196 protein-coding genes and 5 pseudogenes (1 of these 201 cut by a window edge) are annotated in these 230,686 nt (G+C 40.4%); 92 read left to right on the forward strand and 109 right to left on the reverse strand.

The window, feature by feature from the left end; all coding sequences use genetic code 11:
- Nucleotides 1–109: 109 nt before the first annotated feature.
- The 8 genes from hisG to hisIE are packed head-to-tail and all read left to right on the forward strand — an operon-like array spanning nt 110 to nt 7,177.
- On the forward strand, nt 110–1,009 hold the full coding sequence (hisG, locus tag J8Z25_RS17145; protein ID WP_250662165.1) for an ATP phosphoribosyltransferase: 900 nt from the start codon (nt 110–112) through the stop codon (nt 1,007–1,009).
- Between the two features lie 6 nt (nt 1,010–1,015).
- Nucleotides 1,016–2,317, forward strand: coding sequence for a histidinol dehydrogenase (gene hisD, locus J8Z25_RS17150; protein WP_250662166.1), 1,302 nt, complete (start codon nt 1,016–1,018; stop codon nt 2,315–2,317).
- Nucleotides 2,307–3,404 carry a histidinol-phosphate transaminase gene (gene hisC / locus J8Z25_RS17155; protein ID WP_250662167.1) on the forward strand — a complete coding sequence of 366 codons (1,098 nt, stop codon included), beginning with the start codon at nt 2,307–2,309 and terminating at the stop codon, nt 3,402–3,404. The genes hisD and hisC overlap by 11 nt, the downstream gene beginning before the upstream one ends.
- Nucleotides 3,401–4,462: a bifunctional histidinol-phosphatase/imidazoleglycerol-phosphate dehydratase HisB gene (gene hisB, locus J8Z25_RS17160; protein WP_250662168.1), complete on the forward strand. Its 1,062-nt coding sequence runs from the start codon at nt 3,401–3,403 to the stop codon at nt 4,460–4,462. The genes hisC and hisB overlap by 4 nt, the downstream gene beginning before the upstream one ends.
- Nucleotides 4,459–5,049 carry an imidazole glycerol phosphate synthase subunit HisH gene (gene hisH / locus J8Z25_RS17165; protein ID WP_250662169.1) on the forward strand — a complete coding sequence of 197 codons (591 nt, stop codon included), beginning with the start codon at nt 4,459–4,461 and terminating at the stop codon, nt 5,047–5,049. Before hisB ends, hisH begins: the two co-directional genes overlap by 4 nt.
- Before the next feature lie 27 nt (nt 5,050–5,076).
- Entirely contained in the window at nt 5,077–5,811 is a 735-nt protein-coding gene (locus J8Z25_RS17170) for a 1-(5-phosphoribosyl)-5-[(5-phosphoribosylamino)methylideneamino] imidazole-4-carboxamide isomerase (protein WP_167657554.1), read from the forward strand.
- Nucleotides 5,793–6,572: an imidazole glycerol phosphate synthase subunit HisF gene (gene hisF, locus J8Z25_RS17175; RefSeq protein ID WP_167657553.1), complete on the forward strand. Its 780-nt coding sequence runs from the start codon at nt 5,793–5,795 to the stop codon at nt 6,570–6,572. The genes J8Z25_RS17170 and hisF overlap by 19 nt, the downstream gene beginning before the upstream one ends.
- Nucleotides 6,563–7,177: a bifunctional phosphoribosyl-AMP cyclohydrolase/phosphoribosyl-ATP diphosphatase HisIE gene (gene hisIE / locus J8Z25_RS17180; RefSeq protein ID WP_130052642.1), complete on the forward strand. Its 615-nt coding sequence runs from the start codon at nt 6,563–6,565 to the stop codon at nt 7,175–7,177. Before hisF ends, hisIE begins: the two co-directional genes overlap by 10 nt.
- 43 nt (nt 7,178–7,220) lie before the next feature.
- Here the strand turns inward: hisIE and J8Z25_RS17185 are convergent, their stop codons facing one another.
- Nucleotides 7,221–8,600 (reverse strand): serine hydrolase domain-containing protein, encoded by a 1,380-nt coding sequence (locus J8Z25_RS17185; protein WP_250662170.1) that lies wholly within the window; start codon nt 8,598–8,600, stop codon nt 7,221–7,223.
- Nucleotides 8,601–8,813: 213 nt separating this feature from the next.
- Here J8Z25_RS17185 and J8Z25_RS17190 point away from each other — a divergent pair, with 213 nt between their 5' ends.
- The 4 genes from J8Z25_RS17190 to J8Z25_RS17205 all read left to right on the forward strand — a co-directional run bounded on the left by J8Z25_RS17190 (nt 8,814) and on the right by J8Z25_RS17205 (nt 11,296).
- On the forward strand, nt 8,814–9,551 hold the full coding sequence (locus J8Z25_RS17190) for a DUF4097 family beta strand repeat-containing protein (RefSeq protein ID WP_250662171.1): 738 nt from the start codon (nt 8,814–8,816) through the stop codon (nt 9,549–9,551).
- A 151-nt stretch (nt 9,552–9,702) separates the two neighbouring features.
- On the forward strand, nt 9,703–10,215 hold the full coding sequence (locus J8Z25_RS17195) for a hypothetical protein (protein ID WP_250662172.1): 513 nt from the start codon (nt 9,703–9,705) through the stop codon (nt 10,213–10,215).
- A 36-nt stretch (nt 10,216–10,251) separates the two neighbouring features.
- Complete coding sequence (locus J8Z25_RS17200; RefSeq protein ID WP_250662173.1) at nt 10,252–10,437, forward strand: DUF1289 domain-containing protein; 186 nt, start codon at nt 10,252–10,254, stop codon at nt 10,435–10,437.
- Between the two features lie 64 nt (nt 10,438–10,501).
- Nucleotides 10,502–11,296, forward strand: coding sequence for a glycosyltransferase family 25 protein (locus tag J8Z25_RS17205; protein ID WP_250662174.1), 795 nt, complete (start codon nt 10,502–10,504; stop codon nt 11,294–11,296).
- A gap of 4 nt (nt 11,297–11,300) precedes the next feature.
- Here the strand turns inward: J8Z25_RS17205 and J8Z25_RS17210 are convergent, their stop codons facing one another.
- On the reverse strand, nt 11,301–13,082 hold the full coding sequence (locus J8Z25_RS17210) for a M61 family metallopeptidase (protein ID WP_250662175.1): 1,782 nt from the start codon (nt 13,080–13,082) through the stop codon (nt 11,301–11,303).
- 203 nt (nt 13,083–13,285) lie between these two features.
- Between J8Z25_RS17210 and J8Z25_RS17215 the strand changes: the two genes are divergently transcribed.
- The 9 genes from J8Z25_RS17215 (at nt 13,286) to ilvN (ending at nt 24,562) form a co-directional block, all read left to right on the forward strand.
- Nucleotides 13,286–14,821, forward strand: a complete 1,536-nt coding sequence (locus J8Z25_RS17215; RefSeq protein ID WP_130052650.1) for a GGDEF domain-containing protein — start codon at nt 13,286–13,288, stop codon at nt 14,819–14,821.
- Nucleotides 14,822–14,892: 71 nt separating this feature from the next.
- On the forward strand, nt 14,893–16,236 hold the full coding sequence (ppnN, locus tag J8Z25_RS17220; RefSeq protein ID WP_130052651.1) for a nucleotide 5'-monophosphate nucleosidase PpnN: 1,344 nt from the start codon (nt 14,893–14,895) through the stop codon (nt 16,234–16,236).
- A gap of 11 nt (nt 16,237–16,247) precedes the next feature.
- Nucleotides 16,248–17,021 carry a flap endonuclease Xni gene (gene xni, locus J8Z25_RS17225; RefSeq protein WP_250662176.1) on the forward strand — a complete coding sequence of 258 codons (774 nt, stop codon included), beginning with the start codon at nt 16,248–16,250 and terminating at the stop codon, nt 17,019–17,021.
- A gap of 71 nt (nt 17,022–17,092) precedes the next feature.
- A complete protein-coding gene (locus J8Z25_RS17230) occupies nt 17,093–17,476 on the forward strand; it encodes a DUF3192 domain-containing protein (RefSeq protein ID WP_054563904.1) in 384 nt (127 codons plus the stop codon).
- A gap of 18 nt (nt 17,477–17,494) precedes the next feature.
- The gene (locus tag J8Z25_RS17235) at nt 17,495–19,180 is read left to right on the forward strand and encodes a hypothetical protein (RefSeq protein WP_250662177.1); all 1,686 of its coding nucleotides are present in this window, start codon (nt 17,495–17,497) and stop codon (nt 19,178–19,180) included.
- Between the two features lie 215 nt (nt 19,181–19,395).
- Nucleotides 19,396–20,403 (forward strand): isocitrate dehydrogenase, encoded by a 1,008-nt coding sequence (locus tag J8Z25_RS17240; protein ID WP_130052654.1) that lies wholly within the window; start codon nt 19,396–19,398, stop codon nt 20,401–20,403.
- 211 nt (nt 20,404–20,614) lie between these two features.
- Nucleotides 20,615–21,589 carry a transposase gene (locus J8Z25_RS17245; protein WP_250662178.1) on the forward strand — a complete coding sequence of 325 codons (975 nt, stop codon included), beginning with the start codon at nt 20,615–20,617 and terminating at the stop codon, nt 21,587–21,589.
- 751 nt (nt 21,590–22,340) lie between these two features.
- Nucleotides 22,341–24,065: an acetolactate synthase 3 large subunit gene (locus tag J8Z25_RS17250; RefSeq protein ID WP_250662179.1), complete on the forward strand. Its 1,725-nt coding sequence runs from the start codon at nt 22,341–22,343 to the stop codon at nt 24,063–24,065.
- Nucleotides 24,065–24,562 (forward strand): acetolactate synthase small subunit, encoded by a 498-nt coding sequence (gene ilvN, locus J8Z25_RS17255; protein WP_130052656.1) that lies wholly within the window; start codon nt 24,065–24,067, stop codon nt 24,560–24,562. Before J8Z25_RS17250 ends, ilvN begins: the two co-directional genes overlap by 1 nt.
- 82 nt (nt 24,563–24,644) lie before the next feature.
- Here the strand turns inward: ilvN and J8Z25_RS17260 are convergent, their stop codons facing one another.
- The 15 genes from J8Z25_RS17260 to J8Z25_RS17330 all read right to left on the reverse strand — a co-directional run bounded on the left by J8Z25_RS17260 (nt 24,645) and on the right by J8Z25_RS17330 (nt 35,839).
- Nucleotides 24,645–24,920 (reverse strand): HU family DNA-binding protein, encoded by a 276-nt coding sequence (locus J8Z25_RS17260; RefSeq protein ID WP_036972004.1) that lies wholly within the window; start codon nt 24,918–24,920, stop codon nt 24,645–24,647.
- 204 nt (nt 24,921–25,124) lie between these two features.
- Nucleotides 25,125–25,658 carry a DUF3833 domain-containing protein gene (locus tag J8Z25_RS17265; protein WP_130052657.1) on the reverse strand — a complete coding sequence of 178 codons (534 nt, stop codon included), beginning with the start codon at nt 25,656–25,658 and terminating at the stop codon, nt 25,125–25,127.
- Nucleotides 25,651–26,148: a chalcone isomerase family protein gene (locus J8Z25_RS17270; RefSeq protein WP_250662180.1), complete on the reverse strand. Its 498-nt coding sequence runs from the start codon at nt 26,146–26,148 to the stop codon at nt 25,651–25,653. The genes J8Z25_RS17265 and J8Z25_RS17270 overlap by 8 nt, the downstream gene beginning before the upstream one ends.
- 55 nt (nt 26,149–26,203) lie before the next feature.
- Entirely contained in the window at nt 26,204–26,647 is a 444-nt protein-coding gene (locus J8Z25_RS17275; protein WP_250662181.1) for a DUF2878 domain-containing protein, read from the reverse strand.
- Nucleotides 26,648–26,675: 28 nt separating this feature from the next.
- Nucleotides 26,676–27,938, reverse strand: coding sequence for an SAM-dependent methyltransferase (locus J8Z25_RS17280; protein ID WP_250662182.1), 1,263 nt, complete (start codon nt 27,936–27,938; stop codon nt 26,676–26,678).
- Nucleotides 27,939–27,960: 22 nt separating this feature from the next.
- Nucleotides 27,961–28,692: a DUF1365 domain-containing protein gene (locus J8Z25_RS17285; RefSeq protein ID WP_250662183.1), complete on the reverse strand. Its 732-nt coding sequence runs from the start codon at nt 28,690–28,692 to the stop codon at nt 27,961–27,963.
- A complete protein-coding gene (locus J8Z25_RS17290) occupies nt 28,685–29,941 on the reverse strand; it encodes an NAD(P)/FAD-dependent oxidoreductase (RefSeq protein WP_130052661.1) in 1,257 nt (418 codons plus the stop codon). Before J8Z25_RS17290 ends, J8Z25_RS17285 begins: the two co-directional genes overlap by 8 nt.
- Entirely contained in the window at nt 29,938–30,648 is a 711-nt protein-coding gene (locus J8Z25_RS17295; RefSeq protein WP_130052662.1) for an SDR family NAD(P)-dependent oxidoreductase, read from the reverse strand. The genes J8Z25_RS17290 and J8Z25_RS17295 overlap by 4 nt, the downstream gene beginning before the upstream one ends.
- A complete protein-coding gene (locus J8Z25_RS17300; protein ID WP_250662184.1) occupies nt 30,648–31,076 on the reverse strand; it encodes a nuclear transport factor 2 family protein in 429 nt (142 codons plus the stop codon). The genes J8Z25_RS17295 and J8Z25_RS17300 overlap by 1 nt, the downstream gene beginning before the upstream one ends.
- A gap of 1 nt (nt 31,077) precedes the next feature.
- Nucleotides 31,078–32,469 (reverse strand): deoxyribodipyrimidine photo-lyase, encoded by a 1,392-nt coding sequence (phrB, locus tag J8Z25_RS17305; protein ID WP_250662185.1) that lies wholly within the window; start codon nt 32,467–32,469, stop codon nt 31,078–31,080.
- On the reverse strand, nt 32,469–33,422 hold the full coding sequence (locus J8Z25_RS17310; RefSeq protein ID WP_130052665.1) for a YbgA family protein: 954 nt from the start codon (nt 33,420–33,422) through the stop codon (nt 32,469–32,471). Before J8Z25_RS17310 ends, phrB begins: the two co-directional genes overlap by 1 nt.
- A gap of 10 nt (nt 33,423–33,432) precedes the next feature.
- Nucleotides 33,433–34,083, reverse strand: a complete 651-nt coding sequence (locus J8Z25_RS17315; RefSeq protein WP_130052666.1) for a ChrR family anti-sigma-E factor — start codon at nt 34,081–34,083, stop codon at nt 33,433–33,435.
- A complete protein-coding gene (locus J8Z25_RS17320) occupies nt 34,076–34,699 on the reverse strand; it encodes a sigma-70 family RNA polymerase sigma factor (RefSeq protein WP_130052667.1) in 624 nt (207 codons plus the stop codon). Before J8Z25_RS17320 ends, J8Z25_RS17315 begins: the two co-directional genes overlap by 8 nt.
- Nucleotides 34,700–34,761: 62 nt before the next feature.
- Nucleotides 34,762–35,340 (reverse strand): LON peptidase substrate-binding domain-containing protein, encoded by a 579-nt coding sequence (locus J8Z25_RS17325; RefSeq protein WP_130052668.1) that lies wholly within the window; start codon nt 35,338–35,340, stop codon nt 34,762–34,764.
- A gap of 220 nt (nt 35,341–35,560) precedes the next feature.
- Nucleotides 35,561–35,839 (reverse strand): hypothetical protein, encoded by a 279-nt coding sequence (locus tag J8Z25_RS17330; protein ID WP_130052669.1) that lies wholly within the window; start codon nt 35,837–35,839, stop codon nt 35,561–35,563.
- A 257-nt stretch (nt 35,840–36,096) separates the two neighbouring features.
- Here J8Z25_RS17330 and trhA point away from each other — a divergent pair, with 257 nt between their 5' ends.
- Entirely contained in the window at nt 36,097–36,726 is a 630-nt protein-coding gene (trhA, locus tag J8Z25_RS17335; RefSeq protein WP_130052670.1) for a PAQR family membrane homeostasis protein TrhA, read from the forward strand.
- On the opposite strand, the gene J8Z25_RS17340 is transcribed toward trhA, so the two are convergent.
- Complete coding sequence (locus J8Z25_RS17340; protein WP_239978154.1) at nt 36,723–37,040, reverse strand: MGMT family protein; 318 nt, start codon at nt 37,038–37,040, stop codon at nt 36,723–36,725. The two genes, trhA and J8Z25_RS17340, sit on opposite strands and share 4 nt — an antisense overlap.
- Nucleotides 37,018–37,935, reverse strand: a complete 918-nt coding sequence (locus tag J8Z25_RS17345) for a LysR family transcriptional regulator (RefSeq protein WP_250662186.1) — start codon at nt 37,933–37,935, stop codon at nt 37,018–37,020. The genes J8Z25_RS17340 and J8Z25_RS17345 overlap by 23 nt, the downstream gene beginning before the upstream one ends.
- 117 nt (nt 37,936–38,052) lie before the next feature.
- On the opposite strand from J8Z25_RS17345, the gene J8Z25_RS17350 reads away from it, so the two are divergent.
- Together J8Z25_RS17350 and J8Z25_RS17355 are read left to right on the forward strand one after the other, a co-directional pair.
- Nucleotides 38,053–39,138: an efflux RND transporter periplasmic adaptor subunit gene (locus J8Z25_RS17350; protein ID WP_130052673.1), complete on the forward strand. Its 1,086-nt coding sequence runs from the start codon at nt 38,053–38,055 to the stop codon at nt 39,136–39,138.
- Nucleotides 39,138–42,209 (forward strand): efflux RND transporter permease subunit, encoded by a 3,072-nt coding sequence (locus J8Z25_RS17355; protein WP_130052674.1) that lies wholly within the window; start codon nt 39,138–39,140, stop codon nt 42,207–42,209. The genes J8Z25_RS17350 and J8Z25_RS17355 overlap by 1 nt, the downstream gene beginning before the upstream one ends.
- 139 nt (nt 42,210–42,348) lie before the next feature.
- Here the strand turns inward: J8Z25_RS17355 and rluF are convergent, their stop codons facing one another.
- From rluF to J8Z25_RS17415, 12 genes are all read right to left on the reverse strand, one after another.
- Nucleotides 42,349–43,293, reverse strand: coding sequence for a 23S rRNA pseudouridine(2604) synthase RluF (rluF, locus tag J8Z25_RS17360; protein WP_250662187.1), 945 nt, complete (start codon nt 43,291–43,293; stop codon nt 42,349–42,351).
- An 89-nt stretch (nt 43,294–43,382) separates the two neighbouring features.
- A complete protein-coding gene (locus J8Z25_RS17365) occupies nt 43,383–44,474 on the reverse strand; it encodes an ABC transporter substrate-binding protein (RefSeq protein WP_250662188.1) in 1,092 nt (363 codons plus the stop codon).
- A gap of 43 nt (nt 44,475–44,517) precedes the next feature.
- On the reverse strand, nt 44,518–45,600 hold the full coding sequence (locus J8Z25_RS17370) for a DUF418 domain-containing protein (RefSeq protein ID WP_130052677.1): 1,083 nt from the start codon (nt 45,598–45,600) through the stop codon (nt 44,518–44,520).
- Between the two features lie 7 nt (nt 45,601–45,607).
- On the reverse strand, nt 45,608–46,822 hold the full coding sequence (locus J8Z25_RS17375; RefSeq protein WP_130052678.1) for an EAL and HDOD domain-containing protein: 1,215 nt from the start codon (nt 46,820–46,822) through the stop codon (nt 45,608–45,610).
- Between the two features lie 91 nt (nt 46,823–46,913).
- The gene (locus J8Z25_RS17380) at nt 46,914–48,452 is read right to left on the reverse strand and encodes a glycogen synthase (protein WP_250662189.1); all 1,539 of its coding nucleotides are present in this window, start codon (nt 48,450–48,452) and stop codon (nt 46,914–46,916) included.
- A 123-nt stretch (nt 48,453–48,575) separates the two neighbouring features.
- A complete protein-coding gene (gene glgC / locus J8Z25_RS17385) occupies nt 48,576–49,877 on the reverse strand; it encodes a glucose-1-phosphate adenylyltransferase (RefSeq protein WP_054562381.1) in 1,302 nt (433 codons plus the stop codon).
- A gap of 18 nt (nt 49,878–49,895) precedes the next feature.
- A complete protein-coding gene (locus tag J8Z25_RS17390; RefSeq protein ID WP_250662190.1) occupies nt 49,896–52,418 on the reverse strand; it encodes a glycogen/starch/alpha-glucan phosphorylase in 2,523 nt (840 codons plus the stop codon).
- Nucleotides 52,411–54,468 (reverse strand): glycogen debranching protein GlgX, encoded by a 2,058-nt coding sequence (gene glgX, locus J8Z25_RS17395; RefSeq protein WP_250662191.1) that lies wholly within the window; start codon nt 54,466–54,468, stop codon nt 52,411–52,413. Before glgX ends, J8Z25_RS17390 begins: the two co-directional genes overlap by 8 nt.
- Complete coding sequence (glgB, locus tag J8Z25_RS17400; RefSeq protein WP_250662192.1) at nt 54,458–56,695, reverse strand: 1,4-alpha-glucan branching protein GlgB; 2,238 nt, start codon at nt 56,693–56,695, stop codon at nt 54,458–54,460. Before glgB ends, glgX begins: the two co-directional genes overlap by 11 nt.
- Entirely contained in the window at nt 56,695–58,671 is a 1,977-nt protein-coding gene (gene malQ / locus J8Z25_RS17405) for a 4-alpha-glucanotransferase (RefSeq protein WP_250662193.1), read from the reverse strand. The genes glgB and malQ overlap by 1 nt, the downstream gene beginning before the upstream one ends.
- 8 nt (nt 58,672–58,679) lie before the next feature.
- Nucleotides 58,680–58,979, reverse strand: coding sequence for an isoamylase early set domain-containing protein (locus J8Z25_RS17410; RefSeq protein WP_167657527.1), 300 nt, complete (start codon nt 58,977–58,979; stop codon nt 58,680–58,682).
- A 911-nt stretch (nt 58,980–59,890) separates the two neighbouring features.
- Nucleotides 59,891–60,988 (reverse strand): ISAs1 family transposase, encoded by a 1,098-nt coding sequence (locus J8Z25_RS17415; RefSeq protein WP_175081192.1) that lies wholly within the window; start codon nt 60,986–60,988, stop codon nt 59,891–59,893.
- Between the two features lie 388 nt (nt 60,989–61,376).
- Here J8Z25_RS17415 and J8Z25_RS17420 point away from each other — a divergent pair, with 388 nt between their 5' ends.
- Both J8Z25_RS17420 and J8Z25_RS17425 read left to right on the forward strand, forming a co-directional pair.
- Nucleotides 61,377–63,299 carry a putative bifunctional diguanylate cyclase/phosphodiesterase gene (locus tag J8Z25_RS17420; protein ID WP_250662194.1) on the forward strand — a complete coding sequence of 641 codons (1,923 nt, stop codon included), beginning with the start codon at nt 61,377–61,379 and terminating at the stop codon, nt 63,297–63,299.
- A gap of 42 nt (nt 63,300–63,341) precedes the next feature.
- Nucleotides 63,342–64,265 carry a hypothetical protein gene (locus J8Z25_RS17425; protein ID WP_250662385.1) on the forward strand — a complete coding sequence of 308 codons (924 nt, stop codon included), beginning with the start codon at nt 63,342–63,344 and terminating at the stop codon, nt 64,263–64,265.
- A gap of 10 nt (nt 64,266–64,275) precedes the next feature.
- Here J8Z25_RS17425 and J8Z25_RS17430 read toward each other — a convergent pair whose 3' ends face one another.
- Together J8Z25_RS17430 and J8Z25_RS17435 are read right to left on the reverse strand one after the other, a co-directional pair.
- Nucleotides 64,276–65,424: a transporter substrate-binding domain-containing protein gene (locus J8Z25_RS17430; RefSeq protein WP_130052686.1), complete on the reverse strand. Its 1,149-nt coding sequence runs from the start codon at nt 65,422–65,424 to the stop codon at nt 64,276–64,278.
- A 71-nt stretch (nt 65,425–65,495) separates the two neighbouring features.
- Nucleotides 65,496–65,924, reverse strand: coding sequence for an Lrp/AsnC family transcriptional regulator (locus J8Z25_RS17435; protein ID WP_130052687.1), 429 nt, complete (start codon nt 65,922–65,924; stop codon nt 65,496–65,498).
- Nucleotides 65,925–66,128: 204 nt separating this feature from the next.
- Between J8Z25_RS17435 and J8Z25_RS17440 the strand changes: the two genes are divergently transcribed.
- From J8Z25_RS17440 to J8Z25_RS17465, 6 genes are all read left to right on the forward strand, one after another.
- On the forward strand, nt 66,129–67,334 hold the full coding sequence (locus tag J8Z25_RS17440) for an aspartate aminotransferase family protein (protein WP_250662195.1): 1,206 nt from the start codon (nt 66,129–66,131) through the stop codon (nt 67,332–67,334).
- Nucleotides 67,335–67,380: 46 nt separating this feature from the next.
- Nucleotides 67,381–68,415 carry an arginine N-succinyltransferase gene (gene astA / locus J8Z25_RS17445; RefSeq protein ID WP_130052689.1) on the forward strand — a complete coding sequence of 345 codons (1,035 nt, stop codon included), beginning with the start codon at nt 67,381–67,383 and terminating at the stop codon, nt 68,413–68,415.
- Between the two features lie 18 nt (nt 68,416–68,433).
- The gene (gene astD, locus J8Z25_RS17450; RefSeq protein WP_130052690.1) at nt 68,434–69,906 is read left to right on the forward strand and encodes a succinylglutamate-semialdehyde dehydrogenase; all 1,473 of its coding nucleotides are present in this window, start codon (nt 68,434–68,436) and stop codon (nt 69,904–69,906) included.
- Nucleotides 69,907–69,945: 39 nt separating this feature from the next.
- The gene (locus tag J8Z25_RS17455; RefSeq protein ID WP_130052691.1) at nt 69,946–70,749 is read left to right on the forward strand and encodes a DUF1338 domain-containing protein; all 804 of its coding nucleotides are present in this window, start codon (nt 69,946–69,948) and stop codon (nt 70,747–70,749) included.
- A 76-nt stretch (nt 70,750–70,825) separates the two neighbouring features.
- Entirely contained in the window at nt 70,826–71,668 is an 843-nt protein-coding gene (locus tag J8Z25_RS17460) for a hypothetical protein (protein WP_250662196.1), read from the forward strand.
- A gap of 246 nt (nt 71,669–71,914) precedes the next feature.
- On the forward strand, nt 71,915–73,132 hold the full coding sequence (locus tag J8Z25_RS17465) for a type III PLP-dependent enzyme (protein WP_250662197.1): 1,218 nt from the start codon (nt 71,915–71,917) through the stop codon (nt 73,130–73,132).
- Nucleotides 73,133–73,223: 91 nt separating this feature from the next.
- On the opposite strand, the gene J8Z25_RS17470 is transcribed toward J8Z25_RS17465, so the two are convergent.
- The 3 genes from J8Z25_RS17470 to J8Z25_RS17480 form a co-directional block, all read right to left on the reverse strand.
- The gene (locus J8Z25_RS17470; RefSeq protein ID WP_167657523.1) at nt 73,224–74,504 is read right to left on the reverse strand and encodes a flavohemoglobin expression-modulating QEGLA motif protein; all 1,281 of its coding nucleotides are present in this window, start codon (nt 74,502–74,504) and stop codon (nt 73,224–73,226) included.
- Between the two features lie 79 nt (nt 74,505–74,583).
- The gene (locus J8Z25_RS17475) at nt 74,584–74,808 is read right to left on the reverse strand and encodes a hypothetical protein (protein ID WP_250662198.1); all 225 of its coding nucleotides are present in this window, start codon (nt 74,806–74,808) and stop codon (nt 74,584–74,586) included.
- Complete coding sequence (locus J8Z25_RS17480) at nt 74,777–75,451, reverse strand: TlpA family protein disulfide reductase (protein ID WP_250662199.1); 675 nt, start codon at nt 75,449–75,451, stop codon at nt 74,777–74,779. Before J8Z25_RS17480 ends, J8Z25_RS17475 begins: the two co-directional genes overlap by 32 nt.
- Before the next feature lie 189 nt (nt 75,452–75,640).
- Here J8Z25_RS17480 and J8Z25_RS17485 point away from each other — a divergent pair, with 189 nt between their 5' ends.
- The 8 genes and pseudogenes from J8Z25_RS17485 to J8Z25_RS17520 all read left to right on the forward strand — a co-directional run bounded on the left by J8Z25_RS17485 (nt 75,641) and on the right by J8Z25_RS17520 (nt 81,328).
- Nucleotides 75,641–75,901: a DUF3081 domain-containing protein gene (locus tag J8Z25_RS17485; RefSeq protein ID WP_130052696.1), complete on the forward strand. Its 261-nt coding sequence runs from the start codon at nt 75,641–75,643 to the stop codon at nt 75,899–75,901.
- Between the two features lie 7 nt (nt 75,902–75,908).
- The gene (locus tag J8Z25_RS17490; protein WP_130052697.1) at nt 75,909–76,208 is read left to right on the forward strand and encodes a hypothetical protein; all 300 of its coding nucleotides are present in this window, start codon (nt 75,909–75,911) and stop codon (nt 76,206–76,208) included.
- A gap of 79 nt (nt 76,209–76,287) precedes the next feature.
- Nucleotides 76,288–77,884 (forward strand): annotated as a pseudogene (locus J8Z25_RS17495) (AbgT family transporter).
- Nucleotides 77,885–78,006: 122 nt separating this feature from the next.
- The gene (locus tag J8Z25_RS17500; protein ID WP_250662200.1) at nt 78,007–78,177 is read left to right on the forward strand and encodes a Solitary outer membrane autotransporter beta-barrel domain; all 171 of its coding nucleotides are present in this window, start codon (nt 78,007–78,009) and stop codon (nt 78,175–78,177) included.
- On the forward strand, nt 78,155–78,427 hold the full coding sequence (locus J8Z25_RS17505; protein WP_250662201.1) for a Solitary outer membrane autotransporter beta-barrel domain: 273 nt from the start codon (nt 78,155–78,157) through the stop codon (nt 78,425–78,427). Before J8Z25_RS17500 ends, J8Z25_RS17505 begins: the two co-directional genes overlap by 23 nt.
- Nucleotides 78,396–78,974 (forward strand): Solitary outer membrane autotransporter beta-barrel domain, encoded by a 579-nt coding sequence (locus tag J8Z25_RS17510; RefSeq protein ID WP_250662202.1) that lies wholly within the window; start codon nt 78,396–78,398, stop codon nt 78,972–78,974. The genes J8Z25_RS17505 and J8Z25_RS17510 overlap by 32 nt, the downstream gene beginning before the upstream one ends.
- Before the next feature lie 73 nt (nt 78,975–79,047).
- Complete coding sequence (locus J8Z25_RS17515) at nt 79,048–80,784, forward strand: amidohydrolase (protein ID WP_250662203.1); 1,737 nt, start codon at nt 79,048–79,050, stop codon at nt 80,782–80,784.
- 19 nt (nt 80,785–80,803) lie between these two features.
- Nucleotides 80,804–81,328, forward strand: coding sequence for a protein tyrosine phosphatase family protein (locus tag J8Z25_RS17520; RefSeq protein ID WP_250662204.1), 525 nt, complete (start codon nt 80,804–80,806; stop codon nt 81,326–81,328).
- A gap of 25 nt (nt 81,329–81,353) precedes the next feature.
- Here J8Z25_RS17520 and J8Z25_RS17525 read toward each other — a convergent pair.
- The 24 genes and pseudogenes from J8Z25_RS17525 to dapA form a co-directional block, all read right to left on the reverse strand.
- Nucleotides 81,354–83,601 (reverse strand): annotated as a pseudogene (locus tag J8Z25_RS17525) (carbohydrate binding family 9 domain-containing protein).
- Between the two features lie 199 nt (nt 83,602–83,800).
- Nucleotides 83,801–85,102, reverse strand: a complete 1,302-nt coding sequence (locus tag J8Z25_RS17530; RefSeq protein ID WP_250662205.1) for a DEAD/DEAH box helicase — start codon at nt 85,100–85,102, stop codon at nt 83,801–83,803.
- A gap of 67 nt (nt 85,103–85,169) precedes the next feature.
- Nucleotides 85,170–85,601 carry an excinuclease ABC subunit A gene (locus J8Z25_RS17535; RefSeq protein WP_250662206.1) on the reverse strand — a complete coding sequence of 144 codons (432 nt, stop codon included), beginning with the start codon at nt 85,599–85,601 and terminating at the stop codon, nt 85,170–85,172.
- Nucleotides 85,602–86,432 carry a MipA/OmpV family protein gene (locus J8Z25_RS17540; protein WP_130052706.1) on the reverse strand — a complete coding sequence of 277 codons (831 nt, stop codon included), beginning with the start codon at nt 86,430–86,432 and terminating at the stop codon, nt 85,602–85,604.
- Nucleotides 86,429–87,655 carry a beta-ketoacyl-ACP synthase gene (locus J8Z25_RS17545; RefSeq protein WP_250662207.1) on the reverse strand — a complete coding sequence of 409 codons (1,227 nt, stop codon included), beginning with the start codon at nt 87,653–87,655 and terminating at the stop codon, nt 86,429–86,431. Before J8Z25_RS17545 ends, J8Z25_RS17540 begins: the two co-directional genes overlap by 4 nt.
- On the reverse strand, nt 87,655–88,380 hold the full coding sequence (gene fabG, locus J8Z25_RS17550; RefSeq protein ID WP_250662208.1) for a 3-oxoacyl-ACP reductase FabG: 726 nt from the start codon (nt 88,378–88,380) through the stop codon (nt 87,655–87,657). Before fabG ends, J8Z25_RS17545 begins: the two co-directional genes overlap by 1 nt.
- A complete protein-coding gene (locus J8Z25_RS17555; RefSeq protein WP_130052709.1) occupies nt 88,377–88,832 on the reverse strand; it encodes a hotdog family protein in 456 nt (151 codons plus the stop codon). The genes fabG and J8Z25_RS17555 overlap by 4 nt, the downstream gene beginning before the upstream one ends.
- On the reverse strand, nt 88,819–89,982 hold the full coding sequence (locus J8Z25_RS17560; protein WP_250662209.1) for a beta-ketoacyl-ACP synthase: 1,164 nt from the start codon (nt 89,980–89,982) through the stop codon (nt 88,819–88,821). The genes J8Z25_RS17555 and J8Z25_RS17560 overlap by 14 nt, the downstream gene beginning before the upstream one ends.
- Before the next feature lie 2 nt (nt 89,983–89,984).
- Complete coding sequence (locus tag J8Z25_RS17565) at nt 89,985–90,536, reverse strand: DUF3261 domain-containing protein (RefSeq protein ID WP_250662210.1); 552 nt, start codon at nt 90,534–90,536, stop codon at nt 89,985–89,987.
- Entirely contained in the window at nt 90,524–91,765 is a 1,242-nt protein-coding gene (locus J8Z25_RS17570; RefSeq protein ID WP_250662211.1) for an NAD(P)/FAD-dependent oxidoreductase, read from the reverse strand. Before J8Z25_RS17570 ends, J8Z25_RS17565 begins: the two co-directional genes overlap by 13 nt.
- Nucleotides 91,766–91,784: 19 nt before the next feature.
- A complete protein-coding gene (locus tag J8Z25_RS17575) occupies nt 91,785–93,989 on the reverse strand; it encodes an MMPL family transporter (RefSeq protein ID WP_250662212.1) in 2,205 nt (734 codons plus the stop codon).
- The gene (locus J8Z25_RS17580) at nt 93,986–94,504 is read right to left on the reverse strand and encodes a LolA family protein (RefSeq protein WP_130052714.1); all 519 of its coding nucleotides are present in this window, start codon (nt 94,502–94,504) and stop codon (nt 93,986–93,988) included. The genes J8Z25_RS17575 and J8Z25_RS17580 overlap by 4 nt, the downstream gene beginning before the upstream one ends.
- A pseudogene (locus J8Z25_RS17585) lies at nt 94,504–94,930 on the reverse strand (acyl-CoA thioesterase). The gene J8Z25_RS17580 and the pseudogene J8Z25_RS17585 overlap by 1 nt, the downstream one beginning before the upstream one ends.
- A pseudogene (locus tag J8Z25_RS17590) lies at nt 94,923–96,512 on the reverse strand (HAL/PAL/TAL family ammonia-lyase). The pseudogenes J8Z25_RS17585 and J8Z25_RS17590 overlap by 8 nt, the downstream one beginning before the upstream one ends.
- Nucleotides 96,472–97,440 (reverse strand): lysophospholipid acyltransferase family protein, encoded by a 969-nt coding sequence (locus tag J8Z25_RS17595; protein ID WP_250662213.1) that lies wholly within the window; start codon nt 97,438–97,440, stop codon nt 96,472–96,474. The pseudogene J8Z25_RS17590 and the gene J8Z25_RS17595 overlap by 41 nt, the downstream one beginning before the upstream one ends.
- Nucleotides 97,440–98,177 carry a glycosyltransferase family 2 protein gene (locus J8Z25_RS17600; protein ID WP_250662214.1) on the reverse strand — a complete coding sequence of 246 codons (738 nt, stop codon included), beginning with the start codon at nt 98,175–98,177 and terminating at the stop codon, nt 97,440–97,442. The genes J8Z25_RS17595 and J8Z25_RS17600 overlap by 1 nt, the downstream gene beginning before the upstream one ends.
- Before the next feature lie 3 nt (nt 98,178–98,180).
- Nucleotides 98,181–98,534 carry an ApeI family dehydratase gene (locus J8Z25_RS17605; RefSeq protein ID WP_250662215.1) on the reverse strand — a complete coding sequence of 118 codons (354 nt, stop codon included), beginning with the start codon at nt 98,532–98,534 and terminating at the stop codon, nt 98,181–98,183.
- Entirely contained in the window at nt 98,518–99,876 is a 1,359-nt protein-coding gene (locus tag J8Z25_RS17610) for an AMP-binding protein (RefSeq protein ID WP_250662216.1), read from the reverse strand. The genes J8Z25_RS17605 and J8Z25_RS17610 overlap by 17 nt, the downstream gene beginning before the upstream one ends.
- Nucleotides 99,863–100,429 (reverse strand): COG4648 family protein, encoded by a 567-nt coding sequence (locus J8Z25_RS17615; RefSeq protein ID WP_250662217.1) that lies wholly within the window; start codon nt 100,427–100,429, stop codon nt 99,863–99,865. Before J8Z25_RS17615 ends, J8Z25_RS17610 begins: the two co-directional genes overlap by 14 nt.
- Nucleotides 100,430–100,437: 8 nt before the next feature.
- Nucleotides 100,438–100,683 carry an acyl carrier protein gene (locus tag J8Z25_RS17620; protein ID WP_054554554.1) on the reverse strand — a complete coding sequence of 82 codons (246 nt, stop codon included), beginning with the start codon at nt 100,681–100,683 and terminating at the stop codon, nt 100,438–100,440.
- A gap of 25 nt (nt 100,684–100,708) precedes the next feature.
- Entirely contained in the window at nt 100,709–100,966 is a 258-nt protein-coding gene (locus J8Z25_RS17625) for a phosphopantetheine-binding protein (RefSeq protein ID WP_250662218.1), read from the reverse strand.
- Nucleotides 100,963–101,748 (reverse strand): lysophospholipid acyltransferase family protein, encoded by a 786-nt coding sequence (locus J8Z25_RS17630; protein ID WP_250662219.1) that lies wholly within the window; start codon nt 101,746–101,748, stop codon nt 100,963–100,965. The genes J8Z25_RS17625 and J8Z25_RS17630 overlap by 4 nt, the downstream gene beginning before the upstream one ends.
- Nucleotides 101,738–102,352: pseudogene (locus J8Z25_RS17635) on the reverse strand (beta-ketoacyl synthase chain length factor); the annotation flags it as partial. The pseudogene J8Z25_RS17635 and the gene J8Z25_RS17630, both read right to left, overlap by 11 nt.
- Before the next feature lie 202 nt (nt 102,353–102,554).
- Entirely contained in the window at nt 102,555–103,469 is a 915-nt protein-coding gene (dapA, locus tag J8Z25_RS17640; RefSeq protein WP_250662221.1) for a 4-hydroxy-tetrahydrodipicolinate synthase, read from the reverse strand.
- Between the two features lie 160 nt (nt 103,470–103,629).
- Between dapA and J8Z25_RS17645 the strand changes: the two genes are divergently transcribed.
- Both J8Z25_RS17645 and J8Z25_RS17650 read left to right on the forward strand, forming a co-directional pair.
- Nucleotides 103,630–104,283 (forward strand): DUF6058 family natural product biosynthesis protein, encoded by a 654-nt coding sequence (locus J8Z25_RS17645; protein WP_130052721.1) that lies wholly within the window; start codon nt 103,630–103,632, stop codon nt 104,281–104,283.
- Nucleotides 104,284–104,522: 239 nt separating this feature from the next.
- Nucleotides 104,523–108,299, forward strand: coding sequence for a S8 family serine peptidase (locus J8Z25_RS17650; RefSeq protein WP_250662222.1), 3,777 nt, complete (start codon nt 104,523–104,525; stop codon nt 108,297–108,299).
- A 93-nt stretch (nt 108,300–108,392) separates the two neighbouring features.
- Here the strand turns inward: J8Z25_RS17650 and J8Z25_RS17655 are convergent, their stop codons facing one another.
- On the reverse strand, nt 108,393–108,620 hold the full coding sequence (locus tag J8Z25_RS17655) for a hypothetical protein (protein ID WP_372799648.1): 228 nt from the start codon (nt 108,618–108,620) through the stop codon (nt 108,393–108,395).
- Nucleotides 108,621–108,869: 249 nt separating this feature from the next.
- On the opposite strand from J8Z25_RS17655, the gene J8Z25_RS17660 reads away from it, so the two are divergent.
- Nucleotides 108,870–109,121, forward strand: coding sequence for a type B 50S ribosomal protein L31 (locus tag J8Z25_RS17660; protein WP_130052724.1), 252 nt, complete (start codon nt 108,870–108,872; stop codon nt 109,119–109,121).
- An 18-nt stretch (nt 109,122–109,139) separates the two neighbouring features.
- Complete coding sequence (ykgO, locus tag J8Z25_RS17665) at nt 109,140–109,277, forward strand: type B 50S ribosomal protein L36 (RefSeq protein WP_054554561.1); 138 nt, start codon at nt 109,140–109,142, stop codon at nt 109,275–109,277.
- Between the two features lie 43 nt (nt 109,278–109,320).
- Here ykgO and J8Z25_RS17670 read toward each other — a convergent pair whose 3' ends face one another.
- Entirely contained in the window at nt 109,321–109,707 is a 387-nt protein-coding gene (locus J8Z25_RS17670; protein WP_284693415.1) for a cytochrome b562, read from the reverse strand.
- Nucleotides 109,708–110,030: 323 nt separating this feature from the next.
- On the opposite strand from J8Z25_RS17670, the gene J8Z25_RS17675 reads away from it, so the two are divergent.
- Both J8Z25_RS17675 and J8Z25_RS17680 read left to right on the forward strand, forming a co-directional pair.
- Entirely contained in the window at nt 110,031–112,961 is a 2,931-nt protein-coding gene (locus tag J8Z25_RS17675) for a TonB-dependent receptor domain-containing protein (protein ID WP_250662224.1), read from the forward strand.
- 156 nt (nt 112,962–113,117) lie between these two features.
- Nucleotides 113,118–114,161, forward strand: a complete 1,044-nt coding sequence (locus tag J8Z25_RS17680; RefSeq protein ID WP_250662225.1) for an ABC transporter substrate-binding protein — start codon at nt 113,118–113,120, stop codon at nt 114,159–114,161.
- A gap of 22 nt (nt 114,162–114,183) precedes the next feature.
- Here the strand turns inward: J8Z25_RS17680 and J8Z25_RS17685 are convergent, their stop codons facing one another.
- From J8Z25_RS17685 to upp, 5 genes are all read right to left on the reverse strand, one after another.
- The gene (locus J8Z25_RS17685) at nt 114,184–115,953 is read right to left on the reverse strand and encodes a sugar phosphorylase (protein ID WP_250662226.1); all 1,770 of its coding nucleotides are present in this window, start codon (nt 115,951–115,953) and stop codon (nt 114,184–114,186) included.
- Between the two features lie 12 nt (nt 115,954–115,965).
- Nucleotides 115,966–117,186: a glycosyltransferase family protein gene (locus tag J8Z25_RS17690; protein WP_250662227.1), complete on the reverse strand. Its 1,221-nt coding sequence runs from the start codon at nt 117,184–117,186 to the stop codon at nt 115,966–115,968.
- Complete coding sequence (locus J8Z25_RS17695) at nt 117,179–118,921, reverse strand: HAD-IIB family hydrolase (protein ID WP_250662228.1); 1,743 nt, start codon at nt 118,919–118,921, stop codon at nt 117,179–117,181. Before J8Z25_RS17695 ends, J8Z25_RS17690 begins: the two co-directional genes overlap by 8 nt.
- 138 nt (nt 118,922–119,059) lie before the next feature.
- The gene (locus J8Z25_RS17700) at nt 119,060–120,298 is read right to left on the reverse strand and encodes a uracil-xanthine permease family protein (protein ID WP_250662229.1); all 1,239 of its coding nucleotides are present in this window, start codon (nt 120,296–120,298) and stop codon (nt 119,060–119,062) included.
- A gap of 9 nt (nt 120,299–120,307) precedes the next feature.
- Entirely contained in the window at nt 120,308–120,937 is a 630-nt protein-coding gene (upp, locus tag J8Z25_RS17705; RefSeq protein ID WP_130052733.1) for a uracil phosphoribosyltransferase, read from the reverse strand.
- A 193-nt stretch (nt 120,938–121,130) separates the two neighbouring features.
- Between upp and J8Z25_RS17710 the strand changes: the two genes are divergently transcribed.
- Complete coding sequence (locus J8Z25_RS17710; protein ID WP_250662230.1) at nt 121,131–121,949, forward strand: hypothetical protein; 819 nt, start codon at nt 121,131–121,133, stop codon at nt 121,947–121,949.
- Here J8Z25_RS17710 and J8Z25_RS17715 read toward each other — a convergent pair.
- From J8Z25_RS17715 to J8Z25_RS17735, 5 genes are all read right to left on the reverse strand, one after another.
- Complete coding sequence (locus J8Z25_RS17715) at nt 121,946–122,917, reverse strand: Gfo/Idh/MocA family protein (protein WP_250662231.1); 972 nt, start codon at nt 122,915–122,917, stop codon at nt 121,946–121,948. The two genes, J8Z25_RS17710 and J8Z25_RS17715, sit on opposite strands and share 4 nt — an antisense overlap.
- A 2-nt stretch (nt 122,918–122,919) precedes the next feature.
- Complete coding sequence (locus tag J8Z25_RS17720; RefSeq protein WP_250662232.1) at nt 122,920–123,867, reverse strand: phosphotransferase; 948 nt, start codon at nt 123,865–123,867, stop codon at nt 122,920–122,922.
- Nucleotides 123,868–124,012: 145 nt separating this feature from the next.
- Nucleotides 124,013–126,268, reverse strand: coding sequence for an acyl-CoA dehydrogenase (locus J8Z25_RS17725; protein WP_130052737.1), 2,256 nt, complete (start codon nt 126,266–126,268; stop codon nt 124,013–124,015).
- A gap of 253 nt (nt 126,269–126,521) precedes the next feature.
- Nucleotides 126,522–128,054: a phospholipase D family protein gene (locus J8Z25_RS17730; protein ID WP_130052738.1), complete on the reverse strand. Its 1,533-nt coding sequence runs from the start codon at nt 128,052–128,054 to the stop codon at nt 126,522–126,524.
- A gap of 158 nt (nt 128,055–128,212) precedes the next feature.
- Nucleotides 128,213–128,407, reverse strand: coding sequence for a (2Fe-2S)-binding protein (locus J8Z25_RS17735; protein ID WP_105181791.1), 195 nt, complete (start codon nt 128,405–128,407; stop codon nt 128,213–128,215).
- Nucleotides 128,408–128,778: 371 nt separating this feature from the next.
- Between J8Z25_RS17735 and J8Z25_RS17740 the strand changes: the two genes are divergently transcribed.
- On the forward strand, nt 128,779–129,477 hold the full coding sequence (locus tag J8Z25_RS17740) for a hypothetical protein (protein ID WP_250662233.1): 699 nt from the start codon (nt 128,779–128,781) through the stop codon (nt 129,475–129,477).
- A gap of 65 nt (nt 129,478–129,542) precedes the next feature.
- Here the strand turns inward: J8Z25_RS17740 and J8Z25_RS17745 are convergent, their stop codons facing one another.
- Complete coding sequence (locus J8Z25_RS17745) at nt 129,543–129,980, reverse strand: hypothetical protein (protein ID WP_250662234.1); 438 nt, start codon at nt 129,978–129,980, stop codon at nt 129,543–129,545.
- A 295-nt stretch (nt 129,981–130,275) separates the two neighbouring features.
- Here J8Z25_RS17745 and J8Z25_RS17750 point away from each other — a divergent pair, with 295 nt between their 5' ends.
- Complete coding sequence (locus J8Z25_RS17750) at nt 130,276–132,555, forward strand: CHRD domain-containing protein (RefSeq protein WP_250662235.1); 2,280 nt, start codon at nt 130,276–130,278, stop codon at nt 132,553–132,555.
- A gap of 53 nt (nt 132,556–132,608) precedes the next feature.
- Here J8Z25_RS17750 and J8Z25_RS17755 read toward each other — a convergent pair whose 3' ends face one another.
- From J8Z25_RS17755 to J8Z25_RS17765, 3 genes are all read right to left on the reverse strand, one after another.
- Entirely contained in the window at nt 132,609–133,094 is a 486-nt protein-coding gene (locus J8Z25_RS17755; RefSeq protein WP_130052742.1) for a DUF6436 domain-containing protein, read from the reverse strand.
- Between the two features lie 13 nt (nt 133,095–133,107).
- Nucleotides 133,108–134,574: a methyl-accepting chemotaxis protein gene (locus tag J8Z25_RS17760; RefSeq protein ID WP_250662236.1), complete on the reverse strand. Its 1,467-nt coding sequence runs from the start codon at nt 134,572–134,574 to the stop codon at nt 133,108–133,110.
- Between the two features lie 76 nt (nt 134,575–134,650).
- Nucleotides 134,651–135,205 (reverse strand): isochorismatase family protein, encoded by a 555-nt coding sequence (locus J8Z25_RS17765; RefSeq protein WP_175580343.1) that lies wholly within the window; start codon nt 135,203–135,205, stop codon nt 134,651–134,653.
- Between the two features lie 253 nt (nt 135,206–135,458).
- Here J8Z25_RS17765 and J8Z25_RS17770 point away from each other — a divergent pair, with 253 nt between their 5' ends.
- The gene (locus J8Z25_RS17770; protein ID WP_250662237.1) at nt 135,459–139,907 is read left to right on the forward strand and encodes an EAL domain-containing protein; all 4,449 of its coding nucleotides are present in this window, start codon (nt 135,459–135,461) and stop codon (nt 139,905–139,907) included.
- Here J8Z25_RS17770 and J8Z25_RS17775 read toward each other — a convergent pair.
- The 4 genes from J8Z25_RS17775 to J8Z25_RS17790 form a co-directional block, all read right to left on the reverse strand.
- Nucleotides 139,882–142,362: a response regulator gene (locus J8Z25_RS17775; protein ID WP_250662238.1), complete on the reverse strand. Its 2,481-nt coding sequence runs from the start codon at nt 142,360–142,362 to the stop codon at nt 139,882–139,884. The genes J8Z25_RS17770 and J8Z25_RS17775 overlap by 26 nt on opposite strands.
- Before the next feature lie 369 nt (nt 142,363–142,731).
- The gene (locus tag J8Z25_RS17780; RefSeq protein WP_250662239.1) at nt 142,732–143,625 is read right to left on the reverse strand and encodes a cation diffusion facilitator family transporter; all 894 of its coding nucleotides are present in this window, start codon (nt 143,623–143,625) and stop codon (nt 142,732–142,734) included.
- A gap of 259 nt (nt 143,626–143,884) precedes the next feature.
- Nucleotides 143,885–145,819, reverse strand: coding sequence for a methyl-accepting chemotaxis protein (locus J8Z25_RS17785; RefSeq protein ID WP_130052748.1), 1,935 nt, complete (start codon nt 145,817–145,819; stop codon nt 143,885–143,887).
- Nucleotides 145,820–146,047: 228 nt separating this feature from the next.
- Nucleotides 146,048–147,013, reverse strand: a complete 966-nt coding sequence (locus J8Z25_RS17790) for an AraC family transcriptional regulator (RefSeq protein WP_250662240.1) — start codon at nt 147,011–147,013, stop codon at nt 146,048–146,050.
- Between the two features lie 97 nt (nt 147,014–147,110).
- Here J8Z25_RS17790 and J8Z25_RS17795 point away from each other — a divergent pair, with 97 nt between their 5' ends.
- From J8Z25_RS17795 to J8Z25_RS17840, 10 genes are all read left to right on the forward strand, one after another.
- Entirely contained in the window at nt 147,111–147,431 is a 321-nt protein-coding gene (locus J8Z25_RS17795; protein ID WP_250662241.1) for an Mpo1-like protein, read from the forward strand.
- An 8-nt stretch (nt 147,432–147,439) separates the two neighbouring features.
- On the forward strand, nt 147,440–148,189 hold the full coding sequence (locus J8Z25_RS17800; protein WP_250662242.1) for a class II aldolase/adducin family protein: 750 nt from the start codon (nt 147,440–147,442) through the stop codon (nt 148,187–148,189).
- A 467-nt stretch (nt 148,190–148,656) separates the two neighbouring features.
- Entirely contained in the window at nt 148,657–149,562 is a 906-nt protein-coding gene (locus J8Z25_RS17805; protein ID WP_250662243.1) for a sensor domain-containing diguanylate cyclase, read from the forward strand.
- A 132-nt stretch (nt 149,563–149,694) separates the two neighbouring features.
- On the forward strand, nt 149,695–150,648 hold the full coding sequence (locus tag J8Z25_RS17810) for an SPFH domain-containing protein (protein WP_130052753.1): 954 nt from the start codon (nt 149,695–149,697) through the stop codon (nt 150,646–150,648).
- An 8-nt stretch (nt 150,649–150,656) separates the two neighbouring features.
- Nucleotides 150,657–151,109, forward strand: coding sequence for an NfeD family protein (locus tag J8Z25_RS17815; RefSeq protein ID WP_130052754.1), 453 nt, complete (start codon nt 150,657–150,659; stop codon nt 151,107–151,109).
- 104 nt (nt 151,110–151,213) lie between these two features.
- Nucleotides 151,214–152,050 (forward strand): patatin-like phospholipase family protein, encoded by an 837-nt coding sequence (locus tag J8Z25_RS17820; RefSeq protein WP_250662244.1) that lies wholly within the window; start codon nt 151,214–151,216, stop codon nt 152,048–152,050.
- 99 nt (nt 152,051–152,149) lie between these two features.
- Entirely contained in the window at nt 152,150–154,348 is a 2,199-nt protein-coding gene (locus tag J8Z25_RS17825; protein WP_250662245.1) for a carbohydrate-binding family V/XII, read from the forward strand.
- A gap of 195 nt (nt 154,349–154,543) precedes the next feature.
- Nucleotides 154,544–156,169 (forward strand): methyl-accepting chemotaxis protein, encoded by a 1,626-nt coding sequence (locus J8Z25_RS17830; protein WP_250662246.1) that lies wholly within the window; start codon nt 154,544–154,546, stop codon nt 156,167–156,169.
- A 36-nt stretch (nt 156,170–156,205) separates the two neighbouring features.
- Nucleotides 156,206–157,012, forward strand: coding sequence for a substrate-binding periplasmic protein (locus J8Z25_RS17835; RefSeq protein WP_130052758.1), 807 nt, complete (start codon nt 156,206–156,208; stop codon nt 157,010–157,012).
- 58 nt (nt 157,013–157,070) lie between these two features.
- Nucleotides 157,071–157,484 (forward strand): DM13 domain-containing protein, encoded by a 414-nt coding sequence (locus J8Z25_RS17840; protein ID WP_250662247.1) that lies wholly within the window; start codon nt 157,071–157,073, stop codon nt 157,482–157,484.
- Between the two features lie 76 nt (nt 157,485–157,560).
- Here J8Z25_RS17840 and ahpF read toward each other — a convergent pair whose 3' ends face one another.
- The 4 genes from ahpF to J8Z25_RS17860 all read right to left on the reverse strand — a co-directional run bounded on the left by ahpF (nt 157,561) and on the right by J8Z25_RS17860 (nt 161,624).
- On the reverse strand, nt 157,561–159,141 hold the full coding sequence (gene ahpF / locus J8Z25_RS17845; RefSeq protein ID WP_250662248.1) for an alkyl hydroperoxide reductase subunit F: 1,581 nt from the start codon (nt 159,139–159,141) through the stop codon (nt 157,561–157,563).
- A 153-nt stretch (nt 159,142–159,294) separates the two neighbouring features.
- A complete protein-coding gene (ahpC, locus tag J8Z25_RS17850; protein ID WP_130052761.1) occupies nt 159,295–159,864 on the reverse strand; it encodes an alkyl hydroperoxide reductase subunit C in 570 nt (189 codons plus the stop codon).
- 207 nt (nt 159,865–160,071) lie between these two features.
- Complete coding sequence (locus J8Z25_RS17855) at nt 160,072–160,536, reverse strand: 2,4'-dihydroxyacetophenone dioxygenase family protein (RefSeq protein ID WP_502934610.1); 465 nt, start codon at nt 160,534–160,536, stop codon at nt 160,072–160,074.
- 86 nt (nt 160,537–160,622) lie between these two features.
- Nucleotides 160,623–161,624 carry an NAD-dependent epimerase/dehydratase family protein gene (locus J8Z25_RS17860; protein WP_130052763.1) on the reverse strand — a complete coding sequence of 334 codons (1,002 nt, stop codon included), beginning with the start codon at nt 161,622–161,624 and terminating at the stop codon, nt 160,623–160,625.
- A 149-nt stretch (nt 161,625–161,773) separates the two neighbouring features.
- Between J8Z25_RS17860 and J8Z25_RS17865 the strand changes: the two genes are divergently transcribed.
- From J8Z25_RS17865 to J8Z25_RS17895, 7 genes are all read left to right on the forward strand, one after another.
- Complete coding sequence (locus J8Z25_RS17865) at nt 161,774–162,793, forward strand: AraC family transcriptional regulator (protein ID WP_250662250.1); 1,020 nt, start codon at nt 161,774–161,776, stop codon at nt 162,791–162,793.
- Nucleotides 162,794–162,889: 96 nt separating this feature from the next.
- Complete coding sequence (locus J8Z25_RS17870; protein WP_130052765.1) at nt 162,890–163,582, forward strand: SDR family NAD(P)-dependent oxidoreductase; 693 nt, start codon at nt 162,890–162,892, stop codon at nt 163,580–163,582.
- Nucleotides 163,583–163,591: 9 nt separating this feature from the next.
- Nucleotides 163,592–165,130 (forward strand): AMP-binding protein, encoded by a 1,539-nt coding sequence (locus J8Z25_RS17875; RefSeq protein WP_130052766.1) that lies wholly within the window; start codon nt 163,592–163,594, stop codon nt 165,128–165,130.
- A gap of 96 nt (nt 165,131–165,226) precedes the next feature.
- The gene (locus tag J8Z25_RS17880) at nt 165,227–165,646 is read left to right on the forward strand and encodes a DUF3429 domain-containing protein (RefSeq protein ID WP_130052767.1); all 420 of its coding nucleotides are present in this window, start codon (nt 165,227–165,229) and stop codon (nt 165,644–165,646) included.
- Nucleotides 165,647–165,700: 54 nt separating this feature from the next.
- Entirely contained in the window at nt 165,701–166,072 is a 372-nt protein-coding gene (locus J8Z25_RS17885; RefSeq protein ID WP_130052768.1) for a hypothetical protein, read from the forward strand.
- A gap of 4 nt (nt 166,073–166,076) precedes the next feature.
- Nucleotides 166,077–166,877 (forward strand): class I SAM-dependent methyltransferase, encoded by an 801-nt coding sequence (locus J8Z25_RS17890; RefSeq protein WP_250662251.1) that lies wholly within the window; start codon nt 166,077–166,079, stop codon nt 166,875–166,877.
- Nucleotides 166,878–166,879: 2 nt separating this feature from the next.
- Entirely contained in the window at nt 166,880–167,869 is a 990-nt protein-coding gene (locus J8Z25_RS17895; protein WP_250662252.1) for a Gfo/Idh/MocA family protein, read from the forward strand.
- Between the two features lie 16 nt (nt 167,870–167,885).
- Here the strand turns inward: J8Z25_RS17895 and J8Z25_RS17900 are convergent, their stop codons facing one another.
- The gene (locus J8Z25_RS17900) at nt 167,886–169,241 is read right to left on the reverse strand and encodes a flagellin N-terminal helical domain-containing protein (RefSeq protein WP_250662253.1); all 1,356 of its coding nucleotides are present in this window, start codon (nt 169,239–169,241) and stop codon (nt 167,886–167,888) included.
- 183 nt (nt 169,242–169,424) lie between these two features.
- Here J8Z25_RS17900 and J8Z25_RS17905 point away from each other — a divergent pair, with 183 nt between their 5' ends.
- The 4 genes from J8Z25_RS17905 (at nt 169,425) to J8Z25_RS17920 (ending at nt 174,694) form a co-directional block, all read left to right on the forward strand.
- Complete coding sequence (locus J8Z25_RS17905) at nt 169,425–170,114, forward strand: hypothetical protein (protein WP_250662254.1); 690 nt, start codon at nt 169,425–169,427, stop codon at nt 170,112–170,114.
- Nucleotides 170,111–171,100 carry a methyl-accepting chemotaxis protein gene (locus J8Z25_RS17910; RefSeq protein ID WP_250662255.1) on the forward strand — a complete coding sequence of 330 codons (990 nt, stop codon included), beginning with the start codon at nt 170,111–170,113 and terminating at the stop codon, nt 171,098–171,100. The genes J8Z25_RS17905 and J8Z25_RS17910 overlap by 4 nt, the downstream gene beginning before the upstream one ends.
- Before the next feature lie 431 nt (nt 171,101–171,531).
- Entirely contained in the window at nt 171,532–172,386 is an 855-nt protein-coding gene (locus tag J8Z25_RS17915) for an EamA family transporter (RefSeq protein WP_250662256.1), read from the forward strand.
- A gap of 229 nt (nt 172,387–172,615) precedes the next feature.
- The gene (locus tag J8Z25_RS17920; protein WP_250662257.1) at nt 172,616–174,694 is read left to right on the forward strand and encodes a TonB-dependent siderophore receptor; all 2,079 of its coding nucleotides are present in this window, start codon (nt 172,616–172,618) and stop codon (nt 174,692–174,694) included.
- Nucleotides 174,695–174,739: 45 nt separating this feature from the next.
- Here the strand turns inward: J8Z25_RS17920 and J8Z25_RS17925 are convergent, their stop codons facing one another.
- Together J8Z25_RS17925 and J8Z25_RS17930 are read right to left on the reverse strand one after the other, a co-directional pair.
- Nucleotides 174,740–176,920, reverse strand: a complete 2,181-nt coding sequence (locus J8Z25_RS17925) for an extracellular catalytic domain type 1 short-chain-length polyhydroxyalkanoate depolymerase (RefSeq protein WP_250662258.1) — start codon at nt 176,918–176,920, stop codon at nt 174,740–174,742.
- 221 nt (nt 176,921–177,141) lie between these two features.
- On the reverse strand, nt 177,142–179,118 hold the full coding sequence (locus J8Z25_RS17930; RefSeq protein WP_250662259.1) for a ligand-gated channel protein: 1,977 nt from the start codon (nt 179,116–179,118) through the stop codon (nt 177,142–177,144).
- A gap of 118 nt (nt 179,119–179,236) precedes the next feature.
- Here J8Z25_RS17930 and J8Z25_RS17935 point away from each other — a divergent pair, with 118 nt between their 5' ends.
- Nucleotides 179,237–180,145: a LysR family transcriptional regulator gene (locus J8Z25_RS17935; protein WP_250662260.1), complete on the forward strand. Its 909-nt coding sequence runs from the start codon at nt 179,237–179,239 to the stop codon at nt 180,143–180,145.
- Between the two features lie 58 nt (nt 180,146–180,203).
- On the opposite strand, the gene J8Z25_RS17940 is transcribed toward J8Z25_RS17935, so the two are convergent.
- The 3 genes from J8Z25_RS17940 to J8Z25_RS17950 all read right to left on the reverse strand — a co-directional run bounded on the left by J8Z25_RS17940 (nt 180,204) and on the right by J8Z25_RS17950 (nt 184,946).
- Complete coding sequence (locus tag J8Z25_RS17940; protein WP_130052778.1) at nt 180,204–180,821, reverse strand: LysE family translocator; 618 nt, start codon at nt 180,819–180,821, stop codon at nt 180,204–180,206.
- A 239-nt stretch (nt 180,822–181,060) separates the two neighbouring features.
- Nucleotides 181,061–182,158: a serine hydrolase domain-containing protein gene (locus J8Z25_RS17945; RefSeq protein WP_250662261.1), complete on the reverse strand. Its 1,098-nt coding sequence runs from the start codon at nt 182,156–182,158 to the stop codon at nt 181,061–181,063.
- Between the two features lie 334 nt (nt 182,159–182,492).
- Entirely contained in the window at nt 182,493–184,946 is a 2,454-nt protein-coding gene (locus J8Z25_RS17950) for a S9 family peptidase (protein ID WP_167657476.1), read from the reverse strand.
- A gap of 162 nt (nt 184,947–185,108) precedes the next feature.
- Here J8Z25_RS17950 and J8Z25_RS17955 point away from each other — a divergent pair, with 162 nt between their 5' ends.
- The 7 genes from J8Z25_RS17955 to J8Z25_RS17985 all read left to right on the forward strand — a co-directional run bounded on the left by J8Z25_RS17955 (nt 185,109) and on the right by J8Z25_RS17985 (nt 193,786).
- Complete coding sequence (locus tag J8Z25_RS17955; protein ID WP_250662262.1) at nt 185,109–186,116, forward strand: LacI family DNA-binding transcriptional regulator; 1,008 nt, start codon at nt 185,109–185,111, stop codon at nt 186,114–186,116.
- A complete protein-coding gene (locus tag J8Z25_RS17960) occupies nt 186,113–187,333 on the forward strand; it encodes a glycosyltransferase (RefSeq protein ID WP_250662263.1) in 1,221 nt (406 codons plus the stop codon). The genes J8Z25_RS17955 and J8Z25_RS17960 overlap by 4 nt, the downstream gene beginning before the upstream one ends.
- A 149-nt stretch (nt 187,334–187,482) precedes the next feature.
- Nucleotides 187,483–188,709: a threonine/serine exporter family protein gene (locus J8Z25_RS17965; RefSeq protein WP_082401625.1), complete on the forward strand. Its 1,227-nt coding sequence runs from the start codon at nt 187,483–187,485 to the stop codon at nt 188,707–188,709.
- Nucleotides 188,710–188,832: 123 nt separating this feature from the next.
- The gene (locus J8Z25_RS17970) at nt 188,833–191,073 is read left to right on the forward strand and encodes a tetratricopeptide repeat protein (RefSeq protein ID WP_250662264.1); all 2,241 of its coding nucleotides are present in this window, start codon (nt 188,833–188,835) and stop codon (nt 191,071–191,073) included.
- A 138-nt stretch (nt 191,074–191,211) separates the two neighbouring features.
- The gene (locus J8Z25_RS17975; protein WP_250662265.1) at nt 191,212–192,000 is read left to right on the forward strand and encodes a hypothetical protein; all 789 of its coding nucleotides are present in this window, start codon (nt 191,212–191,214) and stop codon (nt 191,998–192,000) included.
- Between the two features lie 43 nt (nt 192,001–192,043).
- Complete coding sequence (locus J8Z25_RS17980; protein ID WP_250662266.1) at nt 192,044–193,213, forward strand: BamA/TamA family outer membrane protein; 1,170 nt, start codon at nt 192,044–192,046, stop codon at nt 193,211–193,213.
- Nucleotides 193,214–193,324: 111 nt separating this feature from the next.
- Nucleotides 193,325–193,786 carry a hypothetical protein gene (locus J8Z25_RS17985; protein ID WP_130052784.1) on the forward strand — a complete coding sequence of 154 codons (462 nt, stop codon included), beginning with the start codon at nt 193,325–193,327 and terminating at the stop codon, nt 193,784–193,786.
- An 8-nt stretch (nt 193,787–193,794) separates the two neighbouring features.
- On the opposite strand, the gene map is transcribed toward J8Z25_RS17985, so the two are convergent.
- The 3 genes from map to J8Z25_RS18000 all read right to left on the reverse strand — a co-directional run bounded on the left by map (nt 193,795) and on the right by J8Z25_RS18000 (nt 196,333).
- Nucleotides 193,795–194,577, reverse strand: coding sequence for a type I methionyl aminopeptidase (gene map, locus J8Z25_RS17990; protein WP_130052785.1), 783 nt, complete (start codon nt 194,575–194,577; stop codon nt 193,795–193,797).
- The gene (locus J8Z25_RS17995; RefSeq protein WP_119853080.1) at nt 194,570–194,776 is read right to left on the reverse strand and encodes a ParD-like family protein; all 207 of its coding nucleotides are present in this window, start codon (nt 194,774–194,776) and stop codon (nt 194,570–194,572) included. Before J8Z25_RS17995 ends, map begins: the two co-directional genes overlap by 8 nt.
- A gap of 72 nt (nt 194,777–194,848) precedes the next feature.
- Entirely contained in the window at nt 194,849–196,333 is a 1,485-nt protein-coding gene (locus tag J8Z25_RS18000) for a S41 family peptidase (RefSeq protein WP_250662267.1), read from the reverse strand.
- A gap of 206 nt (nt 196,334–196,539) precedes the next feature.
- On the opposite strand from J8Z25_RS18000, the gene J8Z25_RS18005 reads away from it, so the two are divergent.
- Nucleotides 196,540–197,013 carry a tetratricopeptide repeat protein gene (locus J8Z25_RS18005; protein WP_130052787.1) on the forward strand — a complete coding sequence of 158 codons (474 nt, stop codon included), beginning with the start codon at nt 196,540–196,542 and terminating at the stop codon, nt 197,011–197,013.
- 527 nt (nt 197,014–197,540) lie between these two features.
- On the opposite strand, the gene J8Z25_RS18010 is transcribed toward J8Z25_RS18005, so the two are convergent.
- Together J8Z25_RS18010 and exaC are read right to left on the reverse strand one after the other, a co-directional pair.
- Nucleotides 197,541–198,026 carry a GNAT family N-acetyltransferase gene (locus tag J8Z25_RS18010; protein WP_130052788.1) on the reverse strand — a complete coding sequence of 162 codons (486 nt, stop codon included), beginning with the start codon at nt 198,024–198,026 and terminating at the stop codon, nt 197,541–197,543.
- 129 nt (nt 198,027–198,155) lie between these two features.
- Nucleotides 198,156–199,676 carry an acetaldehyde dehydrogenase ExaC gene (gene exaC / locus J8Z25_RS18015; protein WP_130052789.1) on the reverse strand — a complete coding sequence of 507 codons (1,521 nt, stop codon included), beginning with the start codon at nt 199,674–199,676 and terminating at the stop codon, nt 198,156–198,158.
- Between the two features lie 177 nt (nt 199,677–199,853).
- Here exaC and J8Z25_RS18020 point away from each other — a divergent pair, with 177 nt between their 5' ends.
- Nucleotides 199,854–200,762, forward strand: a complete 909-nt coding sequence (locus J8Z25_RS18020; protein ID WP_250662268.1) for an AraC family transcriptional regulator — start codon at nt 199,854–199,856, stop codon at nt 200,760–200,762.
- Here J8Z25_RS18020 and J8Z25_RS18025 read toward each other — a convergent pair.
- The gene (locus tag J8Z25_RS18025) at nt 200,752–201,423 is read right to left on the reverse strand and encodes a YoaK family protein (RefSeq protein ID WP_130052791.1); all 672 of its coding nucleotides are present in this window, start codon (nt 201,421–201,423) and stop codon (nt 200,752–200,754) included. The two genes, J8Z25_RS18020 and J8Z25_RS18025, sit on opposite strands and share 11 nt — an antisense overlap.
- A 128-nt stretch (nt 201,424–201,551) precedes the next feature.
- Between J8Z25_RS18025 and J8Z25_RS18030 the strand changes: the two genes are divergently transcribed.
- A complete protein-coding gene (locus J8Z25_RS18030; protein ID WP_250662269.1) occupies nt 201,552–202,583 on the forward strand; it encodes a LacI family DNA-binding transcriptional regulator in 1,032 nt (343 codons plus the stop codon).
- Here the strand turns inward: J8Z25_RS18030 and gtfA are convergent.
- The gene (gtfA, locus tag J8Z25_RS18035; RefSeq protein ID WP_250662270.1) at nt 202,580–204,052 is read right to left on the reverse strand and encodes a sucrose phosphorylase; all 1,473 of its coding nucleotides are present in this window, start codon (nt 204,050–204,052) and stop codon (nt 202,580–202,582) included. The two genes, J8Z25_RS18030 and gtfA, sit on opposite strands and share 4 nt — an antisense overlap.
- A gap of 138 nt (nt 204,053–204,190) precedes the next feature.
- On the opposite strand from gtfA, the gene J8Z25_RS18040 reads away from it, so the two are divergent.
- From J8Z25_RS18040 to J8Z25_RS18050, 3 genes are all read left to right on the forward strand, one after another.
- The gene (locus J8Z25_RS18040; protein WP_130052794.1) at nt 204,191–205,411 is read left to right on the forward strand and encodes an MFS transporter; all 1,221 of its coding nucleotides are present in this window, start codon (nt 204,191–204,193) and stop codon (nt 205,409–205,411) included.
- A 150-nt stretch (nt 205,412–205,561) separates the two neighbouring features.
- Nucleotides 205,562–207,961 (forward strand): TonB-dependent siderophore receptor, encoded by a 2,400-nt coding sequence (locus J8Z25_RS18045; RefSeq protein WP_130052795.1) that lies wholly within the window; start codon nt 205,562–205,564, stop codon nt 207,959–207,961.
- Nucleotides 207,962–208,189: 228 nt separating this feature from the next.
- Complete coding sequence (locus J8Z25_RS18050; RefSeq protein ID WP_130052796.1) at nt 208,190–209,275, forward strand: methyl-accepting chemotaxis protein; 1,086 nt, start codon at nt 208,190–208,192, stop codon at nt 209,273–209,275.
- A 213-nt stretch (nt 209,276–209,488) separates the two neighbouring features.
- Here J8Z25_RS18050 and J8Z25_RS18055 read toward each other — a convergent pair whose 3' ends face one another.
- Together J8Z25_RS18055 and J8Z25_RS18060 are read right to left on the reverse strand one after the other, a co-directional pair.
- Complete coding sequence (locus J8Z25_RS18055) at nt 209,489–210,388, reverse strand: IS5 family transposase (RefSeq protein WP_250661049.1); 900 nt, start codon at nt 210,386–210,388, stop codon at nt 209,489–209,491.
- Nucleotides 210,389–210,445: 57 nt separating this feature from the next.
- Nucleotides 210,446–211,576: a sugar efflux transporter gene (locus J8Z25_RS18060; protein WP_250662271.1), complete on the reverse strand. Its 1,131-nt coding sequence runs from the start codon at nt 211,574–211,576 to the stop codon at nt 210,446–210,448.
- 225 nt (nt 211,577–211,801) lie between these two features.
- On the opposite strand from J8Z25_RS18060, the gene J8Z25_RS18065 reads away from it, so the two are divergent.
- Nucleotides 211,802–212,014 (forward strand): catalase, encoded by a 213-nt coding sequence (locus J8Z25_RS18065; protein ID WP_167657467.1) that lies wholly within the window; start codon nt 211,802–211,804, stop codon nt 212,012–212,014.
- A 625-nt stretch (nt 212,015–212,639) separates the two neighbouring features.
- On the opposite strand, the gene J8Z25_RS18070 is transcribed toward J8Z25_RS18065, so the two are convergent.
- From J8Z25_RS18070 to J8Z25_RS18080, 3 genes are all read right to left on the reverse strand, one after another.
- Nucleotides 212,640–214,148, reverse strand: a complete 1,509-nt coding sequence (locus J8Z25_RS18070; RefSeq protein WP_250662272.1) for a trehalase family glycosidase — start codon at nt 214,146–214,148, stop codon at nt 212,640–212,642.
- Nucleotides 214,149–214,157: 9 nt separating this feature from the next.
- Nucleotides 214,158–215,408: an MFS transporter gene (locus J8Z25_RS18075; protein ID WP_130052799.1), complete on the reverse strand. Its 1,251-nt coding sequence runs from the start codon at nt 215,406–215,408 to the stop codon at nt 214,158–214,160.
- A gap of 101 nt (nt 215,409–215,509) precedes the next feature.
- Nucleotides 215,510–216,517: a LacI family DNA-binding transcriptional regulator gene (locus J8Z25_RS18080; RefSeq protein ID WP_250662273.1), complete on the reverse strand. Its 1,008-nt coding sequence runs from the start codon at nt 216,515–216,517 to the stop codon at nt 215,510–215,512.
- 263 nt (nt 216,518–216,780) lie between these two features.
- On the opposite strand from J8Z25_RS18080, the gene J8Z25_RS18085 reads away from it, so the two are divergent.
- Complete coding sequence (locus tag J8Z25_RS18085) at nt 216,781–219,039, forward strand: TonB-dependent receptor (protein ID WP_130052801.1); 2,259 nt, start codon at nt 216,781–216,783, stop codon at nt 219,037–219,039.
- 76 nt (nt 219,040–219,115) lie between these two features.
- Here the strand turns inward: J8Z25_RS18085 and J8Z25_RS18090 are convergent, their stop codons facing one another.
- Both J8Z25_RS18090 and J8Z25_RS18095 read right to left on the reverse strand, forming a co-directional pair.
- Complete coding sequence (locus J8Z25_RS18090) at nt 219,116–222,268, reverse strand: M1 family aminopeptidase (protein WP_250662274.1); 3,153 nt, start codon at nt 222,266–222,268, stop codon at nt 219,116–219,118.
- Entirely contained in the window at nt 222,262–223,131 is an 870-nt protein-coding gene (locus J8Z25_RS18095) for an ABC transporter ATP-binding protein (RefSeq protein ID WP_167657463.1), read from the reverse strand. The genes J8Z25_RS18090 and J8Z25_RS18095 overlap by 7 nt, the downstream gene beginning before the upstream one ends.
- 782 nt (nt 223,132–223,913) lie before the next feature.
- Here J8Z25_RS18095 and J8Z25_RS18100 point away from each other — a divergent pair.
- Both J8Z25_RS18100 and J8Z25_RS18105 read left to right on the forward strand, forming a co-directional pair.
- Nucleotides 223,914–224,948: a sensor histidine kinase gene (locus J8Z25_RS18100; protein ID WP_250662275.1), complete on the forward strand. Its 1,035-nt coding sequence runs from the start codon at nt 223,914–223,916 to the stop codon at nt 224,946–224,948.
- Complete coding sequence (locus tag J8Z25_RS18105) at nt 224,941–225,609, forward strand: LytR/AlgR family response regulator transcription factor (RefSeq protein WP_250662276.1); 669 nt, start codon at nt 224,941–224,943, stop codon at nt 225,607–225,609. The genes J8Z25_RS18100 and J8Z25_RS18105 overlap by 8 nt, the downstream gene beginning before the upstream one ends.
- Here the strand turns inward: J8Z25_RS18105 and J8Z25_RS18110 are convergent.
- Genes J8Z25_RS18110 through J8Z25_RS18120 form a run of 3 tightly spaced genes read right to left on the reverse strand, consistent with a single transcriptional unit; the run spans nt 225,606 to nt 227,241 of the window.
- Nucleotides 225,606–226,205 carry an SGNH/GDSL hydrolase family protein gene (locus J8Z25_RS18110; RefSeq protein ID WP_284693416.1) on the reverse strand — a complete coding sequence of 200 codons (600 nt, stop codon included), beginning with the start codon at nt 226,203–226,205 and terminating at the stop codon, nt 225,606–225,608. The two genes, J8Z25_RS18105 and J8Z25_RS18110, sit on opposite strands and share 4 nt — an antisense overlap.
- Complete coding sequence (locus J8Z25_RS18115; RefSeq protein ID WP_250662278.1) at nt 226,205–226,729, reverse strand: DsrE family protein; 525 nt, start codon at nt 226,727–226,729, stop codon at nt 226,205–226,207. Before J8Z25_RS18115 ends, J8Z25_RS18110 begins: the two co-directional genes overlap by 1 nt.
- Nucleotides 226,730–226,776: 47 nt before the next feature.
- Entirely contained in the window at nt 226,777–227,241 is a 465-nt protein-coding gene (locus tag J8Z25_RS18120; RefSeq protein ID WP_250662279.1) for a flavodoxin family protein, read from the reverse strand.
- Between the two features lie 76 nt (nt 227,242–227,317).
- Between J8Z25_RS18120 and soxR the strand changes: the two genes are divergently transcribed.
- Nucleotides 227,318–227,773: a redox-sensitive transcriptional activator SoxR gene (gene soxR, locus J8Z25_RS18125; protein ID WP_250662280.1), complete on the forward strand. Its 456-nt coding sequence runs from the start codon at nt 227,318–227,320 to the stop codon at nt 227,771–227,773.
- Between the two features lie 18 nt (nt 227,774–227,791).
- Here soxR and J8Z25_RS18130 read toward each other — a convergent pair whose 3' ends face one another.
- Entirely contained in the window at nt 227,792–228,151 is a 360-nt protein-coding gene (locus tag J8Z25_RS18130; protein WP_250662281.1) for a DUF1294 domain-containing protein, read from the reverse strand.
- Between the two features lie 53 nt (nt 228,152–228,204).
- Between J8Z25_RS18130 and J8Z25_RS18135 the strand changes: the two genes are divergently transcribed.
- The gene (locus J8Z25_RS18135) at nt 228,205–228,729 is read left to right on the forward strand and encodes a hypothetical protein (protein ID WP_250662282.1); all 525 of its coding nucleotides are present in this window, start codon (nt 228,205–228,207) and stop codon (nt 228,727–228,729) included.
- A gap of 47 nt (nt 228,730–228,776) precedes the next feature.
- Here J8Z25_RS18135 and J8Z25_RS18140 read toward each other — a convergent pair whose 3' ends face one another.
- Complete coding sequence (locus tag J8Z25_RS18140) at nt 228,777–230,285, reverse strand: DUF3360 family protein (protein WP_250662283.1); 1,509 nt, start codon at nt 230,283–230,285, stop codon at nt 228,777–228,779.
- Between the two features lie 399 nt (nt 230,286–230,684).
- Here J8Z25_RS18140 and J8Z25_RS18145 point away from each other — a divergent pair, with 399 nt between their 5' ends.
- Nucleotides 230,685–230,686: a 2-nt sliver of a sensor domain-containing diguanylate cyclase gene (locus tag J8Z25_RS18145; protein WP_250662284.1), read on the forward strand. 1,471 nt of this gene lie beyond the right edge of the window; only 2 of the gene's 1,473 nt are visible here; only part of the start codon is in view: it crosses the right edge, with 2 bases visible at nt 230,685–230,686; the stop codon falls past the right edge of the window.

Below are 230,686 nucleotides of genomic sequence, written 5' to 3' on the forward strand. Positions count from 1 at the left end.
GAGAGGTTATTCCTAAAAGGAACCTCTGGCGAGCAATCAACCAAATTATTTATTTTCGCCCTGAGGTTCCCTCGGGGTTTTTAGTTTTTGAATTAAAGGAAAATGAATAATGAGCAATACCAAACGTTTACGAATCGCCATCCAAAAAGGCGGCCGCTTATCAAAAGACTGCCAAGAGTTACTTAAGCAACTTGGTGTTAAATTAAATCTTCGTGAACAACGTTTAATCGCACACTCTACCAACATGCCAATTGATGTACTTCGTGTACGCGATGACGATATTCCGGGTCTTGTAATGGACGGTGTATGTGACCTAGGTATCGTCGGTGAAAACGTACTCGTTGAAGTACAAGCTGAACGCGAACGCCAAGGTGTGGCATTCGAAGTAAATAAGCTTTCTAAACTTGATTTTGGTTACTGCCGTTTAGCACTTGCATGGCCACAAGAACTTGGCCCACAAGATAAAAGCTGGTTCGAAGGTAAACGCATTGCAACTACATACCCTGAAATTTTAAGCCAATATCTAAAACGTGAAGGCATCAACGCAAGCACGGTAATGTTAACAGGCTCTGTTGAAGTGGCACCGCGTGCTGGTCTGGCTGATGCGATTTGTGACTTAGTGTCTACCGGTGCAACCTTAGAAGCCAATGGCTTAATGCAAGGCGACACAATCTTAGAATCAAATGCATGTTTAATTCAAAACAAAGACCTAGCAGATCAAAGTAAACTTGATTTAATCAATACGCTAATGCCGCGTCTACGAGGTGTTCGTCAAGCTAAGGAAAGTAAATACATCATGTTACACGCTCCTAAAGCAAAGCTTGATGAAGTGTGCGACTTGCTACCTGGTACTGGCCAACCAACTTTACTATCGCTTGCAGGTAGCGACGATTATGTAGCACTGCACATGGTTAGCAGCGAAACCCTATTCTGGGAAACGATGGAACAGTTAAAAGCATTGGGTGCCAACTCAATTCTCGTTATGCCTATTGAAAAAATGATGGAGTAATTATCCATGTTTCGCTGGAATGAGGAAAATCAACAAGCACAGCAGGCGGTACTCACCCGCCCTGCTGTTACTGCAAGTAAAGAGGTCGAAGCAATTTGTATCGACATCTTAAATGCAGTTAAAACAGAAGGTGATGCAGCGTTATTAAAGATGGCAAAAGAGTTTGATAAGCGCGAAACACCTCGCTTATTAGTACCGGTTGAAGAAATTAATCAAGCTGAGCAGTTACTATCAAGCGAGTTAAAAGCCGCCATCGAAACGGCCTATGCCAATGTAAAACGCTTTCACCAAGCACAATTACCTAAAGACATTAAGTTAACAACGCAACCTGGCGTACTGTGTGAACTTAAATATCAAGCCATTGAAGCGGTAGGTATTTACGTGCCAGGTGGTAGTGCGCCATTGCCATCGTCAGTGATTATGCAAGGGGTGCTTGCACAGTTAAGTGGTGCACAAACTGTTGTGCTTACTACACCTGTAAAAGCCGATGAAACTATCAACCCTGCCATTTTATATGCGGCAAAACTATGTGGTATTAAAACCATTGTAGAAAGTGGCGGCGCAGGTGCGATTACAGCGATGGCATACGGCACAGAATCAGTGCCTAAAGTAAACAAGATTTTTGGCCCTGGAAATAGTTTCGTCACTATGGCAAAACAACTTGTTGCGCAAACTATTCCGGGTATGGCGATTGATATGCCAGCCGGCCCTTCTGAAGTGTTAGTGATTGCTGATGAGCGTGCAAACCCTGAGTTTATTGCCGCTGATTTATTGTCGCAAGCAGAGCACGGCGCTGATTCGCAAGTTATTTTACTATGTAACAGCGAACGTATTATTGAAAAAACACAGCAAGCATTAACAGAGCAGCTAGCAAAATTAAGTCGTAAAGACACTGCCGAACAAGCCCTAGCTAACTCAAGCTTGATATTAGTGGACTCGGTTGAGCAAGCCTTTGCAGTGTCTGCTGAATATGGTCCTGAGCACCTTATTTTACAACTTGCTGATGCGCAGCCTTATCTAAGCTTAGTGAAAAATGCCGGTTCAGTATTTGTGGGTGATTACACCCCTGAGTCTGCCGGTGACTATGCGTCCGGTACTAACCACGTACTACCAACGTATGGTTACAGTGCGACCTATTCGAGCTTAAACTTATTGGACTTCTTTAGAACTTACACAGTGCAAACCATCAGTAAAAATGGCTTACGTGAATTATCTAAAGCAATTTTACCTTTAGCTGCAGCAGAGGGACTAGATGCTCACGCTAATGCTGTTTCAATTCGTCTTGAGGCTATGAACAATGAGCGATAATGCAAAAATAACAACGCTGTTGCCAGATAACATTGCTGCACTTACAGCCTATAGTTCAGCGAAAAGTGAAAAGCTCACAGGCACTACTTGGTTAAATGCCAACGAAAGTCCATATTCACGTACTCCAAATATCAATTTAGCTGATTTAAATCGCTACCCAGATCCGCAGCCTCAGCAAGTGATTAATCGTTATGCTTGCTATGCTAATTTAGAGCCGGAGCAAGTACTAATGACTCGCGGAGCTGATGAAGGTATTGAGCTATTAGTACGTACGTTTTGTCGTCCAGCTAAAGATAGCATTGCACTCTTTTTGCCAACTTACGGCATGTACAAAGTAACCGCTGACACTCACAACATTGCGATTAACGGTTTAACTCAAGAACTGTTATTAAAAGGTACGGTTGATGAGATTGTAACCGCAGTTGCTGACTCAAAACTGGTGTTTATTTGTAATCCAAATAACCCAACTGGCAGTATGACTAGCCTAGACAAAATCAGAAAAATCACCCAGCAACTTGCAGGTAAAGCGATTGTCGTGGTTGATGAGGCTTATATAGAATTTTGCCCAGAGCAAACAGCTGCAAGTCTCATTAATGAGTTTAGTAACCTTGTGGTACTGAGAACCTTATCTAAAGCGTTTGCACTTGCGGGTCTTAGAACAGGCTTCACACTCGCTAACAATGAGCTACTTGCGCCTATTCGTAAAGTGATTGCGCCTTACCCTGTATCAACCGTTGTTGCGAGCATTGCAGCAGACGCATTAAGTAGTGACAACATCGCTTCAATGCGCCGTCAGGTGACAATTCTCAATAGCTTAAAAAGCAAACTAAAAAGTTGGCTTGAGCAATCACCTGCCGTTATCAAAGTACTGAGCGGTGAAGGTAACTTTGTCACTTTAAAATTAAAAGACAAGCAATCATTTAATATCGCACTTGAGCAAGGACTCGTAATGCGTGCCTTCACTTTATATGGCGAAGATGATTGGTTACGAATTTCTATCGGTAACGAGCAAGAACTAGAACAAGTAAAAGTTTGGTTAGATGGCTTATCACTGACCAGCAAAACAGTAGAACAGGAATTATCATGAGCAACCCGTATTTATTTATTGACCGCGATGGCACGATTATCGAAGAGCCAATCACCGACAAACAGGTTGATAGCCTTGAAAAATTGGTGTTTTTGCCGAATGTGATCCCTGCTCTATTACAACTTCAAGCGGCAGGTTACCGCCTTGTGATGGTTTCGAACCAAGATGGTTTAGGAACTGATAGCTTCCCAACAGCTGATTTTGATATTGCTCAAGACAAAATGATGAATATCTTAAACAGCCAAGGAATCAAATTTGATGAGGTTCTGATCTGCCCTCACTTTGATGAACAAAATTGTGACTGCCGTAAGCCAAAAACCGGATTACTTACTGAGCTAATGCGTTCAGGTAAAGTCGATTTAGCACGCTCATTTGTGATTGGCGATCGCCAAACAGATATCGGACTTGCCAAGAACTTATGTTGCGAAGGCATTTTGTATGATGGCAGCTGGGATGCCATTGTCACTAAGCTGACAACTGCGAACCGTGAAGGCCGTGTCACTCGCAATACCAAAGAAACACAAATCGATGTGCAAGTTAATTTAGACCAAACAAAAAATGGTGAAATTAGCACAGGCCTTGGCTTTTTCGATCACATGCTTGACCAAATTCGCACCCATGCCAATATCGGTCTTAATATTCAAGCAACTGGCGATTTATACATTGATGAGCACCACCTAGTTGAAGATATCGGCATTGCACTTGGTCTTGCTCTTAAACAAGCATTAGGTACAAAAACGCAAATTGGTCGTTATGGTTTCGCATTGCCTATGGATGAATGCAAAGCTGAAGCACAAATCGACTTATCAGGCCGTGCATCATTTGTATTAAATGCCGATTTTAGCCGTGAAAAAGTAGGCGACTTAGACGTACAAATGGTTGAACATTTCTTTAAAAGCTTAAGTGATAATGCTGCGATGAGCCTTATTCTGTCGGTTAGCGATGGTAACTGCCATCACCAAGTTGAAGGTCTATTTAAAGCGTTTGCTAGAGCACTTCGCGCTGCGATTGCTAAAGATGCTTCGCAACAAACTGCTAGCTCTAAGGGGTGTTTATGATTGCTATAATTAATACCGGTTGTGCCAACATTAACTCTGTTCGTTTTGCCTTTGAACGCTTAGGTAAAACACCAGAGGTGATCACTTCACCTGAGCAATTAAAAGGTTTTGAACGTGCGATTTTACCTGGCGTAGGCCATGCCTCTGTTGCAATGAAACGCTTAAAAGACGGTGGCTGGCAGCAAGCAATTGATGAATATCAGCGCCCACTGATGGGAATTTGTTTAGGTATGCAATTACTTTGTGACAAAACTGAAGAAGGCAATGTTGAGTGTCTTGGCAAAATCCCTGGTATTGTTAAGCAACTTGATGTAGGTGAATTAACTTCACCGCACATGGGCTGGAACGACCTAAGCGTCTTAAAAGAGCATGCCCTCACTAAAGGTTTATCAGCGCAAGATCAAGTGTACTTTGTGCATAGCTTTGCTCACACAGTGAACGATGCCACCTTAGTTAGCGGTGAATACGGACAAGCTTTTTCAGCGATTGTTGCCAAAGATAACTACGCAGGTATGCAGTTCCACCCTGAGCGAAGTGCTAAAGTAGGCACCCGACTTTTACAAAACTTTTTAGATTGGCAGCTGTAAGCGCAGCAAAAAATAAGAGAAATAAACGTGATAATTCCAGCACTCGATGTATTACAAAACCAAATTGTGCGCTTATACCAAGGTAAGTATGATACAGCACAATTTTACCCTTACGAACTTAGCGCACGCTTACAAGAGTATGCAAATAGCGGCGCAGGTAAACTACACCTCGTTGATTTAGAGGGTGCGCGCGATCCAAATAAAAAACAGTGGCAGCATATTCAAGCGGCAACCAAAGCGCTTAATGTACCTTATCAAGTAGGTGGCGGTATTCGCTCTGAGCAAGATGTTGCCGACTGGCTTGAAGCCGGTGCTAACCAAGTCGTGATTGGCTCAATGGCCGTTGAAAAGCGCGAGCAAGTACAAGCTTGGATTGAAAAATTTGGTGCAAAGCACTTCGTTATAGCACTTGATGTAAATAAAACGGAAAACGGCTGGGCACCAGCGACACATGGGTGGCTAAGTGAATCTAAGTTTGGTTTGTTCGAACTTGTTGATTTTTACGTAGCTCTCGGTGTAATTGATTTTCTGTGTACAGACATCAGTAAAGACGGCACCATGACAGGCCCTTCATTTGCACTTTATGAAGATCTAACTAACCACAATAGCGAGATTAAAGTTCAAGCATCAGGCGGTGTAAGCTCACTTGATGATATTGCAAAGCTGAAAAAACTTGGCGTTGGCGGTGTTATATTAGGTAAATCATTACTCGATGGTGCCTTTAATGTTGAGGAGGCGTTAGCATGTTATCAAAACGCATAATTCCTTGTTTAGATGTTAAAGACGGTCAAGTCGTTAAAGGTGTTAAATTTAAAGGCCATGAAGTAGTTGGTGATATTTTAAAGCTTGCAAAAGCATACAGCGATGCCGGTGCTGATGAACTAGTTTTTTATGAAATCAGTGCCAGCGTCGAAAAGCGTCTACTTGATGTAAATTGGGTAGAGAACATTGCGCGCCATATTGATATTCCATTTTGTGTGGCTGGTGGCATTAAATCTGTTGCTGATGCGGCACGTGTTTTAGAACGTGGCGCAGATAAAATTAGTATTAATAGCCCAGCTATCGCTCGCCCAGAGCTAATTAAAGAATTACACGATGAGTTCGGTAAACAATGCGTAGTTGTTGGTATTGATAGTTTTTATGATGAAAAAACTGATGAGTATTTGGTGTACCAGTTAACGGGTGATCCAAATGCATCAAGCCGTACTCGCTACAAAACCGAAGAATGGGTTAAGCGCGTGCAAGACCTAGGTGCTGGCGAAATCGTCCTTAATTGCATGAACCAAGATGGCGTGCGTAAAGGCTACGACAATGTTCAGCTATCAAAAATGCGTGCACTGTGCGATATTCCACTAATTGCTTCGGGTGGCGCAGGGACAATGCAAGACTTTGTTGATGTATTTCAGCAAAGCCAAGTTGATGGTGCTCTCGCTGCCAGCGTATTTCACAAGAACGTCATTGATATTGGCGAACTAAAACAATTTTTAATCGATAATAATGTAGCGGCAAGACTATGCAATTAACCAAAGACACTCTTACTCAAGTCGATTTTGCCAAAAGCGAATTGATCCCAGCTATTGTGCAAGACGCACGCACTGGGGTTATTTTAATGCAAGGCTTTATGAATCAAGACGCATTAGCTGCCACTTTCGACAAACAAAAAGTAACCTTTTTCTCACGTTCTAAAGAGCGCTTATGGACTAAAGGCGAAACATCAGAAAACTACCTTGAAGTTGTCTCGGTGCACACCGACTGTGATTACGACTCTATATTAGTACTCGCAAACCCACTTGGCCCAACCTGTCACTTGGGTACACAAAGCTGTTTTGGCGATGATGCAAAACCTAGCTTATCGTTTTTGGCCGAGCTTGAACAAGTTATTGTCTCGCGTAAAAATGATGACCCAAGCAAAAGCTACACTGCGTCTTTATTTGCAAAAGACTTAAGCCGTAGTTGCCAAAAAGTGGGTGAAGAAGGTGTCGAAGTTGCCCTTGCAGCTATGAAACATGATAACGATGAATTAACCAATGAATCGGCAGACTTACTGTATCACTTAACCGTGTTATTACAGCGCCAAGGCTTATCATTGGCCGATGTGGTGAGTTGCTTACAAGGCCGCCATAAGTAAATGAAGTACATTAAGATGCACCTTTTCAGGTGCATCTTAAATCTTATTGCCTAAGTGCTTTTAAAACATCACGAGTAAAGTCATGTTCACTAAAGCCTTTAAGACCCGCAAGATCATACCCTCGCCTAACAATAACTAGCTGCTCGCTTGGAATAATCACCAAATATTGACCTCGGTTGCCTCGCGCTGCGATAGTATCGTTTGGTAATTCTGGGAAGCGTTCGTTATAAAGCCACCACTGTGCACCGTATCCAGGTGCAGCTTCTGGGGGCTGCGCAGGTGCTGGTTTACTTATATAACTTAACCAATCTTTTGGTAATATTTGCTCACCTTGCCAGCGACCATTATTTAGGTGTAACAGTCCTAAACGAGCAAGATCTCGTGAGGTAGTCCACACTTGCGATGACAAAATAAAGTCACTTTGCCAGTCAGATTCTAAAAAAGTATGCTGCATGCCAATTTTATCGAGCAAGTTTTCATACGGATAACGTAAGTAACTCGCTTCATCGTTGAAAGTTTCTCTTAGAGTTCGAAGCGCTAACATGGTGTCGTTATTGGCATATTTCCAGCGGCTGCCAGGCTTTACTTCTAACGCAGTATGCGTTGCAGTATCAGACACTAAACCGCCCCCCATATAAACCCGATCTGTCCGGTTGCCCGCTTTATTACTATCTAAGCCTGATGCCATATGAAGCAAGTTTTCAAGAGTTATTTCACCACGCGGATCAAGCGAATGAGACCAACTTTCAAGCCCCGCTGGTTTAGTTACATCAAGTCGCTTTTGCTCTACCGCCACACCAATGATGCTAGCGCCAATACTTTTTGCAACAGACCAAGTTCGCTGTGCGGTTTCTGGGGTAAAGCCTGCTTTATATTGCTCTGCTAAAATCGCCTGAGGGCTTGCTATTAAAATAGCTGAAGTACGTGCGCCTTCGCCATAATGACGAGTAAAAGCCTGAGCAATGACCTCATCAAGCGCCTTATTGCCCGTTGTTTTATTAACACCATTTAGTGTTTGCCAAGGCTTACCATCATCCTTTAGATCAGCTAGGTTTTCTTTAAACGGAGATTGCACAAGTGATGCAGATTCTAGGCTAGCTCCAACAGGCAAATCAACACAACCTAAACGCGGACGCCACACTGATATACGCTGCTTATCTTTATCATAATCGACAGTGACTCGCCTATGCTTGGTATCAATATTTGCTTGCAGTGTTTTTACCGTGTCTGCGATTAAAGGATAAATCCCCGTGAGTTCATCTGTAACGATTTGCTCAGTCGTTTTGTCAGCATTAAACGTGGCACTACAAGTAAAGTTGGCGACATACCCTGCAGCATAAGCGTTTAAGGTTACATCAGTTTCCTCACTACAAGCACAAAAGCTGATCCACAATAAACTACTTAGGAAGATTATTTTTTTCATTATTATTCCTTGGGGGGCAAATACTATAAGTTAGCAAAAGGAAAAAATAATGATATGTTTTTACGGCAGAGTTAACGCTTTTAACGGTAAAAAAGCTGGATATTAAATAACTAAGAAGCATTATTTTTTTTAAAAGTTTATAAACTGTTTAAACCTTTTGTACCAGCACCTGCGACTAAGCTAAAAACATCTCAAATATGAAAGGGAAGAACCATGTTAAGTAAAGTAAAAACACTCTCGCTTATTGCCGCAGGCCTATTATCAGCCCAAACATTTGCTTGGGGTGAAATGCCTCTGCAAGAAACCAAAAACCTTAAGCTAGATGCAGCATCATTAAGTGCTTTGAAAGTCGAAGCTGGCTCTGGTTTTTTGCACATTACAGGCACTGACAGTGATGAAGTAACCGTTAAAGCTGAAATTTATCAAGAACAGCCGCACGATGAATACTGCTTAACGCTTGAAGCTAAAGGCAATAATGCCGCACTTGGTGCAGGACAATGTGAACACCATACCAACAAGCAAACTCGCATTGATTTAACTGTTGCGATCCCGCATTCATTTAATGTCGATGTGCACGATGGTTCTGGTGAGATTATTATTAGCCATGTAGCTGATACAGTAATCAACGATGGTTCTGGTTCAATTACAGCTAATGACATTACAGGCACTTTAGAAATCAATGACGGCTCTGGCAGCATAGATGTTCGTAATGTCAGCCGTAATATTAAAATTCATGACGGCTCTGGCAATATTAATGTGGCAAAAGCACAGGGCAATATTGAAGTACACGACGGTTCTGGCGGTATCGATTTAAATGATATTTCCGGTGATGTTGTCGTTTCAGATGGCTCTGGAAGCATTCGTGTTGATACTGCGGCAAACTTTGAACTATTAAGTGATGGTTCTGGCTCTGTAAAAGTAACTAATATTGCCGGTAAAACTAAGATGTAAGCTCACGAATATACAACAAGATATAACCAAATGCCCTCCTTTGTGAGGGCATTTTGCATTGTAATTGCCAATCTTTATTAGCATTTTTACAAGGGCTTAGGTATCCTCTAGAAAACGTTTAAGGAACTGCTATTTAAAAGGATAGCCTGATATGAAAAAGCCACTCGTCGCCTTACTAACTGGCCTTGTTTTAACAGGTTGTACAGGACTAACAACTGAACAACAAGTTGCCATTGATAACTTAACCCCTTGCGAGAAAATCAACGCCCTATTAGGTGCTTACGACAACCGCTTTGAAGGCTTAAAACGTAGCCGTGTAAATACTAAATACATGGAAACATGGACAGCAAAATACAACCTTATTGCTGATAACTGTCAAATCACGGCGCTTGATAAAGACAATGTCACCTACAGTTGTGTAGGCAACTATGAGCAACAGCAGCAAGCTGTCGCCGATCACACCCGTGCGGTTAATTTTACCCAAGCTTGTTTAGCAGGTAATAATTGGCATCAAACACAAAAAGAGTCTGCAGAATCGTTACGCACCACGTTTGTGCTTGACGAAAACAACCCTGTTATCTCAATTCATTCGGGTAAAACCTTATCACGTAAACAGCCTTGGTCTACCACTCTTGAAATTGGTAAACCCGTTGAAGGTAAATAATACATTTTTGAAGGCTACATTAGCCTTCTCATCACTATGACAAATTCAAAAAAGCCAACCAGCCAATTCAAAACAGATTGCATCGGCCAATGTCATCGCCTCAATGGCTATTGCACTGGCTGTGGTCGCAGTAATGATGAAATTTTTGATTGGATCATTTTATCCGAGCAAGAAAAACAAGCGATTTTAAATACCCCTCGCCCTGACATAAAATCGAAATAGTTCTGACACCCAAGCGTCATTAAAGCTTGTTAGCCTGATTCAAACTGACCATCAGGTAACGATAATGACCGCTATTTTTGTAATCAACTTAGCAAGCTCTACTGAACGATTAAACCGTGTAAGCCATGAGCTCAACGCACAGAATTTGGCATTTGAACGCCTTGATGCAATTGATGGAAGAGAGCTGTCTGATAAAGAGATAGTCAAGCACTATAGTGCTGATTTAAACCTAAAAAAATATCATAAGCCATTGAGCAAAGGTGAAATTGGCTGTTACCTGAGTCACAGAAAAGCATGGCAAACCATTGTCGATAGGCAATTAGATTACGCCATTATTTTAGAAGATGACTTTGTTCTCGACCGCTCTATTCACAGTGCAATTGACAACATTAATACATTAAAACAGCCTTGGCAGCTAATAAAATTGGCTGCTTACAAAGACCGCAATCGCGACATTGCTTTCACAAAACAACTCGCTGATGAGCAGCATATAGTCATTCATAAAAAGCTTATGTCTGGCTGCTGTGCAACTGCTGTTAGTTTGGAAGGTGCAAAATCACTTTTAAAGGCCACAGCCACATTTGGCCGCCCCGTTGATTGTGATTTACAGCATGTTTGGGAAACCGGCGTATATGGATACTCATTGCTGCCCTACCCAGTATCACAACCCGATAATCCACAAAGTGATATTCGAGACCGAACAGACAAAGTTAAAAAATCGTTTTGGCGACGAAAAAAGCAGCAACTCCAAAGCACTCTACAAAATGCAAAATACACTAAGCAGTTTATAAAAGCGCAGCAAACACCAAGCAAAAAGAAAGGAGCCGCAGCTCCTCTCTTACCAATCAAAAACCATTAACGAGTTATTTTGCTAGGTTTGGGTGATCAACGCCCATCCATGCTTTAAACAATGCCATTTGAGCTGGTGTTGCATCTTTTAATGCTTGTACCTTTTTCTCTTTATCAAAGTCTTCACTAAGTGTCAGTGTCGTACTTTGCAATGCATCACGTCTAATGAAATCAACAGTCACTGTGTCGCCTGCTTTAAACGTTTCAAGGCTGGCTGTTAAATCTTTACCAACATGCTTTTTGTTAAACGCGACGATTTTATCATCTGTAGTTAAGCCCGCTTGCCATGCAGCGCCGCCACGGCGAACATGAGTTAAGGTTAATAACTCACCGCTGTTTTTAGCGAACGAGTCAATACTAGGTACTGATTTTGCACCTTCAGGGCGAATTAAACCTAACCCCACTTTTGCAAGTAGTGAATCAAAATCGATAGCTGCTGGCTCATCCACATTCGCTTGCCACCATGCGCTGTAATCACGACCCGTTAGCTCTTTTAAAATCGCTTTAACATCATCAGGCGTAAAACCATCTGGTAAACGGTGTTTGTTGTAAAGTGCACGGTGAACATCGCGGTAACTAATTTTGCCGTCGCTCTTTTCTAGTAAATCAATATCAAGCGCCATTGAGATCAATGAACCTTCTAAATAGATATTGGTGCTGTAGTTGCGTGCATGATCGCCGCCTTGGTTAATCCACTTATCAAAACTAGTTTCAGTTGCGCTTTGTACTTCGCGACCCGGTGTTTGTAAGTGACGATTAACTGTTTTGGTTAATGTACCGAAGAACTCATCCGTTGTTTCAATACCTGCACGAACCATTAAGTGATCCTCAAAGTAGCTGGTTGAGCCCTCTGCAATCCATAATGTTTTCGCGTAGTTAATATTCGTGTAGTCGTACGGTGCAATCCCTTTAGGACGGTACGCTTTTACGTTCCAAGTGTGAATAAATTCGTGTGCTGCGGTGCTGATAAACGCAAGATAATCTTTACGAGAACCAAAACGATCACGAGGACGCTGTATAATTGTTGAGTTTAAATGCTCTGTTGCACCGCCGGCACCTGACGTTGCATGTACCATAAATACGTAACGCTCATATGGGTAGCTATCCCAAATTACATTGCCAGTTGTAACGAGCTTTTTAAGGTCGGTTAGCATTTGATCTACGTCGTAGTTACCTTCACCCCAGATAACTAGTTCGTATTCACGACCATCAACGCTAAACTTATGTAGCTCATTGATACCACTCTCGATTGGTGAATCAACTAAAATGTCGTAATCTGCAGCTTTAAAGCTATGTTTAGAACCCGCATTTTCCATCCCCGACACTGAACGCCATTCTTTTGGTACGTTTAGTTTTACAGTCACAGGGTCTTGACGGAATGATTCACTAAACATAAAAAAGCCAGATGCATCAATAAATGCATGACTGTCATCAATATGACGAGCGCGTTTACCTAGCTCGTTAGCGTAAACTTGGTAATCTACATTTACTTGAGTTGGCTCGTTTAGATGAACACGCCAAGTGCTGTGGTCAATTTTTTCCCACTGTAATGCTTTACCGTCATCATCTTTTGCTTCGAAAAAGCGTACACCATTGGCAAGATTTAAAATTTCATAACGGCCAGTACGCCAAGCTGGAAGTTTAATATCTAAATGTGCTTGTGCGGTTTGGGGAAACTCAACACTTACATTACCTAGATGGTGCTCTGGCTGAGTGATAGACAGTGAGTAGTTTACATCTGCAAACACACTGTTAGAACAGGCCGCCAAGATAGACATTGCCAAAAACTTTTTCATAACAACTCTTTTTATTACTATCAAAATTGCAAAACAGACTAACAATTGCGAGAAAAAATGTGAATTAAAAACCGATAAACAACCATTGCAACAAGTTTGATAGACAAAATAGCTAAGTTTTTGACTTGGAAACTACATTTCGTATTAATTTGTTGTAAACTTATCGTATAGCAATTTTTGAAATTTGATGGCGGTATTACTTGGTGCAGCAACAGCATGATGTTCTTAATAAAAAGCTAAAGCAAGCGATCGACGCTCGTGCAGTGGTCGAAGATGCGCGCAAACATCAAGTTGAAGTCCTTTCTCAATTTGCAGCGAAACTATCACTCAGCTGTAAGGGACTAGACATTGAACTAGACAATCGATTGGCTAAATTTAGAAATGCGTTAAAAAAAGGTGTAAATTTCGATTTACTTTCACCGCTAATAGATGATGTGCTTGGCCTGTTAAAACACCAAGAAACTAAGCAAATGGCACTTCAACGCGAACTGAATGATAGTGTCACTGACGCTGGTAAGCAGCTACAAAAAGTGAGAGGTCTGCCTGATGATGCCCGTCGTTCGCTGCGTTATCTACTCGACCACGAATTAAATAATATTCAGTCTAATCATGACTTTGTTCCGTTACTCTCAAAGTTAGTGGTTATCTATCATCAAGCCCTACAAGCCAAACTTGCAACGACAAGCAAAACTGAAGCACAAATCAAACCTGAACTTGCCACGCAACTTTTATCTCTTGCTAATGACTTAGTGCTCGAGGAAGAAAGTGCCGAGCAAATAAATAGCATCAAAAGCAAAATCACCCATAATGATAGTGTTGACGACCTACTTGATTCTGCGCTGAATATAATTAGCATCGTTACACGCAATATGAGTAAAGAGCGGCAATCAGCTCAGAGCTTTTTGATCTCTTTAAATCAGACCATTGAAGATTTACATCATTCAATTGTTTCTACTAGTAAACACTCAGAATCTCTCAGCGCCGAATATGATACGCTGAATAAACAAATCGAAAACAAGATTAAAAACTTGCATACGCAAACACAGCAGGCTACATCTATTTCTTCGCTTAAAGAGCTAGTAGAAGAAGAGTTAAAATCATTAAGTGATGATTTAATCGCTAAAGAAAAGCTAGAACAAACGGAGCGCGAGAACTTACTTGCCAGCTTCAACGATATTAATAACCGTATTAGTCATTTAGAAAGCAAGCTTTCGACCTACAAGCAGCGCCTTAATGAACAACGCTTTAAGAGTTTACTGGATGGTCTAACGAAGTTACCAAATCGTTCTGCGTTCGATGAGCGGTTCAATCATGAGTTCAACTTATTTAATGTGCAGGAATCAGACATCACATTTGTAGTGATTGATGTTGACCACTTTAAATCAATCAATGACCAATATGGCCACAGTGCTGGTGATAAAACACTGCAAGTGATTGCTAAAGCATTACAAAAGTCAATTCGTAAATCAGACTTCATTGCCCGTTACGGGGGTGAAGAGTTTGTATTACTAATGAGTGGAATGGCGATTGAAAAAGCGACTGTGCCGCTAGAAAAGCTGCGCAAGACTATTCAAAGTATTCCGTTTAAATTCAAAGATAAGCAAGTAGAAATCACTATTTCTGCTGGTGCAACCCAGTTGAAAAAAGGTGATACCCCGCTAATTGCCTTTGACCGTGCCGACGAAGCATTATACAAAGCCAAGAACGAGGGACGAAATAAAGTTTGCATTAGCAAATAAAGGCCTCATCTAGTATGTGAGGTCTTTGACACATAATGATAAAGGCTCATTGACGAGCCGGGAGAGTGCTTATGTTAAAACAACTGAATCCAACAGGTGTACTGGATTTACTATCGCAACTAGAAGTTGATCTACTCGAACAATCATCCACCAGCGAGCGCTATAAATTATTTAGGAACTGTGTGCTTGCGGTTCTCAATGTGGGCAGCCACACCGATTCAAGCTTAGAAATTTACAATAAATACGAAGACTTTGATATTCGCTTATTAAGCCGAGAGCGTGGTATTAAAATTGAACTTGAAAACCCACCCGAATCCGCTTTTGTTGATGGCGAAATTATTACCGGTATTCATGAACATATTTTCTCGGTTATTCGCGATATTCTGTTTATTTGTCAAAAATATGAAAAAGACCTAACAGAACAAAAAGCCATCACTCATATGGTCTTTGATATGCTCAGAAACGCAGGCGCACTTAGAGTTAATAGTGACCCGAGTATGATCGTATGCTGGGGCGGTCATTCAATTAACGAGGTTGAATACAAATACACCAAACAGGTTGGCTATGAGCTTGGCCTCCGTGGATTAAATATTTGTACCGGCTGTGGCCCTGGTGCAATGAAAGGCCCAATGAAAGGTGCCACCATTGGCCACGCTAAACAGCGTATTACTAACAACCGTTATCTAGGTTTAACTGAACCAAGCATTATTGCCGCTGAACCACCTAACCCAATAGTAAATGAGTTGGTTATTTTGCCTGATATCGAAAAGCGTTTAGAGGCATTTATTCGCACCGCTCATGGCATTATTATCTTTCCAGGTGGTGCAGGTACCGCTGAAGAGTTGCTATACCTTTTAGGTATTCTGCTGCACCCAGATAACGAAAAACAATGTTTACCAGTAATCCTTACAGGCCCTAAAGAAAGTGAAAACTACTTTATTGAGCTGTGTAAATTCATCGAGAAAACATTAGGTAAAGCGGCACTTGATAAGTTTGAAGTGATAATCGACGATCCAGAGCGTGTTGGTAAAACATTAAAAGATAAAATGGTCGAGGTACGTGACTATCGTAAAAGCCAAGGTGATGCATATTACTTTAACTGGACGCTAAAAATCGATCATGATTTCCAACAACCGTTTGCACCGACTCATGCTAATATGTCGAGCTTAGATCTACATTTAGATCAACCAACTCAGCAATTAGCTGCTAATTTACGCCGTGCGTTTTCAGGCATCGTGGCTGGTAACGTTAAAGACGAAGGCTTACAAGCCATCAAACAGCATGGCCGCTTTGTGTTAAGTGGTGAGCCTGCACTTATGGCTGATATGGATAAACTACTGGCAGCATTTGTTGAGCAAGGCCGCATGAAGTTACCAGGCAGTAGATATATTCCTTGCTATGAGATCAAAGCTTAATAGGAGCCTATGTGACAACCCAATTACTTTTAATAGATGCGCTTAATCTTATTAGACGCATCTATGCTGTTGATAGTAATCAGAGTCATCACAGTGAAGAACATATGATAAAAGCAAGCTGTGCCCGAGTGGCACATGCTTGCAAAAAACTACGCCAGCAAACGAATGCTACTCACGCGATTGCAGTGTTTGATGGTGAAAAAAGCTGGCGTTATCACTATTTTGAAGCATATAAAAGCACTCGTTCACCGATGCCCGATACCCTCAAACAAAACTTATCACGCTTTAAACAAGCAATTGAAGAAACGGGCATTGTGATTTTCTCACCAGATAATGACGAAGCAGACGATATAATTGCTACCCTTGCTCATAAAGCTGCGACTAATAATGTACCTTCTACTATCGTCTCTACAGATAAAGGGTTTTTACCGTTTTTATCTGAGCAAATAGCTATATATGATTACTTTAAAAAGCAATATCTTGACGTTGAAGATATAAAGCAGCGTTTTAATGTACCCAAGCATCGGCTCGCTGATTTTTGGGCCTTAGCAGGTGATAAAACTAATGATATACCTGGGGTCAAAGGCATTGGTAACAAATCAGCGCAGCAACTTATAAATGATTATGAGTCGATTGAAGCAGCTATTAATGACGATGATTTAAACCCAACACTAAAACGTAAGCTTAGTGCTGGTATGAACATGTTCGTGATATCAAAAAACCTTGTCATGCTTCGTAGTGATATTAACTTAGGCTTTAGTTTAAAGCAGTTAAGGCTCAATTAGTCGCAATCTCGTAGCACAGTTTGCTAACTGGGCGTATACTGAAAATTCGCGTTAGTTTTATAGAGTTACACATGTTTAAAAAGGTTTTCCAATATCTGGTACTTGGGTTAGGTGTTTATGCACTGATAGCAACCCTAGTGATCACTTTTTATAAAGATGATCCGCAAGCTATGATTTGGCAAGACCGTGAAGCTTTTAATAAACGCTATATCGCGAAACTATCTATTGATAAGCCCGAAAACCTCAATGCTGTACTTGATTATTTAGGTAGCCCCGATCTAACCTATGCTAAACGAGTTGAGGACAATGTTTGGCAAATTATTTTTTATCGCACTCAGCATGTTAAATCTGATGGGATAACCACTATAGATGAATGCACAGGCCTACTTTTTAAAAATGGTCAGCTGGTATTATGGGGACCAAGTGCCTATGAAAGCTATCAACAAGAAACCTAACAGCTTATGATGGAAAACGTGACGCCACGAGAATTGGCACGCTTATTTGATAGTACGCACCAGTTACTCAAGCTTTATCATCAAAAGCAAAAATGGTCACAAATTTTCCCTATACTAAGTAATCTTGCCGAGCGGTATTATCTACTATATCAAGCCTGCCCAAAAGGCATGCAAGCGCAATTAAGTTTGTATGTTGCGAACTACGGCTACACGACCAATTTAGTCGTAAACCAATGTGTTATTGCCTGTACTTTATGCCACAGCCTTAACTACAACCAAGCAATTAGTGAACAGATAATTAGCTGTTGTTTAGCCAATTACCTATGTGTGCAATCACAAAGCAATAAATTAGCCGCAGGCCAAACACTCACAGCTCAAGATAAAAAGCTTTGGCAGTGTCGTCATCAATTAGCCGCAAAACTACTCAAAGACTCAGGCCCACATACGCTTTCTATTCAGCATTTATTAGCTCGTTTAAATAAATATAAACAAGCACTATTAAGCGCACCAAAAATTATGATTTACGATGGTGCAACAACCCTAGTAGCTCTAGCTAATATTATTGCTATGAATACGACTTATCGCGATTCGGGTGGTCATATTGGTATGCACAAAGCTATGGCTGATATCTACTTGCGCACTCCGAACGAGTTTGCTCAAAGTGCTATAAAAGCATTGATTGCTCATATTGGTCCTTATATTCCAGCAAGTGAAGTAAAGTACGCAGAGCAGGTGCTTATCTATTTAGCCACAGATGAACATGGCCGCCATATTTTAGTTGATGCCAGTTGCCCAGATAAAATTCGCTGGCACCGCTTTAAAGCAAACTTAACTATTTTTGACAAACAAAGACTTTGTAAAGATACTCGTTTGCTATACACCGTATGGTTTAGTGAAAACATTAATTTTGCCGAGCCACAGCCTTTAAATCAGCAACGTAGACAGCAATATTTAGAGCTAATTAGCACATTAAAAGTATCAAAAGAATACAGCTACCGTAGCTTAGATAAGCTTTTAAGCCCCTACCCTGAATTGATTACGCAGCTTACTGTTGCCGTTAAGCCCTATAATAAAGAGCAGCAAAGAGCTAAAGACTTACGCCATTGTTTATCTATGGTCGGATACGATAACGCCCCTGCGATTATTCAAAAAGTCTTATTTCAACGCTTAGTTGCAACCACCTCTCATCCGCTTTTTCAGCATATATCTAAGCGCCTTGAGAATATGGTGCGAATTATCCAGGCGCTATTTAAACACATCGACTCAATTCAATTTGAACAGGTTGCTTTGCCGTTATATGCCTATGTTTTGTTCCTTTGCGAGCATCAAGCAACTAGCCTTTCACGTAAAACCATTTTTGAACAAGCCGAAGAACAGATAATAAGCCCGCCACTGGCTTGTTTATTTGGTGTTAGTCAATTAAACCAAGAACCTCTGACGATGTATTTAAATCAGCTGATTGGCGACAATAGCTGGACTCAGCATTTACTAGGTAGTGAGCAACATAAAAAACAGCAACTTGATATCAACGAAAAGCATTGGGTCGCAATTAAGCTTTTTACTTATTATGTTTTCCAACCAAAAGCCCTGTTTAGTAGTTGGCAAGAGCAAATTATTTCCGATAGTTTATTGGCTGCTGGTTGGCAATCAAAAGCAGATTTTTATGCATATCTCAAAAACTGTGAATTTGCAGACAATTTTTAGAGTGTGTTGTTAAAAAGTGCGAAAACGTTAAATAAATATGAACTTTAGTCTGTTTATAGTCAGTATTCACAGGATAAACTGGCAAAAAGCTGAATAAATTGCTATAAAAGCCGCTTAAATTTTCAAACACATTCACGTAAACCTTCTAACAAGTAAATCGCATGCTATTTCGCGACGAGTTTACGTGTTTATCTACTCATAAATAGGAAAAGTAAATGGCTAAACAAACCATCACAGTGATCAAAGGCGACGGCATTGGTCCTAGCATTATTGATTCAGCACTTGAGATCCTTGAAGCTGCAGGTTGCGATTTTGATTATGAATTCGTTGATGCTGGCCTTGCTGCCCTAGAAAAAACTGGTGAGTTACTGCCGCAAGAAACAATCGACACAATCGCGCGTAACAAGATCACTTTAAAAGGCCCATTAACTACACCAGTTGGTGAAGGTTTCACTTCAATCAACGTAACTTTGCGTAAAAAGTTTGGCCTATATGCTAATGTTCGTCCTGTTAAATCATTCGCAGGTACACAAGCTCGTTACGACGATATCGACATCATCACTGTTCGTGAGAACACACAAGGTATGTATTCTGGCCTTGGTCAAGTAGTATCTGAAGATGGTAACGAAGCAGAAGCAATGTCTAAAATCACCCGTGAAGGTGCAGAAAAGATCGTAACTTTTGCATACGAGTTAGCGGTACGTGAAGGCCGTAAAAAAGTAACGGCTGTGCACAAAGCTAACATCCTTAAATCAACATCTGGTTTATTCTTAAAAGTTGCACGTGAAGTAGCTGAGCGTTACCCGCAAATCGAATCAACAGAAATGATTGTTGATGCAACATGTATGAAACTAGTTATGACTCCTGATGAGTTTGATGTAATTGTTACTACAAACTTATTTGGTGATATCTTATCTGACTTATGTGCTGGTCTTGTTGGTGGTCTTGGTATGGCCCCTGGTGCAAACATTGGTGAAGATGCAGCTATCTTCGAAGCCGTACACGGTAGTGCTCCAGACATCGCAGGCAAAAACCTTGCTAACCCAACTTCAGTAATCTTAGCATCTATCCAAATGCTTGAGCACTTAGGTATGGCTGACACTGCAGAGCGCATCCGCAGCGCAGTTGCTGATGTAATCAAAACAGGCGACCGCACTACGCGTGACCTAGGCGGCAGCCACGGCACTACAGACTTCACTCAAGCTGTAATTGAGCGTCTATAAGAGAACAATTGTTTAGGGCTTATGACAACATAACCCTTAACCCCCCTACCAAAAGCCAGTCTCAGACTGGCTTTTTATTACCTCTAATTAATCAGACACCCACTTTTATTTATCAAGATAAGAAAAGCAAAACAAGACACCCAACTTAATATTTCACATTCCTAAAAATTGTGCCTAAACTTAGATTGTTCAACTCATGGAGGAGAAGAGCATGGCAACCCCTCGTAGAAACTTAATTAGCGTTTCAAACACACCTTACTACCACTGTATTTCACGCTGCGTTCGTCGTGCTTATTTGTGTGGTCAAGACCCACTAACCGGTCGTTCTTATGAACACCGGCGCGAATGGGTAGAAAAAAAACTACTCAAACTCGGTCGAATATTTTGTATTGATGTTTGTGCCTATGCAGTTATGAGTAATCATACTCATTTGGTTCTACACATTGATATAGCAAAAGCTAAGCGTCTAAATAATAAAGCTATTCTGATTAGGTGGCACAAGTTATTTAAAAGCACTTTTCTTTGTCAACGATTCTTAAATGGCGAATTACTAACACAAGCAGAGCTTTCAGCGGTGAATATCAGAGTAAATATATATCGAGAAAGGCTCAGCAGTATTAGTTGGTTTATGCGTGTGCTTAATGAGAGCATTGCACGAAAGGCCAATCAAGAAGATGAGTGCAAAGGGCGATTTTGGGAAGGTCGCTTTAAATCGCAAGCCTTGCTAGATGAAGCCGCACTTGCAGCTTGCCTTGCTTACGTTGACTTAAACCCAGTAAGAGTAAAAGTAGCTGATTTACAAGAGCGATCTGATTATACAAGTATAAAAACACGCATTAAATCAGCTCAAAAAGACAAACAACCCAAATCATTGATGCGTTTTGCTAGTAAGCCACATAATCATATGTCTAAAGGCTTACCATTTGAGCTTAAAACATATTTGCAGCTCGTTGATTGGACTGGCCGCTCAATACAAAAGGGTAAACCCGGTGCAATACCTAAAGACGCACTACCTATCTTAGAACGATTAAATATCTGTGCTGACAACTGGCTTATACTCACCACCTCATTTACAAAATCATTCAAAAATGCAGCGGGTAAAGAGAGAGCTATCAATGCATATACAAATCGCATGAAGCGACAGCGAAGAAGCTCGATTACAAATAGTTTAGCTTTATTTGCTTAGTTGCATGTTAGGCATTGAGTTTCTATTTTATAAACTAAACTTCCTTGCAAACTGGAGGCGACCCCTTCTTTACAAGTAGAGTTACCCTGTACGCACAATTTAAAAAATAAAGCCATCATATTGGATTGCTTTTTTGAAGAGTCCCCATCAAATAGTACAAAACTTCTTAGTCTATATAATTTGTTGACCTCGACTTACATCTTACTAAATGACCGCTTGCTGTTAGAAATTAATTTGGGTGTCATGTTTTGAGATAATTTAAAGAAGCTTTTTATTAAAATGGATGTCTAAATAAATATCTCTTATAAAGTGGCTAAGTTATGCATTTCAGACATGAAAATGCATTATCTATTGGTAGAGTTATTAATTAACTACACGAACGATTCAATGCATAGTTACACCATCAAAATCAGGATAAACAAAATACAGATGCAAAAAAACCAACATAAAAATCAAATATGGAAAAATTAATTCAAAAATACTCTTTTGCGGTTGACATCAGTTTCTAAAACACTTAAAAATACTACTAACATTTTTTAAACAGCAAACATTTAGTCTGCTGTCTGTTTTTAGAAGAAATTAAGAATAATGAATATTCGCCGCCACCTTTTAGTCGTCAACGTTCTCGTACTGGTCTTAGTTACAAGCCCAGCGGGAGGCTATTAAAAGGTGAAAGCACGCTTTTTAAAAAACCCCCGCCTTATGCGGGGGTTTTTTTATGCATTTATGCTGCACAGATAGAGGAATGAGGATGAGTACAACTGAATATAATGGATCCGAACTAGTTGTTCGGGCACTTAAAGAATTGAATGTAAAGTATATTTTCGGCTATCCTGGCGGGTCTGTCCTTGATTTATATGATGCGTTATTTCAACAAGAAGATATTGAGCATATATTAGTACGCCACGAACAAGCTGCTACTCATATGGCTGATGGTTATGCCCGTGCGACTGGTGAAGTTGGTGTTGTACTTGCAACCTCAGGCCCAGGTGCAACAAACTGTGTTACAGGTATTGCTACTGCTTACATGGACTCTATTCCTATGGTGGTACTTTCAGGCCAAGTTCCTACAGGTTTAATCGGTGATGATGCATTCCAAGAGACTGATATCGTTGGTTGCTCTCGCCCTATCGTAAAGCACAGTTATAACTGTCGTAGCGCAAAAGATATTCCAACAATCTTAGCCAAAGCATTTTATTTAGCCAGTACAGGCCGCCCTGGTCCGGTTGTGGTTGAACTACCAAAAGATATGCTTAACCCTGAATTAAAGTTTTCGTTTGAGTTTCCAAAAACGACTGAGCTTAGAACTTATAACCCGAATACCAAGGGTCATTCAAAACAAATTCGTAAAGCTGTTAGCGCTATATTAGAAGCTAAAAAGCTGGTTATTTATTCAGGTGGCGGCATCATACTTTCAAACACCTCTGAGCAACTAACTCACTTGGTGGAATCATTAAACGCACCGATCACTAATACCTTGATGGGTCTGGGTGGCATCAGCGGTACGCACCCTAACTTTATTGGCATGTTAGGTATGCACGGTAGCCTTGAAGCAAATAAAGCCATGGCAAATGCTGATGTTATTTTAGCCTTAGGTGCTCGATTCGATGATCGGGTAACAAATAATGTTAAGAAATTCTGCCCAAATGCCACCATCGTTCATGTTGATGTTGACCCAACCTCAATATCTAAAACAATCAAAGCGCACATCCCAGTTGTTGGCTGCTTACAAACTGTACTTGAACAGTTACAAACGGCGATTGATAAAAGCTCTATTTCAATTGATCGTTCTGCACAAGAAGATTGGTGGCGTCAGATCATTAGCTGGCGTGAACAAAAATGCCTTAGCTACAGCACCGATGGCGATAAAATCAAACCACAAGCGGTTATCGAAGCAATCTACAAGGCAACCAATGGTGATGCTTACATCAGCTCTGATGTAGGTCAGCATCAAATGTTTGCAGCTCAGTATTATCCGTTTAAACACCCACGCCAATGGATTAACTCTGGTGGCTTAGGCACTATGGGCTTTGGTTTACCTGCGGCAATGGGCGTGAAGCTTGCTTTCCCTGAAAAAGAGTCAATCTGTGTGACTGGAGATGGTTCAATTCAAATGAACATCCAAGAACTATCAACCTGCTTGCAATACAATTTAGCAGTAAAAGTTGTGTCGTTGAATAACCGCTCTCTGGGCATGGTGCGTCAATGGCAAGATATGATGTATTCAGGTCGTCACTCATCTTCTTACATGGAATCACTTCCTGATTTCGTAAAATTAGTAGAAAGCTATGGTCATATAGGTATTCGCGTTGATCATATTGATGAGCTACAGCCTGCTATTGAAAAAGCTATGTCTATAAATGACAGGTTAGTATTTTTAGATATCTGTGTAGATGAGAAAGAACATGTTTACCCTATGCAAATCAAGCTAGGGGCAGTCGATGATATGTGGTTACGTAAAGGAGTAAAAGCATAATGCGCCGTATTTTATCAATCTTATTAGAAAACGAACCTGGCTCGTTATCGCGCATTGTAGGCTTATTTTCACAGCGCGCTTACAACATCGATAGCCTTACTGTTGGTACGACTGACGATCATTCTCTGTCGCGTATTACCATTACCACTATGGGTGATGATCGTATCGTTGAACAAATCACCAAGCAAGTGAACAAGTTAGTAGATGTCCTCAAGATTATTGATCTAACCGAAATGGCGCATATTGAACGTGAGCTGTTGCTAGTTAAAGTATTTGCCCAAGATGAGACAACTCGTGCAGCAGTAACTCGTGTTGCAGATGTATTTCAAGGTGCTATTTTAGATATGGGTCGCCACAGCTACACTCTGCAGCTTGTAGCGAGTACTGAAAAGATCGAATCTTTCCTTGATACCCTGCGTCATGAAACCGATATTATTGAGGTAGTGCGTTCAGGTGCAGTTGGCATTGGTCGTGGTGATAAAGCGTTAAAGGCGTAAGCCTTTTTCGCAGTAGCGATTAAATTACAGACACAAAAAAAGGGCTATAAGCCCTTTTTTCAATAAATAGTAAGTTACCCTATTAAGGATTAACTTGGTCTTTAAGACCTTTACCCGCTTTAAAGCTTGGGATAGTTGCTGCCGCAATTTGAATTTCTGCACCAGTTTGTGGGTTACGGCCAGTACGCGCTGCACGCTCTTTTACTGAGAAAGTACCGAAACCAACTAATGCTACTGAGTTACCTTCTTTAAGAGAGTTAGTAACTGCGCCAGTGAATGCATCTAGTGCACGAGTTGCTGCCGCTTTTGAGATTTCTGCATCAGTAGCAATTTTTTCAACTAATTGAGCTTTATTCATTGTTAGATTCCTATTCGTTATTATTTTGCCTTCGCAAAACCTATCTTTATGCATTTTTGAGAAGTTAGCAACAGCAAATTGCTATTTTTACGTAATTTATTCAAAAATGACTACTATTTAACTATCAATCACAAGGTTAGTGACATCAGTATTAATAAAGACTTAATTTAACTTCCATAACTAAATTTTATGATAGCCAAACCATCATTCAATTTTCTCGATAACTAAGGTAACTTCCCCAACCTCAAAGCCAAACTTATCAATAGCGGTACGGTTTATCAAGCGTGATTGTGTTACCAAGTACATCCAATCATCGAAATTCACCACTAAAGTACTATCTTTATATGGAAGTTCGACAGAATATGTCCAGTGGAACACACTACCATTACTATCACCCTTTGCTTCGCCAACCACATCTGAGGCTGTACCTGTGATACTGCCATCTTCATTGATGGTGATATACCAAATACGCGTTTGCGTTTCGCCATCATCATAAACAAATTGCTCGTCAATCACTCCCTGATTGCCATCCCAAGTTGCTTTCATATCGACAACCAGCTTACGAGTTAATTCACCTTTATGGTCTTGAACAACGCCGTAGGCTTTGAGCTTTCCGCTAAAAAACTGTTTAAAGTCAAACTTAGGCTCTGTGCCTTGATAATAATCAACGTTTGGCGCAGAGCAGCTGGTAATTAACAATACCATAGCAAAAATAAAAAGTGCTTTGAGCTTAATCATGTTTCCCTCCAATAAGCTGTTTTCGAAGTGATGGTTCAGAAGTGTCAGGACTTAACCAAATTGCTAAAAAGTTATTAGCGAATTTATTGTCACCAACCTGACCTAACTTTTTGTCATTAATGTAGAAAGTACCAATGCCTTGCTCGTTCGTACGAAACGACAGCGAATCATTCTTTTTGATATCAGGCCAAAGGGCTAATAACTGTTCGTCGTATACACCTACCATGTCATTGAGCTTTAAATGTTGCCATTGCTCGTTGGTTGCTTTAACGATGTCTTTTGCATCAAAATCCCGTAAATAGGTAAGTGTTAACTTGCTGGGGTGCTGACCAAATTGATACGAACCCGTTGGCGTTTCTAGTTTGGCGTTATACACATCCCAAAATAGATACTCCATCTTGGCTTGTCCTACTGTTTTAAAGCCGTTTGCGATAGCCCCTGCTGAAAAAAATAACGCAGCAAACAAGGATAATTTAAGTGACTGATACATCAATAAATCCTAAAAGTTGTGTTATTAATCATTACGTAAAGCATAACTGAACTGATCATTTAGACGCTAAAAATCGCTTATTAATAGTGATGATAATCATAAACATGCTCGCCCATCCTAAACCATAAATAAGCCAAAACTGCCAAATAGCAAATTGTGTGTTAAGTACTTCAAAGCGCATCCCAGCGTAGTAACTGGCTGGAGCAAATAACGCGCAAACACCCCAGCCAATATACCAAGGCAACTTTTGTAGAAATTTCATCGAAGTATTAATAGTTAGAAGTAGCGCAGTCCAAAGTACAGCAAGCCATAAGGGAAAGGGACTCTCTTTAAAAGCGAGTAAATTAAAACTACTCGCTAGCCATTCATAGCCTAAAGCAAGCGGTAAGCCGCATAAAATTAGCCAAATATCTTGTCTTCGCTGCGTTGATAAAAAAATCATCACAGCTACAACAGCTAAAGCGGGTATCAGAGAATTGTGTTCGAGGAGTAAGGCCATAAACCAAACTCCTTGAAACAACGCAAAATTAATAATTGAGCGCGATATCATCGCCAGAATGGCCAAAACGCGGTTTACGGGCAACTAAATGAACGGTACTGATGGCGCGGGTTCTAAATGCTCCTTCACAGTAAGCTAAGTAAAATAGCCATAAGCGATAAAAACGCTGGTCAAATTTCACTTTATCTATTTCAGGCCAACTAGCAACAAAGCGCTCACGCCAATCAGCCAAGGTTCTTGCATAGTGAACACCAATATCTTTGACACTATGCACGACCATGTCTGTTTGCTGCTTTATTTGCTTATTCATTTCATCTAAGCAAGGCAGGCAGCCACCTGGGAAGATATATTGCTGAATAAAGTCTGAGTTCTTTAGGTAATGACTGTAACGCTGATCAGCGATGGTAATTGCTTGGATAAGCATTGCACCACTGTCTTTTAATAAAGACTGACATTTAGCAAAAAAGCCTGGTAAGTACTCATGACCTACTGCTTCAATCATTTCGATTGACACAAGCTTATCGTATCTACCTTCTAACAGACGATAATCCTGCTTCAGTAAAGTGATTTTATCCTCAAGTTTTAGCTCTTTAACTTTTTGTTCTACATAAGCATGTTGCTCATCAGAAATCGTCGTAGTCGTAACATGACAATCAAAATGTGTTGCAGCGTAAATCGCAAAGGCGCCCCACCCTGTGCCAATCTCAATAACAGAATCACCTGGCTGTAAATCAACTTGCTCACAAATTAATGCCAGCTTATGAGATTGGGCTTGTTCAAGGGTGGCTTGTTTTGAAGGGTACACTGCACAAGAATACAGCATTTCATCACTTAAAAATGCACTGTATAGGTCGTTACCTAAATCATAATGCGCTGCAATATTCTTTTTCGAACCGCTGGCTGAGTTTTTATTTTTAAGGTGATTAAGTCTGTGCGCAATACCACTTAAAAAAGCAAATTTTTTCTCAAAGGCATCTAGTTGATCTTGATTAAGGGCAAATATTTCAATAAGTTTAGTGAGGTTGTCACAATCCCAATAACCAAGAATGTAGGCCTCACCAGCACCAACACTGCCAGATAAAGCAAATGACTTATACATCGCAGCATCATTCACTGTAACCGTTGCGTTCAAATCACTTGTCAAATCACCGAAATGCTCTTTTTGATTACCTTCAATGAGCGTAATACGTCCAGTATCTATACTGTTGAATGCACCTATGACAAGTTTTTTATACAGCTTTGTCATCCAGCCAGTCGTTGCGGCTTGCGTTAAATTTGATACTTTTTCCATCACATCACCTAGTTGAATTCTCTTATTTGCCCGAGTGACCAATAAATGGCACACGTTTGCAAAACAATTTCAAAGCATGAAGGTAAATACCCTTAAAGATACTAAACGTCATAGCCGGAAACTGTTTAAGCACGGCACTAACCCGCTCCTTCGTCAGGAGGTGCTTTTGCAAACGCAGGGTTGCATCAAACAAAAGAGTCTCGTCTTTTTTATTTTCAATATGAATCATGGTGTTATCAGAATTCATTCTAATATTCCAATGATAGTTCATATCTAAGTTCATGAAAGGTGATACGGAGAAAACCTTTTTAAAGTTCACTTTTTTTTCAAGAGGTACTACATAATAATGACGTTCATTCCAAGGGGTATTGCTTACTTCAGCAAGCATGTGGGTAAAGTCACCATTACTAGTTTGAAAGAAGAAAAAGTTTACAGGGCTAAAGTACAGCCCTAAACAACGCATTTGTCCGAGCATAAAAACATTGGCAAATTCATTAGAAATGCCTAGCTCTTTAATTTTATTAAGCGCACGCTGCTTGAGTGGTAACTGCATATCAGTTTGATAATTAAAGTAATCACTTTGTTTAAATTTAAGAGCCTTAAAGCCACTAGAACCAAGCCAAGGGTGAATACCATTTAGCTCATTAGGATTTGCTAAATCAACCCACATCATATAAAGCGGGTATTTAAAGTGATGCTCTTTAACCGCAAAACGCCGATGACGAACATCACCTATATAAATAGCACTATTCAAACTCTACTCCGAGCTTTTGCGCCACATTGACAGCACTTCTAACACCGTCTTCGTGGAAGCCGTTATACCAGTATGCTCCGCAAAAATAGCTATTGTTTTTTCCATCAATCAAGGATTTTTGCTGCTGTGCTGCTATCGACTCTTTGTTAAATACTGGATGGTGGTATGTAAACTCTCGTAGAATTTTATCTTTGTTAATGCCATCAAGGTGGTTAAGCGTGACACAAAATTGTGTGTCGCTTTTAATTCCTTGTAGAATATTCATTTGATATGTGACAACAGCGGCTTTGTCTGTGTTGTTGTTTAATAGGTAATTCCAGCTAGCCCACGCAGCTTTTCGTTTTGGTAAAAGTGTTGTATCGGTATGTAGTACCACTGAGTTAGCCGTGTAAGGTATAGCTGAGAGAACACGTTTTTCGTCTGCGCTTGGGTCTAATAATAGGTTTAATGCTTGATCGGAATGGCAAGCAAACACCACCTTGTCGAATGTTTCGCTATGGCCATCATCAAAATGCACATGCACACTGCCATCTTTTCGAGATACCGAGCTGATATTGCTATTTAAACGAATTTTATCAGCAAAGCCTTGGATCATCGGTTTGATGTATTCGCGAGAACCACCCGGAATAACATACCACTGCGGGCGATTAGTAATATCCAGCAAACCGTGGTTATAAAAGAACTTAACAAAAAACTCTACGCCAACTTGCGCCATTTCTTTTATACTTGTTGACCAAATAGCAGCCCCCATCGGCAAGATATAATGGAAACGAAAAAAATCGTTAAAGTGATGCTCGTCTAAAAACTCACCTAAAGTTTGGTTTGCCTTATAATTTTTTTCAGCATGCAATGATTTACACACTTCATTAAAACGAACGATGTCTTTCAATAGTTTCCAAAATTTAGGGCGAAAGATATTACGTTTTTGAGCAAATAAACTAAAGAAGGTGTGGCCATTATATTCAAATCCCGTTTGCTCATTATGCACACTAAAACTCATTTGCGTTTTCTGGCGTTCAACACCTAAACGCTCAAGTAATTTTTCAAAATACGGGTAGGTCCGGTCGTTAAATACAATAAAGCCTGTATCAACAGCGTATTCAACGCCATCAACCTTTACGTCAATGGTTGCAGTATGGCCACCTATGTAATCGTTTTTCTCAAATACGGTTACATCGTAATGTTTGTGCAAGAGGTGCGCACAGCTTAAACCTGCTATGCCTGATCCAATAACAGCCACTTTTTTCAACGTGATAATCCTTTTGCAAGCTTCAGCCACAACGGCGTAGGAAGCATTCTTAAAAATTTTAAAATGAAGGTAAAACGGTGCGGAAAATGCACTTCTTTGCGCCTTTTCGCGACACCTTTAAAAATATAGTTTGCCGCTTCTTCTGCACTGACTGCCATTGGCATAGGAAAGTCATTTTTTTCTGTCAGCGGCGTTTTAACAAATCCGGGGTGAACTAGCGTGACATCCACATCGTTTAAATCAACAGCTAAGCTGTTAGCTAAATAACTGACTCCCGCTTTAGAAGCGCCATAAGCTTGGCTACGTGGTAAAGGCAAGTAAGTTACACTAGAGCTCACTATAACGAGCTGCCCACCGGGTTTTATTTTTGGTAACAATGCCTCAAGACAATAGCCCATACTAAGTAGATTGGTGGTGATCACACGCTCGAACAAACTACTATCAAAATTACGTGCATCATCAATGTATTCACAATTCCCTGCATTTAAAATGACACGATCAAATTGCGTATATGCCACTGTGCTCGAACGTATATCCTGAAGGTCTGTTGCATCAAACTGGCAAGACTCGATATTTTGGTACTGACTTAATTTGGCAAGCTTTTCTGTATTCCTACCGCAAGCAATAACTTGCTCACCCTTGTCTGCATAAAGCTTTGCCAATGACTCACCAATACCAGAAGTTGCGCCTGTAATTAATGTCGTCATTATGCACTCGCCCTTTTATCGATAAATTTTACAGCAGAACCAAGCACTGGAATATGCCTGTAAAGCATAGCCCCTACGTCAAAATAATCGCGATGCTCAATGATTTTGTCGTCATTAAATTTTAAGCGGCTATGTCCCTCAACTGAAATTGCTTGGCCTTTTTTAAGTTTTGGATGACGATACTGCATGGTCCAATAAATAAACGCGTTTTCCTCTTTACTATAGGTATTTTCAATAACAAATTCGCAGGAAATCACATTAGCATAAAGATTTTTAAAATAATCACGCAGCGCCTCAAGACCATTTACCGCATGCAAGGGATCTGCAAACTGAATGTCTGGGTGATAGATATCATCCAATAACTGTAAATTATCTTTATTGAGTGTTTGATAAACATTAATAAATCTATCAAGGGTCGCCTTTTCCATGTCACACCTTAAATGCGTTTAACGCTCGCTCTCGCGCTGCTTTATGATCAACAATTGCTGGCCAATAACTGCTCGACTTACCCTGTTTCGCTAAATAGTCATGCGGAAAATGGATTTGCTTGGCAGGAATTTTTTCCAGCTCTGGTAAATATTTACGGATAAATTCACCATCTGGATCAAATCGCTCACTTTGAGTGATTGGATTAAAAATTCGAAAATACGGCTGAGCATCACAGCCTGTGCTTGCAGCCCATTGCCAGCCGCCGTTGTTAGATGCTAGATCACCATCAATAAGGTGTTGCATAAAAAAGCGCTCACCTCTACGCCAATCAATTAGTAAGTGTTTAGTTAAAAAGCTCGCTACCACCATACGTAAACGATTATGCATCCAGCCAGTTTGAAGTAACTGCCTCATAGCGGCATCAACCAGTGGGTAGCCTGTTTTACCTTCGCACCATGCTTGAAAGTCACCTTCATCATCACGCCATGCCACAGCGTTGTATTTCTCGTTAAAGTTGTCGTATTTACTTAGGTTTGGATAAATCGCCATAAGGTGACGGTAAAATTCACGCCAAATCAGTTCGTTTACCCAGCAAAACAAGTTACTTTTGCTGCTGCGTAATACATCAGGATGACGCTGTTGAATAAGTGCTAATAATTGCTGAACGCTGACAATGCCAAGAGCTAAGTAAGGACTTAAACCAGAGGTGCCTTTGATGCTTGGGATATCGCGTTGCTCTTGATAGCTTGCTAACTTTTCTTCAATGAAACGTGCGCATACATGGCTGAGTTTATCATCATCAACAGGCCATTTATCTGAGCTACCGTCTGTGGCTAACAACTCACTTGACTGCCACTCAATAGGCTCGAACATCTTAGGCGGCTCAGCAAAATAAAAATGGGTGTCTTGATAAACTTTAAGCCATGCATTTTTAAATGGCGTAAAAACTTTAAACATCTCACCGCTTTGATTTTTGATACTCCCAGGCGGCGCAATTACATCACCGTCGTAAGCATAAAAGGTAATGCCTTTACTGTCAGCATGCTCTAAAAAAGCTTTATCACGGTTAACTTCGTTAAGCTCATATTCGTTATTGGCATATACATTTTTCACTTGGTGTTGATCGCAAAATAACGCTAATTTTTCTACGCATCCAACGTAATCTTTCGCATCAATAACATGTAATTTAATACCTTTGCTGGCTAAAAGTTCACCTAGAAAACGAAGCCTGCGTTTTAGTAAATCGAGCTGAATTGCTGCTACATCATGCGCTTGCCATTGCTTTTCGGTAATAAAAAAAACCGCATGCTGGCAACCATTTTCGATAGCCTGATACAAAGCATCGTTATTAAAAAGGCGCAGATCGCGCCTAAACCAAAATAATGTATTCATTAAATTCCGTAGCGTAATTTTAGTTCGTTCGGATATGGATCGAGGTAGACTTGTTTGGCTAGGTACTCATTTGGATGCACTTTTAAGTGATGCTTTATCAGTGTAAGTGGTACGTAAAGTGGCACTAACCCTTGGCGGTATTCATCAATTGCATCGCGCAGTTCTTGTTTTTCAATCTTAGAAAGCGATTTTTTAAAATAACCTTGCAAGTGCATTAATGTATTGGCGTTATTTTTACGTGATGCTGGCTTTTTAAGGGCTGTCATTAATCCCAATATGTACTCATCAGCTAAGGTTTGGATGTCTTCGCCATCAAAAGTGCCGAGCAGATTTCCCAAGTTCCGGTAAGCTTCATAGTTATGTGCCATTAATAAGTACTTATACTGGGCATGAAATTGGGTCAACCTATGAACTGTAAGAGGCTGCTCGCTCAACGTTTGCCAGTGCTTGTAGGTATAAACACGCATTACAAAATTTTCACGTAAATGCATATCGTTTAAACGGCCGTTTTCTTCACAAGGCAATAACGGGTTATGTGCCATTATTTGCTCTGCAAAAAAACCAACCCCTTCTGAAGTATTACCCGTACCAGCTTCGTTATAAATTTTAATGCGTTCCATTCCGCAACTAGGGCTTTTCGCACAAAACACAAAACCACTTAATTCTGCGGTTTGCTCTGTCGCAACTCGTTTACCGTACTCAGTTAATTTAGGGCCAACATCGCCAGTGCCATCAGGGCGGCACACTTTGATGGTATCGCCAACACGCACTTGACGAATTGTTGGCCTAGGTATAGGTAACCCTACCGCCACTTCCGGGCAAAACTTTTTATATTCAACATGGTTAGCCAACTCATCCATGCAAAAATTAGATTTCTTGTGTCCACTGTCAAAACGCACTTTGTCGCCTGCTAAGCAAGCGCTTAAACCAATTTTAATTGTTGATTGCTGCATATAAACCCTACTAATAGATAAGATTACCAATTGGGTTGAGTAATTTACTAATACCTTTATTGAAGTGAAGCGCACTGCTAACGACTGTAAAGCACAAGCACCCTTCAATCGTTTTTGGCGTGTGATTGTGGCGACCATCTAACATCATAAAATCACCTGGTACGTAATGTCCGTCTTCATCACTGAACTCACCATCTAATAATAAAGTTAGCTCAAAACCCGTATGTGTGTGCTCAGGAATTTCACCACCGGCATCAATGTGCAACAGGCTTGCCCTTAATGGACCATCATCTAAATCAATGCGTGAACGGGCAAGTTTACCTATTTGCATAAAATTACTGTGGCCAATGCGCGTAAGCGCTCTGGGTAATGTGTAGCTTTTATCTTTAACATCAACAGAAACCTGTGCTTGCTCATACACTTCATCAATTGATTCATCTGCAGTAATTGCATCAAAAAGGCTTATGTCTAACATGTCATCCGAATCGGTAGCGACCTCGGTAAATACACTGTCAGCATTTTTTGCCTCAAGAGCGGCTATCTCTTTTTGACACACTGGGCACATTTCAACATGAATAGCGACTGCAACACTCAAGGTGGCAGGTAGATTACCCTCACTAAACTTGGCAAGTAATTCGTTGCTTGGATGGTGCTTAATCATGGTGTTCTCCCATTTCATTGCGTAACTTCTGCAAGGCTAAGCGAAGACGAGACTTCACTGTGCCTACGGGAATGTTTAAGTGCTCAGCAAGTTGCTCTTGCGACATATCTTGAAAGTAGACTCCGCGCACGACTTCACGTTGTGCAATCGGTAATTTATCAAGATATTGTTTGATTTGTTTATCTTCTAAATGGTCACTGAACTCGTGTTGCCCCGGCTGGGCTTCATCAATTAACGGCCAAATATCTTCACTGATACACTCTTCTTTACTGCTTTTCATTTTTCTGAGCATATCGAAAGACGCATTTCGCATAACTGTATAAACCCACGTTGTCGCCGCACCTTTTTCTTTGTGATAAAGATGCGCTTTACGCCATACAGAAGTTAACGTTTCTTGAACTAACTCCATAGCTTGAGCTTCAGAACCAAATTGCTTTATTCCAAAACGTTTAATTTTTGGCGAGAAATATTGGAAAAGTATTGCGAACGCACGCTTATCGCGGTGCTCGGCAACAGCAAATAAAGCATCAGCAAGCTCTTTGCTTGGTGTATCTGGCATGGCAGAGTATTGACCTATGTTAGGTTTACAACCTGTGTTAAGTTGTTGACTTACCATCTTTGTGTCATCCAATTATTGTCGTTTAAAGTAATACGGCAAAAAGTTGAGGTTAGATCACATTAATTAGTAAATTCGTTGTTAATTAGAGTATGGAGGAAACTTAGCAAGTTTTCAAAGTTAGATTTAAAAGCAAGTTGTTGTTTTTTAACTAATGAAATAGGCAAAATCTCAAGCCAACGGGCAACAACCCAGGCAAGGTTATCAAATTGTGGGGTTTTATAAAGGCCTGCTAAATCTGGCTGATTTGCAAACACAGCGCGAAGCGTGTGGCTTAGTAAGGTATTTTCATCGTTGATTGGTGTGTTTATGTACCACGAAGGTGACGAAATTCTTTCGATATCAGCATGACGTAACTGCTGCTTATCCTGATTAGCATTATGAATAGATACCGCATGCTCAGCATAAACATCAATTAATAATTGGCCGTTATCATCTTGATTGAAATCGGTTATTTGCATTAAACAACCTATTTCGGGCAAGTTAAGATCTGTGTCATGTTGGTAAGTGCAAAGCACAAAACCTGTATTATCTTGTACAGCTTCTTTGACCATCGTTAAGTAACGTTGCTCAAATATTCTTAGCTTGGTGAACCCTTCAGGTAAAATAAAAACCGGTAAAGGAAAAATCGCACGCTTCATAAAGTCTACTATTCTAAAACCACATGCCTTTAATTACGTGCGCTTTTAATCCGCCGATCAATATTTCATGAAATCTTAATATCTACTTTATACTTTAGAAGTTAAACCATTGTGCAACGTTACGAAATAATTCGATAGATGCATATGCACTGAGTAAACTCAAAACCGGTGCAACCATAAGTAAAAATAAGCTGATTTCACTACTCATTATCTTGCTTCCTTACTGTTTGTTTGTTGCTTTTGGAGCTTGTGCAACTTTTAACTCTTCTTCTTTCGAAGTAATTGCATCTTCACTCATGTAAGTATCTAGTAACTTTTGAGCATCAAACTCAATGCTGTTCATTACGCTTTGTTTCAGTTCGTTACTTGCTTGCTGAACATAGCTTTTAACAGATTGTGTAATTGTGTTGCTGATATCTAATTCAAAGTCAGTAGCGCTTGCTTGAGTTGACCCTAATACAAGTAACGCAGCAGTAGTTAATTTAAGTGAGTTATTCATAGTGGTATTCCTTGTCTCTTTAAGTAATTAGTCGTAATTACTTAATCAAAGGTTGTGCCACTCTGAAAATATTTTTTAACCCATTGATTTTCAATGACTAAAATATTAATTTATTTTTTATTCCTATTCAGTGGTGGTTAATAAAACCAACTAATTTAGATATTTTGACCAATATTTAGTTAAAAAATAAGCGTTGCCAATTTCGGCGCACACTTGTACACTGAAACTGTTTTAAACACGCGTATTAGTAAATAAATATGACAAAACTACTCCCTTATTCACGCCAAGAAGAACAACTTAACGTGCTCACTCACGGCATGGGAGTACTCTTTGCGATATATGTGCTGTGGGATTTGATTTCACAATCTAATGTCGCATCGGCGACAGTGAGTGCCATCGTTTATGGATCAAGTCTACTGGTATTATTCTTAGCCTCTACTTTATATCATGCCAGTACTAAAGAACGAATTCGTGCTATTTATAAAAAATGTGACCACTGTGCTATTTACCTACTTATTGCAGGTACTTATACACCCTATTTAGTTATTACTTTATCAGGGGCATGGTCAATTGCCGCTTTAGTGTTTATTTGGTCTCTAGCTTTAGGCGGTGTTATTTATAAATTGCTAGTAAAAAACGGTAATAAAAAGGTCTCTCTCGCCACTTATTTATTAATGGGCTGGTTTGCATTGGCGCTTGTATATCCTCTTTATTTAAACCTTGATTTAAGTGCATTATGGTGGTTATTAGCAGGTGGTATTGCATACAGCTTAGGAACTTTGTTCTACAGTGCTAAAACCCGCCATTTCAGCCATGCAATTTGGCATGTATTCGTGCTAGTTGGCTGTGTCTGCCACTACGTATCAATTAGTTTATATGTTTATTAATCCCACTGATGTAGGCGCATATTAATTTTAGTCTTATTAAATGTTACGCCTTCACTGAGTAGTTTTTGTCGTTGCTCAAGATGTTTACAGCTGCCCTCAGGAAAGGAAATTTTCCCTTGGCTATTTACCACCCGATGCCACGGGATACTTGAGCCTTCAGGCATGAGCTTTAATAGCCGCCCTACCAATCTCGAATTGTTAGGGTATCCAGCAAGCTTTGCTACTTGCCCATAACTTGCTACTTTTCCCTCTGGAATTGCACAAATAATGGTATAAATTAAATCCTCTTTACTAACGTGTGTTGGTTGCTGCACGACTACACTCCAAATATTGTTTACTGATCTCGCTAAAATCTTGCCAAATAGCTCTAGCAACAGGACCATGATGGACAGAGTGCTGTCTAAATACGCGAATTTCTGCGCCAAACTGGTGTTCACGGTCAGTAATTTTAATTTGCTGTAATAAACCAGCTTCTATTTCAGCTTTGCAGTGTTGTAAACTAATCATTGCCCAACCAGCACCAGACAATAAAAACGACTTAACACTGGTTATATCATCAATTTTCATCAATGCAGCTCCCAAGGTATAAGAAAGCCTATCACTGTCAAAGCTCAAGTCGCTTTCAAACATAGCTAAGCAAGGGTAATTTTGAATATCCGCAAAGCTGATTTCATTTGGCACCACATCAGGAGCACTGACAATACCAATATCAAATTTACCAATTGGTAGACTCTCAAAATCCCCTGTTGCATGAAACAAATCAAACCAAGGACCAATTCCTAAATCAGCCTGATGGCTGTTAACCTGCTCAAGTGATACAAAGCGTTTACCCGAAGAAATACTAAACTCTGTACTGGCAAAGCGCTTAAAGGTTTGGCTAATCACTTCGTTATAGCTATGTTGATGACAAAGCTGTTCATAACAAATTTTGTAATTAGCCTCATTGCCTAGTGCAAGTTCTTTAGCTAATGATCTTAACTCACTGTTTGCATTCATCAATTGGCGCGCTTCTCGGTAAAAAATACGGCCTTTTTCAGTTAAATGTAAACGATATTGACTTCGATCTAGTAGCTCAAAACCTAGTTCCGACTCTAGCTTCTTAATAGCCAAAGTTAGAGCAGGTTGGGTCTTATGCAATTTTACTGCGGCTTGACTCAAACTAGAGCTTTGCACAATAGCATCTAGAACGATTAATTGATTTAAATTCATTAATGGCAAACTATATAAATAAAATTAATACTGTTTCTAAAATTTAATAATTTTTATTTTATATCTTTGCAGCGTATCCTGCAGCAAATTTATGCTTTCTTATCTATGGAGAAGACAATGAGATTGGCACCCGCCGTGTTAATTAGCAGCATGTTTCTGTTACTTTCGGCATGTTCAGAGCAAGCAAAACAAGTTGAAGCAGAGCCGGTAGTACGCCCTGTTAAACTTTTTAATATTGGTAATAATTCAGAGCAAAGCATTCGCAGCTTTCCTGCTGAAGTTGTTGCTAACCAAGGTTCTTACCTAGCCTTTAGAGTTAATGGTGAGTTACTTGAGTTTCCAGCTCTAGCGGGCCAACATGTTGAAAAAGGTGAGCTTTTAGCAAAACTCGATCCCGAAGATTTTCAACTGCAATATGATGAACGCAAAGCTCGCTTTGAACTTGCTGAATCTCAACTTGACCGAGTCCAAAAGCTATTTAACCGTTCAATTGCCAGCCAATCTGAGTTAGATCAAGCGCTGGCCAATAAACAAGTTGCAGAGTCAGCGCTAAAAATAGCCAAAACCAATCTAGATAATAGTGAATTACGCGCACCGTTCGCGGGTACTGTGGCAAAGGTGTTTGTTAAAAACTTTGAAAACATTCAAGCGAAACAAAACATCTTACGCCTTGAAACGCGCGACCTAATGGACGTAGTAATTCAAGTTCCCGAAAAACTTATTGCACGAATCGATAAAGACGTTGACTATCAACCTGAAGTTGTCTTCGATGGTTACCCAAACAAGTCATATCAATTAACCATAAAAGAGTTTGATACCCAAGCCGACCCTATCACTTTAACCTACAAAGTTGTGTTTTCTTTACCTGTACCAGAAGACTTTAATCTACTTGCAGGTATGACTGGCCGCGTTGATATAGATTTAAGCAAAATCACTAGCTCACAATCATCTTACACACTATTGCCTGTTGAAGCGGTTTTTTCAGAACCTACCGAGTCTGAAAATAACAATAGCTATGTGTGGCTGTATGACCAAAATACTGGCTTAGTACATAAACAAGCTGTTGAAGTTGGCCAGTTACATCGTGATGGTATTGAAGTGCTATCAGGTATTGAGCAAGACCAAATTGTTGTTGCAGCAGGCGTACACTCTTTAGAAGAAGGTATGAAAGTGCGCCCATGGCAAAAAGAGCGAGGCTTATAATGAGCTTCGCTGCACTTGCTATTGAAAGAAAAGTCATTAGCTGGATGTTTGCGCTGTTTTTACTGATTGGTGGAACAGTCGCTTACTTTGGCTTAGGACAACTTGAAGATCCTGAATTCACCCTAAAAAAAGCCATGGTGATCACGCTTTACCCGGGCGCGTCACCACAACAGGTTGAAGAAGAAGTTACCTTTCCTATCGAAAATGCAATTCAACAGCTGCCGTATGTTGATTACGTAACGAGTATTTCATCAACAGGTAAATCGCAAATTACCGTGGAGATGAAAAGCAATTACCGTAAACAAGACTTACGCCAAATATGGGATGAACTGCGTCGTAAAATCAACGATCAAGCAGCGTCAATGCCATCAGGGGTTTATCCTAGTAAGATTATGGATGACTTTGGTGATGTATACGGTGTGATGTATGCGGTAACCGGTGATGGTTACTCTTATGATGAACTCAAAGATTACGTTGATTATCTAAAACGCGAACTTGTTTTGGTGGATGGTGTAAGTAAAGTAACCGTAGGTGGTGAACAACAAGCCCAAGTGATGGTTGAAATTTCAACTCGTAAACTAGCCCAGTTAGGTATCTCACCCAATCGTATTTACCAGCTTTTACAAACACAAAACAGTGTGTCGAACGCAGGTAAAGTGCGCGTTGGCGATGAATCAATTCGCCTACATCCAACAGGTGAATTCAAAGATGTAAAAGAGCTCGAAAATCTACTTATCTCTAAGCCAGGTGAGAATGAACTTATTTACTTAGGTGACGTTGCTACCGTTTTTCGTGAGTATGCAGAAGTCCCTAATAATATTATTCGCTATAACCAGCAGCAAGCATTACTGGTAGGCGTGTCGTTTAGCTCTGGTGTCAATGTAGTTGATGTTGGTGCAAATATTGAGGCTCATTTAGCGTCACTTGAATATCAACGACCACATGGCATGGAAATTAACAGCGTTTATAACCAACCTGCCGAAGTTGAAAAGTCAGTAAGTGGCTTTATTATCAGCCTACTAGAAGCTGTTGCCATTGTTATTATCGTACTCTTAGTCTTTATGGGCTTTAAAAGCGGCGTATTGATTGGTGTAATACTCCTGCTAACGGTATTAGGTACCTTCATATTTATGAAGTTGTTTGCTATTGATTTACAACGTATTTCGCTTGGTGCCTTGATCATAGCCTTAGGTATGCTGGTTGATAATGCTATTGTAGTAACCGAAGGCATATTGATAAATCTAAAGCGCGGACAAACTAAACTGCAAGCTGCAACTAATATTGTAGATCAAACCAAGTGGCCGTTATTAGGTGCTACGGTTATCGCTATTACAGCATTTGCGCCAATTGGCTTGAGTTCAGATGCCAGTGGAGAGTTTGCAGGAAGCTTATTCTGGGTATTATTTATATCGTTATTACTGAGCTGGATCACAGCCATTACCTTAACGCCTTTCTTCGCTGATTTGATGTTTAAACAAGCAACTGAAAAACAGCCGCATCATGATGAAGACCCTTACCAAGGTGTTATTTTTAATGTCTATAAAGGCGTGTTACATACAGCAATGCGGTACCGTAAAACCACGCTACTTCTAATGGTTATTATGTTGGTAAGCTCAGTTTATGGTTTTAAATTTATTAAACAGTCGTTCTTCCCTGCATCAAATACACCTATGTTTTATGTTGATTATTGGCATACGCAAGGCGCTGATATTCATACCACAATGGATGGTGTTGCAAAGCTTGAAAAATTCTTACAAGCCGACCCTCTGGTTGAAGAAATAACCACAACGGTTGGTCAAGGCGCACCGCGTTTTATGCTGACTTACGCACCTGAAAAATCATACCCAGCTTATGGGCAATTGATTATTCGTGTAAAAGACCGCGAAGCTGTTACTACCATGATCAAAAAAGTACGTGATTATCAGCATGAGCATGTACTTGATGCTCAGCTTAAAGTTAAACGTATGGAAATTGGCCCATCCACTGATGCAAAAATTGAAGCACGTTTTTCTGGTGCTGATCCTGTGGTACTTCGCCAGTTAGCAAAAGAGGCGAAAGACATTCTGCATCAAGATGCAGGGGCATTTAATATTCGTGACGATTGGCGTGCTCGATCTAAGTTAATTCGTCCGCAATTTAACGAGCAAAAAGCCCGTCGTTTAGGGATTGCTAAATCTGACCTTGATCAGCTGCTGTTAACTAGCTTATCGGGTAAACAAGTGGGCGTTTATAAAGATGGCACACAAATGCTACCTATTATTGCTCGTTCGCCTGCTGAAGAACGCTTAAACGTTGAAAGCTTGCGTGACTTACAAATTTACAGCCCTGTGTTAGGTGTGTTTGTACCGGTGACCCAAGTGGTCGATGATTTTGTTGTTGAGTGGGAAGACAGCTTGATCATGCGACGTGACCGTAAGCGTACCATCACTGTAATGGCCGACCACGATGTTATTGGCGATGAAACTCCAGCGAAGCTTTTTGCACGTGTTCGCAAAGACATAGAAGCTATTGAGCTGCCTCGTGGCTATGAATTGCAGTGGGGCGGCGAATATGAGTCATCAAGCAAAGCGCAAAAAGCTATTTTCGGCTCATTGCCGCTAGGTTACTTAGCTATGTTCGCTATAACTGTACTGCTATTTAACTCGGTTAAAAAGCCTCTTGTGATTTGGGCGACAGTGCCGCTGGCTATTGTTGGTGTATCCGCAGGTTTATTACTAATGAATGCTGCATTTAGCTTTATGGCACTACTTGGCTTACTGAGCTTAAGCGGCATGCTCATCAAAAACGGCATTGTCTTAGTTGACCAAATTAACCTTGAACTCGATAGCGGCAAAGACCCTTACAAAGCGGTGTTCGACTCTGGGGTGAGCCGTGTTCGTCCTGTAGCGATGGCTGCAATTACCACCATTTTAGGCATGATCCCACTGCTATTTGACGTGTTCTTCCAGTCAATGGCGGTAACCATTATGTTTGGTCTTGGTTTTGCCACAGTACTGACTCTGATTGTAGTGCCTGTGCTCTATACCATGCTGTTTAAGATCAAAGTACCTAAACAGCGTCACGCTAATTAATACAGATTGACTCTCAACCAAAAGCCCTAACAGTAAACTGCTAGGGCTTTTTCTTTAACAAGTGAACACTCTAGTTAAGTTTTAAAGTGGAGGGCTAATTAACGTTCGTGTAATTAACGTCACATTATTATTCTGAAGCTTATTTTTTCAGGCTTAATGTACCGGTGCGTTTTGTATTGCTACGCTTAGTTTGATTTGGTTTTGATGAGTGTGGATTGCCAGCCTTTGATCTTGATTGACCTTGTTTGGCATCACCTCGTGCCTTTTTCACGTATTTAGAGAAGTCGCGCTTTTTTTCTTCTTCATTGCGTGGCTTTTGCTTGGCACGAACTTGAGTTGGTTGTTTATTTTCATCAACTGAACGCTCTTCCGTTTTACCTGAATCAGCAATTGAGTTATTGATCTCAGCCATTTCTTGTTCGGTTAAGTGACGCCACTGCCCGACTTTTAAACCTTTTAGGGTCACGTTCATAATTCGTGTGCGCTTTAGAGTCACCACTTCATAGCCTAAATATTCGCACATACGGCGTATTTGGCGGTTTAAGCCTTGTGTTAGCACTATGGTAAATTGCTGTGGGCCCGTTTGTTTAACTTTACACTTTTTAGTGACAGTATCGAGGATAGGAATCCCGTTTGCCATCTTATTCACGAACTGGCGGTTAAGCGGTTTATCAACCGTCACTACATATTCTTTTTCATGATTATTACCAGCGCGAAGAATTTTATTAACGATGTCGCCTTCGTTGGTTAAGAAGATTAACCCTTCTGAAGGTCTATCTAAGCGCCCAATAGGGAAAATACGTTCTGGGTAATTAACCGCTTTAACAATATTGCTTTGGATTTTTCGCTCAGTCGTACAAGTAATACCAACAGGTTTGTTATAGGCGATATAAACCAGCTTAGGTTTTGCTTTTAATGGTTTACCATCAATGAGTACATCATCGGCGTCACTGACTTTTACGCCCATTTCAGGCAAGTTGCCATTAACAGTAACACGACCTTCTTCAATATATTTATCTGCCTCACGGCGTGAACAAAAACCTGTTTCACTGATAAATTTATTTAATCGCTTTAACTCTGTCATGGCACACTTCTGTCTGGATTTTAAAGCCGCTAGTTTATACCAGAAGCCTTTACCAAGCTAGGTAGAATCTAGGCTCTTTCACTACACTTTTAGTGTAGTGCTGCGTTTTTAGGCTTTTCGCTCAATAAACTATGTAGAGTATCAAAATCGAACGCGTACTCGGTACTTTTGCTGTTTTGCAATAAGAAAGTTTCAAAAGGGATAACCGACCAGTCTTTGATGTTTCTTAGCCAGTTGTAACTTTGAATATTGTGCTTTGTGATCACCCCAAGCTGAAATTTAATCGCATCATGATTTTGCCAATAAGGGTTACCATTATGATGATCGACCAAGCTAATTAATGCCCATGCACCCATCATAAAATGCCCGCCAACACTGGCTGTGAGTTTTTGCTGTTCAATTAAGTTTAAATTATCGTCAAGCCAATCAATGCCACCAATAAAATAGACTCTATCTGTTTTACCTTTTACTGCTTCAAGGGCACCTTGTGCCATTAAATCAGAGGCACACCAAATCACATTAGTATCAGGGTATCGTTGTAACAATCGGCTTACTTTATTCTCGGCTTCTTGCTTATTCCAACCAGCATACACAACTTGCTCAAGCTCAACATCTTGTTTTCGTAGATAGTGCACGAGCCCATCACTGCGGGTGTCAGATTCAGTGCCATAATGACCATTAATCGCAACGAAGTGAGGCGTTTGCTGCGTATTTATTGCCTCATCAAGTAAGGCTTTGCCAAGTTGCTCACCCGCTTTAAAGTTATCGTGAAATACTTCCCCAAGCCAATACTTAAAGCGCTGACGGGGTTTACCCACTTCGTCTCGCTCTACGCCAACAATTGTTTCTTCAAGGGTGATAAATTTCACTTTGTGTTGTTCAAGCAAACTCATTGATTGCTCTGCGCCACCTGGGTAATTGATTAAAATGGCGTAATTAGGTTTAGGGTTATATTGCAGGTATTGTTTTAGTTCGGCTAATTGAATGTGGCGATTTCCACCACCGTAAATTGTTGTGAGAGAAACATTATTTTGCTTGGCAGCAACCTGCATCACATTAGTCACTTTTTGCCAAAATACATCGCTTTTAACAGAGGGATTAACTAACAGCACAGAGAATTGCTCGCCAGCATAAAGTGGTGAATAGCAAAGCAATGTAAAAACCAACAAACAAATTCGCATTACCACTCCGCTTTGTTTTTCTTTGATTGTAGTATATGAGGAATTATCTAGACAATTTCCGCCAAATAAATTCACACGGACCATGTGTAAAATACTGGCTATACACTTTACAAAAAAACAACTGAAAAACAAGCACAACAGCAATTACCAACCAATAATCTATGCGATCAAAATTAAGTGCTGCGGTAGGGTATGCGACTTTAAAAAACAGGATAAATACGACTGTTTGCATTAGATATAACGTCAACGACATACGCCCTGCCTGCTGTAGCAACAAGCAGTTACTAGGTGTATTTTTAACTACTTTTATAATGATGTGGCAATAACAAATGGCCACGGCTAAAGCAGCAAGCCAATTAATCGGTTCCACAATCGCGTACATAAATACACTGCTGCTAGGGTCTATCATCAACCTTACAACTGTTAAACCAATAGCCGCTGGAACAATCATGTTAAGCTGAGCTTTCGTTAAGCCGTCAACAAATACCCCTTGTTTATATAGATAAACGCCCACCAGCATTAACCCTGCAGCCATCCACATAGTGATCAGTGGCACAGCAATAAGCATTATAATAAACATCAAAAAGTTGCTGACGAATCCTGCGAAGTAAGAAGAATAAGCCGCATCATACGCCATTAAAAAGCTCTCAGAGCTTCGCGTTACAGGGGTAAACTCCGGCTCTACAAAGGCAAGTAAAAATGAAATGAAAGCACCAAGGAATAAGAACAATATGCCCATACGCAGTATTTTTTCTTCATCTTGCTGGCTAAATTTAAGGGTTAACCAGCCTGCACAGGCATAAATAAACAATATATCACCAGCCCATAATAGAAAGCCATGAGCAAGGCCAATACAAGCCAAAACTTGTAGCCGTTTATGTTGCTTCTCGACGTTTTGCCAAAGCTGCCATTGAATGACTAAAGATGCACCAAATAATAGGCAAAATAAACTTCTAAAGCGCCCATCAATGAAAACTGTATTTACGGTGTAAATGAGTGAGTCTGAAAAGGGTGGCGCAGCACTTGGGGTATAGTCGTACTCAAATAGAGCAAAGCTGTAGATGTTCATAAACATCAAGCCGAGTACCGCAATACCCCGTAAAACATCCATATTTATATTGCGCATAAATCCCTTATAAGTTTTGTCTGCAGCTATCGCTCCAATTTACTGCATTTTCGTATATTTTGGGAAGATCTGCACTTTCAATACTTAAATAGGCAACGGCCTGCTCAAGCGCCCACCAGCTGCCGGTTTCGTAAGCTTTGACAGTTTCAAGTATGTAATACAAAATATTTTTTTCTTGCATTAAAGCAGCATGAATTTCGTCAGGAAACGGCAATCGATCCAATAGCTTTTCCATAGGCTGATCTAATATGGCATCAAGTAACGAAAACAGTCCCGTTAAAAAAGCCTCACCCGTTTGCTGCTTAGCAACACGCTGAGCTATTAATTCGCAAAAGCGTGCTCTGACAACACAAAGCCGAGTAAGCTCGGCTGGTTTTGATTGGGCACTGTGGGCGGTGATAATTAAGCTCACAAACTTTTTCAGTCGTTCATGGCCAAGATAAACTAGCGCTTGTTTTAAAGAGCCAATTTTACTCTTGATAGGAAACACGCCGCTATTTATTAAACGCAGCAATTTATAAGCAAGTGCGGTATCTAACGAGAACAAGCCAGCAATTTCGCTTATGTTTGGATCTGGGCGCATTACTTCAGCATAAATTGATAATACGAGTGCGTAGTTGTAATCAATATCGCGATGCTGAATCATTTTGGGTTTTGCAAAGAAATAACCTTGGAAGAAGTCAAAGCCCATTTTATAGGCTTTGTCGTAATCATCAGCTGTTTCAAGTTTTTCGGCTAAAAGCTTTATTTTTTTATGTTCTTTAAGCTTGTTAACAACAGGAGCAATTTCTTCAAAAGGAGTTTGCTGTACATCAAACTTGATAAGACGAATAAGTTTTAAAAAGCGATCCCATTCAGGTTGATAGACAAAATCGTCCAATGCCAACTTATAATTGTTATGAAACAACTCACGACAATATTCGTAATTTTCGTCGGTAGGTTCCATGGTTTCTAGTAACTCAATCACCACATCTTGAGTTGGCAGAAACGCGCAAAGGTCCAGCTTCAAAGACTCTGGACCTATATTAATTAATGCTTTTTTGCCCGACGTAATATGACGGGTACCTAAATTGAGCTGGTTTTCCATAATAAGTCGAGCCGTTGCCGTACTCTCTGACACATCAGGAAAACTATTTTGTAAACTATCTCTAAATAGTAGCTCATAGGCGACAACTTGTTGACGACGGTTAAAGACCGCTTGCCTAGCAACAAATACAGCCACTTTACCTACTTTTTATATTTTATCTCACACTAAGTAATTAATAGCTGAAATTGACAAAAAAGTCACTTAATTACCATGAATCACGCATTTTTTATTGATATAAGCCTGATAAATAGCTTTCTGCCACAGATTGCCACGTAAAACGGGCATTTTTGGCCTGTTCACATATTGAACACCATTTATCTGGTTGTGATTTCTTAAGCTCAAGCGCATCGCTAAAACTAGTAACAAGTTCGTAGCTTTGTGCTGCTAAACTCTCACCTTGAAAACTAAAACCACTGACAAGATGGTCGACAGTATCACGTAAACCGCCCACGCTATGGACTAAACACGGCTGCCCTGCTCGCATAGCTAACATTTGACTAATACCACAAGGTTCAAATGAACTTGGCATTAGGAATAAATCACCTAAATGGTACATGTATTCACCAACAAAATGTGCGTACCCTTTTAAAAATAGCAGGTTTTCTTGACGAGCCATAACCGATGTCATAATTTGCTCAAGTTCAGCATCCCCAGAACCTAAAATAATCATGTAACCGTTATGCTGTTTTAAGCGCTGACACAACTCATCTAACACGAGCCCTTTATCATAAGGCTGACGAAGTAGCAGTGCTTTTTGATCTGTCAAACGACCAACACTTGTTACTAATGGCCCGGAAAACGGCTGAGTTTTAAATTTAAGTAATCTTTGATGAGCTATGTAATAGCTTGAATCTAATACAGGGCTTTTTGCCATCCATTGAAATAATGCATTTTCAGCATGCTGATAAAGACTCGCTAAACTAATGTCGTCAAGCTTCATTCCAGGGTATTCGCAGCCATTAAGAATGCCCACTACGCGGCCTTGTTCATAGGCAGCTTGCAAGTCAGCTTCAAGGCCCTCCCCCCCAAAAAAACCTTTTTCAGCATCACTTGGACGCAGTACTTCTTGGCAATAAGTTGGCGATACAAGATGTACTTTATCAACCAAGTTAATTGCAGTGCGCATTGGGTTAAAGCAATCAAAGTAACGCGGATCGCATAATTTTTCGCCGTTATAACCTAAACCTGGGAACCAGGCTTCAAGGCTTGAGCTGTCGCCTTTAAAAGGACGTATCCCTTGCAATGCAAGGTTATGAACTGTGTAGGCTAAGAATAAATGCGCTAGTTTTCTGTAGCGACTGTCTGTTTTTAGTAATAAAGCAACACAGGCACTATGCCAGTCATGTAGATGAACTACATCCGGTCTGCGAATAATTCCTTGTAGCAAAGCTTCACATACAGCGGCGTTAAAAAGAGCAAACTTACTTGCATCCGTAGCAAACGGACGGCCGGGTTCATCATTACAATAAACAGCACCGTTATGACGGCTAAATTCCCAGTGAGATATAACTAGTTGTGTTACACCTTTTTCACTTTTAGCTAGTTTCCACACATCAAGCTTTTGCATTTGTCCGGCAAATGGCACATGCACTTCACCAATATGATGACGCTCTAAATGACTAAAGCCGTAATCAGGTATGACTACATCAACACTCAGTCCTTTTTCTACTAAAGCTTTAGGACAATCTCTAACAACATCCGCTACACCACCGACTTTGGCATTCGGTAATGCATCATTCTCTGCAGCTACCATCAATACATGCATGCTTTGCAGTACTCCATAAAACTGTTATACCAATCAGCAATAATACTTAATTAAGCAAATTGATATTATTCAAATATAAATAAAGGAGGGACATGCCCTCCCTTTTTCATTTAGCGCGATTGCTTAAGCAAGTCGTTTATTATCTTGCTCTTGTTGTTTTAACTTTTTTGCAAGTTCATTCAACATATCACGAGTTACCAGCACAATCCCTTTTTTCGAGACTCTAAAGCCATTTTCTTTGTCGGCCTTGTGGTCGTAACCAATTTCTAGGCCCGCTGGGATCTCACAGTTGCGGTCAATAATAGCACGCCTAATTCGGCAGTTTCGCTGTATTTTTGCACCAGGTAAAATCACTGATTCTTCTATTTCACAGAATGAGTGAACATAGACATTCGAGAACAGCAGTGACTTTTTAACTTTAGAGCCAGAGATAATACAGCCACCCGATACTGTTGAATCAACAGCCATACCACGTCTGTCATCATCATCAAAAATGAATTTCGCTGGCGGTAACTGCTCCTGATAAGTCCAGATTGGCCATTTTGGATCATAAAGGTCAAGCTGAGGCTCTGGCATTACCAGCTCCATGTTGGCTTCCCAGAATGAATCAAGCGTACCAACATCGCGCCAGTATGGCTGACCATCTGTGTTAGAGTCTCTAAACGGATATGCAAACACGTTATGCTCTTCGATGATAGCTGGGATAATATCGTGACCGAAATCACGACCAGAACCTTCAGTTTCTGCGTCTTTTTTCAATTGTTCAAATAAGAACTCAGTATTGAAAATATAGTTACCCATTGATGCTAAACAGGTCCCAGGCTTACCTGGTACAGACGTTGGCTCAGCAGGCTTTTCATCAAAACGACGGACACGATTGCTTTCATCAACCGTCATTACACCAAATGTATCTGCAGCTTCTTCGCAAGGTACTTCAATACAACAAACCGTCATATCAGCACCTGTCTCAACGTGTTTTGCCAACAAACCGCCGTAATCCATACAATATACGTGGTCACCAGAGAGGATCATGACATATTTAGGTAGTTCATGACGGATGATATCCATATTTTGGAATACCGCATCAGCTGTACCGCAATACCACTCGTCACCATATCGCTGAGATGCTGGTAAAATCTCTACAGATTCACCCAGCTCTTTCTTAAAGTGGCCCCATGCACGGTTTACGTGACGAATTAACGAGTGCGACTTATATTGAGTAGCAATACCAACTCGACGAATACCTGAATTAATACAGTTCGACAGTGGAAAGTCGATTATTCGGTGTTTACCACCAAAATAGACTGCTGGTTTAGCACGCCAGTCTGTTAATTCATGTAAACGTGAGCCTCGTCCCCCTGCTAAGATGAGGGCATACGTTTCTCTGGTTAAACTACTTATGTATCGGTTTGCATAACTTGGCATAACTCTCTCCGTCTTAAGCTAGCTGCTTTTCTTCTGTGTGTTTTGCTGTGCACTAGTATCCAGTAATGGCTCCAAATGCCAGATGTCGTCACTGTATTGACTAATGGTTCTATCGCTCGAAAACATGCCACTGGCTGCAGTATTCAAAATACTCATCTTGGTCCAGTGAGCAGTGTCTAAGTAGGCTTGTTCAACTTGCTCTTGCGCTTCTACAAAGCTGGCAAAATCATGAGCGACTAACCATGGATCGTGCGGGCTCTTAATCGCCGCGATAATGTCGTCAAATAAATTAGGCTCAAACAAGTTGAAGTGACCGCTCTCAAGTAAGTGCATTACCTTATAGAGACTGTCAGTTTGGTGAATAATCTGCTCTGGATTATAGTGCGCTTTGATATCATCAATTTGCTCTGCACGTGCACCAAATAAGAAGAAGTTGTCCGCACCCACAGCATCACGAATTTCGATGTTAGCACCATCTAACGTACCTATGGTCAAAGCGCCGTTCATCATGAACTTCATATTACCTGTGCCAGATGCTTCTTTACCTGCCGTAGAGATTTGCTCAGATAAATCCGTTGCTGGGCAAATGGTTTCCATTGCTGTTACATTGTAATTTGGTAAAAAAGCAACTCTTAAATACGGTTTAGCAAGCGGATCTTTGTTGATTACTTCTGCTACGTTATTAATTAATTTAATAATTTTCTTCGCCATGTAGTAACCAGGTGCAGCTTTACCACCCAATAGCACACAACGAGGAACAATGTTTGCTGTATCGCCTTGGCGAATACGGTCGTAAAGGTGAATAACGTGCAGTACGTTTAATAGCTGACGCTTATATTCGTGAATACGTTTAACTTGCACGTCAAACATCATTTCGGCGTCAAACTCTACACCACAGCGGTTTTTCACTAACTCAACAAGGCGTTGCTTATTGCTGTGTTTTACAGCTTGCCATTGTTTATGGAATTTAGGATCGTCATATAAACGGCGTAACTGGCTAATTTTGCTAAAGTCAGCAACCCATTCATCACCAATGTGTTGATTAAGCAGTTTAGCCAACTCAGGGTTACAATGTGCTAACCAGCGACGTGGTGTTACACCATTGGTTTTGTTGTTGAATTTTTCTGGCCATAGCTGATAAAACTCATTGAATAAGCCCGCTTTAAGTAGCTCAGTGTGAAGTGCAGCCACACCATTAACCGAATAGCTACCCACAATCGCTAAATACGCCATGCGAATTTGTGGCTCTGGGCCTTCTTCGATCAGTGACAATGCACGTTGTTTTTCAACATCACCTGGCCAAGTTAAAGCAACTTCAGCTAAGAAACGCGCATTGATTTCATAGATAATTTCTAAGATACGCGGTAATAATCGGGCAAATAATGATACTGACCACTTTTCTAATGCTTCAGGCAGTAAAGTGTGATTAGTATAAGCCATGGTCTTAGTAGTGATAGACCAAGCATCTTGCCAATCAAACTCATACTCATCAACCAAAATATGCATAAGCTCAGCTACAGCAATACTTGGGTGTGTATCGTTTAATTGAAAAACATGGTAATCGGCAAAGTCAGAAAAATCTTCGCCATGTTTACTAACCCAAGTATCAATGATGTCTTGTAAGCTCGCTGATGATAAGAAATATTGCTGACGCAAACGCAGTTCCTTACCGTTCTCACTACTGTCATTTGGGTAAAGTACCATTGTAATTTGTTCGGCTAAGTTTTTACGAGCTACCGCTTCTGAATAACTACCTGCGTTGAATTCGCTCAAATCAAATTCATCAGTAGCTTCTGATTTCCATAAACGTAAAGTATTTACAATATCGTTCTTGTATCCTGGAATTGGTACGTCATAAGGCACTGCTAAGACATCGTGAGAATCTAGCCATTGACGGTGCTCACGGCCATATTTATCAGTATAGCTTTCAACATGACCAAAAAATTTTACACGCTTTGATTGCTCAGGCGCACTGAGCTCCCAAGGGTGGCCTTCACGTAGCCAATTATCTGGTTGTTCAATCTGATGACCATTTTCAATAGCTTGATTAAACATCCCATATTCATAACGGATACCATAGCCAATCACTGGCAATGCAAGGCTTGCACAGCTATCCAAGAAACATGCTGCTAAACGCCCTAAGCCACCATTACCAAGACCTGCATCATGCTCAGCTTCTGCAACTTGCTCAAGTTCTGTACAGTACTCTTGTAATGCTTTAGCGACTTGCTCGTCTAGATCTAAGTTTAAAATCGCATTACCAAGTGCACGCCCCATTAAAAACTCAAGTGATAAGTAAGCTGTTTTACGGCGTTTTTGCTCATGAATTTGTTGTTTAGTAACACGACAGCGGGCAACAAGCCTGTCTCTAATAGTTAAGGCTAATGCATGGTATAAATACAGTTGTGATTTACCGACTTTGTCACGCCCTAAGGTGTAATAAAAATGGCGTGATAAATCATCGTCTAGGGTACTTTCATCAACTATAGGCGCATCCTGCCAGCCCTTTACAACACATACTTGATCGGCATTTTTAGCCATGATTTAGATCCTCTGAATTGGCGGTAAAAACCCAGCTGCTCATAGCAGCAATCTGTTGTTCCTTATCAACAAACTGTGTTGACATGGGGTGAATACTGGTCAGTGCTAATCGCCACTTTCCTTTTTCTAAACTAGGAAGTTGGCAATTTACCGGCTCTGATCCTGCATTTAAAATAATCAATAAAGCTTGATTTGTGTGCTTGTCTGTCAGGCTGTAGATCAACACTTGACGATCGCCTTGATGCCAATCATCTTGTTGCATATTAGTGCCTGATTCTGTAAACCATGCGACCTCATAACGTGGGTCATTATCGTGAACAAAAAAATGGTGTTTAAAAATACTGAACTGCTTACGAATGCGCAGTACATCGTCAATAAATCGGGTTAAAGGGTGACTAAGTTGTGAGTCTTTCCATGCAAGCCAGCTTGTGCGATTGTTTTGACAATAAGCGTTGTTGTTACCACCTTGTGAGTGTGCCATTTCGCTTCCTAAAGAAAGCATAGGTACGCCTTTAGAAAGTAACAAAGTTAGCAGCATATTTTTTTGTTGTTGTAAGCGTAATTTGCTTACTTGTGGGTCATTGGTAAAACCTTCGGCACCACAATTAAAAGAGTGATTGTCACTGTGGCCATCCCGATTTTGCTCACCATTAGCTTCATTATGTTTATTTTCGTAGCTGACTAAATCAGCAAGCGTGAAACCATCATGACTGGTGATAAAGTTGATACTATTGAGAGGGCCACGTAAGTTATGTTCAAACAAATCGAACGAACCATGTAAACGTTTTGCTAGCTCACCAATAACACCCTGTTCTTGTTTCCAAAAGCGCCTTATAGTATCGCGATATTTATCATTCCATTCACGCCAAGGTGAGGGAAAAGCTCCTAATTGATAACCGCCAGGACCTATATCCCATGGCTCTGCAATGAGTTTAACTTGGCTAAGTATAGGATCTTGATTGATAGCTTGAAAAAATGCATGTGCTTGATTAAAGCCATTGGGGTTACGAGCTAAAATCGTCGCTAAGTCAAAACGAAAACCATCTACTCCCATTACTTCAACCCAATACCGCAAGCTATCAAGCACAAGTTGTAAAGTCCGAGGCGAATCAATATTTACCGTGTTGCCGCAGCCTGTATCATTAATGTAATGTTTTGGTTTCTCTGCAACTGTACGGTAATAACCGAGATTATCTAATCCGCGAAGTGACAAGATAGGCCCATCAGTTCCTGCTTCAGCGGTGTGGTTATAAACCACGTCTAATATTACTTCGATATCAGCTTTGTGTAGCGCCGTCACCATTTCTTGAAATTCACAAATATCATCATTAACTAGATAATCTTTATGCGGCGTAAAGAAATTAAGCGTGTTGTATCCCCAGTAATTTTGTAAGCCTTTCGCAGTTAAAAACTGCTCGCTTATAAAAGCATGGACAGGTAATAATTCTATGCAAGTCACACCAATCTTGCGCAGGTGCTCAATAAAACTTGGATGGCTTAAACCTAAAAACTTACCTTGCAAAGATTTTGGGATCTCTGGGTGACGACAGGTTGCACCAACCACATGGCATTCATAAATAACCGTTTTGCCCCAGCAATGATTTGGTTTTTCCCCAGCGTAAGGTTTCAGTTCCCTTACCCGTGATTTAGGCATATCAATCGCGTTGTTAACCTGGCTTAATTTCCCAACAGGCATTTGCCCATAATGGCGTTCACTCCAAGTAAATTCGCCATATATATCACGTGCGTAAGGGTCCAATAGCAGTTTGTGATTATTAAAAAATAGCCCTTTTTCAGGTGCATACTCACCATCAGCCCGAAAGCCATACAAAGCACCACTTTTCAGAGGACTCACTTTTAGCGTCCATATCCCGCCTTCGTTCATATGCATCGCGAGGGTGAGAATCTCAGAATGACCACTACTGTCAAATAAGCACAACGACATATGTTGCGCTTGAGGTGCGTACACAGCAAAATTAACGCCATTGCCAACAACAGACGCACCTAAAGGAGAGCTCACCCCGACTTCGAGTTCGACACTATGACTCATCGCTCACCTTCTTCAGGTAAATTGTTGCAAGACCAGGCAAAGAGATACTAATACTTTGATTAAAACCATGACTTTCTATAGCTTGGCTTGTAATGATTTGTTCGGCGTGACTGGTAACTTCAACACCGGAACCAAAATAGTCAGTTTTGTCGGTATTTAAAACGACTTGATAAGAGCCCGATTTTGGCACGCCAATGACATAATCGTGATATACCTGTGGAGTTAAGTTACAAATCACCACCACAAAGTCTTTCGCTTTTTTTGCATAGCGAATAAAGCTAAACATACTTTGCTCAGCATTAGTGCTATCAAGCCATGCAAACCCTGCAGGGTTGGTGTCTTGCTCATACAAGGCTGGGGTGCTTGTGTAAACGGCATTCAATTCTTTGATAGTTTGCTGCATACCACGATGGCTCATATGCTCAAGCAAATGCCAGTCAAGAGATTGATCGTGATTCCACTCTTTGCGTTGGGCGATTTCTGCACCCATAAATAACAGTTTTTTACCCGGATGCGCCCACATAAACGCATAATATGCACGTAAGTTTGCAAACTTTTGCCAATCATCTCCTGGCATTTTTTCTATTAATGAGCCTTTACCATGCACGACTTCATCGTGACTAAGCGGCAAAATATAGTTTTCGCTGTAAGCGTAAACCATTGAAAAAGTCATTTCATGATGATGATGCGAACGGTATATCGAATCACGTTGCATATAATGCAAACTGTCATTCATCCAACCCATGTTCCATTTATAACCAAAGCCTAAACCATCATGATCAACTTGGCGTGTAACCCCTGGCCATGCTGTCGACTCTTCAGCCACCATCATTATGCCTGGATTTTTTGCATAGCAGCGCATATTTACTTGTTTTAAACACTCAATGGCGCCTAGGTTTTCTCGACCACCAAATTGGTTTGCAATCCACTGCCCTTCTTCACGGCTATAATCCAGATAAAGCATTGAAGCAACAGCATCAACACGTAAGCCGTCAATGCCAAACTCATTTAACCAATACATTGCATTTGCAATTAAAAAGCTGCGAACTTCTGCTCGGTCATAATTGTATATATACGTATTCCAATCTGGATGAAATCCTTGTCTAACATCAGCATGCTCGAATAAATGGGTTCCGTCAAAACGATGTAAACCATGAGGATCGCTAGGAAAGTGCCCGGGTACCCAGTCAAGAATAAGACCGATATCGGCTTCATGACACTGTTCAACAAAATAAACAAAATCTTCAAAACTGCCATAGCGACTAGTCGGGGCAAATAATCCAACGGGTTGATAACCCCAAGAACCATCAAATGGGTACTCGCTGATTGGCATTAATTGTAGATGCGTAAAGCCGAGTTCTTTAGTATATGGAATAAGATTATCAGCAAGTTCACGCCAAGTTAGATAGCGCTCACCGTTATCTCGTCTTTGCCAAGAACCCGCATGCACTTCATAAATACTAACAGGCGCATCGACACAGTTTCGTTTAGCACGATTCGCTAACGCCTTTTCAGAAAGCTGAATACCTGTTTTTAGCTTTTGTAGCACTGACGCAGTACCCGGTGCTTGTTGCATTTTAAACGCGAACGGGTCTGCTTTTTCAAGGACTTCACCTGTCAATGTTGTGATGGCAAACTTGTAACATTGATGTTCTTTTAGATCTGGGATAAACAACTCCCAAACACCACTAGCTGGATGAAAACGCATAAAATGACGATTACGCTGCCAATAGTTAAATTCACCAATCACAGATACACTACTGGCATTCGGTGCCCACACTGTAAAACGTACACCATCGACGCCTTGTTGAGATACAAAATGAGCACCAAAATGTTGATACGCATGCTCTAAACTACCTTCATTAAACAGATACATAGCCTGTTCATCTAAGGTGCTATCAAAACTGTACTCATCATGTTGTAGATGGTTAAATTCATCGCTATAACTGACATCTAGTTGGTAGTCAGGCTTTGTTTTTGACTTGATATTAGCAATAAATAAGTGACTATTACCTTGTTGCTGCGCAACGATTTTTTCTGTACCAAGTATAACCGTAACACTACTAGCACCAGGCAAAAAACAACGTATGTCATAACTTGAGTCATCACTTTTATGAGGCCCAAGAAAGCTGAAGGGGTCTCTAAAACAACCACTGACTAATGCATCTATCTGTTTTTGATAAATAATAGGTTGTGCATTTTGCTCTTGACGAACTCGACTTCGCATTATTGATTCCTTATCGAGATTAAATTGGCTAAGAATGACTGTTGCGCTTTAATAATTTCCGCCGCTGGACGCGATAATAAACGCCGCCAATTTGGGTACTCTTTGTCTGTACCGGGGATATTTACAGGCAGTACTTGCTGGTCTAAGTCATCTATTTGAATAGTAAATAGCCTTGCTGGTGCTGCTGCTAAAGACGATGCCAGAGCTTCATATACCAAGAAAGCGTCTGCATCTAACGATAAATATTGTTCTGATTCGCGCGCTATAAAGTTTAGCATGCGTTGCTTTTCAAGGTTTCGCGCATCAAACAGAGCCCTTGCTTGCCCTTCATCTAGCAAACCATATTGTTGTTTAATGGTAATATCATGGCCAATCCACCAACCTTTAAAAGGTGGAACGTCATGGTTTGCTATCATTAATAAGCTTTGAGGAGCAAAATGCTCAGCGGCTAAAAACTCGCCTTGATAATCTTTTTCGAAATAAAACAGTCCATTAGAATATATTGCGCTCGCTTTTAGAGCTTCACGTACTTCATTCGGTACAACTCCTAAATCTTCACCAATCACCACACATTGATTAAGGTGAGATTCAATTTTAAGCACCGCTAATAAATGCTCAAATGGATAATAGACATAACAACCATCTTGCTGTGAATTATTTTTGAAGCACCACCAAAGTCGACGAATTGCCATTACATGGTCAATTCTCAGACCGCCAACGTCTTCCATATTGGCTCGGATAAGCGAACGATAGAATGCAAAGTTGTCCTTGCTTAACTTTTGCGGATTAAGGGCTGGTAGCCCCCAGTTTTGGCCATGCTCAGCCCAAGGATCTGGTGGTGCGCCGACATGCGCACCTTCGGCAAAAAGTTCGTTTTGGCTTTTAAACTCACTACCATCACCTGCACACCCAACAGCTAAATCATTGATTAGGCCAATAGCCATACCACTATCACGGGCTGCTTGTTGGCATATATTTAATTGTGAATGCGCTTGCCATTGTAAGTAACTTGCATAATCACGATCGCCAACCAGCATGGTGGATAGGCTACGCTTATGCGTATCACAAAAAATCGCGAACTGTTCTTTTCGATCTGGTGAGGCAAACTCGCAAAAGTGCTGATACAAACAACTAAATACTTGATATTTGAATTCACTGACCGATGTGTAATCGATGTAAGACGAATTGGGTTGCGGCTTATCTGCTAATAATTTAGTAAGTACCTTATTATTTTTGGCGTCCTCGCATTGCGATACAGCAATATATAAAGGATTTAATAGAGCTCGGGAATTTGGGCTATAAGGGCTTGCTCTTTCTGGGCTATGCTCAAATAATAAATGCAAGGGATTAAGTAGCACATAATCCATATTTTGTGCTGCTGCTTCTTGAATCAGCTTTTCTAAATCCGCAAAATCACCAATACCTAAACCATCTTCATTACATAAGCTATAAAGCTGAATAGATAAACCTAAACGCTTTTTATCATCAATAGAAAAACACTCTTTTGGTACTACCCAAAGTTGGCTGTGAGACTGCTGATCTGCAACAGAAATTAGCGCATCATGATATCCAATCGGCATGTCAGGAACTGGTAAAGCGAGTTCGAGATAACGTATGCCATTTAGACCATAATCTCCGAGTACCTCTAAACCCTGTAAGTTTTCACGGGTAAAGTAAATATTTAACGAAGGAACGCTTAATGTGCATGATCGTGATAACAAACGTTCATCTAAGCGTACTTTCAAAATAGGCTGATGTGCCTCAACAATACTTGTTTGAGGCAACAAATTCAGCCAAGTACCTGCATCTAATGCAAAATTAAGTTGCTTAATTGCATCTTCATCTTGAGTATCGATACCACAACAACTAAGTGCCTGCCTACGTGTACTTTCATCGAAAATAACATGTTCGCCAGTGTACTTAGTGTATTCATAGCCTATGCCATGCAGGTAATATAACTGCGAAAGTGACTGCATTAAAACACCTAAGCGCGCTGGGTATTAACAATGCTGTTATCAGTACCAAAACCGTTAGGAATATAACCATCAGCTTGGTGATCGTTGTCCCATGTTTCGCCGTTAATTAAGTAGCGGAAATGAAATTCTTGATCTAAAGGTAAACGCTGTTTGTATTTGAAAACTTGTTCTTTTTTATTGAACTTCATTGGCACTGGTTGCCAATCTGTAAATTCTGCGACTAATTGCACATCATCAGCGTCAGGGTGTTGGAATTCAAAGGTTACTTCGGTTTCGTCTTTAGTTTTAAAAAAACGTTTACTTAACATAGTGGGCTCCAATTCAACCAATTGGTAAATTAATCCTTGCCACAGTCCCGCACTAATAAATCATTGAGCGGAAACTGTGCGTTGCAGGTTTTGCTATCTTGCTTACAAAAACATCAAGTTCGTGTTAGTAAATCAAACCTATATTTACGCATTATGACAGTGCAACTGTTTATTTTTTGCACCAAAATAGTACGTAAAACATACAAAATTACAACAATCATATTGCTATATTATTACGAGCAATAACTGAACCAAGTTGATGGTAAAATATACTTTATTTTCAGCGTCATTTTTATCAGCTCTCTACATAACTTATAAAAAGTAGATAACAATTTAGGTTGGGTAAAGTGAATAAAATTGAAGTGATTAATTAGAGTAAAAGCACCAAAAGAGACACTACTTCACTCATCAAAAAACATTAGCTAATTATTTCCAAAAATGAAAACTTGTTTACGCCACACTGTTTTTATAAATAAACCAACAAAATAAGTAAAAACAAAGTTTAAATTCTTAACTACTTACTATGCTACTACCACATAAATTATTAAAAAATAAAATTATAAAACAACCGTTAACTTCAACATTGTCCAATTAACGTTTTTAAAAATTATCTCAGTAAAAGTGTAAAAACAATAAGTAGAAAAGCGTAAATTAAAAGCTGAAAGCCATTCATCAAATTATAGTACGCATTGCTAAACCTGCAATGTAATAGCAATTTGTTCTGACAAAGAAATCTATATTTACAGAGTCACCTCTATCAAAATTAATAACACCACCTGAAACTCTATAGATAATAAATAAAACTAAAAACCTATGGATAAAATAATTAAATATATAAACTTTAAAATTTAAAAACAAAACAACCAGCACGATATTGGGTACAGGGTGAGAGCATACTTTGTTAACAAGTATTAACCAAAGATAAGCTCAGCCCTGAATTCATCGTCAAAACTAGCCCTAACACACTTACTGCGTATCGAGTCTTTACGGCCTTTGTGCTGTTTTACCAGGTTGCGAACAACCCGTCTGAACAGCGCCATATTCTCCGCCGAAATCGGCTCGCTTATCTGGCAAGCGTCTTCCTTAAAGACGACATCCAACACCCAGTGCTGCTGATTTTCTATGTGCCAATGATGGCGGATTGCTTTCTGCAACATCTGTGCATCTGGCTCGACAGAAGTAACATAAAAGTGCGTGTCTATTTTTATTATTGAGTCGGACTTATTGTGCCTTTCGACTGCGACCAACGAAGTAAGCCCTGGCCATTTTTCTTTTATCTCTTTAGGCAGTTTGTCTGCTTTTAGAGCGTAAGTGATCCGTGTTTCCTGACGTCCATGCCCATTGCTGGTTTGTACGTCCTCAGGCAAATCTCCCTCTTCTTCAAAAGCTTTTTCAAAACATGAAGCGACTGCTTTATAAAGCGTTTTCTGATTTGCTTTGACCTGAACCAAATAGTCCGCATCTCTTGAAGTCAGTGCTGAGAGTGTCGCTTTCTGACAATGTAGTGCATCTAGTGTGATGATAGAGTCTGAAATATCGAGCACATCTAATAAGGCCCTAACTGCTGGGATCTCGTTAGATTTACTTTCTACGGTACGCTGATACAAAGTTAAACCAGATTCACAATCAAAAGCGGACACCAAGTGTAAGTTATCCTCACGCTTTTTACTGGCACCACGCAGAGTTTTCCCATCAAATGCAATAATTGGCTTGTCAGATTGAGTTCGTTGCTCGTTAACCCAACTAAGCAGGGCCAAAATCAGAGAGTCAGTTTCCACTGTTTTAAGAATACGAGCAATACTATGTCGCGTTGGAATACCATGTTTAAATGCTCTGAACTGTCGGAGCCAAGACAGCTTGCTGTGTCCAAACACTTCGATATCTTTCCAGCCTTCACAACCAGATAAAACCGCCGAAATGATAAGAAATAAGACATCAGTAAGGTCATGATGTTGATTGATGAAAGAACGCTTATCTTCCACAAGTTCAAGGTGGCTAAATAACGACATAATTAACAAGTAGATAGTGACAATGTGGGCGTTATTAGATCAGAAAAGAGGCGGATGTTAAAGCCTTTTTACAAAGTGCGATCCCGCCGTGATATTGGGTACAAATGTAAAAATTTAAAACCTTTTAGTAACCAGATTTAAAAACTAATAACAAAAATTGTTTTAGCAACACAAACAAAATAGTATAAAAGCTATAGGAAAACCACCCTAATGCAACCTTAAAGTTGTATACACATAACACTAAACGCTATGAATTTTCACATTAAGCACTCATCCAAACCCCAAAGTATGAGAAAGACTTTGTCTATCTTAAACACAAACAATATACTCAATTCATTAACTGGTGAGGTTTTATAGTAAAACAAAAACACCAAAACGGTAGTAATTTATGGCTAATACTCTTCGAATTTTATCTATATGTATTATAACTCTAATAGCTTTTATATACGGCTTTAATATCTTTTTGACTAAACAAGTCAATGATTTAGTTTATGCTCCTAAAGGCATAGACATACATACCTTCGAACAAGGGCAAGTAAATGTTGTTGCTGCCCCTTGGTATAATCTTGTTTTAAGTGGACAGCACTTAATTTACAACAACGACATCGCTTATATTGTAATTAATGTCACAGCGGATTCTGTAATTACAACGAGTGCTTCAGACCTTGTAATTGCTACGCTTTTAGCACCTATTAACATAATCATCTTGCTGTTATTAGCGTTAGCTGTAAGTTGGCTAATAAGTTTAAGATTCAAAAATAAAATAGAAAATCAAAGACTTGATTTTCTTAACAATCAATTTATAGAATTGCTCAGTGGCCTAAATATTGCCATCAATTCTCATCATACAAAACGTACTCAACTTGAACAGTTACAAAATAACTTTCAATCTCTAAGTACATATATCACTAATTACACCCGCGAAACTGAAGTCAGTATTTATCAAGATAAATTGACCCACCTTATTGATCGACATGCTTATATAGAGCATCTTGCCAAACAGCTAAGAATTGCAGAAGTTAATAAGTTTAGCTGCGCATTATTATTTATTGATTTAGATGGATTTAAACAGGTTAATGACTCTTTTGGTCATAGCTTTGGAGATGATGTTTTAATTCAAGTTGCATCTCGTTTAAGTAGTGTTTTACGCCATCATAAAATAAGTAACATTTCACCAATTAGTCAATTAGAACAAAACCTAGCTCGACTTGGAGGTGATGAATTTTCTATCTTCATTAACTTGAAAGATAATAAAGGAAAGGCATTAGAAGTTGCACAGAATGTGTTGCATGAAATTGAACGCGACTTTGTCTTAGGTAATAAGCTGATAAAAATTAGTGCCAGTATTGGCATTGCTGTTTATCCCGATAGTGCAGCTACTCCACAAGCATTATTACAAATGGCAGATGTGGCTATGTACCGAGCTAAAACTGACGGCCGCGGAATATTTAAGGTGTATTCACCTGAAATGGGCAAAAAAATTCGCCGCTACCACTACTTGTTAGAAGAGATGCGTCTTGCGATTTCCAGTAATAGTTTTCATCTATCTTTCCAACCCATAGTCCACGTAGATGACTGTGCTATTGACTACTTTGAAGCGCTCGTTAGGTGGGAGCACCCAGTTGAAGGTTTCATTACACCAGATGAGTTTATCCCTATTGCTGAAGAGTCAAACCTGATATTGGAACTCGGCGATTGGATCATGCTTGAATCATGTCGGCAAATGTCAGCTTGGTACAATGCCGGTATGAATAAAGTTTCTATTTCGGTTAATTTATCCGGCGTCCAATTAAAGCATTACGACATTTATGAGTGGGTAATGGAAAAGCTTGCTAAAACTGGGCTACCAGCAAAAGCGCTAATGCTAGAAATTACCGAATCAACTTTAATCAAAGCAAGCAATAAGATTATAGAATCATTAGAAAAGCTTCGAGGGGAAGGGATCACTATTGCAATTGATGATTTTGGTACAGGGTTTAGCTCTTTAAGTACCCTTGCAGACTTACCTATAGATGTGATCAAGCTCGATAAGTTGTTTGTGTCACAAGCTAACGATAACCTTAAGTATAATGAAATCATGCATTCGGTTAGCGAGCTTGGCCGCAAACTCGGTTTGAAAATCGTTGCCGAAGGGGTTGAAGAACTCGCTCAATTTGAGTTAGTTAAATCGATGGGCATTAACTGTGTTCAAGGCTACTTAGTTAGTCATCCTGAGTCATCAGTTAATGTTGGCCATAAAGTCTTGCAGGATAACATTAACTTTGTGTCTGTCACTGGGACAGGGGTTTGGAATATACAGCAGCCGCTTTAGTAAGTTATAATGAACACATTATTCAAAGCCACTCCCTTGTTAATGTTAAAAAAAAGCTTACTTACGGTATTAACCTTGTCAGTCACCGTCATCGGATTGTTGATTGCTTCATCCATTTACACCCTGTACAGCAAAAAACGTTTAACTGTAGATCCGAAACTGAGAGAAATTTCAGGGATTGAATTTGATAAATTTAACCGGCTTTGGGCGATTAATGACAGTGGCGATCAGCCAAAACTCTACCGCCTTAATGAAGATGGTTCAATTGCAAAAGAAATTTTGGTAACCAATGCTAAAAATATTGATTGGGAAGATATGACGCAAAATAAATTTGGTCACTTCTTTTTAGGAGATTTTGGCAATAATAAAAACGACAGAAAATGGCTAACCATTTATAAAATAGAAAATCCTATCGACATCAAAAGCGACACCACAGAAGCAGAGATAATCAAATTTACTTACCCAGAGATGGATGGCAGCCCTATTCAACCTGATCAACGTAACTTTGATTTAGAAGCCTTTGTAGCGCTTGGCCGACATCTATACCTATTTACTAAAAATCGTACTGAACCATTCGATGGTATTACGAAAGTTTATAAAGTTGGTGATCATGCTGCTAATTTTGATGCTGAATTGATTGATTCGTTTCAAACTTGCACCACAATGGAAAAGCTATGTTGGATCACATCTGCGGCCCTCAGCCCAGACCGGAGCAAATTGGCTCTTCTTGATTCCACCAGCATTTGGTTATTTGAAAACTTTCAAGGCGATAAGTTTTTCTCAGCCGATGTATCACGTATTGATTTAGGTATCGTAACTCAAAAAGAAGCTATCACCTTTTATGATGACAACACCATTGTCTTTACTGACGAAGAATTTAAAGGCATAGGTGGGAATGCTTATGTCATAAAACTCGATGAAGTCGAAAAAAAAGTCATCCGCAAAGCGCCCAGATCCAATCAATAGAGAAGAAGCATTATTTAGAGAGTGCTTTTTCAACATCAACGCCTAAAATCAGTACGCCTATCTGATGTTTTTTTTCATCGAATATAGGCACGCTGAACTGTACTTGAAAATGTTTAGTCGACTCATCAAACTCCAAGGTATCAATGTAGTAGTCATCATCTTGCTGATACATATTTAAAAACTTAGCTTCATCACCCTGCCAATAGTCGGTTGTGACTGCACTAATAATGACATTTTTACCTTGTTTATCTGTGACAATTATTTCAGTAATGATGCCTTGCATCTGCCTTTGCCACACTTGTAAGAATTGTGAACCTTCAAGCTTTAGGTAGCTTTCGGCCATAATCGGTTTATTATCAATAACCTGCTGTTCCCACAGATTATCAAACTGCTCTAACTCTTCACTCGAAATTAGTTGCCTGTTACTTTTTTTTACGGCTTGTTGCACCAGCTCTGCATTAGCTAATACTTTTATTTGTTCAAAAAGCGCTCTCACTAAGGATTGTTTTTCGATTTTTGACAATACAAAGGGGCTTTGTGAACAGCTACTTATGTGGCTGTTAAAAGCATTTAAAAATTCAGGAAACTCCTCAAGCGTTTTATTTGCAGCAAATAAGCCCAAAGGCACATAACGGTAGAATGTTTGTTTATATTCATCTGGCTTTATTTGTAACTGCACAGCGTTGAATTCAAACTCTTCTAAATCAAGCAGTATTCTGTCTACCCGCTGCTTTTTGAATACTTTGATAAGCTCTTGGGTAGTGTTGACTTCGACTTCTATTTTCCGATTAGTTAATTGATACCAATCAGCCTGATGGCTGCCTCTTACGACTCCATAACGAAGATCGTGTTCGGCTATCGAAGCCGAATCAGCATGGGTAAACCAGTACCAGTTTTCTAGAAACATAGGGGCTGAGAGCTCACCATATTGCTGCATTTTTGACAACAGGTTCGCAGTAAAGTAACCATCAAGTCGATTTAACTGCACTTCTCTTTTTGCTCTTAACCAAGGTAACTTCTGTAACTTAAATGGCACATTGATTTGCTTAAAAATACATTCAACATGAGTTATTGCATTGTGAGGTGCATTAAGGGGCAGATTAGTGCCTAACTGAAAAGGCTGAGCCACAGTGAGTGAGAGCAATAATGAAGCAAGCATCGACATAAGCCCAAATAACTAACAAATTAAAGTCATTATAGACAATAGAGCCAGTTTTACCCGATAAAGGGTTAACGCTTAAACTTCGTCTCTAAAATCACCGACGACGTTGTTCGCTCCACGCCATCCAAGTTACCAATATCATCTAAAAGGTGGCTAAGTTTTTCTAGGTTTTGCGCTTGAACAACAGCAATAAGATCAAATTCACCACTAATTGCATAGAGCTGTGAAATAGCATCAATCTGCTTTAACTCAAGGTTAGTTTTGGTAGTGAGTTTTTGCTTAACTTTAATCGACACATGCGCCGATACCATTTGGCTCAAATAGGCATCACCATAGTCTACACTATAGCCTTTGATTACACCTGTTTCTTCTAATTTTAACATTCGACTTTGCACTGTTGATCGCGATAAGTTAAGCGCTCTAGCAAGGTCTGAAATACTCGCACGAGCATTGGTTCTTAAAATAGCTAATAGTTTTTCATCTTGTGCAGTTATCAATTTGACTACTCCGTTCGTTAATTTGCTTTTTATTTTAGTCATTTTTCACAAAATAGCACTGCAAATTTAAGTCTCTAACCCAGATAATAAGAAAAATAGATAAGAAAAATAATCTCATCGTGCTTAATTAGGCAGGAACGGCTTAACTGACCTATTTTTTGCAATTTAACTTTTTTCATACTAAGCCAGATTTAGGTGCAATAAATGCAAGTAACAAGAGAACTTTTTAACGACGTAATGGTACCAAACTACAACCCATCAGAGGTTATTCCTGTTCGCGGTGAAGGCTCACGTGTTTGGGATCAAAACGGTAAAGAATTTATCGATTTTGCAGGTGGTATTGCTGTTAATTGTTTAGGCCATTGTCACCCGACTCTTGTCAATGCGCTTAAAGAGCAAGGCGAAAAAATTTGGCACTTATCAAACGTTATGACGAATGAGCCGGCATTGCGTTTAGCTAAAAAGCTAACAGACGCAACATTTGCAGATAAAGTATATTTTGCAAACTCAGGTGCCGAAGCCAATGAAGCAGCATTAAAGCTAGCACGTCGTTGGGCATTAGATGTCCATGGTGAGCAAAAGAATCAAATCATCGCCTTCAACAAAGGTTTCCACGGTCGTACATTCTTCACTGTTACTGTCGGTGGCCAAGCGGCTTACTCTGATGGTTTCGGGCCTAAGCCAGCTGCAGTCGATCACTGTGACTATAATGACTTAGCTGCTTTTGAAGCGCTTATCAGTGACAACACTTGTGCCGTTATGATGGAACCTTTACAAGGTGAAGGCGGTATTATTTCGCCAACTAACGAGTTCGTTAAAGGCGTTCGTGCGTTATGTGATAAGCACAATGCATTACTTATTTTTGATGAAGTACAAACTGGTGTCGGCCGCACAGGCGATTTATATGCATATCAAGGTTTAGATGTAACGCCAGATATTCTTACGACAGCAAAAGCATTAGGTGGTGGTTTCCCAATTGGTGCAATGATTACAACGGCTAGCATTGCAGAGCATTTAAAAGTGGGTACCCATGGTTCTACTTACGGTGGTAACCCACTTGCTTGTGCAGTAGCAGAAGCTGCTTTTGATACTGTAAATACAGCAGAAGTACTAGCAGGTGTTAAAGAGCGTGAACAACTTTTACGTGACGGTTTTGCTGCAATCAACGAAAAATACGACGTGTTTAGTGAAGTACGTGGTAAAGGTCTATTATTAGGTGGGGTTCTTAACAGCAAATTTGAAGGCCGTGCACGTGACTTCCTAGTAGCAAGCACAAAACATGGTTTAATGAGTCTTGTTGCTGGTACAAATGTTGTTCGCTTTACACCGTCTTTAGTGATTCCATTAGAGGATATCAAAGAAGGTTTAGCTCGCTTTGAAAAAGCGGTTGCAGACGTTGTAAACGGTTAATCCTAGTTGGCGCATGCTTTAAGCATGCGCCATTGGAGTGCACTTAATGCAAGTATTACGTCCTATAACAGCAAATGATTTTGCTGCGTTGAAACAAATTGCTGTTGAATCTGGTCATGGTTTTACCTCTTTACCGGTTGACGACAATTTACTACAAGAAAAAATCGAACGCGCGGAACGCAGTTTTGCAAAAGACATTAATAAACCACAAGACGAAACCTACTTATTTGTTTTAGAAGACAGTGAAACGGGTGAAGTTATAGGTACAACGGCTATTGAAGCTGCTGTGGGTATGTCAGTTCCTTTGTATCATTACCATCTAGGTAAAACTGTTCACCATTCACGCACTCTCAACGTATATAACACCGTTGATATTCTAAGTATGTGTAACGACTATACAGGTTGCTCTGAAATTTGTACTTTGTTCTTACGTGAGCAAAACCGCAAAGGTTTAACGGGTCGCTTTTTATCACGTTCGCGCTTCTTATTTATGGCGCAGCACAGTGAACGTTTTGCTGACACAATCATCGCAGAAATGCGTGGTGTTAGTGATGAAGACGGTCACTCACCGTTCTGGCAATGGTTACAAGAGCACTTTTTTAGCATTGAGTTCCCACAGGCAGACCATTTAGTTGGTTTAGGCGATAAAGTATTTATCAGCGAATTAATGCCTAAGTACCCTATCTATGCCAACTTACTGAGCAAAAAAGCACAAGCTGTGATTGGGAAGGTCCATGAAAAAACAAAGCCAGCGCTTAAACTTCTAGAAAAAGAAGGGTTTGAGCACCGAGGTTATGTAGACCTATTCGATGCAGGGCCAACTGTTGAAGCAAAACTTGGCAATATTCGCAGTGTTCGTGAGTCACAAGTTTGCCCTATCACCATTGGTGAGCTTGCCCATATCAATGAGAAAAGCTCAGATACATTAGCTATCTGCAACCAGGGCGTGAATGACTTTAGAGCAACATTCACCAAACATGCTCATTATAACCACGCTAAGCATACGTTAATCGTCAGCCAAGAAGTGGCAGATGCACTTAAATTGAAACAAGGGGATGCAGCACGGTTCTTCCGTTTGTAACCACTTAAGGAGTTTAAAATGAGTGTAACAACTCAACTTATCGATAACCAATGGCAAGCAGGCCTTGGTCATGATTTTAGTTCAATCAACCCAAGTAATGGCGAGGTTGTTTGGCAAGGTAAAACAGCCACGGCTGAACAGGTAGCCGATGCTATCAAAGCTGCCCGTAATGCTCAGCTTGACTGGGCTGATATGACCCTTGAACAGCGCATTGTAATTCTTGAAAATTTTGCTGCTGAACTAAAAGAGCACAGTGAAGAGTTCGCAACCATCATTGCCCGTGAAACAGGCAAGCCATTATGGGAAACACGTACCGAAGTAGGTGCAATGACGGGTAAAATTGCCATTTCAATCAGGGCCTATAACGAACGTACGGGCACTACAGAAAACCCAATGCCGGGCGCTAAAGCATTTATACGCCATAAGCCTCATGGTGTTGTTGCAGTATTTGGCCCATACAACTTCCCTGGTCATTTACCGAATGGTCATATTGTGCCTGCTATTTTAGCAGGTAATACAGTTGTATTTAAGCCATCAGAACTAACGCCTCATGTTGCTGAGTTCACTTTAAAGCTTTGGCTAAAAGCAGGTTTGCCTGCTGGTGTGATTAACCTAGTACAAGGTGAAGTAGACACAGGTATTGCACTTGCATCTCATCAAGATATCGATGGTTTATTCTTTACTGGTAGCTCTAATACAGGCCATCTATTACATAAGCAATTTGCAGGTCACCCAGGTAAAATCTTAGCGCTGGAAATGGGTGGTAATAACCCACTAGTCGTAAAAGATGTCGCTGATGTAAGCGCGGCTGTTCACGATATTATTCAGTCTGGTTTCATTACTTCTGGCCAACGTTGTACCTGTTCTCGTCGTTTATTCATTGAGAACTCGGCAAATGGCGATGCAATTTTAGAAAAATTAATTGCTGCAACAAAACAAATTAAAGTAGCCGACAGCTTCAGCGAAGATCAACCATTTATGGGTGCAATGATCAGCGAAAAAGCCGCATTAGGTATGGTTGCAGCTCAGCAACAGTTACTTGATATGGGAGCGACTTCTCTTGTTGAGCTTAAGCATTTAGAACCGGGTACAGGTTTTGTAAGCCCTGGTATTATTGATGTAACAGCTGTTGAAGATATGCCTGATGAAGAGCACTTTGGTCCTCTTATCAAGGTTTACCGCTACACAGATTTCGATAGCGCGATTAATGAAGCGAATAACACCTCATTTGGTTTATCTGCTGGTTTATTAAGTGATGATAGTAATGACTACCAACATTTCTTAAAGCGTATTCGTGCCGGTATCGTTAACTGGAACCGACCAATTACAGGCGCATCAAGCGCTGCACCGTTTGGTGGTATTGGTGCCAGTGGTAACCACAGAGCGAGCGCTTATTATGCTGCTGATTACTGTGCGTACCCTGTTGCTTCTGTTGAAGCCGAAAAAGTTAACTTACCACAGACCCTTGCGCCGGGCTTAATTATTGAATAATTGATTGGCGGCTTCCCGCCTTAATTGAAGGAATTAAACATGCACACAGATGTAAACGCCCTATTTGAAAACCTATGGGAAAACTATTTATCAGTTACGCCTTCGGCAGTAAAAGTACATGAGCTATTAGGCTCTACTCAAAAAGATGACGTGATTAACGATCACATCGCTCTACGCACTTTTAATCATGAAAAAATCGGTTTAGAAAAGCTAGCTGCGCACTTTTTAGCAGTTGGTTATAAAGAATGCGGCGAGTACCATTTTGAGGCAAAGAAATTGTACGCTAAGCACTTTGAACATTCTGATCCAAAACAACCTAAAGTATTTATCTCTGAACTACTTGTTGAGCAATGTTCAGAAGAATTACAAGCTATCGTAAATGATATGGTTTCACAGATTGACGAAAGCGATGTAACTGCGGATAATTTCCTCTATTCAGGTACGCATTGGCAAGTAAGTTCAGAAACTTACAAAAAGCTATTAGAAGAGAGTGAGTATGCAGCGTGGATGTCGGCGTGGGGCTACCGTGCTAATCACTTTACAGTAAGCATCAATGAGCTTGCTAAATTTGATGACATCGAAAGCGTAAACCAGGCACTTAAAGATGCAGGTTTTGCATTAAATACATCTGGTGGTGAAATTAAAGGTTCACCAGAAGTTTTACTTGAGCAATCTTCAACACTTGCTGATGACAGTGAAGTTGAATTTAGTGATGGCGTTGTGGCTGTACCTAGCTGTTTCTATGAATTCGCTCTGCGTTATGCAAAACCAGATGGCGAGCTATACACCGGCTTTGTTGCTGCATCAGCTGATAAAATATTTGAGAGCACCAATGCTCGATAATTAAGTTTTTAATCAATACCCGAGCCATATGAAGACACCAAGGTTTAACAGTCAGACAAATCAATTCCTTCAACAAATGGCTTGGGCATTTATTCTTGTTTCATTTTTTGCCATAACATTTTTTAGTACTGATACTAAAGCAAGTGAGAAGCGCAAACTAACCATCCTATCCCACTCCTATTTTGCAAATGAGTTTGATAAAAGAAACATCAACGAGCATTTTCTTAAAGTTATCAAACCTGCTTTAGGCGATGAATTTCATCTAAGTGTACAATTTACGAATCATGCTCGATTAATTAAGCGTCTTTCAAGCAAAGAGCCTAGCTGTACTTTCAATGCAATAAAGTCAGCTGAACGAGCTGAGCACATGCTGTTTTCAAAAGTACCCACTTTTATGCACATGCAAAGACAGCTTTTCGGGTTAAAATCAAATATAGACAATCTTCCTTCCCCTGTTTCTGTTACCTCTCTTTTAAAAGAGAAGTATATTTTCGGAATTATTGGTTCCTCGAGCTATCAACAATTAGATTCATCTTTTGAAAAATATCGCTCAAAAATTGCTAATATCTATGGTGAAAATCCATTTCTGCAATTAAGTAAGCTACTTTTAAATCAACGTATTGACTTTATCGTCGCATATCCTGAGTCTCTATATGCTCACTTGAGCGAAGATCAATTAAAGCTGGTAAGTTCTCGTCCAATTAGTGAGTATCCTGAGTTTACTAATGGCTATTTCACATGCAGTAAAACGGCTGAGGGCATACATGCTATTAGATTAATGAATACATACATGATGACGCCACCTATGGCGGAATATCTGTACGCCATTCATAAAGCCAATAACCTGTCAGCTGATCTCGAAGCAATGCTTAATGTTTATAAAAGAAGATACAAAATATCATTTAAAAACAACAGTTAATTGATTTATTTTCGCTTCATGAATTTCCTAAAAAAAAGCTTGCACAATAAAAAAAGCAGATATATTATCTCGCCGCTTCTTGATGATAGCCAATCCGAGTACATTACAAACACTGTTTGTAGCAAGGCGATAGAGCAACTATCCAAGAGTGAATTTGATTGCACATAACAATAAGTGCGTTTAATGACACTCAACTGACTCGGACTCCCATTTTCCCGAGCTGTTGCTTAATTGCCGGAGAGTAAAATGGCTATTTCTACACTAACACAAGATTTAACAATCAAAGTACCTGCAGCTGCGGTTGCTGCTAATGAGTCAATTGCACAACCATCAATCCAACTTCTTGAACAATTAGTTACACAACATGGCGCACCTCTAATGGTGCTTGATTGTGAATCTGTTCGTCATCAATACCGTGCATTAAGCCGTGCTTTACCAGGTGTTGTTTTACACTTTGCACTAAAGCCACTTCCTCTGGCGGCGGTTGTTCGCACTCTTTTAGAAGAAGGTGCAAGCTTTGATTTAGCAACGAGCGGTGAAGTTGACTTAGTAGCAAGTCAAGGCGTGCCAAGTGATCGCACTATTCACACACACCCTATAAAGCGTGATCGTGATATCCGTGATGCACTTGAATACGGTTGTAACGTATTTGTGGTTGATAACATCAATGAATTAGAAAAGTTCATTGCTTACAAAGATCAAGTTGAATTACTTGTGCGCTTAAGCTTTCGTAATGCAGAGTCATTCGCTGACTTATCGAAAAAGTTTGGTTGCAGCCCAGCAATGGCCATCGAAATCATTACTTACGCGCAACAATTAGGTATTCGCATAAAAGGTTTGTCGTTCCATGTTGGTTCACAAACAGCGAGCCCAGCTAAATACGTAACAGCAATAGCTGCATGCAACCAAGTAATGAATGAAGTAGCTGACTTAGGATTACCAGCGCTTAGTACACTTGATATTGGTGGTGGTTTCCCAGTGCCATACAGCAAAGACGTGCTGCCAATTGATGAATTTTGTGCGCCAATTAATGAGGCGTTAGCACTGTTACCAGAGACAGTTCGCGTGATTGCAGAACCGGGTCGTTTTATTGTTGCAAGTGCTGTAACTAGTGTTGCATCGGTAATGGGCCAAGCAGTTCGTGAAGGTAAGCCGTGGTACTACTTAGATGATGGTATTTATGGCTCATTCAGTGGTTTATTATTTGATGAAGCATCATACCCAATAGAGTCGTTAAAACAATCAAACGAGCGCGTAGAATCAGTATTAGCAGGCCCTACTTGCGACAGTATCGACGTAGTGAGTGAGTCAATCATGCTACCAAAATTAGACAATGGTGATTTAATTATCAGTCGTATGATGGGTGCTTACACATTAGCAACCGCGACAGATTTTAACTTCTTCAAGCGTGCAAACGTTATCATTCTCAATGATGTAGTGCAGGTTGACGCACTTACTGGTTAATCGTTTCCTCGACTAAAAGCATGTAAGGCAACATGCTTTAAAACTGAAAATGCAGCTGCTCATTCCAGCTGCATTTTTTTTGTGTATTTGTTTAAAGAAAGAGTGGTTTGTAATCGTTTTCTAACTGTTCAAACGACAAGTTGCCAATAAAACGACCAAAGCTCAACCAAGTTGCTAAGCCTCGTAAGTCTTTAAAGTGTGGTGGAATAAATTTAGGATCTTCAATGACACCTAAATCATGTAACTGTGATATCAATCTAAAATCATCAATTGAGATTTTACCGACCAATAATAAGTGCAATTGATCAATGCGACCTAATTGTATTGCCACACGAATAAGGTTATACACTAAAACGAAACCTTTGATATAGGCGATATCTTTGGTAAAAGGTAATCCCGTTGCTGTACTTCCTCTAAACACGCGTTGAGTGAGTGTATAGCTGTCGTCTTTACTTAAACCTTGAGCTATATAGTCGCGATAGATATCAACAAACTCAGCACCATCAATGACTTTCGTAATACCTTGAATACGATTAACTAATTTTGCTAAACGTCGAGGCGTCGATTTTAAGGTAATAATTTCGGTCAACACAGCAAGCCCTTCTTGGGTGACCGTAGAGCTAGGTGTGCCTTTACTCAAACAGGTTAAATAAGGCTGTGCTAAGCCATTTTGGGTCGTACCTACATGGATCCAGCCTTCATGCACTTCTAGAATATCAAGCTCACGCTGGGAAAACTTAACATCTTGATTAAGTTTTATATTATTTGCACCAGCTGCAGCATCACTGACAATACCGTCACTAAGAATGACCTCAACATCGATACCTGGCATCGTTTGAGACACTTGTGATGCGAGAATTTTAACTGCATCTTCGGCATCTATATTTTTTGGATCATCAGGCAATATATCGGCATCAAGCATACTCTTTAGCGGCTGCTCAAGCATGGTTGCAAGCTCAGAAAGTGAAGGCTCTCCAGCATGAAATAAATCTTTAGGATGACCAAACAACTCAACAGATAGATCATGAAACTCCGGGGTACCACGATACTCAATCATACTGAGTACGGTTTTATATTCAGTACACATCTTGCTCATGTATTGGGCGATTGGATTTAACTGCCCTAATTGGCTGATGATATCGCGATTTAAATCAGAAAAACCTCGGCGCAATTCGCTTGGTACAAAACCAAGGTCACGCTGTTGGTAATAGGCTTGATCAATCGTAGGGTTTTTCTGGCATTTGTGCTTAAAAAACTCTTCTTTGATTTGTTTATCCCAATTGATTGCATCAAGGATACGAATGGGTGTTTGCAATGCAATTAATCGGTCTGATAATTCGCGTGTTTTTGCTAATAATGCCTTATCAATCATGCTCTAGGCTCACTAAAAAATGAGCCTAGAGCATAGGCTAAATTTACATAATTACAAAGCAAAATTAATCAGTTTTTAGCTAAAATTTAGCCTGCTTAGAAACTAATTTTCCATCGCTGTATATAAGCAGATTTGGTACCGAATTAATGTCATTTTTGATAAATAAATCATTACCATAATCGATTGAAACGGGCATGGTTGCAGAGAATTTATCAACATATTCTCGCACTGCAGTTTGATCGGTCCACAACTGACTTACTTTAACCTCGACATCAATCCCCTTGCTCCGCCAACTTATTAACATGTTGCTGTGCTAATACGCACTGCTTTGCCATAGCAGGGCGAGTGTCGGCCAAGTACCAATCACACCACGTTGCGGTGAAAAGCACTACTTTTTTGCCTTTATTCGGAATAACCAAAGGCGTTGCTTCACTTTGCTTTTCACCAAGTAGCCGCGCTTTTTCAACTTTGCCATTGTGTGATAACAAACGTAACGTGTTATCAAGCGCTTTATCAGCTTCGTGACCTTGAAAAATCACTTTTTCATCGCTATCAATTAGCACATGAAAAGGGGTACCCATAAATTCATAGTGTTTAGCAACCTGAGCTGTGAGATCAGTAAATAATGGCATGCTAAGTGAAAAACGTTCTTTAACCTTAGCAACAGAGTGTGCATCATCATTGAGGTCGATATTTATCGCCACAAATTGAATTTTATCGCCATATTGTTCGTAAGCATGCTGAAAATGCGGCATCTGCTCCATACATGGCTTGCACCAAGTTGCCCAAAACTTTAAATAAACTGGTTTTTTGCCTAAGAAACTTTCAAATTTGACGATTTGCCCTGCTTCATTTTCTAAAATAAGCGTGTCTGTATTCGCTGATATTCTTTGGCTTACAAGCATCAAGCCTGTCAGCAATATCATGAGGAAAAACTTATATTTCATAGTGCGTTCCTTAAATAAAACCAAGCGTAAGCGTAATGTAAGCCAAAATATTGTAAATTTTCGACATCTGCTGGCTAAATGCAGATTTAATGATTTATCGCAAAGTAGAGGTTAGAAACACTCAAAACATTAAAAATAGCACTAAACTTTTTATAGATATGAAACGTATTGCACAAAAAAGGAGTCATCATGAAAAATGAGCTAGACGGTAAATTAATTCTTTCTGTATATGAGAAAATCATTCAACACGGTGAAGATCATGAAGATGGGAAGCTATACGAAGGTATTTGTGCTTTTTCCGATATCGATGGTTATACCGTATATCTTAAAGGCAGTGGTGTGTTACTTCGCTTTGGTTTTCACAATACCTACCACCTTGACTACCAACATGAAAAAAACAAAGAAGACTTTTTAAAGAAAGTGCTATATATCGCAGAGCAGGAACCATAAATAGATAATGAAACGACGGGTAAAAACTGAGTCAAAGCAACAGCAAGCGTTTATCAACCAAGTTATTAATGAACTTAAAAATAACCCTGATAAGTTAGATATCATCCGCGATAATCTTAGCTACTATCGAGAACAACAGTTCCTCAAACGTGGTTTTCTGCTTGCTATTGAGCGATTTGACTGGGTGTTTGAAGCAAGTAACGATGTAGACCAAATCTGTGCGCAAATTCTAGCCGATGATTACATTGGTAAACGTTTGCGCCGCTATCCCTTGCTATACAAGGGCGTATTGGAACGTACCTATTAGCTTTGCCCACCGCTAAAACATGATCTGTCCGGTAAAAAATGCTAGGTTAGCGCCATTTTGAAATAACGAGAAACTGGACATGTCAAAAACTATAAACTCTCACAATACCCATGAGGGTGGCAATAATGGGTTGTTTAACCGATTTTTAGCCACCGTTGAATTTTTGGGTAACATGCTACCCCACCCTATCACATTATTTGCAATGTTCTGCGTTGCTATTATTGTTTTTAGCGGCATCGCCGATTGGTTTGGATTAAGTGCTATCGACCCACGTCCGGAAGGCGCTGCGGGTCGCGACCCTGATGGTGTCATTGAAGTTGTCAGCCTACTTAGTGCAGAAGGCCTCCAGCGTATCGTTACCGGTCTTGTTACCAACTTCACCAGTTTCGCACCACTTGGCACGGTACTGGTTGCTTTATTAGGCGTAAGTGTCGCAGAGCACTCAGGTTTACTCTCAGCTGCTATGCGTGGCATGGTGATGGGCGCATCTAAAAGGCTCGTTACTTTTATGGTGGTGTTTGCTGCGATTTTATCAAATACGGCGTCAGAGCTTGGCTACGTGGTACTTATTCCATTAGCAGCGATGATATTCCACAGCCTTGGTCGTCACCCACTTGCCGGTCTTGCTGCCGCATTTGCTGGTGTTTCAGGTGGTTACAGTGCCAACCTATTGCTAGGCACCATTGACCCGCTACTTGCAGGTATCACAACACCTGCAGCACAAATGATTGATCCAAATTACCAAGTTGGCGCAGAAGCAAACTGGTATTTCATGATGATCTCTGTATTTTTAATTGCCATTTTAGGCACTTTCGTTACAGAAAAAATCGTTGAACCACGCCTTGGCAAGTACAACCCTGAAGAAGCAAGCAATGATTTGCCAAAGAATGACATTGCTGGCCTAACCGATAAAGAAAAGTCAGGCCTTAAGTGGGCGGGTGTTTCACTGTTAGTGGTGTCATTATTACTTGCTTGGACAATTGTTCCTGAAGACGGCATTTTACGTAACCCAGAAACAGGCCTTGTTGCACACTCGCCATTTTTAAAAGGCATTGTGGTATTTATCTTTGTGACTTTCGGTATTCCGGGCTTTGTTTACGGTCGCGTTGTTGGCACTATGAAGAACGATAAAGATGTCATTGATGCCATGAGCAAAAGTATGAGCTCAATGGGTATGTACATTGTGCTGGTTTTCTTTGCCGCGCAATTTGTTGCTTTTTTTTAAATGGACTAACCTAGGCACAATTTTAGCTATTAACGGCGCCGCTCTTTTACAAACACTGAACCTAACTGGTCCTGAAGTATTCGTGCTATTCATTTTAATGTGTGCATTGGTTAACTTAAGCTTGGGTTCTTCATCCGCACAGTGGGCGGTAACTGCACCTATCTTCGTACCAATGTTAATGCTAATAGGCTACGCGCCAGAAACCATTCAAGCTGCATATCGAATTGGTGACTCGGTTACTAACCTCATCACACCAATGATGAGCTACTTTGGCTTGATACTGGCTGTAGCAACTAAATATAAGAAAGACATGGGTATTGGCACACTGGTTGCGACCATGCTGCCTTACAGTATGATCTTCTTTGTTGGTTGGGTAGCGTTATTCTACTTGTGGGTATTTGTTCTGGGCTTCCCAGTTGGCCCTGAATCACCGATTTATTACCAGCCTTAATCTCTTCTCAAAGAGGTGTAAAAAAGCCAAGCTTTCATAAAGCTTGGTTTTTTTGTACCTGCTGTTGTCGCAATCTAACTTTACTTCTATTATTAACATATTAATTTTCATTATTATTTTGCATGAAACTATTATTTAAGCTGTGGATATTACTACAAGCTTTAAGTACATTTAATTTATATGCCAGCCCAACTAAGCAACTCGAAACTGCATTTGCAACCTCCTTAGTTTTAACTGATGGTGACAGTATTACCTTGGGGTTTGGTGATTTTGATCCGCAAACATTGTTTTAACTCGCAACATGCTAGTAAAGATGAAGACAGTATCGCACTTAGAAAAAAACTCAAACTCTACAGCATTCCTTATACATGGCAGCTTGATGAGCCAATTTATCAGCACAAACTAAGTTTGACCGGTAGAGTCAGCTATTTAAATCAATCAGATTTTATCTCACTGTATGACAATGTCGCTGACGACTATATTTCAGAAACGGTGTATAACAGCATGATCGGTGTTAATACAGAGAAAGCGCTTTGGATCTAAATGGTCATATCAACTTGGCTTTAACAGTCACTACTTACATTACAACAATGATTACGAGTACAACTCGCCCGAATCTAGACGTAATATACAGCCTTTAGCTGATAATCTTTACACCAACCTAAATAGTAATGCACTAGTACTAAATCCAAATGCGACCATGATTTATCGCCTGCCAAGGCACTGGGGCTATTACGAATACAAACTTAACTTTAATTACTATTATGGCTGGGCCTTGTCTCACCCTGACGGAATGAGTAATGCAGCTCCTGAAACTTGGCGTACACTCAATGGAATTAAAGCTAAGTTTAACATGTTTAAAATAGGCCTTTTTGAGCAAGCTTTTTATATTAAAGGACAGCGAATTGATTTAGGTGGTGATGGTCGTATTGCATTTTCTACAGATCACTTTTATGAATATGGTATCGGCTTTTTATGGGACAGTAGAAAGTGGACGTCATGGTTTGACAACTTTGGCATTGGTATCAACATTCACAACGGTAGTAGCCTCGATGGTGCAGCTATAGTCTTGTACTTTAATGAAATTTAAGTCTATTTTTTAAAGACAAAATTTTTAAACAGACTATATTCTTTGACATAATTAAAATTCATGGAAGATTTAAATGAAACATCACCTCGCAATCGCTTGTTCATTACTTGCCTTAACGGCTTGCGATAATCGCCCTGAACAAACAGCTAAAACGCTACCTCTGCAAGTGAGTGCTGCAGATACCATTTATTATGGTGGCGATATTCTTACAATGACTGGCGATGAACCAGAATATGCACAAGCAATCGCTACCCAAGGTGACAAAATCATCTTTGTGGGTGATAAAACTAAAGCCCTTGAGTTTAAATTTGGCAAAACAAAGCTGATTGATTTACAAGGAAAAACCTTGATGCCAGGCTTTGTAGATGGTCATAGCCATGTCTACGGTGTTGGTTTGCAAGCCATGGTAGCCAATGTATTACCTAGCCCAGATGGTGATGCCAATAGTGTTGAGCAAATCGTTAATATGCTTACAGCCGCACAAAATAACCCTGATTACACCACATTTATTGAAAAAACCGGCGCTATCTTAGGCTTTGGTTACGATGATGCTGAGCTTGATAGATACCCGACTAAAATGGACTTAGACCGCGTTAGCACCGAAAAGCCAGTGATCATCATTCATACCTCGGGGCACTTAAGTGTTGCAAACAGTAAAGCTTTAACTCTGGCTGGCATCGACGAAAACACAGAAAACCCTAAAGGTGGGCTAATTCGTCGTATGGCGAACTCACAAGAACCTAATGGGGTGCTCGAAGAAAACGCACACTTTGGTTTACTGTTTAAACTCATGCAGTCGTTTGATCCTGACTTACAAGATTTAATGCTACAAGAAGGACAAAAGCTCTACACAAAATACGGCTACACCACAGCGCAAGAAGGCCGAGCAACTCAAGAAGCCTATGATTCGATGGTAAGAGCATCAAAGGCTGATAAATTCGTGATTGATGTGGTTGCGTATGCTGATATGGCCACCAGCAGCAGTTTTATGGACTCAACCTATAACAGTAAACACTACACAAATCATTTTCGCATTGGGGGTGTAAAACTTAACTTTGATGGCTCACCGCAAGGGAAAACTGCTTGGTTATCTCATCCATACTTAAAAGCACCTGAAGGCCAAGAGCAAGGTTATGCAGGCTACCCTACTTTTAATGATGAACAAGCTTATCAATATGTAGAAACGGCCTTTGCCAATGGTTGGCAAGTGATGACACATGCAAATGGTGATGCCGCCGTTGAGCAATTTTTAGATGCTGTTGAAAATGCCAATAACAAGCTTGGTAAAAAAGACAGACGCCCTGTACTTATTCATGGTCAGACAATTCGTCAAGATCAGGTAAATCGCCTTAAAGAGTTGGGCATATTTCCATCGCTCTTCCCAATGCATACCTTTTATTGGGGCGACTGGCATGTAAATTCGGTACTTGGTCACCCCCGTGCCGATTTTATTTCACCCACTCATGCGGTTCGCAAGCAAGGATTAATGTTTAGCACCCATCATGATGCGCCAGTGGCTCTACCAAATGCACTAAGGGTATTAGATGCAACGGTTAACCGCACGACCCGTACAGATAAAGTATTAGGTCCTGAACAACGTGTTTCTGTGTATACTGCACTACAAGCAATGACGACATGGCCGGCGTATCAACACTTTGAAGAGACCTCAAAAGGGCAATTAAAACAAGGGATGCAAGCTGATTTAATTATCCTTGATAATAATCCGTTGAAAATAAAGCCTGAAGAGCTTCATAACTTACAAGTGTTAGAAACCATTAGCCGTGGTAAAACCGTTTACCGCAAAAATTAAACTTAATAGAAGGAATAACATGAAGAGCTTCATATTATTAGCGTGCGCTACTTTACTGTCTTTTTCAGTATCGGCAGCACAAACGACCGCTACACAACTGGATATTCTAAATCTAAAGGCCCAGTCTGAGCATGTATTAACCTCAGGGCAGCCCAATCAAACCGATTTTGCCAAGTTAAAACAACTCGGTGTTGAGAACATCATTAACCTACGTGGTGATAACGAAACAAATTGGTCTGAGCAAGAATTAGTGACTGAGCTTGGCATGAACTATTACCATATTCCTGTGCAATCTAAAGCTGATATTACGATTGAAAATGCCACTAAGCTTCAGGCCTTACTCAATGAGCATCAACAACAAACCACCTTACTTCACTGTGCTAGCAGCAACCGTGTTGGCGCTCTCGTTGCGCTATACAATGCCATAACCTTAAAAAAGCCAATTGATGAAGCTGTCGAGATTGGTAAGCAGTGGGGCTTAAAAAGCCTTGAAGGGGTGGTAAGAACTAAGGTAAAACGAAGAAGTTGGTCAGCCATAAGCTGACCAAGTTTTTATTATATTGCTTCAGCTATAGCTGCCATGCATAGCTTAGCTTAGTGAAGAAGGTGCGTTGATCACGCTCAAGACCTTCCAACGAATCGTCTTGGTATCCTTTATCTGAATACCCTAAATAAAACAGTGTTTGTGAGTTAATCTTGTACGAATACACTAACTGACTACCATAATCGCGGTTAGTTTGGCTTACATCAAATCGATAAGCTTCGTTGTTTCGATCGACATCTTCAAACTGCAAAACGAGTTTCAGCATTGAACGCATATTAAATTTATAATAAACGCGTAGATCCGTTAAGTTAGCAGTATAAACACGCTCATTTTGCTCGTTATCTAGGTAGCTGTAGCTGTGCTCTAGTTGCACCTGCCAATGATCGTTAATATCCCACGTCATCTCAGGTTCAATGCGGACCATTGTACCTAGAGCTGCATTACTGTAGTCAATTTTTGCTGCCATATTGAGCATATAATAAGAAACGGACATCGCGGATGGGTCTAAAACCACCGTAGATATAGCCTATGTTTTGATTAAAAAACTCACCGGCATAAAATTCATTACGATGGATAAAGCCAATTTCTGTTTGCGATTGCATCTTACCTTTAAAGGTAAAAAAGCCATCATATTCTTCTTCAAGTAAGTCGCCATTTTGCGCCCAAGTTTTATCCCATTCAGCATTATAGCTGTACTCAGTGATTGCATCATCAGCATCACGGTACCAGGTTTGCCCACCACCTAATTGTATTTGCTCGTAATCAACTTTAGCTTGGTAACCTAAGTCTGAGCGGTATTCTTTACCTATATTTTCGTAATTAGCATAAACTTCGTAATCACGCTTAGTTCTAGTAAATTCAATAGCATAAGCTTGATCTGATTGATTTTTATCAACGCCATAATAATCAACTAAAAATTCTGAGTTAGTGGTATCTGTGCTTGCTACTTGATACTGCAAACTATCTGATTGATTAAACCAGTAGCTGCCATCTAAAGATAACACCGTATTATGATAATCATCATTTTCACGGTGAGTGCTCATCACACCAATTGTGCCTTTTTGGCCAATATCAAACTGATAGCGCCCTGCTACGGCTTGAGTTTTATCTGCCAGATTAGCAAAGCCAGAACCTTGATTCGTCGGAAGTAATACACTAGTGTTCTGATCGTCAGCGTACATAAAGCCGTAGCTGTGCGCGCCGGTTTTACCTGTTAATTTTAAACCTACATCAGGTTCAGCAATCATTCGCGTATATAAAAGCTCTAGTTGGCTGGTATTAAAATAAGAGGCGCCATCTAAAAAGAATGGACGCTTTTCAGCGTAGTAAATTGAGTAAGTAGTATTTACATCAAGTTCAAGTGGATCGGCCTCGACCTGCGAAAAGTCAGGGTTAATGGTGGCATTAATAACCGCATCTTGCGTCACACCCCAACGTAAGTCCAAGCCCGCTTCAGTATCAATATCGCCATTTTGCCAATCACCAGGCACTGCGTCTTTGGTATCATGGCGAAGCGCAGTTAAAGTTGGCGTAAGCTGAATGTTTTGGCTTTCAGTCATGTTGGCAAAGCCTGTTAGTTTATCAAACTGACAAAAGCTACATTTTACATCTCTGTCAAAACCAACATTCGACATTTGATAAAATACATCACGCGGGTAATTACGCCATACAGCAAAACTCCACGTTAACTCAGCTTGATCTTTTGGAAAGCGAAGAGCAGTGAACGGAATACGCATTTCAACCACATAGCCATCGTTATTAATTTGCCCTGCACTATCCCAAATGGCATCCCACGATGGGTCTTCCACCCAATCGTCAATATCCGTCATGCGCATATCCCCTTGCGCACCTAGTGGATTTACATAAAACTCATAACCAGTTCGTTCATCGTTGAACGTATCAATCATCAAGGCAACATTGTCATCTTGCCAAAGCGTGTCGCGGTCACGAAGTGCAGCACGAATTTGTGAAGGGTCATCATCTTTTGCAATAAAGCCAACATACAAGTATTTACCATCTTCATACATATAGGCATCAGTTTGTACAAGCGGTGTGCCTTTTTCGGTTGGTTCATTTTGATATTTTAATGACACTTTTGTGGCTTCTTGCCAATGCGGTTCATCCATTACACCGTCAACGCTGATGGACTCTTTTATATGGGCAAGGGAGAATTGCGCTTTATCATAGGCATTGGCATAAAAAGGCACACAGACAACACCAAGCAAAAAAGTAGGGGTGATTATTTTTTTTATAATTCTTTTTAAGTACTGCATAAACATCCATTTAGACACTGACGCGTTAGAAACGCTACTTGACTGATTTCAAAGCGATTGTAATTCAGCATGGTACATTTGTTAATCTAATTCTGCATTTAACACCATAAAAATTAACAAAATACTCCGTTCGTACTATATATAGAGCCAAAAAAAGCCCCATTACCAAACAGCAATGGGGCTTTTTGTAGAAAATTTATTACTTTTTAAGGCTTAGTTTATTGCCTTTCAAAGATTTGCGAACATTTGCGATGCGTGAACGGTTTTTCGCACGAGCCTCGCCAGTTGCCTGACCTGAAGGCTTGTTTGTGCGACTGCGGCGTAAATGTGATGGCTTTTTAACTATTTTATCAATCAATACATCACGGTTACTTACTTCGTAACCAGGTAAAACAATACGCTTAATACGCTGACCAATTAACTTTTCGATATCGAATAACGTGTTTTCTTCTTCACGGCTCACAAACGAAATTGCTTGACCCGGCTTACCCGCACGACCTGTACGGCCGATACGGTGAACGTAGTCTTCTGCAAGCCAAGGTAGGTCGATGTTAATCACACGTGGTAAACCTTCAATATCAATACCACGGGCAGCTACTTCAGTGGCTACCAGTACGCGAACTTTACCTTCTTTAAATTCACGTAAAGCACGGCGGCGATTACCTTGTGTTTTATCGCCATGACAAACAACTGCAGGAATACCATCAAGATTCAGCTCTTTGACAAGCTCATCAGCGGTTTCTTTCATGTTTACGAAAACAAGTACCTGCTGCCAATTTTTCTTACCAATCAATTCAGATAAAAGCTCTTGCTTACGACGTTCTTCAACTGGATAAACAACGTGTTGCACTGTTTCTGCAGTACTGTTTGTTTGATCTACATGAATGACTTCAGGCTGCTTTAAAACTTTACTTGCAAACTGTTTAATTGCAGCTGGAAAAGTTGCAGAGAACAGTAAGATTTGACGCGCTTCATCACAGCCATTGATAACATTTTGCATATCGCTGATAAACCCCATGTCTAGCATGCGGTCAGCCTCATCAAGCACTAAATGATTCACTTTAGCTAAGCTAATGTTACCCAAACGAAGTTGGTCAAGTAAGCGGCCAGGTGTTGCAACTACAATATCGACACCCGCTTTTAAGTCATTAGCTTGGCCTGCAAGATTAACCCCACCAAAAAGACAAACAGTTTTTAATTCCGTGTATTTGGCAAACGCTTTAAAATTATTGGCTATTTGCTCTGCTAATTCACGAGTAGGCGCTAACACTAGGGCACTTGGCGCATTCTTATCACTAACAGCAGATTCTGATAACTTTTGAATAATAGGCAATGCAAAAGCAGCCGTTTTACCGGTGCCTGTTTGCGCACTAACAAGTACGTCTTTGCCTTTTCTTACCGCAGGAATTGCACTACGTTGAACGGGAGTAAGCGTTTCGAAATTAAGCTCTTCTAATGCCTGTAAAAGCTCAGAAGAAAAACTAAATGATTTAAAATTCATGCTGTATAACCTGCGGCCATCATATCAAGGGTCGCAAATTATACAGAAAAAAAATGACTTTAGTTAGTTATAACTTAACTAAAGTGCCTTTTAATGCCACACCTGCGATAAATGTACCCGCACCACATTGATATTCGGTTTGGCTAACAAACTCACGTTTCTTGTAGTACGACTGAATATTTACAACCGCATTCATGCCTTCACGTACAGCACGCTCTTGTAATGCTTTTAAAGCACTAAGCATTACCCACTCACAGGCTTCACGGTCCGTTTTATTAAACGCGTTGGTTTTCTTATTGGTGATAACTTCACCATACTTAGTTTTAATGGTGTTATGACTTTGATCAGCAAAGTAAAGTGGAATATCTAACAGTGCTTGTTTCGCTTTACTGGTTGCAAGTAATGCTTGTATAGGTAGGGTTTGTATATCATCACGTGCAAAACTTTTTACTGAAAACAAACAAGCAACTAAAACACATGTAAGGATAAATAATTTCATTTAAAAATTCCTTCTATAAAATTTCCAAGCAACCCCAAAACCGACCGAAACATTATAATCTTGCTTCACTAGCGGGCTTGCATCTTGTTGACTGTCAGCAAGGTGATGATATTTAACAAAACCACCTAACCAATACTTTGGTGTGTCAAAATGTACCCCAATTGATACATCAGCACCAGAAAAACCTGAACGGCTTGAGTATGCTTGGCGAGTTTCATTGCTATGTAAGTCACTCACCCCATAGTAGTAATCAAGGTATTTATCGGTAGCAAAGTTGATATTGCCACGAAACGCTAATGAAAATTGTGAATCCGCCTTTTCGATGATCGGCACTCGATAATACACACTTGGTCCATAACGCCAACCAATATCATCAATACCAGAGAAATCCGTTGCAATGGCTTTGCGTGCAAACAGGCTTAAATACAAGTGCTGTTTAGCGTTTGGTTCACCTATTAGGTAGTAATTAAGTGAAGGCCCTAATTCAAACACCCAATCTAGATCATCCATACCTTCTCGGGCTTTATTGTCTTCACTGTCAACCGCAAGCCCCACATTGGCAGATAAATCTAAATGAAGATTTTCTTGTTGCCACAAAAAACCAGTGAAATTGTTGCGGTCGATGGCCATTTTATCGCTTTGATAACGAAAATAAGGCACAGGCAATAAGTAGTGCTCACTTTCATCCGATCCCAAATAATGTGGGATATCAGCATAAAACAGGCCAGCGCCTAGCTCCATTTTTGCAGCACCTTTTTCTGCACTATCTTCTGCAGCATAAGCATTAAAAGTTAGAACAAATAAAATACTTAAAATGCAGCGGTTGATCATGCTTGCCACTTTTTAAAGATTAACGACGTATTGATGCCACCAAACGCAAAATTATTACTCATGATGTAATCTGTTTGCATTTCACGGCCATTACCCTTGATATAATCTAAATCAGCGCACTCTGCATCGACATCAGTTAAATTGATAGTAGGTGCAAACCAACCATCATTCATCATATTAATACTTGCCCATGCTTCAATGGCACCACACGCTCCTAAGGTGTGACCTAAATAGCTTTTTAATGAGCTAATTGGTTTCTTCCCAAGGGCATTGAAAGTCGCCAGAGATTCCGCAATATCACCACGGTCCGTTGAAGTACCATGGGCATTTACATAGCCAATCTGACTAGCAGTAAGCTGTGCATCATTCAGTGCCATTTCGATAGCTACTTGCATTGTTTCTGCAGTGGGCTGCGTGACATGTTGACCATCTGAGTTACAACCAAAACCGACTAACTCAGCATAAATAGTCGCTCCACGGGCAACAGCGTGTTCATACTCTTCTAAAATGAGTGTGCCCGCGCCTTCACCAATAACGAGACCGTCACGATTTTGATCAAATGGCCGTGGCGTGCTTTTCGCAGCATCGTTTTTGGTGCTTGTAGCATATAAGGTGTCAAATACCGCGGCTTCAGTGATACACAACTCTTCTGCACCACCAGCAACCATGGCTTTTTGACGGCCATACTTAATGGCTTCGTAGGCATAACCTATCCCCTGAGAACCTGATGTACAAGCTGAGCTAGTGGTGATCACTCGGCCTTTTAAACCGAAAAAGACCCCTACATTCACAGGCGCCGTATGTGCCATCATTTGGATGTAACTAGTTGCCGTTACGCCAGTCATTTCACCAGTTTCCATCATTTTCGCAAAAGCCAATAATGGTGGCGTTGACCCCGTTGACGAACCAAAGGCAATACCTGTTGAACCATCGGTTAGACTTGGGTGTTCGAGCAGACCAGCTTCTTCTAAAGCAAGCTCTGTGGTTCGCGTCGACATCATAGCAACGCGCCCCATTGAGCGAACTTGTTTGCGTTTGTAGTGGCTTGGTTTACTAAAATGAGTAACAGGTGCGGCTAATCGAGTGTTTAATTCTGGCGCAACATCCCAGTCAGTCATGTACTGAACGGCATTTTCACCTTTTTGCAAAGCTGATTTAAATTCGCCCCATGTATCACCTAATGCGGTGATAGCAGACATGCCTGTAACAACAACGCGCTTCATTACACCATACCGCCATTCACAGAAATAACTTGGCGTGTGATATACGCGGCGTCATCTGAGCATAAAAATGACACCGTGCCAGCCACTTCACTAACTGAGCCCATACGTTTTAATGGGATCATTTTTAGCATTTCATCAACTGGTAAATCGTCTGTCATTTCGGTTTCGATTAATCCAGGTGCCACACAATTAACGGTAATCTTACGCTTAGCAAGCTCGAGCGAAAGCGCTTTTGTCGCACCAATTATGCCCGCTTTCGCTGCACTGTAGTTTACCTGCCCGCGATTACCAGCAATCCCTGACACTGATGCCATAGTTACTATACGTCCACCTTTACGACCTTGCACCATTGGCATCACGGTTGGATGAACCACATTGTAAAAACCATCAAGGCCGGTACGGATCACCTTATCCCAGTCATCACCTTGCATTGCTGGAAACGCCATATCATTAGTGATACCAGCATTACAAATCACGCCGTAATAAGCACCATGCTCAGCGATATCTGCTTCAATTTGTTGTTTAGCAAGCTCTCTGTCGCACACATCAAATTGCAATAAGCTTGCGTGGCGACCAAGGACACTAATTTCTTGACAGGTTTGCTCTGCTTCAGCCACACCACTGCGACAATGAACAGCGATATCAAAGCCATCGTTAGCTAATCTAAGAGCGATTGCTTTGCCTATTCCGCGGCTTGAGCCTGTTACTAAAATACGTTTTGTCATTGATTTTCTCTTATAAACTGCATTGGGTCCTGTGGTTGAAACACATTAATTTTAGCTTCTGCTAAGCATGTTTCATCGCTGTGAATTTGACACTCAAATACACTCAACCCTGATTCTTCTTGATATAATTTTGTGACCGATACTTTAAGCGTCTGCTCGTTTTTAAATACCGGGGCATAGGTTTTATATTTGCGCGTACCAATTAAAAAGCCAATTTGAACTTCATCCCCTTTGTCCTTTGCCAGCGCACCAGCGTAGGCCGCGATAGTTTGCGCCATATATTCACAGCCAATATAACTAGCAACTCCATTTAAGCTCTCGTCATAAAACGGGCTGTGTGAACTAATATCAACTTCGCAGCAACCTGACTCTTCGCTGTAATTACTGAGACGATTGAGCAAAATCATTGGTTTTCTGTGAGGGACTACTTGCTCAATTTTATAGTGATTCATTTAGATGTCCTAATACTACACTGACATTATTGCCACCAAAGGCAAATGAATTTGATAAACAGTGATTAATTTCTGCTTTTTCTGACTGCGTTATTAAGCCAATTTCAGCTAAAGAGTCATCCTCAGTAACCTGATTCCACACTAAATCATTAAACTCTGGATAAGCTAGGTATAACCAACATAACCCAGCCTCTAAAGCACCGGCGGCTCCTAAAGTATGCCCGGTTAAATGTTTAGAGGAGCTCACCTTGGTATCTTTGCCAAACACTTCACTGATTGCCAAAGATTCCATTGCATCATTTTGCGGCGTTGCTGTCCCATGAGCATTTATGTAGTCGATATCTGATGGCCTTAAATTCGCGTCTTGTAACGCCATTGTCATAGCAGCGATTGCACCAGAACCATCAGCAATCGGAGCTGAAATATGATGGGCATCAGAGCTTTCACCACCACCTAAAAAGGCGATACTTTGTTTTGTATGCTGCTCTTTACTCATAACAAATAACGCTGCGGCTTCACCAATATTAATGCCTGCTCTGTCAGCGCTAAATGGCTTACAAATTTCATCACTGATAGAAGATAACGAATCAAAACCATTGATAGTGAGTTGGCATAAACTATCTACGCCACCACAAATCACCACATCGGCTAAATCGGCACTAAGTAAGGCGCGAGCACTAATAAGCGCCTTGGCACTTGAACTACACGCAGTTGAAATACTATAACAGGGCCCGTTTGCAGCGAGCTTTTTGGCAATGTAATTGGCCGGAGCGACGAGCGCTTGGTCGTAATAATCAAATCCCTCTGGCCACTTTCCCTGCGCCGCATGGGATTTTCGGCCTCTTTCACCTTCTTGAATGGCTGCAGTACTAGTACCAATAACCACTGCAATACGGCTGCTCGGAATGTTTATGCTTGCTAATGTGTCTGCAATTTGCGCCAGCGCTAAATCGATTAGCTGATAAAATCGCATTGACGCTGTTAATGGCAACTCATTAACCAAGCCGACAAAGGTTGGACGCTGCTCAAATGCAAGCGACGTCACCTCTGTGAGTGTTTGTTTAGGTTGTAAGCTGATACTTTGCATTGTCTGTTGGTGACCAACCCCCAATGCACTAACAATACCTAAGTCGTTAAGCCAAAATGGCATAATCAATTAACCCTTTGAAATTTAATTTTGTAATTTCGCTGATAGTTTACAAGTTCTGTTGCACCGTCTAAATAGCGAATTTCACTAATTAACTGCTCACCCTGATATAAACGTCGCGTCGTTCCTTGTTCAACTAGGTTCAAGCCATAAAGTTGCGAGTTCAGCACAGTAACCGGCCAGTGCACAAGCATGATATCAGCGAGAATATAACGAGGATCAACAGCGTTGATTGGGAGCATTTTTTCGCTTTTAATTGGCCCAAGTGGCGCTTTCTCTAATTGAAAAATAGGCATACCTTGAGCTGTCATAACAGCCAAGTTAATACCCGTTTCACTGTTTAAACTCAGCTGCGCTAGTAACGTATACTGCTCATCACCATGGCGTACTTCAAGTACTTGCTGCCAATTATCAGCAACTAATGACGGCGGTGGATCAAGCAAATAAATTCCTGCATTTGGCGCTAAATCAACGCCCGTTTTTACAGCAAATTCACTGGCACAACTAGCCACTAATATGCTCAAACTTAAAAGCAAAGAGCGTGTTAATCGCGACATAATTCAACCAACGTATTTAAGCGTTTGTTGCTTTGCTTTACAAATGGGTTTTGTAAATCCCAGGCATAGCCTGCAAGAATAGCACTGATCATCTCGCGAATTTGTTGGTTTTTCTCACTGTAAAAAATCACGTCTTGAAATGAGCCATCATACCAAGCACTGACGTAGGTTCTAAAGCAATTAACCCCTTGTTGCAAAGGCTCACTGTAATCGTTTTTGAAATCAACTTGCTCCCCACGTAAGTAGCTATCAACTAAAGGAGAAACCAATGACGCTGATTTTAATGCAATCGTCACCCCAGATGAAAACACCGGATCTAAAAACTCACCAGCATTACCAAGTAGTGCAAAATGCTCACCATACAAGCTCGACACATTAGCAGAATAGCCTTTGATAGCACGCGCTTCGCCAATTGCTTCACGATTGGCTAATAACTCACTTAAATAGCTGTCTTGCTCGATAAATTCATTTAAGCCAGCGAGTGGTTGTTTATCCTCAAGCTGCTCTGGTTTACCAACTACACCAATGCTTGCCGTACCATCACTAAATGGAATCAACCAATACCAAATATCTTTATGCTCTGGATGAACATTAATTAAGATTTTTTCACGGTCAAACTGGGGATCGCTAATATTATCTTTAAAATGGCTGAAAAAAGCCCAGCGTACAGGGAAATTTGATGCTGACTCTAAATCAAGTAAGCGAGGTAATACTCTGCCAAAACCACTGGCATCAAGTACAAAACGCCCTTTAATTTGATAGCGTTGCTGGTTTTCATCTGTAACATCAAGTAAAGCGCCATCTTCACAATCGGTGTACGCAAACACGCTATGCTGGTAACGTATTTCAGCCCCCTGCTGCATGGCACCATCGGCTAAGCATTTATCAAAGTCCGCACGTTTTACCTGAAAAGTCGTGCCAGGGCCTTCGCTAAATTTTTCGGTAAAATCGATCGTTGTGTGGTCGCCCCGACGCTGAAACGCAGCACCATTTTTAAACTGAAATCCACGTGATTGTGCCTGTGCTTGCACCGTTTGCTCAAGGCCTGCTTCTTCTAAAAAGCTCATGCACTGGGGTAATAAACTTTCACCAATCGAAAAACGAGGAAAGGTTTGCTGCTCTAACACCACCACATGCCAACCTTTTTTCACCAGTAAACTGGCAGCCACGGCTCCTGAAGGGCCAGCACCAATAATAACAACATCGGCCTGTTGAACTTGATTATTCACCTATTATTTTTCCTTATTTTTAGGTAATGCAATACTGAGCGGCGCCAGGATATAGATACAAACTAGCCCCACTAATACCGTTAATCCGAAACTGAAAATGGCCGGCGTTTTTTGAAACGGCCAACATGCCAAATACCCACATCGATGAAGCCGCTGATAAACTAATTGCAAGCACATTGCTAGGACTTAAATTATTAACTTGATAAAACACCAAATAATCAATTGCCAAGGCTAATATCAATAAACAGCCTAACAGATTAAAAATCGATAGCTGAGATTGCAGCGCACTGCAGAGCAGCAGTACTGCTGAAGTTGTTAGTATAAGCACTAAAATTTGCTTACATGCTGTTTTAAAACCAAATTTAACGCTAAAAAGTAATAACGCAAAGATCATCGCAATAGCCAGTGTCACCAGTAACGAATTTGAGTAATGGCTTAAACCTTCGCTTATCATCGCAACTTTATCGTAAACAATTAAGTCTGTAGAAGCGTTGGCCAAATCCTTAAGCTCGGATTTATTTACACCGGTTACCATAAACCAGCTTGCGGTGAGTGTATTGTTTGAGATCACTTGGTTAGCGATTAACGGCGCTAATGGTGAATTAAGTGCCGCGTTTAAATCAAGCATTGATGTTGAGAGCTCAACAGGCGTCCCTGTCATTTGGCTAACCACACTCATGGCTTGCTGGGCCGAATGTAATTGCTCGTAGTTTTGTTTTTGCAATTGCTTACTAGGCACTAAGTCACTAAGCATCAATACGTTACCATTGAGCCCAGTTATTTTTGTCTTGAGTGTTTCTTGTTTTTCTAGTAATTGCTGCGCATTATCGGCAAATAAAATCATGATTTGCCCATTATCTTTACCTAATAAAGACATATGCAGCGCTTCGTTTTGCATTAAATCCGCAGGACTTGCATTTAGCAGCTTTACATCATCATTAATCACAGGGGGTTTTAGTAAGGCAAAAGCACTCAGAAACACTAACATCAGCATGCTGAGTGCAGCGCGATAATGCGTTAATCGTTTTAAATAACCACTTAAGCAGTTAGCTAATCGATGCGCAGCAGTGTTAATGGTTAAGCCAGCTTGCCAATAAGGCAATAAAATACGGGTGCAAAGCCAAGCTGTAACTAGCCCTGCAACAACAAATACGCCTACTTGACTGAGTAACTGTACTGGTGAGAAAAACAAACTCGCGTAGCCGAGTGTGGTGGTTAGTAACGACAACACCAGTGCCAGTTTGAGCCCTTGGCTAAAACCTTGCGGCTGCTCGGTTAAATCAAGCATGCCATGAAATGCATAATCAATGGCAATACCAATCAGCGTCACTGCAAACACCATGGTTAATACATGCACCTGACTAAAAATACTGATCAGCGCAATGGTGCCGCCAATAGCGGCGCTTATCACGGTTACAGAGGCCAGCCACAATGCATTTATCGAGCGAAACACCCACACCACCATCACAATAAGCGCCAGCAAGCTCACCGAACCAAACAAGGTCATTTCAAATTTGGCTTGCTGCGCATTTGCTGCAGTATGAAATAAAGCACCGGCATAGCGAATTTGTGTATCGGGATAGCGGCTTTCAAGCTCAGCGATATAGGTAACTATCTCATTACTCAAAGCTATTGATTGATTTATTGAAAAGGCATTGTCAGTACTTTGCACGAATAACATTAAATACTCATCACCTTGATAGTTAATGTTAATTCGGCCATCTTGCAGCTCAAATTGCTGCATGTGCGCCATTGCCTCGGATAAGAACCCCGCTGTAGCAAGCGTAGGGTCTTGGTTGATAGTACTTGAAACAAAAGGATCAGCGACTTTACTCAACTGATTAAAGTAATACTGTTGAAAGCGATTAGCATCGCCAATCGCTTGCTTATATTCCTCGGAAACTAAATGCCCTGCGTACTGACCGTAAAATGCTGCCAACTGGGATATTTCTGGTAACTTAAAACGAGGCTCAATGTGTTTGCTCGCCAGCCATTGATGTAAATCATCATAAACTTTTACTGCATTCTCACCACGAAAAGAAAAGCTCAACTGCTGTTTGTTAGCTGAAAAAAAGTGTTCTTCAACTTGCTGTAAACGCGGCTTTGACTTTGGCAACAAAGCCAAAATATCATTATTCAACGTAGGCTGTTTTAGAATAAAAACAACCACTAAGGCGCTAACTAATAGGCTCAGCCAAGCGAGCGTTAGGCCCCATGCTTTCACTGTTTTTGCTCATTGTGAGGATAAGCAAAGCGTAATACAGTAAAGTTACCATTTGCTTCTTGAAGACGCACACGGCTCACTTGCTCTGCTGCTACACATAATTCGAACTGACTAAATAGCTGCTTTAGCAGGTCATCTTTAGGTAATAAAGTCTGACAACCGGGCTCTGCATGGTCTGTCATCGTAAATTGCTCAGCAAGCGCCACTTCATCATGCTTTAAAATTGCTTGCAGTAAATTAACGTAAGGCTCAGCGCCTTTTTGTAGCTGCGGCTCATCTTGAGCGTTAAGGGTATATACTTGCCCTTGCTTAATTAATAGCGTGCTTTTAACCGGAGACTCAACCTGCCAAGTGAGGCCATCTTCAGCAAGTTCAAACGAACCTGTTGATATAAAAGGTTTACTAAATCCTTTAAAATGCTTCTCTTGGCTAAATGTGCCTTGCTCTGTCACTGCGCTTGATGCAAACACAGGAAAAAAAACTAGCACACTCAGTAACAACACGCTTAATCGCATTAAATCACCTTTTGAAGTTTTTCATGTAAAACAGGCGGCGAAACAAACTGCATTTTCTTTTTTCTCTATATCAACCGCAACTTGGATAGTCGTTGCTTTGGTTAACTTTTTACCTGTAGCGCAATCAGTGATTACGTAATCGATACGTAATCGTGTTTCATATTCTTTTAAGTACGCATCAACGCGGATTTTTTGTGTGAACAATGCTGAGCCGACGTACTTAATATGCATGTCAATAATCGGCCACGCATAGCCAGACTCTTGCATTTGCACATAGTCATAGTCAAACAAACGCAGTAATTCGCAGCGTGCGACTTCTAAATAGCGCGGGTAATTACCATGCCATACCACATTCATTGGATCGCAATCATGAAAAGGAATTTCAATCTCAACATGAGTGCTCAGCAACGAGCCACGACTATGCATATAAACTCCAACGTTTTGTTTGAATAGCGTCAACCGTATAGCGAAGAACAGCTTCTAGTGGACGGTCTTCATCAAGCAGCGGGAAAAACTCGCTAATGTCTTGATACATACTTTGTACATCACTAGTTAAACTAGCAAACTCAAGCTCACCACTGTTAATACGTAAACGTAGACCTTGAATACTCGCGAGCAACGTACTAGCAACAACTTGTTCAGTAAGCTGCAATATACGTAAACAATCTCGCGCTGCTATGGTTCCCATACTCACTTTATCTTGGTTATGATACTCGGTCGAACGAGAAAACACACTCGCTGGCATGGTCAGTTTTAGCGCTTCAGCAGTGTACGCACTAGCACCGATTTGCACCGCTTTAAAACCATGGTTAATGTAACGGCGCTCATCGTTACTTGCCGATAGATTAGAGGGTAACCCATTGTTATAGCGTGTATCCACTAACGATGCTATTTGTCTGTCAGCTAAGTCTGCTAAATTTGCCACAGCCGTTTTCATGCTATCCATCACCATTGCAATATGGCCACCATAGAAATGGCCACCATGCAGCACGTGTTCACCTTCACCATCAATAATTGGATTGTCATTCGCCGAATTTAGTTCATTTTCAATCATTTGCCTAAACCAAGGCAAACTATCTTGAAGAACACCAATAACATGTGGGGCACAGCGAATTGAATACCTATCTTGCAAGCGGTCAGCGTTACGCGGGTGCTCTACATGGTTTAAGTCTCCACGGATCCATGCAGCTACTTGCTGTTGCCCTGGATGTGGCTTCACCGAAAACAAAATATCATCAAAGTGATGACTGTTACCTTTTAATGCAAGGCTTGCAAGGGCTGTTATACGGCTGGTCAATTTAACTAAGTAATCTGCTCTATCATAAGCAAGACATGCCAAAGCTGTCATCACGGCCGTGCCATTCATGACTGCCAGCCCTTCTTTTTCGGGCGCAGCTTTAATGGCTTTAAGCCAAGTTCTTGCATCACCTCTAGACTGTTTTTAATTTCGCCTTTGTAATACACATCGCGCTCACCAACCATGGCACCGGCTACATACGAAAGCGGGGTTAAATCACCACTGGCTCCCACCGACCCTTCTTGCGGAATTACCGGTACAATATTGTGATTTAAAAAGTCACGTAATAAGTTCAACATATCCCAGCTAACACCAGAATACCCCTGTGAAAGCGAGGTTAAACGGGTCGCTAAAATAGCGCGTCCTTGGGCTAGATTAAAAACATCGCCAAGGCCACATCCATGAAAACGAGTAAGATGCAGTGGTAGCTCATTCACTAAATCAAGCGGCACTTTTACGGTTACCGAGTCGCCATAACCTGTGGTAACGCCGTATATCACGCCATCATCTTCAAGCAACTTATCTAAAAACGCTACGGCGCTGTCTATTTTATTCGCAAATTGACGGTCTGATGTTAACGCTACAGCACCTTTGCTCTAATGCAATATGAACAATATCTTCAATCGATAAACGCTGCTCGCCAAATACGGTAGTCGTGTGCTCTGACACCTTAGTTCTCCTTGTTTTGACCACGAGACACTTGCTCGTCATTTTGCCAAAAATCATAAAAATTAAACCATTGATACGGATAGGCCGCAGCGTAAAAACTGAGCCTTTGCGCATAATCGCTAACAATTTGTTGTAATGTTTGTTGTCTCGTTTTACGCGGTAGAACGAGTTTGTCGGCGTATTTTTCAAAAATCACGCGGTAAAATATTTCGCCATTTGGCTTTTTATCTTTTAAACAAAACAGATGAAACACCGGGCAATCTAACAGCGCAGCTAAAATAAATGGCCCTTGTGAAAAAGGGGCTGGCTTACCTAAAAAGTCAGCTTCGATTACTCTTCCTGTGGTGGTGGTACTGGTTCTATCACCGACAATCACCACTATTTCACCCTGCTCGACTTTTTCTTTAAGCATAATCGCCATATCTGGGCCAAGATCGGTTACTTGAACGAGGTTTACCGCAACATCCGGATTAATACTTTTCAGTAATTTATTAAACTCAACGGCATGATGAGTAAACACCAATACATTAATCGTTTTACTGTTTCTGTGTTGGCTAAGGGCCCTACATACCTCTAAGTTGCCAAGATGCGAGCCGATAAAAATAGCCCCTTGCTGTTGCTCATCAAGTTGTTTAAAAAGCGCTTCGTTAGTGTAAAGAATGTTATGTTGCTGTATTCGCCCAAGCCAAGCATCTATTTTGTCAAAAGCGCTGTCTGCAAAGCAGCAAAAATGACGAAAGCTGTCACGCCAAGTAACGGCTTTACTATTACCATTCACCTTACGCGCTTGAGTTAAGAATGTATGTGATGCTTGGCGGGCAGTTTTGCCTGTTAAAAACAAATAAAACACCACTGGAAACAGCACCAGCCACAAGCCTTTACGACCAAATACGCGATAACACACAAGCAATATCTGCATGCCAAAGCGATTGCCACGTTCTTGCATTTTTGACCAGTGCTTTACAGCCATTAGCCAGCCACCTTACGCCAAAGTAGCTTAGGTGAGCGTAGCAACATGCCAAAGAATAAACGCGTATGTAGCCAAGAAATTCCCACGTTATCGTGTAAGGCTCGAAAGTGAGATACGCCATTTTCAGGGTAAATGACCTGGGTTGGCAAAAACGTGACTTTTACACCTTGCCAATAAAGCCTGACCAAAATCTCGATATCAAAGTCCATGCGCTTGCCAAGCGGTTGCTTTGTCATTAATTGTTCAACAGCTGCTAATGGATAAACCCGGAACCCACACATTGAATCGACAATATCAAAGCTTAGGGTTTCCACCCAAACCCAAAAATGGGTGATATAACGGCTCAAATAACGGTGCTTAGGCACTGAGCTGTCATAAATTGGACAACCGCTGATCACTTTTTTCGGTGATTCATTACTCAGTTCAATCAACTTACTAATATCTGCTAACGAGTGCTGACCGTCTGCATCAACCTGAATAGCATGGCTAAACCCTTGTTGATAGGCAGCCAACAACCCAGTTTGAACGGCCCCACCCTTACCTTGATTTTGAGCATGGCTTATCAAGGTTAAAAAGTCGTACTGAGTGTCAAGCTCTGCAAATACTTGCTTGGCATCTTCGTCACTACCATCATCAACCATGATAATTGGCAGCTGTAATTCTTTTAGCTCGTAGATTACAGCAGCGATAGCATGTGTATGATTGTAATTAGGAATAACAATACAAAACTGGTTCATGGCTTAATCACAAAATACAATTCGACCAGACGCATGTTGGCCTTTGTCTGATTGATAGCTAAACAAGCACTTACCTTTTGCATTACGCTCAAGGGTTAGGTTTACCGTCATATCAGGCATTGTTACTACCTGAAACTTTAACACTTCTAAATCTTGTACAAGTTTGCCAAAACCTAAATATTGCTGAGCATATTTTACTGCCCAATCAAGTTGTACTACACCTGCTAAAATTGGCGCATCAGGAAAATGACCACGAAAATAATCTAAATCAGCAGCAATGGTTAACGCTAAACTCACGCTAGTTTCAGTTTGTGATAAAACGGCCACCTCTGGGGTTACGTTATTCAGGCTTGGCAAAATACTGCTCCAATGTTTTTAAACTTAATTTAGCTTGGCTGTTAAAAGGAAGTGCATCGATGTAGCGCCATTTACGTGGTAAGCAAATACGTTCAAAGCGGTTTGAGAGGTGCGCTTGTAATGCGCGGTTTATTGCTAATTTACCCTGTTGTTCAAGCTCTTTATTAGCTTCATCACTGAGCACAACCACCGCACCAATTTGTACACGCTTGGCTGGAATAACCACTACTTTTACTTCTTTTACCCAGTCATGGTTTTGCAGATAACTCTCAAGCTCATCTAAATTTAAACGTTTTTCTTCAATTTTTATCGTTCTGTCTATACGGCCCAACAGTTTAAATTGACCATTTTTATGAACGAGTGCTCTATCATCTAAAGGAAAGTTCGATTGCTCTAAAATCGCAGAATCTAGCATCAATCGCCCTTCATGATTTAACGATAAAAAATTACCATTAAACGGCTGCCATGGTACATCAACCGCAGCCTGTGTAACTTGACGATAAGCAATGCCGCCTGTTTCAGTACTACCAAAGACTTGTGTCGCCGGGAGAGCTAACTGGTTAAATAAAGTTTCGGCATGCTCATTATTGAGTGGTCCGCCAGAGGAAAATAACCACTTAATTTTATCGCGTTCAGGTATTAACACATTATCAGCACATAAACGGCCAAGCTGTGCTGGGCTTGAAACGAGCACAGCATATCGAATGGTTTTTAACCTTTGCGCGATATGTTCTGGATACTGAATTTGCTCGCTATCAATTATATGACCCTTAGACAACGGCCAAAGTAAACGGAACAATAAGCCATAAATATGTTGATGCGATACGGTCGCTAAAAACGTAAATTGACGTGGTAAGTCAAATGACATTGATAATACTGCGAGTTCTCGGTTTAATACCCGCCACGGTTTCACAATCGGTTTAGATTGTCCTGATGAGCCTGACGTATAAAATATAACGGCAGTATTTATAGGCCATTGTAAACGGTTAGTTTGCAAAGGCCTGTAACCTTGGCTGTGCTCAAGGTTGGTAAATAGTACATCGTCATCGATATTAGTCGCATCACCAGCAAAAAAAGCAGACTGCGCAAGCAATAAACTTAGTGTTTCATTCTGACCATTAGGTGGAAGAATAATATTATGACCACTACAGGCTAAAGCAAATAAGCGCACTGCAAATTGGTAGGTATCAGGGTGAAATAGCACCACATGGCTGCCAGTTTTCAGCGCTGTGAGCTTACTTTGATAAGCCGCAATATCAGCATAAAACTGTGTTTGTGTTATTGGCTGCCCTGCAACAACAAATGCAGCGTCTGGGTGAAATTTCAGGTTACTCGCTACCATTACTTTTAACCTTTTGTCTTACAAGCCATTCCACAAGGCCTAAGAGAGCTATCAGAATATAGGCTATTAATCCGTTGTACAGAGTCCATGTCTTTAACGAAGTAAATAGGCTAGTGTATAACGCAATACTGCCATTAATAATAAAAAACGCGCACCATACTTTAGTAACTTGGCGCGTGTAATTAACCCCTTTTTCATCAAGATCAGGCTCTTTAATTCGAGCAAAACTCTCAATGACTGTTGGGCCATTTTTCAGCGAATAAGCAAAGGTGATTGCCATTACTGTATTTATAATGACTGGGTAAAGTTTTAAGCCCAGATCACTGTTAAAAAACTGCGTTGTTGCTAAAGCGATAATACCCAAAATAGAGGCGGGTTTTATCCATGGCATAGATTTGAGCAGCTTTTTGCTAAGCAAAAGCCTTAAGCCGACCAATACCATCAGTACCAAGCTCACTTGCCTTATTGAGATATGCTGTAATCCAAAATACACAATAAATGGGTATAAAGATAAGCACACTAAGAGCAGTGTTGTGGTTATCGCTTTGAGCATAATAATGTTTATGAAACGAGCTTTTCTACTTCATTTACAACATCTTGCACAGTACGCACTTGCTTAAATGCATCCGGCTCAATTTTCTTGCCAGTGATTTCGCGTAGTTTTACAACTAAGTCAACAGCATCAATGCTATCAAGATCTAGGTCTTGATACAGGTGCGCATCTAGGCTGATATCATCAGCATCGATCTCAAATTCATCTACTAAAATGCCCTGTAAAACGTTGTAAATATCAGCAGCGGTTTTCATGCTTATTCCTACTTCTAAGTCTGTATTATGATTGGTGTTGGTTAATAAACTCTGCCAGTGCACCTACTGATGCAAAATGGGCTTTTGTTTGTTCTGAGTTTGCGTCAATTTTAACGTTAAACTCTTTTTTAATGGCTAAACCAAGCTCAAGCGCATCGATGCTATCTAGACCTAAACCATCAACAAATAGAGGTTGGTCATTTTCAATATCATCCACGGTAATATCTTCAAGATCTAAGCTGCTAATGATTAATTGTTTTATTTTGTTCTTTAGTTCAGTCATAGGTGCCTGAGTTCCTCTGAAAAGTAATGTTGCAAATCACGGGTTAATTGTCGTGCTTGCATAGCGGGTTGTTCATTATTAAGTGTGTCATTAAATGTAAATGGGTCACTGGCAAAGCGCATTTCAAAATGCGCTTTTGTTGCTGCGACGCAATACCATGGTGTGCCTTTGGTCAAAGTACTTGGTTTCATACTAATCAGCACTGAGGTAATAGGAGCTTTACAGCGAGCAACAATATTCGCAGCACCACGCTTAAATTTTAACTGTTCACCAGGGGTTGTGCGGGTGCCTTCAGGAAAGATAATCAGGTTATTTCCAGCAGCAAGTGATGCTTCACATTCGTTTAGTAACTCTTGTGGGTCTTCATTACTAATATAACCTGTGCCCTTAATTACACCGCGCATAAATGGATTTTTAAATAGATGTGCTTTGACCACGCAGTCAGCATTTTTAATGACAGATATCAGCACCACGACATCAATTAATGAAGGGTGATTGGCAAGTACAAGTTGCCCTTTAAGATCATGAAATCGCTGTTTATCATGCACCGAAAAATGGATAGCACCAGTGTAATGCATCAAGGCAACAAAAAATTTAAAACTATAATGAACCGTTAAACGCGCTTTTTGCTTACGTTTTGCTTGGCAGGGTTCAAATAAGCGTTGGATAGGTAAAACCAATAAGGTTAGAAGAATACCGCCAAAACCAAATACAGTAAAACAAAACCCCGTTGCCAATACACGCCAAATTTTATTCAACTTTATATAAAAGTTAGTCGCCATGGTACTGTAGCATCCAAGCTGATTGTTGATGTGAAAGCAGCGATTGTGTTCCTTTGCTTGTTAAAGCAGCTGCCAATTGCAAACTCAATGGTAAACATGAGTCACTTTGCGTATGTTCTGATTCAGGAAGTTTTATTAATTCAAAATACGGCTTACCGATCTGTGCTTTTGATAATACAAACGACACACTATGAGCAATTTGTTGCTCATCGCTAAATGGTAAGTATTCATCGGGTAATACGCTTTCGGCATGGGCTATTAAAATTTGCTGCTCAACACCAATATGAACACGTGCAAAGCCATCGATCATGGCAGAAATAATACTGTCTTGCCCACCTGCGATGGCATTCATTGGTGCTTTATTTTTTGCAATAATAGAAAACAACCCGGTTGCGGCATTGTGCACACTCAAACCAAATGCGGTAGGAGAAAGAGGCTCTTGTTCAACTAGTGAATGTAATAGATTCGCCGTTTTTGGTAAGTCGCCATGACGCGATGAAAAATTTACGGCGAGCTGCTCGTGATTCCCTTGTGCTTGATGCATAGTATGAAGAGCCATTTTCATGAAAGGGCTTAAACGGCGACGCTGCATAGGTGCAACCCAGCTTAAATCAAGGTCGAGAAGATCGAGGTGGCTTAATCATGCTACTTGTTGCTCGGGTGCAACCCATAAACACAGATTATCAACAACAAATTTCACAAGTATTATTCTTATAACGCCAAACGATTGCTAATTTTACCTATTAGCTACAAAAAAGTAAAACAATGGTGCTTAATTACAAAAGTAATTAAGCACTCATTCATTTTTATCGTAAAATGACGTCTTTTTCAGCTAAAAGTTGTGCTTTTTCGCCTACTATATCAGCAATATCAAGTTCGTTAATGTATGCTAACCCTATTTTTTGTTGCTCATTTGATAGTGGCACATAAGGTAGACGGAACACAGGGTTCACCGCACCTGTCATCATCAGAGCAGTATTTATCGCAATTGGATTAGGCTCGCAAAACAACCACCCCATTAAAGGCTGTAATTTTGCGTTTAATGCATCATTCTTTTCATTCATCAAGTGACGAAATAAGCCTGGAATGATGTTAGATGTAACCGAGATAACACCGTGGGCTTTATGAATATGCCTTGCATCATGCGCTTCATCGTCATTACCAGACCAACAAGCAATACCTTGCTGTTCATAATGTGCAATTCGCTCATTACCACCACATTCTTTTACACCAATAAAGTTTTCGTGTTTAGCGAGTGGTTCAATGATATCGGGGGTTAGATCTTGACCTGTACGACCTGCTACGTTGTAAATAAATGCAGGACCAATATCAAGTAAACGATTAAAGTGTTCTTTTACTCCGGCCAAAGACGTGCGCCCGTAATATGGATTGATTTGTAGCGCAGCATCCATCCCTGTAGCAAAACCATACTCGGTTGCTTTAATCGCTTCACGGGTATTGTTACTACCCGTATTACCTACAATTAGTAAACGATCTGAGAATTTGCTAACACTATGTGCAATCAGCATTAAGTGTTCTTCCCAATTCATTAGTTGTCCTTCACCTGTGGTACCGCCCACAATAATGCCATCAACGCCAGCTGCAATTTGTTGCTCAACAAGGTCGTCATAGCAAGCAAGGTCAATTTCACCATTCGTTAAATATGGTGTTTTTATAGCGGTGATCAAACTTGCTTGTTTAATTGTTTCTAGGTTGCGCATAACTTTTTTAATGTTTGGAAAATTTGCGCTAGTTGTATCATAAACACAGCCATTTTCCGAGTAGTGAGCTGTAATAAATAAAAATACTTGAGAAAAAATCAAAGTTAAGCCAAAATCAAACACTGTATATATTAACAGTATTTATAACGAGTATTTGACAATGCAACTTTCTAAATTTTTGGCAACCTACTTTTACACTACCGAAGAGCTGTGTCAGACCCTATCAATTGATGAGGAAACCTTATCAGAATGGCAGCAAAGTAGTTTATTTCCAAAGCCAAGTTACTGTTTGCAGAGTCAGTTAGAGTGCAGTTCATATTCAGGTATTTACCAATGCGAAGAATATCAAGACTACTACCCTCGTGGCGCGGCGAGTTGGGGGCAATTAATTATTAAGCACGACATTACTTCATCTTGCCAAGCATTTAATTATTTTGCCCAGCAATATTCAAATCATCTGAGTAAACTGGCCGAGCAAGGATTTGCAATAAATGAAGAGTTGTTTGGTAGTGAAATTGAGGAACATTTACAACAAGTATGGCAACAGTTTTTATGCAGCAAATATGGAGTCCTCACACAAAATGGCTTAGTTGAAGAAGCAGTGCAGCTAGATGTCGCTAAATTACTTATTGATGATATTACTGAGCTACGCACTAAAATCGGCTTAACTTTGGAGGAGCGACAAAGCTTACATAAAGCTCTCAAATTAATGAACCGCGCTTTAAGTTATGGTACTGGAAACGAGGGTAAAAACACTCTAAGACATCGTTATATAGATAACGTGGTCACTAAATACGACCTATCAATAAAATAACCCGATTAATTTGCCACTCTAAAATGAAGCAAAACTGAACGACCGGACAAAGTTACAGCAACGTTTAAATTGTTACCGTTTAGTTAATACAATTTGCTACTTTTGTTTTGTAGGTTTTCATATTTTTAATCGTTAGATTGATCTAGTTGAGTTACTTAAGTTGCGAGTGCAATACACATTAACAATGAACAGTGCTCTTCTCTTCTCAACTAATTAAATCATAAATGAAGGATTGAAAGATGAAACCTTTTTCAAGGCTTGGTCGCATAAATGCGACCTACTTGGCTATGCTCGGCTTGAGTTTAGCGCAACCAGCAATGGCACAAGATGTTGCCATCACTAAAACAAAAACAGATGCGCTTACCTTTACACTGATTACAGGTGACAAAGTATCTGCGGTCGTCAATAAAAACGGTGAGTTAGGTGGTATTCGTTTACTCAATGCAGATGGCTCTGATGCAATTACGAGTATTTTTAAACGTGGTAAAAGTACTTATGTTATCCCAACGCAAGCACAAGCCCTTGTAAATTCACAATCAATTGATATGGAATTATTTAATATCAATAAACTTTACGAGTCTGGTTATGATGATGCATCTACTGATGTACTGCCTATAATTGTTGAATATCGCGATGGCAGCCTTGCAGGTACGGCAGTACCAAAGACATTTGCAGGCATATCATTGACTAGCGAAATAGAACTTATCGACAGTGCAGCATTCGCAATTAGTAAAGATAAAGCCGCTCAAGCTTGGCAAACGCTAGCATCACAAGCTGATGTAGAAGGTATTTGGTTAGATGCTATCGTTCACGCTCATAAAGTCTCAAAGTCAGAGACATTAACACCGACAGTACCTTTAACCGGAGCTTATGGTGAAGCAGCCATTAACTACAATGGAGCAGGTATTAAAGTAGCCATTCTTGATACAGGCTATGACACTGAACACCCTGATTTACATGGACGTGTAGTTGCATCTCGTGATTTTACATATTCAAGTAACGGTGTTGACGATATAAATGGTCACGGTACACACACTGCTTCAACCGTGGCTGGTAATGGTCACGAATCTGATGGTAAATGGGTCGGTGTTGCACCCGGTTCAGAGCTTATAATCGGTAAGGTACTTGGTAATAATGGCGGCGGTTCAACACTAGGAATCCTAAATGGGATGTATTGGGCTGTCATGGATGAACAAGCAGATATTGTTAATATGTCTCTCGGCGGTACGGCAACAACTTGTAGTGGCCCACTCGTTGACATGGTTGAAGCTCTTAGCGAGAAGGCATTATTTATTATCTCTGCAGGTAATAGTTTTACCCGTGAAACCATTGGTTCACCGGGCTGTGCGCCAAGTGCACTAACCGTTGGTGCTATAGATCGTGACGGTAATACAGCTTCGTTCTCTTCGCGCGGTCCTTCACCAGATGGTCACTCAGCAAAACCAGATATTACCTCACAAGGTGTGTCTGTTGTAGCAGCTGCATCGGGTGGCTTAGGTGATACTGCATACCGAGTTTACTCTGGTACATCGATGTCAGCCCCCCACGTAGCTGGAGGAGCAGCTATTGTCATGCAGGCCCGCCATGATTTAACACCACAACAAATAAAAGATGTACTGACTTCATCTGTAAAAATAACCGATTCACATGTACTTGAGCAAGGCGCAGGCCCGATGGATATCAATCGCGCGATTGATCAAGCCATCATTGCCCCACCTAACAGAGAACTTGGCTTTTTTAAGCATACTGAAAACGATGCTTTTACTGAAACATCAGTAACCTTAAAAAATATCTCGCAGAAAGATATCACCCTGAAATTAAAACTCGATTTAATTGGTGAAGATGGTAAAACACAATTACCAGCGACACTGGCTGGACTAGCTGCTAAATCAATTACAATACCAGCCAATGGCGAAGCGCAAGTACCAATGTGGATCGACCCGTCTGTTGCATTGAGAAACGGTGCATACGGAGCGATTACTGGTCGTATTACAGGTACTTCAACAAGCCAAAGCAATGAGCAACTTATTGTTCCCGTCTCTTTTTGGATAGATCAACCAAAAGTTTCTCTCACAGTCAACTTAACTGACCGTTGGGGTAATCGTGCAAGTGCTCCTTCAAAGGTGTATCTAATTAACGAAGAAGATGATTGGGGTTCACTTGTCCGACTAAATGGTGGGAAAGCAGAAGCTGAAGTACCTGCTGGTTACTATACTATTGTGGCTAATATCATGACTTACGATAACCCTGACTCAAATTCAGGTCTCGTTGATTCAGCAGCGCAAATGGCCGTTCTAAATAGAAAAATTGATAGTACTACAGTAATTGATTTAGATGCTCGAACAGCTCAACAAGTAACCTTCAAAGCTGAACAACCTCTTGCTCCTCAAGGTTATTCTTTTGGTTTCACCTATGCCCTAGACGATGAAAAAGTAGCGAAACTAGCCGGCATTGAAATGGCTCCAGATTATGTAAGTGATATGTTTGCATGGTCTCAAGGTCATGATGATCGTTTCCGCTCATTTGTCACTACACGCGCACTTGCACCAGAAACAACGGTAAAAATGCAAAATGGCGTTGAGCTTGACTATATTAAGCAAGGCTTAGCACTTTCTTTTCATGGCGAAGGCTCTGCTGAAGTAGTGCCAGTAGGTGATGCAGGTTATAGCACTGACTGGAGTCAATTTCAGTTAGAAGGTAAAATAGCCCTTATTACTAACCCTTATTATCTGACTTCTTACATGGTTGGTAACGCGATGAAGAATGGCGCCATTGGCGTAATCTTCTATCGTCCATCTCGTGCAGGTCGCTATAAAGGAACCATTACAGGCACACCTAAAATACCTGTAATTGGTATTAGTTCTGAGCAAGGTGAAACGCTTATGACTGAGATCGAAGCAGGTAATAATATGGTAAGTTGGTCAGGGATTGCAGCCGAACGCTCACCTTATGCCTACTCTATCAATCATATTACTGATGGTCGTATTCAATCAGGTCAAATCAATATCACTGAACATAAGATGCATAAGATCACCGCTTCTTATCATTCACAAAATGATGAACGTCCGTCTTGGACTGATGCGATGGCAATGACCAACAGTACAGGTGAGTTTTACTCTACAGGTAGTACACAGATGATCATGCTACCTCATGTACGTGAAGAGTATTACACAGCCACAACGAAGAATGCGTGGACGAATATCGTCATGCCAAATTATCAAATGCAAAGTTCTGGCGCTTACTTTGATGGTCCACGTACAATGACACCCGCAGAAGAAGAAACAACAACATGGTTCAAAGGCCCTCGTGCTGGTAGCTTAGGCAGCAGTGGTTCGCCAATTATCCGCCGAGATACTAACTTACTCCACTTCAATATTGCAGCCTTTGGCGATGCCTCTAATCACGACGGGATGTTTGGCTATATGGGTAGTTCGGCTTTCGGTTTAACTTTAGATGGTAAGCCTGTATCCCCTTATCAAGGGACACTAACTCTTGAACCTGGCGACCACCAAATTACACTCGAGGTGCGTTCATACGCACGTGGTGTTGGTGAGCGCTCTCCTGTTAAAGACAACCTAGGATCACTATACCAAGGCTTCTATACTTTTACTGCCAATGAGCAGCATCAAGGTATACAACCAGTACTGATACCTATGATTGATTTACCTGTAGACATCGAAAACACGATGAATGTAGGCGAAGCTGCACAGGTTAAGTTATCAGGCTTACTTGATGGTGTTGGCGAAGTTCCATTAGCAGACGTACAGTTCCAATATGCCTATGGTCAAGAGTGTGCAATTACCTCAATTCCTGCATATATCTACTGCCCTGTATCAGACAAGTTCTCCCCAGAAAACTGGGTTGATGCACAGATACAAAATATTGATGGTGAATGGATTGCGACAATTCCAAATGATGGCAACTCAGGTGATTTTGTCCACATTCGTACTGTTGTAAGTGATTATGGCACAAGCACAGCTGAGCAATTTACATTACGTGCTTATATGCTCAAATAATAAGTTAGCGCTAATCAGCAAAGCCGCCTTCGGGTGGCTTTTTTCATATAAAACATGATGCTTAAACACAATATATTCAAGCATGAATAGGTATTAAGAATCTAAATGCTCATACTGCCCGCGATAAACTTCAAAAGTTTTAACGACGGTATGTTGCTCTTTACTTAGATTATCAAACCAAGTATCAAAACGTTCATCATCATCTTGTTCACTTAGTGCTAAATATTGTGCTAACAGCTCAATAATATCGTTGTGACTACAAGACAAAATATCTACATGATTAGCTAAAATAGAATGGTCTTTATCGCGAAGCATGTTCATTACATTTTGATCTAGTTCTTCACGGCTAGTTTTATCATTCACTTCCATATCCTTCTTTAAAATAAGCACGCATACCTAGTTATAACAGCCTTATCGACAATATCCAGCTTTTTAAAGCTAACTGCTTATTGATTGCTCAGCTTGTATAAATTTAAAACAGAACACAATAAATAAGAATTATTTTCATCTTGATATCAATACACAACCACTATATAGTCGATACATTATCACATAACATAGAGTTGAATTATGAAGCCCAATATCCACCCTGATTACCAGCAAGTTGCTTTTCATGATACAGCAGCAGACAGCTACTTTATTATTGGTTCTACTATCAAAACTTCGCGTACGATTGAACTTGAGGGAAAAACTTACCCTTATGTACCAATTGATATCTCAAGCGACTCTCATCCGTTTTATACTGGTAAACAAAAAGCCCTAGCAAGCGATGGACGTGTAGCAGCATTTAATCGTCGTTTCAAAAACTTAGCGAGCAAATAGTTACTATAAGGAAAGAACATGAAAGTATTAAGTTCATTAAAAAGTGCTAAGAACCGCCCGGGCTGCCAAATCGTAAAACGTAAGGGTCGTGTCTATGTTATTAATAAAGACAATCCGCGTTTTAAAGCAGTTCAAGGTAAAAAGAAAAAGCGTTAAAAAAGGTGCCTCGGCACCTTTTTAAAATTAAAGTAAATCTAACTTACTTACCAAATAACAACTCCCAAAAGCCTGGTGGCTCATGTAGCTCATGGTATTTCTTACGTAGCTCATCAATAGATTTAAGCGGCGCTTTTGCAGCTTCAAGGCCACGGGTCGTTGCAAGTTGCTTAGCTTGCTTTGCTTGATTTATAACTTTATCAAGCCCTTCTAAAGACGCCGTTTTATGCTGTTTAAAATCAGCAGTTTTAGCTGTCTCTAACAATTCAATAAATTCATCAATAGCTGTATTAAAGGTGGCAAGATCATTAGCACGTACAGAGTTTTTATAAGCAAGTCCCATATTTTTCATATTGGCCTCAAGATCAATATTACTGGCCGCGCTCAGACTGGAAAAAACGATTAAAAAACTAATAAAAATGGCTCTCATACACCCTCAACCAAATACAAATTATGCGCCCATTATAAAGCGAAACGCTGTGTAAACCTAATACTGGTAAAATATTACACCAAACAAAAATATTAAAACTCAATTCAGTTAGCAATCGCTAACAACTAACACATATAAAAATCTAATCCATACTAAAATTAACTTAAGCAACTGTTTCATTTAGCTTTAGTAGCGTACAAATTGATACGCAGTTTTTATTTGCAAAAAATAGGGACAATGATAAAGTCTTAGCTGTTAATATTTTGAAATAAAAGTTAACAAACCTCATATAAAGGATAAAATAAAAAATAACAGGTGAAATAATGAATAAATATAATATCTTAGGTACAAGTATTAAACTTGCCCTATGTACATCTGCACTTGCAATCTCTGGTCAGTCTATAGCAGCAGATCAAGAAGGTGCTGAACCTATTGAAAAAGTACAAGTTATCGGCTCTCGTATTCGAACGGACAGTTTCGCAAGTGAAACTCCTATAGATATAATCACGGTAGAAGATGCAAAAAATGAAGGCATCAAAACGCTAGCTGATTTACTTAGAACCAGTACTGCCGCAGCAGGTTCAAATCAAATTACCTCAGCAATGAGTGTGGGTTATGTTACTGCTGGTGGTAAAGGTACAGAGACTGCATCTTTGCGTGGTTTAGGTGCATCTCGTACCCTAATTCTTCTAAATGGACGTAGAGCTGGTCCAGCAGGTACTCGTGGCCAAGTTTCGGCTTTTGACCTTAATACTATTCCACTATCAACAATTGAACGTGTAGAAATCCTTAAAGATGGCGCATCTTCATTATACGGTTCTGATGCGATTGCAGGTGTTATCAACATTATTACTAAGAAAGGTGACGATAAATCTGTAAATGTTGATATTAGCCAACCATTTGAATCAGGTGGTGAAGAGCAACGCTTCAATGTTAGCTATGGTGAAGAATTTAGCAAAGGATCTTTCCGTGTAACTGCTGATTATAAAGTTTCAAAAGAGCTGAAACGAGGTGATCGAGACTTCCTTAATTGTACAGAGCGACTTTTATATAATACAGATGGCTCTCAAGCTGATCCGATCGATCCTAGAACAGGCAAGGCAAACTGTAATGAAACTGGTTATGGCCTTTGGGTATATGGTGCAGGTGCATCAAATGTTATAGGTAGCGGACCAAACCTAGCATACGACTATGATGGATTCTTCGGTGCAAACGGATATGATAATTACAATAGTACAGCGACCCAACCAGGTGATTTAACTACTCCTGATGGCTGGTATCCTGTTTCTTATGACAAAGAAAGTGATGGTTGGTGGGACCTTCAGCACCCGTTTCTAGACAATGAAAGTATGCGTCCAGAAACTAAAGTGTGGTCAGTATTTGCTCAAGGTGATTACGCAATTACTGATGATATGAAATTATACGGCGAATTAATCCATAGCTCACGAACGACTACAATGAGTAGTTATAGACAGTTTTGGATTGGTGATATTGGCCCTCAAGCTGCAGACCTATTTGATGGTTTCTCTGGAGACGCATTTTTAATGCCTGTTGCATTATCTGATCACTACGGTTCTGAGACGACAGTTGATTACACGCGTGCTGTAGTTGGTTTAGAAGGTAGCCTAGGCGATTGGTTGTGGGATGTTTCTTACCAAAATAGTTACAATGACGGTGAATATCAGCAACAGATCTTCTTAAGAGATTCGCTTGTGATGTCTCAGCTAAATTTAGCTAATGGCGTCCAATGTAATGGAGAAGTAACTGAGTTTTCAAAAAGAACGTGTGTAGATATCCCTTGGACAGATCCAAATTTCTTAGCTGGAAATCCATCTCAAGAGGTTAGAGATTTTATTTTTGGTGAAGATATCGGTAATACTATTTATAAGCAACAAACTTTAGATGCTTATATTACTGGTGACTTATTTGATTTACCAGCAGGAACAGTTGGCTCTGCATTTGGTCTTTCAATTCAGAAGGATGAAATCGAAGACACGCCAGGAAAACATACATTAGAGGGTAACTCTTGGGGTCTAACAGGAGCGGGGATCACTGCGGGTTCACAAATCACACGAGCTGTGTATGGTGAAGTCAAAGTACCTGTTGTAAAAGATCTATTTTTAATGAACTCTCTTGACCTATCAGCGTCATTCCGTTGGACAGACGTAAATACTTATGGCAACGATACAACATATAAATTAGGTCTAAATTGGGAAGTGCTTGAAGGCTTTAATATTCGTGCAAACCGAGGTAGTTCTTTCCGCTCGCCAGCACTTTATGAGCTTTATTTAGCTAACCAATCTGGTTTTGGTGGACAGTTAGCAGTCGATCCTTGTTTGAATTGGTCAGAAGAGTTTGCCGCAGGTAATATTACTCAGACAGTTGCAAACAACTGTCAAGCAGATGGGATCCCTGCTGATTATGCTTTAGGCGGTAGCTCTGCAACTATTTATACAAGTGGTGGTGAAGGACGATTAAAAGCTGAAACTGCGGTCACAGAAACTATAGGCTTTGTTTGGAGAAGTCCAGAAGACACCTATGCTCTTTCAATAGATTATTACAATATTTCGATTGATGATGAAGTAACTAGCTTAAGTGGCAGTGATATTACGTCTCAATGTTATGAATCTAAAGATTTTGCAAATGAGCCGTTGTGTGGCCTTTTCACTCGACGAGATGGTTCTAATAACGACTACGGCATTGATGAAATCTATAGTGGTTATGTAAATGTTGCGAGCCAAAATGCTCGCGGTGTCGATTATAACTTCACATACCAAGATATGTTTGACTTTGGCTCAATCCGATTCCGATTAGAACACACAATGCAAATTGAGCGTACTTATCAGTTATTCGAAAATAGTGAGCTAAACAATGAAGTTGGCGAGATGGGTGAACCTAAGCATGTTGGTAACGCATCACTAACTTATGGTTGGAATGATTACAGCTTAACATGGACTGCGAATTACTTCGATTCAACAAACGATTACGAATATAACAATGATTCAAATCTAACATCATATCGTGGGGAAGAAGTTCGTTTCGTTGGTGAAACTAGATGGACAACTTATCACACTCTTTCGGGTTCGGCTAACTTCGATGGTGGTTGGAGCGCGACAATGGGTGTTGCAAACTTATTTGATAAAGAGCCTCCTCGCTTATCAAGCACAGAGTTCCAAGTAGGTAATGCGGCATTGTATTCTCAATACGACTCAATTGGCCGACGTGTATTCGCCAATGTAACGTATGAATTTTAATTTAGCGTTGTAATTTCAATTTGATTCTCTTGGGGCTGCACTTTTGTGCAGCCCTTTTTCTATCAATTAGAAAAAACTATCCTATTCTAATCATTTACTTAAACCTATCAATTCGCGCTATACTCTAACCTATCAGCCGATTAACCTAATAAAACCATGCTAAAAACGGTATTTTTCACTATCTGCCTATTTTGCTTACCGAGTGTATTTGCCAAGCAAAGTGTTATTTTTATAAATCCTGGCCATGCCGATACTAATGTCACGGGCCCGTTTTGGTTTGAAGTGTCGCAGATGATGCGTGACGCTGCCAAAGACTTTGATCTCGATTTAACCATCCATTATGCCAACCGAAATCATATTGAAATGAAGTCATTAGTGGCTAAAGCGATTAAAGCAAAGCCAGATATGCTGATTTTAGTTGATGAGAAAAGCGTGCTAACCCAACATCTTTTGAGCATAGAACACACTTCTACGCCGATCTACTTTTTACTTAACCGCCCATCTGAAAAAGAACTAAAAAGATTGATTGATCATGGTATTAATATCACAGGTAGCGTGGTACCCGATAATAAACAAGCGGGGCAACTTCTTGCCAATAAGCTGATTGAAAATAGTCAACAAGCTGCTAGTGTTTTTGCGATTAATGGCGATTACACGACTCATGCAGCACTTGATAGGGAGCAAGGTTTAAAACAAAGTGTATTAACGCATGATAATACACACATCACGGCGAAAACAGTTGCCAACTGGTCAGCAACACAAGCGTATCGTCATAGCCTTGGCTTTTTTAGCCATCAACCAACCATTAATATTGTCTGGGCAGCCAACGATGCTATGGCCTTAGGAGCGATTGCTGCGCTTGATGAATTAAACAAACGCAAAGAAGTATTAGTTGGTGCAATTAACTGGCCGCTTCGAGCTGTAGCAGAAAAAATAGACGTCACTATCGGTGGTCATGTTACGCTGGGGGCTTTAGCAGTGGTGAATATTCATGACTTACTGAATAAACACTCCTCTGGACCTATTCATCAAAAAGTGGCCATTTTCAGTCAACATAACGAACAAACGCTTAAACTCGTTGAACAAATTCACAGTGATAACTTGGCAATTAACTTTCGCGTTTTCAGTAAAGCACATATAACACCTCTTCCTTTTAGTGTTGAATCTCTTCTCTTAGAGGCAACAAAAAGCGCACTGTAAAGGGCATTTACAGTGCCTGCCTTCATTTATTGCTGAGCCATACAGCTTGGTATGGGGTTAGCGACATGGTTTTTGTCTGCTCGGTAATTTGCTCACCGCTGATTAAATCACGCCACTGCTCAGTACCAATCAAATTTAAGTCGGCAAGAGTAAGAGTTTGCGTCTCGTCACTGATGTTATAAACACAAAACATACTTTGCGAACGGTTGATACTTTGTCGCCAAAAACCAAATAACCCCTCGCTTAAATGTAATGTATATTGCGTTGCATTAGGGTGAAAAGCGCTTTGTGCCTTACGAATAGCCATTAGGTTTTTCATCGCTTTAAACACAGTACGATGATGAGCATTTTCGTTATTCAACTTGGCAAGTAAATCTGACTCTTGCCAGCGGTGACGGTTAATCGCTCGGTTATGTTGGCTGTTTTCAAAGCGTTCATAATCATTGGTAGTACCGAGTAAGCTATGAATATACAAACCTGGAATACCTTCAAGTGCAAACATAATGGCATGCGCACATAAAAAGCGTGCAACCCCCCATTTATCTGGGCCTTTATGGGTACCTTGCAGCGCATCAAACAATGCGATGTTTAACTCATAAGGGGTGTTGGTGCCATCTGGTGCGGTACGTAATGATACTTTACCGCCATATTTAGCCGTGGTACTGACCATTTCGGCAATTTCACTTTGCTCCAATAACCCTTCGACAGGCCTTAAACCTATACCATCATGTGATGCTATAAAGTTAAAGTATGCAGTCCCTTCTTGAGGGGGTGGCATGCTCATCATCCAGTGCTTTAATGCGGTGCTATCGCCACTCAGTAAGGTATGTAATAGCAAAGGCGGTAATGAGAAATTGTAAATACAATGTGCTTCGTTGGCATTACCAAAATAAGAGAGGTTTTCGCGGTTTGGAATATTGGTTTCAGTGATAATAATCACGTTAGGCTCAAAATGCTCTATCAGGGTGCGAAGTAATCTGATCACTTCGTGAGTTTCTGGTAGGTTAATGCAGCGGGTATTCAGCTTTTTCCATAAAAATGCCACCGCATCGAGGCGGAAAATTCTTACGCCATTATCTAAATAATGACGAATAATGCTGACAAACTCATTGAGCACATCTGGGTTGGCAAAATCAAAGTCGACTTGATCGTGGCTAAACGTACACCATACATGTTGCAAACCGTTTTTTGTTTCAACCGCTTGTAAAAGAGGCGATGTTCGCGGGCGAACAACTTGAACAAGATCGTCACTCGGGCTTGCTGTTTTAAAATAACACTTACCAGGCTCTTTGCCTTGAATAAAGTTTTCAAACCAAACACTTCTGCTAGAGCAATGATTGATCACTAAATCAGCCATCAACCTGACATCCTTCGAAATATCGCGGATATGCTGCCAACTGCCTAACGCTTCATTCACTTGCACATAGTTCATTACCGCGAAGCCTTCATCTGAGCTATACGGGTAAAATGGCAAAATGTGTAATGCATTAAGTTCAGGCAAGCATTGGTTTTTTACAAAGCGATGTAAGGTATGCAAAGGCGGCTCTTCAGGCTTAGCAACCGCTTCATCCGTGTTAGCATGGCGAATAATCGAATCACCATAGGCGATTAAAATCATATCTTGCTCATCCCAACGGTTTTTATGCGGCGTTGGGTCACGGACAGGATCATCACCTAACATGGTATCGATTAATCTGTCTGCGAGTTGTTCAAGCGTTGTTGATAGTTCAACCTCGCCGTAGATGCAGGTTAAATGCTGAATAACCCTTTGTTGGAGTAGCTCTAAAGTCACGTGCCTTCCCCGTTAAATATATTCTTTGTTATCAAGCTCTACGGCTTCTTCTAAGCGAGAAAATACATCTGGCATTGCCGAGGCTACTCTGTTCCAACTCGGCACAAATGGTGCTTCCATTGGGTTTTCTAGAAAATGCTGACCCGCATTCATAATATTTTGTGCAAACATTTCAACGGCTTTCTCTTCTTGGTGAATATCCAATGTTAAACCATTCATAAGCGCATCATTGTGATATGTTTCAATAAAGTCGAGGGCGATACGATAATACGTTGCTTTTAATGAACGAATTGTTTCGCTCGTAAAAGTAACCCCTTGAGTAGCCAGCTTTCTGAATAGAGCTTTAGTTATATCAATCGACATTTTCGACAAGCCCGCAGCTTGATTGCCTAGTGATAAGTCTTGATGTTTATGGTCATAGTTATCAGCAATATCAACCTGACATAAACGATTATGCGAGTAATTGCGATACATCTCTGATAACACGCCAATTTCTAAGCCCCAGTCACTTGGAATACGGATATCGTTGAGTACATCGCGACGGAATGAAAACTCTCCAGCTAATGGATATCGAAACGAATCCATATACTCTAGATAATCACTACTGCCCAAGATCGTTTTAAATGAACGCAGTAATGGCGTAACTAATAAACGAGATACACGGCCATTGATTTTGCCTTCTGCAGTGCGAGGGTAAAACCCTTTACAAAACTCATAGTTAAAACGAGGATGAGCAACAGGGTAAATCAAGCGAGCTAAAAGTGCTCTATCGTATGTCAATATATCACAGTCATGTAATGCAATTGATTCCACTTTTGAGGTGGCGAGTTTATAACCCATGCAATACCAAACATTACGGCCTTTACCTAATTCTCGTGGCGCAACACCTAACTTTTGAAGTTCTTTATCAAGGGCTTGTAGACGCGGGCCATCATTCCAAAGTACCTTATGGTGTTGATCAAGCTCTGCAAAAAACTGCAGTGCATGGCGATATTGGCTTTCGTCGGCGCGATCAAGGCCAATGGTTATTTGCGATAAGTAAGGCACATGTTTCAGCTCAGCAATAATATTTTGCAAAGCTGGCCCTTCTAACTCACTGTAAAGCGAGGGTAATATAAGGCCCATTGGGCGTTGTTTAGAAAAGCCCAACAACTCTTTTTCTAGTTCTTCTACTGGGCGATCAGCAATATTGTGTAGCGTAGTGATAATGCCATTTTGATAGAAATCAGCCATGAGATTGCTCCTGTTTTGCTGCAAAACGCGCTTTGATGATAGTTAACGCAGAAACTTCTTGAACCCAACCCGCAGGGGCTGGTTTTTCGCTGAGCTGCCAGGCTTTTTGTAGTATTTGTGATTGAACTTGGCTGCCAGGGTTATTGATTAATATGGCGGTATCGGCCGCCTTTAGCATGGCTACATCGTTTTGACTGTCGCCAAGGGCAATCACAGTAAATGGATTGCGATAGGCTTTTTTAAACTGATTTAACAGCCACTTTTGTGCAAGCCCTTTGTTGTTACCTTTGGTTAAATGGATAAAACGCCCGCCAACAAGCACTTCGTAGCCAGCTTGGCTCATTGCATCTATCAGGCCTTGTTTTTCTTCATCGCTGCCCGAGAAACAAACCGGATCTGAGTACTGTCTTTGTAAAGCCAGTTCACTTTTATCGACGGGTAGCCCTGTTAATTTGGCTATTTCTTGTGCACTAAATTGACTAAATAAGCGTACACAATGACTATAATCACTCGCATATCGTTTAAGATCTTCATGCAATTTATCGGTACTTTGTGTCATAGCAAAGCGCCAATAACCTTGATATTCATCACAGCCAATCGGCTTTACTTTAAAATAGTCTTTCGGGATGTAAACAGCCGCGCCATTTTCAACAATAAAAGGTTGATGATGAGCCAAACCGTTTTGAATATCAGTGACTTCAGCAAAGGTTTTGCTGGTATTAAAAATGACATTGACACCGGTATCATTCAACTTTGCCAAAAATGGTTTGATCACCTCACATTCGTAGCTATCGTGATCGAGCAATGTGCCGTCTAAGTCAGTAAAAATAAGTGGCTGAGCAATTTGGTCAGCGAGTAGTTCCATCTTAGTGATGTCACGCTCTGTGTCGAGCAATAATAAAGCATCTACACTCTGCGCGAGGGTTGCTAAATTTTCACGCGTAATACGCTCAAAATGAGAGATAAAACGTTTTAAACTCTGTTCATCAAAAGTACCCTGCCCTTCGCCTTTTTTGGCGATTAACTTATGCTCCTGCTCTAACCGCCAAGCATACACATCTTCAAATGAAGGCGCTTTTAACATAATGGTGTAATCGGCCATTGCGAATACATTTTGATATTCATTCGCTAAGCAACTATTTACGCAGCGACGCCAAATGCCGTCGGCATCTTCTAGTTGCTCTAATTCATTAACTGGAGTTTGTAGTTGATAAGGTTGCTGCGGTGTACTGGCTACACACCAGCCTTCAAAAAACACGATATCAATCGGTTTTTGGTTACTAGGCCACTGCGATTGTGGCACAGGATCATCGGTTAGCTTGTCAAATTGAGGTAGTGGCACATCCATTTTACCTGCCAACAAAGCCGATAAGGTTTGTTCCATTAATTGCGTATCATGCGTACCCGGTACCCCACGACTCGCAAACAAAGGATGAACATCTATAGCAAGCTCATTGCGTGCATCACGGCTTAAATAAAAGTCATCGATTGATAATGACACGCTATTAAATTCGGTATTACTATTAACCCAAGTCACTAAAAAATCAGCGAGAGTTGTTTTACCTGAACCTTGGCAGCCGTTGATAGCCACCAACATAGGTTGGCCGGTCATTTTTGCGCTTAAGATATCGTGCGCGAGGGGTATAAAAAACTGCTCACTTAAGTATTGATACTTGAGTGGTAACTGATGCTTCGCTAAAAACGGGGTAATATCCACAACATTTGCCTCTTGCATAATCGCTCCTACCAGTATGACATAGAGATAAATGCAGTTAGTAGACCAGTTTTATAATTCCTTATTTTTTATATAGTTACAAAAAAAGCGCATATTTAATGCGCTTTTTTGGTGCAATATTCCAGCAGTTATTCAGTTCTAATCAGCTTGTTGCACTGCTTTGGGGAGGACAGCATTTAAGATAATCCCCAAAATTGCGCATAAGCTCACACCCTGCAAACTAAACTCGTCACCACCAATATGCATACCACCGATTCCAAACACTAAAATCAGTGCGATTATAGTCAGGTTACGAGGCGCAGTAAGGTCCTCACCTGATTTTACTAAGGTATTTAAACCAACAACAGCAATAGAACCAAATAGTAAAATCATGATGCCACCCATCACAGGAACCGGAATAGTTTGTAATCCCGCGCCCATTTTTGCCACAAACGCGAGCACAATTGCGATGATTGCAGTCCAAAGCATCACTCGAGGGTTGAAGTTACGCGTAAGCATAACCGCACCTGTTACTTCAGAGTAAGTAGTATTAGGTGGACCACCAAAAACCGATGCCGCAGAGGTTGCTAAGCCATCACCGAGTAAAGTGCGATGTAAACCCGGTTTCTTTAAATAGTCTTTACCTGTTACTTGGCTAATTGCCATCATGTCACCAATATGTTCAATGGCCGGAGCAATTGCCACAGGTACCATAAACAAAATAGCTTGCCACTTAAACTCAGGATAAGTAAATGCCGGCACAGCAAACCAGTTTGCTTGAGTAACCGCACTAAATTCAACAATACCTATAAATAACGAAGCAAGGTAACCTGCAATAACGCCAGCGAGAATAGGGATAAGTTTAAATACACCTTTGCCCCAAACAGCAAAAATTAACGTAACCAGTAATGATAAACCTGAAACCCAAATAGCTTGCGCATAAGGAACTAATTGCGCACTGCCATCACCAGCTTTACCCATTGCCATATTCACGGCAACCGGCGCTAAGGCTAAACCTATCACCATAATAACTGGGCCAACAACCACAGGCGGTAACACTTTATGCAGAGCATTTACGCCTTTAAACTTTACAATCAAGCTAAGCGCAAAATAGCAAAAGCCTGCCACCATTAAACCACCCATTGTTGCAGGAATGCCCCACATTTGTACTGAGGCGATAATGGGTGCAATAAAAGCAAAAGACGATGCTAAAAAGATAGGAACTTGGCCTTTGGTAACCAAATGAAACAGTAACGTTCCTAAGCCTGCGGTAAATAAAGCCACATTTGGGTCAAGGCCTGTCAGTAACGGCACAAGTACCAATGCACCAAATGCTACAAACAGCATTTGCGCGCCTGTTAGAATGGTTTTTAACGAAAATGTTTGATGATTTTCCACGTGAGCGCCTTACACTGTGCCAAAAATCTTATCACCGGCATCTCCTAAGCCTGGAATAATATATCCTTTTTCGTTTAAGTGACTGTCTAAAGATGCTGTGAAAATTTCAACATCTGGGTGCGCTGCAAGGGTTTTTTCTACGCCTTCTGGTGCAGCCACTAATACAATCACTTTAATATCTTTACAGCCTGCTTTTTTCAGCATATCGATAGTTGCGATCATTGAGCCGCCCGTTGCCAGCATTGGGTCAATAACAAGACTTAAACGCTCATCAATTTTGCCAACTAGTTTTTCAAAATAAGGCACTGGTTCAAGTGTTTCTTCATTGCGCTGAAGACCTACCACACTTACTTTTGCAGCAGGTAATAATTGCATTACGCCATCCATCATGCCAAGACCGGCGCGAAGAATAGGCACAACAGTAATTTTTTTTCCTTTAATATGCTCTACATCTAAAGTTGAACCATCCCACCCTGTGATTTGCACGCTTTCTAATGGTAGGTTTTTTGTTGCTTCGTAAGTAAGCAAGGTACCTACTTCAGACGAAAGCTCACGGAAACTTTTTGTGCTAATACCTTGTGCGCGCATAAGGCCAAGTTTGTGTTGAACTAACGGATGAGTAATTACATGGATAGACATAAGTAGAACCTAAATGAAATAAATTACGCCTATTTTAGCGCAAAATAGTCTTCTCGACTGCAAAAAATGCACACTCACTGCATTAATTTCTTGTTCTGGTCTAAAATCATACAGGACATTGCAAATATTAATTTTTTTGCAACAACACGTATCGGCAATCTTTAACACTTTATTTATTTTTGGCCCTGCAGTAATGAAAACGTTTATCCTTACTTCGATACTACTTTGTAGCTTTTGCCTACCTACCCACAGTGAAACACTCGATATTCAAGTTATGGCTGATTTTGTTCCGCAAGATGGTGGTAATCCAAAAAATGAAGCCACCAAGTTCTTACTTGCTGCTGCAACTGAGCTAGACGATGAAATCAGCCTGCGCTTTATACCTGCAAGCCGGTTAAGAGAATGGCAGCAATTAAGCAAAATGAATAATGCTTGCTTGTACAATAAATTAAAAAACCCTGAGCGCGAGGCCCATGCTGTGTTCAGCCAATACCCAATAATGGCTTTTCCCCCTAATAAGCTAGTGGTATTTAATAAGCCCACCATTCCAGACTCAATCACACTAGTGCAAGCTATTTTTCATTACGATTTAACAATAGGCATAGTTAAAGGTCGGTCATACTCAGAAGAGATTGATCAATTTGTACGTTTAAATGATGAGCATTTTTTCATACTCGATGGGGCAAGAAATGCACCAAGGCTCGGACAAATGTTATTTCAAAATAAAATTGATGCCGTTTTAGAATATCAAACTATATTTAGTAACCGTTATAAACGAGCACAGGATCTAAGTAGTATTCGCTATATCAGCCTTAAGCCAGAAAAAGTCGCGATGTTTGGTTATATTGCTTGTTCACCAACAGAGGTCGGCAAACAAGCAGTCGCGCTGTTCGACAAAGCGCTTAAAACCGAAAAGATACGCACTTTAATTAGTGAGCGGCTAATGGCACTATTTCATGAAGGTGAAAACACCCAAATTGTAAATGCCTTCAATGCAGCGTTTGAGCACTAAGCCGATAAAATCTGTTCCATAACCCAGCTTGTATGTAGTGCGGTTTCACCGGTGGATGGGTGTGGCTGCTGAGCATGAAAATAGTTTGCAATGTTTTCAACATGATATTTTTGAATATGTGCAGGGTTATCAACTATGAACTGTTGTTTGCCCTGTGCGTTGTTAAGCACAATCGGCTTTTCATCAAAAACACTAAAGCTAAGCTCGCCTTCACTGCCATAAATCATCACATCATCAAAACGATTCGCTGAAGCAAAGTTCCAGCTCCCAGTGCCGGTAACGCCAGATTGATGCTGCCAGTGCGCAGTAATAGCATCAAATGCAGAATATAAGCCTCGTTGATTGGCACATAAACCATGCACCTTATTAAAATCACCTAAAAGGTAGGCAAGTAAATCAAGGCCATGGCTGGCTAAATCGTCAAAGTAACCACCTCGTGCCACGTTTTGATCTGTGCGCCAGTTATACTCACCCGATAAATCAAGGGCGTTAGGAGCTTTACTTAAATGCCAACTAACATGACGAGGCTTACCAATAACACCTTGTTCTAGTAACTGTTTAACTTGATTAAAGCGCGGTAACGAACGGCGATAATAAGCCACAAATAGCGGCTGTTTTGCCTCTTTAAACGCTGCGACAATGTCAAGGCTATCTTGATAACTCGGTGCCAGCGGCTTTTCAATACAGCAAGGTTTACCTGCCGCTGCAACCTCAAGAGCATACGCTTTATGGCTATCTGGCGGCGTGGCAATATATACTGCATCAACACTGTTATCGTTAATTAGTTCGCTTGGCGATGCGAACACCTTTGCAACATTATGGCGTTTAGCGTAATCATGGGCTTTTTCAAGGTCGCGGCGTGTCACCCCAATAAGCGCAATACCTTCTGCTTGTTGATAAGCAGGGCCGCTTTTCAGTTCGGTTACTGCACCACAGCCGATAATGGCAAATCGCATTGGCTTATTCATTGTTAATCCTTTATTTCTAAATACGTTACAAATTGCTGCTGCATGTAGCCGTTTATTTTTGCATGATCAGGGCTCCAACCTGCTAAAAAGCGATAAAAATCGCTCCATGCGTAACACCAAAGCGCTTGCCAACTGCTAACGACATGCGCAGGATTGACACTCGGTTGATAGCGCTTTAGTGCTTGTGTGAAGGTATCAAAATAGCGATTTAAATAGTCATCTGCAACTGATTTTAATGCTGCATCATCTAAACAACTACCTAAAAAGTACATCACATCAATCACCCCAATTCCCTTGCCAACGTATTGAAAATCATAGCCAAGAACGTGCTGGTTTTGTGGCAAAATAGCAAAATTGGCAAGCTTAGCATCACCATGAATTAACGTTTGGTAAGGTGACTCACTCAACGCAGTATCAATAGCGTGTGCCTGCGCTTTTAAGCTTAAATCGCTCATACGCTGTAGCTCATCAGGCCGCGTTGCTAAATGCCAGTAACTACCTCGCGGCCAAAGTCCACCAGCAGAGCTTGCTAAATGAAAAGCATGAAAATGTGCAAGCCAGTTTATAATTGCTTGAATGTCGCTGTGTGTAGCACTTGCTTGCTGGTAGCCAAGTGCACTGAAATCACTAAATAACAGCGCTTGCTTACTGCCCTCTTGTATTGCCTCAATGCAGTGGATAGCCGCAGCTTCATGGGGTAATTGCTTAGCGTAACGCCGATACCAATTAAATTCGACTAAGTAAGATTGGCGCTTTCTGGCAAGCGCAAAATCACTTTGTTTTATACGACTATGATTGATCTGGCTAGGCACTTCAATCGCTTTAATTACCGCAGCAGTACCATCCATTTGGCAACGAATAATCTCACCGCAACCGCTCCATACTGATGCCGCTTGCTGCAAACCTGTAATGTTTGAAAAGTGAGATGTAACAAATTGCCTAAGATCCATAACGCTCTGTAATTTATATAAACTGATGGCAATGGTAGGTGAAATTAGCTACTGGCACAACGGCCTATAGGCAATAAAAAACCCGTGCTAAACACGGGTTTTCGAAGATAAAGTCCTAATACTGCTCAGGACTTGCATTGTTGAATTACTCGTTTACCACACTTTTAAGTGGGTTTACTGGCTTTGCATTGTCATCCAGTAAGTTCATATCAAAGTCAAACTCATCAACACGAATCGCTTTTTCACGTTTCTTGTTGTAATCAATCAGTTTTGCGTACTCTTCTTCGTTGATAACACTTGCAACTAGTGCATTATCAAGCGTTTCTGCAAAACGAACGCCCGGCTTAATAGTTTTAGCACGCAGTGCTTTTTTAACTTTCTTAAGTAAATCAAGACACGCCATTTTCGCTTTATACGCTTGCTCATTAATGTAATGACCATCACCTTCAATTGGATTAACCAAGTGAGTGATTTGCGCTTTAAATGCGGTATCCATTTGCGCTTGAGTTGCAAGTTCACGAATTAAATCATCGCTGATCTTAGGCATCTTCATTGAATAGTTCATAGTAATGAAACGCATAAACTTACGAGTACCACTTGCAGGGAAGTTATCTAAGAACTTATGCAATGCTTCTTCAGCGCTTTGTAGTGCAAAGCGAGTCGCATAGTGGAAGTAAGGCGCAGCTTGCTCACGTTCACTGCTTGCTACTTTTTGCTCGTAGTATTTAATCGATGCCATGGCAGCATATAAGAAGCTCATTACGTCACCTAAACGTGCAGATAACATTTCTGCTTGTTTAAGTTTGCCGCCAAGTACCAATAACGAGAAGTCAGCATAAACTGCAAGTTTTGCAGATAGTTTGTGCGCTGCTTTTTCGTATTCACGTACTTCGGGTAGTGACGATTTAGCACCCGCAGTAAACGGTAATACACCTAAACGGAAAGCTCGTAAGCTGTTAGCTACGCTGTAGCCTACTGTTTTACGTAAAATGCTATTGAATTCTTTATCTGCATTTTTGTCTTCGCTGTGGATAGACTCAACCATAGATTGTAGATAAGGATGACAACGCATTACACCTTGACCAAAAATCATTAAGTTACGAGTAAGAATGTTTGCACCTTCAACCGTGATTGCGATTGGTTGTGCAACATAACCACTTGCTAATGTATTTTGTGGACCATTTTGAATCGCTTTACCTGCTTGTATATCCATTGCTGAATCAAGCACGTTACGACCAATTTCTGTCATATGGTATTTAGCAATTGCAGTGACTACAGATGGTTTTAAGCCCATGCCTAAACCTTCTGTTGTTAATACACGCATTGCTTCTTGAAGGTAAGTTTTACCTGCGATATCAGCAAGCTTCTCTTGGATACCTTCGAATTGACCAATCGCAAGACCAAACTGCTCGCGTACTGCTGCGTACTCTGAAGCACCTTTAAATGCTACTTGTGATGAACTAACACCAAGCGCCGGTAACGAAATACCACGACCTGCACCTAAACAGCTAACCAGCATTTGCCAGCCACGACCGATGTTCTTTTGACCACCAATGATGAAGTCCATTGGTACAAATACTTTTTCACCGCGTGTCGTACCATTATAAAAACGGATACCCATAGGATCATGACGATTACCAAGTTCAACACCTGGGTGATCTTTAGGGATAAGCGCACAGGTAATACCTAGGTTTTCTTTGCCACCTAGTAAACCATCAGGGTCAACTACTTTGAATGCTAAACCTAATACTGTCGCAATTGGCGCAAGTGTGATGTAACGTTTGTCCCAGGTAATTTCTAAACCTAACACTTCTTCGCCATTGAACTGACCACGTTTAACAACACCAATATCTGGAATGCCACCCGCATCCGAACCCGCTTCTGGGCTAGTTAGTGCGAAACAAGGAATATCACGACCATTTGCAAGACGTGGTAAGTAGTGATCTTGTTGCTCTTTTGTACCAAAGTGAAGCAATAACTCACCTGGGCCTAATGAGTTAGGAACCATCACGGTTACCGCAACCGCAGAACTCTTCGTCGCGATAGTCGCAACGATTGTAGAGTTTGCATAAGGGCTGAATTCTAAACCGCCGAATGATTTAGGAATGATAAGCGAGAAAAAACGCTCTTTTTTCAAAAAATCAAGAATGTAGTCAGGAAGATGAACACCGTTTTGAATTTCAGAATCATCAATCATTGATAATAATTCTTTCACTGGGCCATCTAAGAATGCTTGCTCTTCAGTGCTTAGCTTAGCTGCAGGCACGTCACGAAGTGCATCGAAATCAGGTTTACCTTGGTAGATTGAACCTTCTAACCAAACATCACCCGCATCTAACGCTTCTTGTTCTGTAATTGAAATACTAGGTAATACTTTTTTTAATTTTGTACGTAAGCTCATAATAAACTCATCCGACCAGATAGTAATACCTACATTACGTCATAAAATGAACAATAGATCAATTGGTCCAACCAGTTTTTTTAACATTTTTTTATATTTATTTTTTCTTTGCATGCTAAGCACTTGAATATATTGGGTTTACACGTGTACGCTCAAATACCTTTTTTTATCCCGAAATGGTTAACAACTAAAGGCTGATAACAAAAAGCCCAACTAAAAAGTTGGGCTTAGGTATAAATACTGAAGGAATGGCTTAAAGCTCATCTTCGATGGGGAATAACGAAATAAACCATACTTGAAAACGTCGCCAAGAAGAAGTTTGTGGTTCTTCATCAAACTGCTCATTACTCACTGTGTCGAGCCAAACTAAATCATCCTCTTTAAGCTCGACTTTCCAAGCATATTCGGGCATTTGATTATCAACCCAATGGGCCAAAAAGCGGCTAAGCTTTTTGCTTTCGATTAATACACCCATCTCGGTATTTAAATCAATTGAGCGAGGGTCGAGGTTCATGGTACCGACAAAAATCTTTTCATCATCAAAGGTCATGGTTTTTGCGTGCAAACTTGCCTGTGATGACCCGGTTACTTTACGTCCCGCTTTGCGCTTAATGGCCATTAAGTCACTGGGTTTTAACTCCCACAGCTTAACCCCACCCTTTATAAGATCTTCTCGGTACTTTTTGTAACCAGCATGCACCGCAGATACATCGGTAGCAGCTAAAGAATTAGTGAGTACAGTGACATCAACGCCCTGCTGAGCCCAGTTTGTTAGCAATTTAACGCCCTGCTCACGGGGAATAAAATACGGCGACACAATAATTGCTTTTTGTTTTGGCTCGCCCATTTCTTTAAATAACATTGGCGACATATTGGCCGATTTTTCACTGACGTCGTTCATCACCTTATCGGGATGATCATAAAACAACACAGACTTTTGCCAATCGAATTCTATTTCATCGTGCAATAAGCGTTTTACAAAGGCGCTTTCGCGTAATTGCTCAACGTAATTACTCTGCTGATTTTGCTCAACATAGGTCGATAAGGTTTTAGTGATATCAATAAGTGATTGCTCATCACGCTCACCGTGCAAGTCTTCAACAGGGAAAGACAGCTGATGATTCCAATATAAATCAAATGCCTTTGATGCCTCAGGCACAATCTCGCCAACACTCATAACATCTAAATCAATAAATTCAGAGTGATCTTCAGCCGAGAAATACGCATTACCTATGTTGCGCCCACCGGTGATAAAAATTCGATTATCAACAATAAAACTCTTGTTATGCATACGTCTAGAAAGCTGGCTAAAGTTGGTAACAAAACCAAGCGCTCTAAAACGACGGTTAGGAAATGGATTAAATAATCGAACTTCAATATTAGGGTGAACAGCCAGTGCAGCTAAATCAAGCTCACTGTCAGCTTGTGACAAGTCATCGAGCAGCAAGCGAATTCTTACCCCTCTATCTGCGGCTTTTAACAAAAAGGCCGTAAATAAAATGGTAGTTTGCTGCCTGTGGTATAAATAGTACTGCACATCAATGGTGTGCTCGGCAGAATCAATGAGTGCTAGCCTAGCTACAAAGGCATCGACCCCATCTGCTAAAGGATAAAACCCTGATAACCCAGGATGATTATTACCCACTGCATCTCCTATGGTGCTGGGTGTATCTGCTGCAATGGCATAGCTAGGTTGAATGGACTCTCGTGAAGGTAGCTGCGCACAGCCCGCAGTGATTAAAATAAGTACTACACAAAAAAGTGATTTTGAAGAGTCTATTATCATGGCTTCCTACCAATGACCGTGTGATACACGTATCTGCTTTGTTATAACCCTAATAAATGAAGGGGTTAAAAGCAAATAAAAACTCGTAAGTAAGCGGATAAATTAGAAGAATTAAACGAAGGAAAAATAGTTAAGCAAGCAAGCTTAAGAGCAAGTAATTACGCTACTTGCTCAGTAATATCTGCAATCTCGATCAGTTTGCGATTAAGAATTTTTTTACAACAACCACAACACTTGCCGCACTGGCTACCCACTTGCAGTTCTTTTGATAACTCACGCATTGTCATTGCGCCATCATCAATTGTTTGTTCGATTTTTTTATCAGTCACACCATGACATAAACAGATATACATGAATGCAAACCACTCTCATTTCTCTTGATGGTCAGTATATTAATCTAAACAGTAATAGTTCGCAATAGTGTTATAGGCAATATTTGCATAACTTTTATACCGAAATTTCCAAAATGGCACACAGCTAAAAATTTTCCCTTATGATTTGGGCAGTTAGATCAAGGCGAGTAAAGAAAAAATTTTTAACTTTTTAGGTATTGTTTCGCTCTAGCTATAAGCTATTCTTTAGATTGAAATGCATGCTAGATTTCATGTAATTAGTTTTGATAAATAAGTCATTTTTAATAAAACAACAAAACGAACCCTTTAGTTGGTAATAAAGCACTGCTTTTACTATTTTTATCCAACACTTAATCTTTAACCGAGGACACATGGAAGCGCCTACAGTTGAATTAACTCGTGAGAACTTTAACTCCATCTTTTTTCAGACTTTCATAAAAACGAAAGTGCAACCTGAAATACCTATCTTGAGATGCGCAGCCCCTTTACCTAAAGCGCAGAAATTCAAAGCAAAGTTAATCACTGGTGCTATATTCATCATTGCATGCCTCCTTGTTTGGAAAACACAATCCGGTTCAGGTGCAATTGCCGCTGTGATCATTACTTATCTCAGTTACTTTTTAATTCAGATGTTTATTGCCAATAAGCGTTACTTCATTCATGAATCCCCGTTGTGCGAAATTAAAATAAACCAAGAACAGGTTTACCTGCCCGCACTTTTATTCGATGACAGAAAACCACGAACAATTAAAAGAGAAGATTTACTAAATGTTGAGGCCGTATGGAATTTTACACGCACCAAAAGCGGCTACGATATTAACGACCCACAACCAAGGCGTGCCTATCTATTTTCTGTTATTTTTAAAACTCGCTATGGTGATTCAATACCTTTAAATGACTGGAGCTTAGAACATCCTGAACTCTTCAAGACACTTGTTGAGTATGATTACCCAGTCACTATGATAAGAACAGCCAAACGCGGGTCACCAATAACAGTTCACATAAAATGGTTCTTCCTATTTACTTTTATGTGTATTTTCATCTACTCACTTATAAAGTATGTAATTTAGCGGACTTATAAATATGCAATTGGCAAAGTAACTGCGAACAAGCGCTTTGCCTTAAACTTACGCTTTTACGCTTTATTGTTAAACAGCATACCAGAGTGATTACTAGAATTAGGAGCAAACAAAGAGTTTATCATCGTAGAAACATTACTTTTTACGGCAAGCTGGACTGTATTTATTTCTTCATCAAGTTGTTTATTAAGCTCTAGTAACTCACTTTCTCGTTGTTCTGGAGCTAGGTCTTTGTTGCTTTTTAAACTATTAATCTTATTTTGTAATTCCTTTATTTTTACTACTAGCTCTTGTTGTGTTTGTGATGTCTTTGACTGAGCTTCTGCTTGTGGATCAGAATCAACGCCTGCTTCTTGTTGTTTAGAGCCTTGAAGGTTTGTTGCTTTTTCACTTGCTGGGTTTAGCTCATTTTTATTCTGCTGGGCCAATTTTTTATTTTGCTGATCTAATAATGGCTCTTTTAGGAATGAGGATGTGTACGAAGTTAGCTGCATAGTTTTCCTATCGTTTATTTATTGGCGTTTAACAAAGAAATTTTCGAAAAGAAATCTAATGCATAATTCGTACCCATTAACAATCCAAACATCTCTAATTCAAACTGCTAGAAATATTCATTTTCAAATAATTGCTAAAAAGTTTAAATTCTTAATTTCACCAAAAACCAATACTAAAGAATTAAAAATTAACTTTTATGCAACCTTTTTTGATCGCATTTTAAACATCTTCCGTAAGCCTTATTGAAATGGACACGTCGTAACGTCCGAACATACAAAGATATAAGGAAGAACGATGAAATACATACTCTTATTAAGCAGCCTACTCCTGGTAACTGCTTGTAGCGATGACGATGATAACAAAGAAGTCATCACACCACCGCCACCTCCTCCAGTTCAAGAATTCACTCCAAGTAAAACCTATGCTGTAACTTTAAGTGGCAAACAAGAAGTGCCAATGAATGATTCAATGCAAACAGCGACTGCAACAGTAGAGCTTGACGAAAGTTTAATGCAATTTCGTGCAACGCTTGATGCAAGCTCAGTCGAAGGTTTTAGCGCAGCACACATACACGACGGCGATTTAGGCGCTAATGGCGATGTTGCTTTTGCATTTGAAGCCACTACCGATGGTATGTATGAAGTCGCAATCACCGACCTTGATGAAAGTTTAATCGCTGATTTAATGGATGGTGATTGGTACATTAACCTTCATACTGAACAGTATGCAAACGGTGAGCTTCGTGCGCAAATTGTGCCAGATACAACCAGCATCATCACGTTTGTTTTAAACGGCGATCAGCAAGTTCCTATGAATGACAGTGATGCTATGGGTTATGGCTACGCATCTTATGACAGTGCCACAACAGAATTACGACTTCGCGCAGTGACAATAGGTGTTGATGACGCAACAGCTGCTCACATCCACACCGGCAAATTAGGCTCAAATGGTGATGTATTCGTGACTTTAGAGCAAGACGATGAAGTAATGACCGACTGGGTAGTGCCAGAAGGCACCATGATTGACAGCGACACTCTGGCAGTACTTTTAGACGGCGGTCATTATGTTAATGTTCATACGCCTGAATTTGCCGGTGGCGAAATTCGCGGCCAAATCTTAACAGACAACTACGCAGTTGCGACCTTTGACTTGAGTGGTAATCAAGAAGTACCCATGGTGAGCACCATGGCTGATGGTGATGGTTATGCCCTAGTTGATACTACTGACTACAGCGTAGAGCTTACTGTTGTAACGTCAGGCTTGGACGATGCGAGCGCTGCGCATATTCACACAGGTCGTATCGGGACTAATGGCGATGTATTAGTGGCGCTTGAACAATCAATGGATGATAGCAATGTCTGGATGACACCAAGTAATACACAAATCAATGCTGATATTTTTGCAGTGCTTGCTTCTGGCGGTCACTATGTCAATGTTCATACACCTGATAATGCTGGCGGCGAGCTTCGCGGGCAAATCCTAACTAGTAACTATGGCTTTACGAGCTTTAAACTAAGCGGCGAGCAAGAAGTCCCTGCTGTCGAAACTGATGCAAGCGGTGAAGGTTATGCATTAATTAACATGGATAACTATGCTTTAGAACTTGTGGTAAACACAATGGGTGTTGATGACGCGACAGGAGCGCACATTCACACTGGCCGAATTGGCACAAATGGCGATGTGCTCGTTGCACTTGAGCAGTCAACAACTAACGCAGGCATGTGGATGACACCAGCAAATACCATGATCAACGCTGAGATCTTTGAGGTACTTGCATCAGGTGGTCATTACGTTAACGTGCATACACCTGCTAACACGGGTGGCGAAATTAGAGGTCAGATACTAACAGACAACTATCAGCTTGTTACTTTCCCACTTAGTGGTATGCAAGAAGTACCTGCGGTCGATACCATGGCATCAGGAAGTGGTTATGCATTAGTTAATATGGATAATTACCATCTAGAATTAAGAGCTTTAACCGAGGGTGTGAGTGATGCAACTGCAGCGCACATTCATACAGGTCGTATAGGCACCAATGGCGACGTACTTGCCGCGTTAGAACAATCAAGCGATAACATGAATCTATGGCAAACACCTGAAAACACCATGATTAATGCAGATATTTTTGCAGTACTTGCATCAGGTGGCCACTACGTAAATGTACATACTCCTGCTAACCCAAGTGGTGAACTACGCGGTCAAATCCTTACCGATAACTATGTGTTTGTAACCTTCCCGCTAAGTGGTGAACAAGAAGTACCAGCGGTTACAACAGATGCATCTGGCGATGGTTATGCACTTGTTAATACAAACGATTATAGTGTTGAGCTGCAAGTACTTACATCGGGTGTAAGCGATGCAAGTGCAGCCCATATTCATACCGGCGTAGCAGGTGAAAATGGCCCTGTGTTAGCTCCTCTTGTTCAAGACAGTGATGATATGAATCGCTGGATGAGTAGCACTGGCTTAATGATCAATGCTGAGATTTTCTCAGTTTTAGCTTCAGGCGGTCATTATGTAAATGTCCATACGCCTGCCAACCCAAACGGTGAGATACGCGGCCAAATTCAATAATTTTATAGAGTCAGAGGCCAAAATACTTGGCCTCTTTAACTTACCTTTCTAGCTCAATTAATTTTACAATAACACCCCTCAGCATCTGAATTAATAAACCGACTATTAAAACCTGCTCGTAAGTTTGCGATTACTAACTCAACAAAGCCATTCTGACTTGAACACGCGAGTCCTTTTGATAATGGCCCTGCATATACAAGCTGTTGATTTTCTGAAACAAGTACTGCGGCAGGTTGAGCGGGTAAAATTTCAGCAACCGCAGACGTTGGTTTAAGTTTTATTACTTTAACACCTTGTTCTGCTGCATAGCTGCTAAGGCTTGTTATGTGCGGTTGTGAACGCGTTGAGCATACACAGGTATTTTCATCAATAATGTACAAGGTATCTGTATTGGTGATGCCAAGCCCCATTCTTTGTTGAAAAGCAGGTAGCCAGTTGGCTGTGGCTAGCTTTTTATCTGGATCAAAGGTGCTAGCTTGTTGAGAGTAAGCAAACACCAAGGCCAATGCCACAGAGGCAACCCAAACCAGGGTTGCCACTATTACCCATTTACTATTTGAATTTAGCAATACCTTGCTCCAGCACATCGATACTTACATCAATTAACTGGACGCGATCGGTGAGTTTTTCAATCATCAGGTTGTCGTTGGCTTGGTTAGCAATTAAGGCTTGTGAATTCTCGGCAATGGCACGTGTATTCACCGCTTGATTTTGCACTACATGTGCAACCGATTGTGAACTACTTGCGGCAACATTAACCTGCTCTGTCATCTCTGTAATTTGCAGCTTCATCTGTGAGCTAATTGCTGATAACTGTTCGATAAGTGCGACACTACCTTGCATCGACTTGGTTGATGATGCGCTATTTTGCATCAAGCTTTCGAGTGTATTGGTTATTTTATCTGTAGTATTTTTACTTCGTGTTGCCAAATTTCTTACTTCATCAGCAACAACCGCAAAGCCACGGCCTTGCTCACCAGCTCGAGCAGCTTCAATTGCGGCGTTTAGCGCAAGTAAATTCGTTTGCTCAGCAATTGACGAAATCTCATTAAGTAATTCAGAGATATGCGAACATGCACTTACAAGTTGGCTAATGTTTTGGTCTGCTTCTTGAAGGTTATTGGCAAGTTCAGCTGTTTTACTGTCTGTATTCGCTACTTCATTTAGTGCTTCTGTTGCACTTAAATGGAGCTGCTCAAACTGTGTTTGCAGCTCATTACTTTCATGTTCAACATGAGCAAAGCCTTCAGAAACTCGTTCACCCGACTGCGCTATATCCGTCGATAACTGCTCACGCTTAACAGCTTGCTCATGTAATTCGTCATGTACTTCAAGTAATTGTTTAGACTGATTTTTTAAAACACTACTTTGACTTTGAACATCACCTATCACAGTGGATACAAAACCCAGTAAGCGGTTAAAACCCGCCACAGCTTCACTATGTCTATCATCCGCTCTTAAACTAATATTAATGCTGTTTTCGTCGGCCATTATCTGCTCTGTCGTTGTACTTAACGATAAGCCTGAACTGCGTTCAAGATGGAGGGTTTTAGCAATGTAACCCGCTACAATTGCTTCAACAATGGCATATACGGCATGAATAAGTACGGTGCTAAAATACAATCTGTCTGGGTCAAAAACGTATAAACCGACTTCGTTTATCTGTAAAAAGTAAAAGCTCAAATGGTGAACGGCCACAAAAGTAAGTGCTGTAATGAACACTCGCCATTCAACAAACATGATCAATACGGCCATTAAAATAAAAATTTCAAAGTGAACTTCAATGAGGCCGTAGCTTTGTTGGATGTGTAAAAACGAAAACATCATGCAACCGGCAGCAACAACATGGGCTGTTAATTTGCTCGTTGGGTATTTATGGAGCATCCAAAGCGGTAAAGACAGCAGTAATAAACCGGTTACCACACCCGTTATCAAAGTCGAATAGATGAAGCCTAAAACCAAAGACTCAATAAATAAGAGAAGGAACAAATAAGTAAAAAGGCGGCGCACGCTCGTCATAGATAAAGCCTTAATTATTAGATAATTTACAAAAACACAATTAATCGAGCCAATACGGTTTGATGCGAATCATGGTTCACTTTATTAATTGCAATAGTGCTCTAAATTGATCTGTCCCTGCTTTTTCTAGCCATTGAAATATCACACTTTCTGTACATGTAATAATAGCACCTGCTGCCAATAGTTGCTTAATCGCCAGCTCTTTATGTTTTTCATTACGTGATGCGATGGCATCTTCCACTACAAACACTTGATAACCATTGGCAATTAAGTCTAAACAAGTTTGCAGTACACAAACATGTGACTCCGTACCCGTTACCACCACTTGTTTACGGTTAAAGCCAGCCAATTGATTGTTAAATTGCGCTTCTTGGCATGCGCTAAAATGTATTTTGTGATAGCAATTGTTGTCATTTATAAAGGGTAAAAGCTGTTCACTACTTTTACCTAACTTGGTTGGATTTTGTTCGGTAAATAAATAGGGAATATCTAATGCCTTAGCTGCTTTAATCAACTTTTCTGTGTAATTAACAGCTTGATTAAAATCGTTTATAACCGGCTCAAGCCCTGCTTGTAGGTCAATAATCAATAACAAAGCATGATTTTTTTGACTTATAAATGAATGGCGCATCACTTTCTCTGATAAATAACAATTGAACTAGTTATAGCATAGGTTTTAATTTCAATACCAAGTAGACCTTATTACTAATTTAACTTTTCAGAACCGTTATTTACGGTCATAATTGTGCTATATTTTGTTAAAAATTATGCGTAAATAATAATTTAGGGTTAATCAGTCAGTGCCTAAACTTTTTCTTTTGATTCTCAGTCTGCTTTTCTTCACGCTAACTTCAACTGTGTTTGCGCAAAATTACGCTTTGCAAATGCAGCGAATTTCGACTGATGAAGGCCTTACACAAGGCAGTGTAACTAAAATTATACAAGATGATTTAGGCTTCATTTGGATAGGCACCTACCAAGGGTTAAATCGATACGATGGTTATCAGGTATCGCCTTTTGCTGGAGAGTTCATTCTTGATCAGCGGCAAATTACCGCAATGCACAAAACTGAAGACGGAAACATTTTTGTCAGTACCGAATTCTCAGGTGCTTTTTTTATTGATCCTAAAACCCTGAAAGTTGAAAAAATTTACTCTGGCAAACTCGATCCAGAAGATGTTTTCTTCTCGCCCATTTTAGCTGTTACTGAAGATGACAATTTTTTTTACTTCGCAATTGCTCAGCATGTTTATTCATACAACAAACTATCTAAAAAGTTTTTGCATGAATTTTCAATCAATAAGGAAGAGCATATCGTGCGAGCTCTCACCTTACACGACAACTTTTTATATATAGGCACTTCGGATGGGCTTTTTTCAAAAAATCTTGCTGATGAACATATCTCGCATATTCCACTGACAGATAAAACACATACCACAGAAGATAATAAAAACGTTAAATTTTTAAAGGTCGATACTGAGCTCGGCTTACTTGTAGGCACAGTAGAGGGAATGTTCAATATCCCACTAAAGGCCAATCGTTTGACGTTTGATAAGGTAAAACTATTAATCCCTAACTTAAATATTTGGGACTATTCTGTTAGCTCGTTCGGTGAGTATATCGTCACTGAAAAAGGCTTGTTCGAATTTAATCGCGAAACTATGTCTATTGAGTTCATCTTAAACTTTGAACAGAGTAAGTACTTAATGACTGACAATACAATCCAAGATGTGATGGTTGATAAAACTGGGCTGCTTTGGCTTGCATCGCGCTCTCAAGGGGTATTTACATGGTCAACACTGGCAAGGCGTTTCAAGCATATTGAATTAAAAAACAACCAAGTTAGCTTCAATAATAATATCTGGACGGTATTACAAGATCAAAAAAATACGATTTGGATTGGCACTGATAATGGCCTAATGAAGTACAACCAGCCAACTAAAAAGATTACACCATTCTTAGTGAGCAACGATGAGAAAGCATTTCACGGCCAACACGGTATTTATGGTATTGCTGAAGCAAATATTGACGATAGTGACCGCTATTTATGGCTAATGAAATATATTGGCCTTGTACTTTTTGATAAACAAACTGGCAAATTAGCGCCCTTAAAAGGCAATGCAGAAACCATACACCTTATAGAATACGGCCCTAACTGGGGCTTTAGTGCAATGGGCAATGATCAATTTGCATTTTTGGATGAACAAAACTTTTATAAATATAACGGAAAAACAGGTGAACTTGTCACAATTAAAGGATTAAAAGAACAAGTCGACATAGTTAATGCTCATGGTTTTTTAAAGCCACTTCCCGATTACCCCGACGAGTATGTACTCAGTATGTCGGGCAAGTTGTATCGCTACAATGAGCAGACTGAAAAGTTGACACTTATATACCAAACAGAAAACTATAACCCATTAGCGTTCTATACTATTGATGACTGGGTGATAGATTATAATAACACTCTTTGGCTTGGTTCATCAGATGAAGGGCTTATCGGCATTGATTCTAAAACTTATGAGGTTAAACATCGCATTAATATGCAATCAGGGTTGAAAGCTAAATCTGTTTTTGGATTGCAAATAGATCGTTTTGGCTTTTTATGGCTGGGTACACAAAATGGCCTTTACCGACTTGATTTAAGCTCTTTAGAACTTGACAGTTATTTTATTCGTGATGGTTTAACCGTAAATGAATTTAACATTGATTCCGACACTACATTACATAATGGACAACTTGCATTTGGCACAACACGTGGCGTACTTTTACTTTCACCGGAGGACTTTTTATCATCCCCTGTTGAGGCTGGCAATATAAATACCGAAATCACCAATGTGTCGTTACTATCGCGTGAGCTCAACTACCACCCCTACAAATATATAAACACGCCTCTTCAGATCACTTCTGAAGATATGGGCTTGGCTGTTACCTTTTCTAATTTTGATACTATTAATAAAGATAAAACATCGTATAAAGTGACCCTTGATGGACCAACGTCACTTGAATACAACAAGCTAACGACCAACGAAGTTTTCTTTACTAAATTGCCACCAGGTGATTATGTTTTATCGGTAACATCGTCAACAGAATTAAACGATGCAATATCTTCAACTAGACAACTAAGGTTTAATGTTGCACATGCACCTTGGTCATCTCCTATTGCCGTTACAAGCTATGTTATTATCGTCTTAGTTATTTTATTTTTCATCTTTTGGCAATATCGTGCTCGTCAACAAATGATAGGACGCGCTCACGCAGAAGTCGTAAAATCACAGCAGCAAACTGAACTTGCCTTGAGTAGCACCAAAAGTGGCGTTTGGGAAATAAACCTTGCAGAACAATTTTTAAGAACGACACGTTTTTCTGCTGAACTTGGTTATGATGAGTACAAAGATGGTATAAACCTTAAAGAATTTATAAAGTTAGTTCACCCACATGATCACAATTATGTTACTAACCAGTGGCAAATCTTTTGTAAACAAACTAATAATGAACAATGGAACATTACTTACCGGTTAAAACATAAAAATGGGGGTTGGCTTTGGTACGAAGATATTGGCCGCATTGTTGCAACTGATGAAACTAATCGTCCTCTAAAAATTACCGGTATCTATACCAATATTACTGAACAGCGCGCTAATGCACAGCAGGCGAGTGTGCTCGGAGAAGCGTTCGGACAAATAAATGACTGGTTATTAATTTTAGACAATCAACTTAAACCATTTTCTGCTAATGCCAGCTTTGGTGAAGCATTCGCTACGCCAAACAATATTGCAGAGCTAACTAGCAGCGACTTTATTGCTGCAATTGGTCGAAGCAAATATATTGAATATATCAACGTATTAAAAACACTTAAACCAAAACAGAACTGGAAAACAGAAGCTGTTATTCGCACTCTAAAAAGCCCAGCACATCCCGTTCATATAAGTGTTACTGCCGTGGCCAAAGAAAACCACACAATTAGCTATTATGTGATTGTTATTTCTGACTTAACAGAGCAAAAACGCGCTGAAGACGATTTACGCTATTTAGCGAATTATGACCCACTCACAGGGCTGCCAAATCGAACTCTGATGCATTCAAAAATTAGTCAATGCATAAGTAACGCTAAAAAGCACAATAAACTCGCAGCATTGCTGTTTATAGATTTAGATAAATTCAAACCGGTTAATGACTCATTCGGTCATGCTGTAGGCGACCAATTACTGTGTGATATAACACAAAGAGTAAGCCTGATCTTACCCGAAAACGCGGTTATAGGCCGCCAAAGTGGTGATGAATTCTTAGTCCTTATTAAAGACTTACATTCGCCACAAACTCTCAGTGAGCTGGTTAAAAAGTTAACTGACGAGCTAGCAAGCAAAGTCATTATCGACGATTTTTCAATTAATATTTCTGCAAGTGTTGGTGTGGCTCTTTACCCATTTGATGCAAAAACTGCAGATGATTTAATTAAAAATTCTGATATAGCCATGATGCACGCAAAACAATCTGGCCGGAACAATTTTAAATATTTCACGGAGCAAATGAATAACCAGCTAACCAAAAAGCTATTACTTGAAAATGCCTTAAAAGATGCCTTTAAAGATGATGAGTTATTTAATAATTATCAACCTATCGTTAATGCCAAAACTAAAAAAATAAACGGTGTAGAGCTTTTAATGCGCTGGAAGAACGAACAAGGTTTTGTATCACCCGCCGAGTTTATCCCTATTGCCGAGGAGATTGGCTTAATTGATGCGCTGACTGAGCAAGCACTTGATAGAGCACTAACAGAGCTGCTACCAATGCTTCGTGCTAACCCACAGTTTTATTTATCATTAAATCTGTCGCCAACGCATATTTTAAAATCGAACTTAACTGAACGCTTACTACTGATTTTAAATAATCATATGGTTAAACCTGTTCAGCTGCGCCTTGAAATTACAGAAAACACGCTTTTAGAAGATAAAGAGAAAGCCTCAAAGCAACTGCAAAAACTTAAAAATGCTGGTTTCAAACTATTACTTGATGACTTTGGTACAGGTTACTCGTCACTGACATACCTTAGCCAATTCCCGATTGATGTGATCAAAATTGATCAAAGCTTTGTGCGCAATATCGGCCAAGATAAGAGTAATGAATCAATTATTAAAACCATTCATGCGCTGTCATCAAATTTAGGTTTATATTGTATAGCTGAAGGGGTTGAGACCAGTGAGCAAATCAGCTTCTTAACCGAAATGGGCTGCGAAGATTTACAAGGTTATTATTTTGCCAAACCCATGTTGGCCGATGACCTAATAGCAGAAAGCACGATTCAGGCAGTTATTGATCGACTAAACGCGCTTTAAGCCATTTATTTAGGCATCGGTATAGCTCATCTTTGTTAATTGGTTTAGAGATAAAGTCATCCATGCCCGCCATAAGGCAACGTTTCTGATCATCTTCAAAGGCGTTCGCCGTAATAGCGATAATGATTGCTTCGCCATAAAGCGCAGGGTTTTGTTTGATTTCGTGTGTACATTGATAGCCATCCATGTGCGGCATTTGGCAGTCCATCAAAATAATGTCTGCTGTAAAGCTTTTAAGCTCTTTAAGCGCCTCTAAACCATCATTGGCCTTTTTAATAGTACACAGGGTGTCCTGCATCATCTTTTGCAGCACAATTTGATTTACAGGGTTATCTTCAACAATTAATACGTTAATGCCACTTAGAATTGGCTTGTCTATACTTTGCTCTGCCTTTTCCTCTGCACCACTTTCAGTCACAGGCACGACAATAGTGAATTCACTTCCCTCACCTTCATGACTCACTAAAGAGAGTTCTCCATCCATAAGCTCAATAATGCGCTTACTAATGGTTAGTCCTAACCCAGTACCTCCATATTTACGGGTGGTGGATATATCGGCTTGGGTAAATTCAGTAAATAATTTTACTTGCTGATCCGCTGAAATACCTATACCTGTATCGCGAATTTTTATTTCTAGTGCATTATTTGCCATTTGGCAGTGCATGTTTATTTCACCTAACTCAGTAAATTTGCCAGCGTTACTCAAGATATTGTTGACGACTTGGCTAAATCTGAGTGGATCTAAACGGATATAATCAGGGATATCATCCGCAATACTAAGGTTAAATTGAACCCCTGGCTTAACGCTGGTAGTGCTAAAGATTTTAGCTAACTGAGCAAGTAACGATTTAACCTCAACAGCGCGATTTTCAAGTTTAAGTGCACCAGCTTCAATTTTAGAGAAATCTAAAATATCGTTTAAAATCAACAGTAAGTTATTTGCACTTTGGTGTATCATTGCCAGCTCATCGCGCTCACTTTCTGGCAGATTAGGATTTTCTAACAATAGTTGAGTCATCCCCAAAATACCATTTAGTGGGGTACGAATTTCGTGACTCATATTTGCTAAAAACTGAGATTTTGTGCGGTTAGCCTGATTCGCTAAGCGCACAGCTTCGACTAATTCGTTTGTTTTATCATTAACCTGCTGCTCGAGCTGAGAATTAAAATCTGTCAATTTATTATTTAATAATTCGTTTTCATGGTTCGCTTGATGTAAGCGATTAAAATTAAGCACAAGCTTGTTTGCTAAACTCGAAAACTGAGACTGCAAACGACTTACCTCGAGCCAGGTTTCTGGTAAGTCAGTATCAGTGATTGCACGTTCAGGTTCAAATTTATCGATTTGTTCAGCCAGCTTTTCAATTGGAGCAATTAACCAGCGGCTTAACTGAGTGATAAACACACTAGTTAATAAAATAATGAACAAAACCATTACTAAAGACTGACCCCATGCACTCACAGCAACATTATTTGCGTGTTTGCGATTAAGCATGGTCATTACAATCCAATTATGTTCAGTAGAGCGAGCTTCCCTAGCGTAATACTGTTGCTCATCTTCCGCATCAAACATTTTAAAACGCGCTTCATCAGCAAACGAGTCTAACTCATCGTCAGTTAATTGTTGTAACTCTTTAAAATCATCCAGGGTGCTAAATACTACTTTATTGGTGGGATCTAAAATCAATAGCTCCCCCTGGTAACTAAATAGGCTTGGTCTGAGGCCTGCAAAATAATCAAACATCAGTGAGCCTTCAACAACCCCTGTAAAGGTGTCTTCAATATAAATCGGAGCTGATACTGCAACAATCGGTAAAGAGCCAAAGCCACCGCCTTTAAAAATTGTTGAGATATAACCAAGTTTATTATTCGGTGCATTTATAAAATAGTCACGATCAGCCACATTGGGGCGTATGTTTGATTGCTGCAAACTAATCGCTAACGATTGTGGGTAAAAATGAGTAACATTGGCCAGTGCATCAGCAATGATCTGCGTTCGAAAGTCAGGATACAAGTTAGCCATATTTTCAAGCGCAATCTGCCGAGGAACACCATTGGCAATACTTCGAGCCGTTAATACCAAGCCTTTTTTATGATGATCGAGGTGAGCATCAATCATCCGTGCAATTTCCTTCGCTTTCTCTTTTAACTGCTCATTTATCTCGTACTCAATACGTGAATAATGGTTATTGGTTAGTACTATTGAGGTTAAAATAACCACCAACACTACCAATAAGGTCACAACATAGTTAAGAATTTTGTATAAAGACGAATAGTGTTTGTGCCATGAATAGCGGCTAAAAAAGAAGCTCAATAAATCAATAACAGATAAGTAGATAGCCGCATTTAAACAGTATTTAGCAAGCGCAATGGCAATAGTTAGGATTGGTAAACCTAAAAAGAAATGCCCAAAGCTCCAAAGTAGCGGCAGACCAATCACAAACCAAAACAGCATGCCCCTTAAAAAAACTGGGCGCGATTTTGATAAGCAAAACAACTGCAAACATATCAGTTCTAAGGCAAATACAATGGAAGGCCACGCATGCCCCCAACGGTAAAAAATAAACCCTGTACTTAAAATGAAAGTGATTATTGCAAACCGCCACCCAAGCAGCAGTAAGCTTAAGATCACAAAAAACTGGCCAAGAATAAATTCTGAGCTATCTAGAAACCAAATTGGCAGTAAATTAACAACTCCAGCAATACAACCAAGCAGTAGTGCAGCTAAAAAGTTAAAATATGAAGACTTATTTTGAAGCAAAAAAGGTATCCTAACTTCATAGTGATACCTTTAAATTAAAAGAAAATTAAACTTTTTGCCACTTTAATTAACATAATGGCACTCATGACTTTCTATTTGCAGAACACTTTTTTTGATTTTAAAGCGTGAAAGTAATAGCTTTTCTACTTTTAAGCGACACGCTTCATCGTGCTTTTCAACGGTACAATGCTGTTTTAGCACGACATGAGCCCCAACAACGATGTCTTTATCTTGGCGCATTACAGTTACATTGTGTACATTCTGAACGTGCTCAATAGAGGCTATGCTTTGCTCAATATCAGCCACATCTGGTAATTTACTTCTGTTTTCAAGTAAACCTTGAATGCAACGAATAATTACTTTAGCCCCTGTAAACAACACAAAGGTCGCAATCAACATACTCGATATAATATCGACTTCAGCCCACCCAGTAAGATAAATTAAAATACCAGCAAAGAAGGTTGAAACAGTTGAAATTAAATCAAAAAATGAGTGTAAAAAGACGGCATATACATTGATACTAGCTTTACGTCCCTTATATAAAACCCATGCAGCAGCACCATGAAAAAGAAAGCCGATAGCAGAAATTACCGACATCAAATAACTATTAATTTGTAAATCGTGACCATCGTTATGATGAAGGTAACGTTCACCACCCTCATACAAAATAATTAAGCTAATACTTAAATATAAAATACCATTGATCAAACCGCCGGTAAGTTCAGCCCGCAGGTAGCCATCGTTAAAGTTTTTCGCAAAATAAATCGCCATGCTTGAAGCGATAAGTGCAATAAATAAAGAACTGTTATGAACAAACAAATGCCCAGCATCAGCAAGTACAGCAAGCGAATTTGAATAATAGGCGCCAATAATCTGTATAACCATAAACGAACACGTTATAGCTAAAGCAATCAACAAGCGGCGTCTAGATGCTTGGTGTGTTGTAATATCTGTCATGAAGAAGTGAAATACCTATTAGCTGGAAATGCGGTAATGATATAAAGTCTCAATTGTAATACGCAGCGCTCTTAAACGCACTAAAAACTTAGTTAATAGTCTCTCTATGAAAGTTTTTTGCGCAATTTGTTAGTAAAAAGAAAGGAATTAGCAGTTAACAAGTAAACTAAAAACTCACTTGTAAGCTAAAAAACATTAAGACGTTAACAACACATGTTGTTAACGTCTTTTAATCGAGGCTGATTTAAAGAGCAGTCAATTAAACTTTAAACTGACTTACTAAGTCTTTAAGGTGCTGGGCACGGGACAATAAACTTTGCGTACCGCGTTGTTGCTGTTCTGCATTATTATGGATTTGCATGGCACTGTCTGAAATATCATGTGCTGACTGATTAATATGTTCAACAACCGTACCTTGCTCTTCTGTGGCTGCAGCAACCTGATGATTACCTTGACTGATAATTTCAAACTTCTGCTGTATAGACTGAAGTGCAGACACCGCAACATGCGTAAGTTCAGTGACTTTTTGGCTACTTTGCGTACCTTCGGCAATCGCTTCTTGTGATTGCAATGACGAGCTTTGTAAGCGCGAAATTTGCTCTCTAATTTCAGAAGTTGATGTTTGCGTGCGCTGCGCAAGTGAGCGCACTTCATCTGCTACCACCGCAAAACCACGGCCTTGCTCGCCAGCACGAGCAGCTTCAATTGCAGCATTGAGTGCCAATAAATTAGTTTGCTCAGAAATCGCATTGATCACTTCAACAACCGAGTTGATCTCTGCAGCTTGATTTGCAAATTCACCGATACTTTGATCAACCGTACTCAAAATATCATTTAGTTCATTCATAGTTTGTGCTGTGGCAGCCATACTCTGATTGGTTTGTACGGTTTCTCTTACCGCTTCTTCTGTGTCGCTTGCTGTGCGATGAGCAATATCAGACACCTCATTAATTGTTTGTCCCATCTGTGTAATAGCAGTTGCAACTTGGTCTGTTTGCGCGCGTTGATCTTCAGTGGCAACAAACGTTTTATTGGCAAAGTTCGCAAGGTCGTCAATACCCTCTCGCATTGCTTGCTCAGTGACACTGATTTCATCTACCAACTCGGCTACTTTACCTATAATTGCATTAAAGCCCTTAGCAAGATGCCCTAACTCATTATCAACACTGTCATCTAAGCGTTTTGTTAAGTCACCACCGTGGCCCGCCATACCAAGTAGCTCGTCACCAACACTGCGTATTTTCTTACTGAGCCAATTCGCAAAATAAAGCGTCAGCACTAAGAAGATGCCCGCAAGCACGACACTCACAATAATCGACATCCAAACGACAGTATTAATTGCACTTGATATCTCTTGGCGTGGCTGAATCGCCACAAGAGTAAGACCAGTACCTTCAATCGGCATAACACCAGCGTAAACATCTTCGTCTGCGAGCTCGACTTGCGATAGTGTAAAGCCAGTGTGTTTACTACTCAGAAAATCTTGTAATGTGCTTAATGAAGCCACACTGGTAACTTGTTTACCAATATAAGCATCATTTGCGTGTGCAATAATTCGCTTGCTATCATCAATTAAAAATAAATAACCTTGCTCGCCAATTTTACGCGACGTGACAATGCTAGAAATATCTGAAATATCATAACCAAGCCCTGCAACACCTAGACGTTGCCCAGCTATTTCAACTAAAGTATTCACGTATAAAGTGAGGTGTCCGCCCTGCTCACTAACATCTAATGCGAGCGCTTGGCGTTTATCTGAACTGATAAAGTCAAAAAACCAACTGTCTCTTGGTTCATTTTTAGAGATAGACTTAAAAAAGCCTTCTTGCGTGTAATAACTCATTGAGTTTTTACTCACCCAAAACACCGATGAGGCACCGCTTTTTCTTTGTAAGTCTGCAAAATACGCCATTACACGTTGATGAATAGGCGAGCTTTTTTCGCCTTCGGTCATCCAAGTATGCAAAATTTGATTTTCGGCTAACGACTGTGACACAGAGATGGGGTAACGCATTTGAGCATCAACTTCCGCAGCCACTTTACCCACAGCGTCAGGCAATAATTGCTTTTCTGTTTGTTGGTAATAAAGCCGAGAAAATTGGCTGGTATTGATTAAAGCGCTAACCACAGTGACAACAAACAATGCAATTAACACAAAACTAATAAAAATAGTACGCAGCGATAAGTTTCGCATTCAGCAGCCTCATACTTAATGAGGGGGTTTAGTTTCAGATCATCCTTGCGTCCTATTTGAAATTTTAGTTAACAAATTCGTGTTAAGCAATTGCTAGTTAAGCTTTTATTATTGTTTTTTGGTAAATAGTTATCAAACTCAAATATTATCGGAACAAACACCAATTTGTACCGATTTAATAATTAAAGTAATACCTGACAGACATCAACTAGATCAAAGTAGCACTAACTATGATTCAGCTATTATTGCCATTTTTTGCTTGTACACTTTTGGCGACATACCATACCAGCGATTAAAGGCATGATGAAATGCACTAATCTCTGAATAGCCACATAAAAAGGCAATTTCTGTTACTGACAAATCAGTTTCGTTTAATAATGAAACACTTTTTTGCTGCCTTAAACTTGCTAGTTCTTTACTAAAACTAGTGCCCTCTTTTGCAAGTCGGCGTTGCAACGTTTTTTCACTCATATTAAGTGCTTTTGCCATTGCTTTACTGTTGGTTTGCCCTTGAATTAAATGCTCTTCGATTAAAATTCTCAGCACCTGCGTTACATTGGTTTGCGTCACCAGTTTCATCTGACCTGATAACACAGGTTTACTATCGGTTTCTTCACTAAAAAATAGGCTATGGGTATGCGAGCCGTATTCAACTTTGCAGTTAAAGTGCTCATTAATTTCACTGTGTGGCTCTTTACGCTTTAGGCAAATTCGCGTTGGGTGCCACTCTTTTCCCTTTACAGTACGCGCTATTTTTAAACAAAACGCCATCGGTGCTTCGTAGCTTAGCAGCGACATATCGCGCTCACCATCACTAAAGTTAAAGCGAAGTTCATACTCACTTCCATGATCAATGAGTGACACATTATGTGTGTCGCCCATTAATTTTTGATAACGCAATATAAGCCGAAAAGCACTCAGTAACTGTGTAGCTTGAACAATAGCCATACCAACCACCGGAATAGCGCGCACATTCATGTTACTGCCAACATAAAGACCTAAATGAGTGTTTGGTAACATCGCTTGCGCCTGCTTCCAAAGCGAACTAACACTGGCTTGTGGGTATCGGGCTGTTTGACTGCTTAATTCTGCTAAAGGAATATTTGCTCCTGCAAACAACTCATTGATTGGTAAGCCCTGCCATTTAAACGATTCAGCCATAGCGCGTAGCCACCAACTTGATAAGGTTCTCATTCGCGTCCCAAATAAACAATTTTATGACCTATATTATCAAGTAAACAAAATAATAAAAGCCTATTGTTAACATGTTATTATCAACGGAGACAGCAATATGGGCACTGTAGCAAGTAAACGCGAGTTCGTGAGTTTTAAAGAGTTTTACCCTTATTACTTACAAGAACACAAAAATAAAGTCTGTCGGCGCTTACATTTCATTGGCAGTTGGTTTGTTTTGGCAATTTTGTTTGCCGCTATTTATCAGCAGCAATATAGCTGGATAATTTTATGCCCGGTGGTGGGCTATGGCTTTGCTTGGGTTGGTCATTTCTTCTTTGAGAAAAATCGTCCAGCAACGTTTACCCACCCTTTTTATAGCTTTATTGGTGATTGGGTAATGTTTAAAGACATTATTGTTCGCAAAGTACCATTTTAGAAAAAACCATGACTATAAAACACACTGTATCAGAGCAAGAATGGAAAGCTCGTGTTGAGCTAGCTGCCGCGTATCGCCTAGTTGCTTTATATGGCTGGGATGATTTAATTTTTACCCATATTTCAATGCGTGTTCCCGGCACAGACAACGAATTTTTGATAAATCCATATGGCATGATGTTTCACGAAATTACGGCATCAAGTCTCATCAAGGTAGATCAACAATGTAATAAGCTGCATGACAGTGAATACCCTGTTAATCCTGCGGGGTTTAATATCCATAGCTGTATTCATATGGCGCGTGATGATGCCCATTGCGTTATTCACACCCACTCACTCAATGGCACGGCGGTGTCTGCAAACAAAGACGGCTTATTGCCTATCTCTCAGCAAGCTGTTGTTGTGCACTCAGGTTTGGGTTATCACGACTACGAAGGCATAGCCCTTAACCCTGCTGAGCAAGATCGTTTAGTGAATGACCTAGGCAAGAATAACTTTCTAATGCTACGTAATCATGGCCTATTAACAGTAGGTAAAACGGTCGCTGATGCATTTTTGTTTATGTATGTTTTTGAAGCTGCATGCGCTGTACAAACTCGTACTTCACAAAATACCGAGCAACTCGTACAAATACCTAGCGCGATTATTGATGGTATCAAAGGGCAAACAGAAATTGCCACTAAGGGACTAGGTGGAGCAATTGCTTGGCCTGCCTTGTTACGCTTATTAAATAGCAAAAGCCCCGGTTACGATGAGTAAGGAAACACCCTACACATTAATAGCATGGCTATAATAGGGCTGCTTTTGCCAAAATCATGCTTATATGACAAAAAACAAATGAACTTTTAAGTGGAGGCTGGTTTACATAATGACACCCTCGCTACTTTAATTGCTAGCACAATAATCAATAATGCTGCCATGGCAATTCTGGAGCGATTTATCAATGTTTGTAATTTATTTAGCGCTCAGCATACAAAAACAGCCTTACTAACATCTGTAAAAAAGCCAAAAGTGACCACTAAAATAGTTTAAAAAATAATGATACTTAAAAATAGCTAACCAAACTTAATAACAAAGTTCATCAACCATCTTCATTATTATTTTTTTAATTACTTTTCAAAATCATACCTAAATCATTAGTTGTAATTTTATCTTTGTGGTTAGTCTTGTTTATTAAGATTTTTTCGTCCACTATCAATTTATGGCTTGTTATATAGGGACATATTATGGCCGAATTTAATACAACTAAATTACCTGTGCATATTGCTGAGTTAAAGTTTGCACTCGATAACGTACCCGCATACGTTTATATAAAAAATGAACTCGGACATTACGTTTATGCAAATAAACTGACTCTAGACTTATTTGCATGTTCTGCTCAAGAATTACAATATAAAACCGATACCGACTTTTTCCCTCGCCCAGATGCCAAAAAACTCGCAAAAATCGATAAACGAGTACTCAGCGGAGAGCGAACACGAGAAGAAGTTGAGTTGACTTTTCCAGGTGGGCACACGTTTATTTTTTGGGAAGTAAAAACCCCTATTTTTTGTGACTCAGAGCCAAACAAAGTAATTGGCATTTTAGGCATTGCAACTGACATTACTGAACGAAAATACCATGAACAACAACTCCTCTATGCTGCCTCTACCGATCCCTTAACTGAACTTTTAAATCGCCGCTATTTTTATATTCGCTTATCACTCGCGTTAGAAATGAGTAAGCGCGACCAAAGTTATGGTGCTGTAATATTTATTGACCTCAATAAATTCAAAAAATTAAACGACCAATATGGCCACAATACAGGCGACGCTTATCTTGTTGAAATTGCCAATAGAATGAAAGCCACTGTGCGCGAGAAAGACTGTTTAGCCCGCATTGGTGGCGACGAATTTATAGTCTTACTTGAAGGCCTAGGTCGTGATGAGCAAACAGCCAAACACAACGCCCATCGCGTTGCTGATAAACTACAAACCGCTATCGAAATTAAATTTATTCATCAAGATATTAACTACAAAGGCTCTGCCAGTGTTGGCGTCACCATGTTTTTAGGCACACAAGAAACAGCCGATGAAATTGTGGCGCAAGCTGATCAGCATATGTATATGATAAAACATACACTTACCGATTAAACGAGCCGTAGGTTTGTACTCAACAAAATGAGGCAACTCTAAAACCAGTACCGATTACAAATCATTAGCCTGCTTTGCTTTGTGGTGGTAATCTGAGTGGCAAAATAATATTAACTGTATTAAGGAAAGTACATGGATCCCATTTCTAGCATTTTAGACCTTTTGTTAAATGTAGAAGTCTTTCTTCTAATTTTTGTTTTAGTGCTACTAAAAAGTAGCGTTAAATTTGTGCCGCAAAATCGTGCCTGGTTAATCGAACGTTTCGGTAAATACCATTCAACCAAAGAAGCGGGCTTAAACTTTATTGTGCCATTTATCGACCGTATTGCCGCTGATCGCAGCTTAAAAGAACAAGCGCAAGATGTGCCTTCTCAGTCTGCTATCACGAAAGATAATATCTCGCTTATCGTCGACGGTGTGCTGTATTTCCGCGTGCTTGACCCGTATAAAGCCACATATGGTGTTGATGACTATGTGTTTGCGGTTACTCAGCTATCGCAAACGACGATGCGTTCTGAACTTGGTAAAATGGAACTCGATAAAACCTTTGAAGAGCGCGACATGTTAAACACCAACATAGTTACCGCGATTAACCAAGCTTCTGAGCCTTGGGGAATTCAGGTTTTACGTTACGAAATTAAAGACATTGTGCCACCAAACTCTGTAATGGAAGCCATGGAAGCACAAATGAAAGCTGAGCGTGTAAAACGTGCGCAAATTTTAGAGTCTGAAGGTGACCGTCAATCTGCCATCAACGTGGCAGAAGGTAAAAAGCAAGCGCAAGTCCTTGCTGCCGAAGCTGAAAAAGCAGAGCAAATTTTACGCGCCGAAGGTGAAGCAAAAGCGATTATCGCTGTTGCTGAAGCGCAAGCAGATGCACTGCGTAAAGTAGGTGAAGCAGCGGATACAGAGCAAGGTCAAAAAGCAATTCAACTCGACTTAGCAACTAAAGCTATTGCTGCTAAAGAAGCGATTGCTCGTGAGTCATCTGTGGTATTACTTCCTGAAAGTGGTACTGATGCAAGCTCATTGGTTGCTCAAGGGATGTCTATTATTAACTCTTTGAATAAAAAGCAACAAAGTTAGGTGAGCTGATGGCATTTTTAGATACCCATTTAGCCGAAGCATTAATGATTATAGGTGTTATCGCGCTAATTGTTGAAGTTGCTGTACTGGGTATGAGTACCTATGTACTACTGTTTTTAGGCTTATCTTTATTTGCCAGTGGCTTATTAATGAATATAGGCTTACTTGATACGAGTTACACCACCGCGCTTTGGAGCAATATAGTGTTTACTCTAGGCTTTGCTGTAGTGCTTTGGAAACCACTCAAACGCATGCAAGATAAAACCGATACTAAGCCAATACATAGCGATTTTGCTGAGCTTACCTTTATCGTGAACGCTGATGTTGATGATAAAGGGTTAACCACGCATCAGTATTCGGGTATTACATGGCAATTAAAAAGTCAGTCTCCCATTGCTGCGGGTAGTACTGTAAAAGTGACCGACAAACAAGTTGGCGTACTTTGGGTAGAAGCGGTATAAGAGCAATGCGTAAAAACAGTTAATTAGAGTTGAAACTCTATTTAGTTTTGTAACCGTGTTTGCTATGGTTAGAAGCACTCACGGTTACAAGCAAGGTTGCGAAAATGAACAATAACAAGGCACTGGTTGTAGAAGGTGGCGCAATGCGCGGTATTTTTGCCACTGGCGTTCTGGATGCTTTTATTAAGGCTAATTACCAACCTTTTAATCAATGCTATGGTGTTTCTGCCGGAGCCACAAACATTGCCGCCTATTTGTGCGCCCAATACAAACGTAACCATGCGGTGATTACCGATTACTCTTGCCGACCTGAATTTATTGATTTTGTTCGTTTTATTAAAGGTGGCCACCTGTTTGATTTAGACTGGCTGTGGCAAGAAACCATCCGTGATATTCGCCTTGATCTCGACACCTTCAAAAAGCAAGCCAGTGAGTTTTACATTGTTACAACCAATATACAAACTGGACAAGCAGAGTACTTAAAAGCTAGTGCAGCTCATCTTGAAGAGCAATTAAAAGCCTCATGTGCTCTCCCTATTGCTTATCGAGAATTTCCCATTATCGACAATTTACAACTCACTGATGGCGGCGTCGCTGATTCTATTCCAATTCGCAAAGCATACGAGATGGGTAATAAAGAAATCACCGTTATTTTATCTCAACCTCTTGGCTATAAGAAAAAGCCAGCTAAAGCGCCTTGGCTTGTAAAGCGTCTTTATAAGAGAACCCCAGCATTAGCTGAAGCAACCCTCAGACGCGCAGAAAATTACAATCAAAGTATTGATTTTATTACCAACCCGCCAAGCGATTGTAAAATTAATATTATTGCACCGCCACCTAACTTTGCTGTTGGTCGAACAACAAAATCATTTGAAAAACTCAGTGCGGGTTATGAAATGGGCTTAAATGCGGGTGCACATTTTTTAACTCAAGTTGCCTAATACCCTATATAGACTAATACACTAAAAAAGGAACAATCTTCAAGCGTTTTCGATGTCATTGGCTATACTTTAAATAGTTATGTTAGCCAAGGATTGACCATGAAACTCCCCCTACCTTTTATTACTGCCCTCAGGGTTTTAATACTCTCTTTTTTCTGCTTATTTTCATTTTATAGCCAAGCTATTGAGTGGCCGCAACAAGTGCAAACATCACAAGGCACACTTATAGTTTATCAACCACAACCCGAGAAACTAAACGGTAATACTTTAACAGCCCGTGCAGCAATGTCATTTTCGGTTTCAGGCAATGACGCTGTGTTTGGCGTATTTTGGTTTACCGCTAAATTAGAAACTGACCGCGAAAATGATACCGTCACCGTTCGCAATATGACTGTCACCGATGTACGCTGGCCTGAATCAAAAGATGCTGGAGAACAACAGTTTACTGCTGTCGTTAATGAAGCAATAAAAGCCAGTCAATTCGAAACCTCTCTTTCGCAACTCACCGCCAGCCTGGAAAGTGCAGAAGCAGCAGAACAAAGTTTAACGCAATTAAAAACCGATCCTCCGGCGATTATTTTCAAAGAGCAGTTGTCAGTTTTACTTAGTTTTGATGGTGAACCTAAGTTTAGTAAAATTGAAAACAGCCAATATGAGCGCGCTTTAAACACCGCCATGACAGTGATTAAAGATAGCAAAAGCAAACTTTGTTATCTCACCGATGGGCAATTTTGGTATCAAGCAAAACAAGCCAAAGGGCCTTATGAATATACTCAGTCGCCACCGGCTGAACTTGTAAAAATGCTCCCTAAAGATACGGAAACATCAAGTCTTATTGCGCCACCAGCCATTGTTGTGGCAACTAAACCTACCGAGCTCATTGCAACAGATGGCGAAGCTAAATGGAAAAGCCTAACCGGTGGCGAGCTCATGTATGTGTTTAATACAGAAACCCCATGGCTGCGTGATATGCAAACTAACAATATGTACGTATTGTTATCTGGGCGCTGGTATCGCTCTAAACAGCAAACAGGCCCATGGACATTTGTACGTGGTGATGAGTTACCAGAGAGCTTTGCCAATATTCCACCTGAATCAGATTTAGGTGGCCTCAGAGTTTCGGTTGCTGGTACTGAAGAAGCTGACGAGGCTGTATTAGATGCTAAAGTGCCTCAAACAGCGGCTATCAGCCGTAAAGACACCAGTTTGACTGTGTATTATGATGGCAAGCCTAAGTTTGAACGGATCCCAGGCACGCAGGTTTCTTATGCCATTAATACCGATGCACAAGTGCTGCAAATTAAAGGCAAATATTATGCTGTCGATAATGCGGTGTGGTTTAAGGCAGACTCCGCACAAGGGCCTTGGCTTGTTGCTGATAGCATTCCAAAAGACGACATAGCAAAAATTCCTCCAAGTTCTCCTGTATACAACGTGACATATGTTGATATTTACGAGTCAACCCCTGAAGTAGTTTACGTCGGTTATTACCCAGGTTACATGTGGTCATACCCATATTATGGCGTGCCAGTGTATGGAACAGGTTGGTATTACCCGCCATACTGGGGCGGTGGCTACTACTACCCTCGCCCACCGACTTGGGGCTTTAATATTGGCTATAACAACTGGACAGGCTGGTCTTTTGGCTTAAGTTGGAGCAATGGTTTTTTAAATCTAGGTATGAATTGGAATGTAGGTTGGCCAACCCATTATCGACCTTATCATTGTTGTAATGGCTGGTATGGTGGTGGTTACCGTGGCCCAGTTATTATTAATAATGGCAACATCAATATAGGCAACAAAATTAATGTCGGCCATAAACCGGGGCATCTTAATAAACAGCCAAGACTTAATATTTATAAGCGCGATCAAAGTAAATCTCGTCTTGCCTCAAAACAGCAGGTTAAACGCGATTTAAAAACTGCTATTAGCCAACGCGATAAGGCAAATAATGTTTTCGCTGATCAAAAGGGTAACGTGCTCAAACATGATGCTGATAAATGGCAACAACGTGTAGAGGGTAAATGGCAAACATTACCCAGAGATAAACAGCAACAAATCAAAGATCGGTCACAAAACATTGACCGCCAACAAGTGCAAAATAAATTACAAAGCATAGATAAAAGTAAAGCGAGGCAAACATTGCAGCAACGCCAGCATACGCAAAACAGACAGCAAAATCGTATGCAGCAATTAAATCAAGCAAATAGAGCACGTCAGCAAGGTATGCAGCGCCAACAAATGCGCCGCAATACACAAAGACAAATGCCTAGACAATTGCCTAACCGAGGCCATTAATGTAAAAGTAGGTACAAAACAAGGCCAGTGTAAATACTGGCTTTGTTAACTTGACTAGCGTTAAGCACGCTTCATAACTATTTAAAAGATGAAATACCTACCTAGATAAAAAGCTTCAAAATAATTGCAAAAATTTGCTTAAAACCATTTATCTATTAATTTTAATACTAAGTCCTTACAAAAATTTGCACGCTCATGTTAAATAACTATACCGTTCGTACGCGATTAGCCGTATTGGCTTTGTTACCGGTTACAGTTTTTGTGATCACATCTATTTTTACAATGTCTATTATGTCGAACTTGATAAAAGGCATCGACAGTTTGTATGACGATAGAGTCATACCTCTTGAGCAGATAAAAACAGTATCGGACAATTACGCGGTTAGCATTGTTGATTTATTTCATAAATACCGCGCTGAGCAAATTTCAAAAACTGACTTTCTAGCCGCCGTTGAAAATGCAAAAAAAGTCGCTGACAACAAATGGAAAAGCTACTTAGGAACCAAGCTCACCACAGAAGAGCAGCGCCTAGTAAATATAGTTGAAAAGAACCTCAGTGTGGTCGAAAGCGAACTCAGCACGTTTTTAACCCAAGTTAAAAGTGACCAACTTAAAGCAGTACCTAACAAGGTGTTCGTAAAAAGTCTTTATGATGTTTTTGACCCACTCAGTGAAAGTTATCAAGGACTTATAAACTTACAAATCAATGAGGCTAACAAGTTTAAAAACGCCGCAGATAAAGATTTTGCTCAGGTCAGTATCGCTATGACAGCATCTATCACAGTTTTAATTATTTTGTTGCTGGCTATTGCCTTTATTATATACCGCTCTATTCATAACCCATTGTTATCTCTGAGTGAAACGATAGGTTCTATCTCTGAGAATGCCGACTTACGTCTGCGCGCCAAAACCCATGGTAATGACGAAATAGCCCAAGCAGCACATCACTTTAATGCCATGATGGAACGCATTCATACTTTAGTAAATGATGTAACGAGCGCTACACTCACACTTTCATCTGCGGCTGAACAAATGAACTCAATTAGCGACCAAGTAGCCAGCACAGCCACAGAGCAAGAACATCAATCGACGATGATTGCTACTGCCATTACGCAAATGAGTAGTGCCATTGAGCAAGTTGCTGCCAATGCATTATCAACATCAGAAAAAGCAACTCACACAGATAAAACAGCCAAACAGGGTCAGCAATCTGTGCAGGAAAATATTGATGCAATAAACCGCTTATCACATGTCGTTAATGCGAATACAAAACTAATCAATGAGTTAAACACACAATCAACTGATATCAATCAAGTGGTGATGATGATCCAGGGTATTGCAGAACAAACGAACTTACTTGCGTTAAATGCCGCCATTGAAGCTGCCCGTGCAGGTGAGTCAGGTCGCGGTTTCGCAGTAGTGGCTGATGAAGTTAGGCAGCTTGCACACAACACGCAAAAAGCCACAGCCAGTATTAACGAAATGATCAGTAAACTACAAGCAATGGCGCAGCAAGCAGTGACCGCCATGGGCAATGCCGACGAAAGTGCTAAACAAAGTGTTGAATACGCCGAGCGCTCATCACAATTACTCTCTGAAATTACTCAAGAAATAGCTCTTATTGCCGATATGAACAACCAAGTATCCACTGCAACAGATGAGCAGACCACTGTTGCCAACGAACTAAGTTGTAATATTAATGAATTTAGTAGTAGCATTTCACTGGTTAGCGAAAGCTCGCAACAAAATGCGCAAGCCAGCCAAGAATTGGCTTCATTGGCTTCGAAATTACAACAGCAGGTGCATGTTTTCAAAGTATAATGCAGAGCTGCGCTCAAAAAACAGGGACTTACATTAATGAACAGGGCAGCATTTATATTACTATTAACATTTGTTCTGTGGAGTCTACAAAGCTTTGCGCATGAGCAAATTGTTATTCAGCTTGCAAAACCAAACTATATCGAAGCGGTAAAAAACCAATATATCCACGATATTCTCAACAAAAGCTTTGCTGCAATGGATGCGAATGTTGTGTTGCTTTACAACGTTAAGCCAATGAATAATAAACGTATTGTAGAGCAGCTGAGTCAGAATAAAACAATTACCCTAGCTTGGTTATCTTTGCCTCTCCAGCAAACTGACTCTCTAGTAAAAACAACTATCCCACTCTACAAAGGCTTACATGGCCAGCGTTTACTGATTATCCGCGACGAAGACCAAGAAAAGTTTAGCTCCATTAAAACCCTTGCAGAATTAGCTCCCTTGGTTGGCCTGCAAAAACAGAGCTGGTCTGATTATACCGTGCTGAAAAATAATGGTTTAACCGTTAATGGAGAGCTTGATTATCCAGGTATGATCAAAGCCCTCAAAACAGGGCTTGGTGATTACTTTCCACGCTCAGTACTAGCAATTGACAGTGAACTAAATAGACTAAAACAGTTCAATTTTGTCATTGCACCAAACATCATGTTGCAATACCCCAGTGAATATTACTTTTATTTAAGTAGAGAAAATCAACACATTAGAGACATGTTAGAACAAGGCATGCAAAAGCTACAGCAATCTGGTGAGCTTGATCAACTTTATTTGCAATACTTTGGTGATGTTGAAAAACATTTTTCTTTAAAGCAACGTCATAGAATAACGCTAAATAATAAGGAGTAATCATGCTAAAAGCACTGCTCATCATTATCGTGGCATCAGCAATTTTCGCTGCGGTTTTATGGCTGGGGTTTACAGTTTACCAATTTTAACTGAGCAACCTGCTCCTGAGGCTGGCATATTGAAGCAGCATCAAGGTCGAGCTCAGTTTAGTGCTGAGTTTAAACCAAATCTTAAAGGTTCAGACCGCTTGCATTATGGTGATGGCATGGTGTACCTAACAAATGATGCTATTTCTATGCAAGGCACTTTATCTCCTGGTCCTGACTATCAACTTTACCTATCACGCAACTTTGTCGATAACGAAGCCGATTTTTTAGCACAAAAAGGCACAATGCAACGTGTTGCAGGGGTGCGTTCATTCAATGGTTTTAAATTAGCTGTGCCACAAGGTATTGATGTCAGCGATTACAATACAGTGGTTATTTGGTGTGAAAGTTTCTCGGAGTTTATTACTGCAGCGCAGTATCAGTAAAAACAAAGCCGCCTTTGGAGAGGGCGGCTTTAAGACGGCAGCTATGGGTGTGAGCTGCCTAATCAAGAGTCATTAATTAAGCTGCATCTTCGGTGCTTTGTGTCTCTTCGCTGTTGCGAATTAAGTAATCAAAAGCACCTAAACTTGCTGTAGCGCCACTGCCCATTGCAATAATGATTTGCTTAAACGGCGTTGTTGTTGCATCACCTGCCGCGTAAACACCCGGTAATGATGTTGCACCTTTGCTATCGATTTCGATTTCGCCAAAGCGAGTCAGTGATAACTCTGAATCTTTTAACCATTCAGTGTTTGGCACCAAGCCGATTTGCACAAAGATACCTGCAAGCTCAAGTGATTTTTTATCACCAGAGATGCGGTCAACATAGCTTAAGCCTGTAACTCGTTTACCATCGCCAACAACTTCTGTCGTTTGCGCGTTTTTGATAATAGTAATGTTGTTTAAGCTATTTGCTTTACGAATAAGAACTTCGTCAGCACGTAGGGTATCAGCAAATTCAAGCACGGTGACGTGCTCAACAATGTTAGCAAGGTCGATTGCAGCTTCAATACCTGAATTACCACCACCGATAACCGCAACGGCTTTACCTTTAAATAACGGACCATCACAGTGAGGACAGTAAGCAACGCCATGACCGCGATACTCTTTCTCACCTGGTACGTTCATTTCACGCCAGCGTGCACCGGTTGCTAATACCACTGATTTAGCATTCAAAACCGCGCCATTTTCTAGTGTGATTTGATAATTACCTTGCTTAGTAAGTGATGCTGCACGTTGGTTTTGCATAACATCAACATCGTATTCTTTTACGTGCTCTTCTAGTTGAGCAACTAATTTAGGGCCTTCGGTCGCTTTAACTGAGATAAAGTTTTCAATTGCTAAGGTATCTGATACCTGACCACCAAAACGCTCAGCAACCACACCCGTGTTTAAGCCTTTACGTGCCGAATAGATTGCCGCAGAAGCCCCAGCTGGCCCCCCTCCAACAACAAGTACATCAAATAACTCTTTAGCACTTAATGCTTCAGCTTGGCGTGCTGCTGCTTTAGTATCTACTTTGTTTAGTATGTCGGTCAGGTTAACTGCGCCTTGGCTAAATAGCTCACCATTTAAATATACAGCCGGCACTGCTAAAACATTACGCTCATTCACTTCGTCTTGGAACAAAGCGCCATCAATCATAGTGGCCTTAATGTTTTCATTGTGTGCTGCCATTAAGTTTAGTGCTTGCACTACTTGTGGACATGTTTGACAACTTAATGAAATATAAACTTCAAAGTTAAGCGGCCCGGGTAATGATTTAATTTGTTCAATTTCACTCTCTGATGCCTTACTTGGATGACCACCTGTATGAAGGAGTGCAAGGATCAAGCTGGTGAATTCGTGGCCCATAGGCACACCCGCAAATGTGATTTGCGTATTGTTAATAGGTGAAGATACCACCATAGACGGACGACGTACGTCTTGGCTTGGGTTATCTCGCACCGAGAATTTATCGCTTAACGATGCTAAATCGTTTGCTAAGTTTTTAAGTTCTGTTGATTTATTGCTGTCATCCAAGGCGATAAGCAGCTCAACAGGGCTGGTAATAGAAGCAAAGTGGCTTGTTAATTGGTTTTTGATATTCGTATCTAACATGGCTTAGCCCTTGAGTTCAGAATAAATAAGCTAGAAAAATTTTAGGAAACTACCCACCACCCGCTAATGTGCTTAATGTGAGTTGTGATGGGCAGTTAAAGTTACATTAGGATAGCAAAGCAAAACTTTGCTATCGTTTAATGCAGTGGCAAATTAGATTTTGCCAACTAGGTCTAGTGAAGGAGCAAGTGTCTCTTCACCTGGCTGCCATGATGCAGGACATACTTCACCGTCGTGGTTAGCAATGTACTGAGCAGCTTGTACTTTACGTACTAACTCTTTCGCGCTACGGCCGATGCCTAGGTCATGAGTTTCGATTACTTTGATTTCGCCTTCAGGGTTCATTACGAATGTACCGCGAAGAGCAAGACCTTCGTCTTCGATCATCACACCGAAGTTACGTGTGATACGACCTGTAGGGTCACCAATCATTGGAAATTTGATTTTACTAATTGTGTCTGACGTATCGTGCCATGCTTTGTGAGTGAAGTGAGTGTCAGTTGATACTGAGTAAACTTCAACACCCATTTCTTGAAGTTGCTCATAGTAATCTGCAACATCACCAAGCTCTGTAGGACATACAAAAGTGAAATCTGCTGGGTAAAAGAAGAAGATTGACCACTTACCTAGCACGTCTTTTTCTGTTAGCTCTACAAAGTCACCGTTGTGGTAAGCTGTTGCATTGAATGGTTGTAGTTTTGTGTTAATTAATGAAGTGCTCATAGTATTCCTCATTGATGTTTTAAAAATGTTTAATTAACGCAGTCTTGCGTCTGCTTGATTAATACAATAGAGGTGTGAGCGATTAAAATAAAATTGATTGTTTAGATTAAATTGATTTGTTTTTTAGATTAAACAGCTGAAAGTAATAAAAACTATAAAGCCCTCAACCAGTTACATGATAAAGGGCATTCACATAAAGGAATAAAATTACTTATTAAAGCCGTATAAGCTTTTTGGTTTAATATAGTTAGGCTCAATTCCTTGCTCTTTTGCGGCAGCTAACATCACTTGCTCAATCCAACCGGCATCCATAATATTCATATAGTTACCATCAGGGTCAAAGTTAATGTTAGAGCCCATAACTACCATAAAGGTATCGGTCATTTCAGTATTATCTTTTGGAACTTGAAATTGATGAATCGAACCGCCTGGCTCAAACAAATAGCTACCCGGCACTTGTAAATCATCTGGATATTCTGTGTAGTGCCAACTCCCTGCAAGCGTATATAAGTGCACGACTCCAGTATGGAAATGTCTTGGTAAAACCGTGCCTGGTTCAAATAAAACACGTAGTACCCATACCCCATTCTCAGAATCTAGCATCAATGGGTAAATGTGTACGCCAGGTAAGGCGTTTTTAATTAGCTTTTCATCGTTGGTATGTATTGTCAGTAAAAAATCTTGATGGTTACTTGATGGTTAATAATATCTGGTAATGCCATGAGTGTGCCCTCTTTTCACTTACTATTAATATTTCTTTAATTTACTGGAGCGGTATCTATCCGCAGTTCTTCTTTGCAAAGCCCTTGCTCATACGCCCACTGCAATGCATGTTGCATACCTTGCTGTAAGGTAAATTCAGGCTTATAACCCAAAATACGATGTGCTTTTTCATTACTATATGCCGCACTTTTACGGCTTAGCATACGCATTGTTGATGGGTTGATATCGGTAGTTTTACCGACCAAGTGATAACACCACTCGATAAACCCTGTTAACTTTATTGCTAAGGCGTAGTTCACAACCTTGACCTGCTTTTTCTTTTGCGCCTGAGCCAAGTAATTAAAATAAGTTTGATTAGTCACTTGCTCAGGTCCTGATAGATTAAAAATCTCACCGCTTGCATCATCGCTCATGGCGCTTAAGTAAATGCCTTTGACTAGATCATCAATATAAATAGGTCCAAACATGCCCTCGGGCACCATAAATGTCCCCTTTGCGATTTCTTGTAAAGGGTAGGCTATCCAAGGTCGTGATCCTGGTCCGTATACATCGCCAGGACGAATAATCGTGACATTGAGTTTTTTACTGGCGTGATAGCTTAGCGATAAATGCTCGCTCATCATTTTCGAGTCGTTATAGGCTCGACCATCAGGAAACAAAGGTGCATCTTCTTTAATGTCAGTTTGCAAATCACTGCCATAGACTGCGGTCGACGAAATATGAATAAAACGTTTTACGGTGTTTGCTGCCACAGCTGCATCAAGCAAATTTTTCGTCCAACCGACATTCGCCTGCCAGGTTTGCTTGTAACTAAACGCGTTTGAAACAATTGCCGCTGTATGAATAACTAAATCGCAGTCATTCATTAATGAGCGCCAGCTAGCTGGCTCATTTAAATTACCTGCAATAATATTGAGCTCTTCACAGGGAATTAAATCAACCCCACATACATCGATTCCATGCGCTTTAAAGTAGCGCGCAAGTGTTCGACCAATGAAACCATTGCCGCCACTTATAAAAACTTTTGAGTAATGCATTGTGTGTTCCTCTTAAGTATATTGCGGCCCTATTCACCGTTCTCAGACCAATCAGTTAATACATTGTTAAACTTTAATGACCTCTATTACTTTACTTTTCGCGCAATTGTTTTTACTTTTTACGCCAGCACATTCAAAAAGAGCACACTATGCCCCGATTAACACAAGCACCTGATCTAATTAGAGTATCTGCTCTACACGGCTATATTGAACTGATTGAAAGCAAATTGGTGAACCCTGACGCACTACTATCGCGCGTTGGTTTAGACAGAAAGCAATTACAAGATGCCAATAACTTTGTGCAGTATCAGCAACTCATCCAGTTGTTAGAAATCACAGCGAAAGAATTAAACCTGCCCTATTTCGGGTTAGAGTTAGGCCGTTGGCAAAGCTTGAACATTTTGGGGTCAGTGGGTTATTTGATGGGGAATTGCGACACCCTTGAAATGGCGTTAAAAAATTTAACTAAGTACTATCATGTGCATCAAAATAGCGCTGACTTACTCCTTGAAGTAGACCAAGACTATGTAAAACTGTCGTTTTTAGTGCGCAGTAGCTTAAAATTGAGTGTTTACCATGGTGCCGACTTAGCTTTAAGTGTTGGGGTCAATTTGTTAAAGCAATTAACCGATGATCAAATAAAACTGCATCGTTTGGAGCTTCCCCACAGTTGCGATGAAAATCCTAGTGTTTATCGTCAAGCCCTTGGGCAAATTCCAACATTCAACTGCGCACACACCGCAGTTGTATTTGATAAAAAATATCTCAAGCTCACTATTAAAAATTCAGATAAACAGTTATTTTCTATACTTAGCCAACAGCTCGGACACCTTCAAGACACGAAACGAGAAAACATCTCTGATCACGTTGAAGTTCTGATCAAACAATATCTACTTCATGAAGAGTTTGGTGTAAATCTGATCGCCGAAAAGCTATCAATGAGTGCACGTAGCTTGCAGCGGCACTTAACAAAGCATGACACAACCTTTCGTGAATTAGTCGATGACGTGCGTTGTAATTTAGCACATCAGTATTTAACTGAATCTAGCCTCAGCTTATCAAACATCTCAGATATATTAAGCTTTTCTAATTACAGCGAATTTACTCGAGCTTTCAAGCGTTGGTATGGTATTCCACCAAAAAATTATCGTAAGTCTCATTCCAGTTAATGGCGTAAAAAGTTAAAAACAAGTCGTTTAAAGCTAAGTTTTCTGTTAACAACTTATATATATTGACTAGCTAGTTTCGCTAATTATTGGTCATGCATGTTAAGAAGAGTGTTTATTACAGGTGCCAACAGTGGCGTTGGGTTCGAGTTAGCAAAGCATTATATTCGCCGAGGTGACGATGTAGCTCTCTTCGGTTTTCAGTTTAGCGATAAAACCAGACATGCCTTAATTGAGCTGAAAAATACAGATCAGTACGTTGAATTTTTTGCGAGCAACATTGCCGATTTTGAAGCGTTACAAATCCAGGTAAACAATGCTATTTCAGCGATAGGCAAACCCGAATTAGCAATAGAGTGCTCACAATTTTGTTTTGAGAACAGTGAGCAACCTTGTCACAAACTTGGTTTAGCCAGTCACAATTTTGCTAATGCAATAAGCCCTTACCTTGATATGAATAGTCACCTAGCTTTAACGACTCCAACCACCAATGCAAACAAACTTTCACCAGACCCCAGCTTCTTACTTCTTACAAAGGAGCTACGTCAAAAGTTAAAACCAAGCAATATTAAAGTCAGCTTAATTTGTACTTACAAAATTGACACTTTACTTAAAAACTCAACCGTAACCTCTAAGCAAGTTTTACAAGGCTTAGATAAGCAAAAATTAATGGTGATCTTAGGCTTACAATCTAAACTAACCTATATCATGAGCCGTTATTTACCGAATTGGATAATGAGTTCTGTGATTGATCGCCTCATCAAACAACAACTAATAAGAACAACACGCTAAGGAACAACCATGGACACACATGATAACCTCACGCAATTAATTGAGCATACATGTCAGACGTATGCCGCTCTTCCTGCCTATAACAGTGCAGGTAAAACGCTCACTTTTTCTCAAGTAGAACAACAATCTCGCTATTTAGCACAGTGGTTTCAGCATCAAAGCGGTCTTGTTGCGGGGGATCGAATCGCTATTCAACTGCCTAATATTGTTGACTACCCTATCGTTACCTATGCAGCATTTCGAGCCGGATTAATCGTTGTAAATACCAACCCGCTTTACACTGCTCGTGAAATGCTGCATCAGTTTAATGATGCAGATGTTAAAGCCATTGTTATTCTTGACGCCCTTACCGATAAATTAGCAACGATTATCAATGATACCTCGATCAAAACCGTTATTGTTGCAGCCGCGGTTGCTGAGCCGACATTGCAAGAGGGTCAATTTTCATTAAATGAACTCATTCGCCAAGGTGAAAGGCTCACACCACTTAGCGCTCATCAGGCAAGTCGTGACGATATTGCTGTTTTACAATACACTGGCGGGACAACTGGAGTTGCCAAGGCCGCAATGCTAAGTCATGGCAACATCTTAGCCAATGCCGAGCAAATGAATGAGCGCTTTGATGACATTTTAACGCCAGGCCAAGAAACCGGTATTTGCCCGCTTCCGCTTTATCATATTTACGCTTTTACGGTGAATATGGTTGGCCTATTTGCCATGGGGCAATTTAATGTACTTATTCCAAACCCTCGTGACCTCGATGCTTTAGTGAAGCAAATAGAACCGTTTGAAATTAATTACTTTTCAGGTATTAACACCCTTTTTATTGGCTTGTGCATGCACCCGGGGTTTAAGGCTCTGAACTTTTCAAACTTAAAAATGACTGTCTCTGGCGGCGCAGCTTTAACACATGCTGCAGCTGATGCGTGGATGAGCACCACAGGTTGCACAATCACAGAAGGCTATGGCTTGTCAGAAACCTCGCCCGTTGCCACACTTAATGACTTTAAAAAAGAAGAAATTGGCAGCATTGGCCGCCCACTATCAAACACCACCGTGGAAATTTGGGATGAAAACGACGAGCCTGTTGCTGACGGTGAGTCTGGCGAGATAGTTGTTAAAGGCCCGCAGGTGATGATTGGTTATTGGCAGCGTCAAGACGAAACAGACAAATGTATGAAACGAGGTTTTTTCAAAACTGGTGATGTGGGTCTGAAACTTCCAAGTGGTAATTACAAAATTGTAGACCGTTTAAAAGACATGATTATTGTTTCTGGCTTTAACGTGTACCCTAATGAAGTTGAAAACGTACTTTGTCAGCACCCTGCAATCTGCGAAGCGGCCGTAATTGGCGCAAAAGATGAAAAAACTGGGGAGCGTGTTTGTGCCTACATTACCTTAAAAGAGCACATTGATGAGCAACAAGTGAGTGACTATTGCCGCGAAAACTTAAGTGCTTATAAAGTGCCTAAATCAATCATTTTTATGGAACAATTACCTAAATCGACGGTTGGCAAAATTCTACGTCGAGAGTTACGCCAACAATAAAGCGATCGTTTTAGCCGCCTAACTGGTATAAAATAGTTAAAAGATAAAAGCATACCGTTAGGTATGCTTTTTAATTTAAGCGGTTTTAAGGTCATTATGGAAAAGTTTATTAATCACATTCAACTCGGTTACTTAGGTTTACTGCCGTTTTTAGGCTGCGTTGGCTGGCCACTCATCGCGGGCAGTAATGCTGTCAACTTAGACTTTTTCACTTTTTATAGCATCGCTATTTTAGCCTTTATGGCTGGTAACTTATGGCATGCAGGCCAGCAAACGCATGCTGATGCCATTAAAGCGATCATTCCTATCTTACCTATTGGCTTTTTAAGTTTTTTACCAACAACCTGGACTCTCGCTTGGCTAGCGGCAAGCTTTTGGCTTGTATTATTATTCGAGAAAAGCTCGCCGCAGTGGCAAACCTATCACGTTGATTATCAAAAAATGCGATTTGTTTTAACCTCAGTTGTATTTGTATGCCACATTTTTGTGATTGGTATGAGTATCTATCCTGAGTAGCCCTTTAGCCCTGTTTGCGGTAACATCCGCGGCTCAGTTTCTTAAGGACTTGCTATGATAGATCAATTGCGCGCCAAACTAGACCTCCTCGGCGAAAATTACGTTGAAAAAGGCGCTCACTTTAAAATTAAAGTGATTCCTTTTTTTTGTGCTATCCACATCAAAAAAGATCACAAAAACCAAGGTACTCTAAAGTTATATTCCAATCAGTTAATTGAAATATTTTTAGCTACCATGTTCTTATTATTCGGGTTAATGCTCTTTGACACAGATGCAGGCTTTACGCACGGTCCTATTCATATCGTTATTGCCGTTTTAATAAGTTTTAACTTAATATTTAAGCAAATAGCGATTGAAGGACTTAAAACTCGCTTAGCGCTTTGTCCTGAAATCGCAGTTGAAAAAGCGCAAAAACAAGGCAAATAACAACATGTTTTTAGACCCTAGTTGGCGCATTTTGACGGTAGGGGATGGTGATTTGTCATTTTCGCATTCCATTGCTCGTCATATAAACCCCGCTAAGCTTGTTGCTTCGACCTATGATGATGCAAACACTATAGAGCAAAAATATGCCGACAATGCACTAAGCGCTTTGCAACAACTAAATGTAGCAACACTCACTGAGTTTGATGTTACACAGCCCGATTCATGGCTGCGCTTAGGCGAGGCACGTTTCGATCTGGTTATTTTTCAATTTCCACTTATACCTGCGTTTAAAGGTGAAGCAGCATTCAAAGCAAATACCCAACAAGGTGGTATGAATGTTTTAAACCGCGCTTTGTTGCATCGCTACTTAGACTACGCAAGCCAATTCGCATTAGATAAAAATGGCCCAATGCTGTGTTACATCACCTCTAAAGATGTAAAACCGTATCGCGAATGGAATATTGAAGGCACGTTAAATCAAGGACTTAATTGCCAGTATCTTGGCCAAATGCCATTCGATATTAGCGTGTTTCCGGGCTATAAAATTCGCAATGTTGATCGCGATAAACACGTTAAAGACACCAGCGGCATTACCTATGTATTTAGCGAAAAAACTGACCATGACATTACCTCTAAGCTGACTTTACCCGCTTATTTAGGTGATAAACACTGTGCTTTATGCCGCGTTGGCCCTTATATGGCACAAGAAGATGAAGACAAACATTTGTTAAGCAAGAAACATAAACAAATGGAAAAATTTGAACAGGATTGGCAAGCATGGCTTGCACAAAACAACCAGGAGTAAATATGAAATTTGTGATTGTAGGTACCAATTTTATAAGCGACACGCTACTGAGTGCAGCCAAACAAATTGAACAATTCTCCTTATATGGCGTGTGCTCTCGAGAGCAGCAAACAGGTGAGTCTTTCCTTGCAAAGCACGACATTGCAAACGCAAAAGTATTTACCAACATTGAGCAAGTGTGCCAAGACCCATTAGTCGATGCCGTCTACATTGCTGCACCAAATAGCTTCCACAAAGACTACGCTGTAATGTGTTTAAAAGCCGGTAAACACGTTTTAGGTGAAAAGCCTTCGGCTGCTAATAGCACAGAACTTGAGGCAATTATTCAAGCAGCAAAAACGCATCAACGCTTATACATGGAAGCGATGATGACCACCCATTTACCAAACTTTGCACGTTTAAAAAATGCCATCACAAAAATTGGCACACCACGAAAATATATTGGTCAATATAGTCAGTACTCATCACGTTACGATAAGTATAAAAATGGTGAGCGCCCAAATACTTTCTTGCCAGAGTTTGCTAACGGCGCATTAGTAGATTTAGGCATTTATCCGCTATATATCTTACTTGCAATTTGGGGTGCCCCACAAACAGTAAAAGCCAGTGGCGTATTACTTGAAACCGGTGTTGATGGGGCTGGCGACGTATTATTAAATTATGCCGATAAGCAGGCGGTGATCAGCTACTCTAAAATCTCGCAAGGCGATAATTTTACTGAAATTCAAGGTGAAAAAGGCCGTATTCGTATCGAAGCAGTATCACTATTAAAACGCATGCAGTTTATCGGCAACGATGGTACTGTCGAAGAGCTCTCTGAGGAGTTTGATGAACACTTTATGCGTCATGAAGTAAGCCATTTCATTCAAGCGGCGAATGCCGGACAAATTGAGTCGTCAGTTAATACCCATACACTGTCAAAACAAGTTATGGCAGTGCTTGATGAAGCACGAAGTCAACTTGGCGTTGTATACCCCGCAGACAAAAGCTAATAATGACCTAGGGCAGCTATTCTAGTTGCCCTAGCAAACTCAAAATTCCATCCTTAGTAATATTCCTCGCTTGCATAGCAACACTAACACCCGCTTGTTGAACAATATCTAGTGATACTTTTTCTGCCATTACTTTGGCAAAATCGGTATCTTCAATTCGCTGGTTTGCTGAACTTAGCATCGACGACTGATTAGATTCATTGCGTATAGTCGACTCAATTGCATTCATTTTTGCCCCGACTTCAGCTCTGAACCCACCGATACGCGACAATGCAGTGTCAATTCTAGCAATTGCATTTTGAGCCAAGTCTTCGCGGCCTATAGTAATGCCCTCAATTGTTAAAGAACCAGCACTGGCATCAATATCTTCAAATATAATATAACCATCTTCGCCAATTGCTTGGTCTGTTGATGTTACCATCATCGGACCATCACTTGATTCAGCAGATGATGAATTTAAACTCCCTAGAGAGTCCCAACTGGCAGTAATTCGAAACATACCCGAGCCAATCACTGTAAGAAGCAGCGGCTCGGTTACATTATCAATGAATATTTCTTCATTTGAACTTCCTGAGCTTGGGTTACCATTCCCCGAGTAGGTAAAGTTCATTCCATTAATAGTTTGACTATTTACAGCTGGGAAATTAAAACCTCCCCCCGTAAATAAATTGCCATTGCTATATGTTTCTGTGCCTTGGTAACCATTTGCTGGAGTAAATAAATTTGCCTCAATTCTAGATTGCACAGACGATAAATCTTGCCCGACTAAATGCTCGCCAGTTTGGGTAAATAGATTTAAATCATCATTCGCACCATTATCATTTATTTGAATCCTGACGTTCGTTGAACCCGCAGGTATTAGGCCTAAAGAAATATCTCCTGAGCTCATCCTTTGCTGAACATTATTAGAAAACACTTCATCTAATACCGGAACATTATCTAAATTCGTCTCTAGTTCAGGCTTAGACATTAATGGTTTTTTACCAAAAATTTCTGTATTTACTACAACGCTGTTTATATGATCTCGTAATTGTGAAAACTCTTCATTTAACGCTTCCCTATCTATATCTGTATTTGAGCCATTTGCTGCTTGAAGAGCTAAAGTTCGCATGCGTTGAAGCGTATCTGTGAGTTCTGATAAACCAGCATCAGCAACTTGTCCATAGCTAATACCATCTTGTAAATTTCGAAGTGTTTGTTGCTTCACTGCTAATTGTGTTGTTAATCGATGACTTATCTGTAGGCCAGCAGCGTCGTCTTTTGCAGAGTTTATACGTTTCCCCGAAGCTAATTTCTCATAGGTTGAGGTAATAGATTGCGTGTTTTGCAGTGAACTTGGCGTGCGTAGTCGTGGCGAATTGATCGTCAACATTTTGTCTTCCTTGGCAAAAAGACTAGACGAAGCAAAACTCATACCATTTTATTAGTAGCTAAAAGTTTCAACTTTCCTTGAATTAACCTTCTTAATGAATGTTCATTTGTAACAATATTTTTGCGGTTGTAGGTTATTGCACTATGTTTAAATTATGCATTATTTAATTTGTGAGACTTAGCCTTGTCTATAAGATTTTTATTAAGAGCCGTTTTCGCAGCAACCATTACCCTTGCTGCAGGACTACTCGTCATAATTTTATTGTTGCAAGCAGGCCAAGATAAAAGTTTATACTCTGCCCAGCAGCGCTATGAACTAAGCCATCTTGCACAGCTTTCATCTTCAAATTCGATTCACCTTACTGAACTTGCCCGTCAACATGTTGTGACTTTAGATAACCGCTATAAAGACGAATACTATAAGCTTGTTGATCAAATTCAAGGAAAAACAGCTTGGCTTAATGGTGAAAAGAAAAGTTATGAACAGCGCTTAAAAGCATATAATGTTGCCGCTGACGACTTAGCCCTTTTACAAAAATCAAACGATTTATCACTTAAACTGATTGAAACAGAAGAAAATGCATTTAGTTTAGTCAGTAATTTGATTGGTCAAGATACTAATAATTTGAGTCCAGCCGAGCACAAAAAATGGGTGCATGCTATCGAGCTTTTAACCAACGATGCATACATGGCCGAAGTTGAGAAAATTCAGCAGCCTGTTCAAGCCTTTTTAAGCTCAATCAAGAAAAAAAGTGCAGCGGATGTAAAAAGCAATCATGACAGTGTCGTCACCCTAAGTTTAATAAGTACAGCTTTAGTGCTCACTATTATTGCCACCTTAATATTGTGTTATTGGCAATTAGAAAAAAAGTGATTAAAGCCACCCATGCCTTGATCGATGAAGCGAAGCGTATCTCTGAGGGGGATTTATCTTGTTATATAGACCACAAAGCCGATGACGAAATAGGTCAGCTTGCTAGTAGCTTTAACATTATGGTCGATAAGCTCTCACAACTACTTAGAGAAATACACGATCAATCAGAGCAAGCTCAAGTGGCAGCGAGAAGCTTAGATGAAATTTCGCAGCAAGCTAAAACGTTGAATGATATTCAAAGCCAAGCAATTGAGGTTATTTCAAGCTCAGTATACGAAAACTCAACGGCCGTTAAGGAAGTATCACAAAACTGTGCAGAAGCGGCAAGCAGTGCGACATCTGCAAATCAAAAAACTCAAGATGGTCTACAGGTAGTGCAACAAGGTGTTAGTTCTGTTGAATCAGTGGCCGACACCTTAACCAAATCACTAACGGACCTTAATCAACTGGAAGCCTCAGTAAATGAAGTAACTGTTATTTTAAGTGTTATAAGTAACATTGCTGAACAAACTAATTTACTGGCACTCAATGCAGCAATCGAAGCAGCACGAGCTGGTGAACAAGGCCGAGGATTTGCGGTTGTCGCAGATGAAGTAAGGACCTTGGCTAGTCGTACACAAAGCTCAACCCTTGAGATCCAAGAGAAAATTGACTCATTACAATCGGCGACCAATGCCGTGACACAAAGGATCCGCTCAAGTGATGCGCAAATAAAAGAGGCTGTGGTAAATTCAGAAAAAGTTGGCCATATGCTCGATGAAATTAGCGTTCAAGCAAAAGCTATTTCTGATGCCAATATGACCATAGCTTCTGCATCTGAGCAGCAATCTCAAGTGACAGAAGAAATCGCCCGGCGCTTAAACGAAGTTCAAGACACAAGCCGTAAGTCACAGCAACAAACGCAAAGTATTTCAGATTCATCAAGTAAATTGGCTAACTTGGCAAATAACTTAAACGGGCAAATTAATCGCTTTAAATTAAGCTAGTCGCTGAGTATACCAGCGATTAGCGATTAGTTTAAAATCGGAAAGTAACAGATGTACCGATTGTTCGTGGATTAACAGCGGCCATATAGCCTTGTGGGTGACGACCACTGACTGGCTCTTGTGAGGTATACGTTTTTCATCCAAGGCATCGTTGATATAGACGCTTACCGACCCTTGCTCATTATCTTAAGCCTTCGATAAACGCTGTAATGAGTTTATGACTAAACGTCACCAGCAAAAATCAGCCTAAACAAACCATCATTTTCACCTTAAAATAAGCAAGGCTAGCTTCTCTAGATATCAAAGCAATTTGATACCCATATTTTGCTTTATCGAAAATCTGTGTCCGTTTAACGAAAAACATTTCTTCTCCAATAAAACATCAGTAGAATCGCCGCAAACTTGAGCTATTAACTTTCATAAGGACAGTGATGCTGCGCACCATTCCACCGTTTTTTATTGCTGTTATTTGCGTGCTTCTTGCAATGGTTACCATTCAATCTGGAGCCTCTGTTGCAAAGCAATTATTTCCTTTAATTGGCCCTGAAGGCACAACCGCACTGCGCTTAGGTTTTTCAGCAGCTATTTTGTGCCTTGTTTTTAAGCCTTGGCGAGCATTTCCGCCTATCGGGCAGCGCATGCCGATTATCGTTTATGGCTTAAGTTTAGGTGGCATGAACATTCTGTTCTATTATGCCATTGAACGTATTCCTTTAGGGATAGGTGTTGCGCTAGAGTTTACAGGTCCCCTTGCGGTTGCTCTACTTTCGTCACGTAAAAAACGCGACCTATTTTGGGTAGCCTGCGCCATTGCTGGCATTATTTTATTGCTACCCGATATGAAAGGCGAAGACAGCCTCGACCCTATAGGTGTTATTTTAGCCCTTGCGGCAGGAGCGTGTTGGGCGTTTTATATATTGTTTGGCAAAAAGACCGGAAACCAAGGCTCAGGCGGGATGACCGTTGCCATGGGTATGAGCGTTGCCGCGATTGTACTTGTGCCTTATGGCGGCGTTTCACAAGGGGCTGCACTATTGAGTTGGGAAGTGTTACCACTGGGTCTTTTAGTAGCCATCATGTCTAGTGCACTACCATACACACTAGAAATGGTTGCGCTTCGCAATATGCCAGCGCAAGGTTTCAGCATCATGATGAGTTTAGAGCCAGCCATTGCTGCATTGGCTGGCTTTATGATCCTAGGTGAGTTTTTAAGCATGTGGCAATGGCTAGCTATTTTATTAGTGATTACCGCCTCGGTTGGCAGCTCAATATCGAATAATAAATAAATTTATCAAGGCGCCTCAGGGCGCTTTTTTCATACCCAATTAGTAAACTTGCCTTTTCATATACACAAAACTCTTTGACATAATTTGTTACATTTATTTGTATTAATATACCACCTTTATCTTAAACAATGATGATAACCATTATCATTTATGATAACTTACCCGCGATTGTTTCTTTATTAAAAACAATAACCCTATAAAAATTTGCTAAATAACACGCGGAGATAAAATGAAATTCACTCAGTTGCCTATTGCAACCGCTATTCTTTGTGCACTATACCCTCAAATCAGTTTTGCAGAACAAACGGCTGACGTAGAGGCTAACCTCGAAAAAATCGAAATTGTGGGTATTCGACAAAACCGTATTAGTGAAGGCGCTACAGGTTTAGCACTTGAAATTGATGAAACTCCGCAATCAATCAGTGTGATCTCTGCTGAGCAATTAAAAAATTATTCCGCATTTAATATCAATGATGCTTTACGCTTAGCGCCAGGTATCAATGTTGAAGAATGGGAAACCAACCGTACTAACTATACATCACGTGGTTTCGAAATTAAAAATACACAAATCGATGGGGTTGGCTTACCGAATGACTGGGGTATCGTTACCGGCGCAATGGAAGCATACGGCTATGAAAAAATTGAAGTTATTCGTGGTGCCAATGGCTTACTTACCGGTGTAGGTAATGCATCGGGTACTTTAAACTATGTGCGTAAGCGCCCTAAAAACGAAAGCGGCGGCGAATTCGGTGTCTCTATTGGCTCATGGGATTTTAAACGTTTACAGGCTGATTACTCATTATTGCTGACTGAGTCTGGTAGTTGGGCTGCTCGCTTTGTAGCTGCCGCAGAAGATAAAGAGTCATACCTTGATGGCCTTGAGAACAACCGCGAATTTTTCTCTGCGGTGGTAGATGGTCAGCTTACAGATAACTCAACTGTTACTTTAGGTTACTCATATCAAGACGCAGATACCGATGGCAACACCTGGGGTGGTCTAGTTTATAACTACACAGATGGTTCGCAAGCTAAATGGGATGTCAGCGACACAACCACCCAAGAGTGGACAATGTGGGACACCATTAACACCTCTGCATTTGTTGAATACAACTATGTTTTTGCAAATGCGTGGCAGCTTCAAGCAAGCTACAACTTCCGTGGTTTTGAAGAGCAAGACAAACTTTTTTATGCCTATGGCACTATTGATAAAGATACTAACCTTGGTTTAGTAGGTTCTCCTGGTCGTTACGACAGCGAAGTAGATGCTGATTTATTTGAAATTAAAGCATTTGGTGCCTTTGAAATGTTTGGTAAAGAGCATCAAGCAAGTTTTGGGATAAGCCATGCAAAAAGTGATGATGTGATGTATCAACACCCGTTTGATTTTGCAAATACACCGGCTTATGGAGCAACTCCTGCGTTCCCATACGATTTAGATGCGATCCCAGAGCCTGATTGGTTAACGCCAGTTCTGTATTCAGATATTGAACAAAAGCTAACCCGTTACTTCGGCTCTGCTCAGTTAAATATTACTGATAAACTATTCACCGTAGTTGGTTTTAACGCTATTGAATTTGAGCGCTCAGGCATGAATGCAGGTGCATCGATTGATAATGACGAGAGCGAGACTAGCCCATATGTCGGTTTTACCTATAAGTTAAACGACGATTTAAACCTATATGCAAGTTACTCAGATATTTATCAGCCACAAGAGCAAACTGATTTCAATGGCCAATACTTAGCACCAACTAAAGGCACTAACTTTGAAACGGGGGTTAAGGCTTCTTGGCTTGATGATGCCCTGATGACAACGTTTGCCTACTTTACTGCTGAACAAGATAACTTTGCACAATACGCAGGCCTGACTGAAGATGGTATCTACTACTATGAAGGCGTGTCTATTGAGTCAAAAGGCTATGAATTTGAAGTCACAGGTAAAATCACCGACGCTATGAATATCGTCGCATCTTACACGCATATTGATGTAACTGATGAAAATGGTGATGACACCAACAAATGGGCGCCTCGCGATGTTGTCGGTGTAACAGTAGATTATGCATTAACAGACGCAGTAGTTGTTGGCTTAAATGGTCGTTGGCAATCTAAAATTGAAAGCACTGATTACAATGTTAAGCAAGGTAGTTACGCTCTGCTAAACGCCTTCGCGCGTTGGAATATTAATGACCAAGTTGCAGTACAAGCTAACGTTAATAATATTACTGATGAGCAGTACATCAATAGCTTACAAACCGTGGGTTATTATGGCGCGCCAACAAACGGTAGCCTAACTCTGACTTATAAGTTCTAAACGCTGATTAGAAGAAGTGTCGCCCGTATGGGCGACACACATCTATTAATTAGGGCAATTACCTAACTCGTAATACCCCGCACTAGTTTGCGCTAAAGTACTGGTATAAAAGGTGTTATAAAGACCTAGGTTATCGCCCGAGCCCACCGCAAAGGCGTAAGAGCCATTCGTGGTTGCGCGGTTTGCTTGCACATGCGCATAGTTGCTTGAGGTAGTTTCAGTGCATTGGTAATCACCATTCGGTGTTGAGTCACACGCATCACCCACACCATCTGCATCACTATCTAACTGTTCACTATTGGCCACCAGCGGGCAGTTATCTAGGCTATCACTGACACCATCGCTGTCGGAGTCACTTGTTTCACCATCAGGTGTACTGTCACACACATTTCCGATACCGTCATTATCGTTATCGGCTTGATCAGCATTCGCTACATTTGGGCAATTATCTATACCGTCGAGCACACCGTCGTTGTCTGCGTCATTATTAGGTTCTGTGGTGGTTTTACATGCCTGTAACGGCCCTGCACAACTTGAATCATCATCAGCTATCCACTGACATTGATTTGTACCCGCTGAATATTCACGCATAGTAAAAGCAGCGGTACCAAACGCTAAATAACAGGCAGAATAACCCTCGCCCCAGCTAATATGGCCTTCGTTGATATGAAGATTGTAATCGCCTGTCACGCCAGCATCGATGACAAAATTAATGCTGTCAGTTGATGTCAACGCAGTATCATCGCTTGCGGTGATCACTGCAGTATTATTGCCACCTGCTAGATTGCATTGCTCAGCAAAATACTCAAGCCCATTCACTGTAGCTGTCACATCACCATTACTAAAACTGACCACTACGGTACTTAAGTTTTGATTATCATCAATCACCGTGCCCGTTACTGTAGCGCACTGCCCGTTTACACTAGCAGCAATATCACTAAGTACCGGTGCTGTAGCCGCAGGCTCTGGCCCAACGCGTACCGTAAGATTAACCTCATCACCTTGTTTCGCTTCGTTATCTGTGGCACTGACACGCACTTCATAAAGTCCATCGCTGAGTGCACTTGTCACCCCACTAAAGGTATTATTCGCATCGACTTGCACATTGAGTGACTCAATTAAGCTTGGCACACCACCAGCTAGGCTATACACGTTAATATCAACATTGGTTACACTGCCTTCTTGGTCGATTGCGCTTCCTGTAATGGTGAGCTGGTTATTACTGTCTGAGGCATTTAAATTACTAATTTCAGGGCCTGCATTACGATCAACTCGTTTATTATTAGCCGCAAAGTACTCACCTAGATAAGTTGCAAAATTAATACTGTTTGCAGCAACATAATCGCCAGACGCGCCTTGCCCACCCGACCACGAGTGATCCAAATTATTAAACCACAGCATAGCAACCCGATTATCTTGCCAAAGTGATTGCTCGGCAGTGCGTGTTGCATCATCACTTATTGTCGTCGTACCTGAAAGTTGATTAACCCCATAAAGGGCAGCAAAACCATCTGCGTTTTGCTGGTTATAACAGGTATTTACTGTGGTATCGGCAGTACCGTGGCCAATCACCGCTATTTGTGTGGCAAAGTGATCTTTATAACTGCCAGCATAGCTTTCACAGCGAGATACAAAGGTGTTTTCAGAAACCGTTTCACAGGTTGAAATCGCCCCACTTGAACTTGTGCCGATGGTTGGCCCAGCGCTTGGAGCAACCCCTGCAAATACATCAGGCGCTACACAAGCTGTTTGTGCAGCCATTGCCGCCCCAGATGATAAACCTGCAATATACACTTGTTTAGGGTCAATATTACGGGCTGAATCACCACTTAATGCATTGGCTAAATTAATCAAATTCTTATAATCGCCAGAGCTGCGATTGATTGTCCCTTGCCAATATGACCAGCAGCTATAACCTGCTTTATTCATTGCATCAGGGACTGCTATCACCATGCCATGGGCTTCAGCTGCATCTTCAAGGTTAGCCGTTAAGTAGTTATTGATAGGCTGTACACAGCCATGTAGCACCAGCATCAAAGAATGGCCACTGCCTATGCTTGATTGCGTATCAGGAGTGTAAATATGAACATTATTAAAACCGCCAATGCTGACATTTTGTTGCCAACTACCAGCAAAGCTTGGTTGTGAGAAAATAGCAGCACAGAACACTGCGAGCGAAGTAAACGACGCTGATTTTCGTTTACATGATTGTGTTACTTTTTGCATATATCGCCTTTATAGTCGTTATCATTGTTGTCTGTCAGTTGATGACTAACCCAATGTAGTAGAACTATCTAAAAAGCGAACTATAACTATAGTGCTATACGTTAATTAAAATACAACCCTAAGATACCACACCTGCATTTATTGCTTTTTTCGAAACTAAACCCAATTCCATTAACAAAGCCAACACAATACGTTGGCTTTGCTTTTACTATGGTATGCGGTTAAAAATTAAAACCGAGAGATACCCAATAACGGCGGCCATCTTCAACATAGCCGTATTCACCTTCGGTAATATCTTTATCAAATAGATTATAAACACCAAAACCTAACTTAATGCTGCGGCTGAAATCATAGTTACCACCAATATCAGCCAAGGTGTAATCTGGCGCAATTAAGCTACTTTGTGACGGGCCTGTTGTCGGTTGGCTTTCTTCACCGCGGTAATGAACACGCAGCCACGTGCCTAGTTTATCAACCGGACGCCAATTAACTGAAGTTTGTAAAATATGCTTAGGTAATTGGTTAAGTGGGCTGCCTTTGTATGCACCGGTTTTTTGCTCAGAATCGGTGTAGGTGTAATTGGCACTTACATCAAGCTCACTGGTAATGTCATAAGATACTGATAACTCAAAGCCTTGCGTAACGGCTTCATCCACATTGACATAGGTCGTTGGCATTGAACCAAACTGGTTTGGTCCATCAGTACACTGAGTGAGTGGGCACGAAATACGGGTAATTTTATCTTCAAACTCGTTGTAAAAAACCGTGCTTGAAAGCGATAAATCATGGCTAGCATCATAGTAGATACCCATTTCGTAGTTTACAGATTTTTCAGGGCTTAAATCCGGGTTACCATAAATATTGCCACCTCGGCTCACTTGCCCCCACGCAGCGGTAGATTGACGAATATTCGGCGCTCTAAAGCCTGTCGAGATACCCCCTTTAACCGTCAACGACTTAGCTGCTGTATACACACCATATAAACGTGGGCTGAAATGGCCTGAAAAATTGCCATCATGATCATAACGAAGACCGCTAGTGAGTTTAAACTGCTTCGTTGCAGCCCACTCATCTTCCGCAAATACTGACCATTGCTCGTTCTCAACATGCGTTAAGTCACTAATCCGGTTACTGGTGTAATCGTCCAGCTCTTCTTTTAAATATGACGCACCAAATGCAGCATTATGATTGGTAAATGGTAAAGTCCAGCTTGTTTGCGCATCGGTATTTTCGACATACATTTCGCGAGAGGTATTATCGAATTTATCGTACTTTAAGTAACTGCGTGATGAGCCAAAATCATAAAAACCATTATGACTTAGTGAGTAGCTTTCTTGGTCGTACTCTGTGGTTGATGACTCTGGGCAGCCATTACGGCCACAGCTTTCACCTTGAGCTAAAGGCGCAACTGTTTTACCTAATGTTTCCTCGAGTTTTTGTTTTGCAGAACCTACTTCGAGCATAATTTCATGGTTATCAGAGGGCGTTAAAATGAACTTAGCTTTAATATTGCTTTGCTCTTTACCACGAAAGCCTGCTTCAAAATCGTCTTCGTCACGCTTTGAAAACTGACCCGATAGCTGCATACCTAATAACTCAGGAATTAAACCACCTGCAGTAAAGAAACTGCCTTGATTGATATCACCCGATTCACTTGATTCTTGAATCGTGCTATCTAAGCGTAGTTCACCGTACCATTTTTCTGGTGTTTTACGGGTAATAATATTGATAACACCACCAATTGCATCTGAGCCATATAGTGAAGACATAGGACCGCGAATAACCTCGATACGATCAATCGCTGAAATAGGTGGAGTCCACGCCCCCTCTACACCCGGGCCATCACTGTTTGGACGAGTTTCACGAGAGGATTGGCGCTGGCCATCTATTAAAATCAAAGTATATTGACTAGCCATACCGCGAAGGCTGATATCTTTTCTGTCGCCTCCGCCCGTGACCACCACACCGGGCACATCGGTCATCGCATCGGTTAAATCACGGTAAAAACGCTTTTCAAGCTGCTCACGGTCAATAACACTGATACTGGCTGGCGCCTCTTTAAGCATTTGCTCGTAACCGGAAGCCGATACAACTATTACTTCCATGTCTTGTTTTTTGTCATCAGCGTATGCAAAATGGGAAAGACCTGCGAACACAGCAGCGGTGAGTGGTAAAACAGAAGAAACAACCCTCGTCATAATAATACTCCGTGACTTTTTATTTATAAATGATAATAATTAGCGTTCGCATATTAATGAGAAGTCCCAATTTTCACAATTTACGATTTCTTAAAACTGAATTAAGAAGGCCTGAACTATGAATTCCAAGCTGATAAAAACATTACGTGTATTTTCTCGTACTGTTGAAACAGGCAACATGAGTAGCGCAGCTGCTGAATTATCGATGACTACATCGGCTGTCAGTCAACACATTAAGCAATTAGAACAAGAAATCGGACTAAGTCTATTTAATCGCAGCCCGCGTGAGCTCACTTTAACTGAGGCTGGTCAGCTGTATTATCAAAGCTGTTTAAAAATGCTGGCACTTGCTGATCAAGCCAGTACGCAATTACAGAATTTACAAAATAAACCGAGTGGTGAGTTAAAATTAGTGGCTCCCGTGGGGTTTGGGGGTGGGCTATTAAGTGAACCATTGGAGCGCTTAATCAATGAATTTGATGATTTACGTATTCAGTTAATTCTAACAGATGAGTCTATCGATATGATCAAATGCGGCGCTGACTTAGCGATTGCCATTGGCCCGTTAACTGACTCTAACCTTGTTGCTCGTAAGTTAGCAACTTGGCCGTTAAAGCTATGTGCCCATAAAGGCCATGCGATTAGCAAATTAGATGAAGCCAGTTGGGAAGATCTTAGCAAGTTTGCGCGTATTGCACATAGCAACGCCGACAGTAATGCGTTTAACCCGTTAACGCTGGCAAGCAAACCATTACCGAAAGCGAAGATCACCGTAAATAATATGCAAAGCTTAATTAAACTGGTGTGTGATGGTGTTGGCTATGGCGTGTTACCAGAGCCAGAAGTAAGGCATTTACTAAAATCGAAAGAACTGGTTGAAATAGCGCCGGAATGGGCAATGCCTAATTACACTGTTTATGCGGTAACACCAGCCAGAGACAGCTTAGCGGCAAAAACAAAAACCGCCATTGATACTCTGAAACTGTGCTTTAACCATGTGTCAAAGCAAGTCGAATTAGTTGATTAAGACTCAACATGGATAATACCAATTTGCAGTATGCGGATGGGTATTATCCAAATTAGTATTATCCAAGCGCTAACCAAACGCCCACGCACATCATTAGCGCACCAGCAATACGGTTTAACCACTTCACATTGTCGCCTTTATCTAAAAACAGCCTTAAGCTCTTTCCGCCTGTTGCGTAAATCAACATACAGATAAATTCGCTCAACATAATAATGCCCACTAACACAGCAAGCTGTGGGGCAACTGCTAAATCAACATTGATAAATGGAGGCAGTAAAGAAATCATAAATGCCCACCCTTTTGGGTTTGCAATAGCAGTAATATAACCTTGCGAAAACAATTGCCCACGGCCAATTTGTTGCTGTGCATCATCCTTAGGTTTGAAGCTGGTTTTAGCGCGCCACATATTAACACCTAAGTATATTAAGTACGCGCCACCTAGGTATTTTAAAAAGGCAAATAACTCAGGGTAATTAAGCATAATACTGGCAACCCCAATCACCGCTGCAATGGCCACCGTGGCAACGCCTAACACCTCACCGACCATCATCCAAAGCGTACGCCGAATACCCACACTCATCCCTAACGTCATGGCGAGCGTCATACACATACCAGGTGTAATTGAAACAAAGAAAAAGGTCGGAATAAAAACCGCGAGTACTGCTAAATCAAGCATAAATGCAATCACATGTTTATAGCTAAAAAAGAGAAAGCGATTAAATCACATTCACTTAAATAAGCAAACAAACACGCGATTGCTAACAGGGTTATAAAAACATACCGCCCATGCCTATGAATATCGTCTACTCAAATAGACGTCACTTACCAAGGCGCACTCGCGTTTTTATTGATTGGTTAAGCGAGCAGTTAAAACCGATTACGCAGAGCTAAGATGGTTGCTATGTGCGCTTCAGTTTAACTACCTTTAATTACAGACAGCAGGAGTTGATCAATTTCATTATTCACTCCACCAACGCTACTATTGTTTAAAATTACATAACCAATATTTTTATCTGTCACAGAGCGAGTTAATGATGTCCAGCCTCTATTAAACCCTGCAAAACCTAAACTATTATTCTCAGAGTCTATGACATAGCTCATACTCCATCGCCCTCCGGTATGAGGCTGAGCTTGAATCATATTTGCAATAAGCTGATTTGATAAAATATTTGAACCAAGGTAATTACCTTGCTCATTTTTTAGCACTGCCTGATTAAACTTAGCTAAATCATCTGCAGTTGTTATAAAGCCAGCGGCAGCAGTTTCTGTAAAATACACCATCGCTGTTTTGTTGCCATTCTCATCGTAAGGACTAGCCAGCATTGCTGAAGAAACACGGTTGATATCAAACGAAGAATTTGTCATTCCGAGGGGTAAAAGAACGTTTTCAGTCATAAAATTACTGAAAGATTGATTAGTCAGATCTTCAATTAACAGCTGAACTATCGTGTAACCACCACCTGAATAAGACCATTTAGTGTCAGGCTCATGAATAATTTTAACGGCTCCACCCCCCGTGTTATTGCCTTCTAATGACTCTACAAGAGTAGGTAATGGATCTTCAGCGCTCCATCCATTGTACCCACTTAATGAAAGCCCTGATGTATGAGAGAGAATATTACGTAAAGTTACCTTGTTAGCATCAAACTGAGAATTCGGTATTTTCCAGCTTTTTAAGTAATCATTAATTGGTTTATCAAGTTCAACTTTACCTTGTTCAACTAGTTTCATTGCGCCCCAAACTGTAATCACTTTAGAAATAGAGCCAACATTGAATAAAGTTTTGTGTGTGATTGGAGTTCTATTTTCAGCGTCAGCATAGCCATAATAATATGAACCAACCACCTCTTTCCCTTGAACAATCGATATAGCAATACCACGCGCTTTGCTTTTTTCAAGAATTAAAGGGACCTCTTTATCTAGCACTTTAGAAAATTCTAAACTTTTAGTTTGTTTTGCATGTAATGAGCAAGACGATATTAAAAACAATATTAGAATTATAAACTTATTCATGAGCATCCTTGTTTTGTAACGACCTCATCAAAGGCCTGTTTTAGTTGGCTAAAATTAGCTGGGTATATAAAAACTTAGCGATTTGTATCTTCCCTTCAAGTGCTGTTCACCTGCTTGTTCATCAATGTAAGTACGTAGACTAGTTACACTATCAAAAATAATGCTTGCTGGTAACTGGCCTGATTATTAGTCCACTTCATGACTTTAAATGTGCGCACATGAACAATATTTCCTCTTATTTGCTTACCGCTTATCTACAAATAAGAATATGCAAGTAGGCAATACAAAAATCCCCGCTTAAAGGCGGGGATTTTTTATAAGAGTAATTTTCTAATTACTGAGTAACGCCTTCAGCGGCAACTGGCTCTGCTGGTTTTTCGTCACTTAATAAGTACTTATCTAACCACTGCTCTTGCTCCCAAAGCACATGCAGCAAGCTCTTACGAGCACGATAGCCATGCGCCTCATAAGGTAACATCACTAAGCGGGCTTCTTTACCTAAGCCTTTTAATGCAGCGTACATACGCTCACTTTGCATTGGAAAGGTACCCGAATTGGGATCTTCTTGACCGTGGATCATCAGCATAGGTTCATTGATTTTATCAGCGTGGAAAAACGGTGACATAGCCGCATACACATCTTGTGCTTGCCAAAAGTCACGCTCTTCACCTTGGAAACCAAATGGCGTTAGGGTGCGGTTATAAGCACCACTGCGGGCAATACCGGTTTTAAATAAATCGCTATGGGCTAATAAGTTCGCCACCATAAAGGCACCATAAGAGTGACCAGCAATGGCAATTTTGTCTTTATCTGCGACACCTTTTTTTACAAGCACGTCTACCGCAGCCTTGGCACTTGCTACCAATTGTTTACGGAATAAGTCATTTGGCTCTTTCCCGTCAACACCCACAATTGGCATTTTCGGGTCGTCAAATACGGCAATACCTTTTGCAAGATAAGGCATTGGCCCCCAATAACCGATATAGGTAAATTCATACGGCGACTCGCGCATTTGTGACGCAACAGCTTTATCTTTATATTCAAGCGGATAAGCCCACATTAGAACCGGTAACGGGCCTTGAGTTGAATCATAACCCGGCGGCAAATAAAGCGTTCCACTGAGCTCAACGCCATCATCACGCTTGTATCGAATTAACTCTTTAGTCACTCCTTTAAATTCTGGGTAAGGGTGCTCAAAGGTCGTAAGTTGAGTCAGGGTTTTATCGTCTAGGTCGCGAATAAAGAAGTTAGGTTGCTCAGTTTTAGATTCGCGAATAGTAATTAAACGCTCGCCTTCGTCATCAAGCATGGCACGTATACGTTCATAGTATGGCGCTTCTGATTGCCAAACGCGTGTTGTGGTATTGGTCTTTACATCATAACGGTCTAAAAACGGAATATTGCCTTGTTCAGATGCACCGTTACCGCGTAAGAAAAGATAACGCCCGCCAACGACTTTTAATACGTCAGCGCCTAAATCATTCTTTTCATATATTGGGTAACCTGGATCTTTGTAGGCATCGTTATAGCTACGCTCAGAAAATAGCACTCGGTTTTTATCTGCATTACGTGGTTGAATAACAAATGTGCGAACTTGTCGGTCGCTAAAGCGCCATTCAGATAACAGAGCAACATTGCCATTACCCCAAGTAATTGAATCAAATCGGCGTTCAACTTTAGCAAATAACTTAGCATCACGTTTAAAAGGTGCTCTTAGGCTATAAAGGTGATCGTGATAAGGCACGTCGGTTTTCATATCGCCGCCGTCTTGTGCTTCTGCCCAAATTACCTCAGCCCCTTGATCTGCTCGCCATTGAAAGTCACGGCGACCAGTGCGAACACTGTCATAGCCTTGTGGAATGTTATCAGCTAAAGGCTGCTTAGCAAGCTCTGCTAACGTATAGCCACGCATGCCCCAAATTTGCCAAGTAGCTGCAAATCGACTGTAAGGCACTTGATACGAAAATGGCTCATCAATCATGCCAACCAAAATATTGGTTGAATCTGGTGAGACAGAAAACGATTTAATTAAGCCCGGCTGACCAATCGGTTGACCTTGACCACTGAGCGGAATATAAGTCAGCTGGCTTTGGGCAAAGAACTTAAATTGCGCTTCATCATAAGGGCTTGTTAGTAAGTTTTGATATGTACGGGCAGGCGCTTTTTCACCACTACTTTGTTGAATAACCGGCACAACCTGCGAGCTGTCGTTGCTTAAGCGAGCTTTACCTATATTGACCGCTGCATTAGCAACAATGGCGCTGCTATCTGGCAACCAAGTATAAGGTGTGCGAGTTAACACTGAATTAAGAGGTGTATCACTTAGCTGGCGGGCTTGCTTAGTACTTACATTATAAACCCATAAATTAGCACTCGATGCTTGCTCAACGACAAACGCCAAGTATTGACTGTCGCTTGACCAGCTTGGTGAGCGTAAAATGCCATTTGGCAAACCAGATACAACAATTTCAGAACCGGTTTCTACATGTTTAAGCACTAACGACGTAAACTTATTTCGTACTCGTGAGCGCGAAAAATTAGCAGGATTAAGCTTAATGCCCGCAAGTTTTAGCTCTTCTTTGGCTAAATCTTGTAAGGTATCGATGCGTTTTCTATCAAATAATGCCAGCCACTCGCCATCATTTGATAAATAACTACTCGGTGCAAGCTTAGCGTCAACCACTGCAGCTAGCGCAGGCGATGGAGTTTGATAACCTTGATTAGCAAAACTGGGTGTGCAAACAGCTGCGCCAATAACTAGCGCAAAAAGCAGTTTAAATGCTTTCATGTTCGTTCCTTTTTCGTTTTTATTTTCGATTCTGTAAACAAGTAGAACATGTTTGCAGCATTTCATAAAGAGTTTCGACCCTTTTGGCAGCCAATCAGTGACTTAAACAGCTAAATTACGCTAAAATAAAAGCACTCTATTCGCCACTTTTTGCTAATAAAAATGAAAAAATCGACAGGCAAAGTCACAATTTGGGATGTTGCTGAACAAGCACACGTTTCAAAATCAACGGTGTCTTTGGTCCTTACCAACAGTGATAAGGTCAGTAAAAAAAGTAAAGAAAAAGTACTGGCTGCCATTGATAAGCTTGGCTACGTGTATAACCGTGATGCTGCAGCACTTCGTAGCAAGCGCTCAAACTTAGTCGCGCTGGTTATAAATGACTTAACCAACCCTTATTCAGCTCAACTTGCTGTTGGACTCGAAAAACACATCTTTGAGCTTGGCATGCTGCCAATGATGGTGAATATTGCGGAGTCTGTCGAAAGGCAAACTCAAGTGGTGAAAACCTTAAAAGAATACAACGTATCGGCGTTTATTATGTGCCCGGCTCCGGGAACTAAGCAACAGTGGCAAGATGATTTAATAAATAGTGGTTTTCCGGTTATTAATATCATGCGTGAAATTCCATTTTCAGCAGCACCCTGTATTTTGCCTGATAACAAAAAAGGCACACATATTTCGACCAGCCATATTTTATCGCAAGGTATTGAAGAGGTAGCCTTTTTAGGCGGCACGGCAGAAATATCTGATTATCATGAACGTTTAAGTGGTTTTTTAGCTGCGCTTGAGCAATTTAATATCACTGACGAAAAACCCGTTATTAAGGCACCGACAAACCGACAAGGTGGCCGTGAAGCCTTTAATACCCTTATAAAACAAGCACCGAATACCAAGGCCATTGTCTGTTTTAATGATGTGATTGCTTACGGCGCGATTGAAGCTATGCGCCAACACGGCCTAGAGCCGGGTAAAGACATCAAGGTTATTGGCTTTGATGACTTAGAAGATTCGCGCTTAATGTTGCCTTCTCTTTCAACCATCGCCATTAATGCCGATGAAATCGGTAAACGCACCTGTCAGGTGCTAAAAGAACTATTAGATAAATCAACACCGCCAGTTCGCACCTTGGTGGATGTTAACTTAAAAATACGAGACTCAAGTCAATGAAAAAAGTGTTAGTGATCGGCTATGTATGGCCTGAGCCTAATTCGTCGGCAGCCGGCACCCACATGATGTCACTCCTGCGCGCCTTTCGTGCAGAAAACTGGCAAGTTGAATTTGCCAGTCCTGCGCAAAAAACCGAACATATGGTGGAACTCAGCGAAGATGGCATTACCACTCAGGTAATTGCATTAAATTGCTCTAGCTTTGATGAGTACGTGCAAGCGTATAACCCTGATATTGTGATGTTTGACCGCTTTATGATGGAAGAACAGTTCGGTTGGCGAGTAGATAAATACTGCCCTAACGCACTTAAGATTCTTGATACAGAAGATTTACAGTGTCTAAGAAATGCCCGTCACGAAGCTCATAAAGCAGGCCGGGAATTCAGCCAAAGCGATTTACACAGCGATATTGCAAAACGAGAAATCGCCGCAATTTTGCGCTCAGATATCAGCTTAATTATCTCGCACTACGAGATGCAGTTACTCAATGACGTTTTCAAAGTCGATTCTGCCCTACTTCACCATTTACCATTTTTGGTTGATTTGCAGCATATTCCCACTAGCACCAAAACATTTGCTGAGCGCAAACACTTCATGACTATTGGTAATTTTCGTCATGCGCCAAACTGGGATGCAGTGTTGTACTTACAACAGATTTGGCCGCTGATCCGCAAACAATTACCCGATACCGAACTCCACATTTATGGCTCTTACCCGCCACCAAAGGCAACAGCGCTTAACAATCCAAAAACCGGATTTTTAATTAAGGGCTGGGCAGATGATGCCTATAAAGTAATGGAAGATGCCCGTGTGTGTTTATCGCCGTTGCGTTTTGGGGCTGGTATTAAGGGTAAGTTACTCGAAGCGATGATCATGCAAACACCGAGCGTAACAACCCCTATTGGTAGTGAAGGCATGCATCAAGATGAGCCCTGGTCAGGCGCAATCTGTGAAGATGCACAGCAGTTTGCTGATGCAGCAGTGGCACTTTATCAAGATGAAGCGTTATTTACTCAGGCACAGCAAAATGGCCAGCATTTATTGCAAAAATATTATGATAAATCAAAACTTCAGTCGCAGTTAATCGCTAAAATCACCGCCATTAGTGAGTCATTAGCGCAGCATAGACAGCAAAATTTTACCGGCCAAATGCTTAAACATCACACCATGCGTTCGACCCAATACATGGCGCAGTGGATTGAAGCAAAAAATAAGTAATTTTGCCGTAAATAACACTAGACATAGCGGCTTTTGTCGCTAAAATCGCGCTGGTCAATTTAAGCGATATAGTCTAGCTATTAGACTATATCTTATTGAATTTTGGTCTATCCTTAACTGAACAATTTAACCTTTGGTTCAAAACGCCTTTGAAAACCGCAACGTTTACTGAAAAACGAAAATTTATCGTGAAGCTTGGCAAAATGCTTCATAAATACGGTACACCTGCATACCGACTAGAAGCACACTTAATGGAAGTTGCGACTTACCTCGGTTTGAAATCATCTTTTGTTATGTCGCCAACATCCGTGACTTTTGTGATCTGGACTGATGGCCATGAAGAAGAGTACACCCATGTTGCGCGTGTTGATCCAGGCGATCATGACTTAGGCTCGCTGGCAGATACCGATGACCTAGTAAACAAAATGCTTAATGGGGAGCTGACGTTACAAGAAGTCGATAAACAGCTCGATATTATTTACACCATGCCAAACCCATATAATAAATTTATGACTGGCGTTGCATTTGCGACCTCAGGTGGGGCATTTGCCATGTTGATGGGGACTAGCTGGAATGATGTATTTTGGTCAGCACTCATTACCTTAGTGGTGTATTTATTTGTGCTTTGGTCAACGCGTTCTAAGCGTGTTGCACATATGCTTGAACCATTAGTTGCCATTGTATCGGCGATTATAGCCTGTGCTATTAGTGTCTATATTGATGCCCAAATTAACATACGACTGGTGGTACTTTCAGCCATCATTGTGTTTATACCCGGCTTAGCATTAGCCCTCGGTTTAGCAGAGTTAGCAGCTAGGCATTTAGTGTCTGGTACAGCTCGGGTTATGGACTCATTCATGCTGCTGTTTAAGCTGTATTTTGGTGCTTTTATTGGTATCGGTATTGGTTTTGCTATTTTTGGCCAAAGTGACTTTGTGCAACCCGAGCCTTTACCTAAATGGACGGCTTGGCTAGCTATTTTCATGCTATGTAGCAGCCTAATCGTCATTTTTAGAACCAAGCTAAAGCATGCTGTTTGGTCTATTGCATCTGGCTTTATAGCGTATGGTACAAGTATTGGTTCAGCCATGTACCTAGACTACACATTAGGCACATTTGTAGGCGCATTAGCCGTGGGCGTTTTTAGCAACTTATTCAACCGCGTTGTCAATGCTCCAGCCTCCATTGTAGCTATGCAAGGTCTGATCGTATTGGTACCAGGTAGTAAAACCTATATTGGTTTAAACTCACTGATAGAAGGCCAAGATTTCGTTTATGCAGACCATATTGGCCAGCAAACCTTTTTGATTTTCATGTCATTAGTGGCGGGGCTTATCTTTGCTAACGTCGCGCTGCCACCGAAGAAAAGTTTATAACTTACTAAGCCCGAGTTTCTCGGGCTTTTTTACACCCTCGTTTTTATAAGCCGACTTTGCTTATCAGCAACAAACTGATATAACTCTTAAGTGCATGTGGTAAATATAAAAAGGATTTATTCAGTGATAAGATTGGCTTGGCTGTTATGCAGCTTTTTCGCCTTTAATGCGTTTGCAGAACCCCAGTGTATTAACTGTCATCAAAGCCAAGTTGAAGACTGGCAAACATCCCATCATTTTCATGCTATGGAAAAAGCCACTCCCACCTCGGTGCTTGGTAATTTCAATGAGCAAACCCTTAACTACCAGGGCCAGCAAGCGCGCTTTTATCAACAAGACCAACAACTTTTTATAAGCATGCCAAACCTAGATGGCAAGCTGACTGACTACCTTGTTTTATACACATTTGGCTATGAGCCATTGCAGCAATACATGTTTGATATGGGCAAAGGCCACATACAGCTATTTCCCTTTGCGTGGGACTCACGCAGTAAAACAGACGGCGGGCAGCGCTGGTTTGTACTGCATCCTGAGCAGAAAAAGCATGACCTATTTCATTGGTCGCAAAAAGGCCAAAACTGGAATCATATGTGTGCTGATTGCCACTCAACTGATTTCAAAAAACAATTTGACCTTAAAACGAATAGCTTTGATTCAAGTTACTCAAGTATTAACGTGAGCTGCAAAGCGTGTCATGGTGATACCCAAGCTCATTTGAAATGGGCTGATGGCGATAGCAGCATTACCGATAAAGGCTTTACTCATAACATTAAAAAGCAAACCCCGCTTTTTTCTCAACAAGCCGATGGCAGGATGCAAAGCGTACAGCCACTTGTAAAAAGCGATCAAGTGCAAGTCTGTGCAACCTGTCATGCTCGGCGCTCACAGCTTGATGACCGCAAAGACCCGCATAGTTTTTTACAAAGCTTTCAAGGCTCATTACTCACTCCTGAGCTTTACCACGTTGATGGTCAAGTATGGGATGAAGACTATGTATGGGGTTCATTTTTACAAAGTAAAATGTTCAACGCGGGGGTAACCTGTAGTAACTGTCATAACCCTCATTCGGGTAAATTAAAGCTACCGGGCAATCAAACCTGTACGCAATGTCATAGTCAAGAGATGTTCGATACACCACAACATCACGGCCATAAAATGGCAAGTATGGGTAGCCAATGTGTCGATTGTCATATGCCCGCGACCACCTATATGCAAGTAGACGCCAGACGTGACCACAGCTTTCGAGTACCTCGCCCAGATTTAACATTAAAAACCAATGCCCCTAATGCGTGTAATAGTTGCCATGAAGATAAAACACCACAATGGGCCGTCGCAAAAATGAAAGACTGGCATCCAAATTCAAAACATCTTGGCACTGCGCATTTTTCTGAGGCGTTTTATGCGGCAGATAACCGCCTGCCTAATGCGTCAACTATGCTGACTAAAATAGTGCAAGATAAAAATTTCCCTGAGATTATCCGTGCATCAGCACTGAGCCGTTTAGCAGCAAGTCCCGATAATAATGCCGTTGTTGCGATTGCTCGCTCAGTAAAAGACAGCGAGCCCTTAAAGCGTCAAGCTGCGATTGAAGCAGCGATGCCGCTTGATATAAACCAGCGCTGGCGCCTGTTAAACCCATTGCTTGATGATGAGCATTTACCAATCAGAACCGAAGCCGCAAGAGCTCTGTCGGCCATGTTAATTCAACCGTTTCCGGCCGGTCTTAATGTGCAAGACAGTAAACGGTTAAATGCAGCGCTTGATGAATACAAAGGCATCCAACAATACCAAGCCGAGCGCGGCTACTCACATACCAATTTAGGTAATCTTGCGCTCACATTACAAGAACCAGAGCAAGCCAAAGCACATTACTTACAAGCAATCAGTATTGAGCCTATTTTTGCTCCTGCTTATGTTAACTTAGCTGATCTATACCGCAATCAAGGCGATGAGAAGGCAGCGCAAAAAATCTTAAAACAAGGCTTAACGGTTAATAAAGAAAGCGCCGATATTCATTATGCCCTCGCCATGAGCCTTATTCGCTCCAAACAAAAAGACATAGCACTTACACATTTAAAAAAAGCTGCCCAGTTCGCAGAAGATAATGCAAGCTACCAGTATACTTATGCGCTGCTGCTACAAGATTTAGGTAATATGCCAGCAGCAATATCAGCCCTTGAGCGTGCTTTTAATCTAACACCGAATAACCCTGATATTAACTACAGTTTGGCGCAGTGGTATGTGGCAGAAGAGAACTACAGCCAAGCGCTGTTTTATGCAAGAAACCTCGCTCGTTTAGTACCTGGCAACCAGCAAGTTCAGCAATTTGTTAAGCAACTAGAAATGATGAATAGCATCAATTAATTGATAGTTAGAGGCTAAAAGAAGCTTTTTAAATTTAGCAAGTATTATATGCTTTGGACAATTGAACTAGATTAATAAATAAGCTATAAGTAGCGAAAGAAAGTACATCTATTTTAATATTTTGTGTAAGGACAGCACATGGCTTCTCTTCAATTTACTCCACTTATCCTCATTTTCTCAGCTTCATGCTTTGCAACTGAACAAAAAGAAGTACAAGACATGTCTGATCCACTGGCTGTTTATACACAAGCCGGTACCGGTGCGACAAACAAGGGCCTTAATTTTAAAGTGGGTCAAGCATACGATACAGGTATAGCTACAACTGCTGGCATGAATGTTATTGAAGTCAAAGGTATTTATGGTGATGTGCTTGGTTGGGAAAGCGATAGCAGAACGACAGATTCTATTGACTCATTTCGCTTTCGTAATTTCTCGGTTGACTTAAGCTCAATGAATGCAACACAGATTGATGCTAACTATAACCTCAATGCCAACCTTGTTGCTGACGAAAGCATGGATGTCTCATATAGCTACATTAAAGCCCTTAAACCTATGAGACGCTTTACGTTTTACCCATTAGCTGGGGTCGGTGCATCGCTGGGTGAAAATACCCTAGAAGATGACGGCAGTCGTGACAGTGGTTATGCCATTATGGGTGCATATGGTTTAGTGGGTATGTACGCAAAAATTACTATTAACGATAAAATTTGGCTTAACTACAATCCATTTTGGCTAACAACTATCGGCGGAAGCGATAACTATAAAGATCACTATTATGGTTTAAACCAAAGCCATATTTTGACTCACGAATTTGCAGCCAGTTATCAAATTAACCCACGTATGAATCTACGCTATTTCGCAAACTGGAACGAAAACCTTGACTTCTTAGATGGCGATCATCGTCTCGAATTTAACTATCAGCTATAAATTAAAATGTGAAGTAAAAAGAAACAACAAGGTAAGGGATTAAGTGAAAAACGTTGTACTAATAAATATGCTTACGGCAAGTTTGCTCAGCACACAAAGCTTTGCATCGAGTTATGATCAATATGCAATAAAACCCGCAGAGCAGCAATTAAGTAATCAACAACAAAAAGTTGATGAACCTATTTCATTTCTTCCTATACCAACCTTTATTACAGAGCCTGCTGTAGGGCCAGGCCTTGGGGTCGTTGGTTTATTTTTTCATGACAACGAAAAGAAAGCTAAAAAGAAGAAAAAAGAAGGCTCGACCCTGCCACAAAGCATCAGTTTAGTAGGCCTAATGGGCACTAAAAATGGTACCAAAGGCGGCGCTGTTGGCCACATTACGTTTTGGGATGAAGACCGAATTCGCTATCAAGGGATTGTTGGCTGGGCGAGTATAAACCTTGATTTTTACACCTTTGACGAGATTAAACTGCTTACACCTTTATCGTTGAATATTGAAGGCCCTGCGGTGTTTCAAAACCTTAAGTTACGTTATGACGACAGTAACTTCTTTTATGGCTTTAAGCAGATATATCGTCAAGTTGATATTAGCTTAGCCGAAAACCCTATCGAAGATTTTCTGCTCGAAAATGATATTATCAAGGAACATCTATCGCTTGATGTAAATACCTCAGGCATTGGTCCGTTACTAGAATACGATAGCCGAGATAACCCGCTGAACCCAGAGCGGGGCTTTAACTATAAGGCCGAATATTTATATTATGATGAGGCTATTGGCAGTAAGGTTGATTACACCAGCCTAAAGCTTACCGCCCTAAATTACTGGCGTTACACCGATAAATTTAACTTTGCCCTGCGCATGCAATATGACTCAGTAAATAACCGTGGTAAAAAACGCTTACCGGTTTATATTCCACCAAGTATTAGCTTACGGGGTGTATCTGCAACTCGATATCAAGGCCTTGATGTGTTTGTGGCCGAAGCAGAAGCAAGTTATAAAGTCACGCAGAAAATAAAGCTTAATTTATTTACTGGCATGGGCTGGGCTGCCGATAATTTTTCTGATTTATCTAAGGCTGAAACCATTGATACTGTTGGCGCAGGCTTTCGTTATTTAATTGATGAACATTACGGTATTAGCATAGGCATAGATGTTGCGCATGGCCCTGAACAAAACGCAATTTACATTCAGGCGGGTTCTACTTGGTAATCGAAACTAATACTTTTGTTATTATTTTAATAACTGATTAAACCTAAAGATTGAATTAATTTCTTTCACTGCTATTATCAATAGCTCAATAAACATTCAGGGATTGAACGGATGCATAAAAAAGTATCAACCAACCATTATCCATTCAAAGATTTTAAACCACATGGCCTTGTCGAGTTTTATCAACATGAACATACTCTTTTAACGACTGCCATAGGGCCTTTCAACGAAGAGATTATTGACGCGCACTCTTTTATGCAAAAAGATTACATTAATAAACTCACCACTGATTATGGCCAATGGTTTGAATTGGTTGAGTTTGAAAACTCATGCATGGCAACTCCTGGGGCACTCGAAAAGCTAATGGTGTACTTTGTAGAACTGCGACGTAAAGGCATTGCACCAGCAAAAACAGCCTTTGTCATCAAAGAGGGGCTTGAAGGCGGAAGCTTACTTACCGATACCTACTGCAATTTGTATAAACGAGCAGGCATGGTAATGAATGTGTTTAAGTCAAAAACAGCGGCCCTAAACTGGTTAGCAGAAGAGTCTGTTACTGAATTAGCCTGTTAATACACAATTTAGTTTAAAAAGTGTTGCTCTTCTTCACGCAAGGTCAACACTTCAACTCCCTCAGCCGTTACCGCTAAAGTATGCTCCCATTGCGCAGAAAGCTTTTTATCTTTTGTAACTACGGTCCAACCATCTGGCTTAGTTTTTACCTTAGCTGCCCCTTGATTGATCATTGGCTCTATCGTAAAGGTCATCCCCTCTTTTAGTACAAGCCCCGTATTTTTCTTGCCGTAATGTAATACTTGTGGCTCTTCGTGCATTTGCTGGCCGATGCCATGACCACAGTACTCTTTAACCACACTATAACCATGTTGATGAGCAAAATTTGCAATCGCATTACCAATATCCCCCAGCCTCACACCTGGTTTTACCATTTTAATTGCGTGCCACAGGGCTTGCTGGGTGGTGTCTACCAAACGTTTTGCTAAAGGCGATACATCACCAATTAAGTACATTTTGCTAGAGTCAGCTAAATAGCCATTTTTCTCGAGAGTGATATCAATATTCACAATATCGCCTGCTTTCAAAATGCCTTTGTCGCTTGGAAAACCATGACATACCACCTCATTCACAGAGGCATTTAATACATAAGGGTAGTCGTACTGCCCTTTACTTGATGGCCTTGCTTGTAACTGCTCAACAATGTAGCGTTCAACGAGATCGTTTATTTCCATTGTAGTCACGCCCTCTTTTACTAAAGGGTCAAGATAAGCAAATACATCAGCAAGTAATCGACCAGACTCTCGCATCAAAGCAATTTCATCTGCATCTTTAATCACAACCTTACTCATCACTTACATCCTTAGCCTTCACATCAGCTTGGCGAAGTTGCTCTTTAATAATATCGCTGTAGGTCATGGTAGGATTAAGCTCAGCAAGCATGCCTATTTTAATCCAATACTCAGATTGCGAGTTAATTGAGCGCACCATCGCTGTACTTGCTTTACGGATTTCTTCGTGTAGCTCATCGCTAATTTTAACAATACCCATCATATGACCTATATATAAAACATATACAGATCGTATTCATATTATATAAAAAAGCAAGGAGAACTTGTTTAATTACAACTCAGCTATCATTTTAACAAGCGCTTGTGTTGTCCATTCAAGCTCATTGAATTTAATATCAGGTTGATAATAAAAGCCTTTTTCACGTGGTCTATTTACATAGACCTTTATCGGCAGAATGACTTTAGCAAAGCCTGAAGGTAAAGTTTCGAGCCTCACTTCCATATAGGTAGAGTCTGTACTACTTGGTGCGCCTACTAATTGTGTGTTTGCAAACAGCTTAAAACTATCCAGTGCATCTAAACAGGCGCTAGCACATTGCCCTGGCACAATCACATAAACCGGTGTAGTAAATTTGCTGGCATTTTTTGGCATTGCTTGTCGCTCTGCTGCAGGTATCTCGACATAATAATGTTCACCCTTTTCATAAGCCGCCTGCATACTTTCGTGGGTCGTCTTTAGCCATTGATACCACGGGCTAGCCTTATCATAGTTTGCGACTACATCACCTAAATAGTCAGTATTACCTTTAGAAGTTCGCCACCACACTTGGGTATTTTTGTGTAACTCATAGCGGCCATATTTAAACTGTTCACTGCCCCAAAGTGCTGAGGCTATTTGCTCACTCCACATCGATGAGCCACCTTGATTATGACGAAGATCAAGCACCACAGCTTTAGCTTGCATTAACTTATCATGTTGCTGTTCAATAGCACTCAGCATCGCTTGATAATCTGCTTGCTGCTGCTCATTGGGTGCAAAAGTTGGCATGCTGATCCAAGCAATATTCTCTAAAGGCCAATTAAGCTCAATTGGTAACTTATCGCCGTTGTAAGCATTTTTAAGATTTTCACTGACCGTATCAGGCCTAATACGCCAGTTTAACTTTAAGCTGTAAGCAGAGCCGTCGGCTTTTTCGAAAGTGCAGCGCTCAAGAGGCGACAAAAATGGATTTCCATCATCAATCGTTAGTCGCCAACCATGGTTCCACCAACTACCGGGTTGTTCAACTTCTCCGTAATAGCGAAAAACACGCTCAACTAGCAAAGTATCAATTGCTGTATTATCACAGCTCACGAGCTTATCGCCTTTGGCAACTGTATCTAGTTCGCTGTAATACACTTTCAACGCATCACCGCGCCAAACAGTTGAAAAGCCCGGCCAACTTCTTTGTGGCTTTAGTTCACTTGGTAAGGTATCAACCGCTCCCGCATGACCATCTTGTAGTATGGTTCTAAAACGTGCAATAGCTGCAGAAAAACCTTGTGAACTATGCGCTTTTACAGCCAGCTTTAAGCCTTCTTGCTTTGCTTTTTCGAGCTGTTTTACAAACCCAGGGTTACGCACATCATGCATCCCAGGGTGGTTTATAACCGATAACTGATAAGCCGCTTCAACATCTTTGATAGCAAGCTCAGACCAATTAATTTCAGAGTTAGTTACTGTATTAGCCTCATTGGCGCGACATATGTCCACACTAAGTGAGCTAAAGTTAAGAGCTGTAAAGATAAGTGATGAGTAAAGCGCCAAGCGTTTCATAAAAATCCATTTTAAATAGTCATTATGTTCAAAAAACACCCTATTTAATCACTAAGACATTGTTGTGGCAATGAAAAGTACTTCACATATGAATAGATTAAAAAAATTCATCTATCAGGTTTATTTTAATCGTTTGTCGATTTAGATGTATTACTCTAAAGTTAACTCATCAGCAAACGATGCTGCGATTAACGAGGAAACCAATCATGTTTAAACCACTTTTAAAACGACTTGCTCTTAGCTCTTTATTGACATGTTCAGCTTTTGCAATCGCTGATCAAAGTGACTACAAACTAATGGTAATTAGCGACTCAGATTCATCGCAAGCAATTATGCAAGGCCAATATGATGCAGTGTTAAATAGCACAGCTCAAGCGACTGACTCAAACAGCCAATACGAACTTGCATTCAATCGTTGCGCAGCAAGTGTGAAGTCTAAAAACTTCAGCGATGCAGAATCACTTTGTACTGAAGCTATCAAGCTTCTTAATACAAGCGAAGTACGCGGATATAAACGCCGAGAGCTAACTTCTTTCGCTTTAAGTAATCGAGGTATCGCACGCATCATGTCGAAAAACGACACAGCTGCACTGTCAGATTTTTATGAAGCGGTAAAAATATCGGGTAATGATTTAGTCAATCACAACCTAAACCGCGCTAAGAAAAACTTAGCTTTATAACGGAATTGTTGTCACAAAAAGTCTAGCTTGTGTGTTCTCTGGGCTTTTTCATATATCGAGTCATGGCACTTGCGGTGACTCAACCAAATTGTTGTCAAAAGCTTAGCTTGTGTGTTCTCTAAGCTTTTTTATTCCGAGTCATGGCACATGCGGTGACTCAACCAAATTGTTGTCAAAAGCTTAGTTTGTGTGTTCTCTAAGCTTTTTTATTCCGAGTCATGGCACTTGCGATGACTCAACCAAATTGTTGTCAAAAGCTTAGTTTGTGTGTTCTCTAAGCTTTTTTATTCCGAGTCATTGCACTTGCGGTGACTCAACCAAATTGTTGTCAAAAGCTTAGTTTGTGTGTTCTCTAAGCTTTTTTATTCCGAGTCATGGCACATGCGGTGACTCAACCAAATTGTTGTCAAAAGCTTAGTTTGTGTGTTCTCTAAGCTTTTTTATTCCGAGTCATGGCACTTGCGGTGACTCAACCAAATTGTTGTCAAAGGCCTGGCTTGTGTGTTCGCCAGGCTTTTTTATGCCCGTTATAAAATAACTTGCCAATAAGCTACATCAACCCACTGAGCGAACTTTTTTCCAACTTGCTGGAAATGCGCGACCTTTTGCATATTATATTTTTCATGCAAGGCGATACTTGCTACATTAGGTAATGCAATCCCTGCCATAACAGCATGTACATTTTGCGCTTTTAGCTGAGCAAACAGCGCAGCGTAGAGCTGTGTACCAACCCCTTTTGCATGACTACCAGCATCTAAATAAATCGAAATTTCCACTGAGTGTTGGTAAGCTTTACGTGCTTTCCAAGGTGTTGCATAACAATATCCAATAACCTTGCCATTAATTTCGGCAACCAACCAAGGTAAGCCAGAGGCAAGATTAGCCTGTATCCGCTTTGCTATTTCAACGTCTGTGATAGCATCAACTTCAAATGTAACCGTACTATTGAGAACATAGTGATTGTAAATTGCAGCAATGGCTTTACTATCATCAACCGTTGTATTTCTAATCATGTTTAAAATTCCTTACTCAACAATGATTTATTAATAACAGAAAAGAAGATTTGGGAATACATTTGCGCAAAATAAAAACGCCACTAGACGTGGCGTTTGGGTAGTTTCGACAACAATAAGAAATTGCTTTTAAAAGAAGCCCAGTGGATTTTCACTGTAACTTACTAATAGGTTTTTAGTTTGCTGGTAATGATCAAGGGCGAGTTTATGTGTTTCGCGGCCAATGCCTGATTTTTTATATCCGCCGAACGCAGCGTGCGCTGGATACATGTGATAGCAGTTTGTCCAAACGCGGCCCGCTTCAATCTTACGGCCAAAGTGATAAGCACGATTCATATTTCTGCTCCATACACCAGCCCCTAAGCCAAACTCTGAGCTATTGGCAAGCGCTAATGCTTCCTCTTCATCTGTAAAGGTCGACATTGAAATAACGGGGCCAAAGATTTCTTCTTGGAACACACGCATGTCGTTGGTGCCTTTTAACAGTGTTGGTTGAATGTAGTAGCCACCGTTAAACTCATCTGACAGCTGCTCTACTTCACCGCCAGCGAGTACTTCAGCACCTTCTTGTTTACCAATTTCGATGTAACTTAGGATCTTATCAAACTGAGCTTGCGATGCTTGTGCGCCGACCATGGTTTCTGTATCAAGTGGGTTACCACGTTTAATTTGTAAAGTGCGGGCAAGAACACGCTCAATAAACTGCTCGTAAATGTCTTCTTGAATAAATAAACGCGATGGACAGGTACAAACTTCGCCTTGATTAAAGTATGCAAGTACAGCCCCTTCTATAGCTTTACTCAAAAACTCATCATCTTTTTCCATTACATCATTAAAAAAGATATTTGGCGATTTACCACCTAGTTCGACCGTTGATGGAATAATATTATCAGCAGCACATTTTAAAATATGTGAACCTACCGGCGTTGAACCTGTAAAGGCAATTTTAGCAATTCGAGTACTGGTTGCGAGGGCTTCGCCAGCTTCTTTACCATAACCGTTCACAATATTTAGAACACCTGCTGGTAACAAATCACCGATGACTTCAAGCAGCACTAAAATTGATGCAGGTGTTTGTTCAGCCGGTTTTAAAACAACACAGTTGCCCGCAGCAAGAGCTGGAGCAAGCTTCCATGCAGCCATTAGCAATGGGAAATTCCAAGGAATAATTTGCCCTACTACACCCAGAGGCTCATGGAAATGATACGCAACGGTGGTTTCGTCAATCTCACCAATAGAGCCTTCTTGTGCGCGAACACAGCCTGCGAAATAGCGAAAGTGATCGGCCGCTAATGGCACGTCTGCCGCCAGAGTTTCACGAATTGCTTTACCATTATCCCAGGTTTCTGCAACCGCGAGCATCTCTAGATTTTGTTCAATGCGATCGGCTATTTTTAATAAGATATTACTGCGCTCTGTGACTGACGTTGTTCCCCACGCTGCTTTTGCATCATGGGCTTTATCAAGTGCCAGCTCGATATCTTCTTTTGATGAACGAGGTACTTTACAAAACACTTTACCGTTCACAGGGCTGATGTTTTCAAAGTATTCTCCTTTTACAGGGGCAACCCATTGGCCACCAATATAATTCTCGTATTGCGCTTTAAAATTAACTTTTGCGCCTTCACTACCTGGGTTTGCATAAATCATAATGTGTTCTCTCTTCAAATTGTTGTGTTTTATTTAGCATTGACTAAATTACGCGGTAGGTTATTGTTTAATGAACCGCTAGCTTTTGAAGTTAGCTTAGTTAATAGAAGTACACTTGATTCCTAGTCCAGACTTTTTGACTATTTGTCCAGAATTTAGGGCGACAGCGAGGCAACAATGAACACATCAGTTAGCAGCAGAAGTTTAGATAAGAAACGGCAACGTATTGATGTGCTTATTGAAAATAAAGTAAGTTTTGCTGGAGAGCATGCAGAATTAAGTATTTACGACACCTATTTAGATGCGCAAAAAGTAGCGCTGCATTCCACTGAATTATTATTTTGCGGCATGATAAGTGGCAAAAAAATCATGCATGTTGCTGACAGTGATTATCATGAAGAGTTCTTGCCAAACCAGTCATTTGTACTGGCCCCAGAGCAAGGTGTATTAATCGATTTTCCAAATGCTTCGCTCAACCAACCAACAACCTGTTTAGCGATTGAAATTAGTACAGACAAAATAAGCCAAGTAGTCGATATACTTAATTTTAATCAGCAAATTACACAAGATGACTTTTTCCAATATCAAACGAAGCTAGTCCATACACAGCATAACCTGCAAACCCAACAACTGCTTGAACGGATGATTACCCTGTTTAGCGAAAATGAACAACACCGTGATTACTTAATTGATCTATCACTCAATGAGTTAATAACCCGCCTATTACAGCAACAAAGCCGAGATTTAATGATCGCAAGCTGTAAGAAAGGTAAACTTGCAACTCCAATGAGCCATGTAATTAGCTATATAGAACAACATCTCGCAGAGAATATTGATATTGATGTGTTATGTAAGATAGCGTGTATGAGCCGCAGTAAGTTTTATCAGCAATTTAAGCTAGCATTTGGTGTCACCCCAGCTCTTTGGCAGCAGCAATTACGCTTACAAAAAGCATACAAACTGCTCGAAAAAGGTGAGGCTATTAGTCAGGTTTGTTATCAATTAGGTTTTAATAACCCGAGCCATTTTAGTCGTGTGTTTAAACAAGCCTTTGGCGCAACCCCAAAGAGTATCGCTAACCATTAAACCTAGGATTGCAACGAGTATAAACCCGATAGGTCAATGCCAATAAAATACATATAATACTTGGTACATAAAGCGCCGAAAAGCTAAATTTTGCAAATAACCATGCACCTGATAAGCCACCTAAAATAAAGCCGAAGATGATTAGGCCAAATAGCTTAGCCTTACGCTTATCAAGCTCCTCACCTCGGAAAAAACGACCAAACATAATACCTAAATCAGTAAAGATCCCTGTCACATGAGTGGTACGAACGATTGCACCACTGTAGGTCGTTGCCAATGCGTTTTGTAATCCACATGCCGCAGAGGCCAAAAAGTGCCCATAACCAGAGCCATTAAACAATAGCCAAAGTGCGCCTAATAAAAGCCCTGCTTCGATTAATAATGCGGTGTCGTAGTGACGACCTAATTTAAGTGCAGAGCTATGCAGTAAAAACCCTGCAATACCAGAACCTACTAAAAATGACAGTAATACGCCTAATAAATGTAAAGCATCAAGGCTATTGCCATGCATTAGATCTGCGCCAAGCAAAGTTGCAGTTCCTGATAAATGTGATACAGCTTGATGTTCAAAACTAAGTAACCCAACTGCATTCACGCAACCGGCTACCAACGCCAAAATAAATGCCCCAATCTCAACCCACTTTGGTAACTTAGAAATCACTCGCTACTCGCCTTTTTTTGCTCTCTTACTCATTCTTTTATGGTACGTTAATTTTTATGACTAAAAACACTTTTTTTCGACTCTTTATATGGTAATTTACAATTAAGTAAATCGATTAAGAAGCTATAATGACAAAGCTAAAAAGTTGGACGCTGAAAAGTATCGCCAAAGAGTTAGGTGTTTCAAATGCTACCGTATCAAATGCGTTTAACCGCCCGGATCAATTATCTAAGGCGCGCCGTGAAGAGATCTTAGCTGCATGTAAAAAGCTAGGCTATTTTGGTCCCAATAAAGCGGCGCAATCATTACGTCGTGGCACCTTTAATATTGTTGCCCTAGTGCTACCAGACAGTGTTGAATATATGGTATCAGATCCGGTTGCAAGTAGCTTTATGCGTGGTGTGTCAGCAGTACTCGAAAAAAACGGCATCAATCTTTTATTATTTTCAGGTAACAACGATAACCTAAATAGCGTGGTTGATTTTGTTGATGGTTTTATTTGCTACGGTCGCCCACGTAATAAGCAACTTGTTGAACAATTGAAACAAGTACCAAAACATGTGGTAACTGTCGATTTTAACATCGGTCGCGATGCCTCTGTAAACGTAAACAACCAACAAGCCAGCTTTGATATTGCCAAACACGCACTACAAAATAATGATGATCGGGTTGCTATTTTAGGCCTGCGCTTACTCGATAACGACGTTTTATGCCGAGTTTACGAACATCATGAATTTGAGGCTGGTCAGTCTATCGCTCATCAACGACTGCGCGGTTATCACCAAGCAATCAGCGATGCTGGCGTCACCCTTGGTGATGATAGAACATGGAATATTCCAGAAAGTAGCGAACGCTTCGCTAGCATTGCTGCTAAAGAAGCACTTAGCAGCACCCCACGACCAAATGTATTGTTGTGTATGAGTGATTTAATCGCCCTTGCCGCAATGCGCGAAGCATTAAAAATGGGGTTATCAATTCCTGAGGATGTCAGAATTGTGGGCTTTGATGGTATAGATGAAGGACAGCGATTTGTGCCAAAACTCACAACTGTCCATCAAAATAGCGAAGAAAAAGGCCGCATTGCTGCGACCTTGTTTATATCTAAAGAGCAGCAAACAGCCGAAATCGACTATCAGCTGCAATTGGGTCAAAGCAGTTAAGCTAATAAGTCAGCTAAATTAGTCATGCTTTGCCCGCCATCTCGCTGATCAAGAATCATCACTTCACGGCTTGCAAAGTCGACCTTTAACTCGATTGAGCTGCTATCATCATGCCAGCTTAAACGACATACACTGCCTTCACCTTTAGCAATAAATTCACCATTAAAAGCTGAGTGCTCATTACGCAATTGAATTAGTTTAATCAAGCCTTTAACGACAGGTCTAGCAAGCGCTGCATCAATGTCTTGTGCATTTAAATATGGGCGATTAATATCACGGCCAACATTTGTGCGAGCCAGTAATTCCATATCATTTTCACAAGCGAACAGGCCGCCATAATAAACTTGTGGAATACCTGGTGCAAAGAATTGAATCGCACGCGCTAGTAGGTAATCAAAGTCATCTGCGCCCAATGCATTGTAATATGTACAGTTTACTTGGTATAAATCAACGTTACTTGCAGCTGCACCAGTTGCAAGGCGACTTTGCCCTTCACTTTTTTCATGAATGGTTTCTACCAAGTTATCAATTTGCGCGGCGTTTAATAAGCCCGGTTTATCACCCATAGGGCCCGCATCAATGATACCAATGCCATCATGGGTATCGAGAACCGTTAAACAGTTACGCGGCGAAATTGTTAGCCAGTTCAGTAGAGCTTGCGCATCATTGCTAAACAAACTGTGTAAAATAAGTGGTGGTAAGGCAAAGTCATATACCATATTTACACGCTTTGCGACTTCAACCTGAGTTTGGAAGTGGCTATGAATCTCAGCAATGGTTTCCATACCTGCTTCATTAGCTTGCGCAGAAAGCTTATTTAAATATTCAAATGTTTCGTCAAGCATAAAGCAGTTTGTGCCTGCTTCTTTGATAGCGTAACCAGCAGCATCTAAACGAATAATGTTAACATTATTATCAGCAAATTTGCCAAGTACAGTATTTAAGTACTCGATGCCCGCCGTTGATTTCACATTAATATCAATTTGATTATCGGTAAATGTAGTCCAAAAATCATAGGTTTGGCCATCGCCGCATGCAATTGGCGTAAAGCAGCTACCAGGACGCGGACGATAAATCGCTTGTTGTTCAGCCTCAGACATACCATTTGGGAATACATCATCTTTGGTTAGAAATAAATCCCAAAACTCAGATTTCTTGCCTTTAGCTAATACATCTTTAAATTGAAAAGACTGTGCTGAAACATGGTTAACAATTAAGTCAGCCATTAAATCATAGTTGGCACCAAGCACTTTAATATCGTCCCAGCTACCAAGACGCGAGTCTACTTCGCTATGATCAATGGGATCAAAGCCAGCATCACTGCCATCAATCGGGTTATAAAATGGCAACAAATGTACACCTGCAAACACATTGTTAAGTGGGCCATTTAATAAATTACTTAATTCATCAATACCTTGACCTGTAATTCGGTCTGCGTAGGTGATTAATTGCACTTTATTGTTGATCATAATTGTTAATACCAAGTTGAAACTTAATCGATTAAGATATATCTTTAACCACGACAGCAAATTATTCAAGCAGTTTTTACAATTTTTATACACTAATATATATAGTAAAGGTGCAGACCTTTCGGTGGGGATACAACAATGAATAGAACACACGATCCTTTGCAAACCATTAGATGGCTGACATACATGATGTTTTTTATGTTTGCTATGACATCTGATGCGGTTGGTATGATCATTCCAGAGCTTATCAATGAATTTAACTTAAGCATGACTCAGGCCAGTGCCTTTCATTATGCACCAATGGCATTAATTGCCTTTAGCGGCCTATTTTTAGGTTTTTTGGCTGATAGTTTTGGTCGCAAGCAAACCATAATGCTGGGACTAGGCTTATTTACAATAAGTTGTTTCTTATTTGCCGTTAGCAGCAGTTTTAGTATATTTGTAGTGCTACTTAGCTGCATTGGCCTTGCTATTGGCTTGTTCAAAACCGGCGCATTGGCGTTACTAGGTGACATCTCTAAAAACAATTTAGAGCATACAAAAACAATGAACTTGGTCGAAGGCTTCTTTGGTGTTGGAGCCATTGTAGGCCCTGCACTTGTCAGCTTTTTAATCACCCAACAGGTAAGCTGGACTTATCTTTATGTCATCGCTGGGGTCTTATGCTTAATTTTGACCTTAATCGCTTGGCGTGCAGAATACCCTAAACCTAAAAAGCTTGAAAAGCATGCTAAACCAGCATCACTTGCAACCACAATGAGTATGATGAAAAACCCCTATGCACTTGGCTTTTCCTTAGCAATTGCTCTTTATGTTGCGACCGAAGTGGCTATATATGTATGGATGCCCACTTTACTTAGTGATTACAACGGCCCATGGCAATTACTGGCAACATATGCGCTAACCCTATTTTTCATTTTACGTGCTGCAGGGCGTTTCTTAGCGGTATGGCTGTTAAATCATTTAAGTTGGCAAGCGGCAATGCTGTATCTAAGCTTAGGCATTGCTCTTTGTTATTTAGGCTTAATTTTTGGTGGCGTTGATTGGGCGGTATTCTTATTACCATTATCGGGGCTGTTTATGTCGATGATCTACCCAACTTTAAACTCGAAAGGTATTTCTTGCTTTGCGGTTCAGCAACACGGTGCGGTCGCTGGGGTTATTTTGTTTTTTACCGCCCTTTCGGCTGCAGCGGGGCCGTTATTAATGGGTGTGATCAGTGACTACTTTGGTCACATTCGTTACGGCTTTTATCTCGCAACAGGTTTCGCATGTTTATTGTTTTTAGCCATGCTATATAACTATTTACGTGACCCTGCTGAGCAAGCATTAGCGCAGCACAGCGCGCTAAGCCACTAAATAAAACTCTTAAAAATCAATTATCGAACATAAATTGTGCAAATTTTTCGCTAAAAAACTTGCATTATGTAAAATTATTGTTATCTTTACTTAATCGATTAAGATAACAATTTAGACAACAAACCATCTGGGATTGAGACGAGGCACATTATGACAACACACAAACATGCCCTTTATACATTAAGCGCGCTTGCATTAGCAGTAAGTCAAAACTTACACGCTGAAGAGCAAGCACAACCAGAGGCTAAAAAAAGCGGCCTTGAAACGATTGTTGTAACAGGTGTACCGCGCCGTACGACAATTATGGCATCAAGTTCTTCAGTTAGCAGTGTTACATTAGCTGAAATTGAAGTATCAACACCACGCTCTACCGCAGAAGCATTCAGAACAATCCCGGGTGTACGTTCAGAATCAACTGGCGGTGAAGGTAACGCCAACATCGCAGTACGTGGCTTACCAGTTGCATCGGGTGGTGCCAAATTCTTACAACTACAAGAAGACGGCTTACCTGTGATGCAGTTTGGCGATATTGCTTTTGGTAACGCAGATATCTTCATGCGCTTAGATTCAACAGTACAAAGTGTTGAATCAATCCGTGGTGGCTCAGCATCTACAGCGGCAAGTGATGCACCAGGCGGTATCATCAACTTTATTTCTAAAACCGGTGAGAACGAGTCTGGCAGTGTATCAACCACTGTAGGCCTTGATTATGACTCAATTCGCACAGACTTTGAGTATGGTACTTATCTTAACGACAGTGTGCGTTATCACATAGGTGGTTTTGTTCGCCAAGGCGAAGGCCCGCGTGAAACTGGATATACATCAAATAAAGGGGGCCAGATTAAGGCGAACCTTACTAAAGAATTTGATGCCGGCTATGTGCGTGTTTACTTTAAGCACCTTGATGATAAAAGTGTAGGTTACCTACCTATGCCTATGTACTCAAATGGCGATTCAATCCCTGGTTTTGATGCACAATCAGATACGCCACATTCAGCACTTTTCACACAAACACTGCGTTTAAATGGTGATAATCAAATTAGCACTGGTGACATGACTGATGGTATGAATCCGGTTGTTACATCTGTTGGCTTTGAAGCTGCTTTTGATTTAGATAACGACTGGCGCATCGAAAACCGTTTTAGAACATCATCTGTAAGCGGTAATTTTATTTCTCTTATTCCAGCTGAAGTAGCAAGTGCAAGCTCAATTGCCTCTAGCATTGCTGGTGATGGCGCATCACTTGTTTATGCAAATGGTGGCTCAGCAGGCCAAGCTTATGGCGATGACGATTTAGCAATGCGCATCCACACATTTGATGTAACACTAAACGACATGGGTTCAATAGTTAACGACCTTAAGTTAACTAAATCGTTTTCTGATGACACAAGCATGACCTTTGGTTACTTTGCATCAAGCCAATCAATTGATATGTCATGGCTTTGGAACTCATATGTTATGGAGCTAAAAGGCGATAACGCAGCATTACTCGATGTGTACGCTGCTAATGGTGATAGCTATTCTGATAATGGCTTATATGCCTATGGCACTCCTTATTGGGGTAACTGCTGTCAACGCAACTATGATACAGAGTACGAAACACGTGCACCTTACATTAACTTAGCAACTAAATTTGGTGACTTAAGCATTGATGCAAGTGCTCGTTACGATTCAGGTGAAGCGCGTGGTAACTACGCAGGCGCCGTAACATCAACTGTTGATATGAATAGCGACGGTACAATCTCAATTCCGGAGCAAAGTGTAGTTGGTATAGATAACGCAAACCCAAGCATTGTTAACTATGACTGGCACTACAGCTCATACTCAATTGGTGCTAATTACCAAATTGATCCAAGCTTTGCGACATTTGCTCGTATTAGTAAAGGCGGCCGTGCAAATGCAGATCGCTTACTATTCGGTAAAGTAGAAGCGGATGGTTCAGTTGCTGAAGCCGATGCGATTGATGAAGTAAATCAATACGAATTCGGTGTGAAAAAACGTTTTGATTCACTATCAGTATTTGCAACAGCATTCTATGCAGAAACTGAAGAACAAAACTTCGAAGCCACATCGCAAAAATTCTTTGACCGCGAATATGAAGCCAAAGGTATTGAGGTTGAATCAACTTACTACGTAGGCGATTGGGATTTCCGTGGTAACTTTACATGGACAGATGCAGAAATCGCTAAAGATGCGTTATCGCCGGAGTTAGTAGGTAATACACCACGTCGTCAAGCTGACCTTATCTACTCACTAATGGCCACTTACAACTTTGACAAAGGTGCAGCGGGTCTGAGCTTTATTGGTACAACAGATGCTTACGCACAAGATAGTAATGATCTTCAGTTCGATGGCTACACACAAGTAAATGGCTTTGTAAGTTACAACTTGTCTGAAAACTTAAGCCTATCGCTTAATGTGAACAACCTGTTTGACACCATAGGTATCACAGAAGCAGAAGAAGGCTCAGTACCAGATAACGACATTATCCGTGCCCGTACTATTAACGGCCGTACAACGTCACTTACTTTAAAATATTCTTTTTATTAATCACTAAACTCCCTTGTTTTAGCCCAGTTTTTACTGGGCTTTTTCAGCTTTAATAACCAACTTTCCAGCCTCAATTGAGCAAATAGTCGTAATTACTCCCTTTCTAGTAAAAAAACAGATAATAAATTATCACTTTGTTCTATAATCAACGTGCGCCACAAGTATTAATCCCTTAAAATGATTAAGTATTATTGCGAATTGGTTTAACCATTTGAATTAGGAACATGCATGTTTGTCTCACGCAAAAGCCACTCTTTACTCCAAGATCAATACAACGCGCTATTAGCTGAAGTTGAGGCACTCAAAGCCGACAATCACGTTCTGCGTGATGAAAACGAGCGCTTAGAAGCTCAATTACATCATCATGCTGATGATGCAGATCAACTGTTCCTTGCTAATTTATTGAATAGTTCGATTGAATGTATCACGCAAATTGAGGGCGTACGCCAAACTGTTCTCGACTCATACCTTGTTATTGAAGAAGAAAGCCAAGTCACTTTACAGATCAGTCAACTATTAAATGACTCAAATAATGCGCTGCAGCATATCGTCAGTGAAATGGCTAGTATGGCAGGCAAAATGGGGAGCATGACCAGCAACATTACTGGCTTGTCTGATATGGCCGATAGCATCAATACCTTTGTATCAACCATTTCAAAAATTTCAGATCAAACCAACTTACTCGCGCTTAACGCCGCCATTGAAGCAGCTCGTGCTGGTGAGGCTGGTCGTGGCTTTAGTGTTGTTGCTGATGAAGTACGTACGCTTGCTACCAACACGAATAAATCAGCACAAGAAGTGTCTGATTTAGTAAAAGAAATCATTAACAAAACGGGTGAAACTGTCACCTCGGTTGAAGATATTCAGCAAAATAACACCCAGCTTTCAACAAGCTTTGATACCTTGAACAACGACTATAGTTCGATCATGAATCACTGCAATTCAATGAAAGAAACTATTATTAATGCCGCTACTCGCTCATTTGTGCAAACTGTAAAACTAGACCATATTGTATGGAAAGGTGAAGTATATGCGGTTGCCAATGGTACAAGTAACAAGTCGATTGATGACTTTTCAGATCATACCATGTGTAGACTAGGTAAATGGTATAACTCCGAACAATCAAATGGCTTTAAACAGCTCAATGCTTATCGTCAATTAGAAGAGCCACACCGTGAAGTGCACCGTAATGGTGTTGAAGCGTTAGTGATGCTACAAACAGGCAATAAAGACGCAGCTATTAATCACATTAATAAAATGGAAGCAGCAAGTGAGCGTGTCATGCATATACTTGATCAAATCGCTAACGGCTAATTACAAAAATAATAAAACCGAGCTCAGATGCTCGGTTTTTTGATCTATTTAAGCAAGTTACTCAACTAAACCTTCTTGCAGCACCGGCATTACAGCACTTTGTTGTTCTTGGCGCTTCACATAGCTAAACAACATTAAGCATCCAAGGGCTAAACTTGCAGCTAGCATAGGGCCTTGTTGATCAAATACAGCTCTCTAACAAACTCACTTAACTTACTGATATTTAGGCAGACCAAGGGTGTTGATCTTATTTAGCGCCTTCACTTTGATCATCGCTTCAACCAGCTGGCGATTGTAATCACGCGCATTTAGCTTAGCCCCCATCAACTGTTTAAAACGGTACATCGCTGTTTCTGCTAATGAGCGCACATGATATCCACTGAGCTTTTTCCATTGTGCGATTCCTAACTTATTGCACAACATGACAGCCTCATTGCGTGGATGCTTATCAGTCCACAGCCGTGCATTCTCTCTCGGCGGGATAGCAGGTATCGCGCCTTTTTCAGTAATTTCTGCATAGCAGCGGCGGCTATCATAAGCACCATCAGCGCTCACTCTATCTATACGCCGGCGTAATGGTCTTATCAAATCTTGGAGGGTCTCGCCGTCGGTGACGTTACTGAGCGTCATTTGCGCCCCCACAATATCATGCGTGTTGGCATCCACCGCAAGGTGCAGTTTTCGCCACTTTTTTCTTGCCTTTACGTGGTGCTTCTGTGCATGCCATTCACCTTCGCCAAACACCTTAAGTCCTGTGCTATCAACTACAATATCTACAAATCCAGTGGTGCGGACTTTACTGCGAAATTTAATATTCAACTCAGCACTGCGCTTACACAGACAACTGTAGGTTGGGGCTTCAAGCGGAAGCTTCATCAAAGATAATACCGATTGTGTGAACCCTTGTAGTGCCCTGAACGACAAGCCAAAGACAGCTTTGAGTGTTAAGCAAGTTTCAATAGCAAGATCAGAGAAATGATTAGAGCGGCCACGCCCACCGTGAGTACATTCGTTATACCAATGACGCGTTGCTTTTTCGTCAAACCAGAAGCGAATATTACCGCGGTTAACGAGGGCTTGATTATAGTGAGACCAGTTTGTGATTTTGCTCATTGTTGTTGCACGGGCTAGTAGGATATAGATGATCTGATCACAGGCTGGCAAGATAGTTCAAACTTTTAGGAAACAACGCCCTAGCATAGAGCCAAGAGTGGCGAATCTAAAACTATAAAACTGTGCAATAACGCCTGTTGCCCCTGCCCCGCACATAACACCAAGTTTAATGGCGTTCGTGTAAAACGCTGAGGTAAACCCTATTCGCTCAGGAAGCTGATCTTGTAATACGGTTAAGCCAATGCCTGCAAAAATACCGTAAAACAGGCCGTTCAATACTTGCAGCGCGATTAAATGCCACACTTGAGTGGCAAAAAACACTCCTAAATAAAATACAATGGCACAACAAAATGCCACCGCAAGCATCGAGACTTTACTGTATTTTTTAGCTAGCTTTGTTCCATACAGCATGATAGGAATTTCTAACAGTGCCACGACCCCCATAAACAGTCCTGGGGTATGTTCAGCAAACCCAAGTTCAGTAATGCTATAAAGTGGCAGTGCCGATGAATACATAATATTACCCGTTGAACCAAGCATTATCGATAAGCCTAACAACCAAAATGATAAACTCGCTGCGGCTGCAGGCTCTGAGCCGTTTTGCGATTTTTTAGCGCTGTAGTCAGGAATAAACTTAAATGCAAAGATTAGCGCAATCAAAGCGCAAAATGCAGCGAAGTAAAACGAGTGACTAAACTTCCCCCCTGCAGCTAACATATAGCCCAGCGGAGGGCCTCCCACCCAAGCAAATGAGATAGCAGCACGTAAACGCGAATTAAAGCTGGTAATGTCTATATTCTGTTGACGTCCAGCCCATTGTCGTGCAACCGTCATCATTTGCGGGATTGCCGCATTTCCCATCGCTAGAAATAACACACCTGCGAGTAGCACTTGCCAAAATGCAGTGGCATTTGCAAAGGTCACTAACGCGCACATCATGCCTGCTACAGCCGCCATAAATAACTTACGTGCACTTGTGCCTTTATCAGCCATGCCACCCAGCCACTGACTGATAACTAAACCCGTAATGGTTACCGACACCATATAAACCCCCAAATAAATGGGCGGTGTTTGCAGCCCTTCAACTATAAATAAGCTCATCAAAGGGTTAACGAATGCCCCCATTAACCCTGTTAGCATACTTAGAAGAATAAATATTACACCATGCTGTTTAAACAATACTTTCACTAACGACCCCACATCAATACAACAAGTGAATAGATAATTTAAAGGGCGCAAATTATACACAGTTTTAATGAGAACTTCATTTTGTAATACAAATTAAAGTACACGTGAATTTAATAGTTAAAGTCTATTACACTAATAAAAGCGCTCAGCATTACCTAATAAAAAAACTTCACATAAAGACTGCTATAAAATGCAAATGCCTTGACGACTTATGAATAGGTTTATATGAAATTTATTTACACACCTACTCTTATAATCAGCGCTTCAACATTCACTAAAGACAATGATGTAGCTGTGGGTTATACCCAAAACTCTTTTACAACATCCCCTCGTTGCAGCGTATTACTTGAAGACGTTCATGTAATTCAAAAACGGCAACGCTTTGCATGTAAATATATTCCTAAGTGTGTGGTTAATACTCGTGGTAAGGATGCATAGGGGTAGCTGCGAGTAAAAATCTCGAAAACTTAATCATTGCCGCTCTGTTTGAGCTAGCAGGTCAATAAAGCAAAACAATAAAAGGCCATGTATTGAACTTTCTGCTTAATTCTCCATCAGAGGTAAATACATATAGCATTCAGTCAATTAAGTTTATTTATGAAATGGATTACTTTCTCCAAATGCGCTTATTCCCTCACTGTTTTAGCCATAATTATTACTGTACTCATAACCATTGATAATTTTGACAGTTCACAAAGCCTTCCAATTGGCTTCGTTCTATGGGGGATTTCACCTTACCTGTTAATGGCGTGGATGGTTGAACACAGTAAAACAAGAATGACACAGATTGCCTCATTTATTGTCACTATCATTTGTGTCTTATTTGGTATTGTGACCTTAGGTTCAATTTATTTTTCTCATGACGCACAATCAGCGTTGGTGTTTGTTTTTGCTCCATTATGGCAATGGCTGGGACTATTAATACTATGTATTCCATTGTACTTTATGAATAAATATACAAAACAGTCTCAATGAACGAAATAAATCAAAAATTTTATCTAATAGTAAGTATGCCTTCAGACACACTTACTATAAATTTCAAATCGTGATCTGAACAAACAGCTCAAAGGTTGTCATCAAGTAGTTTATAAAAACGTGATGTTACGCCATTTGTCCAACCAAACCCCTGTTGCACTGTGTACTCACCACCACCTGCACGGCTGACTAATTCACACACATTGTACTTTTCAAGCAGGCATTTATCCTCTGCAAAACGCATTTCAATCATGCTCAACCAATTTTTCATAATCGCTTGTGCTTCGCTGACAAAACCATAATCAGTTAAACCTTTTACAGCAAACCATTGCAGCGGCGCCCAGCCATTAGGGCTATCCCATTGTTGTGGAGTACTACATAATGTTGTAACTAAACCACCTGGTTTTAAAAACTCACTCATCAGCTTTTGTTTTACTTGCTGGGCTTGTTGTACAGATGCAGCACCAACAAACAAAGGAACGGCCATTGCCATTGAATCAACGCTGCTTTGCTGATTGAGTCGAATGTTGTAATCACGGTAAACACCTGCCTCAGAATTCCAACAATAGGTATTGATAGTATCTAGGCGAAGCGTAGCCAGCTCAGCAAAGGACTGACTCTGTTGCTCTGCACCAAGTAAACGGTAGAAGCGAGCTAAAGTGTGTTCTGCATTATACAATAAGCTATTTAAATCAATCGGTATGAGATTGGTTGTTTCAATACTTTTTAGGTCACTATGATCGCGTAGCCAACGGCTACTAAAATCCCAGCCAGACTCGCATGCAGCACGAATATGCTGGAAATAGCTTTGCTGCTGCTCAGTTGTTAGCCCTTCAGCGTCATGTAAATCTTCTTTTAATGACTCTGGACGAGGTGTTGCCGCACTATCCCAGTAGCGGTTTAAAATAGCCTTATTAGGCATTTTAACAACACGCCTAATGGCAGGCGTTTCAATGCTAAGGTCGTTACAGCCAGTCATCCAAAATTGATACTCTGCTTCAAGTGCTTTTACAGCGTTTGCCAGCCAAGTTAAATCAGCCTCAAATTTATATTTAGCATCCCACAGCATCGCTAACATCAACGCTAAAACAGGAGGCTGTGAGCGTGAGCTATAATAAACACGGTTACCATTCGGAATACAGCCATTACGCTTTTGCAGGTCAATAAAGTTATTTACCATTGCTTCAATAGTTGCTAAGTCTTCAATATCTTCTAAACCAAGTGCTGTAAAGTAACTGTCCCAGTAATAAATTTCCTGAAAACGGCCACCTGGTACAATGTAATCAAATTGCAGTGGCATAAGTGAACTTGCTAAATCAGTATCGGCATTTCTATGTAGGTGTGGCCATAAATCAAGAATATATTGCTTAACTGATGTGGAATCTAATGTGGCACTAGGAATAGATTGATCAGCAAATATAAAATTCGACATCACAAATTCTCGTAGTTCATCGCCTTTTAAAGGCCCAACAAGTTGATATAACTCGCACGCACTTTGCCAAGACAATTTTGGCACTGCATCGGCAAACATTTTTGAATCAGCAAACACTTCTGCTAACTGTACGTCTTTAAATAGTTGGCTATTAACGAAATTCATGATAATCCCTTATTTTACGTTTGATGCTTCTAAATACTGTGGCTGTAAGGTGATTCTTTTAAATACGGAAACAGTAATTAATAGCAAGGCTATTGGCACTAATGTCAGATAAAACGCGTGTTGACCACTGAACTTATCAAATACAAAGCCCGTAATAATTGAGCCCGTTGTGCCACCTAATGCAGAGAAAACGACGATTAAGCCAGTCATAGCGGCGTGCTTGTATTTCGCTAAAGAACTAAGCATCACAGAATTAAGTAATGGGTAAATCGGTGCCATAAAAAAGCCAATCAACGGCAACATATATGCAGCAAAAGGCACATCAAAAACACTTTTCACTTGGCTACCATCAACATCATGAGTTAAAGGCAGCACCAACACTACAAGTACACCCATAGCGACCAAACAGCCCATTAATAAACTAAACCAACTAATAAACCTAAGTACTTGCCCTGCCACTAAACGGCCCAGCGCCAGTGCCGCAGCAAACAAGCTAGCAAGTTGAATACTTACATCTACGGGTAATTTTAAAACTTGATTATTAAAAGTAGGTAACCAAGTGCCTACTCCCTGCTCTATAAGTACATACATAAATGCACTTACAACGAAAATGAGCACCAATGGTTGATAGGCCAGCTTTAGCATATCAATAAAGTCATGCAGCTGAGATTGCTGATTTGTTTTTAGTTCTGGTGATTTTATTGGAGCCGCAATGACTGAAACAAACGCTACAGCAACAATCACTGCAAGCAAGTAATATACATTCAGCCAGTGACTACTTTGCGGGTTATCAGCATCTATAAATAACGCAAAAATCCAATAGCCCGATAACACCCCTAGCATAAACACTCCTTCTATAGTGTTTAATAAAGCAGAGTGCTTATTTGCATTATCAGTCACTTGACCAATGACAGAGTAAACAGAGATTTTCATCACAGCAAAGCTGCAACCAATTGCGGCAAATAGTGCTTTTAATACCCAAAACTCAGCAATGCTCGGTACAACTAAGCACATAATTGCAACCAGTAATAAAGCACCGAGCATGGCAATTTTATAGCCCAAGCGAGGAATAAATGACGCCACTAAAAATGACACAATAGCAATACTTAAATCCTTAAATCCTTCAAGAACAGACGCCTGTGTTTTGCTTACATCTAAGCTATTTATTGCTTGTAAAATAACAGTGCCTACACTATTGAGCATTAAAGCAAAGACAAAATAGCTGCATGCCAGCGCGATGGTTATTCTTATAGGATTCATTCACTTCAACCTATGATTATTTTTACTCAGTCTAGTTTAGCGAAAAATAAAATGCAAACGTTTGCATTTAAAATTACACATGTCGCTAACATTCAATAGGTTTAGCGCTGACTAGATTGCCTATTTACTAGTTCTATTTCAACAACTTGAGACTCTACCGACTGCCCTGCTAACTGAGCTAACAACTTTTCAACAAGAATGACTGAGGCACGTTGAGTGTTTTGCTTGATACTCGACAACGAAGGATGACTGATATCCGCCATAGCAATATCATCAAAGCCCACAAGGGCAACGTCATTTGGAATGCTAATGTAACGCTCTTTCAGGGCTTTCATCGCACCGAAAGCCACCATATCACTACATGCCATAATGCCATCAAAACAAAGCCCTTTTTCTACCAATAATTGGTTAATTCCTTTGTAAGCAGCGCTACTGGTGATATCGATAGAGAGTACGTGAGGTGTCGCTTTTGCTGCAGAAATGGCATCTAAATAACCACAATGCCTTTCACTAATTTCAGCATGCCCAGGGTCGCCTAAAAACAAAATGTTTTTAGCGCCATTTTTCAATAAGTGCTCAGTCGCTAGGCGACCGCCTAAATAATTATCGCTGCCAACAATTGGGTAACTGCTGGGTGTTTTTGGATCGCCCCACACAACTAAAGGAACACCAGCATTCGCTGCAGCTTCAATATTTGCTTGGCTTTTACCTTGGCCGACCACAATAATGCCATCTGCGCGGCGGCTATTGATAAAGTAATTAGCCCAATCATCACTGGCCATAAATGAGTTAGAAAGTAATAACTCTAAGCCAAATTTGTTTAACGCTAAATTTATTTCACCGACAATTTTAAGTAAGAAAGGATCATTAATAGACTGCTCTGTATCACCATCAAGGTTAATAATAACCGCAACAACATTGGTTTTTTGGGTTCGAAGGCGGCTAGCAGCAGTGTTTAAACTAAAGTTATGTTTTTTTGCCAACTGTTGGAGCTTGTCGCGAGTTTCCTTTTTTATCAATGGGTTATCATTGAGCGCACGGGATACTGTCGACGTAGAAACACCGGCTAACTTAGCAAGATCGGCTAACTTTAATTTTCTATCGTTCATGAAACTGAAACACTGCCTTCCTTTAAAACATAGGCTGGCAATATACCACCATTTTGTCTAAATCGCTGCGCCATTAAGCATAATATTTTTTCAGTAAGCATAAACAGGCAAACTCATTCTGTGAGTAAAAAAAGGACAAAAAACTGAAAAAACAAATTGCAAACGTTTGCATAAATCTCTATGGTTTATAAAAGCAAGGTGTTAACAATTCAAAATATTCGCTAATACATTGCTTTTAACAACATAAAAAATGGGAACACACAATGACAACTACATACACACGCAGTGCGCTAGCCTCTGCAATTTTGCTAGCTTTGAGTGGCCAGACAGTTATGGCTGAAGAGCAAACTGAGCAACCAGCTAAAGAAAAAGTTGAACGAATTATTGTATCTGGTACGCCAGCGGGTATTGGCGTACGTAAAATTGATGCAGGCTATGCCGTTACCAATATCGATGCAGATCAAATTGTTAAATTATCGCCAAAAAGTACTGCTGATTTATTCAAAGCCGTACCGGGTGTGTGGGTAGAAAGCTCGGGTGGTGAATCTGGTGCTAACGTATTTGTACGTGGTTTTCCTGGCGGTGGTGATGCACCATTTTTAACCTTAAGCCTTGAAGGTTCGCCAATTTACCCTGCGCCTACTTTGTCATTTTTAGAAAACTCGTCGTTATTCCGTTTAGACGAAACCATTGAAACAATGGAAGCATTACGTGGTGGTCCAAACCCTGTTGTTTCAAATGGCCAACCTGGTTTAACAACTAACTTCCGCCTTAAGCGTGGTAGTGAAGATACCGAAGGTGTATTCAAATACACAACCTCAGATTATGACTTACAACGCCTTGACGCTATGGTTAGTGGTGAGATTTCTGATGATTTATATTTCATGGTGGGAGGTTATGTTAAAAGCTCTCCAGGTATTCGTGATGCTGGTTTTACATCAGAAAAAGGCAGCCAGTTCACAATTAATATCACTAAAGAATTAGAAAACGGCACCATTAATTTATACACCCGTCAAACAGACGACCACGGTGCTTGGTACTTACCTACGCCACTAAATGTTGATGGTGTTGATGCAAGCTACACGCAACTGGGTACTTTAAATCGCCAAGCGATAATTTACACAGGCGCAAATAATGATGAGCAACAAATCGATTTAGGTGAAGGCCGTGGTTGGAAAGGTCATGTTTCAGGCGGTAGCATTAAGCTTGAATTCGATAACGGTTGGAGCTTCACAGATCGCTTCAACATCACCAAGGGTGATGCAAACACTTACGGCTTAGTACCGGCAGGCTCTGCAACAACGGTTGGTGCAGTGGCTGATAACGGTGAAACAGCAACAGGTGCAGTAACTGGCACAGAATACGATGCAGGCACTGCGGTTCAACAACTTGGCCGTTGGGTGGTTTTAAAAGAAATTAGCGCATTCACAAATGATTTAGCATTCGCTAAAAAGCTAGATAACTTATCACTAGCATTTGGTTATTACACAGCAAGCACATCAGCAAATGACTGGTGGAGCTTAGGTAACACTGCGTATCACGTACTTGAAGCAGGCGGCGAAATGCTAGACGGCATCGAGTGTAATGCAAGTGTTGAGGGTTGTGGTTTTAACTACGATATCAATTCGACAGGTGATGCACGCACCAATGCGTTTTATACAACCGCTCAGTATAAATTCAACGATGACTTTACACTTGATGCGGGTGTTCGTTTTGAAAGCCACGAAGTTGAATACTCAGTTGATGAAGGTCTTGATGGCGTAATCGACAAGTCAGTTCAATATGACGAAAGTAAAACATCGTGGACAACAGGTATTAACTACTCAATTAACGATGACATGGGTGTATTTGCTCGTGTAAACCGCGGTTATAAAATGCCTTACTTCGATGATTTTCGTGATAACTTTGGTGCATACGAAGGTGGCGAAAAGTTAATTAAAGAAGTAACACAAGCCGAGTTTGGTTATAAGTTACTTACCGATAGCACCGATTTCTACGCAACTTTATTCACTAATGAAGTAAAAGGTGACACCTTTGTTCGCCGCCCTGGTGTACCCGCTGAAATCTTAACAAACGAAGCATACGGTATTGAGCTTGATTATAACTACAACCACGAATCTGGTTTCTCAGTTAACTTAAACTCAACGCTTCAAGAAACCGAGATAACAGAAAGCCCGAGCAACGAAGGCAACGAAAGCCAACGTCAGCCAAAATGGCAAGTACGTGTAACACCAAGCTATGACTTTGAAGTAAGCGACATGTATGCCACCTTATACGGCACAATCTCAGCGGTTGATGATCGCTTCGGCGACAACGAAAATACGGTTGTTTTAGAAGGTTACGAAAAAGTAGACATTGGTTTAATTGTTGAACCTATGGAAGGTATTAAAGTGCAGTTAGCGGTTGATAACTTAACTGACGAGCAAGGTATCACTGAAGGTGATCCTCGTAATGCTGACGCACCGAATGGACGATATATTATGCCTCGTACTACACGCTTAAGTATTAGCTATGAGTTTTAAACTCACCTAACTCCCTTGGTTGTTATGCAATCAATACCCAAGCCACAGTGTTTTAAAACCTGTGGCTTTTTTGTTTTTATACTTCCAAAAAAAGTTTATTAATTAAGTCTTTATCTTGTTCATTAAGCTGTTCTTGTAAAGCTCTAATAAAATCCATTGACGTTGCAGGTCGATTAGGAAATGCGTATTTTTGCCATACTGATTTTAAAGCTGTCACAATCACTGCATCCCCAAATTCATTCCTAAGCTTTGCAAATACAAGAGTGGCTTTGGAATACTGATCGTAACTTTTTGATGAATCTACCAATGCTTGCTTTGTCGAAATATCTAGCCTAGAAGCTTGTTGATATCGTTGAGTTTCATATTTGACTAATGCATCGACAGCCTTTTTTCCGTAACGCTTTTCAATCACCACAAGCTCTATATATTTAGCTAATGATTCAATCAAAAAAGCGCTATCTTCAGGAACACTATTGCCAATATCATGACCAAACCATTGATGAGCCGTTTCATGTACTGCACGTCGATAACGTTGATCAAAACCTGCTCCCTCACTTGGTTTTGCTCTAAAACCGACTTTATTATCAATCAAAATAATTTCAGGTAATGCATACCCAGTCCCACCAAAACCTGTTGAGTCAATCAAACTGAGCTTTGAACCTTTGTACGCATTAAGATTACTCTTAAACCAAGAAAGCGTATCACTCATAGCTTGTAAGTTAACTTTTACAGCATCTTGAACAGTTTCTGTTGCACTTGATTTAGTAAAAACCTGTAACTTCACCCCCTCATAAATTAACTCAGTTGCTCCAAATGGAAACGACATCCAAGCAGGTAAGTGGTTAATTGGCACTGTCGTCTGAAATTTAAAAACGGCTCTTTGTCCTTCAATAATATGCTCTGTATTTTTACCTTGTGAAACGACCTGATAACCTACTGCGGTGGTAACCTTGCTTTTCATAGTAATACGTTCATAGCTATCCGGTACTTGGTATGTAGTATTAAAAAGCTTTGAAGGTGGTGTTTTAACATAGAGTGGAAGGCCATAATCTAATCTTAACTTCTCATCACCTAGCTCATAGTTTCTTTGATATCCAAGCGTCGGTAAAAGTGGAACAGAACGAATATAACTAAATTCAGGCGTAATGATTTGATGCCCTTGTGTGGGCCATAATTTGGCTTGCTTAACTTCAAATTGTGTTTTAAGTTGCCTTGTTTCGAATGGCTTGAGTGCAGGTTTAAACTCGTAAATAGCTTGATTCATTGATGGATAAAACGCGACTTGCTCAGCTCCTTCTATCTTAATATCTGCCCATTGATAAAAGCCTGCGCGACCTATTAATACCTGTTTTATTGGTTTTGTGTGAGGGTTAGTAAATGAGTAGGTTAAGTTGAATTCGGCTGATTGCTTATAGGGGTAGAAATCTATTTCTGCATCGATATGACTCACTTTTGGCTGAGCTTTATGTTTCCAACCAGTAAACATTCTTTCATAGTTTGCTTTAAATCTTTCTCGTTTATGAGAGTTACTTAGTGGCTTTTCTGAAATTAAATTAGCATGCAGCTGCCAAAATAAACTGATAGCTAAAACTGCAGGTGTTAACAGCCAAGCATCTTTACTTTTAAAAGCCCTGCGGCCCAACCCTGTACCACGATGATTAAAAGCCTGACTAACAAGCACAACACTAAGTAATAACACTAGCCATGCGCGAATATAAGGCCAGTAACTACTTAAACTTGCGCGATAGCCCCAAAATTCATTAGCCGGCTGCAATGGTGTCCAAGCTACACTCCAAAACGTGTGTGTTAGCCCTAAATAAGTCATTACTGGAGTAAATTTAAGTAACAAAATGGCAAAAACCACTAAAGATGCAACGAGCTCTGAGCGCATTAAATTGAAAATACATACAAATACTGAAGCAATAATAGCCAGCGGCAGCCCCATTAAAGCTAAAATATAAATATGTTGATAGAAGTCAAAGTCACTGCCAATAAAAAGTTCAGCTAGAGATGCGCCAACTAAGCCAATTAACGAATAAACAAACACCAAACTCATTATTGCCAATAATTGGCTATGTAAAATTGAAGCGGTCTTAATAGGCGCTGCCGCAATTATCTCTGCTACTTTATAGTGCCTAGCATTACAACTAAGTTGCCAACTCCATAGAGCGCTCAGTAAACACCCGAGCAATATATACATATCAAAGGCATATTGATTAACAGCATCAATGCTAGTTGCTTTTATAACACTCATTGGCTCTGCATACTGAGAGGAGGATGCAACACTATTAAACACCAACCCTAGCCATAAAAATAATAGAATGATTGTTATTGGTTGTTTTAAGATATTTAAAATTGCAGCTTTATATAGCTCAAATAGAATCGAGCTTTGACGAAATGTAGGCTTTACCGTTTGATAGTGAGTGTTAGGCCTAAAATCGGACTCAAGATGCCTTTCCTCCGCTTTTTTTGCCCGTGCATGTGCTTGGGGGTACAAACCAACAGCGAAAGTAAAAATAACCAATGCCAGACTAAAACAAACAAAACGATTAATATAAAAAGGAATATTTTGCGACTCGCTAAAACTTGCTATTACCGTTGTATAGGCAAATGGATCTAACCAGATGAATAACTGATAAAACGTTTCGTTAAGTACATTACTACCTGCTAAAATTGGATTACCCGTTATACTCGCAACAAACAAATAAGCTATCCAAAGGCTTGCAAAAACGGTATAAACTAACATTGAACTACGAAACTTTTGACAAAGCCAAAACGCCAAAGCAATAAGTAAAAAACAGTTTATGAGTAAAACAAAACCACTATAAAAAATTGTATAATCAAATATTTGCCAACTAAAACCATTATTTTGATAATGTACGTAACTCATAACCAACGTACTGCTTAATAAAACCATCATTAATAGACTTACAAAACCACCTATTCGAACATAGTTTTTTTGTCTTGAACTTACTGATGCAACAGCAATAATTTCGTCCATATGAAAGAGGTGATCACGTAAGAAAATTGCTGGCGATAATGCTCCAACCAATAAAACCAATTGCATCATTTGTAATGACACTAAATGCAATTGATACTGCTGTAACGGGTCAACATTACTTGTTGCAAGCCCTGAAGAAAGTGAAAATGCAAAACTTGGCGCAATAAGCAAGCACACCCAAACTATTGGTTGACGAAAAAGATACTTTAACTCATTAATTATTAACATAATTCGCCTCTTTGAGATTTTAGTTCAAAGAAGTACTTATCTTGTAATGATTCTGTCGCCAAAACAGCTCCTATAGTTGGGCGTTCTGCGGCATAAACTCGAAAGACAGGCCTGCCATATCGATAACTTTGGCTCAGTACTAAAGCACCTTTGGGCAGTTCGTTTGGCAAAGTTTTTAATGTCCATACTTTACCTTTGAGGTGACTTACTAAGGTATCGATATGGCCACTTTGTATCAGTTGACCTCCTTTAATCATCGCCACAAAGTGACATTGGTTTTCTATGTCTTCCACAATGTGTGTTGAAAGCAAGATCAGTCGATTCTTACTCATTGATACTAATAAGTTATTGAGGCTCTCTCGCTCAGCCGGATCAAGCCCTGCTGTAGGCTCATCTAAAATAATTAATCTAGGATCACCCAACAATGCTTGAGCAATACCAAAGCGTTGTTTCATTCCCCCAGAAAAGTGACTGACTCTTTTATTTGCATGTTGAGTTAAGTTTAACGCAGTAAGCAGGTCATCAATCTGTTGCTTTGTCTTTTTAATTTCAAGCCCTTTTAATATGGCTATGTGTTCAAGTAGTGCTCTACACCCTATATGTGGGTAAACACCAAATTGTTGTGGTAGATAACCAAGTTGCTTACGTAACTTTTCAGGGTCTTTTAATATATCTAAGCCACTAAACTGTATACGGCCAGAATTAATAGTTTGCAGGCATGCAAGGGTTCTCATCAAACTAGACTTACCAGCGCCATTTGGCCCCAATAAACCTACCATGCCGCTGGGTAACTCAATGGTTATATCGTTAAGTGCTTGAGTTCCATCAGGGTATGTTTTCGAAATATGTTCAAGTGTTAGCATTTATTGGCTCCTTAATTAGCACAAATCTAGATTAAGGAATGGCAAAGCTCGCTACTATGAAATAATGATCAATGAGTCAAGTTTGATGATGAAAGCAAATATTCTGCTTTCGTCATCAAAAAAAGAACTTTCATCAAAATGTGGATGAATAAAGCAATAAAAACGTTAAGCTAAATCTATTAGTAACCCTTTATCAGTATGTTACGCCCTCAGTTTCCACATTATTTAGAAATTAGGGTAATATATAAATGTTCGAAAAAACAACAATGTAAAGTTGCAAAAATAAAAAATGAACGGAGTAGATTTTGCTGGCAGCTATTAGCTATTTATCATCAACTAAAAACACAAAAAGCATGGTTGCTTTACTACCATTAATCGCTGCGATACTACTTGAAAGCCATATTCGTTATCTTTCCCTGAGAATTGATTCACCAGGTACTTATCTAACAGTAAATTTACAGCTAATTTTTGAGTGTATCCCCTTCTTAATCGCTCACTGGATAGCATCTCAACACTCTTTAAAGCAAGCTTCATTGTGGTGGTTGTCAGGGTTTATTGGTTATCCAATAATCACTTATCTATTAAGCAACGGCTTGCCAACTTATGATAAATGGCATTACTTACAAGAACAATGTTGGTTACTTTGCAGCCTAGCAAGTTTATTTTGGCTTTCATCCCAACGTTTTAAGAAGAACCAAAAATCTAAATTTACCAGTTGGATTAGCTCATTGTTTACATTAAATAAAGTTGTTTTTTTTATATGTTTTGCCTGGGCGTTTATCATGGCTGGCATACTTAATAGCCATGAATCACCCCTGCTAAATCAACCATTCGCATTGATATTTGATACTCAAAAGCTACTTACAAACTATTATCAATTTATTTGGTATTTTTCTCAGCTTCTGGTCTACGCAATTATCGTTCACGGCATTTTTTTATTTAATCGTTACATTTTAATACGTCAATTATTAGCCAGACATGGAGTGCTCATTTTTGTATCTGCATGCTTAATTAGCATGGTTATTTTTACACCATTACTTGTCGCTATTGTGCTCACATTACCTGTTAATGACTTACCCTCATATGTCGCCAATCTAACTCCGGGAGGCAGCCAAAACATTATCAATAAGTACAATTATCAGTTTATGTTTTTATTTTTAAGTATCTCTACACCCATTATCTTGGCGTTTGAACGCCAACAGCACCACCATAAATTAGAAGAAGTCGCCAAACAGCAAATAAAAACAGAACTAAAGCTACTGCAGCAGCAAATTAATCCGCACTTTTTATTTAATACTTTAAATAACTTATATGCACTTGCATTAACAAAATCAGAAAAGACACCTGATTTGGTATTACAGTTGGCTGACTTACTGAGATATACCGTTTATGAAGGGCAAAAACCATTCGTTCCACTCGAAAAAGAGCTAAGTTACATTAAAAACTTTCTTGAACTGCACAAGATAAGGCATGCAAATAACTGTAGATTCAACCTAGCATGGCCTGAAACTACTCAATCTCTTTCTATAGCACCACTGCTTCTGATCATTTTAATTGAAAACACCATAAAGTACGGTGTTGAACACGCACAAGAAAACGCTGAAGTAACGATAAAACTAACATTAAACGACAACGTTTTAACTTTATATTGCGAAAATAGTATTCCTCGCAAAAGCGATAACGATGATTCAGGTATGGGACTAAAAAATTTAAAGCGCCGTTTAGAGCTGCTTTATCCCGAAAAACATACTTTATTGGTGCACAATCACAATGGACTTTGGCAAACCAACCTCTCTTTGGAGCTATCAAGTGATTAAGGCAATTATTGTTGATGATGAACCACTTGCTCATCAAGTAATTCTTCATCATTTAGAGTCGTACTCAGATATCAAAGTAGCTTCTCAGCATTTCAGCGCTAAAGATGCTTTGTACGAATTAGCAAAATCAACTATAGATGTCGTATTTTTAGATATAAACATGCCAGAATTGTCAGGATTAGAGCTCATTCAAGCACTCGCTAATCCACCTCAAATTATCATTGTGAGTGCTTATGAAGAATATGCAATCACAGGCTTTGAACTTAATGTTACTGATTATTTACTCAAGCCTGTATCTGCAAAACGTGTTCAGCAAGCAATAAATAAAGTGCGCGAGCGCATTTACCTGGCTCCTAAAAGCAAATCAATCACCTTAAAAATAGATCGCGAAAAACGCAAGCTTAGCTTAGATACAATTAAATATATTGAGGCATATGGTAATTATGTAAAAGTACACCAAGACGACCAAACGATCCTCGCAACAACAACTCTAAAACAGCTTTTAGAGCAGTTAATAGGTTCATTCACTCAAATCCATAAATCATACATAGTGAATAACAACAGAGTCATAGCTATTACAAACGAGCATGTAGAGCTAGATAATGGTGATAAGATAAAAATTGGCAAATCTTTTAAAGAGCACTGCAAAGTTTTACTTTAGAGAATACTTATCAGGTGTTCTACAAGAACCTCATGCTGTGAGATTGGCAAATGAACGCCTTCTGAAGGACATGGCGTTATTAATTCAAAGCAGTTAACAAAACTACAGTTGTTGCTCTCAGCAACATTTCTAAATTCTTCCACTAAGAGTTTTGCTTTTAGCTCTGCTCCTGCATAAATAGATTGATACGCGCCAACTTCATACACCGCAGGCGGGCTTAGTATCATTATTTTGGGCAATTCGCGGTGCAGATAGTAGTTTTTTATATCTAAAATGAGCGTTTTGAGGGCATTGCTAATCTCTGCAGCCGACAACGCAAAACGGCGCTTTAAATCATTAGTGCCAAGCTGAATAATAATCACATCTAAATGATAAGCCGCGAGGTAGGGTTCGAGGTATTTAATACCCAGTTTATCGCCACTAAAAGGCGGGTCGTTCACCAGCGTACGGTTTGGCTGTCCGGCTTCAATCACTTCATAGCCAGCACCTAATTTAATACCAAGCAAACTTGGCCAGCGCTCATAAGCAGCCAAGCGTTTACCATCAACGGGCGAAATACCATAGGTGTTTGAATCACCAAAACATAAGATATTCATTAGAATGGATTCAGTGTGTAACCTTGTTGTTGCAATTGTGCGTGTGCGGTCATTGCCGATAACGCCATTTGTACACCCGGTATAAGCTGCTGCTGTTTTACCTTCATGTGAGTTGCTGACTGCCCACACACATACACAACGGTGTTATGTGCCAACAATTGTGAGATCAGTTGCTGATTTTTATTGTCGCTGTCAAAGCGCTGTTTATAAAAACTGTTTTCCAGTACATCAACACTTGCGCCACCATGCACAACTAAAGCAAGTTGAATGTTCTCAGGCTTCACACCATGGGCTATATGCATATTAATGAATCGTGCTAATGAGTTCATTTTGTTATTCTGCGCCCCTTTTTCTGCTGCATCAGCTACATCAAATGCCACTTTGAAAACCGTTTGATCAGAGATTGGCGCATGGTTTGGCACATCATAATAAAAACCAAAACCTTTAATAGCATGCTCAGCTTGCTCTGCATGACTAAACGAAGATAATAAGGCTAAAGATAAACCTAACAGTGTTGATTTCATAAAAGTTCCTGTTGTTTTTTACTCTAGCCTACCTTGTTTAAACGCGTTTAACTAGCATCAATATGTTGATGCGCTTTAAAGGTCATGCCTAAGTAATTAAAGGTGTTTTTAAACATCTCGATAAACGCGTTAGGTGCGTCTGAAGATCCTGCGTTTGAGAGCAATGAAAACTGCTTTTCACGAAGTGTTCTCAGTTTAGGCCTGAGTGTTTCATCATCCATGTAATCAGTGATCCGGTCTAAAAATGCTTTAAACTGCGGTGTGGTGTTATACCAATACACCGGAGATGCAAGTACCCAATGTTGATAATTCAACAGCGCTTCAAATACCGCATAAAAATCATCATTTTTATATTGCTTATCGTAGCAATAAGGCGAGATAACATAGTCATCTAGACATACCACATCACCACCATATTGCGTTTTATAATCATTAACTTGTAAACTCGTATTACCCTTTTTTCGCGCACTTGAATAAATAATTACCGTATTTTTTATTGGTTTTTGTTGCATGACTATCACTCCTTTTTTATGATGTGGGCAGCGTAAAACCTCAAGCTAACTTTAGGTCAACACCTTGGAGCAAATTATGTCAGATAAGAAACTTATTGATGCAAACCTATCGGTTGGCTTTGTGGCAAAACGCAGTGGCGTAAAAGTTTCAACCTTGCATTTTTATGAGTCGAAAGGACTTATTCGCAGCTGGCGAAATAACGGTAATCAGCGCCGCTATAAACCCGATGTATTACGCCGAATTGCCGTAATAAAAGCCGCGCAAACCATGGGCATAACCCTTGAAGACATTAAACAAACTTTAAGCACTCTACCTGAGCAGCGCACACCCACTAAACAAGATTGGGCACAACTTTCGAAGCGCTGGCAAATCCAATTAGATGAACGCATTCAATACATGCAGCGATTGCGCGAGCGCGTTAACGGTTGCATTGGCTGCGGCTGCTTATCAATGGCCAAATGCCCTATTTACAATAAAGACGACTATTTAGGTGAAGAGCAAAATGGCGCAGTGCTATTAGAAAGAGATTAATACACTTCTGCTGATACTTTATATCAGTTGCAAGTAATACAGTGACGACAGTGCACTGCAATTAACAATAACTGTTAACCAAAGTACAGCAATAAAACTGCGTTTTTTAGATTTGTGTCTTAGCCATTGCTGCGCAATTAATGAACCTGGCCAGCCGCCGATTACCCCTAAAATATGCAGTGTACGCTCAGGCACTCTTATCACATGCTCGCCATGTTGCATCGCTAACCGTTTATCCCAGCCATATACCAAAAAGCTTATTAAGCTCGCTACGCTGTAAGTGCCTGCAATAAAGTAGGTAATATTAAGTTGCCACGATATCAGCCATAATAACGCTAAAAACAACAATGAAAATGTAACTAATGTTTTCTTAATCAAAGAATTATCACCTATACTTTGCAAAATAAATTAAATTATATCGGGGCGTTATTATGGCATACCTCAAATCACTTTTACTATCAATCTGCCTGTGTTCACTTTCTGTTTTGGCAGCAGAGCAACAACTTGATGACAAGCTAAAAGTGTTTGAGCCTTATTTAGGCACGTGGCAGTCAGACTTTAATGTCGCAGCTGGTAAACCTGCGGTACAGGATGTGAGTATGTGGCAACGTGCGCTCAATGGCACGGCGATTAAAACCATTCACTCTATCAATGAAGGTGAATATGGTGGTGAATCGATGATTTTTTGGGACAATAAAAAGCAGTCTTTGGTGTTTTATTACTTCACTACAGCAGGCTTTTATACCCAAGGCACAATGAATGTACTTAGCCCTACTCGGTTTGTTGCTTATGAAAATGTGACAGGCAGCAAAGAAGGGATCAGCAAGGTGAAATCGACAAGCGAGTTTAAAAACAATAGCTTTGTGGTATCGACCTCTTACCTTAAAAAGGGTCAATGGACAAAACCCGATACCCGTACTTACACCCGCAGCGAAAAAACAGTTAAGTTTAAATAAGAGCTTTAAAAAAGGGTAAGGTGTTTATCACCTTACCCTAATCTATATTAATGCCTAAAGTCTGCCATTAACGCAGGGATACCTGGCAGCATACCTACCATTGCCATCACGCTTGTTAAAATAATAAACATTATTAATGGAATGATCCAACGACTCATTGGGGATAATTCAGAGCTTCGCTCTTTACAACCAATTAAGCCCAGATTGTCTAGCAACATAGTTAATGACCAACCAAATGCAGGATTCACTAAAGTCGATGAAAATACCACAATAGCGGCCGATTGCGTGGTTTTACCTTCGCGGGTCATTTCCATGCCAGCTTCAAGAAGTGGGATAAACACACCAACTATTAGCGCGACGCATAACACGGGTTGCCAAATTGCTAAATCCATTGGGTAGCCCCAAATACTGGCAATGATACAAAATAATGCAGTTAACACCGCCCCTGCAGGAATTGGGCGCTTAGCAATGGCTGCAGGTACAATGTAGGTTCCCCATGACGAGGTAAAGTTAGAGCCACCTAACAATGAACCAAAAGTCTGGCGGATTGAAGCGCTAAACATAGTATCGTCAATGTTCATTTGTACTTTTTCAGTGCGCTCAGGGTAACTAATTTTTTGGAATACTTGATGCCCTAAAAAGTCGGGTGACCACATGGCAACCGCAAGCACCGCAAATGGTAATACCACCACAAAGCTCTCAAGTGTAGGCAAACCCAACATCCAACCAGTATTTTCACCCCACCAATACATCGGGTTCATATTTGGTAAGCCCGGTGCTGTTTTAAACTCAAACGGTGCTCCCAGTAAAAATGCAATTAACCCGCCAAGTAAGCAACTTAATGGCACAGCTAACCAACGTTTTTTGTAGTGCTCAAGTAAGGCATACAACACGATTGTCGATAAAATCACAATAAAAGCGATATGGGTCATATCAATGCCTTCAGCCCATGCAAACAGCTTTTTAACCTGCGAAATCGTGCCAATAAAACCAAGGTAGAGCAATAAACCGCCACACACGCCTCGGCTGGTTAGCCCCGCCAGTAAACTCCCCCCTTTGCTAAGCGCAAGTAACAGACCAAACGCCCCTATCAGTAAACCAAAGGCCATTGGGTGACCACCCGCTGCAACAACAATCGGGATCAAAGGAATAAGCGGCCCATGAGTACCCGCTAAATTTGCTGTTGGTAAAAAGAAGCCCGAAAATAGTAAAATGAAAATCGATACAATTAACAGTTCATAGCGCACGTTTTCTAGAATAAAGCCTTCACCTAAGCCTAGTGGTGCTGCAAATGTAGCCGCAATTGCACCCACCATGACCACCTTACCTATAGTCCCGGCCATTGCTGGAATTGAGTCTTCTAATTCAAACCGATAATCACGGAACGGTAAGTTAGGACGCCAGCGCTTGGGCTGCATAATTTGTAATTCGTGTTCAAGGTATTCGTCACGACTCGAAAATTCACTGCTGGGTTTATGAAGAGCTTGATAGCTTTGCTGGTCGGTATGAGCATCCGATCCTTGTTCAGCAGACGCTGATTGCTGCCTCGTATTCATGAGTTCTCCTACTACCTATCTTGAAAAATTGTGTGAGTTTTTATTATGCAGTTAGGGTAAAGCAGCCAACTGCAAAACACGATTAGGCAAAAGGTAGGGTATGAATTTATAAAAATGGGGTTTTTAATAAAAAGTGGCTCTCAAAAAATACTTTAACACTTTGATATTTAATGTTTTTAAAAATAAAAAGGCCAATAAAGAGTAAGGCTCGCTTACTTTTTAAGCACATTAACTATTAGTCTAATAAATTGTATGAATAGCAAACAGCTATGTAAAACCACTTTTAGATTAATCGAATTTGCCTATTTCCCAACTGCTAATATACTAATTTATTAGTACTTTAAATAATGCTAACTCGCCTTTCTCATGGGTTTATTACAAAAGCACTTAAAGGGATGTAT

Origin of the sequence: Pseudoalteromonas sp. SCSIO 43101 (genome assembly GCF_023650775.1) — a bacterium.
In the GTDB taxonomy this organism is placed as follows: Bacteria; Pseudomonadota; Gammaproteobacteria; order Enterobacterales; family Alteromonadaceae; genus Pseudoalteromonas; species Pseudoalteromonas apostichopi.

Bases quoted from the DNA above. Each gene is read 5' to 3' on its own strand.
- glgB (WP_250662192.1), bottom strand. From the start codon at position 56,695: ATGCGAAGTCGAGTTCGTCAAGAGCAAAATGCACAACCTATTATTTAT.
- J8Z25_RS17355 (WP_130052674.1), top strand. From the start codon at position 39,138: ATGAGCTTCGCTGCACTTGCTATTGAAAGAAAAGTCATTAGCTGGATG.
- hisC (WP_250662167.1), top strand. From the start codon at position 2,307: ATGAGCGATAATGCAAAAATAACAACGCTGTTGCCAGATAACATTGCT.
- ahpC (WP_130052761.1), bottom strand. From the start codon at position 159,864: ATGAGCACTTCATTAATTAACACAAAACTACAACCATTCAATGCAACA.
- gtfA (WP_250662270.1), bottom strand. From the start codon at position 204,052: ATGATCAACAATAAAGTGCAATTAATCACCTACGCAGACCGAATTACA.
- J8Z25_RS17470 (WP_167657523.1), bottom strand. From the start codon at position 74,504: ATGATTGATAAGGCATTATTAGCAAAAACACGCGAATTATCAGACCGA.
- J8Z25_RS18020 (WP_250662268.1), top strand. From the start codon at position 199,854: ATGAACACATCAGTTAGCAGCAGAAGTTTAGATAAGAAACGGCAACGT.
- J8Z25_RS17190 (WP_250662171.1), top strand. From the start codon at position 8,814: ATGTTAAGTAAAGTAAAAACACTCTCGCTTATTGCCGCAGGCCTATTA.
- J8Z25_RS17315 (WP_130052666.1), bottom strand. From the start codon at position 34,083: ATGATTAAGCACCATCCAAGCAACGAATTACTTGCCAAGTTTAGTGAG.
- J8Z25_RS17730 (WP_130052738.1), bottom strand. From the start codon at position 128,054: ATGATAATAGACTCTTCAAAATCACTTTTTTGTGTAGTACTTATTTTA.
- J8Z25_RS18080 (WP_250662273.1), bottom strand. From the start codon at position 216,517: ATGAACGATAGAAAATTAAAGTTAGCCGATCTTGCTAAGTTAGCCGGT.
- J8Z25_RS17765 (WP_175580343.1), bottom strand. From the start codon at position 135,205: ATGCGCCATTCATTTATAAGTCAAAAAAATCATGCTTTGTTATTGATT.
- J8Z25_RS18050 (WP_130052796.1), top strand. From the start codon at position 208,190: ATGTTTGTCTCACGCAAAAGCCACTCTTTACTCCAAGATCAATACAAC.
- J8Z25_RS17310 (WP_130052665.1), bottom strand. From the start codon at position 33,422: ATGCAGCAATCAACAATTAAAATTGGTTTAAGCGCTTGCTTAGCAGGC.
- J8Z25_RS18085 (WP_130052801.1), top strand. From the start codon at position 216,781: ATGACAACTACATACACACGCAGTGCGCTAGCCTCTGCAATTTTGCTA.
- ahpF (WP_250662248.1), bottom strand. From the start codon at position 159,141: ATGTTAGATACGAATATCAAAAACCAATTAACAAGCCACTTTGCTTCT.
- J8Z25_RS17210 (WP_250662175.1), bottom strand. From the start codon at position 13,082: ATGAAAAAGTTTTTGGCAATGTCTATCTTGGCGGCCTGTTCTAACAGT.
- J8Z25_RS17925 (WP_250662258.1), bottom strand. From the start codon at position 176,920: ATGCAAAAAGTAACACAATCATGTAAACGAAAATCAGCGTCGTTTACT.
- J8Z25_RS17350 (WP_130052673.1), top strand. From the start codon at position 38,053: ATGAGATTGGCACCCGCCGTGTTAATTAGCAGCATGTTTCTGTTACTT.
- J8Z25_RS17950 (WP_167657476.1), bottom strand. From the start codon at position 184,946: ATGAAAGCATTTAAACTGCTTTTTGCGCTAGTTATTGGCGCAGCTGTT.
- J8Z25_RS17270 (WP_250662180.1), bottom strand. From the start codon at position 26,148: ATGTATCAGTCACTTAAATTATCCTTGTTTGCTGCGTTATTTTTTTCA.
- J8Z25_RS18135 (WP_250662282.1), top strand. From the start codon at position 228,205: ATGGCATACCTCAAATCACTTTTACTATCAATCTGCCTGTGTTCACTT.
- upp (WP_130052733.1), bottom strand. From the start codon at position 120,937: ATGTCTATCCATGTAATTACTCATCCGTTAGTTCAACACAAACTTGGC.
- J8Z25_RS17725 (WP_130052737.1), bottom strand. From the start codon at position 126,268: ATGAGCTTACGTACAAAATTAAAAAAAGTATTACCTAGTATTTCAATT.
- J8Z25_RS17415 (WP_175081192.1), bottom strand. From the start codon at position 60,988: ATGTCGTTATTTAGCCACCTTGAACTTGTGGAAGATAAGCGTTCTTTC.
- J8Z25_RS18070 (WP_250662272.1), bottom strand. From the start codon at position 214,148: ATGAATTTCGTTAATAGCCAACTATTTAAAGACGTACAGTTAGCAGAA.
- J8Z25_RS17720 (WP_250662232.1), bottom strand. From the start codon at position 123,867: ATGGATCTTAGGCAATTTGTTACATCTCACTTTTCAAACATTACAGGT.
- J8Z25_RS17780 (WP_250662239.1), bottom strand. From the start codon at position 143,625: ATGACAGATATTACAACACACCAAGCATCTAGACGCCGCTTGTTGATT.
- J8Z25_RS17620 (WP_054554554.1), bottom strand. From the start codon at position 100,683: ATGAAAACCGCTGCTGATATTTACAACGTTTTACAGGGCATTTTAGTA.
- J8Z25_RS18000 (WP_250662267.1), bottom strand. From the start codon at position 196,333: ATGAAACGCTTGGCGCTTTACTCATCACTTATCTTTACAGCTCTTAAC.
- J8Z25_RS17185 (WP_250662170.1), bottom strand. From the start codon at position 8,600: ATGAAAAAAATAATCTTCCTAAGTAGTTTATTGTGGATCAGCTTTTGT.
- soxR (WP_250662280.1), top strand. From the start codon at position 227,318: ATGTCAGATAAGAAACTTATTGATGCAAACCTATCGGTTGGCTTTGTG.
- J8Z25_RS17975 (WP_250662265.1), top strand. From the start codon at position 191,212: ATGGCTTCTCTTCAATTTACTCCACTTATCCTCATTTTCTCAGCTTCA.
- J8Z25_RS17840 (WP_250662247.1), top strand. From the start codon at position 157,071: ATGGCTGGGGTTTACAGTTTACCAATTTTAACTGAGCAACCTGCTCCT.
- J8Z25_RS17740 (WP_250662233.1), top strand. From the start codon at position 128,779: ATGGAAGCGCCTACAGTTGAATTAACTCGTGAGAACTTTAACTCCATC.
- J8Z25_RS17345 (WP_250662186.1), bottom strand. From the start codon at position 37,935: ATGAATTTAAATCAATTAATCGTTCTAGATGCTATTGTGCAAAGCTCT.
- J8Z25_RS18045 (WP_130052795.1), top strand. From the start codon at position 205,562: ATGACAACACACAAACATGCCCTTTATACATTAAGCGCGCTTGCATTA.
- J8Z25_RS17560 (WP_250662209.1), bottom strand. From the start codon at position 89,982: ATGCCATTTTGGCTTAACGACTTAGGTATTGTTAGTGCATTGGGGGTT.
- J8Z25_RS17330 (WP_130052669.1), bottom strand. From the start codon at position 35,839: ATGAATAACTCACTTAAATTAACTACTGCTGCGTTACTTGTATTAGGG.
- glgX (WP_250662191.1), bottom strand. From the start codon at position 54,468: ATGAGTCATAGTGTCGAACTCGAAGTCGGGGTGAGCTCTCCTTTAGGT.
- exaC (WP_130052789.1), bottom strand. From the start codon at position 199,676: ATGATTTATGCAAACCCAGGTAGTGAAGGCGCAAAAGTTAATTTTAAA.
- J8Z25_RS17800 (WP_250662242.1), top strand. From the start codon at position 147,440: ATGACTATAAAACACACTGTATCAGAGCAAGAATGGAAAGCTCGTGTT.
- J8Z25_RS17940 (WP_130052778.1), bottom strand. From the start codon at position 180,821: ATGCTTGATTTAGCAGTACTCGCGGTTTTTATTCCGACCTTTTTCTTT.
- J8Z25_RS17680 (WP_250662225.1), top strand. From the start codon at position 113,118: ATGCTAAAAACGGTATTTTTCACTATCTGCCTATTTTGCTTACCGAGT.
- J8Z25_RS18075 (WP_130052799.1), bottom strand. From the start codon at position 215,408: ATGAATCCTATAAGAATAACCATCGCGCTGGCATGCAGCTATTTTGTC.
- J8Z25_RS17995 (WP_119853080.1), bottom strand. From the start codon at position 194,776: ATGGGTATTGTTAAAATTAGCGATGAGCTACACGAAGAAATCCGTAAA.
- ykgO (WP_054554561.1), top strand. From the start codon at position 109,140: ATGAAAGTATTAAGTTCATTAAAAAGTGCTAAGAACCGCCCGGGCTGC.
- J8Z25_RS17390 (WP_250662190.1), bottom strand. From the start codon at position 52,418: ATGGCTAAAAATGCCGATCAAGTATGTGTTGTAAAGGGCTGGCAGGAT.
- J8Z25_RS18100 (WP_250662275.1), top strand. From the start codon at position 223,914: ATGGCTGGCATACTTAATAGCCATGAATCACCCCTGCTAAATCAACCA.
- J8Z25_RS17535 (WP_250662206.1), bottom strand. From the start codon at position 85,601: ATGAAATTATTTATCCTTACATGTGTTTTAGTTGCTTGTTTGTTTTCA.
- J8Z25_RS17770 (WP_250662237.1), top strand. From the start codon at position 135,459: ATGCAGCGAATTTCGACTGATGAAGGCCTTACACAAGGCAGTGTAACT.
- J8Z25_RS17795 (WP_250662241.1), top strand. From the start codon at position 147,111: ATGGGCACTGTAGCAAGTAAACGCGAGTTCGTGAGTTTTAAAGAGTTT.
- J8Z25_RS17960 (WP_250662263.1), top strand. From the start codon at position 186,113: ATGAAAAAAGTGTTAGTGATCGGCTATGTATGGCCTGAGCCTAATTCG.
- J8Z25_RS18090 (WP_250662274.1), bottom strand. From the start codon at position 222,268: ATGTTAATAATTAATGAGTTAAAGTATCTTTTTCGTCAACCAATAGTT.
- trhA (WP_130052670.1), top strand. From the start codon at position 36,097: ATGACAAAACTACTCCCTTATTCACGCCAAGAAGAACAACTTAACGTG.
- J8Z25_RS17715 (WP_250662231.1), bottom strand. From the start codon at position 122,917: ATGAATAAGCCAATGCGATTTGCCATTATCGGCTGTGGTGCAGTAACC.
- hisG (WP_250662165.1), top strand. From the start codon at position 110: ATGAGCAATACCAAACGTTTACGAATCGCCATCCAAAAAGGCGGCCGC.
- J8Z25_RS17430 (WP_130052686.1), bottom strand. From the start codon at position 65,424: ATGCTTGCTTCATTATTGCTCTCACTCACTGTGGCTCAGCCTTTTCAG.
- J8Z25_RS17545 (WP_250662207.1), bottom strand. From the start codon at position 87,655: ATGAAGCGCGTTGTTGTTACAGGCATGTCTGCTATCACCGCATTAGGT.
- astD (WP_130052690.1), top strand. From the start codon at position 68,434: ATGAGTGTAACAACTCAACTTATCGATAACCAATGGCAAGCAGGCCTT.
- J8Z25_RS17825 (WP_250662245.1), top strand. From the start codon at position 152,150: ATGAAACTCCCCCTACCTTTTATTACTGCCCTCAGGGTTTTAATACTC.
- J8Z25_RS18030 (WP_250662269.1), top strand. From the start codon at position 201,552: ATGACAAAGCTAAAAAGTTGGACGCTGAAAAGTATCGCCAAAGAGTTA.
- J8Z25_RS18140 (WP_250662283.1), bottom strand. From the start codon at position 230,285: ATGAATACGAGGCAGCAATCAGCGTCTGCTGAACAAGGATCGGATGCT.
- J8Z25_RS17690 (WP_250662227.1), bottom strand. From the start codon at position 117,186: ATGGCTGATTTCTATCAAAATGGCATTATCACTACGCTACACAATATT.
- J8Z25_RS17675 (WP_250662224.1), top strand. From the start codon at position 110,031: ATGAATAAATATAATATCTTAGGTACAAGTATTAAACTTGCCCTATGT.
- J8Z25_RS18065 (WP_167657467.1), top strand. From the start codon at position 211,802: ATGAAATTTATTTACACACCTACTCTTATAATCAGCGCTTCAACATTC.
- J8Z25_RS18010 (WP_130052788.1), bottom strand. From the start codon at position 198,026: ATGATTAGAAATACAACGGTTGATGATAGTAAAGCCATTGCTGCAATT.
- J8Z25_RS17860 (WP_130052763.1), bottom strand. From the start codon at position 161,624: ATGCATTACTCAAAAGTTTTTATAAGTGGCGGCAATGGTTTCATTGGT.
- map (WP_130052785.1), bottom strand. From the start codon at position 194,577: ATGAGTAAGGTTGTGATTAAAGATGCAGATGAAATTGCTTTGATGCGA.
- J8Z25_RS17810 (WP_130052753.1), top strand. From the start codon at position 149,695: ATGGATCCCATTTCTAGCATTTTAGACCTTTTGTTAAATGTAGAAGTC.
- J8Z25_RS17370 (WP_130052677.1), bottom strand. From the start codon at position 45,600: ATGCGCAATATAAATATGGATGTTTTACGGGGTATTGCGGTACTCGGC.
- J8Z25_RS17475 (WP_250662198.1), bottom strand. From the start codon at position 74,808: ATGTTAATAAGTTGGCGGAGCAAGGGGATTGATGTCGAGGTTAAAGTA.
- J8Z25_RS17695 (WP_250662228.1), bottom strand. From the start codon at position 118,921: ATGCAAGAGGCAAATGTTGTGGATATTACCCCGTTTTTAGCGAAGCAT.
- J8Z25_RS17410 (WP_167657527.1), bottom strand. From the start codon at position 58,979: ATGTTAAGTAAACGTTTTTTTAAAACTAAAGACGAAACCGAAGTAACC.
- J8Z25_RS17295 (WP_130052662.1), bottom strand. From the start codon at position 30,648: ATGACGACATTAATTACAGGCGCAACTTCTGGTATTGGTGAGTCATTG.
- J8Z25_RS17670 (WP_284693415.1), bottom strand. From the start codon at position 109,707: ATGAGAGCCATTTTTATTAGTTTTTTAATCGTTTTTTCCAGTCTGAGC.
- J8Z25_RS17915 (WP_250662256.1), top strand. From the start codon at position 171,532: ATGCTGCGCACCATTCCACCGTTTTTTATTGCTGTTATTTGCGTGCTT.
- J8Z25_RS17425 (WP_250662385.1), top strand. From the start codon at position 63,342: ATGTTAAAAAAAAGCTTACTTACGGTATTAACCTTGTCAGTCACCGTC.
- J8Z25_RS17595 (WP_250662213.1), bottom strand. From the start codon at position 97,440: ATGGCTGTAAAGCACTGGTCAAAAATGCAAGAACGTGGCAATCGCTTT.
- J8Z25_RS18120 (WP_250662279.1), bottom strand. From the start codon at position 227,241: ATGCAACAAAAACCAATAAAAAATACGGTAATTATTTATTCAAGTGCG.
- J8Z25_RS17870 (WP_130052765.1), top strand. From the start codon at position 162,890: ATGTTAAGAAGAGTGTTTATTACAGGTGCCAACAGTGGCGTTGGGTTC.
- J8Z25_RS17930 (WP_250662259.1), bottom strand. From the start codon at position 179,118: ATGACGAGGGTTGTTTCTTCTGTTTTACCACTCACCGCTGCTGTGTTC.
- J8Z25_RS17985 (WP_130052784.1), top strand. From the start codon at position 193,325: ATGCATAAAAAAGTATCAACCAACCATTATCCATTCAAAGATTTTAAA.
- J8Z25_RS17540 (WP_130052706.1), bottom strand. From the start codon at position 86,432: ATGATCAACCGCTGCATTTTAAGTATTTTATTTGTTCTAACTTTTAAT.
- astA (WP_130052689.1), top strand. From the start codon at position 67,381: ATGCAAGTATTACGTCCTATAACAGCAAATGATTTTGCTGCGTTGAAA.
- J8Z25_RS17750 (WP_250662235.1), top strand. From the start codon at position 130,276: ATGAAATACATACTCTTATTAAGCAGCCTACTCCTGGTAACTGCTTGT.
- J8Z25_RS17900 (WP_250662253.1), bottom strand. From the start codon at position 169,241: ATGTTGACGATCAATTCGCCACGACTACGCACGCCAAGTTCACTGCAA.
- J8Z25_RS18055 (WP_250661049.1), bottom strand. From the start codon at position 210,388: ATGAGCAAAATCACAAACTGGTCTCACTATAATCAAGCCCTCGTTAAC.
- glgC (WP_054562381.1), bottom strand. From the start codon at position 49,877: ATGCCAAGTTATGCAAACCGATACATAAGTAGTTTAACCAGAGAAACG.
- J8Z25_RS17555 (WP_130052709.1), bottom strand. From the start codon at position 88,832: ATGAATCACTATAAAATTGAGCAAGTAGTCCCTCACAGAAAACCAATG.
- J8Z25_RS17565 (WP_250662210.1), bottom strand. From the start codon at position 90,536: ATGTCGCGATTAACACGCTCTTTGCTTTTAAGTTTGAGCATATTAGTG.
- J8Z25_RS17365 (WP_250662188.1), bottom strand. From the start codon at position 44,474: ATGCGAATTTGTTTGTTGGTTTTTACATTGCTTTGCTATTCACCACTT.
- hisB (WP_250662168.1), top strand. From the start codon at position 3,401: ATGAGCAACCCGTATTTATTTATTGACCGCGATGGCACGATTATCGAA.
- J8Z25_RS18095 (WP_167657463.1), bottom strand. From the start codon at position 223,131: ATGCTAACACTTGAACATATTTCGAAAACATACCCTGATGGAACTCAA.
- J8Z25_RS17480 (WP_250662199.1), bottom strand. From the start codon at position 75,451: ATGAAATATAAGTTTTTCCTCATGATATTGCTGACAGGCTTGATGCTT.
- J8Z25_RS17760 (WP_250662236.1), bottom strand. From the start codon at position 134,574: ATGACGAGCGTGCGCCGCCTTTTTACTTATTTGTTCCTTCTCTTATTT.
- hisH (WP_250662169.1), top strand. From the start codon at position 4,459: ATGATTGCTATAATTAATACCGGTTGTGCCAACATTAACTCTGTTCGT.
- J8Z25_RS17785 (WP_130052748.1), bottom strand. From the start codon at position 145,819: ATGCGAAACTTATCGCTGCGTACTATTTTTATTAGTTTTGTGTTAATT.
- J8Z25_RS17300 (WP_250662184.1), bottom strand. From the start codon at position 31,076: ATGGAAAAGGCGACCCTTGATAGATTTATTAATGTTTATCAAACACTC.
- J8Z25_RS17325 (WP_130052668.1), bottom strand. From the start codon at position 35,340: ATGAAGCGTGCGATTTTTCCTTTACCGGTTTTTATTTTACCTGAAGGG.
- J8Z25_RS17610 (WP_250662216.1), bottom strand. From the start codon at position 99,876: ATGGTAGCGAGTAACCTGAAATTTCACCCAGACGCTGCATTTGTTGTT.
- rluF (WP_250662187.1), bottom strand. From the start codon at position 43,293: ATGACAGAGTTAAAGCGATTAAATAAATTTATCAGTGAAACAGGTTTT.
- J8Z25_RS17895 (WP_250662252.1), top strand. From the start codon at position 166,880: ATGAAATTTGTGATTGTAGGTACCAATTTTATAAGCGACACGCTACTG.
- J8Z25_RS17955 (WP_250662262.1), top strand. From the start codon at position 185,109: ATGAAAAAATCGACAGGCAAAGTCACAATTTGGGATGTTGCTGAACAA.
- J8Z25_RS17580 (WP_130052714.1), bottom strand. From the start codon at position 94,504: ATGCGATTAAGCGTGTTGTTACTGAGTGTGCTAGTTTTTTTTCCTGTG.
- J8Z25_RS17625 (WP_250662218.1), bottom strand. From the start codon at position 100,966: ATGACTGAACTAAAGAACAAAATAAAACAATTAATCATTAGCAGCTTA.
- J8Z25_RS18115 (WP_250662278.1), bottom strand. From the start codon at position 226,729: ATGAAATCAACACTGTTAGGTTTATCTTTAGCCTTATTATCTTCGTTT.
- J8Z25_RS17245 (WP_250662178.1), top strand. From the start codon at position 20,615: ATGGCAACCCCTCGTAGAAACTTAATTAGCGTTTCAAACACACCTTAC.
- J8Z25_RS17865 (WP_250662250.1), top strand. From the start codon at position 161,774: ATGCCCCGATTAACACAAGCACCTGATCTAATTAGAGTATCTGCTCTA.
- hisF (WP_167657553.1), top strand. From the start codon at position 5,793: ATGTTATCAAAACGCATAATTCCTTGTTTAGATGTTAAAGACGGTCAA.
- J8Z25_RS17655 (WP_372799648.1), bottom strand. From the start codon at position 108,620: ATGAACATGCTTCGCGATAAAGACCATTCTATTTTAGCTAATCATGTA.
- J8Z25_RS17875 (WP_130052766.1), top strand. From the start codon at position 163,592: ATGGACACACATGATAACCTCACGCAATTAATTGAGCATACATGTCAG.
- J8Z25_RS17835 (WP_130052758.1), top strand. From the start codon at position 156,206: ATGAACAGGGCAGCATTTATATTACTATTAACATTTGTTCTGTGGAGT.
- J8Z25_RS17745 (WP_250662234.1), bottom strand. From the start codon at position 129,980: ATGCAGCTAACTTCGTACACATCCTCATTCCTAAAAGAGCCATTATTA.
- J8Z25_RS17320 (WP_130052667.1), bottom strand. From the start codon at position 34,699: ATGGTAAGTCAACAACTTAACACAGGTTGTAAACCTAACATAGGTCAA.
- J8Z25_RS18040 (WP_130052794.1), top strand. From the start codon at position 204,191: ATGAATAGAACACACGATCCTTTGCAAACCATTAGATGGCTGACATAC.
- J8Z25_RS17530 (WP_250662205.1), bottom strand. From the start codon at position 85,102: ATGAATTTTAAATCATTTAGTTTTTCTTCTGAGCTTTTACAGGCATTA.
- phrB (WP_250662185.1), bottom strand. From the start codon at position 32,469: ATGAATACATTATTTTGGTTTAGGCGCGATCTGCGCCTTTTTAATAAC.
- J8Z25_RS17935 (WP_250662260.1), top strand. From the start codon at position 179,237: ATGAATTCCAAGCTGATAAAAACATTACGTGTATTTTCTCGTACTGTT.
- J8Z25_RS17775 (WP_250662238.1), bottom strand. From the start codon at position 142,362: ATGCTGTTTTGGTTTGTGATTGGTCTGCCGCTACTTTGGAGCTTTGGG.
- malQ (WP_250662193.1), bottom strand. From the start codon at position 58,671: ATGCAGTCACTTTCGCAGTTATATTACCTGCATGGCATAGGCTATGAA.
- J8Z25_RS17440 (WP_250662195.1), top strand. From the start codon at position 66,129: ATGCAAGTAACAAGAGAACTTTTTAACGACGTAATGGTACCAAACTAC.
- J8Z25_RS17945 (WP_250662261.1), bottom strand. From the start codon at position 182,158: ATGAATAAGTTTATAATTCTAATATTGTTTTTAATATCGTCTTGCTCA.
- J8Z25_RS17260 (WP_036972004.1), bottom strand. From the start codon at position 24,920: ATGAATAAAGCTCAATTAGTTGAAAAAATTGCTACTGATGCAGAAATC.
- J8Z25_RS17230 (WP_054563904.1), top strand. From the start codon at position 17,093: ATGTTTAAAAAGGTTTTCCAATATCTGGTACTTGGGTTAGGTGTTTAT.
- J8Z25_RS17885 (WP_130052768.1), top strand. From the start codon at position 165,701: ATGATAGATCAATTGCGCGCCAAACTAGACCTCCTCGGCGAAAATTAC.
- hisIE (WP_130052642.1), top strand. From the start codon at position 6,563: ATGCAATTAACCAAAGACACTCTTACTCAAGTCGATTTTGCCAAAAGC.
- J8Z25_RS17645 (WP_130052721.1), top strand. From the start codon at position 103,630: ATGCAACTTTCTAAATTTTTGGCAACCTACTTTTACACTACCGAAGAG.
- J8Z25_RS17880 (WP_130052767.1), top strand. From the start codon at position 165,227: ATGGAAAAGTTTATTAATCACATTCAACTCGGTTACTTAGGTTTACTG.
- J8Z25_RS17195 (WP_250662172.1), top strand. From the start codon at position 9,703: ATGAAAAAGCCACTCGTCGCCTTACTAACTGGCCTTGTTTTAACAGGT.
- hisD (WP_250662166.1), top strand. From the start codon at position 1,016: ATGTTTCGCTGGAATGAGGAAAATCAACAAGCACAGCAGGCGGTACTC.
- J8Z25_RS17615 (WP_250662217.1), bottom strand. From the start codon at position 100,429: ATGCTCAAAGCGATAACCACAACACTGCTCTTAGTGTGCTTATCTTTA.
- J8Z25_RS17460 (WP_250662196.1), top strand. From the start codon at position 70,826: ATGGCTTGGGCATTTATTCTTGTTTCATTTTTTGCCATAACATTTTTT.
- dapA (WP_250662221.1), bottom strand. From the start codon at position 103,469: ATGCGCAACCTAGAAACAATTAAACAAGCAAGTTTGATCACCGCTATA.
- J8Z25_RS17735 (WP_105181791.1), bottom strand. From the start codon at position 128,407: ATGTATATCTGTTTATGTCATGGTGTGACTGATAAAAAAATCGAACAA.
- J8Z25_RS17420 (WP_250662194.1), top strand. From the start codon at position 61,377: ATGGCTAATACTCTTCGAATTTTATCTATATGTATTATAACTCTAATA.
- J8Z25_RS17465 (WP_250662197.1), top strand. From the start codon at position 71,915: ATGGCTATTTCTACACTAACACAAGATTTAACAATCAAAGTACCTGCA.
- J8Z25_RS18110 (WP_284693416.1), bottom strand. From the start codon at position 226,205: ATGAATATCTTATGTTTTGGTGATTCAAACACCTATGGTATTTCGCCC.
- J8Z25_RS17250 (WP_250662179.1), top strand. From the start codon at position 22,341: ATGAGTACAACTGAATATAATGGATCCGAACTAGTTGTTCGGGCACTT.
- J8Z25_RS17265 (WP_130052657.1), bottom strand. From the start codon at position 25,658: ATGATTAAGCTCAAAGCACTTTTTATTTTTGCTATGGTATTGTTAATT.
- J8Z25_RS17600 (WP_250662214.1), bottom strand. From the start codon at position 98,177: ATGAACCAGTTTTGTATTGTTATTCCTAATTACAATCATACACATGCT.
- J8Z25_RS17660 (WP_130052724.1), top strand. From the start codon at position 108,870: ATGAAGCCCAATATCCACCCTGATTACCAGCAAGTTGCTTTTCATGAT.
- J8Z25_RS17890 (WP_250662251.1), top strand. From the start codon at position 166,077: ATGTTTTTAGACCCTAGTTGGCGCATTTTGACGGTAGGGGATGGTGAT.
- J8Z25_RS17920 (WP_250662257.1), top strand. From the start codon at position 172,616: ATGAAATTCACTCAGTTGCCTATTGCAACCGCTATTCTTTGTGCACTA.
- J8Z25_RS17500 (WP_250662200.1), top strand. From the start codon at position 78,007: ATGAAACTATTATTTAAGCTGTGGATATTACTACAAGCTTTAAGTACA.
- J8Z25_RS17830 (WP_250662246.1), top strand. From the start codon at position 154,544: ATGTTAAATAACTATACCGTTCGTACGCGATTAGCCGTATTGGCTTTG.
- J8Z25_RS18005 (WP_130052787.1), top strand. From the start codon at position 196,540: ATGTTTAAACCACTTTTAAAACGACTTGCTCTTAGCTCTTTATTGACA.
- J8Z25_RS17485 (WP_130052696.1), top strand. From the start codon at position 75,641: ATGAAAAATGAGCTAGACGGTAAATTAATTCTTTCTGTATATGAGAAA.
- J8Z25_RS17205 (WP_250662174.1), top strand. From the start codon at position 10,502: ATGACCGCTATTTTTGTAATCAACTTAGCAAGCTCTACTGAACGATTA.
- J8Z25_RS17820 (WP_250662244.1), top strand. From the start codon at position 151,214: ATGAACAATAACAAGGCACTGGTTGTAGAAGGTGGCGCAATGCGCGGT.
- J8Z25_RS17650 (WP_250662222.1), top strand. From the start codon at position 104,523: ATGAAACCTTTTTCAAGGCTTGGTCGCATAAATGCGACCTACTTGGCT.
- J8Z25_RS17455 (WP_130052691.1), top strand. From the start codon at position 69,946: ATGCACACAGATGTAAACGCCCTATTTGAAAACCTATGGGAAAACTAT.
- J8Z25_RS17380 (WP_250662189.1), bottom strand. From the start codon at position 48,452: ATGCATGTATTGATGGTAGCTGCAGAGAATGATGCATTACCGAATGCC.
- ppnN (WP_130052651.1), top strand. From the start codon at position 14,893: ATGTTAAAACAACTGAATCCAACAGGTGTACTGGATTTACTATCGCAA.
- J8Z25_RS17240 (WP_130052654.1), top strand. From the start codon at position 19,396: ATGGCTAAACAAACCATCACAGTGATCAAAGGCGACGGCATTGGTCCT.
- J8Z25_RS17630 (WP_250662219.1), bottom strand. From the start codon at position 101,748: ATGGCGACTAACTTTTATATAAAGTTGAATAAAATTTGGCGTGTATTG.
- J8Z25_RS17520 (WP_250662204.1), top strand. From the start codon at position 80,804: ATGAAGAGCTTCATATTATTAGCGTGCGCTACTTTACTGTCTTTTTCA.
- ilvN (WP_130052656.1), top strand. From the start codon at position 24,065: ATGCGCCGTATTTTATCAATCTTATTAGAAAACGAACCTGGCTCGTTA.
- J8Z25_RS17275 (WP_250662181.1), bottom strand. From the start codon at position 26,647: ATGGCCTTACTCCTCGAACACAATTCTCTGATACCCGCTTTAGCTGTT.
- fabG (WP_250662208.1), bottom strand. From the start codon at position 88,380: ATGACAAAACGTATTTTAGTAACAGGCTCAAGCCGCGGAATAGGCAAA.
- J8Z25_RS17790 (WP_250662240.1), bottom strand. From the start codon at position 147,013: ATGAGAACCTTATCAAGTTGGTGGCTACGCGCTATGGCTGAATCGTTT.
- J8Z25_RS17280 (WP_250662182.1), bottom strand. From the start codon at position 27,938: ATGGAAAAAGTATCAAATTTAACGCAAGCCGCAACGACTGGCTGGATG.
- J8Z25_RS17710 (WP_250662230.1), top strand. From the start codon at position 121,131: ATGAAAACGTTTATCCTTACTTCGATACTACTTTGTAGCTTTTGCCTA.
- J8Z25_RS17515 (WP_250662203.1), top strand. From the start codon at position 79,048: ATGAAACATCACCTCGCAATCGCTTGTTCATTACTTGCCTTAACGGCT.
- J8Z25_RS17805 (WP_250662243.1), top strand. From the start codon at position 148,657: ATGGCCGAATTTAATACAACTAAATTACCTGTGCATATTGCTGAGTTA.
- J8Z25_RS17815 (WP_130052754.1), top strand. From the start codon at position 150,657: ATGGCATTTTTAGATACCCATTTAGCCGAAGCATTAATGATTATAGGT.
- J8Z25_RS17200 (WP_250662173.1), top strand. From the start codon at position 10,252: ATGACAAATTCAAAAAAGCCAACCAGCCAATTCAAAACAGATTGCATC.
- J8Z25_RS17490 (WP_130052697.1), top strand. From the start codon at position 75,909: ATGAAACGACGGGTAAAAACTGAGTCAAAGCAACAGCAAGCGTTTATC.